The sequence below is a fragment of the Pseudonocardia halophobica genome (assembly GCF_027922425.1).
Lineage (GTDB): Bacteria > Actinomycetota > Actinomycetes > Mycobacteriales > Pseudonocardiaceae > Pseudonocardia > Pseudonocardia halophobica.
On sequence record NZ_BSFQ01000005.1, the window covers coordinates 1 to 229,497 of the forward strand.

213 protein-coding genes, 1 tRNA gene and 5 pseudogenes (1 of these 219 only partly in view) are annotated in these 229,497 nt (G+C 70.8%); 131 read left to right on the forward strand and 88 right to left on the reverse strand.

What is annotated here, in order from left to right:
- The 3 genes from PKE99_RS07915 to PKE99_RS07925 all read left to right on the forward strand — a co-directional run.
- Positions 1–483, forward strand: a 483-nt coding sequence (locus tag PKE99_RS07915) for an anti-sigma factor (RefSeq protein WP_271214857.1), incomplete at its 5' end; no start/stop codon positions are given.
- A gap of 71 nt (positions 484–554) precedes the next feature.
- Positions 555–944, forward strand: coding sequence for a TIGR02611 family protein (locus tag PKE99_RS07920; protein WP_037041601.1), 390 nt, complete (start codon positions 555–557; stop codon positions 942–944).
- Positions 945–967: 23 nt separating this feature from the next.
- Positions 968–1,039, forward strand: a tRNA-Val gene (locus tag PKE99_RS07925).
- A gap of 121 nt (positions 1,040–1,160) precedes the next feature.
- Here PKE99_RS07925 and PKE99_RS07930 read toward each other — a convergent pair.
- Together PKE99_RS07930 and PKE99_RS07935 are read right to left on the reverse strand one after the other, a co-directional pair.
- A complete protein-coding gene (locus tag PKE99_RS07930) occupies positions 1,161–2,351 on the reverse strand; it encodes a tyrosine-type recombinase/integrase (RefSeq protein ID WP_051736774.1) in 1,191 nt (396 codons plus the stop codon).
- The gene (locus PKE99_RS07935) at positions 2,348–2,533 is read right to left on the reverse strand and encodes a helix-turn-helix domain-containing protein (protein WP_051736775.1); all 186 of its coding nucleotides are present in this window, start codon (positions 2,531–2,533) and stop codon (positions 2,348–2,350) included. Before PKE99_RS07935 ends, PKE99_RS07930 begins: the two co-directional genes overlap by 4 nt.
- A gap of 555 nt (positions 2,534–3,088) precedes the next feature.
- On the opposite strand from PKE99_RS07935, the gene PKE99_RS07940 reads away from it, so the two are divergent.
- From PKE99_RS07940 to PKE99_RS07980, 9 genes are all read left to right on the forward strand, one after another.
- Positions 3,089–3,427: a hypothetical protein gene (locus tag PKE99_RS07940; protein ID WP_037040861.1), complete on the forward strand. Its 339-nt coding sequence runs from the start codon at positions 3,089–3,091 to the stop codon at positions 3,425–3,427.
- Positions 3,424–4,224 carry a hypothetical protein gene (locus PKE99_RS07945; protein ID WP_037040862.1) on the forward strand — a complete coding sequence of 267 codons (801 nt, stop codon included), beginning with the start codon at positions 3,424–3,426 and terminating at the stop codon, positions 4,222–4,224. Before PKE99_RS07940 ends, PKE99_RS07945 begins: the two co-directional genes overlap by 4 nt.
- Positions 4,225–4,806: 582 nt before the next feature.
- The gene (locus PKE99_RS07950; protein ID WP_156067128.1) at positions 4,807–5,151 is read left to right on the forward strand and encodes a plasmid mobilization protein; all 345 of its coding nucleotides are present in this window, start codon (positions 4,807–4,809) and stop codon (positions 5,149–5,151) included.
- On the forward strand, positions 5,148–6,515 hold the full coding sequence (locus tag PKE99_RS07955; RefSeq protein WP_051736776.1) for a relaxase/mobilization nuclease domain-containing protein: 1,368 nt from the start codon (positions 5,148–5,150) through the stop codon (positions 6,513–6,515). Before PKE99_RS07950 ends, PKE99_RS07955 begins: the two co-directional genes overlap by 4 nt.
- Positions 6,516–6,576: 61 nt before the next feature.
- Positions 6,577–7,191, forward strand: a complete 615-nt coding sequence (locus PKE99_RS07960) for a hypothetical protein (RefSeq protein ID WP_037040867.1) — start codon at positions 6,577–6,579, stop codon at positions 7,189–7,191.
- Positions 7,188–7,919: a hypothetical protein gene (locus PKE99_RS07965; RefSeq protein WP_037040868.1), complete on the forward strand. Its 732-nt coding sequence runs from the start codon at positions 7,188–7,190 to the stop codon at positions 7,917–7,919. The genes PKE99_RS07960 and PKE99_RS07965 overlap by 4 nt, the downstream gene beginning before the upstream one ends.
- A 52-nt stretch (positions 7,920–7,971) precedes the next feature.
- Entirely contained in the window at positions 7,972–8,166 is a 195-nt protein-coding gene (locus tag PKE99_RS07970) for a hypothetical protein (protein ID WP_037040871.1), read from the forward strand.
- 51 nt (positions 8,167–8,217) lie between these two features.
- On the forward strand, positions 8,218–8,577 hold the full coding sequence (locus PKE99_RS07975) for a hypothetical protein (RefSeq protein WP_037040875.1): 360 nt from the start codon (positions 8,218–8,220) through the stop codon (positions 8,575–8,577).
- Between the two features lie 428 nt (positions 8,578–9,005).
- A complete protein-coding gene (locus tag PKE99_RS07980) occupies positions 9,006–9,593 on the forward strand; it encodes a hypothetical protein (RefSeq protein ID WP_231498061.1) in 588 nt (195 codons plus the stop codon).
- Here the strand turns inward: PKE99_RS07980 and PKE99_RS07985 are convergent.
- The 15 genes from PKE99_RS07985 to PKE99_RS08055 all read right to left on the reverse strand — a co-directional run bounded on the left by PKE99_RS07985 (position 9,569) and on the right by PKE99_RS08055 (position 25,108).
- Positions 9,569–11,347, reverse strand: a complete 1,779-nt coding sequence (locus PKE99_RS07985; RefSeq protein ID WP_081923755.1) for a UvrD-helicase domain-containing protein — start codon at positions 11,345–11,347, stop codon at positions 9,569–9,571. The two genes, PKE99_RS07980 and PKE99_RS07985, sit on opposite strands and share 25 nt — an antisense overlap.
- A complete protein-coding gene (locus PKE99_RS07990) occupies positions 11,299–13,299 on the reverse strand; it encodes an ATP-dependent nuclease (protein WP_081923756.1) in 2,001 nt (666 codons plus the stop codon). Before PKE99_RS07990 ends, PKE99_RS07985 begins: the two co-directional genes overlap by 49 nt.
- Before the next feature lie 849 nt (positions 13,300–14,148).
- A complete protein-coding gene (locus tag PKE99_RS07995; protein WP_051736777.1) occupies positions 14,149–14,781 on the reverse strand; it encodes a prepilin peptidase in 633 nt (210 codons plus the stop codon).
- Positions 14,778–17,837, reverse strand: coding sequence for a LysM peptidoglycan-binding domain-containing protein (locus PKE99_RS08000; protein WP_081923757.1), 3,060 nt, complete (start codon positions 17,835–17,837; stop codon positions 14,778–14,780). The genes PKE99_RS07995 and PKE99_RS08000 overlap by 4 nt, the downstream gene beginning before the upstream one ends.
- The gene (locus PKE99_RS08005) at positions 17,834–18,259 is read right to left on the reverse strand and encodes a hypothetical protein (RefSeq protein WP_081923758.1); all 426 of its coding nucleotides are present in this window, start codon (positions 18,257–18,259) and stop codon (positions 17,834–17,836) included. The genes PKE99_RS08000 and PKE99_RS08005 overlap by 4 nt, the downstream gene beginning before the upstream one ends.
- Entirely contained in the window at positions 18,256–18,666 is a 411-nt protein-coding gene (locus PKE99_RS08010; RefSeq protein ID WP_051736778.1) for a hypothetical protein, read from the reverse strand. The genes PKE99_RS08005 and PKE99_RS08010 overlap by 4 nt, the downstream gene beginning before the upstream one ends.
- Complete coding sequence (locus tag PKE99_RS08015; protein WP_037040882.1) at positions 18,663–19,049, reverse strand: hypothetical protein; 387 nt, start codon at positions 19,047–19,049, stop codon at positions 18,663–18,665. The genes PKE99_RS08010 and PKE99_RS08015 overlap by 4 nt, the downstream gene beginning before the upstream one ends.
- A complete protein-coding gene (locus tag PKE99_RS08020) occupies positions 19,046–19,249 on the reverse strand; it encodes a hypothetical protein (RefSeq protein WP_037040883.1) in 204 nt (67 codons plus the stop codon). The genes PKE99_RS08015 and PKE99_RS08020 overlap by 4 nt, the downstream gene beginning before the upstream one ends.
- Positions 19,250–19,267: 18 nt before the next feature.
- Positions 19,268–20,143: a type II secretion system F family protein gene (locus PKE99_RS08025; RefSeq protein ID WP_037040884.1), complete on the reverse strand. Its 876-nt coding sequence runs from the start codon at positions 20,141–20,143 to the stop codon at positions 19,268–19,270.
- Positions 20,140–21,033 carry a type II secretion system F family protein gene (locus tag PKE99_RS08030; protein WP_156067131.1) on the reverse strand — a complete coding sequence of 298 codons (894 nt, stop codon included), beginning with the start codon at positions 21,031–21,033 and terminating at the stop codon, positions 20,140–20,142. The genes PKE99_RS08025 and PKE99_RS08030 overlap by 4 nt, the downstream gene beginning before the upstream one ends.
- Complete coding sequence (locus tag PKE99_RS08035) at positions 21,030–22,382, reverse strand: TadA family conjugal transfer-associated ATPase (protein ID WP_037040885.1); 1,353 nt, start codon at positions 22,380–22,382, stop codon at positions 21,030–21,032. Before PKE99_RS08035 ends, PKE99_RS08030 begins: the two co-directional genes overlap by 4 nt.
- Positions 22,379–23,107 carry a P-loop NTPase family protein gene (locus PKE99_RS08040; RefSeq protein WP_081923759.1) on the reverse strand — a complete coding sequence of 243 codons (729 nt, stop codon included), beginning with the start codon at positions 23,105–23,107 and terminating at the stop codon, positions 22,379–22,381. Before PKE99_RS08040 ends, PKE99_RS08035 begins: the two co-directional genes overlap by 4 nt.
- On the reverse strand, positions 23,104–23,622 hold the full coding sequence (locus PKE99_RS08045) for an SAF domain-containing protein (RefSeq protein WP_037040886.1): 519 nt from the start codon (positions 23,620–23,622) through the stop codon (positions 23,104–23,106). The genes PKE99_RS08040 and PKE99_RS08045 overlap by 4 nt, the downstream gene beginning before the upstream one ends.
- Positions 23,623–23,729: 107 nt before the next feature.
- Positions 23,730–24,620, reverse strand: coding sequence for a hypothetical protein (locus tag PKE99_RS08050; protein WP_197040457.1), 891 nt, complete (start codon positions 24,618–24,620; stop codon positions 23,730–23,732).
- A complete protein-coding gene (locus PKE99_RS08055) occupies positions 24,578–25,108 on the reverse strand; it encodes a hypothetical protein (RefSeq protein WP_156067135.1) in 531 nt (176 codons plus the stop codon). The genes PKE99_RS08050 and PKE99_RS08055 overlap by 43 nt, the downstream gene beginning before the upstream one ends.
- A 370-nt stretch (positions 25,109–25,478) precedes the next feature.
- Between PKE99_RS08055 and PKE99_RS08060 the strand changes: the two genes are divergently transcribed.
- On the forward strand, positions 25,479–26,000 hold the full coding sequence (locus tag PKE99_RS08060; protein WP_037040890.1) for a hypothetical protein: 522 nt from the start codon (positions 25,479–25,481) through the stop codon (positions 25,998–26,000).
- A gap of 36 nt (positions 26,001–26,036) precedes the next feature.
- On the opposite strand, the gene PKE99_RS08065 is transcribed toward PKE99_RS08060, so the two are convergent.
- From PKE99_RS08065 to PKE99_RS08100, 8 genes are read right to left on the reverse strand one after another with little or no spacing between them, the layout of a single operon-like run.
- Positions 26,037–26,642, reverse strand: a complete 606-nt coding sequence (locus tag PKE99_RS08065; RefSeq protein ID WP_037040891.1) for a VldE C-terminal domain-containing protein — start codon at positions 26,640–26,642, stop codon at positions 26,037–26,039.
- Complete coding sequence (locus PKE99_RS08070; RefSeq protein ID WP_051736781.1) at positions 26,642–27,115, reverse strand: DUF4913 domain-containing protein; 474 nt, start codon at positions 27,113–27,115, stop codon at positions 26,642–26,644. The genes PKE99_RS08065 and PKE99_RS08070 overlap by 1 nt, the downstream gene beginning before the upstream one ends.
- A complete protein-coding gene (locus PKE99_RS08075) occupies positions 27,112–28,899 on the reverse strand; it encodes a type IV secretory system conjugative DNA transfer family protein (RefSeq protein ID WP_037040892.1) in 1,788 nt (595 codons plus the stop codon). Before PKE99_RS08075 ends, PKE99_RS08070 begins: the two co-directional genes overlap by 4 nt.
- Positions 28,896–30,302: a putative type IV secretion/conjugal transfer ATPase gene (locus PKE99_RS08080; RefSeq protein WP_197040458.1), complete on the reverse strand. Its 1,407-nt coding sequence runs from the start codon at positions 30,300–30,302 to the stop codon at positions 28,896–28,898. Before PKE99_RS08080 ends, PKE99_RS08075 begins: the two co-directional genes overlap by 4 nt.
- A gap of 10 nt (positions 30,303–30,312) precedes the next feature.
- The gene (locus PKE99_RS08085; RefSeq protein WP_037040893.1) at positions 30,313–31,773 is read right to left on the reverse strand and encodes an SCO6880 family protein; all 1,461 of its coding nucleotides are present in this window, start codon (positions 31,771–31,773) and stop codon (positions 30,313–30,315) included.
- Positions 31,770–32,852 carry a TrbL/VirB6 family protein gene (locus PKE99_RS08090; protein WP_037040894.1) on the reverse strand — a complete coding sequence of 361 codons (1,083 nt, stop codon included), beginning with the start codon at positions 32,850–32,852 and terminating at the stop codon, positions 31,770–31,772. The genes PKE99_RS08085 and PKE99_RS08090 overlap by 4 nt, the downstream gene beginning before the upstream one ends.
- Positions 32,849–33,013 (reverse strand): hypothetical protein, encoded by a 165-nt coding sequence (locus PKE99_RS08095; protein ID WP_271214858.1) that lies wholly within the window; start codon positions 33,011–33,013, stop codon positions 32,849–32,851. Before PKE99_RS08095 ends, PKE99_RS08090 begins: the two co-directional genes overlap by 4 nt.
- The gene (locus tag PKE99_RS08100) at positions 33,010–33,273 is read right to left on the reverse strand and encodes a hypothetical protein (RefSeq protein WP_037040895.1); all 264 of its coding nucleotides are present in this window, start codon (positions 33,271–33,273) and stop codon (positions 33,010–33,012) included. The genes PKE99_RS08095 and PKE99_RS08100 overlap by 4 nt, the downstream gene beginning before the upstream one ends.
- An 89-nt stretch (positions 33,274–33,362) precedes the next feature.
- On the opposite strand from PKE99_RS08100, the gene PKE99_RS08105 reads away from it, so the two are divergent.
- Positions 33,363–33,776 carry a hypothetical protein gene (locus PKE99_RS08105; RefSeq protein ID WP_156067141.1) on the forward strand — a complete coding sequence of 138 codons (414 nt, stop codon included), beginning with the start codon at positions 33,363–33,365 and terminating at the stop codon, positions 33,774–33,776.
- 141 nt (positions 33,777–33,917) lie between these two features.
- Here PKE99_RS08105 and PKE99_RS08110 read toward each other — a convergent pair.
- The 5 genes and pseudogenes from PKE99_RS08110 to PKE99_RS08130 all read right to left on the reverse strand — a co-directional run.
- Positions 33,918–34,635: pseudogene (locus PKE99_RS08110) on the reverse strand (IS3 family transposase); the annotation flags it as partial.
- Positions 34,636–35,025: 390 nt separating this feature from the next.
- Complete coding sequence (locus PKE99_RS08115) at positions 35,026–36,381, reverse strand: MFS transporter (protein WP_051736782.1); 1,356 nt, start codon at positions 36,379–36,381, stop codon at positions 35,026–35,028.
- Between the two features lie 55 nt (positions 36,382–36,436).
- Complete coding sequence (locus PKE99_RS08120) at positions 36,437–36,814, reverse strand: nuclear transport factor 2 family protein (RefSeq protein WP_037040897.1); 378 nt, start codon at positions 36,812–36,814, stop codon at positions 36,437–36,439.
- 29 nt (positions 36,815–36,843) lie between these two features.
- Positions 36,844–37,569: an SDR family NAD(P)-dependent oxidoreductase gene (locus PKE99_RS08125; RefSeq protein WP_081923760.1), complete on the reverse strand. Its 726-nt coding sequence runs from the start codon at positions 37,567–37,569 to the stop codon at positions 36,844–36,846.
- Between the two features lie 304 nt (positions 37,570–37,873).
- Positions 37,874–39,241: an IS110 family RNA-guided transposase gene (locus PKE99_RS08130; protein WP_197040459.1), complete on the reverse strand. Its 1,368-nt coding sequence runs from the start codon at positions 39,239–39,241 to the stop codon at positions 37,874–37,876.
- A gap of 309 nt (positions 39,242–39,550) precedes the next feature.
- Between PKE99_RS08130 and PKE99_RS08135 the strand changes: the two genes are divergently transcribed.
- On the forward strand, positions 39,551–40,414 hold the full coding sequence (locus tag PKE99_RS08135) for a FadR/GntR family transcriptional regulator (RefSeq protein WP_051736783.1): 864 nt from the start codon (positions 39,551–39,553) through the stop codon (positions 40,412–40,414).
- Here PKE99_RS08135 and PKE99_RS08140 read toward each other — a convergent pair.
- The 4 genes from PKE99_RS08140 to PKE99_RS08155 are packed head-to-tail and all read right to left on the reverse strand — an operon-like array spanning position 40,407 to position 43,525.
- Positions 40,407–41,174, reverse strand: a complete 768-nt coding sequence (locus PKE99_RS08140; RefSeq protein ID WP_037040901.1) for an enoyl-CoA hydratase-related protein — start codon at positions 41,172–41,174, stop codon at positions 40,407–40,409. The genes PKE99_RS08135 and PKE99_RS08140 overlap by 8 nt on opposite strands.
- Entirely contained in the window at positions 41,171–41,788 is a 618-nt protein-coding gene (locus tag PKE99_RS08145) for a 3-oxoacid CoA-transferase subunit B (RefSeq protein WP_197040486.1), read from the reverse strand. Before PKE99_RS08145 ends, PKE99_RS08140 begins: the two co-directional genes overlap by 4 nt.
- 17 nt (positions 41,789–41,805) lie before the next feature.
- Positions 41,806–42,570: a CoA transferase subunit A gene (locus PKE99_RS08150; RefSeq protein ID WP_037040905.1), complete on the reverse strand. Its 765-nt coding sequence runs from the start codon at positions 42,568–42,570 to the stop codon at positions 41,806–41,808.
- 25 nt (positions 42,571–42,595) lie between these two features.
- Positions 42,596–43,525, reverse strand: a complete 930-nt coding sequence (locus tag PKE99_RS08155) for a hydroxymethylglutaryl-CoA lyase (protein WP_037040908.1) — start codon at positions 43,523–43,525, stop codon at positions 42,596–42,598.
- 287 nt (positions 43,526–43,812) lie between these two features.
- On the opposite strand from PKE99_RS08155, the gene PKE99_RS08160 reads away from it, so the two are divergent.
- Both PKE99_RS08160 and PKE99_RS08165 read left to right on the forward strand, forming a co-directional pair.
- Entirely contained in the window at positions 43,813–44,019 is a 207-nt protein-coding gene (locus PKE99_RS08160) for a hypothetical protein (protein ID WP_037040910.1), read from the forward strand.
- 59 nt (positions 44,020–44,078) lie between these two features.
- Positions 44,079–46,106, forward strand: coding sequence for a linalool dehydratase/isomerase domain-containing protein (locus PKE99_RS08165; RefSeq protein ID WP_037040913.1), 2,028 nt, complete (start codon positions 44,079–44,081; stop codon positions 46,104–46,106).
- Between the two features lie 275 nt (positions 46,107–46,381).
- Here PKE99_RS08165 and PKE99_RS08170 read toward each other — a convergent pair whose 3' ends face one another.
- The 3 genes from PKE99_RS08170 to PKE99_RS08180 form a co-directional block, all read right to left on the reverse strand.
- Entirely contained in the window at positions 46,382–48,754 is a 2,373-nt protein-coding gene (locus PKE99_RS08170) for an acetyl-CoA acetyltransferase (RefSeq protein ID WP_037040916.1), read from the reverse strand.
- A 52-nt stretch (positions 48,755–48,806) separates the two neighbouring features.
- Positions 48,807–51,269, reverse strand: coding sequence for a CaiB/BaiF CoA transferase family protein (locus PKE99_RS08175; protein ID WP_037041622.1), 2,463 nt, complete (start codon positions 51,267–51,269; stop codon positions 48,807–48,809).
- A gap of 443 nt (positions 51,270–51,712) precedes the next feature.
- Positions 51,713–52,624, reverse strand: a complete 912-nt coding sequence (locus tag PKE99_RS08180) for a LysR family transcriptional regulator (protein ID WP_037040917.1) — start codon at positions 52,622–52,624, stop codon at positions 51,713–51,715.
- Between the two features lie 170 nt (positions 52,625–52,794).
- Here PKE99_RS08180 and PKE99_RS08185 point away from each other — a divergent pair, with 170 nt between their 5' ends.
- The 5 genes from PKE99_RS08185 (at position 52,795) to PKE99_RS08205 (ending at position 58,121) form a co-directional block, all read left to right on the forward strand.
- On the forward strand, positions 52,795–54,291 hold the full coding sequence (locus tag PKE99_RS08185; protein WP_051736784.1) for an aldehyde dehydrogenase family protein: 1,497 nt from the start codon (positions 52,795–52,797) through the stop codon (positions 54,289–54,291).
- A 39-nt stretch (positions 54,292–54,330) separates the two neighbouring features.
- Positions 54,331–55,416 carry an NAD(P)-dependent alcohol dehydrogenase gene (locus tag PKE99_RS08190; RefSeq protein WP_037040920.1) on the forward strand — a complete coding sequence of 362 codons (1,086 nt, stop codon included), beginning with the start codon at positions 54,331–54,333 and terminating at the stop codon, positions 55,414–55,416.
- 110 nt (positions 55,417–55,526) lie between these two features.
- Complete coding sequence (locus PKE99_RS08195; protein ID WP_037040922.1) at positions 55,527–56,144, forward strand: response regulator transcription factor; 618 nt, start codon at positions 55,527–55,529, stop codon at positions 56,142–56,144.
- A 152-nt stretch (positions 56,145–56,296) separates the two neighbouring features.
- Entirely contained in the window at positions 56,297–57,394 is a 1,098-nt protein-coding gene (locus PKE99_RS08200) for a serine hydrolase domain-containing protein (RefSeq protein WP_231498043.1), read from the forward strand.
- Positions 57,395–57,452: 58 nt separating this feature from the next.
- Positions 57,453–58,121, forward strand: coding sequence for a TetR/AcrR family transcriptional regulator (locus PKE99_RS08205; RefSeq protein ID WP_037040927.1), 669 nt, complete (start codon positions 57,453–57,455; stop codon positions 58,119–58,121).
- Positions 58,122–58,127: 6 nt separating this feature from the next.
- Here the strand turns inward: PKE99_RS08205 and PKE99_RS08210 are convergent, their stop codons facing one another.
- From PKE99_RS08210 to PKE99_RS08220, 3 genes are read right to left on the reverse strand one after another with little or no spacing between them, the layout of a single operon-like run.
- Positions 58,128–59,081, reverse strand: a complete 954-nt coding sequence (locus tag PKE99_RS08210; protein ID WP_051736785.1) for an alpha/beta hydrolase — start codon at positions 59,079–59,081, stop codon at positions 58,128–58,130.
- 34 nt (positions 59,082–59,115) lie between these two features.
- On the reverse strand, positions 59,116–60,225 hold the full coding sequence (locus PKE99_RS08215) for an alcohol dehydrogenase catalytic domain-containing protein (RefSeq protein WP_037040929.1): 1,110 nt from the start codon (positions 60,223–60,225) through the stop codon (positions 59,116–59,118).
- Positions 60,226–60,254: 29 nt separating this feature from the next.
- On the reverse strand, positions 60,255–61,868 hold the full coding sequence (locus PKE99_RS08220) for a flavin-containing monooxygenase (protein WP_037040933.1): 1,614 nt from the start codon (positions 61,866–61,868) through the stop codon (positions 60,255–60,257).
- A gap of 359 nt (positions 61,869–62,227) precedes the next feature.
- On the opposite strand from PKE99_RS08220, the gene PKE99_RS08225 reads away from it, so the two are divergent.
- The 4 genes from PKE99_RS08225 (at position 62,228) to PKE99_RS08240 (ending at position 66,822) form a co-directional block, all read left to right on the forward strand.
- Entirely contained in the window at positions 62,228–62,992 is a 765-nt protein-coding gene (locus PKE99_RS08225; RefSeq protein WP_037040936.1) for an SDR family NAD(P)-dependent oxidoreductase, read from the forward strand.
- Positions 62,993–63,031: 39 nt separating this feature from the next.
- Positions 63,032–64,057, forward strand: coding sequence for an aldo/keto reductase (locus PKE99_RS08230; protein WP_037040938.1), 1,026 nt, complete (start codon positions 63,032–63,034; stop codon positions 64,055–64,057).
- 264 nt (positions 64,058–64,321) lie between these two features.
- On the forward strand, positions 64,322–65,275 hold the full coding sequence (locus PKE99_RS08235; RefSeq protein ID WP_037040940.1) for an oxygenase MpaB family protein: 954 nt from the start codon (positions 64,322–64,324) through the stop codon (positions 65,273–65,275).
- 248 nt (positions 65,276–65,523) lie between these two features.
- Positions 65,524–66,822: an MFS transporter gene (locus PKE99_RS08240; protein ID WP_037040942.1), complete on the forward strand. Its 1,299-nt coding sequence runs from the start codon at positions 65,524–65,526 to the stop codon at positions 66,820–66,822.
- A 67-nt stretch (positions 66,823–66,889) separates the two neighbouring features.
- On the opposite strand, the gene PKE99_RS08245 is transcribed toward PKE99_RS08240, so the two are convergent.
- Complete coding sequence (locus PKE99_RS08245; protein WP_037040943.1) at positions 66,890–67,399, reverse strand: nuclear transport factor 2 family protein; 510 nt, start codon at positions 67,397–67,399, stop codon at positions 66,890–66,892.
- A 363-nt stretch (positions 67,400–67,762) separates the two neighbouring features.
- Here PKE99_RS08245 and PKE99_RS08250 point away from each other — a divergent pair, with 363 nt between their 5' ends.
- Positions 67,763–68,581 carry an SDR family NAD(P)-dependent oxidoreductase gene (locus tag PKE99_RS08250; protein WP_197040461.1) on the forward strand — a complete coding sequence of 273 codons (819 nt, stop codon included), beginning with the start codon at positions 67,763–67,765 and terminating at the stop codon, positions 68,579–68,581.
- Positions 68,582–68,657: 76 nt separating this feature from the next.
- On the opposite strand, the gene PKE99_RS38825 is transcribed toward PKE99_RS08250, so the two are convergent.
- Complete coding sequence (locus PKE99_RS38825) at positions 68,658–69,209, reverse strand: aldo/keto reductase (RefSeq protein WP_306470732.1); 552 nt, start codon at positions 69,207–69,209, stop codon at positions 68,658–68,660.
- 62 nt (positions 69,210–69,271) lie between these two features.
- Positions 69,272–69,691 (reverse strand): annotated as a pseudogene (locus PKE99_RS38830) (aldo/keto reductase); the annotation flags it as partial.
- Between the two features lie 265 nt (positions 69,692–69,956).
- Between PKE99_RS38830 and PKE99_RS08260 the strand changes: the two are divergent.
- The 16 genes from PKE99_RS08260 to PKE99_RS08335 all read left to right on the forward strand — a co-directional run bounded on the left by PKE99_RS08260 (position 69,957) and on the right by PKE99_RS08335 (position 86,655).
- Positions 69,957–70,880 carry an alcohol dehydrogenase catalytic domain-containing protein gene (locus PKE99_RS08260; protein WP_037040944.1) on the forward strand — a complete coding sequence of 308 codons (924 nt, stop codon included), beginning with the start codon at positions 69,957–69,959 and terminating at the stop codon, positions 70,878–70,880.
- A gap of 294 nt (positions 70,881–71,174) precedes the next feature.
- Complete coding sequence (locus tag PKE99_RS08265; protein WP_037040945.1) at positions 71,175–72,557, forward strand: MFS transporter; 1,383 nt, start codon at positions 71,175–71,177, stop codon at positions 72,555–72,557.
- Positions 72,558–72,738: 181 nt separating this feature from the next.
- Complete coding sequence (locus PKE99_RS08270) at positions 72,739–73,470, forward strand: FadR/GntR family transcriptional regulator (RefSeq protein WP_051736787.1); 732 nt, start codon at positions 72,739–72,741, stop codon at positions 73,468–73,470.
- A 406-nt stretch (positions 73,471–73,876) separates the two neighbouring features.
- Positions 73,877–75,082, forward strand: coding sequence for an acyl-CoA dehydrogenase family protein (locus tag PKE99_RS08275; protein ID WP_197040462.1), 1,206 nt, complete (start codon positions 73,877–73,879; stop codon positions 75,080–75,082).
- Positions 75,083–75,182: 100 nt separating this feature from the next.
- Entirely contained in the window at positions 75,183–76,334 is a 1,152-nt protein-coding gene (locus PKE99_RS08280; protein ID WP_037040947.1) for a thiolase family protein, read from the forward strand.
- Positions 76,335–76,420: 86 nt separating this feature from the next.
- Complete coding sequence (locus PKE99_RS08285) at positions 76,421–77,941, forward strand: class I adenylate-forming enzyme family protein (RefSeq protein WP_037040949.1); 1,521 nt, start codon at positions 76,421–76,423, stop codon at positions 77,939–77,941.
- Between the two features lie 57 nt (positions 77,942–77,998).
- Positions 77,999–78,766, forward strand: a complete 768-nt coding sequence (locus tag PKE99_RS08290) for an SDR family NAD(P)-dependent oxidoreductase (RefSeq protein WP_037040951.1) — start codon at positions 77,999–78,001, stop codon at positions 78,764–78,766.
- Between the two features lie 79 nt (positions 78,767–78,845).
- Positions 78,846–79,868, forward strand: a complete 1,023-nt coding sequence (locus tag PKE99_RS08295) for an LLM class flavin-dependent oxidoreductase (protein ID WP_156067150.1) — start codon at positions 78,846–78,848, stop codon at positions 79,866–79,868.
- A 77-nt stretch (positions 79,869–79,945) separates the two neighbouring features.
- Positions 79,946–81,073: an FAS1-like dehydratase domain-containing protein gene (locus PKE99_RS08300; protein ID WP_156067152.1), complete on the forward strand. Its 1,128-nt coding sequence runs from the start codon at positions 79,946–79,948 to the stop codon at positions 81,071–81,073.
- Positions 81,074–81,118: 45 nt separating this feature from the next.
- Entirely contained in the window at positions 81,119–81,421 is a 303-nt protein-coding gene (locus tag PKE99_RS08305) for a hypothetical protein (protein ID WP_037040957.1), read from the forward strand.
- Positions 81,422–81,433: 12 nt separating this feature from the next.
- On the forward strand, positions 81,434–81,877 hold the full coding sequence (locus PKE99_RS08310; RefSeq protein ID WP_037040960.1) for a Zn-ribbon domain-containing OB-fold protein: 444 nt from the start codon (positions 81,434–81,436) through the stop codon (positions 81,875–81,877).
- Positions 81,878–81,911: 34 nt separating this feature from the next.
- Positions 81,912–83,078, forward strand: a complete 1,167-nt coding sequence (locus PKE99_RS08315; RefSeq protein ID WP_037040963.1) for a thiolase family protein — start codon at positions 81,912–81,914, stop codon at positions 83,076–83,078.
- Between the two features lie 105 nt (positions 83,079–83,183).
- Positions 83,184–83,639, forward strand: a complete 456-nt coding sequence (locus PKE99_RS08320; RefSeq protein WP_037040965.1) for an FAS1-like dehydratase domain-containing protein — start codon at positions 83,184–83,186, stop codon at positions 83,637–83,639.
- Positions 83,636–84,064, forward strand: coding sequence for a MaoC family dehydratase (locus PKE99_RS08325; RefSeq protein WP_306470733.1), 429 nt, complete (start codon positions 83,636–83,638; stop codon positions 84,062–84,064). Before PKE99_RS08320 ends, PKE99_RS08325 begins: the two co-directional genes overlap by 4 nt.
- 125 nt (positions 84,065–84,189) lie before the next feature.
- Positions 84,190–85,023, forward strand: a complete 834-nt coding sequence (locus PKE99_RS08330; RefSeq protein WP_051736788.1) for an enoyl-CoA hydratase/isomerase family protein — start codon at positions 84,190–84,192, stop codon at positions 85,021–85,023.
- Positions 85,024–85,305: 282 nt separating this feature from the next.
- On the forward strand, positions 85,306–86,655 hold the full coding sequence (locus PKE99_RS08335) for an MFS transporter (RefSeq protein ID WP_197040464.1): 1,350 nt from the start codon (positions 85,306–85,308) through the stop codon (positions 86,653–86,655).
- A gap of 65 nt (positions 86,656–86,720) precedes the next feature.
- On the opposite strand, the gene PKE99_RS08340 is transcribed toward PKE99_RS08335, so the two are convergent.
- The 4 genes from PKE99_RS08340 to PKE99_RS08355 form a co-directional block, all read right to left on the reverse strand.
- Entirely contained in the window at positions 86,721–87,230 is a 510-nt protein-coding gene (locus tag PKE99_RS08340; RefSeq protein WP_271214859.1) for a nuclear transport factor 2 family protein, read from the reverse strand.
- Positions 87,231–87,541: 311 nt separating this feature from the next.
- Positions 87,542–87,943, reverse strand: a complete 402-nt coding sequence (locus tag PKE99_RS08345; RefSeq protein ID WP_051736791.1) for a cupin domain-containing protein — start codon at positions 87,941–87,943, stop codon at positions 87,542–87,544.
- Positions 87,944–88,244: 301 nt separating this feature from the next.
- On the reverse strand, positions 88,245–89,858 hold the full coding sequence (locus PKE99_RS08350) for a GMC family oxidoreductase (protein WP_197040465.1): 1,614 nt from the start codon (positions 89,856–89,858) through the stop codon (positions 88,245–88,247).
- 152 nt (positions 89,859–90,010) lie between these two features.
- Positions 90,011–90,508, reverse strand: a complete 498-nt coding sequence (locus PKE99_RS08355; RefSeq protein WP_037040972.1) for a nuclear transport factor 2 family protein — start codon at positions 90,506–90,508, stop codon at positions 90,011–90,013.
- 142 nt (positions 90,509–90,650) lie between these two features.
- Between PKE99_RS08355 and PKE99_RS08360 the strand changes: the two genes are divergently transcribed.
- From PKE99_RS08360 to PKE99_RS08395, 8 genes are all read left to right on the forward strand, one after another.
- A complete protein-coding gene (locus PKE99_RS08360; protein WP_037040975.1) occupies positions 90,651–91,478 on the forward strand; it encodes a mycofactocin-coupled SDR family oxidoreductase in 828 nt (275 codons plus the stop codon).
- 144 nt (positions 91,479–91,622) lie between these two features.
- A complete protein-coding gene (locus PKE99_RS08365) occupies positions 91,623–92,666 on the forward strand; it encodes a methionine ABC transporter ATP-binding protein (RefSeq protein ID WP_271214860.1) in 1,044 nt (347 codons plus the stop codon).
- A complete protein-coding gene (locus PKE99_RS08370) occupies positions 92,663–93,343 on the forward strand; it encodes a methionine ABC transporter permease (RefSeq protein ID WP_037040977.1) in 681 nt (226 codons plus the stop codon). The genes PKE99_RS08365 and PKE99_RS08370 overlap by 4 nt, the downstream gene beginning before the upstream one ends.
- A 65-nt stretch (positions 93,344–93,408) precedes the next feature.
- Positions 93,409–94,275, forward strand: coding sequence for a MetQ/NlpA family ABC transporter substrate-binding protein (locus PKE99_RS08375; protein WP_037040979.1), 867 nt, complete (start codon positions 93,409–93,411; stop codon positions 94,273–94,275).
- A complete protein-coding gene (locus PKE99_RS08380; protein ID WP_231498044.1) occupies positions 94,272–95,708 on the forward strand; it encodes an LLM class flavin-dependent oxidoreductase in 1,437 nt (478 codons plus the stop codon). The genes PKE99_RS08375 and PKE99_RS08380 overlap by 4 nt, the downstream gene beginning before the upstream one ends.
- A complete protein-coding gene (locus tag PKE99_RS08385) occupies positions 95,705–96,931 on the forward strand; it encodes an acyl-CoA dehydrogenase family protein (RefSeq protein WP_037040981.1) in 1,227 nt (408 codons plus the stop codon). Before PKE99_RS08380 ends, PKE99_RS08385 begins: the two co-directional genes overlap by 4 nt.
- A 251-nt stretch (positions 96,932–97,182) precedes the next feature.
- Positions 97,183–97,650 carry a hypothetical protein gene (locus PKE99_RS08390; protein WP_037040983.1) on the forward strand — a complete coding sequence of 156 codons (468 nt, stop codon included), beginning with the start codon at positions 97,183–97,185 and terminating at the stop codon, positions 97,648–97,650.
- A 53-nt stretch (positions 97,651–97,703) separates the two neighbouring features.
- Positions 97,704–98,159 (forward strand): RrF2 family transcriptional regulator, encoded by a 456-nt coding sequence (locus PKE99_RS08395; RefSeq protein ID WP_037040986.1) that lies wholly within the window; start codon positions 97,704–97,706, stop codon positions 98,157–98,159.
- Positions 98,160–98,286: 127 nt separating this feature from the next.
- Here PKE99_RS08395 and PKE99_RS08400 read toward each other — a convergent pair whose 3' ends face one another.
- Both PKE99_RS08400 and PKE99_RS08405 read right to left on the reverse strand, forming a co-directional pair.
- Positions 98,287–99,882 carry a GAF domain-containing sensor histidine kinase gene (locus tag PKE99_RS08400; protein WP_037040989.1) on the reverse strand — a complete coding sequence of 532 codons (1,596 nt, stop codon included), beginning with the start codon at positions 99,880–99,882 and terminating at the stop codon, positions 98,287–98,289.
- Positions 99,879–100,586 carry a response regulator transcription factor gene (locus tag PKE99_RS08405; protein ID WP_051736793.1) on the reverse strand — a complete coding sequence of 236 codons (708 nt, stop codon included), beginning with the start codon at positions 100,584–100,586 and terminating at the stop codon, positions 99,879–99,881. The genes PKE99_RS08400 and PKE99_RS08405 overlap by 4 nt, the downstream gene beginning before the upstream one ends.
- Positions 100,587–100,903: 317 nt before the next feature.
- Here PKE99_RS08405 and PKE99_RS08410 point away from each other — a divergent pair, with 317 nt between their 5' ends.
- A complete protein-coding gene (locus PKE99_RS08410; RefSeq protein ID WP_051736794.1) occupies positions 100,904–102,379 on the forward strand; it encodes an aldehyde dehydrogenase family protein in 1,476 nt (491 codons plus the stop codon).
- A 169-nt stretch (positions 102,380–102,548) separates the two neighbouring features.
- Here the strand turns inward: PKE99_RS08410 and PKE99_RS08415 are convergent, their stop codons facing one another.
- From PKE99_RS08415 to PKE99_RS08425, 3 genes are all read right to left on the reverse strand, one after another.
- Positions 102,549–103,682, reverse strand: a complete 1,134-nt coding sequence (locus tag PKE99_RS08415) for an acyl-CoA dehydrogenase family protein (RefSeq protein ID WP_037040992.1) — start codon at positions 103,680–103,682, stop codon at positions 102,549–102,551.
- 3 nt (positions 103,683–103,685) lie between these two features.
- Positions 103,686–105,245 carry a class I adenylate-forming enzyme family protein gene (locus PKE99_RS08420; RefSeq protein WP_051736795.1) on the reverse strand — a complete coding sequence of 520 codons (1,560 nt, stop codon included), beginning with the start codon at positions 105,243–105,245 and terminating at the stop codon, positions 103,686–103,688.
- 133 nt (positions 105,246–105,378) lie between these two features.
- Positions 105,379–106,587 carry an FAS1-like dehydratase domain-containing protein gene (locus PKE99_RS08425; protein WP_051736796.1) on the reverse strand — a complete coding sequence of 403 codons (1,209 nt, stop codon included), beginning with the start codon at positions 106,585–106,587 and terminating at the stop codon, positions 105,379–105,381.
- A 531-nt stretch (positions 106,588–107,118) separates the two neighbouring features.
- Between PKE99_RS08425 and PKE99_RS08430 the strand changes: the two are divergent.
- From PKE99_RS08430 to PKE99_RS08470, 9 genes and pseudogenes are all read left to right on the forward strand, one after another.
- Positions 107,119–107,235, forward strand: a pseudogene (locus PKE99_RS08430) (hypothetical protein); the annotation flags it as partial.
- 53 nt (positions 107,236–107,288) lie between these two features.
- Positions 107,289–107,438, forward strand: coding sequence for a hypothetical protein (locus PKE99_RS08435; protein ID WP_231498070.1), 150 nt, complete (start codon positions 107,289–107,291; stop codon positions 107,436–107,438).
- An 80-nt stretch (positions 107,439–107,518) separates the two neighbouring features.
- Positions 107,519–108,784, forward strand: a complete 1,266-nt coding sequence (locus PKE99_RS08440; protein ID WP_081923767.1) for an acyl-CoA dehydrogenase family protein — start codon at positions 107,519–107,521, stop codon at positions 108,782–108,784.
- 222 nt (positions 108,785–109,006) lie between these two features.
- Entirely contained in the window at positions 109,007–109,798 is a 792-nt protein-coding gene (locus PKE99_RS08445) for an SDR family NAD(P)-dependent oxidoreductase (protein WP_037040995.1), read from the forward strand.
- Positions 109,799–109,849: 51 nt separating this feature from the next.
- Complete coding sequence (locus tag PKE99_RS08450) at positions 109,850–111,100, forward strand: CaiB/BaiF CoA transferase family protein (protein WP_051736798.1); 1,251 nt, start codon at positions 109,850–109,852, stop codon at positions 111,098–111,100.
- 38 nt (positions 111,101–111,138) lie between these two features.
- Positions 111,139–112,269: a CoA transferase gene (locus tag PKE99_RS08455; RefSeq protein WP_037040997.1), complete on the forward strand. Its 1,131-nt coding sequence runs from the start codon at positions 111,139–111,141 to the stop codon at positions 112,267–112,269.
- Positions 112,270–112,325: 56 nt separating this feature from the next.
- A complete protein-coding gene (locus PKE99_RS08460) occupies positions 112,326–113,570 on the forward strand; it encodes an acyl-CoA dehydrogenase family protein (protein WP_051736799.1) in 1,245 nt (414 codons plus the stop codon).
- Positions 113,567–114,685 carry an acyl-CoA dehydrogenase family protein gene (locus PKE99_RS08465; protein ID WP_051736800.1) on the forward strand — a complete coding sequence of 373 codons (1,119 nt, stop codon included), beginning with the start codon at positions 113,567–113,569 and terminating at the stop codon, positions 114,683–114,685. Before PKE99_RS08460 ends, PKE99_RS08465 begins: the two co-directional genes overlap by 4 nt.
- Before the next feature lie 69 nt (positions 114,686–114,754).
- Positions 114,755–115,492, forward strand: a complete 738-nt coding sequence (locus tag PKE99_RS08470; RefSeq protein WP_063739647.1) for a FadR/GntR family transcriptional regulator — start codon at positions 114,755–114,757, stop codon at positions 115,490–115,492.
- Positions 115,493–115,657: 165 nt separating this feature from the next.
- Here PKE99_RS08470 and PKE99_RS08475 read toward each other — a convergent pair whose 3' ends face one another.
- From PKE99_RS08475 to PKE99_RS08485, 3 genes are all read right to left on the reverse strand, one after another.
- Positions 115,658–116,839, reverse strand: coding sequence for a thiolase family protein (locus tag PKE99_RS08475; RefSeq protein ID WP_037040999.1), 1,182 nt, complete (start codon positions 116,837–116,839; stop codon positions 115,658–115,660).
- A gap of 34 nt (positions 116,840–116,873) precedes the next feature.
- The gene (locus PKE99_RS08480; RefSeq protein ID WP_037041001.1) at positions 116,874–117,749 is read right to left on the reverse strand and encodes an SDR family NAD(P)-dependent oxidoreductase; all 876 of its coding nucleotides are present in this window, start codon (positions 117,747–117,749) and stop codon (positions 116,874–116,876) included.
- A gap of 79 nt (positions 117,750–117,828) precedes the next feature.
- Positions 117,829–118,839, reverse strand: a complete 1,011-nt coding sequence (locus PKE99_RS08485) for a phosphotransferase family protein (protein WP_051736802.1) — start codon at positions 118,837–118,839, stop codon at positions 117,829–117,831.
- A gap of 410 nt (positions 118,840–119,249) precedes the next feature.
- Between PKE99_RS08485 and PKE99_RS08490 the strand changes: the two genes are divergently transcribed.
- The 21 genes from PKE99_RS08490 to PKE99_RS08590 all read left to right on the forward strand — a co-directional run bounded on the left by PKE99_RS08490 (position 119,250) and on the right by PKE99_RS08590 (position 145,285).
- Positions 119,250–119,984 carry an enoyl-CoA hydratase/isomerase family protein gene (locus tag PKE99_RS08490; RefSeq protein ID WP_037041004.1) on the forward strand — a complete coding sequence of 245 codons (735 nt, stop codon included), beginning with the start codon at positions 119,250–119,252 and terminating at the stop codon, positions 119,982–119,984.
- A 386-nt stretch (positions 119,985–120,370) separates the two neighbouring features.
- The gene (locus tag PKE99_RS08495; RefSeq protein ID WP_037041007.1) at positions 120,371–121,135 is read left to right on the forward strand and encodes an SDR family NAD(P)-dependent oxidoreductase; all 765 of its coding nucleotides are present in this window, start codon (positions 120,371–120,373) and stop codon (positions 121,133–121,135) included.
- Between the two features lie 271 nt (positions 121,136–121,406).
- Positions 121,407–121,814 (forward strand): nuclear transport factor 2 family protein, encoded by a 408-nt coding sequence (locus PKE99_RS08500; protein WP_156067155.1) that lies wholly within the window; start codon positions 121,407–121,409, stop codon positions 121,812–121,814.
- 1,162 nt (positions 121,815–122,976) lie between these two features.
- A complete protein-coding gene (locus tag PKE99_RS08505; protein ID WP_197040467.1) occupies positions 122,977–124,578 on the forward strand; it encodes an ABC transporter substrate-binding protein in 1,602 nt (533 codons plus the stop codon).
- Between the two features lie 46 nt (positions 124,579–124,624).
- The gene (locus PKE99_RS08510; protein WP_037041014.1) at positions 124,625–125,572 is read left to right on the forward strand and encodes an ABC transporter permease; all 948 of its coding nucleotides are present in this window, start codon (positions 124,625–124,627) and stop codon (positions 125,570–125,572) included.
- Positions 125,569–126,459, forward strand: coding sequence for an ABC transporter permease (locus PKE99_RS08515; RefSeq protein ID WP_037041016.1), 891 nt, complete (start codon positions 125,569–125,571; stop codon positions 126,457–126,459). The genes PKE99_RS08510 and PKE99_RS08515 overlap by 4 nt, the downstream gene beginning before the upstream one ends.
- Complete coding sequence (locus tag PKE99_RS08520; protein ID WP_051736806.1) at positions 126,456–127,493, forward strand: ABC transporter ATP-binding protein; 1,038 nt, start codon at positions 126,456–126,458, stop codon at positions 127,491–127,493. Before PKE99_RS08515 ends, PKE99_RS08520 begins: the two co-directional genes overlap by 4 nt.
- Positions 127,490–128,539 (forward strand): ABC transporter ATP-binding protein, encoded by a 1,050-nt coding sequence (locus PKE99_RS08525; RefSeq protein WP_063739648.1) that lies wholly within the window; start codon positions 127,490–127,492, stop codon positions 128,537–128,539. Before PKE99_RS08520 ends, PKE99_RS08525 begins: the two co-directional genes overlap by 4 nt.
- A 42-nt stretch (positions 128,540–128,581) precedes the next feature.
- Entirely contained in the window at positions 128,582–130,054 is a 1,473-nt protein-coding gene (locus tag PKE99_RS08530) for an aldehyde dehydrogenase family protein (RefSeq protein WP_037041018.1), read from the forward strand.
- Between the two features lie 212 nt (positions 130,055–130,266).
- Complete coding sequence (locus PKE99_RS08535) at positions 130,267–130,737, forward strand: nuclear transport factor 2 family protein (RefSeq protein ID WP_037041021.1); 471 nt, start codon at positions 130,267–130,269, stop codon at positions 130,735–130,737.
- Between the two features lie 172 nt (positions 130,738–130,909).
- On the forward strand, positions 130,910–132,532 hold the full coding sequence (locus PKE99_RS08540) for an ABC transporter substrate-binding protein (protein WP_197040468.1): 1,623 nt from the start codon (positions 130,910–130,912) through the stop codon (positions 132,530–132,532).
- 220 nt (positions 132,533–132,752) lie between these two features.
- Entirely contained in the window at positions 132,753–133,751 is a 999-nt protein-coding gene (locus PKE99_RS08545) for an LLM class flavin-dependent oxidoreductase (RefSeq protein ID WP_037041028.1), read from the forward strand.
- 88 nt (positions 133,752–133,839) lie between these two features.
- Positions 133,840–135,336 carry a class I adenylate-forming enzyme family protein gene (locus PKE99_RS08550; protein WP_037041031.1) on the forward strand — a complete coding sequence of 499 codons (1,497 nt, stop codon included), beginning with the start codon at positions 133,840–133,842 and terminating at the stop codon, positions 135,334–135,336.
- 225 nt (positions 135,337–135,561) lie between these two features.
- Positions 135,562–137,097, forward strand: coding sequence for a Re/Si-specific NAD(P)(+) transhydrogenase subunit alpha (locus PKE99_RS08555; protein WP_271214861.1), 1,536 nt, complete (start codon positions 135,562–135,564; stop codon positions 137,095–137,097).
- 1 nt (position 137,098) lies between these two features.
- Positions 137,099–138,499, forward strand: coding sequence for a Re/Si-specific NAD(P)(+) transhydrogenase subunit beta (gene pntB, locus PKE99_RS08560; protein WP_037041036.1), 1,401 nt, complete (start codon positions 137,099–137,101; stop codon positions 138,497–138,499).
- A gap of 169 nt (positions 138,500–138,668) precedes the next feature.
- A complete protein-coding gene (locus tag PKE99_RS08565; RefSeq protein WP_037041039.1) occupies positions 138,669–139,199 on the forward strand; it encodes a hypothetical protein in 531 nt (176 codons plus the stop codon).
- A gap of 54 nt (positions 139,200–139,253) precedes the next feature.
- On the forward strand, positions 139,254–140,723 hold the full coding sequence (locus PKE99_RS08570) for an aldehyde dehydrogenase (protein WP_037041042.1): 1,470 nt from the start codon (positions 139,254–139,256) through the stop codon (positions 140,721–140,723).
- 162 nt (positions 140,724–140,885) lie between these two features.
- Positions 140,886–141,236 (forward strand): RrF2 family transcriptional regulator, encoded by a 351-nt coding sequence (locus PKE99_RS08575; protein ID WP_051736807.1) that lies wholly within the window; start codon positions 140,886–140,888, stop codon positions 141,234–141,236.
- Between the two features lie 215 nt (positions 141,237–141,451).
- Positions 141,452–142,564 (forward strand): NDMA-dependent alcohol dehydrogenase, encoded by a 1,113-nt coding sequence (locus PKE99_RS08580; RefSeq protein ID WP_037041043.1) that lies wholly within the window; start codon positions 141,452–141,454, stop codon positions 142,562–142,564.
- A gap of 41 nt (positions 142,565–142,605) precedes the next feature.
- Entirely contained in the window at positions 142,606–144,237 is a 1,632-nt protein-coding gene (locus PKE99_RS08585) for a flavin-containing monooxygenase (protein ID WP_037041044.1), read from the forward strand.
- Positions 144,238–144,265: 28 nt separating this feature from the next.
- Positions 144,266–145,285: a cyclase family protein gene (locus PKE99_RS08590; RefSeq protein ID WP_037041045.1), complete on the forward strand. Its 1,020-nt coding sequence runs from the start codon at positions 144,266–144,268 to the stop codon at positions 145,283–145,285.
- Between the two features lie 79 nt (positions 145,286–145,364).
- Here PKE99_RS08590 and PKE99_RS08595 read toward each other — a convergent pair whose 3' ends face one another.
- Both PKE99_RS08595 and PKE99_RS08600 read right to left on the reverse strand, forming a co-directional pair.
- Entirely contained in the window at positions 145,365–146,642 is a 1,278-nt protein-coding gene (locus PKE99_RS08595) for an MFS transporter (protein ID WP_197040469.1), read from the reverse strand.
- Positions 146,643–146,815: 173 nt separating this feature from the next.
- On the reverse strand, positions 146,816–148,180 hold the full coding sequence (locus tag PKE99_RS08600) for an MFS transporter (RefSeq protein WP_051736808.1): 1,365 nt from the start codon (positions 148,178–148,180) through the stop codon (positions 146,816–146,818).
- A gap of 425 nt (positions 148,181–148,605) precedes the next feature.
- Here PKE99_RS08600 and PKE99_RS08605 point away from each other — a divergent pair, with 425 nt between their 5' ends.
- Both PKE99_RS08605 and PKE99_RS08610 read left to right on the forward strand, forming a co-directional pair.
- Positions 148,606–149,523, forward strand: coding sequence for an MBL fold metallo-hydrolase (locus PKE99_RS08605; RefSeq protein WP_197040471.1), 918 nt, complete (start codon positions 148,606–148,608; stop codon positions 149,521–149,523).
- Positions 149,524–150,288: 765 nt separating this feature from the next.
- Positions 150,289–151,149 carry an LLM class F420-dependent oxidoreductase gene (locus tag PKE99_RS08610; RefSeq protein ID WP_037041050.1) on the forward strand — a complete coding sequence of 287 codons (861 nt, stop codon included), beginning with the start codon at positions 150,289–150,291 and terminating at the stop codon, positions 151,147–151,149.
- A 94-nt stretch (positions 151,150–151,243) separates the two neighbouring features.
- Here PKE99_RS08610 and PKE99_RS08615 read toward each other — a convergent pair whose 3' ends face one another.
- From PKE99_RS08615 to PKE99_RS08630, 4 genes are read right to left on the reverse strand one after another with little or no spacing between them, the layout of a single operon-like run.
- A complete protein-coding gene (locus PKE99_RS08615) occupies positions 151,244–152,923 on the reverse strand; it encodes an N-acyl-D-amino-acid deacylase family protein (protein WP_037041052.1) in 1,680 nt (559 codons plus the stop codon).
- The gene (locus PKE99_RS08620) at positions 152,920–153,399 is read right to left on the reverse strand and encodes a Zn-ribbon domain-containing OB-fold protein (RefSeq protein ID WP_063739649.1); all 480 of its coding nucleotides are present in this window, start codon (positions 153,397–153,399) and stop codon (positions 152,920–152,922) included. Before PKE99_RS08620 ends, PKE99_RS08615 begins: the two co-directional genes overlap by 4 nt.
- A 12-nt stretch (positions 153,400–153,411) precedes the next feature.
- Positions 153,412–154,581 (reverse strand): thiolase C-terminal domain-containing protein, encoded by a 1,170-nt coding sequence (locus PKE99_RS08625; protein WP_037041053.1) that lies wholly within the window; start codon positions 154,579–154,581, stop codon positions 153,412–153,414.
- A complete protein-coding gene (locus PKE99_RS08630) occupies positions 154,578–155,876 on the reverse strand; it encodes an MFS transporter (protein ID WP_051736810.1) in 1,299 nt (432 codons plus the stop codon). The genes PKE99_RS08625 and PKE99_RS08630 overlap by 4 nt, the downstream gene beginning before the upstream one ends.
- Before the next feature lie 647 nt (positions 155,877–156,523).
- Between PKE99_RS08630 and PKE99_RS08635 the strand changes: the two genes are divergently transcribed.
- From PKE99_RS08635 to PKE99_RS08650, 4 genes are all read left to right on the forward strand, one after another.
- Positions 156,524–157,054 carry a hypothetical protein gene (locus PKE99_RS08635; protein ID WP_156067158.1) on the forward strand — a complete coding sequence of 177 codons (531 nt, stop codon included), beginning with the start codon at positions 156,524–156,526 and terminating at the stop codon, positions 157,052–157,054.
- 99 nt (positions 157,055–157,153) lie between these two features.
- The gene (locus tag PKE99_RS08640; RefSeq protein WP_063739650.1) at positions 157,154–158,413 is read left to right on the forward strand and encodes a CaiB/BaiF CoA transferase family protein; all 1,260 of its coding nucleotides are present in this window, start codon (positions 157,154–157,156) and stop codon (positions 158,411–158,413) included.
- On the forward strand, positions 158,413–159,723 hold the full coding sequence (locus tag PKE99_RS08645) for a CoA transferase (protein ID WP_051736811.1): 1,311 nt from the start codon (positions 158,413–158,415) through the stop codon (positions 159,721–159,723). Before PKE99_RS08640 ends, PKE99_RS08645 begins: the two co-directional genes overlap by 1 nt.
- Positions 159,723–160,883, forward strand: a complete 1,161-nt coding sequence (locus tag PKE99_RS08650) for an amidohydrolase family protein (RefSeq protein WP_269322920.1) — start codon at positions 159,723–159,725, stop codon at positions 160,881–160,883. Before PKE99_RS08645 ends, PKE99_RS08650 begins: the two co-directional genes overlap by 1 nt.
- Before the next feature lie 19 nt (positions 160,884–160,902).
- Here the strand turns inward: PKE99_RS08650 and PKE99_RS08655 are convergent, their stop codons facing one another.
- The gene (locus PKE99_RS08655) at positions 160,903–161,727 is read right to left on the reverse strand and encodes a GntR family transcriptional regulator (RefSeq protein ID WP_081923779.1); all 825 of its coding nucleotides are present in this window, start codon (positions 161,725–161,727) and stop codon (positions 160,903–160,905) included.
- Positions 161,728–161,960: 233 nt separating this feature from the next.
- Here PKE99_RS08655 and PKE99_RS08660 point away from each other — a divergent pair, with 233 nt between their 5' ends.
- The gene (locus tag PKE99_RS08660) at positions 161,961–162,464 is read left to right on the forward strand and encodes a VOC family protein (RefSeq protein ID WP_051736812.1); all 504 of its coding nucleotides are present in this window, start codon (positions 161,961–161,963) and stop codon (positions 162,462–162,464) included.
- Between the two features lie 4 nt (positions 162,465–162,468).
- Complete coding sequence (locus PKE99_RS08665; RefSeq protein ID WP_037041059.1) at positions 162,469–163,245, forward strand: SDR family oxidoreductase; 777 nt, start codon at positions 162,469–162,471, stop codon at positions 163,243–163,245.
- A 109-nt stretch (positions 163,246–163,354) separates the two neighbouring features.
- Here the strand turns inward: PKE99_RS08665 and PKE99_RS08670 are convergent, their stop codons facing one another.
- Together PKE99_RS08670 and PKE99_RS08675 are read right to left on the reverse strand one after the other, a co-directional pair.
- Positions 163,355–164,728, reverse strand: coding sequence for an MFS transporter (locus PKE99_RS08670; protein ID WP_051736813.1), 1,374 nt, complete (start codon positions 164,726–164,728; stop codon positions 163,355–163,357).
- Between the two features lie 212 nt (positions 164,729–164,940).
- Positions 164,941–165,855 carry an SDR family oxidoreductase gene (locus PKE99_RS08675; RefSeq protein ID WP_037041061.1) on the reverse strand — a complete coding sequence of 305 codons (915 nt, stop codon included), beginning with the start codon at positions 165,853–165,855 and terminating at the stop codon, positions 164,941–164,943.
- 433 nt (positions 165,856–166,288) lie between these two features.
- Here PKE99_RS08675 and PKE99_RS08680 point away from each other — a divergent pair, with 433 nt between their 5' ends.
- Positions 166,289–167,185, forward strand: coding sequence for a cytochrome c oxidase assembly protein (locus PKE99_RS08680; RefSeq protein WP_156067161.1), 897 nt, complete (start codon positions 166,289–166,291; stop codon positions 167,183–167,185).
- Here the strand turns inward: PKE99_RS08680 and PKE99_RS08685 are convergent.
- Both PKE99_RS08685 and PKE99_RS08690 read right to left on the reverse strand, forming a co-directional pair.
- Complete coding sequence (locus PKE99_RS08685; RefSeq protein ID WP_037041063.1) at positions 167,160–167,348, reverse strand: alpha/beta hydrolase fold domain-containing protein; 189 nt, start codon at positions 167,346–167,348, stop codon at positions 167,160–167,162. The genes PKE99_RS08680 and PKE99_RS08685 overlap by 26 nt on opposite strands.
- A 100-nt stretch (positions 167,349–167,448) precedes the next feature.
- Positions 167,449–169,017: an AMP-binding protein gene (locus PKE99_RS08690; protein ID WP_081923781.1), complete on the reverse strand. Its 1,569-nt coding sequence runs from the start codon at positions 169,015–169,017 to the stop codon at positions 167,449–167,451.
- A 92-nt stretch (positions 169,018–169,109) separates the two neighbouring features.
- Here PKE99_RS08690 and PKE99_RS08695 point away from each other — a divergent pair, with 92 nt between their 5' ends.
- Positions 169,110–169,880, forward strand: a complete 771-nt coding sequence (locus tag PKE99_RS08695) for an SDR family NAD(P)-dependent oxidoreductase (protein ID WP_037041065.1) — start codon at positions 169,110–169,112, stop codon at positions 169,878–169,880.
- 840 nt (positions 169,881–170,720) lie between these two features.
- On the forward strand, positions 170,721–171,530 hold the full coding sequence (locus PKE99_RS08700; RefSeq protein WP_037041066.1) for a mycofactocin-coupled SDR family oxidoreductase: 810 nt from the start codon (positions 170,721–170,723) through the stop codon (positions 171,528–171,530).
- Between the two features lie 241 nt (positions 171,531–171,771).
- Here PKE99_RS08700 and PKE99_RS08705 read toward each other — a convergent pair whose 3' ends face one another.
- From PKE99_RS08705 to PKE99_RS08735, 7 genes are all read right to left on the reverse strand, one after another.
- Entirely contained in the window at positions 171,772–172,605 is an 834-nt protein-coding gene (locus PKE99_RS08705) for an SDR family oxidoreductase (protein WP_037041068.1), read from the reverse strand.
- Between the two features lie 377 nt (positions 172,606–172,982).
- A complete protein-coding gene (locus tag PKE99_RS08710) occupies positions 172,983–173,789 on the reverse strand; it encodes an SDR family NAD(P)-dependent oxidoreductase (protein WP_037041070.1) in 807 nt (268 codons plus the stop codon).
- Positions 173,790–173,815: 26 nt separating this feature from the next.
- Entirely contained in the window at positions 173,816–174,343 is a 528-nt protein-coding gene (locus tag PKE99_RS08715) for a VOC family protein (RefSeq protein WP_051736814.1), read from the reverse strand.
- The gene (locus PKE99_RS08720) at positions 174,327–174,728 is read right to left on the reverse strand and encodes a carboxymuconolactone decarboxylase family protein (RefSeq protein ID WP_037041072.1); all 402 of its coding nucleotides are present in this window, start codon (positions 174,726–174,728) and stop codon (positions 174,327–174,329) included. The genes PKE99_RS08715 and PKE99_RS08720 overlap by 17 nt, the downstream gene beginning before the upstream one ends.
- The gene (locus tag PKE99_RS08725; protein WP_271214862.1) at positions 174,725–175,546 is read right to left on the reverse strand and encodes an SDR family NAD(P)-dependent oxidoreductase; all 822 of its coding nucleotides are present in this window, start codon (positions 175,544–175,546) and stop codon (positions 174,725–174,727) included. Before PKE99_RS08725 ends, PKE99_RS08720 begins: the two co-directional genes overlap by 4 nt.
- Positions 175,547–175,566: 20 nt before the next feature.
- Positions 175,567–176,835 (reverse strand): dihydrolipoamide acetyltransferase family protein, encoded by a 1,269-nt coding sequence (locus PKE99_RS08730; protein ID WP_037041073.1) that lies wholly within the window; start codon positions 176,833–176,835, stop codon positions 175,567–175,569.
- Positions 176,835–179,021 carry an alpha-ketoacid dehydrogenase subunit alpha/beta gene (locus PKE99_RS08735; RefSeq protein WP_037041076.1) on the reverse strand — a complete coding sequence of 729 codons (2,187 nt, stop codon included), beginning with the start codon at positions 179,019–179,021 and terminating at the stop codon, positions 176,835–176,837. Before PKE99_RS08735 ends, PKE99_RS08730 begins: the two co-directional genes overlap by 1 nt.
- A 170-nt stretch (positions 179,022–179,191) precedes the next feature.
- On the opposite strand from PKE99_RS08735, the gene PKE99_RS08740 reads away from it, so the two are divergent.
- Positions 179,192–180,637, forward strand: a complete 1,446-nt coding sequence (locus tag PKE99_RS08740) for an MmgE/PrpD family protein (protein ID WP_051736816.1) — start codon at positions 179,192–179,194, stop codon at positions 180,635–180,637.
- Positions 180,638–180,640: 3 nt separating this feature from the next.
- Here PKE99_RS08740 and PKE99_RS08745 read toward each other — a convergent pair whose 3' ends face one another.
- Positions 180,641–182,083 carry an NAD-dependent succinate-semialdehyde dehydrogenase gene (locus PKE99_RS08745; RefSeq protein WP_081923782.1) on the reverse strand — a complete coding sequence of 481 codons (1,443 nt, stop codon included), beginning with the start codon at positions 182,081–182,083 and terminating at the stop codon, positions 180,641–180,643.
- An 89-nt stretch (positions 182,084–182,172) separates the two neighbouring features.
- On the opposite strand from PKE99_RS08745, the gene PKE99_RS08750 reads away from it, so the two are divergent.
- Positions 182,173–183,609, forward strand: a complete 1,437-nt coding sequence (locus tag PKE99_RS08750; protein ID WP_197040472.1) for a PucR family transcriptional regulator — start codon at positions 182,173–182,175, stop codon at positions 183,607–183,609.
- Positions 183,610–183,629: 20 nt separating this feature from the next.
- On the opposite strand, the gene PKE99_RS08755 is transcribed toward PKE99_RS08750, so the two are convergent.
- Together PKE99_RS08755 and PKE99_RS08760 are read right to left on the reverse strand one after the other, a co-directional pair.
- Entirely contained in the window at positions 183,630–184,580 is a 951-nt protein-coding gene (locus PKE99_RS08755) for a phosphotriesterase family protein (protein ID WP_037041084.1), read from the reverse strand.
- Positions 184,577–185,953 (reverse strand): MFS transporter, encoded by a 1,377-nt coding sequence (locus tag PKE99_RS08760; protein ID WP_051736817.1) that lies wholly within the window; start codon positions 185,951–185,953, stop codon positions 184,577–184,579. The genes PKE99_RS08755 and PKE99_RS08760 overlap by 4 nt, the downstream gene beginning before the upstream one ends.
- A gap of 188 nt (positions 185,954–186,141) precedes the next feature.
- Here PKE99_RS08760 and PKE99_RS08765 point away from each other — a divergent pair, with 188 nt between their 5' ends.
- The 10 genes from PKE99_RS08765 to PKE99_RS08810 all read left to right on the forward strand — a co-directional run bounded on the left by PKE99_RS08765 (position 186,142) and on the right by PKE99_RS08810 (position 196,492).
- Positions 186,142–186,891, forward strand: coding sequence for a GntR family transcriptional regulator (locus tag PKE99_RS08765; protein WP_156067164.1), 750 nt, complete (start codon positions 186,142–186,144; stop codon positions 186,889–186,891).
- A 24-nt stretch (positions 186,892–186,915) separates the two neighbouring features.
- Positions 186,916–187,845 (forward strand): LysR family transcriptional regulator, encoded by a 930-nt coding sequence (locus PKE99_RS08770; protein WP_037041087.1) that lies wholly within the window; start codon positions 186,916–186,918, stop codon positions 187,843–187,845.
- Positions 187,846–187,992: 147 nt separating this feature from the next.
- Positions 187,993–188,550 (forward strand): carboxymuconolactone decarboxylase family protein, encoded by a 558-nt coding sequence (locus PKE99_RS08775; protein WP_037041089.1) that lies wholly within the window; start codon positions 187,993–187,995, stop codon positions 188,548–188,550.
- A gap of 94 nt (positions 188,551–188,644) precedes the next feature.
- Positions 188,645–189,985, forward strand: coding sequence for an MFS transporter (locus PKE99_RS08780; protein ID WP_156067167.1), 1,341 nt, complete (start codon positions 188,645–188,647; stop codon positions 189,983–189,985).
- A 32-nt stretch (positions 189,986–190,017) separates the two neighbouring features.
- A complete protein-coding gene (locus tag PKE99_RS08785) occupies positions 190,018–191,778 on the forward strand; it encodes a thiamine pyrophosphate-binding protein (protein WP_037041092.1) in 1,761 nt (586 codons plus the stop codon).
- A gap of 33 nt (positions 191,779–191,811) precedes the next feature.
- Positions 191,812–192,360: a VOC family protein gene (locus PKE99_RS08790; protein WP_037041094.1), complete on the forward strand. Its 549-nt coding sequence runs from the start codon at positions 191,812–191,814 to the stop codon at positions 192,358–192,360.
- Positions 192,357–193,211, forward strand: a complete 855-nt coding sequence (locus tag PKE99_RS08795; protein WP_051736820.1) for an SDR family NAD(P)-dependent oxidoreductase — start codon at positions 192,357–192,359, stop codon at positions 193,209–193,211. The genes PKE99_RS08790 and PKE99_RS08795 overlap by 4 nt, the downstream gene beginning before the upstream one ends.
- A 69-nt stretch (positions 193,212–193,280) precedes the next feature.
- Positions 193,281–194,123: an SDR family NAD(P)-dependent oxidoreductase gene (locus PKE99_RS08800; RefSeq protein ID WP_037041096.1), complete on the forward strand. Its 843-nt coding sequence runs from the start codon at positions 193,281–193,283 to the stop codon at positions 194,121–194,123.
- Positions 194,124–194,147: 24 nt separating this feature from the next.
- Complete coding sequence (locus PKE99_RS08805; protein WP_037041097.1) at positions 194,148–195,314, forward strand: acyl-CoA dehydrogenase family protein; 1,167 nt, start codon at positions 194,148–194,150, stop codon at positions 195,312–195,314.
- Positions 195,311–196,492: a CaiB/BaiF CoA transferase family protein gene (locus PKE99_RS08810; protein ID WP_051736821.1), complete on the forward strand. Its 1,182-nt coding sequence runs from the start codon at positions 195,311–195,313 to the stop codon at positions 196,490–196,492. The genes PKE99_RS08805 and PKE99_RS08810 overlap by 4 nt, the downstream gene beginning before the upstream one ends.
- Here the strand turns inward: PKE99_RS08810 and PKE99_RS08815 are convergent.
- Complete coding sequence (locus PKE99_RS08815) at positions 196,489–197,823, reverse strand: MFS transporter (RefSeq protein ID WP_051736822.1); 1,335 nt, start codon at positions 197,821–197,823, stop codon at positions 196,489–196,491. The two genes, PKE99_RS08810 and PKE99_RS08815, sit on opposite strands and share 4 nt — an antisense overlap.
- A gap of 302 nt (positions 197,824–198,125) precedes the next feature.
- Positions 198,126–199,043 carry a LysR substrate-binding domain-containing protein gene (locus tag PKE99_RS08820; protein ID WP_037041101.1) on the reverse strand — a complete coding sequence of 306 codons (918 nt, stop codon included), beginning with the start codon at positions 199,041–199,043 and terminating at the stop codon, positions 198,126–198,128.
- Positions 199,044–199,169: 126 nt separating this feature from the next.
- On the opposite strand from PKE99_RS08820, the gene PKE99_RS08825 reads away from it, so the two are divergent.
- From PKE99_RS08825 to PKE99_RS08860, 8 genes are all read left to right on the forward strand, one after another.
- Positions 199,170–199,733: an amino acid synthesis family protein gene (locus PKE99_RS08825; protein WP_037041103.1), complete on the forward strand. Its 564-nt coding sequence runs from the start codon at positions 199,170–199,172 to the stop codon at positions 199,731–199,733.
- Between the two features lie 53 nt (positions 199,734–199,786).
- Positions 199,787–201,409 (forward strand): flavin-containing monooxygenase, encoded by a 1,623-nt coding sequence (locus tag PKE99_RS08830; RefSeq protein WP_051736823.1) that lies wholly within the window; start codon positions 199,787–199,789, stop codon positions 201,407–201,409.
- Complete coding sequence (locus PKE99_RS08835) at positions 201,399–202,322, forward strand: alpha/beta hydrolase (protein WP_197040473.1); 924 nt, start codon at positions 201,399–201,401, stop codon at positions 202,320–202,322. Before PKE99_RS08830 ends, PKE99_RS08835 begins: the two co-directional genes overlap by 11 nt.
- Positions 202,300–203,076 carry an SDR family NAD(P)-dependent oxidoreductase gene (locus tag PKE99_RS08840; RefSeq protein WP_037041106.1) on the forward strand — a complete coding sequence of 259 codons (777 nt, stop codon included), beginning with the start codon at positions 202,300–202,302 and terminating at the stop codon, positions 203,074–203,076. Before PKE99_RS08835 ends, PKE99_RS08840 begins: the two co-directional genes overlap by 23 nt.
- Positions 203,073–204,059 carry a 3-hydroxyacyl-CoA dehydrogenase gene (locus PKE99_RS08845; RefSeq protein WP_063739652.1) on the forward strand — a complete coding sequence of 329 codons (987 nt, stop codon included), beginning with the start codon at positions 203,073–203,075 and terminating at the stop codon, positions 204,057–204,059. Before PKE99_RS08840 ends, PKE99_RS08845 begins: the two co-directional genes overlap by 4 nt.
- Entirely contained in the window at positions 204,056–204,793 is a 738-nt protein-coding gene (locus PKE99_RS08850; protein WP_037041108.1) for an SDR family NAD(P)-dependent oxidoreductase, read from the forward strand. The genes PKE99_RS08845 and PKE99_RS08850 overlap by 4 nt, the downstream gene beginning before the upstream one ends.
- Before the next feature lie 341 nt (positions 204,794–205,134).
- Positions 205,135–205,278, forward strand: a complete 144-nt coding sequence (locus tag PKE99_RS08855; RefSeq protein WP_156067170.1) for a thiolase C-terminal domain-containing protein — start codon at positions 205,135–205,137, stop codon at positions 205,276–205,278.
- A 40-nt stretch (positions 205,279–205,318) separates the two neighbouring features.
- The gene (locus PKE99_RS08860; protein WP_051736826.1) at positions 205,319–205,765 is read left to right on the forward strand and encodes a Zn-ribbon domain-containing OB-fold protein; all 447 of its coding nucleotides are present in this window, start codon (positions 205,319–205,321) and stop codon (positions 205,763–205,765) included.
- 252 nt (positions 205,766–206,017) lie between these two features.
- Here the strand turns inward: PKE99_RS08860 and PKE99_RS08865 are convergent.
- A pseudogene (locus PKE99_RS08865) lies at positions 206,018–206,188 on the reverse strand (hypothetical protein); the annotation flags it as partial.
- A pseudogene (locus PKE99_RS08870) lies at positions 206,167–206,460 on the reverse strand (DDE-type integrase/transposase/recombinase); the annotation flags it as partial. The pseudogenes PKE99_RS08865 and PKE99_RS08870, both read right to left, overlap by 22 nt.
- A 720-nt stretch (positions 206,461–207,180) precedes the next feature.
- On the opposite strand from PKE99_RS08870, the gene PKE99_RS08875 reads away from it, so the two are divergent.
- From PKE99_RS08875 to PKE99_RS08885, 3 genes are all read left to right on the forward strand, one after another.
- Positions 207,181–208,590, forward strand: a complete 1,410-nt coding sequence (locus PKE99_RS08875; protein WP_269322921.1) for a ParB/RepB/Spo0J family partition protein — start codon at positions 207,181–207,183, stop codon at positions 208,588–208,590.
- A gap of 121 nt (positions 208,591–208,711) precedes the next feature.
- The gene (locus PKE99_RS08880; protein ID WP_051736827.1) at positions 208,712–209,584 is read left to right on the forward strand and encodes a bifunctional DNA primase/polymerase; all 873 of its coding nucleotides are present in this window, start codon (positions 208,712–208,714) and stop codon (positions 209,582–209,584) included.
- Between the two features lie 42 nt (positions 209,585–209,626).
- Positions 209,627–210,286, forward strand: coding sequence for a hypothetical protein (locus PKE99_RS08885; RefSeq protein ID WP_271214863.1), 660 nt, complete (start codon positions 209,627–209,629; stop codon positions 210,284–210,286).
- Positions 210,287–210,353: 67 nt separating this feature from the next.
- Here the strand turns inward: PKE99_RS08885 and PKE99_RS08890 are convergent, their stop codons facing one another.
- Positions 210,354–210,659 carry a hypothetical protein gene (locus PKE99_RS08890; protein WP_037041117.1) on the reverse strand — a complete coding sequence of 102 codons (306 nt, stop codon included), beginning with the start codon at positions 210,657–210,659 and terminating at the stop codon, positions 210,354–210,356.
- A 367-nt stretch (positions 210,660–211,026) separates the two neighbouring features.
- On the opposite strand from PKE99_RS08890, the gene PKE99_RS08895 reads away from it, so the two are divergent.
- The 3 genes from PKE99_RS08895 (at position 211,027) to PKE99_RS08905 (ending at position 213,320) form a co-directional block, all read left to right on the forward strand.
- Complete coding sequence (locus PKE99_RS08895; protein ID WP_231498046.1) at positions 211,027–211,842, forward strand: hypothetical protein; 816 nt, start codon at positions 211,027–211,029, stop codon at positions 211,840–211,842.
- A 740-nt stretch (positions 211,843–212,582) separates the two neighbouring features.
- Positions 212,583–212,765 carry a hypothetical protein gene (locus PKE99_RS08900; protein WP_037041119.1) on the forward strand — a complete coding sequence of 61 codons (183 nt, stop codon included), beginning with the start codon at positions 212,583–212,585 and terminating at the stop codon, positions 212,763–212,765.
- A 45-nt stretch (positions 212,766–212,810) separates the two neighbouring features.
- Positions 212,811–213,320 (forward strand): Rv3235 family protein, encoded by a 510-nt coding sequence (locus PKE99_RS08905; RefSeq protein WP_037041121.1) that lies wholly within the window; start codon positions 212,811–212,813, stop codon positions 213,318–213,320.
- A gap of 400 nt (positions 213,321–213,720) precedes the next feature.
- On the opposite strand, the gene PKE99_RS08910 is transcribed toward PKE99_RS08905, so the two are convergent.
- Together PKE99_RS08910 and PKE99_RS08915 are read right to left on the reverse strand one after the other, a co-directional pair.
- On the reverse strand, positions 213,721–214,569 hold the full coding sequence (locus tag PKE99_RS08910) for an SLATT domain-containing protein (protein ID WP_231498047.1): 849 nt from the start codon (positions 214,567–214,569) through the stop codon (positions 213,721–213,723).
- A gap of 819 nt (positions 214,570–215,388) precedes the next feature.
- Positions 215,389–216,309 (reverse strand): DUF4190 domain-containing protein, encoded by a 921-nt coding sequence (locus PKE99_RS08915; RefSeq protein ID WP_081923788.1) that lies wholly within the window; start codon positions 216,307–216,309, stop codon positions 215,389–215,391.
- Between the two features lie 226 nt (positions 216,310–216,535).
- Here PKE99_RS08915 and PKE99_RS08920 point away from each other — a divergent pair, with 226 nt between their 5' ends.
- A complete protein-coding gene (locus tag PKE99_RS08920; protein WP_037041699.1) occupies positions 216,536–216,742 on the forward strand; it encodes a hypothetical protein in 207 nt (68 codons plus the stop codon).
- A complete protein-coding gene (locus tag PKE99_RS08925) occupies positions 216,743–217,162 on the forward strand; it encodes a type II toxin-antitoxin system VapC family toxin (RefSeq protein ID WP_037041123.1) in 420 nt (139 codons plus the stop codon).
- Positions 217,163–217,558: 396 nt separating this feature from the next.
- Here PKE99_RS08925 and PKE99_RS08930 read toward each other — a convergent pair whose 3' ends face one another.
- The gene (locus PKE99_RS08930; RefSeq protein ID WP_037041125.1) at positions 217,559–218,260 is read right to left on the reverse strand and encodes a LysR family substrate-binding domain-containing protein; all 702 of its coding nucleotides are present in this window, start codon (positions 218,258–218,260) and stop codon (positions 217,559–217,561) included.
- Between the two features lie 43 nt (positions 218,261–218,303).
- Between PKE99_RS08930 and PKE99_RS08935 the strand changes: the two genes are divergently transcribed.
- Positions 218,304–218,705: a DUF5997 family protein gene (locus tag PKE99_RS08935; RefSeq protein ID WP_037041127.1), complete on the forward strand. Its 402-nt coding sequence runs from the start codon at positions 218,304–218,306 to the stop codon at positions 218,703–218,705.
- Positions 218,706–218,782: 77 nt separating this feature from the next.
- Here the strand turns inward: PKE99_RS08935 and PKE99_RS08940 are convergent, their stop codons facing one another.
- Positions 218,783–219,817, reverse strand: a complete 1,035-nt coding sequence (locus PKE99_RS08940; RefSeq protein WP_037041130.1) for an AraC family transcriptional regulator — start codon at positions 219,815–219,817, stop codon at positions 218,783–218,785.
- Between the two features lie 215 nt (positions 219,818–220,032).
- Between PKE99_RS08940 and PKE99_RS08945 the strand changes: the two genes are divergently transcribed.
- The 6 genes from PKE99_RS08945 (at position 220,033) to PKE99_RS08970 (ending at position 225,924) form a co-directional block, all read left to right on the forward strand.
- Positions 220,033–221,022 (forward strand): quinone oxidoreductase family protein, encoded by a 990-nt coding sequence (locus PKE99_RS08945; RefSeq protein WP_037041700.1) that lies wholly within the window; start codon positions 220,033–220,035, stop codon positions 221,020–221,022.
- Positions 221,023–221,075: 53 nt separating this feature from the next.
- Entirely contained in the window at positions 221,076–221,996 is a 921-nt protein-coding gene (locus PKE99_RS08950) for a TauD/TfdA dioxygenase family protein (RefSeq protein ID WP_081923789.1), read from the forward strand.
- Between the two features lie 47 nt (positions 221,997–222,043).
- On the forward strand, positions 222,044–223,096 hold the full coding sequence (locus PKE99_RS08955) for a beta-keto acid cleavage family enzyme (RefSeq protein WP_037041132.1): 1,053 nt from the start codon (positions 222,044–222,046) through the stop codon (positions 223,094–223,096).
- A gap of 14 nt (positions 223,097–223,110) precedes the next feature.
- Positions 223,111–224,433: an MFS transporter gene (locus PKE99_RS08960; protein ID WP_081923790.1), complete on the forward strand. Its 1,323-nt coding sequence runs from the start codon at positions 223,111–223,113 to the stop codon at positions 224,431–224,433.
- Entirely contained in the window at positions 224,430–225,482 is a 1,053-nt protein-coding gene (locus PKE99_RS08965) for a YeiH family protein (RefSeq protein WP_037041135.1), read from the forward strand. Before PKE99_RS08960 ends, PKE99_RS08965 begins: the two co-directional genes overlap by 4 nt.
- A 124-nt stretch (positions 225,483–225,606) precedes the next feature.
- Positions 225,607–225,924: a hypothetical protein gene (locus tag PKE99_RS08970; protein WP_156067177.1), complete on the forward strand. Its 318-nt coding sequence runs from the start codon at positions 225,607–225,609 to the stop codon at positions 225,922–225,924.
- A 50-nt stretch (positions 225,925–225,974) separates the two neighbouring features.
- Here PKE99_RS08970 and PKE99_RS08975 read toward each other — a convergent pair whose 3' ends face one another.
- From PKE99_RS08975 to PKE99_RS08985, 3 genes are all read right to left on the reverse strand, one after another.
- Positions 225,975–226,328, reverse strand: coding sequence for a nuclear transport factor 2 family protein (locus tag PKE99_RS08975; protein WP_037041140.1), 354 nt, complete (start codon positions 226,326–226,328; stop codon positions 225,975–225,977).
- A gap of 32 nt (positions 226,329–226,360) precedes the next feature.
- Positions 226,361–227,686 carry a chloride channel protein gene (locus tag PKE99_RS08980; RefSeq protein ID WP_037041142.1) on the reverse strand — a complete coding sequence of 442 codons (1,326 nt, stop codon included), beginning with the start codon at positions 227,684–227,686 and terminating at the stop codon, positions 226,361–226,363.
- Positions 227,687–227,926: 240 nt separating this feature from the next.
- Positions 227,927–228,472 carry a potassium channel family protein gene (locus tag PKE99_RS08985; protein ID WP_197040490.1) on the reverse strand — a complete coding sequence of 182 codons (546 nt, stop codon included), beginning with the start codon at positions 228,470–228,472 and terminating at the stop codon, positions 227,927–227,929.
- Between the two features lie 285 nt (positions 228,473–228,757).
- Here PKE99_RS08985 and PKE99_RS38975 point away from each other — a divergent pair, with 285 nt between their 5' ends.
- The 3 genes in view from PKE99_RS38975 to PKE99_RS08995 are tightly spaced (each overlapping or abutting the next) and all read left to right on the forward strand, a layout consistent with a single transcriptional unit that may run on beyond the window.
- Positions 228,758–229,033: a hypothetical protein gene (locus tag PKE99_RS38975; protein ID WP_344737628.1), complete on the forward strand. Its 276-nt coding sequence runs from the start codon at positions 228,758–228,760 to the stop codon at positions 229,031–229,033.
- A complete protein-coding gene (locus PKE99_RS38980) occupies positions 229,026–229,301 on the forward strand; it encodes an SH3-like domain-containing protein (protein ID WP_037041147.1) in 276 nt (91 codons plus the stop codon). The genes PKE99_RS38975 and PKE99_RS38980 overlap by 8 nt, the downstream gene beginning before the upstream one ends.
- On the forward strand, positions 229,298–229,497 hold the beginning of the coding sequence (locus tag PKE99_RS08995; protein WP_037041148.1) for a nitrile hydratase subunit alpha. 406 nt of this gene lie beyond the right edge of the window; the window shows 200 of its 606 coding nt (coding positions 1–200); it begins with the start codon at positions 229,298–229,300; its stop codon lies beyond the right edge, outside the window. The genes PKE99_RS38980 and PKE99_RS08995 overlap by 4 nt, the downstream gene beginning before the upstream one ends.

Genomic DNA, 229,497 nt, shown 5'->3' on the forward strand with positions numbered 1-229,497 from the left:
CGCGGCCGCGTCGTGGCCGTCGCGGCGGCCGCCCTGGTCGCGGTGGCGGCGATCGCGGGGCTCGGCGTCTACAGCGCCCAGCTGAAGGCGGAGCGCGACGCCGAGGCGGCCCGCGCCCAGGGCGTCGTCGCGATGCTCCGAGAGATGGCCCGGCCCGGCACCACGCACGCCTTCCTCGCGCCCGAGGAGGGTGGCCCCATGGTCGCCGCGGTCCTCTCGCGCGACTCCGAGCAGATGGTGATGCCCGTCGACCTGCCGGCCAACGGCGCCGACCGGGTCTACGTCCTCTGGGGCCTCCCGGCCGAGGGAACCCCGGCCGCGCTCGGCACGTTCGACGTCCGTGGAGGCGCCACCGGCATGCAGTCGGTAGGGTCGTCCGCCGGCGGAGCCGGTTATGCGCAGTTCGCGATCTCGATCGAACCCGGTCGGGTCGCGCCGGCGTCGCCGTCCCAGGTCGTGGCGAGCGGGCGGGCGGAGATCTGAGCAGCACGGAGCAGACCTCGCGAGGCGAGGAGGAGCACGAGCGCGGCCGGTTCGACGGCGTCAAGGACCGGCTGCGGGAGTTCCGCGCGCGCATCGACGAGCGTCCGACGGTCCGCCGCACCTACCGCGTCGCCATCGGGGTGCTCGGCACGCTCGTGCTGGCGGCCGGCATCGTCGCGATCCCGTACCCGGGCCCCGGCTGGGCGATCGTGTTCGTGGGGCTCGCCATCCTCGCCTCCGAGTTCGCCTGGGCGAAGCGGGTCCTGACCTTCGCGAAGGGCAAGTACGACGCCTGGACCGACTGGCTCGGCCGGCAGAACCTGTTCGTCAAGCTCCTCGTCATCGGCGCGACCGGCCTGATCGTCGTCGGGACGCTGTGGCTGCTGAACGCGTTCTGGCTGGTCGCGGGATGGGTGGGGCTGCAGGAGTGGACCTGGTTGCAGAGCCCGATCCTGGGGTGATGTAGGGTTCCACCCGTGACGGCGGGCGATTAGCTCAGGGGGAGAGCGCTTCGTTCACACCGAAGAGGTCACTGGTTCGATCCCAGTATCGCCCACTCGCCGAAGGCCCTGGTCAGGGCTCCGAACAGGAGCCCGAAGCCGGGGCCTTCGTCGTTGTCGAGGCCGTTTGACACACCTTTTGACAACAACGGGTGCGTCACCGCACCCGCGCCGGCGTCATCCGGCATCCGTCGAGCCCTCGATCTCGACCCCACCGAGCGCCGTCTCGATGCGCCCGACGGCGCTCGCCAGCTCGTCGTCGAAGACCTCGCTGTAGATACCGAGAGTGACGGTGATGTGGGAGTGCCCGAGGATCACCATCGCGTCCCGGGCCGGAACCCCAAGGCTCTTCAGCATCGTCGCAGCGGTGCGTCGGAGGTCGTGGAAGGCAATCTTCGGTAGCGCCGTCCCGGCGACGATGCGGTCGAATGAGCGCGACGCGTTGCGAGGTTCGATCGGCCTTCCGGTCCGGGTGGTGAAGACGTAGCCGGAGTCCTCCCACTCGGGGCCTGCGGCGAACCTCTGCTCCAGCTGTCGCTTCCGCTGCGCCTGCAGGGCTTTGCGGGTCGTCGGGACCAACGGCAGCATGCGCTCACCAGCCGCCGTCTTCACACGACCTCGGACAAGACGCCCTCCCACACGGACGAGGCTGGCCCGGACAATGATCTTCCCACGGTCGAAGTCGACGTCCTCCCAGCAGAGCGCGGCTATCTCACCGCGCCGCATCCCGTAGACCACGGCCAGCACGAAGAACGTATGGAGAGCGTCCTGCACCGAGACGGCGAGGAACTGCCGCGCCTGCGCCGCGGTCCAGGCCGTCCGCCGTCGCCGGTCCGGCGTGGGCAGAGTCGTCAACAGGGCGACGTTCCGCCCTACGAGCTCCTCGCGCATCGCGCGCCCGAGCGCCGAGCTGAGAACCTCACGGATCATGCGAAGCGTCTGCGTGGAGCGCCCGTTCTCCTGCTGCCGGTTGAGGAACATCTGGACAGCGCTGACGGTCAGCTTCTCGAGCCGGTGCTTCCCGAGCCCCGGACGCAGGTACTGAACAACCACTGAGCGGTACCGCGATGCCGTCGTCGGCCGCAGCTTCGGATCCACCACCTCCCGGAGCCAGTAGTCGAGGAACTCGGCGACCGTGGGGGAGCGGGTGGGCATGACCGATCCCGAGTTGACCTTCTGCGCGACCTCGGTCAGCTTGCCCGCAACCTCCGCCCGCGTCCTGCCATAGATCCACTTCCGGCCACGCGTCCCGTCCGGCTGATCCACCCACAGGGCCGCGGCGAACCGGCCGTCCGCCCTCTTCGTGATCGTGCCCTCACCGTTGCCCCGGCGGGTGCGCGTTCGCGCCGTGCGCTTCGGCGCGGTCACCGGGCCTCCTCACCGAGGAGGTTGTCGAGGTAGGCCTCCAGGTCGCGTGCTCGGACACGGTGGGAACGCCCGATGTGAACGCTCGGCAGTTCACCGGCCCAGATGAGCTGGTAGACGGACCAGCGAGACAGCTGGAGTCGTTCGGCGACCTGGGTGAGGGTCAGAAGGTCGGGTCCGGACATGGCGCGATCTCCTCTGCGACGGCGGGAAGTCGGCCGTGGGATCGCTGACGTGCGCCGAGCGACGCGGACCGACGCCCAGCAGAGTCGATGTCTATCGCGCAGAGCATGTGCAGGTTTGTGCAGCGTCGCCGGTGACCCGGACGCGCTGTGTCTCATCGCAATGGTCACTTGCTCGATCATCAGCATGGCGGGAGCCCCGACAACCACTGCTCGGCGATCTGTGGACAACTCCCGGACGGAAGCGCCGGCTGGAAGCCCTCGACGACAGTGCGCCGCTCAGGGCCGCGGCGGGCCGAGAAGTGCTAGCGGACCCGCCTGCGGCGGGGCGGTGGGCCTGCCGGCCCTGGAGCTTGAGCACGCCTCCCTCAACGTCAAGGGCGCTCCGCTTCGCTGCGCGTCGCCTGCGGCGACAGCCCTTCGGGCTGCCCTGGACGTCGAGCCTCCGAGGCCGCGCGACCGCCGCTTCGCGGTGGCGGGGCAGACGCCCGCCACCCAGGACGGGCCGACAGACCCACCGCCTGTTCCTGCGCGACCAGCGACGGGAGGTCACCACCGATGGGCGCTGTCGACCTCCCTCTCGCTCCCGCGCTGCTGACCCTGCGCGGCTTCGTCATCACGGTTCTGCGTGCCCAAGGCGCGCTGCGCGTCGCCGGGGAGTTCCTGCCCGGGATCGGCGTGGTCTCGATCGCGGAGTTCCAGGCCGCGATGCGTGCGGCGCGGACGGCGTGCCTGGCGAGTGACCGCAGTACCGCTGTCAGCGCGATCTCCGAGGTGCTCACGCCCGGGTGGCGGTCCTTCCGCACGCCCGAGGCCCGCGCCCAGGCCATCGCCGACGCCCGGTCGCTCCTCGCGTTCGTCGAGACTCACGCCGAGCGGACTGCAGGTCCGCGATGAACGACCGGGAGGAGGCCGACGCCCGGACGGTGGCGGCGCGGCTGGCGGAGATCGCCGATCTGGTCGAGCGGGGGGCGCTGCGCGAGGCCCGCCGCCGCACCGCGCGGATCCTCGCCGACACCGACGAGCCGACCCAGCTCCTGCTCGCGCAGTGCCTCCAGGCGCTGGAGCGGCACCCGAGCGTGCGCGTGTCACAGCTGCGCCACCTGTGGCGGATCAGCGACGACGACGGCCGCGCCATCGTCGAGGCCTGCGCACCCCGACACGACCAGCTCCCCACTCGTCCGAACCACCGGGATGATGCCGAGCTCCGGGACAAGGTCCGACAAGCCCCACGCGATCTCCCCACCCGCTGGACCACCCCGACCGCGCGGCGGAACCGTCGACCGGGGGACGCGGACACGGCGGCGGGCCGGTACTTCGCCGACCGGGTCGAGCCGGAGCAGGACCGCGACGACCGCGACGATCCGATGCCGTTGGACTACGACCGCTCCGCCCTGCCGCCGCTGCGCGGCCTGCCCTGCGTGGTCTGCCGCACCGAGCGCTCCTCCCGCGACCAGCACCGCCGCACCGACGACGGTCTCTGCGAGGACTGCCGCGACAGCGGCCGCCCCGGCATCTCCCCGCCGCCTGCTCCCGCGACCCGCGAGTCGTGGGTCATCGCCCGCTGCCGCTATGTCGCGGACACGTCGGCGACGCCGGCGGAGTGCCGCGCGCGGCTGCGCGCGGACTGGCGCCACCTCGCCCGCCACGACCGGGCGACCATGACCGCATGGGTGGCAGCCCAGACCACCTGAACCGATCACTGCGCCGGCCCACGCGTCCTCGTGCACCCCAGGAGAGTCGGCGGAGCAAGATACGTCGACGGTGTCCTTCGGACGACCGTCGACGGCGAGGGTGTCGTGAACCAGGGGGTTCCCGACGTCGGCTGCGCCGGGCTCAGAGCCACACGGCGGAGTTATCCACAGATCGCCGAATGTGTCTTCCGTCGTCGGTGGACGGGTTGTTGTCCTGGTGGTGGGGCCGGGCGCGACCCGGCCTCGTGACGATTCGGTTGTTCGAGACGGCCCCGGCCGGGTGCAGGAACACCTGGCCGGGACCTGACCGCCCCTGCAGTGACAGGAGACGGCTGTGGCTCACCCTTCCATGCCCTCATCCGGCGACGATGAATCTGCGCGAGTTCGTCGCGGTCGTCGTCGACGCTCGCGGCGTCGCCGCGGCGTGCACTGGCTCCCTCGTCGTCCGCGGCATCGATGGGTCCGACCGCCAATAGCGGTGGTCTTCCTGCTCGTCGCGGCGGTGGTCGCTGTCGTGGCGGTCGTCCTCGTGCTCCACTGCTGAGCACGATTTCCGCACACCTCGTGCCGATGCTGGCGGAGGTGATCTCTCGTCGTCGGCGCAGCCCGGACCCCGCTCGGCGGACGGCTGCGTTGCGGGTGCGGTTCACCGACGCTGAGCGCGACCTCATCCGCGCGGCCGCGGCTGCGGCGGGGGTCACGGCGGCGACGTGGATCGGGGAGCTGGTGACGGCGACCCTGCGCGGCGAGCTCGACGAGCCGACGGCCGAGCTGCGGGAGCTGCTCACCGCGCGCGCCGCGGTCGTCGAGTTGGCGGGCCGGATGCCGGGTGGCGAGCTGGTAGCGCTGCCGGAGGCGGTGGCCGCGTGCCGCCGGATCGACGAGGCCGCCGCGGCGGTGATGGACGGACTGCGGCGGCCTCGGTGATCACGAAGGTGGTGCACGGCTGGCGCCCGGCGGGTCTACTGGCCTATCTGTTGGGGCCGGGGATCGCGGAGGTGCATCGCAACCCCCGGGTGATCGCCTCGTGGGACGGTCTGGATGCGGGGTGGCAGCCGGCGTCGACCGGGCCGGGGGAGTGGGACCTCGAGCTCGGCCCTCTGGCCGATGCGCTCCATCAGCCTGTCGTGGCCGCTGGGCTGCCGCTGCGTCCACCCCCGGAGGGTGGGCGCGGCTATGTCTGGCACTGCTCGGTGCGGCTCGCCGCCGCCGACGCGCGCCTGCCCGACGCACAGTGGGCGGAGATCGCGCGCGAGCTGCTGCGCGACGCGGGGATCATCGACCCCACCGACGGGTTCGGGCCGCGCTGGGTGGCGGTCCGGCACGCCGAGGACCACATCCACATCGCCGCCGTACTCGTGCGACAGGACAACGGCGCGCGGATCTGGCCGCGCAACGACTTCGCCCGGCTACGCGACAGCGCCCGACGTATCGAGGCGCGGCTGGGGCTGACCCCGACCGGCCCGGCCGCGGGCGGTGGCGCGTCAGCGCCGACCCGTGGGGAGCTGGCCAAAGCGGCGCGCGAGGAGCGGCTGCCCGTCCGGGCGGCGCTGCGTGCTGCGGTCCGGCGGGCGGCCCTTGGGGCCGATGACGTGGCGTCGTTCGTCGAGCGCCTCGAGACGGCGGGCCTGGAGGTGAAGCTGCGCCGCGGCCCGTCGGGCGACGTGCTCGGCTACTCGGTCGGCCAGCCCGCGGATCTGCTCGCCTCCGGCGACGTCGTGTTTTACAGCGGCAGCAAGCTCGCCCCCGACCTGTCCCTGCCGCGGCTGCAACGCAGGTGGGCCTCCACCGCAGGTCTGCAGAGCAGCCGGTCCTCCGGCACCCGAGTCCTGACGCGGGCGACCCGCCTCGTCGTCGTGGGACACCAGGTCGACGCGATCCAGCACGGCGCCGCGGACCTCGTCACCGCACTGGCGAGCACGGCCCCGGCCGCGGACCGACAGCAGTGGCACCAGGCGGCGGACCTCGCGCACCAACTCGCGCCGCGCACCGGCGGGCCGTCGACGGCAGGCACTGAGCTGCGTGTGTTGGCGCGGAGCCTGATGCGGCACCGCGGGTTCGCGTCGTGGGACGAGGTCGGCGCAGCGGCGTTCGCGGCCGCCATGGCACACCTGTTCGTCGAGCTCGCCGAGCTCCAGCAGCGCCGCGCGCAGACCCGTGCCGAGCTCGCGCACCGCGCCCGGCTCGCCGCCGACCTCGCCGAGCGGATCGCCGCGCTGCCGATCCCGCAGGCCAGGCGGGCGGCGAACGTGCAGCACGAGGCTGCACGAACTCGTGCACGCGCCCGATGACGATCACCGACGAGGGTCGAGCGGAGGTGAGGGGTGCGATGTCGGTCGGCGCCGAAGGGCGATGAGTACGCGGCCCACGCAGGCCGTCATCGCCGTGCTGCGGATGTCCGGGGTCCAGGACGTCCAGATCGACTCCAGCCACCCACACACCGACGATGCCGCCGTCGTCGTCCGGGTGGGCAAGTCGCTTCTCTACCTGCACGAGCTGCGCACCGCGGAGCACCTGGCCGAGCCCTGGACCGAGGCGGCGAAGCTCATCAAGTCGCTCCCGATGTTCTCGGCCCGAGACGCGGTCAAGCCCATCGAGGGCATGCCCGACCCCGCCGTGATCACCCACGCGTCAGGGAAGCCGATCTGCCAGGTCAACGCGGTCAACGACCGCGGCGGCCAGCCCTTCCTGCGCGTACAGCTGGGTCGCCTCATCTACGAGGTCCGCGACCAGCACGCACTCGTCAGCTGCATGGAGACCTTTCGCGACGCGCGAACCATGGCCAGGCTGGTGTTCAAGCCGAAACGCGCAACGGCGAGAAACACCGAGCCCGTCCGAGCCGCCACCGAGGCACTCGGCCCGCCGACCGACGCCGCTCCGAAACGCGCCACGTCACCACGAACGAGACCGAGGACCACCCAGCCCGACGCACGACAGCCGCACCGCGACCGAAGGCAGACACCATGACCGGACCGGACTACCCGCTGCTCGCCATCCCAGGCCACGATCTGTTCCAGCTGGCCCACGTCGCCGCCTTCATCGCCGACCGCCTCCACCGCCAGGAGGGGGCGGTCGACGCGCACGACCGCGACGGGCGCCGCCGGGCCGCGCGAGACGTCCACGCGGGCCGTGCGGCGTTCGCGAAGCTCATCGGCAACCCGGACGCCAGGAGCGGCGCGGTGCCGCGGCCTCTCGACCGGGCGACCTACGAGCAGGCCGAGGGCCTTGCCGCGCGTGGCGAGAGCCGGACCGCCGTGGTGGTCTCGCTCGCGCCACTCGGCCGGACGACCTGGGCGGTCGTCGGGCAGGCCCCAGGGGTCGGGCAGCTCGGAGCCGAGGTCCCCAGCCGCGACGTGGCCGAGGCCGTCGCCCAGCAGATCCGCAGCGGCCCGAGGCAGGACCTCCTGCCGTGGCTGGTGTCGAAGGAGCCACTCGGGCTGGGAATGGACCGATGGGGCACGGCCGACGAGGACGCCGCGGTGCAGTCGCTCGACACGTCGGTCCCGCGGGAGGCCGCGGTCGCCGTCGCCCTCGGTGCCTCGCCATCGCCGACAGCGACTGCAGCCGCCTCCGCCGCCACCCGAGCGGCCGCGCCGCCGCAGGAGGCCGACGCCGTACCCGTTCAGACCGACCTGCCAGTCCGCTCCGCCTCGGTCATGACGCCAACGAACACAGCGCCGCGTATCCAGCGGTAGCCGACGAGCCGCGAACGGGTGGACGTGCCGCACCTCTCCGCATCGTGGCCTCGTGCTCGGCGTTGCAGTCGATATGAGCGACTCCGAGGAGAGCCCGACCGTGCGGAGCCGCTTGGCGGTCTTCCTTTCGGACGAGCGCGTTGCAGGACACCTCGAGCGCAAGGTCATCATGCTCGACGGTGAGGTCGTCACCGACCTGGACCAGCCCGCGCCGATGCATCATCGGCTGATCTTCGGCGGCTCGTGACGTGTCGGCCACGGGCTAGCGTTCGAACATACGTTCGCCTACGGTTGTCCGGTGTCGGAGCTCGAGGAACTGCTGCTCTCCACCGCTCCGGGGATCTATGTGCGGCCTCAGGTGTCGGTGTGGGTCAAGCTGGCAGGGGTGCTGAACGAGGGGCGCCGCGGAGTTCCCGTGCATGAGCCCAGCGGTGGCCTGCAGGTCGGTCAGGAGGTGCCGGGCAAGCTGTTGGCCTGGGTGCGGACGGACTGGAAGGGCTGGGTCGCGATCGTCGATGTGGCGCTCCGCTTCGAAGGCGGCCAACAGGCCTGGTGCCGGATGCTCGTCCCGGGGTCCGCTCTCACCAAGGACTCGTTGATGTACCGGCGCAAGCTGGAGGGCAAGACTTCGAACCGGCCGACTTTGCGCCAGCGCTGACAGGTTGTAGATGCCACGGATGCGGCAATTCTCCGGGCTCGACTGCAACGATTGTTTCCGCTTGGTCGGATGGGTATAAGAGTTCGAGCCGATTCGAGACCTTCTTCGATGCTGTTCCAGAGTCTCCAGGCGCTGTCCGCGCGCGTCAGGGTAGCCCTGTTGGCGCTCGTGCCAGCTCTAACGAACTCTCGTGGCGTGGAATACGGGGACGAGCCGGTTGAGGAACGCAGGCGAAGCGCAAGAACATCATCGACGCGTTGGCCGCCGTGCGGAACAAGTGCGGGTCGGACCACCGTCTCGGGGACCTGCGAGAACTGCGCCCGGCAGGTTGGCTGCGTCAGCGGGAACCCCTTCAAGCTGCTCGGCGGATCACTCTTCACTCCGTGAGCGTCGCCGGCATCGTCGTGCGGGACGACAGCCGCATCCTCGTGATCCAGCGTCGGGACAACCAACAGCCCCCCGGCGGCGTGCTGGAGCTGGAGCAGACTTTCGAGGCCGGCGTCCGCCACGCGGTCTTGGAGGAAACCGGCGTCGAGGTCGAGGTCGAGCGGCTTTCCCGGGGTTTACAAGAACCCTCCCCGCAGCATCGTCGCAATGGTCTTCCGCTGCCACCCCCAAAGCGCCGCCGTCGCGAGCACCGACGAGGCCCGCGCCATCGGCTGGCTGACCGTCGACGAGATCACCGAGCAGATGGATCCGGGCCTACTCGGTGCGCGTCACCGATGTCCTTCTCCCGGAGGGCGTGGTCACTCGCGCCCACGACGGCACCAACCTCGTCCGCACTTGAGCCTGGCCCGCCTGTGGTTTCAGCGTTCGGCGACCAGGGCGCCACTCTGGACCCGGTACCGCTCAGGAGGTCGGCCTCCCTCACGGCGCACCCAAGGGCTACCAGAAGCACCGGCGGGGGCCTCGGTCGTTTGTCCACCCGGCGCTCCACCGAAGCCCTTGCCGGCTCTCCTGGTCGGATTGCACGTAAGCCGCGAGGGAGGCCTCAGAGCCGCTCGAATGGAACTTGATCCCGTAAGAGAATCGTCTCGACGTTACCCGCAAGACTCTCGTCAACGACCAGAATTGCTAACCGTCTAGCCCTCGATGCGCCCACGTAAAGCACTCGACGGGCCTCGCTAGCGCGGCCGTCGGACCAGCATGCCACCCCGTCTCCGAGTCTGCCCACGGCCCACTCAGGAGGGGCGGGAATTGCAAGTGCTATTGCCTCGGCTTCAAGACCCTTATAGCCGTGAACCGTAGACCAATTGAGATTCTCGGATATGGGAACGTCACCTTGAGGCCAATCCATCGGAACGGGAAGCAGGTCTGGACTGACCCAGTCCCAGCCTGCCAAGCCAGCGGCCCCAAGAATCGATTCCCGGTATTCTTCGGCGGTGCCTGTGAAAGGGTCGGCGGCATAGACAACGCGGAGCATCCCGGAGCGGAACTCTCGCGCAGTAAGATCAACGCGCTCGAAAAACTCATTGTCGGCGACGTATCGCAGGTCAGTGCTCGAATGCAACTCGCGTATCCGTGATGTAAGGCTCGCCGCTGCGCGTGCGTATTCCCGCGTCGCTCCCTTGGATACATCTCGGAGAGTGGCGGCGGCTACTGCAATTCGTACCAGTCGCGCTCGACTCTTGATCGGTATCCGTATGTCACCCGCTAATTCCCGAGCCTTCTCGGTGGCGTGACTGAGGCAGAGCAACTCAGCGGGGTCGATGCCGTGCTTCACACAAGCGTTCCTTAAAGTCTCGACGTGCCCGTTGAACGAGCTGACAGACATGAGCAGCACAGGCGTCTTAAGATCTTTGTTCTGTCCGACTGGTTGGTCCGTGTCCGGGCCGTGTCGCAGGCTATCGACAAGCGAGCAGATTGCAGGGCTACTACGGAAATTTCCAGATAGCCGGCGCCCTGCGGCGACCTTGGCTGTTAATTCTTGTGTCTCCAACAGCGCCGAGCCGCGAAAATTGTAGATTGCTTGATCGAGGTCTCCGACCATCACCACTCGAACGCCAGCAGATACAAGAAACTCAAAAAGCTCGACGTCACTCGGGCTGCAGTCTTGGATCTCATCCACAATGACTTCTGAGAACCTTGCGCGCAAGAGCTCACCGATCCTCGGTCCGAGCTCCTGGTCTGCTAGGTAGGCGTTCATAAGAAGCCTGGAATAAGAACAGTCGAGGACTCCCCTCGAAAGGTGCTGCCGTATCAAATCAGCGGCTTGTGTATTCGCCTCTTCGATGACTCTAGGAAGCAACCATTTGTAAGGGTCTCGGTCGGGCCACGCCACCTTCTTTGAATCAAAAGATGCGGAACCGTCAACCGAGATGGTGAACCATTGGAGCTCAAATCTTAACCCGGTCGATATAGTGAAGCTGGAATGATAGCTGTCCTCCCAGGAGTCTTTGAATACTGGCGGACGACCGGTCCGATTCGAGTAAATCGGCCCCGTGATGTACCGGTTAATGAACCCATCGATTGTGCCAATATAGTTGGGAGGTTTCAGAAGGTCCTGGTTTACCGAGCAGCGTCCCCGCGCCTCGTCGACTGCGGCGTTTGTGAATGAGACCAGGGCGACACCGCGCCGAGGGTCATCGACCGGGCGACGTACGAAGCGTTCCACGATGGACTGTGTTTTGCCTGCACCCGGGCACGCTTCGACAAATACACCTTCTTGGAAGTTTATGAGGACCTGCTGATCGGCCGTAAACGAATCTTGTCGAGTCATTCTCACGGGTTCGCCGCGATTCGAATTGCTTTTGCCAGGTAGTCCGGGCATTCGAATTGGTGAGATGTCGTGCGAAGCTGGTGGGCAACGTCATGCGCAAACTGCCCCTTGATCAGAAACTTCTTATTCTTGCCAAGCTTTCGGTACATGGCTTCAGCCGGGCTCGAAGATTCGATGAGGGATTCCCATGTCTTAGCTGATCGCGGCTTCTGTGCGATAAACGCTGCACGAAGAACCGCTGAGTTGGAGGCAGTTGGTTCCATCAGATCCGCTTCAAGCGTATACCTCGCCTCTACGACCTCCGCAACATCAGAGGCTTCGAGAGTTTCGATAAGGGATCGCAGATCCGAAGCGCGATTATAGATGACGGACTCGGTATTGTCGTTACTCTCGTCTCCGCTTCCCTCGTGCTGATCGTTCTCGCCGGGGTCCCTATCAGAATCGTCTTCGGCTCCATCTCCTGAAGAGTCTTCTTCGACTGGACCAGTTTCTTGCTGAGGCTTGGGGCTTGGGAGTTTAGGGTCACCGTCAGTCACCACGACCAGTTGATCGACCAGGCGCAAACCGTCGATCTTCTGTAGAAGAAGTGTGATGTATGGCGAGAAGTCAACACTGCCGACGTTCACGACCGAACAACCGCGTACTGCACGGCGGCTTGCACGGGCTTCCTGGCTGTCGCCGTGGAAGATGCATCGGTCTGCCAGGGCTGGAAGGAGAACAGCCTCAGCAATACCCTCCAGGAGGATGACTCTCCTCGCGAATAGCAGCTCAGAGCGCGTGACGTCGAGGTACTGGTTGATCTTGCGCAGATCGCCTGGAGTCATCGTAAGCTCACTGAGCGCAAGAGCCCTTGTGCGTGCCGCGCGAATAACAGGCTCTCTTGGCGCAGTGGCCTCGCTCTCGACATGGGCGGGGTCAGGTTGCGCCTCTGGCGACTCCTCACTTCCAATGCCCTCGTCGGACGAATGAATTTGCGACCGCAGTACGACGACGTTCTGCACGCCCACCGCACTGGCTAGGTTCGGGGAGTGGGTGGTAGCAATGATCTGGATCCGGCCGGCCCTCTGAGCAGTATCGTCCTTGATTGACTGTTCGGCTTGTTCCTGAAGATAGTCGAGCATAACTGCCTGAAGCTGCGGGTGGAGGTGCGCCTCAGGTTCTTCGACAAGAAAAAGAGTCAATTCCGAGTCCTGCGCATTGCGGAGTTCGAGGATTAGTGTCGCCATGTACAGCAGGTTTGAGTATCCGAGCCCGGACTCGGCTATGTCGGCGAGATCAACTTCATGTTCGGCCATCTTCAGTCGAAGACTGCGTGCCAGTCTATGAAGCTTATAGTCAGCGAACCCAAGTCCGACTTTGTGGTGGCGCACTGCTGACGTTAGGTCATCAAGATGCTCTTGAAGCTTTTCCTGCGTGTTGGCAATTACTCCGTGCTTCTCCAGATCGCGAAGGCTAGAGTTTGCTTCACCTACGAATTTCTCCTGCTCGGTTTCGCTTGTAAGATAGCGGATGATCTGAGAGAGTCTTTGCCCCGATGCAGAGTCGAGTTCGCGCTTGGCGTCTCGGAGTGGTTCTAGATAGACATGATTAATTTCGTTGCGTTTCTCTGGTTCAACGTCTGGTCCATGCGCTGCACCCGCGAACACCTCGACGCGACCGCGGCGCTTTCCGGATTTGTCAGGTGTAAACCTTGTTAAGAATGAGACAGTGTCGTCGCCTAGGTTAAGAGCCGGAATGTACTGACCTTTTTGGAGAACGGTAGGTGAGCTATAAGTATTCTCGAGCTCAATCGAGCCGGCGGGGCTTAGTCGATGTATGTCATCCTGCTCAAAATAGCGACTGCGGCGCCCGCTCAATGGTTTAGTGGATAGCCGGATCGCATCAATTACGTTTGACTTTCCTGCATTGTTTTCTCCGACAATAAGCGTCAAGGCGGGTCGAAGTCGGACCCGCGTGTCGAAGCAGGAGCGGAAGTTTGTTATGTCAAGCTGGCTAAGGTACATGCCGCCTGTTACGGGAGACGTACTGGTCAAGGTGTGGTACTCCGAGTCGTGACGTATGGATCTCGTTACTCCTCCTTCGTCGCTCGGGGCAACTGCGTCGTTACGTTGCGTTGGAGGCCGCCGAGCACCTTCGCAGGTCAGCGGTCAGAAGGCCAAGCGCGGCCGCTAGCTGAGAGGCGAATGCAGGCCCGTCGTTCACGCATAGAAACCTGCGCCCATGGGCGAACAGCTTCTTACGCACTTGTGACTGACGGTAGTATATGTGCCCGTCGACCGCTCAACCCGTTGTGCCATGACTTTCCCCGTGAGTCGCTTGGGCCGATACCAGCGACGTGCGATACGGCCTTCGGCTAGGCCAATTTCTGAACTGACGTGGCGGACTGCCATGTCCCGCAGCATAGATCGGTAGCCCCAGAACCGTCCAACGCCTCGCTCGACGATATCGGCTTCACGTGATTGCGGAATGGGTACTTATCTAGGTCGGAATTATATTGCTTGCCGCAGGACTTGCATGCGAGATCAGGCCTTAGGTGCTCGGGTAGCGACTCGTGTCGGTACTCCTGCCCGCATCGGCGGTGCCGTACTTGGCGAAGTAGGCCGCCATTCGGCGCGGGTCGGTCAGCGTAAGACCCCCCGTGTAGTCGACTCCCGTACCGGCAAGCAGGTGTTCCCGGCGCTTCTCAGGGTTGGGTGAGCGACAATTGCCTCCGGCAGGCCGGCTGCAAGAGTGAGTAGCACCGATGATTGACCGCCTCGCATCCGGGCCGCCGTTGGGCGAGCCGGTACAGATGTGGTGTAGGAATGGGGGCATCGAACCGTGCCCCACAGCCAGGTGCATGGACGCTGAGCTCAGGCTGGCCCCGTCCGGTTCGCTATCGCCGAGGCGAAGAGGGCTGCACCGACCAGCGCAGGTCCATACGGGAACGTGGCAGTCGGGCTGGCTGTGAGGCCGCGCCAGATCGCGAGCACGGCGATGCACACCGCTGCGTAGGCCGCGGCGGCCAGGGTGGTGGAGAGGCCCAAAAGACCGGTCCAGCAGGCGAGGATCGGCAGAAGCTTGGCGTCGCCCCAGCCCCATCCTCTCGGGATGACGATCTGCAGGGCAGTAGACAGCGCGAGCGCGCCGAGGACGACGGGAGCGAGCGCGTGGGTGTCGACACCGAGGACCGATTGCGCCAGGACGATCGTGGGGATGGTGACGGCGGCTAGTGAGCAGATGAGCGGGTCGGGGAGGCGGAGCTCGCGGGCGTCGACGAGCGCTGCGGCCATGCCCAGCGTGGCGAGGGGGACGAGGAGTAGCGCTGCGGCTAAGCCACGTTCGGCGAGGCAGGTGCTGAAGATGATCGTGAGAAGGGCGGCGGTCGCGGCGAACTCAAGTCCGGACCACGTGACAGGGCCCCGGGTGAAGCGATTCGCCAGCACCGTGGCGGTGGGGGCACAGAGTCCGGTCCCGAGGACGGCTCCGAGGAAGGGGTAGATCATCGGCGGCCGTCGATGCCGTTCGGGAAGAGCTGGTGGAAGACCGCGAAGCTCTCGGACGGGAGGTCCTCGCCGACCTCGAAGCCGCGCTCGGAGAGCAGCAGGTCTGCGTGCTCGCGCATCTCGGCGAGGTTGCCCTCGGCGTGGGCGATGCGCATGAGGTCGAGCAGCGGGCGGTCGTGGGTGAGCTCGGGATCGGCGAGGCGGGAGGCCTCGGCGGCCCAGCGCGCGGTGCCCAGGTCTCCGTGCTCCAGGGTGAGGTCGACGAGTTCGTGGGCGGTGTCGACCACCCAGCCCGGGATGATCGAGTCGAGGTGCTGGTCGGGGTTGCGAAGCCATCCGTATCCGTGTTCACGGTCGGACCGCAGGATCGGGCCGCGCACGAGCTGGAGCGCGGCGCTGTAGTCGGCCACGGCGTCGTCGACCCGGCCGGCCTTGGCGAGGGCGTTGGCACGTTTGCGTAGCCGCCGGAAGAGATCCCAGTCGAGGAGGAAGCGGGTCAGGCGGTACTGGGTCGCGACGCCGGGGGTACCGGTGGGGAGGTAGAAGTCGTTGGGATCGTCGGGTGCGTGTCCGGCCCACGCCCGCACGTCGACGAGTGCGCGCCGTACTGTCGACTCCTTCGCCTGTCGGGTCGCCGGCCAGAGGTCGGTGGCGAGCTTGTCGACGCTGACCCCGCGCGGGTGGAGCGCTAGGTAGACAGCGATCTCGAGGAACCAGGGTTGCCTGCTGACGGGTGTGGTGCCGGGAGCGCGCAGGACCGGCGGACCCAGGATGCCGACGAGCGGGTTGGGCGGGGTCTCTGAGGAGTGCCAGCGGGCGAGGTCATCGTCGAGCTCGGGGTCGTCTCGCTGCACTCGGAGCAGTGCTCGCTCGGCGGCGGGGTCGACAGTCTGGAGGACTGGTTCGGGCGCCGGGTCCGGTGCTGGTGCGGGGTCGGGAACGGCGTCGAACAGGACCGTCTGTTGCCAGGGGTTGGAGGTCGTCACGTCGGTGGGTGTCCAGGCGCCGTCGGCGGCCATGTCGGTCGCCCATCGGTGCTCGTCGGCTGCCGGAGGGACTGGTTTGTCCGGCCGGTAGGTAGTGCCGATCACGTCGAGGAGGTTGGCCGCGAACGTGGCGCTCATCTGCTCTGCGTGGATCCCGCTCTCCAGCGAGCCCTGGTCATCCAGAGGTAGTCGAAAGCCGGGCAGGCCCGCGGTGCCGTTGGCGACGAGGACGACGACCGAGCGCCGCGGGCCGGTGTGGATGTCGGTGAGCAGCTCGTCGAGGCCGTCCGGCGAAGTAGGGTCGGCGACCGCGACGACGGTGACGACCCAGGCATCGCCCCACGGGTCTCGTCGGCGCCGCGCGAGCACCTGGTCATGGGAACCGAGGCCGCGGGTGACGAGCTCCAGCTTCCGGCTGCCCGTTTCGATCGCGCCTGCTATGTCGGCGATGTGTCGCACTCGGCTGGACGGAAGGCGGGCCAGGTCCGGCTCAAGGCCGCTCACGACGACCTCGACGGCGTCCGCCCACCGGCTCGTGCCGAGCTCCACCACGATGCTGCGCAGCAGGTCTCTGGCACGGTCGGGGTGTCCATCGAGAAGGACGACCCCGTGGTGTTCGAGGTCGACGAGGTGGGTGCTCCCGCCGGCGAGTCCGAGCGTCACGACGGCCGGGTAGGGGTTGATCGGGTCCTCGCCGAGGGCGAGCCCGGACTCGGCCGGCATGAGCCAACTGCGGCCCGATTCTCCGACCAGGAAAGGCCGGGGCAGCTGAGTGTCGTCGGCGAACCGGAGCTCCACGCCGTCGGTGCTGAGCACGGCCGTCTGGAGATCGGGCGGGTCGAGGTCGTTCGGAATGCAGGACAAGGCCAGAGTGACGAGGTCCCCGTCCGAGGGTCGGGCCACCGCCGCGGCAGCGACCTCGTGTCGACCCTGTTCGGGGCCGGGTACGGCGATCTGACGTCGATAGCCGCGTGCCCTCTGCTGGCGCCGCCGCAGGAGGGCGAGGGCTGTCAGGACACCGGCCGTAGCCAGGCCGGCGCCACCCCACTGCACGATCGCGCTGGTCGGGGAGTCGGCCGGGGGAGCGGTGTCCGAGGGAGCTGCTGTTATCGGCGCGGGCACTGTCGTCGTGGGAGCGACCGTTGTCGTGGGTGCTGGGTCTGACGTGGGTGCTGGGGTCGTCGGCGGTGCGCTCGTCGTCGGTGGGGCAACCGGAGTCTGTGGCGGCTGACGATCGGGAGCCGGCTGACCGTTCGGGGGCGAAGCGGTCGGGATGCGCAGGAGCCAGCCCGGACGGACGATGTTCGGGTCGCGCAGTGTGCCCCCGTCGGGCTGTGGCCGGCCGACGTTCGCGTCGAAGAGCTCGGGGAAGCGGGCTGGATCGTGCAGGGTCCGTCCCGCGATGGCGGCGAGGCTGTCGCCGGGGCGGACGGTCACGGCGGCGGGCACTTCGGCGGGCGGGAGGACGAGGACCCAGCCCGTGCGGAGCAGCGCCCCGCTGGTCAACCGTCCGCCGCCGGGTTGTTCACGTCCGGAGTTAAGATCGAAGATCTCCCGCCACCGCAGCGGATCGCCGAGCTCGCGGGAGGCGATGTCCCACAACGTGTCTCGGTCCCGGACCGTGTACTGGGGGCCGGGCGAGCTCGGCGTCTCGGGACCGGCCCGGGCAGGGCCAGCGGTGGAGATCGAACCTGCGTCCGCGAGTGCCGGCGCGGCCACCGCCTGCGAAGCGAACGCGGCCATCAACCACATGATCAGGACGCCGGTGAGGGCCCGGCCGGCGCGACGTCGGGTGATCGTGGGCCTTGCTCCATGACGAACTGCGACAACGAGTTCGGTGATCGTCGAGACGACCAGATACAGCCAACCCACCCAGCCCGCGATCACCAGCGTGCCGAGGAGGAGGCGTCCGTCCTGGAAGCCGTAAAGGGCCGCGGTGGCTTCGGCCGGCGTCGGAAGGTGGTCGGGAAGGTACGGCGCGCCCAGCGCCACGAGAGCCAGGGGCAGCCCGGCCAGGAGCCCCAGGAGCACGACGGCGGCGACGACGCCTCGGCACAGCCGGGCGATCATCCGGCACCTCCGCTGGCGACGACGATCGGCTGGGCCTCGCCGAAGCCTTCGGCTGTCACCTCGTCGATCCCGAGGAGTCCGAGGAAGACCGTCGGGCGCGCAGCGGTGGCCTCGACCCGCACCGCTCCGTCCACGACGACGACGGTGCCCGTCACGCCCGCCTCCGCGAGGTGGTCGAGCGCCGCCGCCTGGGCGCGGTCGACGTCGATGGCGACGACCCCGCGGCGCAGCGCCACGGTGTCGACCTCCTGCCCGCCGGCCCTCGCCGCCTCTTCAGCGGTGGCGGTGACGGAGGCGAGCAGCTGTGCTTTTCGTACGCCGTCGATCCCGAGCCCGAGGCACAGGACGAGTGCCAGCACGAGAACCGCGGCAGGCGCGGCCATGACGCCGCCTCCGCGCTCGCGGTCGTCGGAGAGGATCACGACGCCTCCCGGTACCGGTCGATCACGCTGACCGCGGTCGCCTCGACGGCGTAGGTCCCAGGGGCTCCTGGGAGGACGAGGTCCGACCAGTCGACCTCGCATCGGACGGTGGCGCGGACCGACGCGCCGTCGTCCGCGGTCGTGATGACATCGACTGTGGCGCAGGAAATTCCACGGTCCTGGAAGACCGCTCGTGCGGCGTCCGTCGCTTCCGCGGTGGCGCCCGCGGGATCGCGCTGGACCGAGGCGACCCGTGCGGCGGCGCGGGCGGCATGGTCCGAGGTCGCCTCGGCGAGGCTGAGGCGCATCGTCGCGATTCCGAAGGTGAGGACGAGGCCGAGGACGCCCGCGACGATCGCAGCCTCGACGGCCGGTCCACCTCCGCGCTCGTGGTCCGGTGGTGTCACGCGGCGGGCCGTTCGAGGGCGCCTGTGGCAGTGCGGCTGATGGGGAGGTCGAGGACGGGCAGAACCGTGAGCACCTCGCCGGTGACCACGACGTCGAGGGAGCCGTCGGGTCGGACGATCGCCTCGGTGCGGGGGTTGAGCAGGACGCGGGCGGCCGAGCGTTCGAGGAACCGGCGGGCCGTCTCCTCGGCGTCCGCGGCGGACTCGGCACCGTAGTGTCTCCCGCTGCGGACCCCGTCTTCGGCCGCGGTCATCGCGAGCTGAGAGGCGAAGGCGTACAAGGAGATCTGGACTCCGGTGAGGACGAGAGCCAGGGTGCCGCTCCAGAGCAGTGCGAGCTGGGTACTGACAGCACCACCCCGCTCGTGCTCCGGGGGCGTCACTCCAGGGCTCCGATCTTCTTCGCGATGTAGGCGCCGACCCCGAGTGCGATGGCGCCGCCGAGCACGGCTCCGGCGCCGATGTGGAAGCCCTCGTCGCTGTTCCGGCCCCCGCCGCGTTCGTCGACGGGGCCGACGCGCTCCTGCAGGGCGAGGAAGGCCTCGCTCACGAGCAGCGTCAGTCGGTGGTAGAGCGACCTCATGGGGCCTCCTTGGTCGGATCAGCTGGTCAGCAGGGCGGTGGTCGCGGGGTAGAGGACCCAGGCGGCGATGAGGAAGACCTGCAGCGCGCCGGGGGTGCTGAGACGAACGCTCGCGCGGTTGGCCTCGGCGCGCGCGTCGCTCCGCAGCTCGTCGGACAGGCTCGTCGCACGGGCCAGGAGGGTGTCGATCACGGCACCGCCGTCGTCGCCGGCGCTACGCGCGATGTCGGCGAGATCGTCGAGCTCGGTGAGGTCGATCTCGTCGGCGAGCCGTGCGAGGCCGTGCCAGGGCATCTGGCCTGCTCGGACTGCGATCTCGAGGTGGTGAGCGATCCGGGCCATCGCCCAGCTGGACTGGAGAAGGCGAGCCGGCTGCTCCAGCGCGGTGGCCACTCCCGCGCCGCCCCTCCGCAGCAGGCTGACCTGCTGAAGATAGGCGACCACCGCGTAGCGCATCTCGTCCCGGAGGTCGTCGGCGCGGTCACGCAGCCGCCGGGTGGCGCCGGTCCAGGCGGCGACGGCCCCGGCGACGGTGACCAGTGCGGGCACGACCGCTGGAAGCTGGGCGTCGAGCACCCAGAGGACAAGCGCCAGAACGGGCCCCGCGGCGGCGTAGGACATCGCCGTGAGGAGGCGACGGACGACGAAGTCCTCGCGGCTCGTCGCCGTGATCCGTAGGTCGGCGAGGTCGACTCCCAACGGAATCCGTTCGACCAGGCGATGGAGCGACCCGCCGCTCCGGCCTACTCCCGGGTGTCGACCGCGGCGCTGCTCGTCCAGCATGTCGAGGCCGTCGTCCAACCGCGGGTGCCACGGCCGGAGCCCCGTCACGAGGACGGCGATCGCGAGGCCGAGCAGGCCGCCGCTGAGCGCTCCGAGCAGGGGAACGCTCATCGCGCTCCGCCCAGGAAGCGAGGCTCTGGCCGACCGAGCGCGATGCGGCGCATCCACACCAGCAGCGCGAGGGTCGCGGCGACCAGCACTGCCATGACCACCTGGCCGACCGGGGTCGAGTAGTCGGCGGCGAAGCCCGGCACGAACATGAGCAGGACGAACACGGCAGCCTGGATCAACAGCAGGGTCGTGATCGACTGCCGGGACTCGGCGCGCTCCGCCTCGACCTCTCGCCGGCCCCGGACGTCGCGGTCGACGCCGTCGGCGAGCTGCCGCAGGACCGTGGCGATCCCCGTGCTCTGTTGGCGCAGCGCAAGTCCGAGCGCGGCCGCGACGGTGTCCCCGACGCGGTCGTCCATGGTCTCGGCGAACTCGTGGAATGCCGCGTCCTGATCGGCGTGGCTGCTCTCGAGCCGGCCGGCGAGCCTGCCGACAGGGCCGGCGATCGCCTCCGGTGCCGTCCGGGCGGAGACGACGATGGCCTGGGCGAGCCCGACCGCGCCGCCGCCACTCAAGGTGTCGGCCATCCGACGGCACCAGGTCCCGAGTGCGGCGACGACGTCGATGCGCTCGCGGGCGACCCGTCCCGACCCGAGCAGCCAGGGGAGCCAGATCCCGGTGCAGGACATCGCGACGCCTGCGACGGGCCATCCGGACAGCAGCCAAACACCGACGCCGGCGAGGAGCCATGCCAGGATCCGGTTGCGGTCTCTGCGCGGGCTGCTCCCCGGCGTCCGGGCCGCCGAAGTCAGTGCCTTCACCTGCGTCGACCAGCGCGACACAGTGGTCCGTGGCGGCGCGGGCGCGTTGCGAACCCCCGCGACGCCGAGGACGAGGCCGGTGAGCAGGCAGAAGCCTGAGATGCCGCCCAGTGCCATCACCCATGTCATGGCCGACCCACCTCGATCCGGTCCGGTCGCGTGACGAAGCTCAGGTCGACGCCTGCCTCCTCGAAGGGCCACCGCTTCTGAGGTGCCATCTGCAGCCGCGGGCGCGGGTCGCCCGAGCCGAGATCGGGCGCGAAGATCCGGTTGACGGCGATGGTCCCGAGCTCGTTGATGTCGGTGACCTCGGAGATCTCCGAGACGAAGCGGTGCCGTCCGCCCAGTGCCGGGTGGTCGAGCTGGCGCATGTGGACGACGTAGTCGATGCCCTGCGCGACGAGTCGGCTGATGAAGCGGTCCGTCCACCCGGCCGCCGCTCCCTTCAGCGCGGCGGTGGCGAGGCGCTCCAGCGCCTCGGCGGAGGAACCCGCGTGCAAGGTGCACATCGAGCCGGGCATCCCGGCGGTCATCGCCTCGAGCATGGCGAGCGCCTCCTCGCCCCGCACCTCACCGATGATCACGCGGGTCACGGAGAGCCGGAGGGTCTGGTGCAGCAGCGCCGAGAGCGTCATCTCCCCGGCCCGCTCCCCGCCCGGGCCGGAGAACTCCGTGGAGCCGGGTCTCGCCTCCATCGCGACGATCAGCGGAGAGGCGCCGCGGAGGAGGTGGAGCCTCAGCTCGCACTCGGTCTCCAGGGTCGCGATGCGCTCACCCGGCGGGATCTCCCGTGCGATGGCGCGCAGCAGGGTGGTCTTCCCGCAGGCCGGTTGGCCGGTGACCAGGATGTTCTGCTTCGCGGCTATCAGGGCGCGGAGGAAGCGCGCTGCTTCCGCCGACAAGGCCCCCCGCGCCACGAGATCGTCGAGCGTCATGTCCATCAGCCGGTGCTTGCGGATCGTGACCGTCGGCCGGGGGACGACGTCGCGGAGTGCGGCCAGCCGGGACCCGTCCGGCAGCTGCATGTTCAGGCACGGCTGGGCCGGGGTGAAGGCCCGCTCGGAGGTCCCGTGATGGGCCGCAATGTGCTGGATCTGCTGGATGAGCTCCGCGTCGCTGGTGGCGATGGCGTCGCGGGCGACTCGGATCTCCCCGCCGCTGAGCCGCACCAGGGGCGGCTCGGCGCCGACGAGGTAGATGTCCTCGACGTCGGGTAGGTCAAGGAGCGCCTGAAGCTGACCGAGCCCCCAGATCCCGCGCTCGACGGAGAGCAGGACCTCCGACTCGTCGGCCTGGTCGAGCACGGGCTGCCCCCTGCCCAAGCGCGCTCGCGCCTCGACCTCCAGCTCGGCCTGGATCAGCGCCCGGAGCGCTTGGCGCTCGTCGTCCGCGGTCATGCCTGCCCGCGGCGGCTGCTCGGCGAGCTGCGCGATCACGCGTCCGCGGATGACGTCGATGACGACCTTGTCGACGGTCATGCGCTCCGCCCCGCGTGGTCGGCCGCCGCCAGCCGGGAGGCGGTGAGGAGCATCGCCTGCTGCAACTTCCCTCGATGGAACCGCGGGCCGGGCTCGGCGCCGTCGGTCCAGTGGCGGGCGCCGCCCGGATCGTTCGGGAGGACCGCCGCGAGGGGCAGCCCGCAGGCGCGGGAGATCTCGTCTGCGCTGTAGGGCCGGTCGGGGCCCACGACGACGAGACGAGGACTTGCCATCGTCCGAGGCAGCAGCGGGACGGCCCGGGCGACGTGTCGGACCGCGGCGAGGTGCGACCGCGTCACGATGAGGATCGCGGCCGAGTAGGCGAGCACGGCGGTCATCGGGTGCGTGGGATTGAGACGACCACAGTCGACGAGGAGGTCGGCGCCGTCGAAGGACCCGAGCTGCTCCGCTGTCCTCGGCCAGTTCACCGCTGCGGCCGCCTGTGGCGAGCCGAACCCGGCCAGGATCAACGGGCCATGCTTCGCCGGGCGGAGGACGTGTCGACCGAGGGGACCCCGGAGATTGCCGAGTCGAGCCTCGGCGAGCACATCGAGGATGCCTCCTGCCGCCGACACCCGCCCACCGCCCAGTCCGACGAGCATGTCCCCGCCCTGCGGATCGAGGTCCACCGCGACGGCAGGGCGTGGCCAGCTCGCCGCCAGACCGACGACTGTGGTGGTCACACCGGGGGAGCCCTTGAAGGACAGCATGCTCACGACGGTCACCGGTCCTCCACCAGAACGATCACGGCACGCCCGGCCAGAGACGCCCGCGCCACCACCGGACCGTCGGCGACCCTGACGAGGACCTGCGCCGTCCGGTGCTGGGCCGTTCCCCCTACCCGGACGATCTCGCCGTCCACGGAGGTACCGGCCGCGTCGTCGGAGCCATCGAGGACGAGGACTCGATCCCCGGCGCCCAAGCCGTCCGCCGGGATCTGGCCCTCCCGCCCGCTGACCTCGATGACCGCCATCCCCGGTGCCGGGAACAGCACGCTGCGCAGGAGCCCAGGGCTGATCAGCTGGCCTCGCTCGACCGGTGACGTGAGGGGTTTGCCCACGACGTCGGCTTGCCGGGACCACGGGACCGAGGCGAGACCACTGCCGGTCGGGATCTGCACCTGGACCAGGTCCTCGATCGCCAGCGACTCGCCACGAGGTACGTCGCGGTTTGCCGCGATCACCGCCTCGGACTCGCGCACCACAGCGACGACCGCGACTCCCGCCAGCAGCCCGACCACCCCGAGAACCGCCGCCAGGCTCCGGTAGAAGCGTCGGCCCCGACGTCGTGGGGCAGTACGGGGCGATGCAGGTGACTCGGTCGATCGTGTGTCGGGCTTCCGCAGCATCATCGGCCACCTCCGGTCACGAGAACCTGGACCTCGTCGACGGGGACCTCGAGCTCGGTGTCCAGACGAAGCTCCTGCCCGCCCACGACCGGTTGACCGCCCGAGAACCCCTCCCAGCCGACCTGCCACACCGCGGTCGCCACGATCGTCCAGCGACCAGCGCCCGCGGTCCTCGCCGGCAGAGACCGCTCCTCGTAGGTGTATCCGCAGTCGGGTGAAGGGCCGGGCTGACCCGTCCAGGGCGTGCCCGGCCCCGTGCAGAACACCTCGGCCCCGTCCGGCCCCATCGACCACTCGACGCCGGACAGCCGTGCTGTCGCGACGACGTTCGCGTCCCCGACGGCGGCGCTCGCCGTGGCGGCCTCGGCCGCGCCCTCTGCCTGGTCGATCCACAGCCAGACCGGGACCCCGACGTATGCCTCGTCCTGCCCGGACAGGCGGATGGTGGGCTTCTGGAGTTCGAGCCTGTTGATGGCGATCCTCGTCGGAACCGCCGGGTCGACGGGTGCCGCGGCCTGCGCGACGGCTGCGGGAGCACCGGCCACCGATACCTCCTCCGGCGGAGCGATGCCGAGCAGGTTCTGGCGGAGCATCTCCGGGATCCGCTCCGCGATCTCGCGGCTCGGCGCGATGCTCGGCCGCCTCGGCGCAGCCGGCCGATCCTGCGCCGGCTCCTCGACCGGCTGGTGCGCCGACGGGCCACCCGGGCGGCCCGGATCGGCGGCCTCGACCAGGCACAGCCCCATGGCCGAGAGCACCCGGCACCCACCCGGTGCCGCGGACGCGGTGGCGTGGCCGAGGTACGGAGCGACGAGCAGGGCCGTCGCGACGGTCGCGACCCGGCGGGTCAGCACGGCTCCTCCGGCGACGGTGCCGTGCGCTCCACCCACCAGCGGTCCCCGTCGCGCACGATCTCCGCGCGGTAGCGGTACCGAGGGGTCTGGTTGGTCTGGTCCCCGAGTTGCCGCCCGTCTGCAGCAAGAATGCGCACGCCGGCGGCATCGAGGCAGTCGAGGACCGCGACCTTCCCGTCGGTGGCCGTCACAGCCGGGTCGACGGCGGGGGAATGGCCGAGCCGCCCCTCGACGTGCGCGTTCAGCGAGGCGTAGTTCTGGACGTCGAGAACCGCGGCGTCCAAGGCCTGCCCGCGAGCGAGCTGCCGCAGCTCCGCGGCCCAGTCCTTCGCGGCGGGGGCGGCGTTCGCGTCCTGGCTGACCCTGAAGAACTCGGAGTACGCCGCGAGCGCGGCGACCGTGGGGTCGGGCGCCGGCGGAGCCGGGTCCGGGCTGGGAGCGCTGCAGGCCGCGAGCAGGGCAGCGCCGACCAGCAGCACACCGAACCGCGGAGCCGAGCCGTGCTGCACACGAGGAAGAGCCACGAGTGCGATCCTGGTGGAAGTCGCGCAGTCTTCGTGCACTCTCGTGCGGCGATCGTGTTGAGATCGTGCTGCGGGCACCTGGCGCCACCTCCTTCGCGGCTCTGTCTCGGGCCGCAGGGTGCACGATGGCGTCGGCCGCCGAGGCGCTTTCGAGTTGAATGCTCCATGCGGACTAGCGGTAGCGCGAGCAGTGCACGAAGACTGCGGCCCTCGTGCGTAGCCCCTGAGCAGCAAGGATGTGACACGCCGACAGTGCGCGGCACGCTAGGCGCTGACGTTTGCAATCGTGAACGCATTTCCGGCTCGGAGTTGTCCACAGATCGGCCAACGGGGGTAGCGCAGTGGGGACGCTCGGAGTGAGCGTGGTGCCATGCGCGCTCTCGTCGTCCTCGGGCTCCTCGTGGGCCTTCTCGGGGCCATTGGTGTTGTCGCGCTCCGAGGTGAGGACCACGGGCTGGTTGCCGCGTTGGAAGAGGCGGGCTGCGACGGCGTCGTCTCTCGGTTCGAGAAGACCGACGGTCATGACTGGTTGGTGGTCGGCGTCGACGCCTGTGTCGTGGGTGGAGTCGTCCTGAACCGCCAGCGCGCGGCCGAGACGGTCGAGTCGGCCGTCGCGCCCGAGCTGATTTCGTGTCTCGACGGTCTCGTGGTCTGGGCGAGGAGCCCGGCCGAGCCCGGCTCACACGAGCCTCGGGCGACACTCGAGAAGCGCTACGACCGAGACCCCTCGACCGGCCCTCGCAACAGATGCACTCTTCAGACTGCGGGATCAAACGACGGCACAGCACTGGCGATCGCGGTCGTCATGCCCCTGGCCGTCCTCGTCTTCGGCGGCCTCGTGGTCAGTCTCAGTAGGCGTCGAGTCGGCCTCGTTCTGCTGATGCGCCTTTGAGAGGAAGCGTGGCAGCTGTGCCTGGTAGTAGCCGAGCTATGCCCTGACCGAGATGTGGACGTGGTCGAAGTGACCGCCGGTCGCGTCGGTGGGGTCGTAGACGCCGCCTCCGGTGTAGGGCGTGCCCCACGCGCCGGGTCCGTCGCCGGTCCGGCTGTTCCAGAACCGGCCCTGCCAGATGAGGTAGCCGACGCCGAGGGCGTCGGCGTGTGCGCGGAGCCAGGTGGCGACGCTCCACCCTGTCTGTAGCTCGGCGCCCTGCGGGAAGGTGCCTGCTCGGGTGGGGAAGATGTCGCAGGCCCGGCCCTTGGGGTGGTCGCTGGTGGGGTTCCAGGGATGCGGGTCCCAGCAGGTGGTGGCGCGGATCGGGCGGTCGGGTCCGGGCGGGCCGAAGGTCGCGACGAGCTCGTCGTAGAGGTGCCGGGTCTGCGGGGTGAGACAGCCTGAGGTGGTGGGGTCGTCCACGGTGCAACCCGTCGTGGGACCGACGAACGGCGGAGGGATGCGGAGGTTCTCGATCGATGCCGGCCCTCCGGGCGCCGGGCGATCGGTGAGCAGGCTCCCGGTGAGTCCGGCGAGGCCGAGGACCAGGACGAGCAGCCCGGCCATCGCCAGCGCTCCGAGGCCGACTGCGCCGCGCATCAGGGTCGGTAGGGCGTGGTCTGCAGGGTGGCCAGCGGGGCGTGGTCGGCACGCATGCCGAAGCGTTCGGTGAGGTCGCAGTCCGCGAACGGGCCGGTGGGGGACTGGAGCTCACGGAGGCACGGGTCGAGGTGGTCGCGGATCCAGACCGACATCGCGGTGCCGGGTTCGGCGGCGAGCTCGGTCCAGGCGCGGCGCAGTGCCTCGAAGCGGAAGAGGGCCTCGGAGTGCTCCCACCAGCGCGGGCACCAGCGCAGCTCGCCTCGGATGGGGCGGGCGATGACGGAGGTGACGTGCCGTCGGACCCAGTCGGCGAGCTCGTCGGGGTCGATGGCCTGCGGAGCGGTCTTGGCGGGCGGCGGTGGGGGCTCGGAGCGAGGGCCGTTGACGACGTCGTCGAGCAGGTCGGTGTGCTGTCCGGTCACGTTCTCCAGTCGCTCGACGCGGGCGAGCAGCTCGTCGAGGTCGGTCACGACTGCTCCTTTCTGGTGGGCAGGGTTCGTGCGGCGGCGTCGCGGAGCTCGTGCAGTGCCTGGTCGGCGTAGGTGCGGATGTCGCGGCCGATCTGTTCGCGGTACCAGGGGCGGAGGCGGCCGAGGGCGGGACGGCGGCCGGTGCTGAACAGGACGGCGTGGTCGCGGTCGAGCGCGCGCAGGACGTCGGGCGGCATGAGCGGCTGGCGGGCGTGGGAGACCTGACGGCTGACGCCGCTGCCCCGGGAATGGGTTGTCGAGACCTTGCGGACCTCGTGATCGCCGATGAGCCCAGCAACCTTCTGTAGGAAGGCGTGGTCGTCGACGCCGGCTCCGACGAGCTTGATCGTGGCGGCGGACCAGAGCGCGTCCATGCCCTGGTTGCCCCAGACCCCGACGCCCTGCTGGTAGCTCTGCAGCATGGTGAGGACCTGGATCCCGCGCGAGCCGTAGTGGCTGTAGAGCTGGGGGAGCGCCTGGATCGGACAGATGTTGGCGGCCTCGTCCAGGACCGCGACGACGGGTGGCTCGAGCCGTCCACCGGCGGCCTGGGCCCGGAGCTCGGCGACCTCGAGGATGCGGTCGACGAGGGCGGCGACGACGGGTGCCGCGGTCGCGGCGCCCTCCTTGGAGAGCAGGTGGGCGGTGACGGGCCGTTGTTCGCCGTCGATCACGAGATCCCAGGGGTCGAGCTCGGTGTAGGTGCCCTCGCCGGGTTGCCGCCAGGTGTGGGGAGGGGTGACCCACCGCAGGATCCGTTCGGAGGTCAGCGACTTCGTGGCGGTGCGGGCGGTCTGGAAGATGCCCTTCGTGGTGACGTCGGCGCCGGCGAGCGAGGCCTCGAGGTCGGCGGCCTCGACGCCGGCGCCGGCGCGGTCGAGGGCGGAGATTGCGTCGCGGCGACCGTACTGGAGCCAGTGCAGGACCTCGCGCAAGCTACCTCCGGAGAGGGCGGCGGCGAGGAGGGTTCCGACCAGGACCTGTTCGCCCGCGGCGTGGAAGAAGGGGTCGCGGCGTTGGCCGCCGATGGTGCCCATGAAGTGCCCGGCGAGGCGGGCGGCGGATTCGTAGCGGTGGGCGTCGTCGGCTTCTCGGATGGCGCGTAGGGGGTCCCACCACCACGTCTGGCGAGCGTGGGCGATCTGCTGAGGGTCGAACGTCCAAACCGGGCCGACCTCTGCGCGCAAGCCGCTGGTCAACGACCACAAGTCGGCCTTGTTGGAGGTCGCGACCACGAGCCCGGGTGCGGAGAGCACGGTGGGGACGGCGATGGCGGAGGTCTTGTTCGAGCGGGGTCCCATGATCACGAGCGCGACGTCCTCCCAGGACATCCACACGTCGCGGCCGCCGACGTCGAGAAGCCGGATCCCACGGTCGGTGTCGGCGAGCGGGTCGGTGGAGCTGAGCCCACGCAGACTTCGCGCACGTCGGTCGGCGGCGCGGCCGCTGAGGTCGCCGAGCCCCCTACGTCGGAGCAGCCCTCGGTCGCGGCCATCGGCCGGTCGAAACCGGAGCGCGAGGAACACTGCGGCGGCGATCTCGAGGAGCACCGAGGCGACGAGGATGGTGAGGAAGACGGGAAAGTCGAGGCCGGGGGGCAGCCCGTCAGCGGACCAGTGAACGGCGATCCGCACCCAGAGCAGCGGCGTCCACTCCGGCGCGGTCCAGCTGCCGTCCGCCGCGCCCGAGGCGTAGGCGAGGGCGAACCACACATCGCCGGACAGCAGCGCGGAGCCGAGTACGAGCGCGATCACCGAGAACGGTCCGGCCATGTCGCGGGTCATCGCGAGGTTCCAGGGTGGAAGGCGGAGTCGGTGTCGTAGAGCCCGGTCTCGGTGGGGGTGAGGGTGAGCGCGACAGGCAGGCCCATGCGCTCGCCGGACTTGATCAGGTACTTCCCGCGGCCGGGGTGAGCTCGACCGGAGTGCCAGGTGGGCGGGGCGGCCCAGGAGGTGACGAGTGCGGCCTCGCCGGTGGTGAGCGGGGTGATGCGGCGGAGGCCGTCGAGCTCCTTCTCGGCCATGCCGCCGAGGATCAGGATCCCGTTGCGAGACGCCATGCCGCGGGCCTTGGCGCGGTCGGCCTCGGTCGGAAGGGCCTCCAGGTCGTCGAGGGAGTGGGTGACCTGGAAGGAGACGACGCCGCGGTGGCGGTTGAGCCGGGTGATGCGGTCGGAGCGTTCGACGAGCCCGGGGGCGACGCGCAGTGCCCGCCAGAGCTCGTCCTGGATTTGCACGACGTTGCGCCTGGCACCGGCGCTGGTGGTGGCGTCGGTGACCCCGGCGGCCCAGGCCCAGGAGCACAGCATCGCGGCCGCGACGGCGTCGTCGTCCTCGTCGTCGAGGGCGGAGATGTCCAGCGACAGGGCAGGGGAGCCGGGTGTTGCTCGGACAGTGGATTGCCGGTCGAAGATGCCGCGCAGACTGCCCTCGCAGAGCAGCCCGAGGGTGTTGACGAGATCGCGGGTGCTGCATCGGTAGTCGGCCTCGTCGGTGGCGGCGGTGATGCGCGCGAGGTCGTCCATCCCGACGGTCAGCACGTGCAGGACGTCGGGAATCAAGGGTTGGGTGCTGTCGCGGACGGCGGTGACGGTGTCGAGCGCGGCGCCGAGGAGGCGGCGTTCGGTCACGGTGATCTCCGCTCTGCGGACGATCGTGGTGAGGGCTTCGAGCAGCGAGATTCGGCGGGCCCGGATGGTCTCGGCGATGCGTTCGCGCTCGATCCCGACGGCGGCGCCAAGGGTGGGGCCGAGCGGGCCTGCGTCGAGTGGGTTGAGGGAGTGCGCGCCGCGGCCGATGCGCCACACCGCGCCGCCGAGGGCGTCGACCAGGGCGCTGTACTCGCCTTTGACGTCGCCGGGGATGACGGCGGTCATGCCGTAGCCGACGAGCCCGACGAGCATCCGTTTGGTGATCGAGGACTTCCCGATCCCGGGCTGGCCCTGGACCCACACGCCGGTGTTGGAGACGAGACCGGTGCGCAGCCACTCCGCCGGGTCGAGTCCCAGCGGTTCGGCGGTGTGCATGTGACGGCCGATGGGGACGCCGTGCACGGAGGCTCCCGACGAGATCGCAAAGGGAAACAAGCCGCAGAGCTGGCTGGTGGTGGCGGTGTAGCGGGTGGCGGGCTCCATCCCGGCGGCGCGACCGCCGCCGGGGACGGCCCAGCCGAGGCGTTTGGGGATCATGGAGGTCTCCTCAGCGGTGGCGGGAGGCGTCGACGGGGTCGACTCCGATGCCGAGGCCGACGGCGAACGCGGCGGCCTGGGTCCCGCGCATGCGCCTGAGCCGGATCTTGGCCTGGCCTGCGCGGTTCTCGACGTCGGCGACCGCGGTGGGGAGGTCGCGCTCGTCGGTGACGGTGGTGGTCACGTAGAGGGTGAAGCGGCCGACACCGGCGCCCTCGGCCTCCTCACGGGCGGACTGCAGGGCGCGGTGGCGGTCGTCGCGGTCGCGTTGTGTCTCGTCGCGGCGGGTGCGTTCGGCCCAGGCCCGGCGGATCTGCCCGCTGGTGATCTCGGCCTCGACCTTCGCAGCCGCCTGCTCGGCGGGATAGGGCTCGTAGACCAAGCAGACCCGTCGCGGGAACTGGCCGGGAGCCAGCAGCGGGGCGAGGACCCTGGCGGCGACGGACTGACGTGGTGCTTCGCGCATACCCCACGTGACCGAGATTCCGGAGTCATGCCGGTAGCTGTCCCAGCGCTCCGATGCCGCGATCGGGCCCGCGTCGGCCCACTGGGTGATCTCGTCGTCGCCCGCGAGCCACGGCCGGGCGGTGGGATCGAAGGCGGCGCGGATCCGGCCGAGGAGGTAGCCCGTGTCGGCGCGGCCGAGGACGGCCACACCGCTGGCGGCGAGCCCGTTCTCGATGGCCGGCAGACCGCGAACGGTCTCGACGCACGCCTCCACCAGGTCGCTGGGGCGTGGGGACGCCCGGTGCGGGTCGATGGTGACGGTCGCGCGTGCGTCGATCTCCGCCGCCGTCGCCGGGGTGGCGGCGACGAGCTCGTCGAGGATCCTGCGGGCCAGCGCGGGAGCGTTGCGGTCGAGGGAGCGCGCCACGTGCTGGCTGATCGTGGTGCCGCCGGACGGCGCGGTGTCGATCGTGACGGTCAGCCCCGTGACGAGCCGGTGGTAGCCGAGGTCGGCCAGCAGCGAGCCCCACCCGGCCACCCAGATGTCGGCCTGGTCGGCATCGGCGAGATCGAGCCCGACGGGGGAGAGCCGCAAGACCGCCGAGAGGCGACCGTTGCGGCGGTCCCACAGCAGACACTGCCGCCCACCGCGGCCGTCGTCGGTCTCCACGGGAACGACCGGGGCGAGCACCCCCGGTAGGTCGGCCTTTCGGGGGTGGTCGGTGAGCAGCCCACCCGAGAGCTCAGTCCAGCCCGCGAGGCGGGCCCGGCGGAACCGCGTTACTCGGGTCAGGTACTCCGCGGCGGTGGTCCCACCGACCCGGACCAGCATGCCCGCCAACACCAGGGCGGAGACCGCGGCGAGCGGCAGCGCGGTCAGCGGGGCGATCGACATCGCCACCAGCGGGCCCAGCAGGGCGAGGAACAGCGTGACCGTCGCAGTAGTAGACAGGGACCCGATCCCCCATCCGCGGGCCGGACGCCAGTTGCCGTACATCCGGGGCACGGACTCCTCGGCGCTCATGAGGACTCCTCGCCGGTCATCGTCTTCCCGGCTTTCCCGACGACCTGGGAGCCGATGACGGCGGCGGCACCGACGGCGTTGCTCATCGCGGCTCCCGTCTGGGCGGCGCCTTGGGGCGGGGGAGCGCCACCACCACTTCCGGGCCCGGTCATCTCCTGCTGACGGGCCCGATCGACCGCGCTTCGCGCACCGGAGGTCATGGCGAGCGCACCGGCGGCGCCGAGGAACGCCGAACCCCCCGAAGCGCCGCCGACCTGCGTCCCGGACCAGGCGAAGAACTTCAACAGCACCGGCATCGCGACGACGGCGAGCAGCAGGACCATGACGCCGGAGAGCTGGACGGCGACCTGGCTGGAGTCCTGCGTGCTCGACGACGACAGGTAGGAGAAGCCGATGTAGTAGATGAACGCGGCCGCAGGCTTGTAGACGGCGATGGCCAGCAGCCAAGGGATGAGCCTGTTCAACCAGCCGCGGGTGCTGCGGGTCAACGATCCCGACGCCGCGAGCGGGAGCATCGCGGCCATGACGAGCAGCCCGGCCTGCCGCATGATCATCAGTAGCCATTGGACGCAGGACAGGATCGCCGAGAGCAGGGCGACCAGGAGCGTGACCATCACGTTGTCGATCTCCCCGCGGCCCAGCTGGTCCTCCATGAAGGTGGCGAACTTGCCCGTGGCGTCGTCGAGCACGTCGCGGCTGAACGCGTCCCCGGCCACCAGACCGAAATGCAGAAGAGTGAGCCCGAGCGCGGAGACGATCAGGAACCGGACCAACCCTGTGGCGACCATGACCAGCGGCTCGGCCTTCCGCGACACCACAAGCCGGATCGCCTGCACGAGAACGGAACCGACGAGGATCGCCAGCACGATCTGCCGGGTGGCGCCCTGCGCGGTGACGACGACCGGGTCGGTGGGGTCAACGCTGTCGCTGGTCACCCACCAAGTCGAGGTCTGCACAATCAGGTCCGCTGCGCCCTCGGCGATGGCGCGAGTGATGCCCTCGAAGGCGGACTCGACGGCCTGCGCGGTCTGACAGGACAGGTCGAAAGTGCCGCACTCAACCGGGGGAGCGGCGCTCATAGTGGTCCTTCCTGGACATGGACGGGACAGGCGGGTTCGCCGCGGGTGTCGAGGCACATCAGGACACTGATCAGCGCGATGCTCGTGGCCGCGGTCAGGGCGAGGAGCGCGATGACCAGCCATGGGATGCCCGATCGGCCGCGCTGGCTGTAGGCGGTCACACCTGAAACGCGCCGACGAGCACCGCCGCAACGGAGGCGAGTGCGAGACCGCCGAGCACCCAGGCGGATCCGGCGAGGCCCTCCATCGCGGTGGCGGAGCGGTTGCGACGCCCCCAGATGATCATTGCCGCGCAGATGAGGAGCCCTGCCACTCCGCCGGCGAGGACGCCCCACTTGAGCCAGCCCAGGATCTGATCGGCGATCCCGGCCAGACCCGGGGGAGCGATGGGGGCGGGGTTGGGCACCGCCAGCAGCCTCATCGGATGAGCCGAGTCTGGCGGTCGCGGTTCAGGACCGGTGCCGTGGCGCTCGGCGCTGGCCGAGCGGGCTGGTCGACGAGGGCGGCGAGTTGACGCACGGCACAAACGAAGCGCCGCATCGGCTTGCCCAGGTCGGCATCAGACGAACGCAGGGCAGACTGAAGCGCTGCAAGCGGGTCGGCGGCGGCGAGCAAGGCTGGGACGAACGGCAGAACGACCGTTGCGGCTGCGCTCTCCAGGATCCGTATACGGGCGGCGACCGGCCGATCGGGTCGCGCGCCGTCGAGTGTGTTCACCGCGATCGCGTCCAGGCGCCCTCCGAGAATGCCAACCGCGCGACTAGCGCGGATGAGCGAGTCCGCCGTCGTCCGGCAGACAAGGACATCGGCGGGACGCCCGACGAATACGCGCGCGTCGACAGCGGCGAGACAGAGCGCGACAGCGGAGGTGCCGACACCACCGGCGACTCCAGCGACAAGAACTGGTGGGCGAAGGGGACCTGACTGTGCTGGGTACTGCATCTGTGACCTCCTCGAATCGAGAAGGAGATGCTCAAGCCGCATTAGTGCGGACTTTGTGCAGCGTGACGCAGCACGACGTCGCCGGCGACTGCTGACTCGCCCTGGGGCTGATGGAGGCCCGGCTCATGGGATTTCGACCGTCTCACGGTCGTCCCGTTGGGCAGCGTAGAACGCCTTCGCGTGTTCGGGCGGTGGCCGGTCGTGGAGGTAGCAGTGCAGCCGGGTGGTGTTGTGTCAGTGCACCCAGCCCAGTGCGGCGAGTTCGACGTCCTCGACGGTCTTCCAGGGCCCGTCCCTGGCGGGTCCGCGGATCAGTTCGGCCTTGTGGTAGCCGTTCACGGTCTCGGCTAGGGCGTTGTCGAACGAGTCCCCGGCCGAGCCGACGGAGGGGACTGCGCCGATCTCGGCGAGTCGCTCGCCGTATCGCACCGATGTGAATTGCGACCCGGCGTCGGAGTGGCATCGCAGCCCGTCCAGGCGGGTGCCGCGTGACCAGCGGGTCATCTCGATGGCGTCGAGCACCATGCTGGTGCGCATGTGCGGGGTGACGCGCCAGCCGACGATCGAGCGGGAGAACGCGTCGACGATGAAGCACACGTAGGCGACTCCGGCCCAGGTCGGGACGGAGGTCAGGTCGGTGACCCACAGCTGGTTCGGCGCCTCGGCCTGGAAGTGGCGCTCCACCAGGTCCGGGTGCCGTGCGGCGGCCGGGTCGGCCCGGGTGGTGCGGGTCTTCTTCGTCCGCCGCACGCCCTCGATCCCGGCCAGACGCGTGAGCCGGGCGATTTGATCCCGGCCCATCGAGACCGGCCCGGCCGGCTGCCTTCCAGAGCTTGCGTGCTCTCGGGGTGCGGACCCATCCGCACCGCGGCGGCCTTCTCCTCCTCGACGATCTCGTCTCGCGAAGGTGGTCGCCGCCCGCGCCGTGCTCCAGCCTGGTTGACCCACGAGCGCAGCCGCGGTCCTGACTGTCATCGCGGGCGGGGTCAGCGCCGTCGGGGCCTCCGCGGCCCCCGAGCAGCTACCGAGCGTCGGGCGGCCGAGCGGGTTGGCGGTCAGCACCATCGCCACCGAGCCTCGGACCGGCTGCCTTGCGTGCGAGAACCGCGCCCCACCGATAGCCGTACCGGACTCCCGGCGCGGGCCACCAGCACGGCGAAGCGGTCCGCGACGGTGTCGCAAGTGGGTTCGTGGCCCCGGTGGGAGGGGTTGGACCACCGGGGCCACGAACTCAGCGGGACTCGACCGTGACAGCGGCGCCGTCCGTGGCGGACGCCGGGTCCGCCGGAGTGCCCTCGGTCAGGTCCCTGCCCCGGGTCTCGGGGGTGATCAGGGCCATCGCGATGGACAGCACGATGCAGGCGCCGACGAAGATCGCGACACCGGTGACCCCGGCTGAGGTGAAGAGCAGGGTCGCGATTAGCGGGGCGGGGGCGCCGAAGACCAGCTGGGAGCCGGTGTAGGCGAGCGCGGAGCCGGAGTAACGGACGTCGGTGGGAAAGGGCTCGGCGAACAGGATCGGCAGGACGCCGACCATGAACTGGGTTCCGCCGTAGACCAGCGTCATGCCGAGGCCGACGAGGACGATGTTGGCCGTGCTGACCAGCGGGAAGAACGGGATCCAGGCGACGAGCAGGGCGGCTGTGCCGATGATGACGGTCTTGCGGCGGCCGATCCGGTCGCTGATCCGCCCACCGAAGAGCAGCGGGATGATGCCCAGGCCGGTGGCCACCATGAGGGCGAGGAAGACGTGGTTGTAGGTCATGCCGAGGTTCTTCGTCGCGTAGGACACGGCGAAGGCGGTGGTGGTCAGCGAGGCGACCGTGACGCCTCCCCACATCAGCAGCAGCCGGACGACGGTGCCGGGGTGGCTGCGGAGGACGTACCGCTTGGCGGTGGCGCCCTCCTCCTTGGCATGGGTGAAGGCGGGGGACTCGGCGACCTTGACCCGGGTGTAGATGCCGATGCCGACCAGGGCGAAGCTGACCAGGAACGGGACCCGCCAGCCCCAGCTCTGGAACTGTTCGACGGAGAGAACCGCGGTGAGGATGGCGAGCAGTGCGTTGCAGATCAGCTGGCTGCCAGGGTTGCCGATCTGGGTATATGCGCCGTAGATGCCGCGCTTGTCACGTGGAGCGTGCTCCACGGTGAGGATCTGCGCGCCGGATGCCTCCCCGCCCAGGGCCATGCCCTGGAGGAGGCGCAGCGAGACGAGCAGCGCGGGCGCCCAGATGCCGATCTGCTGGTAGGTCGGCAGTACCGCCATGATGAGAGAGACGACACCCATGAGGATGAGGGTGAACATCAGCAGGTTCTTGCGGCCCCACCGGTCTCCGATGTAGCCGAAGATGATCGCACCGAGCGGGCGGGCGCCGTAGCCGACACCGAACGTGGCGAAGGAGGCGATCAATGCGGTGGTGGGGTCCGCTGCGGGGAAGAAGATGATCGGGAAGACGGTGGCGGCGAGAGCCCCGTAGGCGGTGAAGTCGATCCACTCCATCGCCGTGCCGAGGCTGCTGGTGATGGTGGCGCGACGTGCCATCTTGTACCGCTCGGGCGACATCTCTGTCACGCTCTGGTCGCTCATGGTGGGTGCTCCGGATGGTGTGTTGAACGGGGACGGTAGGGCGTCGTTGTGCTGGTCAGGCTCTGGGGGTGGGCTGGTAGGCGAGGAGCTTCCAACTTTCGCCGTCGCGTACCCATACGGCGAGCGAGGTGTTGGCGAGCTGCTTTCGGGTGCCGCCCGCGGTCAGGTCGGCGTTCATCTCGCCGAGCACGACAGCGGTGTCACCCTCGATGACGATCTTCGTCACCGGGTGGTCGATGCGGTGGTAGACGTAGAATCCGTTGCGGCACTTCTCGAGGTAGGACTCGAGGGTGTCGGTGACGCCGTTGGAATGGGTGTACATCAGCGCGGGGTGCGCGGTGGAGGCGAAGAGTTCGAAGTCCTGGTCGACGACGGCGTCGAAACGCTGCCGCTCTAGCTCCAGGATCATGGCCTCGTCCTTGTCGGTGCTCATCGCAACGGTCCTCTCAAACGTGTCGGGGCTCAGATGAGGCTGCGGATGCTGCCGCCGTCGACGCCCCAGACGGCGCCGGTCACGAAGGCGGCCGCACCGCTGGCGAGGAAGACCACGACCTTCCCGACCTCCTCGGCGGTCCCGAGGCGGGCGAGGGGCAGGCCTCGCTGGCTCATCTCGTACTCGACGGCGGCCATCGGCTCGCGGCCGTGGACCTCGGCGAGGGTGTCGGCGAACCCGCCCGGCTTGGTCCAGAAGGGCGTCCAGATCGGCCCGGGCGCGACGGCGTTGACCCGGATGTGCGGGCCCTCTGCGCGGGCGAGGCCCTTCGTCATCGCCAGAACTGCGGCCTTGCTGGCGGCGTAGTCGATCGGCATCGCCTCGGGCTGGCGGGCGAGGTCGGAAGCATTGTTGACGATGGCGGCGCCCTCGGTGCGGCGCAACACCGGCAGGCACGCGCGGGTCACCCGCACGTAGCTCATGAAGTTGAGATCCAGCGTGCGCTGCCAGTCCTCGTCGGTGATGTCGTCGAAGCCGCGGACGGCGCCGGCGCCGACGTTGTTGACCAGGATGTCGAGGCCGCCGAGCGTCTCGAGGCCTGCCGCGGTGCCCTCGGCGCAGCCGGTCGCGGCCTTCGGGTCCTGCGTCGTGGCGTCGCGATCGCATTCGCCCCTCCACGCAGTACGGCCGCGGCGACAAACGAGGAGTCGCGTCCGCGGTATCCACGGAGTACCGGGTGGGGCTCGCGACCAGATGCCTGTTCTGCCCTGACGAACCTATGAGGACGAAGTCAAGTCCTGGTGTCCGGTGATCTTGGGCGCGTTGGGTCGGCTCGGCGGGGCGTGCCCGCCGAGTTGATCTTTAGGTGGTGGGGTGTGTCGCTGCGGGCGGTGCCGTACGCCCGTCTCTGGCCCTACGTAGCGTTCAAGCGGGTTGTTCCCGACAGCCTTCATCCGGGCTTGCGGGGAGACGGGCGGGGCTGCTCATGGTCAGTTGCGGGATCGGGTCCCGACGGCGATGCGAGCTCGCCCCGCCCCGTGATCGGCGACGGCAGCGGGTTTAGGCGGCAGCGGCGGTTCCCCGCTCGTCGCGATCAAGACCGGCGGCGATGGTCGAGTTCCAACCGGTGCGGGTGACGACCACGGCGTGCAGTTGGCGCAGCAGGCTGGCCGCGACGGCGACCCGGGCCTGGGTGTCGGTCAACGGGTTGTCGGCTCGGCCGGTCAGGTGCCGGTGGCGGGCGGCGAGCACCGGGTTGTGCTGCAGCGCGGTGAACACCGCTCGCCAGGCGGCCAGCCGCAGCTCGGGCCGGCCGCGCCCGCTGATCCCGGTCTTGCCCTGGTAGGTGCCGGAGGCGTTGTCGCGGGGACACAGCCCGGCGTGTTTGACCAGCGAGCGGGCGCTGGCGAAGCGGGTCGGGTCGCCGGTCTCGGCCAGGATCGCCGCGGCGCCGACCGCGGAGAGCCCGGGGATGGTCTCGACGAGCTCGGTGAGCCCGAGGGTGTCGAGCACGCCGATCATGCGGGCCTCGACCCGGGCCAGCTCGGCGCGGGCGTGCGCGAGGTCGTCGAGGGCGAACCGGACCCGTTCCAGCGCGCCGGCGCGCTGCCCGGCCACTCCGACCGCGGCGTGCGCGGGATCGGTAGCGGCGGCAAACACCGCGCGCACGATCGCGGAGTACCAGCGCGTGGGGCCGAGCTCGGCGCGGACCGCGGCGGCGAACGCGTCGAACCCCCGCCGGGCAAGCACGCCCAGGTCCCCGGAGGCGTCGACCCAGTCGGTCGCGACGGCCACCGCGGCCAGCCAACTCGCGGACACCAACGGCTTGCTCGCCGCGCCCAGCACCGCGGGCCAGGCGCACTCGAGCAGGTCGCGGACCTGCTGGCGGGCCGCGCCGGCCGCGGTGACCAGCCGGGCCCGACGCGCGCCCAGGTGCCGCAGCCGCGCCCAGCTCGGGTCCGCTCGCTCGGGCAGGTAGCAGCGCAGCTCGGTCACCAACCGGGCGATGATCGTCGCGTCGACGTCGTCGTTCTTGTTGCGGGTGAAGTCCTCGGCCTCCCGCGCGCGGGCGACCAGCAGCGGCTGCACACACACCAGCCGCACCCCCGCCTCGGCGGCGAGCTGGTCGAGCACCCGCCACCGGTGCCCGGTCGGCTCGCAGCCGACCACCACCGACTCGAACCCCGCCTCGGCCGCCCGCGCGAGCCCCCACGCCACCGCCTCGGACAGCTGCCAGGCCTTGACCCGGACCGTGCGACGCGCCAGCACCCGCGAGTCCGGGTCGGTCAACGCGCACACCTGCTTGTCCGCGGCCAGATCGAACGCCAGCACCGCCGTCTCCCGCGTGACGATCTCGCGCAGCAGCCCAAGCTTCTCGTTGCGGCGGCGATCTCCCCGGGACAACCGGCGACGGCTACGGTCGGACACGACATCCTCCTGGTGCGGTTGGGACTCCAAGCCCGCACACCCCACCAGGAGGATGTCCCGCGACTTCAACCGCTCAGGTTGTTACTACCAAGGGCCACCGACGACGGCGGGTCCCCTCCAGAGCTGCTGAGCAGTAGGAATTGGCAGGCGTCGCCGGGACCAGTCCGCCCCGTCTCCGGGCGGGAAGTCGGAAAAGAACGTACCGATCTCGTCACGGAGCGGCCCGGTTCCTCCGGGTCCCATGGCGACCGCCGCACAGCCCGGGGCAGCCGCCGCACGCTTGATGGGCCAGAGCGCTACTTTACAGTGATGAGTGAGGCTCGAACGGGCGTCTCCACGGCGCGGCCGGACACCGAGGGGAAGCTCGCGGCTCGAGTCGCCGAGCAGCTCGAAGAAGAGATCGTCACGGCGGGATGGCCCGTCGGCAGGGTGATCGGGTCCGAGTCCGATCTGCTGAGCCGGGTCAAGGTCAGCAGGGCGGTCTTCCGCGAGGCGGTGCGGATCCTCGAACACCACGATGTGGCTTACATGCGCCGAGGGCCCGGGGGAGGCCTCGTGGTCAAGGCACCGGATTCCGCGGCCGCGGTCCGGGCGTCGGCGCTGTACCTCGGATATCGCAACGCCACCTGGGAGCAGGTGTTCGAGGCGCGCGTCGCGCTGGAGCTGCAATGCGTCGAGCTGGCCACGCGACAGATCGACGAGGAGGGCATCGCGTTGCTCCGGGCGACCCTCGAGCGAGAGAACGAGGTTCAGCAGACCGGCCTGCTCGGTACCAACGATCTGCACACCGCGCTCGCCCGCATCTCCGGCAATCCGGCGTTCGAGCTGTTCATCGACGTCCTGACCCGGCTCAGCGTGGGCGGGCGGTCGATGACGCGGACCGCCCGAGCTGCCGGGGAGGTGAGCGAGGGACACGCAAAGATCGTGGACGCCGTCGTCTCCGGCGATGTCGCCTTGGCCAGGCACCACATGAGGGTGCATCTCGACCACATCTTCGACAGCCTCCGCGCGCAGGCGGAACCGCCCGGGCCGAGGCTGCTGGCGCACCGTCAGATCGGCCCCGACGTCTCCGAGCCCCACGACAAGCGAGGTGATCCGCTCGGAGCGAGCGACGACACCACAGGGCGTCCCGGTCGCGACTCTGCGGCGATCTTCAGGGATCCGTTCACCTGACGACCCAGGACGGCGGACGTCGCTCGCCGAAGGCGCGGATCCCCTCCTGGCCCTCGGCGCCCGCGAAGTACCTCGCCGAGAGCGCGTTCATCGCCGCGAAGTCCGCTGCCATCGTGCCGGGTCGCTCGCGGCGCAGCAGCTCCTTGGCCCCGGCGAGCGCTGCCGGGGCGCCCAGCCGGAGCATGTCCAGGTAACGATCCACCTCCGCATCGACCGCCTCGCGGGGCACCGCCCGGTTCAGCAGTCCCACCTCGACCGCGCGCACGGCGTCGAAGGTCTCGCCGGTGAGGAACAGCTCCTGGGCGGCGCGGGGGGTCAGCCGGGGTAGCACGGTCACGGAGATGACCGCGGGCACCACACCGAGCCGCACCTCCGAGAAGCCGAAGGTGGCGGTGTCGGCGGCGATGGCGATGTCGCACGCCGCTACGAGACCGACGCCACCCGCCCGCGCCGGTCCGGTGAGCCGCGCGAGCACCGGCTTGGGCGACGTCCAGAGCGTCTCCAGGATTCGTGGCAGCTCGGAGACGCCCTGGTCTTCCGCCGCGGCACCGCGGGACTCCTTGAGATCCATGCCCGCGCAGAACACCGTCCCGGTGTGGGTCAGAAGGACCACTCGGGCGGCCTCGTCGCCGAGGGCGGAGTCGAGGTGGTCGATCAGCTCGCGACGCAGCTGGGCGGACAGCGCGTTGCGGTTGGCGGGCGAGTCGAGGGTGATCGTCGCGATGCCGTCATATGTCTCGCGGTGGACGAGCTCGGTCACGGTGCCGCCACACCCAGTGGCGCGTCCGTGGCCGCTCGCACCTCGTCCTCGGTGACGCCGGGGGCGGTCTCGACCAGCTGCAGGCCGTCAGAGGTGACGTCGATCACGGCGAGGTCGGTGATGATCCGGTCGACCACCCGCAGCCCCGTGTAGGGCAGAGTGTTCTCACGCAGGATCTTCGGCGAGCCGTCGCGGGCGGTGTGCTCCATCAGGACGATGACGCGTCGGGCGCCGTGGACGAGGTCCATGGCCCCACCCATGCCCTTGACCATCTTGCCGGGGACCATCCAGTTCGACAGGTCCCCGCGTTCGGAGACCTGCATCGCACCCAGCACCGCGACGTCCAGGTTGCCGCCACGGATGATCCCGAAGGACAGCGCGGAGTCGAAGAAGGACGCACCCGGGCGGACGGTGACGGTCTCCTTCCCCGCGTTGATCAGGTCCGGGTCGACGTGGTCGGCGTGGGGGTACGGGCCGGTGCCGAGGATCCCGTTCTCACTGTGCAGCACCACGTGCACCCCGGCGGGGAGGTGGTTCGGGATGAGCGTCGGCAGACCGATGCCGAGGTTGACGTACTCGCCGTCCCGGAGCTCGGCGGCGGCACGGGCGGCCATCTGCTGGCGGGACAGGCTCACGACTCGACTCCCACGGCTGCCTCCGTGACGGTGGTCTTCTCGACACGCTTTTCGACGTCGGGGGCGTACACGACGTGTTGGACGAAAACGCCGGGCAGGTGGACGTGGGCGGGATCGATCTCGCCGGGTTCGACGAGCTCCTGTACCTCGGCGATGGTGACCCGCCCGGCCATGGCGCACAGCGGATTGAAGTTCTGGGCCGACTTGTCGAACACGAGGTTGCCGTGGCGGTCGCCCTTGGCAGCGGCCACGAGCGCGAAGTCGGTGACGATGGCCTCTTCGAGGACATGGTCGACCCCCCGGAAGGTGCGGACCTCCTTGGCGGGTGAGGAGACGGCGACCGCCCCGTCGGCGGCGTAGCGCCAGGGCAGCCCACCGTCGGCGATCTGGGAGCCGACGCCGGCAGGGGTGAAGAACGCGGGGATACCGCAACCACCGGCGCGCAGCCGCTCGGCGAGTGTGCCCTGGGGGCACAGCTCCACCTCCAGCTCGCCGGCCAGGTACTGGCGGGCGAACTCCTTGTTCTCCCCCACGTAGGAACCGGTGACGCGCCGGATCCGACGGTCGGACAGCAGGAGACCCAGCCCCCAGTCGTCGACCCCGCAGTTGTTGGACACGACCTCCAGGCGTGTCGTCCCGGCCTCGTGCAGTGCGGCGATCAGGGTGGACGGGATCCCGCAGAGCCCGAACCCTCCGACCGCGAGCGTCGCACCGTCGCGGACGCCGGCCAGCGCCTGGTCGGCGGTCACCACCTTGTCCATGTCGATTCCTCCTGTCGGGGACGGTTCAGCCGGTGAGTGCGGTCACGACCCGCGACGGACTGGGTCGGCCGAGATGCCCGGCCAGCCAGATGCTGGTCTCGACCATCTTCGAGAGGTCCACCCCGGTCTCGACGCCCAGCCCATGGAGCTGCCAGAGGAGGTCCTCGGTCGCCAGGTTGCCGGTCGCCGATCCGGCGAACGGACACCCGCCCAGGCCACCCGCCGAGGCGTCGATCGTGCTGACTCCCCGCCGCATCGCGGTGAGCGAGTTCGCCAGGGCCTGGCCGTAGGTGTCGTGGAAGTGCACCGCGATCGTGTCGATCGACATCCCGGAGGCGACGAGCGCGTCGAGGACGGCCACGACCCGGCCCGGAGTGGCGACGCCGACGGTGTCGCCGAGGCTCAGCTCGGTGCAGCCCAGTCTCATCATCCGGGTGGCGACATCGAGCAGCCGAGGGATCGGGACCGCGCCCTCCCAAGGGTCGCCGAAGCACATCGAGAGATATCCCCGCACACCGAGGCCGGCCTCGCGGGCGCGCGCGACCACCGGGGCGAACATCTCCAGCGACTCGTCGACCGTGCGGTTCAGGTTGCGCCGGGCGAAGGTCTCCGTGACGCTGCCGAACACCGCGATGTCCTGGACGCCCAGGTCCAGGGCCCGCTCAAGCCCGCGATCGTTGGGCACCAGCACCGGGTACCGGACCCCCGGCGCCGGCCGCAGCCCCCGGAGGAGCTCTTCGGCGTCGGCGAGCTGGGGCACCCACTTCGGGTGGACGAGGCTCGTCGTCTCCACCACCGCGTGGCCTGCGTCGACCAGGCGCTCGATGAGCTCCGCCTTCACGGCCACGGGCACCGCCGTAGCCTCGTTCTGAAGCCCGTCCCGCGGACCGACCTCGCAGATCGTGACCCTTGACGGCAACGGAAGCCCGTCGAGCGGATCCACACCGAAGTCCACCGTCGCCTCCTCGCGTCGTAGCGGTGCCTTTCACCGCCGCCACTCCAATTAAGGATACTGTAAGCGACAACCTGTCGTGGTCGAAAGGGGGAGTGCGGCGGCGAGCGCCTACAGCCATGGCCTGTGACGTTGCTCGCTCCGCAACGTCGCCGTACGCGAACCGACGATGGCGTCGCCCACTGACCGGCCCTAACGTTTGCTCGAGGCCCCCGGCCTGCGACGTCGCGTCCGGTGGGGGCAGGTTCTCGACATGTCGGCGTCGCGTCAGTCTCAGTGAGGAGGAGGCCGTGGCACTCACCCGGTCGTCGGTGGTGACCAAGGTCGGCGAGAAGTACGACCAGCTGACCCGAACCGTTCCGGAGCTGTGGGGCTACCCGCTGTTCTGCGGAATCATGAGGGTCGTCTTCACGGACGCCCAACGAGCTCCGTTCCAGGTGGGGGAAGCGCGGACGGCGGCCGAGTCCGGGCGGCGCACCCCGGCCAAACTCGTCTGACATCGCTCGGTCGACCGCAGACGCGGTCTGGATTCACTGTGGAACGAAGGAGACGGGGCGTGGGGAACACGTTGACACGCAAGGCGAGACTCACGATCGCCGCACTCGCGGCGGGAGCGTCCGTCGCGAGCGCCGTGGGAGCCGTACGGACGAAGGCGGCGCCCGCGCTGCCCGAGTCCGGGGGCGAGGCCCCACCGGTCGATGTCGAGTCCATCCTGATCCCGGAGCGCGAGCACCGGTTCGGGCAGGCGACCCGGGCCGCGATGCGCCGGGTCGGGCTCTCCGTCACCGCAGGGCAGCTCGCGGGACTCGCGCTGTCGCTGGTGCCGGACCGACCCCGGCTCAACGCGTTCGGGGCCGGGCTGATCGCGCCCGGTCTGGGACATCTGGCCACGGGGCGCCCGGTGGGCGCGGTGGGCGCGGCGGCGTCCCTGCCCGCCTCGCTGACCGCGTTCTTCTCGACCGGGATGAACGTGGCTCCGCCGCTCGCCTGGGTGGGTAGCGCGGTCCACGCCGGTCTGCGGAACCGGACCGGCCGGGCCGTCTCACCCGCCGTCCCGGCGATCGCTGCGACGGCGATCGCGGGGGCCTACGGAGTGGAGGCCCTGCGGCGCAAGGCCCTGCTGGCCCGTCAGCAGGAGCAGGGCGCGGGGGTCAATCAGTACCTTTCGACCGTGACTCCGCCGCTGCGGGGCACGGACGCACCCGAGGTGGCCGTCGCCGAGGAGCTCGATGACGTCGAGCTGGCGCTGGTGCGCAGGCTGGTCGACATCTCCCTACAGGAGGCCAACGACTGGTCGAACTACGAGCTGATCGACCAGTTCCGCGAATCGGCGGTCCGGTACAGCATGACGGGCAACATGCGGGCGCTGCAGGCCCTGCAGTACGCGCGGATGCCCGCCTTCCGCGGCTACGTCTCCGAGGCGCAGCGGCAGCTGATCCTCAAGCACCAACAGCCCCTCGTCTGGAAGTACTGGTTCTGGGAGAACCTGTGGGGCAACCTCAGCCTGAACCCGGACCCGATGGTGCGCCAGAACATCATGCTCGGCGGGTGGCTCTCCACCACCATCGGCGCCTACGAGCGCCTCACCGGTGACTACCGCTTCAACGAGCCCGACTCGTTGAGCTTCGTCGTCAACTCGCGGCTGTCCTTCTCGTACTCCTACGAGACGATGCTCGCGGTCCTGGCGGACCAGTTCGAGAAGTCTCCCTACGGCCTGGTGGCGTGTGAGCCGAACTGGATCTACACCCTCTGCAATACCTTCGGGGTGGCCGGAGCCTACCTGCACTCCAAGATCCACGGCTCCGACCTCTTCGACCGGATCGGGCCCGGTTACGTCGCGGGGTTCCAGGAGGAGTTCCTTGGGCCGGAGGGGCTAACCAGGGCCTACATGTCGACTCGCACCGGCCTGTCCGGGCCCTCGGCCACGGGCATTCTCACCGCGGCCTACCAGCGCCCGTTCGCCCCGAACCTGGCGGACCGGGCCTGGGCGCTGACCAAGGGCGCCTTCGAGACCCGTCCGGACGGGGCCGTCCGGCTCAAGTCCGGCAAGGGAGTCTTCGACCCGGGCAACTACTCCACCAACGGGACCTACGGCACCGCCCTGATCGCCGGGGCGATGCGGGAGGCGGGCGAGGAGGAGCTCGCCCTCGGTGCGCTGGCCGGCATCCAGGAGAAGCACGACGTCTACGTCAACGACCGCGGATGGCTGCAAGTCGAGGGCGCGTCCGGCATGGCCCACGCCGAGGTCGCACACAGCATGTTCGCGCGTAAAGGCACGTGGCTGAACCTGATGAGCAAGGGGATGCCCGAGCACTGGCGCACCGGACCGCTGCTCGAGTCCGTTCCCTACCCCGAGGTCCTGGTCGGCCGGGCGGTCAGCAACGACGGCGAGGACCTCGAGGTCGTGCTGCACCCGGGGTCGGGCAGTGGACGGCGCACCGTCGAGCTCTCGCAGCTGGTCCCCGGACGCCGCTACAAGGCGCAGGGCGCCGTGCAGCAGCAGTTCGACGCAGACTCCTCGGGTGCCGCATCGGTGGAAGTCGACGTCGAGGGCCGCACCGAGCTGCACGTCGTCCCGGCATAGCGGAGAACAGCGACGGCTCGGAGGCATCCCCGCCCAGCCGGAGAGGAAGATCGAAGACGATGGCGTGCTGCATCCTGCTCATCGAGGCCGTCGATCGGCTCACCACGGCCTGGCGGCTGCGCCGGGCCAAGTCGCGGCGGCCGGCCCCGGAGACCGTCAGCCTGGTGCGGTGAGACTGCCGCGAACTGCGCCACAGACGAGAACGCTCGGCCGGATGATCCGGCCGAGCGTTCTCGTCCGTGGGGGCCGCCCGCCGGGGCGGTGCGGCGGTCAGCTCACCGGTTGCGCCAGACCGGAGCACGCTTCTCGGCGAACGCGCGCGGGCCCTCCTGGGCGTCCGCGCTGAACACGAGCTCGTCCATCGCGTCCGACGGGTGGCGCACGGCGTCGACGGTGTCCGCGATGCCCTCGGTCTCGCCCATGATCTCCAGCGACACCCGCACCGAGGTGGGGGAGCCCTGGAGGATCTCGGCGGCCAGGGCCCTGGCCCCCTCGAGTGCGGCGCCGGGCTCGGTCACCCGGCTGACGAGGCCGTGGTGGAGCCCCTCCTGGGCGGTGAGCCTGCGCCCGGTGAGGATCATGTCGGTGGCCAGGTTGCGCGGGAGGGTCCGGGGCAGCCGGACCAGACCGCCCGCGCCCGCCACGAACCCGACCCGGACCTCGGAGAGGGCGAAGCGGGCCGACGTGTCCGCGACGATCAGGTGGCAGGCCAGCGCGATCTCGAGCCCACCCCCCATCGCGAACCCGTTGACGGCCGCGATGACCGGCTTGGGTAGCGACCGGCGGGCGGTGAGACCCGCGAAGCCGTTCCTCGGGACCGTCACGGGCGCGCCCTCCGCGGCCCACACGAGGTCGGCGCCCGCGCTGAAGGCCTTCTCGCCCGCGCCGGTGAGGATCGCGACCCACAGGTCGGGGTCGGCGAAGTAGGCGTCGAACACCTCGTCGAGCTCGGCGTTGGCGGGCGGGTGCAGGCTGTTGCGCCGGTCCGGTCGGTTGATGGTCACCTCGAGCACCCGACCCTCCCGGCGGACCAGGAGGTGCTCGTAGTCCGTGCGGAATCCCGGGGTGCGGGCGGGGAGGACCGCATCCATCCGACGATCGTCCAGCGTCACCCGGTTGCCGGCGTCGACGGCGCGGACGTAGACCCGGGCGCCGATGGGCTCGCCCTCCCGCAACAGGTCGAGCAGGGCGGTGTCCCCGGCGACGTGCCGAGCGACGAAGCGTCGCCCGTCCGCCTCCAGCCGCCCGATGACGACGCCGACCGGCCCGCCCGGATCATGGGCGACCGTCCAGGTCTCGACGGTCGCCCAGCCTTCCGCCTCGCGGACCTCCCGGGGGGCCGGGGCCGCGTCGATCGCGGCTTGGAGCCGGGCCGACTCGTCCGCACGCCACGGGACGGGGGTGGTGGAGTAGACGCCGACCGAGTATTTGGACAGCACGCCGCCGTTCGCCCCGACGAACCCGTAGGTCCCGGGGGCGCTCCGCAGCCGCTGCACGGTCTCGGCGATCGCGTGGGTGGAGTAGTTGTTCCCGGCGCCGCCGAAGAAGGGCAGCCCACCGGTGAGGGTGAGCCCACGCGGGTCGTCGGCGTCGAGCCCGAGGCCGTCCGCCACGTTGCTGACGGCGATGGGGAAGCAGGAGTAGAGGTCGAGCGTCGCGAGGTCGTCGACGGTGATCCCCGCGACCTCCAGGGCGTGCCGGGCGGCGATGACGGCGGCCGGGCTGCGAGAGAGGTCCTCACGCTGCATGAGGTCGCGCTCGCGCAGGTCGGCGTGGCCGTGCAGGAACACCCAGCGGTCCCGCGGGATCCCGAGCCGCTCCGCGGTCGCGACCGAGGTGAGCAGGACGGCCGCGCCTTGGTTGACCTTGTCGCGGGACACGACGTAGCGGGGGTAGGGGTCCGCGATCATGCGGTTGCGCTCGGTGACCTCGACGAGCTCGGCCGCGCTGCGCTCGGTCGGCGCCGAGGCGTGCGGGTTCTGTGCCGCGACCCGCGTGAACGGCGCGAACAACCGGCCCATCTCCTGGGCGTACTCCGCCCGGGAGAGCTTGAGCCGTGCGCGGCGGGCGTTCTCGAACAACGCGTACTGGGCGGGCGCGCCGACGAGGCCGTGCCGGGCCTGGTGCTGCGAGATCAGCCCGCGCAGCCCGTAACCGCGGTCCTCGAGGTCCCCGTCGACCTCCTCGGTGAAGTCCGGGCGGTCACCGGCCGCGGCGGCAAAATAATGCACGGTCGAGATGGCCTCGGCGCCGAACACCAGCGCGGCCTCGCTCCGGCCGTCGGCGATCGTGGCGGCGAGCTCGTTCACCAGGTGCTGCGGGCCCTGGCCGCCGCCGACCTCCAGCACCGCCCGCCGGGCGACCACCCCGACGCGCGCCGCGACGGAGCGCGGGTAGTTGGTCGAGCGGCCCAGCGGCGCGGGAGCACCCGGGGTGGTGATCTCGAACTGGCGGATCCCGGCGACGGTGTCGACGGCCGCGGCCACCCGTGCGGGGTCCACCCCGGTGTCGGCGAGCGCCGCCGCGGCGGCGTCGGCCGCGAGCCCGACCGCGGAGGCCGCCCGGTAGCCGGGGGACCCGAGCGGGTCCGAGGCCTGTCCGACCCCGACGAGGACCGGTGTGCTCGGATCGAGCCCGGTGATGGACATGGTGGTGGCTCCTTCGTGCGGCGTACGGCGGCGCGGTCCCGGACCGTGGGCTTCAGGCCGGTGCCGTGGCGGTGGGGTGGAGGGCGGTGGGGTCGACGGCGGCGGGGAGTCGATCGTCCGGGGCGAGGATCTCGACCGTCCCGTCCGCCACGAGGTCGGCGATCCGCTCACGGGACAGCCCGAGGACCTCGTGCAGGATCTCCTCCGTGTGCTCCGCCTGCAAGGGGGCCGGGGTCGGGTCCGGGTCGGCGACGTGGCGGAAGAGCGCGGGGCCCCCCTCGCACGGGATGTCCGACCCGACGAGTGGGTGGGACAGGGTGTGGAAGAAGCCGCGCGCGATGAGGTGGGGGTCCAGCCGCAGCTCGGCGAGCCGCTGCATCATGGCTGCGGGCACCCCCGCACCCTGCATGGTCTCCATGCACTCTCGCGGCCCGCGCTGCGTGGTCCAGGCCGTCACCAGGGCGTCGAGCGCCGCCCGGTGCCGCACCCGGCCGTCGTGGTCGGCGAAGCGGGGCTCGTGGGCGGGCACGCCGAGCACGTCCGCCAGCCGGACCCAGTCCTCGTCGGACCGCAGCGAGACCACGCACCACTCGTCGTCGCCGGCACAGGGGTGGAGACCGTCGAGCACCCCGTCACGGGTGGCGCCGGCGACGAGGCCGCCGGGCTCGACCGACTCCCGCGCGAGCCTGCTGCCCAGGTGACCCAGGATCACCTCGGCCTGCGCGACCGCGACGCTACCGCCCGTGTCGGTGCGGATCCGCTGGATCAGCTTGGCGAGGACCGCGGCCGCCCCGATCCGGGCACCGACGTGGTCCGGGTAGATCGTCGTGGTGTCGCTGAAGCTCGTGCGGTCCGCCTCGGACTCGCCGGGGTAACGCCAGAGCGTCGACAACCCGGCCGCAGCACGGACGAGCGGTCCGTACCCCATCCTGCGGCTCCAGGGACCCGTCGGACCGAAGGCGCTGCTCTCCGCGACGACCAGCCGTGGGTTGACCTCCAAGAGCGCCGCGACGCCGAGACCCAGGCTGTCCATCGTCCCGGGCTTGAAGTTCGACAGCACCACGTCCGAGCGGCGCGCGAGGTCGAGGAACAGCTCGCGGCCGCGTGGGGACCGCAGGTTGAGCCCCAGGCTGCGCTTGGACCGGTGGCCGTAGGCGAAGCCGGCGCTCAGCACTGCGCCGGAGGACGACTGCCTGCCTCCGTCCGGGTACGCGCCGTTCTCGACCTTGATCACGTCCGCCCCGAGGTCGGCGAAGAGCCGGCCGGTCTCCGCCCCGACGACGATCACTCCCAGGTCGAGGACGCGAAGCCCGGTGAGGGGCCGGGCGGGGGCGACCACGGGCCGGACGGACTCAGGGGCGGCGAGGGCGGGCAGCGCGTCGAGCACGTCCGCGGTGTGGGCGCCGAGCGCGGGTGCGGGGGTGCGCAGGCCCGCCCGCCGTCCGTCGATCTCGACCATGCCGTCCGGCATCGAGGCCCGGGCACCACTCGGGAGTTCGACCTCGGCGAAGACCCGCCGGGCGCGGAACTGGGGGTTCTGCAGAACCTCGGTGGGGCTCGCGACGCCCGCGGTGGGTACGCCGAACTCGTCCCCCGCCGACATCGCCTCGGCCCGGGTCAGACCCGCGAGTAGACGCTCGATGGCCGGGAAGATCAGGTGTGTCGCGCGGAACCGCTCGCTCAGCACGTGCAGCCGCGGGTCGGCCAGCTCTTCGGGCTCGCCGAGCCAACGGAACATCCCGTGCCACTGACGCCCGGACAGGATGCACAGCCGCACCCATCCGTCGCGGCAGGCGAACACGGGGTAGAGGTGGCGCGCATCCGGGCGGCCCCGTGGGCCGTTCCACCCGGGGACCCCCCCGCTCGCGGTGCCGCCGATCCCGTACCCGGGATCGACACCTTGCACGGTGCCTTCGAACACCGAGCAGTCCACCAGATCGCCGACCCCACTCGTCAGTCGGTGGTGATACGCCACCAGCGCCGACCAGGTGGCCTGCGCCGCGACGGACTCGGTGGCGATGGTGCCCGGGGGGAGCAGTGGGTCTCGCCCGCTGAGCCCCGACCGGGAGAGAACGCCTCCGAGCGCGAGGTGGGTGGCCTCCGTCGCGGCCCAGTCGCGGTACGGCCCGCTCCGGCCGTACGGGGTCACGGACACGACCACGAGCTCCGGGAACCGGTCGGCCAGGTCCTCCGCATCGAGGCCACGGGGGAGCTCGCCGGGACGGAACGAGGTCACGAGGATGTCCGCGGACGCGACGAGGCGGAGGAACCGCTCCCGGTCCCGCCCCGCCCCGAGATCGATCGTGACCGACCGCTTGTTGACGTTGTGTACCTGATCGTAGAACTCGCCTGCCCGGGACCGAGCCCCTTCGAGGGGCTCCACCCGCACGGTGTCCGCGCCGAGGTCGGCGAGCAGGCGCGCCGTCGTCTCGGTCCCCTCGCCGTCGGTGTGGTCGACGACCCGGACTCCCGCGAGCGGGAGTCCGTCAGACGACCGTCGCTCTCCGTCGCCCATCGTCACGACGCCTCCCTGCTGCTGTCACCGGCCGACCACCCGTCGGGCCTCGTACCGTCGTCATCGAGGCTCGGGGCACCTCACGGCGGTGTCCAGCGCGTTCTTCGGGACGTTGACGTCCTCGGATCGGCAACGTCGCCGGTCAGGGGCACCGTGGTGGGAACGGCCCCCGGAGTGACGGGAGGCCGACCGGTGTCGACCGACGAGCGGGAGGCCGTACGCCCCCCCGGGACGACCTCCTGGCGCTGGTCGGGATCCCCGCAGGTGCGCTCGGTCCGCCCCTTCCCGGTCGGCGCGCAACCGCTGCGCGGCATGGCCCATGGAGCCGTGTACTCGCCGACCGACCAGCGCCATCGGCGGGGCAGCTGATGATCGTCCACCGGCGTTCCTCGGGCCGGTGGGGCCAGGGCGAGTGGCCCGACCCGAGCCGAGCGAGGCGGGGCTCAGCTCGGGGTGAACCCGTCCCGGTCGTCGCGCAGGGCCTGCACGAGCTTCTGCAACACGGGGTCCTCGGCGTGCCGCGCCCGGTTCCAGGTGACGCCCACCTCGAACCGCAGGTCCCCGCGCAGCGGCACCGCGGCGAAGCTCGGGTGCAGGAAGACCGACGCGAAGCCCCCGTGGGCGGGGTTCGTGGTCACCGTGACGGCACCGTGGCGCCGGATGTACGCGGCGTACTGCACGTTGTCGAGGGCGCCCATCTGGTGGAAGCGGGTGATGCCCTCCTCGGCCAGCCGGTGATGGTGGCTGTTGACCGCGAGGGGGTGTGGCGTCGGCGGACCGACGACGACGGTGCGCGAGACCAGGTCCTTCATGGTGACCTCGGGCCTGGCGGCCAGCTCGTCGTCCGCGCGCATGGCGACGAAGAACTCGTACGCGCTCAACATCAGCGAGTCCAGTCGGGGGTCGACGACGGGCAGGTGCACCATGGCGACGTCCAGCGCGCCGTCGACCACGTCCGGGACCAGCACGCTGGACAGCCCGATGATGGACTCCACCGACCCGCTGCCCATCACCGACTCGGTGAGATCGAGGAAGCGCTCCGTGAGGCTGGGCGGGATCAGATAGCTGGCTCCGGTGCGCATGACCCGGTCCTGGGCCAGCGCACTCGCCGCGAGCCGAGGGAGCCGGTCGGTCTCCCAGACGATCGTGCGCACGTGCTCGACGATCCGCTCGCCGAGGTGTGTCAGCTGCACGTCGTGGTGCATCCGGACGAACAGGTCCCCGCCCAGCTCCCGCTCCAGGCTCTTGATCATCCGGCTGACGGGGGAGGGGGTCAGGTGGAGACGGGCGGCGGCCTTGCCGAAGTGCAGCTCCTCGGCGACGGCGAGGAAGCACCGGAGCTGCGGGAGATCCATGGTTTCAGCATGGTCCCGGCCGCTGGACCTCGTCAAACGACGACCGCCGCGGCATGCGGGCCGATGTTGTCGAGCCGAACACGAGGACGTGCCCGAATCCGCGATGGCACCGGTGAGCCCCAGGTGTGAGAGTCCAGTCCGGACCTTCCCCCGCCAGAGGAGCAAGCAGAGTGAGTGTCATCGACGCGCGGCATGATGCGGCGCTCCCCGTCGACCCCCCGGACGAGGCCCTGCGGGCCCTGCTCGGTCGGCAGCGGGCGGCGTTCCTGGCCGAGGGCCCGCCCGACCTCGAGACCCGGTTGGACCGCATCGACCGCTTCGTCCTCGCCGTGCTCGAGTCCGCCGAGGACATCACCGCAGCCCTCGATGCCGACTTCGGCTCGCGTCCGCGGGCGGCGAGCCTGACCACCGACGTGGCCGGGCTCATCCCGGTCGCCGCGCTGGTGCGGGAGAACCTCGCCTCCTGGATGCGAGACGAGGAGGTGCCCGGCTCGGCGGAGGCGGGCACACCGACGTTCGTGCAGGTCCGGCCCAAGGGGGTCGTCGGGGTCGTCGGGCCGTGGAACTTCCCGGTCTCCCTGGTCGCCGTGCCCGCGATCGAGGCGCTCGCGGCGGGCAACCGGGTCATGATCAAGGTGTCCGAGGTGCCCGAGCGCACGGCCGAGGTACTCGCTCACGCCGTCGCTCGACGGCTGTCCCCGGACGAGGTCGTCGTGGTGCGGGGTGGGGTGACCACCGCGTCGGCGTTCTCGGCTCTCGAGTTCGACCACCTCATCTTCACCGGGTCCCCGGGTGTGGGCGCGAAGGTGGCGGAGGCTGCGGGGCGCAACCTCGTCCCGGTCACCCTCGAGCTGGGGGGCAAGAACCCGGTGGTGCTCGGGGCCGACGCCGATCTCGACGTCGCGGCCGAGCGGGTGGCCGGGGCCCGGCTGACGAACGGCGGCCAGCTCTGCCTGTGCCCGGACCTCGTGTACGTGCCGAGGGCCCGCTTCGACGACTTCGTCGCCCGGCTCGAGGCCGCCTTCCGTGCGCAGTTCCCCACCTACGCCGAGCACCCCGCGGTCGTCTCGATCGTCGACGAACGCAACTTCGACCGGGTGACCGCGCTCGTGGCGGACGCCGAGGCCAAGGGCGCCGAGGTGCATCGGATCGTGCCTGCCGAGGAACTCGTCCGGCTGCCGGATCGCGCCACCCGGCGGATCGCGCCGACGGTGCTGCTCGGCGTCACGCCGGACATGGACGTCGCGTCCGAGGAGATCTTCGGCCCCGTGATCGCTGTACACCCCTACGACGGTCTCGACGCCGTCATCGACGACCTCAACGGCAGGCCGAGCCCCCTCGCGGCCTACTGGTTCGGTTCCGACGGGCCCGAGTTCCGCCGCTTCCTGGACCGGACGACGTCCGGCGGGGTCAGCCGCAACGATCTGATCCTGCACTGGTCCATCGTCGGCGCGCCGTCGGGCGGCGTGGGCCGCAGCGGCATGGGCGCCTACACGGGGGAGATCGGGTTCCGGGAGTTCAGCCACCTGCGCACGGTGGCGGCCAACACCGGCCCGGAGGGCATGGCCACCCGTCTGGTGGCCTCGACCGACCCGGGCGCGGCGGACGGGTTGGCGGCGGCCATCCACCGGACGGCCCAGGAGATCAGGTCCCGCCTCGGCGAGTGACCACCGACCACGGCTGCATCCAACGAGGGAAGGTGCCGAATGCGTACTGAGGCCGCGATCTCCCGCGGGGCCCACGGGGACTTCACGATCGAGGACGTCGACATCGACGACCCGCGTCCGGACGAGCTGCTGGTGCGGCTCGTCGCCACCGGGGTGTGCCACACCGACCTGCTGTCCCGGATGGCCCCACCCGACGGGGCGCCCGCGGTCCTGGGCCACGAGGGCGCGGGCGTGGTCGAGTCCGTGGGAGCGGAGGTCGACGGGTTCCGGGCGGGCGACAAGGTCCTGCTCAGCTACGCCCACTGCGGGCGGTGTCGACGCTGCGCCGCCGGTCGTCCGGCGTACTGTGCCGAGTTCGGGGCACTGAACAGTGGGGGCACCAGGCCGGACGGCAGCTCGACGCTGTCGCAGGCGGGCGCCCCGGTCTGGTCGTCGTTCTTCGGGCAGTCGAGCTTCGCCCGGCACGCCATCGTGTCCCCGCGCAACGCGGTGGTCGTATCCCCGGACACCGACCTCGTCACCGCGGCGCCCATGGGGTGCGGGTTCCAGACGGGCGCGGGCACCGTCGTCAACGTCATGCGTCCGGACCCGGGCAGCAGCCTGGTGGTGTTCGGCACCGGCGGGGTGGGCGTCGCGGCGGTGATGGCCGCCCGCGCGCTGGACGTCGAGACGGTCGTCGCCGTCGACCTCTCCGAGGAACGCCGCGCCGTGGCGACCAAAGTCGGCGCGACCGCGACCGTCGACGGTGCCGCACCGGACGTCGTCGAGCGGCTCCGGGACCTGACGGGCGGCGGGGCCGGATACGTGCTGGACACGACCGCGGTGCCCAGCGCGATCGGGAACGCCTTCCGCGCGCTCGGACCGCTCGGCACGCTCGTCCTCGTGGGCATCGGTGCGCCGGAGATCGGCCTCGACACCCTCGACCTGATCGGATCGGGCAAGTCCGTCCGCGGCAGCATCGAGGGGGACTCGGTGTCCGCCGAGCTCATCCCGCGGCTGCTGGCCTGGCAGGCAGCCGGGCGTTTTCCGGTCGACGAAGTCGTCACCCGCTTCCCCTTCGAGCACATCAACCATGCCGTCGAGGTCGCGTCGGGGGCGGTCGTCAAGCCCGTCCTCACCTTCTGACCTCCTCAGACGCCGGTCTCGCGGCCGGGCAGGGAGCCCGCATGTCCCGCACAGCCCTCGCTCGGCCGACCGGCTGGTCTGAGCCGCACCCGGCCCCGGCGGTCCGACGCGTGACGAGCCTGGTCGTCGTGTCACCCTCGCCCCTGGTCCGCGCGGGTCTGCGGGCGCTCGCCCGTCAGCACGACGACCTGACCGTTCTCGCCGAGGCCGGGTCGGCACGCACGGTGGCGGACCTCGTTCGGGAGTTGCGGCCGGACGTCGTGCTCGTGGACATGACCCGTGAGGTGGCGGAGCCCCTCGGGCGAGACGACCTGACCGAGTGGGTCGACGCTCGACCGCGGACGCCGGTGCTCGTCCTGCCGGGGGCCGGTGGGGGAGCGTCCGCGGACGACCTCGTCGCGCTGGGAGCGGCGGGCTTCGTCGCGCGGGACGAGGATCTCGCCGCCGTGCTCGCCGCCGTCCGGTCCGTGCGCACGAACCCCGGGCACCTGGTCACGGGTGCCGGGTCGGGGAGTCGACCCCAGAGGCCGCGGTCGCTGCGGCTCACGACCCGAGAGCAGGAGGTGCTCCGGCTCGTTGCGCGGGGTCTCACCAACCGCGAGATCGCGCACCTGCTGCACATCGGTGAGACCACCGCCAAGTTCCATGTGCGGGGCCTCATGACCAAGCTGGGCGCCCGGCGTCGCACCGATGCCGTCTCCGTGGCCTTCCGGGAAGCCCTGCTCTGACACCTCGCCACGCCCGTTGTCCATAAGACCGCCGGTATGTTAATCTCTCCGCGAAACGGACCGGTGGTCTTTACAGGCCTACGGCCTGTTGGTCTTCGGGCGACGGAGGATGCATGACACCACTGGGCAGCTGTCACGACAGGTTTCACGGCGTGCGAGACGAATTCGCGCGCCTGCTCGACACCGACGAGGTCGGGGCGTCGGTCGCGGTCGACCTCGACGGGGAAACCGTCGTCGACCTCTGGGGCGGGCACCGCGACGAGGGACGGACCACGCCCTGGACCCGGGACACCATCGTATCGGTCTTCTCCAGCAGCAAGCCGGTCACCGCGTTGGCCATCCTGGTCCTGGTCGACCGCGGACTGCTGGATCTCGACGCGCCCGTCGCCGCGTACTGGCCCGAGTTCGCCGCCGCGGGCAAGGAGGGCGTGCTGGTCCGACACCTGATGGGCCACACCTCGGGTCTGTCGGGGTGGGAGCAGCCGGTCACGATGGAGGACCTCTACGACCACGAGAGCGCCGTGGCCCGGCTGGCCGCCCAGACCCCCTGGTGGACGCCGGGGAGTGCGGCCGGCTACCACGCGCTCACACAGGGGCACCTGCTCGGCGAGCTGGTGCGGCGGGTGGACGGGCGGACGCTGGGGCGGTTCATCGCCGACGAGCTCGCCACGCCGCTCAAGGCGGACGTCCAGCTGGGCGTGCGGAGGGAGGACGACGACCGCGTCGCTCCCGTCGTGCTGCCGCCGGCGATCGAGCTGGACACCTCCGGGATCGACCCGGCGGGCATCCCCTTCCGCACGATGACCGGACCGCTGCCGCGGGCGGAGCTGGCGAACACCGAGGGCTGGCGCCGCGCGGAGGTGGGCGCGGCCAACGTCCACACCAACGCCCGCGGGCTCGTCGACCTGATGCGCGTGATCACCCTCGGCGGCGCGGCCGGGGGCGAGCGACTGCTGTCCGAAGCGACCGTGGATCGCGTTTTTGAGGTGCAGGCCGACGGCGTCGATCTGGTCAACGGGGTGCACGTGAGATGGGGCACGGGGTTCGGGCTCACCCCGAACGACGCCTTCCCCTCCGTCCCGACGGGCAGGGTGTGCTGGTGGGGCGGATGGGGAGGCTCGGTGATCGTGATGGATCAGAGCCGCGCGCTGACCGTCTCGTACACCCCGAACCGCATGGCGGCGGGCAGTGGCGTCCTGACCTTCGAGCGGACCAAACGCTACCTGGACGCCGTCTATTCGGCGTTGTAGGCCGAGCACGGTCTCGTGCTCGGCGTCCGGCGGAGGGTGGGTTTGTAAGGTGAGGACCGTGGACTTCCAGCGGGCGCGGAGCGAAGAGCAGCGCAACGAGCGCCGGCGCTCGATCCTCGCCACCACGGCCTCGATGCTGACGGAGATGCCGGTCGCCGAGCTGAGCCTGAACGAGCTGAGCCGACGGGTCGGCCTCGCGAAGTCGAACGTGCTTCGCTACTTCGAGTCCCGGGAGGCGATCCTGCTCGAGCTGCTCGACGCGGAGCTCAGGGACTGGGTCGACGAGATCGCCCGAGCGGCCGTCCCCGAGGAGTCGGAGCCGGGAGCCCGAGCAACCCGTTTCGCCCGACTCGTGGCCGACTCGCTGGCGACCCGTCCCGTGCTGTGTGATCTCGTCAGTGCTCAGGCCGCCGTGCTCGAGCGCAACATCTCCACTGAGGTGGCCCTCCATCACAAGCGGACCACCGCGGTGTCCGCGAACGTGCTCGTCGAGGCCATCAGACGGCATGTGGACCTGGAACCGGACGTCGCGTATCGGTTGCTGGCCTATACGCTCCTCATGACCAGCGCGGCGTGGCCGCAGAGCCAGCCGTCCGAGGCGGTGTGCGCGGCGTACGCCGCCGATCCCGAGATCGCCGCCACCCAGATGGACTTCGCCGACGCTCTCGCCGACTTCGTGGTGGTGACCATCGCCGGGTTGTCGGCAGGGCGGACCCGTCCGGCCTGACTCGCGTCAGGCCGACGAGGCGCTCCGCGTGCATCCGACGCCGAAGCGACGCCGAACCGCGTCGCCGACGAACTCGACCGCCGCGTCGTTCCCGGGTAGCCCGATGATGGTGAAGAAGCCGTGGATCTGGCCCGCGAACCGGCGGAAGTCGACCGGGACGCCCGCCTCCCGCAGGCGGTCGGCGTAGGCCTCGCCCTCGTCCCGGAGCACGTCGTGTTCGGCGGTGATCACCACGGCCGGCGGGAGCCCACCGAGGTCCCGCTCACGCAAGGGAGCGGCATGGGGCGAGCGGCGGGTGGCCGGGTCCGGGCAGTAGTGGTCCCAGAACCACATCATCAGGTCGCGGTCGACGATCAGGTTGTTCTCCGCCGCGAGGTAGCTCGCGGTCGTGAACTCCGCGTCGAGCACCGGGTACGCCAGAACCTGCAGGTCGATACTCGGTCCGGAGCGTTCCCGGGCCAGCAGGGCCACCGCCGCGGCCAGGTTGCCGCCCGCGCTGTCCCCACCCACCGCGAGCGGCACGCGGCGCCCGGCGAGCTCGACGAGGCGGGCCTCGGCCCACCGCGTCGCCGCGTAGGCGTCCTCGACCGCCGTCGGGAAGGGGTGCTCCGGGGCCAGCCGGTAGTCGACCAGCACGACGGCGCAGTTCGTCGCGGCGGCCACGGTCCGGGCGTGCAGGTCGAAGTGGTCGATCGCGCCCAGGACCCAGCCGCCGCCGTGAAGGTAGACGAGGACACCGTCCACCTCCTCGCCCGGGACGAGGGTCCGGGCGGCTATCGAGCCCCCCTCGACCGGGATGCGGTGCTCGCCGACCGCGGCCATCTCCACCGTGGGCACCGGGCCCAGGACGGTCACGCCCACGGTGGCTCGGGCCTGGACGGGGCTCAGTGTGCGGATCGGGGGTGCCCCGGCGGCGGTGAACTGGGCGACCAGGGCCGCCGACGCCTCGTCCAGGCTCATCTGTGCTGCCTCTCCACTCGCCGGAGCACGTCCGTCAGTGTCGGTGCTCGAGAACGCCGCGGATGATGGTGCCCGCTGCCTGGTCGTCGTAGGCTTCCTGCACCTGGTCCACGGTGTAGCGCTTCGAGATCAGCTTCTCGACCTCGAGCTTGCCCTCGCGGTACAGCCGGATCAGCTTGGGGATGTCGTGGCGGACGTTGCAGTTGCCGACCAAGGCGCCGATCAGGCTGTAGCCGTAGGAGGTGACCATCGTGCCGGAGAGGTTGATGGTGATCTCCTGGGGGTCGTCCGCCACCCCGGTGAGGACGATGCGCCCGCCCTTGCCGGTCACCGCCACCGCGTCGTCGATCACGTCCGAGGTCACCACTCCGGCGGTGACGATCGTCGCGTCGGCGCCGGTGCCCGCCGTCAGCGTGCGGGCCAGGTCGGCCGCCTCGTCCACCGTCGACGCGGTGTGCGTGGCGCCCAGCGTCGTGGCGAACTCCCGCCTGCTCTCCACCGGGTCGAGGGCGACGATGTGGCTCGCCCCGGCGAGCGCGGCGCCCTGCACCGCGTTGATGCCGACGCCGCCCACGCCGACGACGACCACGGTCTCGCCCGCCCGCGCGCCCGCCGCGTAGACCGCCGACCCCCAGCCCGTCGGGACACCGCAGCTCAGGAGAGCCGCGACGTCGAAGGGCACGTCCTTGGGCATGACGATCAGCGACTCCTGCGGAGTCACCATGTGGTCCGCGAACGTGCCCAGCAGGCAGAACCCGCCGAAGCCCTCGGAGCCGAGGGTGTAGCGGAACGTCCCGTCGAACAGGGCCCCGGTCGCGACGGTCTCGCCGAGGTCGCAGAGGAACGAGCGGCCGTTGGTGCAGTATCGGCACCGCCCGCAGCTCGGCACGACCGAGGGCAGCACGTGGTCGCCGGCCTTGATGTGGGTGACACCCGCACCGACGGCCTCGACGACGCCTGCGCCCTCGTGACCACCGACGATCGGGTAGCGCGAGCCCGCGTGGCGCAGGTGGTCGTCGGAGTGGCAGAGCCCGGCGACCTCGACGCGGACGAGCACCTCGCCCTCCTTGGGGTCGGCGAGGTCGAGCGTGGCGGTCTCCCAGCTCTTGCCGGGTGCGGTGAGAATGCTTGCCTGTACCTGCACGTGCTCCTCCAGGAGGTCGAGGTCGGTGTTTATCGGGCGGGGGAGTGGACGAACCCGCGGTAGCCGTCGGCCGCCACGGAGTCGCAGATCTCGCGGAAGGACGGGATGCCGGCGCAGTAGGGGAGGAACTGCCGGGGCTTGCCCTCGATGTTGGCGCCGAGGTACCAGGAGTCGGCCTGCGGGTAGACGGTCTCGTGGGCGAGCGCGTCGACACGCTTCGCCCACTCCTCCTCGGCGGCCTGATCGGCCTCGGTGGCGGCGATGCCGCCCTCGTCGAGGGTTCGCAGGTAGTCGACCAGCCAGTCGACGTGCTGCTCGATCGACGCGATGACGTTCGCCAGCACCGAGGGGCTACCCGGGCCGGTCAGGGTGAACAGGTTGGGGAACCCGGCGACGGCGATGCCGAGGTAGGCGCGGGCACCCGAGCTCCACTTGTCCCGCAGGCTCAGCCCGTCCACGCCGCGGACGTCGATCCGGGACAGCGGACCGGTCATCGCGTCGTACCCGGTGGCGAAGACGATCACATCCGCCGGGACCTCGGTGTCTCCGACGAGGACGCCGTCCTGCGTGATCCGCCGGATCGGCGTCGTCCGCACGTCCACCAGGGTGACGTTCTCGCGGTTGAAGGTCTCGTAGTAGTCCGTGTCGGTGCAGATCCGCTTGGAGCCGATCGGGTGCGACGTGGGGCAGAGGCGCTCGGCCACCTCGGGGTCCCGCACGGTCTCCCGGATCCGGTCTCGGACGAACTCGGCGGCCACCGCGTTGGCCTCGAGGTCGGTCATGGTGTCCTCGAAGACCCACATGAAGTTCGAGCCGCCGGCCGCCCAGCGCTCGCGCATCGACTCCTCGCGCTGCTCCGGAGTGAGGTCGTAGGCCTTGCCGGGAGGGGGCGCGACGGCGACACCGCCGGGCGAGGCCCACGACTCGGACCGGATCTGCGGGTAGCGGCTCTTGTAGTCGGCGACGTCCGACGGCTCGTGCAGCCGGTTGCGCGCCGGGACGGTGAAGTTCGGGGTGCGCTGAAGGACGGTGAGATGGGCCGCCACCTTGGCGATCTCCGGTATGACCTGGATGCCGGAGCTGCCGGTCCCGATGACGGCGACCCGACGACCGATGAGGTCCACCGGCTCGTGCGGCCACTGGCCGGTGTGCAGCACGTCGCCGCGGAAGTCGGCGAGCCCGGCGATGTCGGGCAGGTTGGCCGCCGACAGGCACCCGGCGGCGCTGACCAGGTAGCGGCAGGCGAGCACGTCGCCGTCGGAGGTGTGCACCGTCCAGGTGGTGCTCGCGGGGTCCCAGGTCGCGGCGGTCACCGTCGTCCCGAAGCGGATGTCCTTGCGCAGGTCGTAGCGGGCGGCCACGTGCTGTGCGTAGGCGAGGATCTCCGGCTGCGCGGAGTACCGCTCCGACCAGGTCCACTCCTGGTCGAGCTCGGGGTCGAAGGTGTAGCTGTAGTAGATGCTCTCGGCGTCGCAGCGGGCGCCCGGGTAGCGGTTCCAGTACCAGGTCCCGCCGACGTCGTCGCCGGCCTCGACCACGACGACGTCCAGGGCGAGATCGTCCCGAAGGCGCTTGAGCGCGTACATGCCGGCGAACCCGGCTCCGATGACGACGGCGTCTCGGGCCGTTCCGGACGTGCTCATCCAGTGCCTCCCAGTTCCATGGGCCTCGGGGGCGGCCGGTAGGGCCGCCGAGGGCGAGGTTCGGCGTCATGGACGGCGAGGACACGCTGCGGAGCGACCCGGGTTCTCTGACAGGGTGTCCGCGTTCATCACCGTTGACGCGTACAGGGGCGATCCTAGAGTGCCCTGAATTCCCGGACAAGGTGGCGTCGAGGAGGGATCGGCACTCGCTTTACAGACCGGCAGGCTTTTGCGGGTGACCGCAGCAGGGGGTAGTCTCGACCGGGAAGAGACCGCCAGTCTTTACGGCGCCGGGGGGTTCGGGCTCGGACACGCAGTCCGGTTCTCCCCGGCGCACCACGTCGTCGAGAGGTTCTGACATGTCATCGCTGACCGGCAAGGTCGCCATCATCACCGGTGGTGGCAAGGGTACGGGTCTGGGGATCGCCCGCGCGTTCGTCAAGGAGGGCATCGCCGTCGCCATCACCGGCCGGGGTGCGGAGTCGCTCAAGGCCGCCCAGGTCGAGCTGGAGGAGCTCGTCCCCGGAGCACGGGTGCTCACCGTCCAGGCGGACAACAAGGACCACGGCGCCGCGGCGGACGTCGTCTCCCGGACGGTCGCCGAGTTCGGCCGGGTCGACATCCTGATCAACAACGCCCAGGAGTTCCGCACCAACATCGCGTTGGAGGACATGACCTGGGACGACGTCATCTCCACCTACGAGTCCGGGGTCTTCGCCACGTGGCGGTTCATGGTCGCGGCCCTGCCCCACCTCAAGGAGGCCCGGGGCACCATCATCAACATGGGCTCCGGGGCGGGGACGAACTCGATCGCCAAGCACGGTGCGTACGGACCCAACAAGGAGGCCATCCGCGGTCTCTCCCGCATCGCGGCCCGCGAGTGGGGCCCGCACGACATCACCGTCAACGTGATCAACCCCTACGTCGCCTCGGCGGAGTCCGAGCGCGTCGAGCGGGAACAGCCGGAGTTCATCAAGGCCCTCCAGGCCCAGCTGCCGCTCGGCCGGATCGGGGACGCCGAGCTGAACGTGGGCGGTCTCGCCCTGTTCCTCGCCCGCCCCGAGGGCAGGTACCTGACCGGCCTGAGCATCGACGTCGACGGCGGCGGCTCGATCCGCCCCTGACCACGTCACCCATCACCTCGCAACGAACGGACGGAAAAAGTGGAACAGCGCATTCTCGGCGGCACGGGCGTCTCGGTCAGTGTCCTCGGCTTCGGAGCCATGAACCTCGGCGCGTGGGGCAACGTCGACCAGGCCGGGGCGGACACGCTCGTCGGCGAGGCTCTCGACGCGGGGGTCAACCTCTTCGACACCGCGGACATCTACAGCTTCGGGGAGTCGGAGACCCTGCTGGGCAAGGCTCTCGGGAGCCGCCGCGACAAGATCGTCCTCGCCACCAAGGGCCGCAACAGCATCGAGGAGGACCCACTCCACGGCGGGGCCTCGCGCCGCTGGATCGTCCGGGCGGTCGAGGACAGCCTTCGCCGGCTCGGCACCGACTACATCGATCTCTACCAGATCCACCGGCCCGACTGGGCCACGGACCAGGACGAGACGCTCAGTGCGCTCACCGACCTGCAGCGTGCGGGCAAGATCCTGAGCTTCGGCAGCTCCACCTTCCCCGCGCACACCATCGTGCAGGGCCAGTGGATCGCCAAGGAGAACGGCCTGTCGCGCTACACCACCGAGCAGGTGACCTACTCGATCTTCAGTCGGGCGATCGAAGCGGACGTGCTGCCGCTGGCGCAGCAGTACAAGCTGGGCATCCTCGTCTGGAGCCCGCTGGCGAACGGCTGGCTCGCCGGCACGGTCAGGAGGGACCAGCCCATCACGGCGCACCGCTCCAACCTGGCGGGTGCGGACTTCGACCTCTCCGTGCCGGAGAACGCGCGCAAGCTGGACATCGTCGATGAGCTGCGCAAGATCGCTGACGACCTGGGCATCTCGTTGCCCGAGCTCGGACTCGCCTTCGCCAAGTCCCACCCGGCTGTGTCGACGGTCCTGATCGGCCCGCGCACGGTCGAGCACCTGCGCCAGAACCTGAGGTCCGCCGAGATCGTCCTCGACACCGAGACCCTGGACCGGATCGACGCCATCGTCGAGCCAGGCACGGACGTCTCCCCGCGGGATCGCTACCCGGTGCTCCCGCCGAACGTCACCGACCCGCGCCTGCGCCGCATCGGCTGAGCGCCACGGGGCTGTCGCACCCGGGACGCTCTGTGGAGGTTCCTCACCGGTCGCCGGCTCAGTACACGGTTCTCGCCGTCGTGCTGACCGGCGATCGCGCGTCACCGCCGGTGACGGCCCCCTGTCTCTCGGTCGACCGGTGTCTTCTGACCAGGGTCTATCCCGGGGAACGGTTGTGGATCCGTTGACGATGCGTTGTTGGTCAGGGTCCCCGCCGCGTTGTTACCCTCCCTGATTGAGTGGCCTCGAAGGGATGGCGTGTCAATGACGAAGCGCAGCGCCCGCTGGGCGACGTGGAACGAGATCGACTCGCTCGACGTCGAGAAGGACTACCTCCGCATCCTCGGCATCTTCCAGAGGGACTTCCGGCTGGCCCGTCGGTGGTCCGCCACAGCGGAGAGCCTCGGCGTCACCTACGCCCTGCCCACGATGAGCCGGATCCTCATCCAGGGTGACCTGTACCCGGTCGAGAAGATCGGGAAGCGGGTGGCCGACACCGGGATCATCACCGCGGCCATGTACACCCACGGTTTCGGGCCGGGGGAAGGTCGCGAGGCGTTGCGCCGCATGAACCAGATGCACAAGATGTACCCGATCCTCGCCGAGGACTTCACGTTCGAGTCCTGCGCCGAGGCCGTCCTCCTCGTCCGTGCGGCGGAGCGGTTCGGCTGGCGGCCCGTGCACGAGAAGGAACGTCAGGCGTACGCCACCTACGTCCACGTGCGCGCCGGGTTCATGCACATCCAGGGTGTGCCCCGTACCTTCGAGGCCCAGGCGCGGCTGTTCGACCGCTACGTCGACGACAACGCCCGGTTCGAGCCGCAGAACCAGCTGCTCTTCAGCGCCCTGGAGACGTTCGTGCTCGGACGGGCGAAGACCCCCGTGCATCGGATGCTCCTGCGTGGCTGGTTCCGCTCGAGTGCCGACCCGCGGATCCTGCGAGCCGTGGGCGTCCCGGTTCCGCCCCGCCCGGTGGCAGCCGCGTTCAACGCTCTCTGGCGGCTGGTCGTCGCCCTGCGCGGACCCGCGGACGCGAGGTCGGACGCGCCGAGCCCGCTCGTCGCCGCCCACTATCCCGACGGGTACGACATCACCGAGGTCGGGACCTTCACCCCCGGCTCGTGCCCCTTCCCCCACGCGTCCCGGGACAACCCGGCCACCGGGCCCGCATCCGCCCTCGGATCCGCCCGACCCGCGGACCGGCACCTGGCCATCTGACCGGAGTCCGTCCGGCCGGCGCCGCTCGCGATGGCCCCGCGTGCCACGCCGCCACGGGCCCGCAAGACGGGAGGGCGGGCGGCCTCGCCGACTCGGCCTCCCCGGCTCCGCAGACCTCCACACACGACGCTCCGCACGTGCGCCTCGCGACCGCGATCCTGCCGACCGAGCGATCAGATCGGTCCTGCCCTCACACTCCAGAGGGTCGCCGACCGACACCATCCGCCCTAGCGCCGAGAGGATTTCCCATGCTCGCCTGGTCGCGAGGTTTCTACGGCTACTACAACCTCGCCTTCGTCACCATCGTCAACGCCCTCATGCAGGGTGCGTTCTACACCGTCGGCATCAACGGCCCGATGATGGCTCGGGAGTTCGGCTGGTCGGCGACCGAGTACGGCGCCGCCTCGACCGTCTACCTGATCGCCATCGGGGTGTCGTCGCTGTTGGCGGGTGTGCTGATCCCCAGGGTCGGTGCGCGCAGGCTGATGGTCTGGATCAGCCCGCTCGCCCCGATCGCCCTGTTCGGGATGTCGTTCGTGACGGAGCCCTGGCACTTGTCCGCCTGGACCGCCGTACTCGGCTTCAGCAACGGACTGGGCATCGCCGTCGCAGGCCCGCTCATCGCCGCCAACTGGTTGAGCAAGCGCCGCGGCCTCGGCATCGCGATAGTGATCGCGTCCTCGCAAATCCTCGCCATCGTCTGGTCGCAGCTGACCGTCGCGCTCACGGGCGTGGTGGACTCGTGGCGGCAGATCGCACAGATCGAGGCCGCGATCGTGCTGGTGGCGCCCCTCGTGGCGATCCTCTTCGTCCGAGAGCGGCCAGAGGACCTGGGTCAGTCCGTGGACGGTGTCCCGCTGTCGGAGACGCCCGCCGCGACGACGGGGTCTCGCAGCCTCCGTGTGTTCAAGACCACCGCGGACTGGACGGGGAAGCAGGCTCTGCGCAGCCGCGTCTTCTGGCTGATCACCGTGGCGTGCGGGATCGAGGCGTTCGTCTTCCTGGGCATCACCGCCCACCAGGTCACCATCTTCGAGGCGGGCGGGCTCGACGTCGCCGCCGCGACGACCGCGTTCGGCCTGGTCATCACGATCGGTGGCCTGGGGCGGATCGTCGGGGGCTGGTTCACCGACTACATCGAGCCGCGCTTCATCCTCGCATTCTTCCAGCTGACGCTGGGTGCAGGCATCCTGCTGTTCGCGCTGGCGCACACCTGGCCGGGTGCCCTGTACGTCTACATCGTCACCGTGGGCATCGCGGGCGGCGAGATCTTCCTGCTCGCCACGGTGCTCTTCGTGAACTACTTCGGGCCCAAGGCGTACCCCGCGCTGGCGGGCGTCGCGAACCCCTTGTTCTCGCTGCTGTTCGGTGGTGCGGGGCCGATCGTGGTCGGTTCGCTGTTCGACACCGTCGGCGACTTCGAGCCCGTGCTGATCGGGCTGGGCATCGCGGGGATCGTGGCCTCCGTCGCGTCCTTGGCGGCCCGACCGCCCAAGGCACCCGCCCAGGCGTCCGCCCAGGCGACGGCGGACGCCGGTTCGGCCTGAACCGCCGTCGGCGGTGTGCGGGTCGCCGACTCGCACACCGCCGAACGTAGGCGGGCCCGGCGCCGGGTCAGGATGGCGGGTTGAGGTCCACCGACCGCAGGGCCAGCCGCTCGTCGGCATCCGCCAGCGGCGCCGCGTCGTACATCGAGAGCAACCGGTGGGTGCGGTGGGCGATGACCCACTCGCCCTCCTCCCGGACGAGGTCGTCGGTGTAGCTGAACGACCGCACGAGAAGGACCAGCTCGCCGCCCCGGCTGCCGAGGAGGTGCGAGCGGCCGAAGGAGAAGGCGGTCGCGGTGTCGCCGTCCACCTCGATCTGGACGTTCGACAGGAAGTACTGCCCGCGGTGCAGGACGTCGATCGGCAGGCCGCCACGGAGCGGCACGTCGAAGTGGGTGGCGAAGACCTCCCGGATCCCGTCCCGGCCCTTCATCCCCGCGAAGTCGGCGCTCTTGGAGAAGCAGGAGGCGACGCCGTCATAGTCCTTGACGGTGAGGCTGTTGCAGTATCTGACCAACACCTCCTGGACGGCGTGATGGTCCAGAAGCTGCTGCAGGGTCGTGGGAGCGTCCGCCATGTCGGATCCTTCGTGATCGGTGACGAGCCGACCCGCATCAGGGTCGGGCCGAGGGGCCGGCGAGACGACACGCGCCGTATCCCTCGGTGACCAGCAGTCGGAACGGGCCATCGGGCGAGTGTCGCATCGAGTGGATCCGCTCTCGGCGCGAGTGTCGTCAGAACCTGTTTTCAGTCTACTCATCATCAGACGTACGGTCGAATATGACGCGGAGAAGCGTCAGCTCAGTTCGATGCCCTTAGCCAGGTCTCTCACACGCAGTCGACGAGATCCATGGACCTACGGCATGCACGACTCACTCCTGGAAGGACCCCCATGTCGATCGAAGGCAGAATCGGCCCGCCACGTTTCGACGGTGCGAACGTGCTGCTCACGGGCGCGGGAAGTGGGATCGGTCGCGCTCTCGCCCTGGAGTTCGCCCAGGCCGGTGCACACGTCGCCGCCACCGACGTGGACGACGAGTCGGCGGCCGAGACTGCACGGGCCGTGCGTGCCGCAGGCGGAGTGGCGCGTTCGTACGCCCTCGACGTGACCGACGACGCCTGGTGGAGCGCGGTGGTGGCGCGGGTCGAGAGGGACCTCGGGCCCATCGACGTCCTGGCCAGCAACGCGGGGAGCAGCAGCAGTCGGCGTGAGCTGACCGAGTTGTCGGTCGAGTACCTCAGGTGGCTGTTCGACGTGAACGTGCTCGGTGCCGTGCGCGGCATCCGGGCCGTCGTGCCCGGGATGCGGGCCCGCGGACGCGGCTCGGTCCTGTTCACCGGGTCGATGGCGGGTCTGTGGGTCGGGCGAGGTGGTGCCGACTACAGCGCCACCAAGCACGCGCTGTTGGCCGTGGCGGACAGCCTTCGCAACGAGGTCGCCGGCGACGGTGTCCGGGTGTCGATTCTCTGCCCGTCGGCGGTGCCGACCCGGCTCGCCGAGACCACGCGCAGCCGGGCGGTCGAGCCCGCTGCTGTTCCGGACCCGACGCGCGCGGCCGAGATGGCGACCCTCGTCGCGGAGACCGGTGGCATGGTATCCGCAGAGGAGGTGGCCCGGATCTCGCTGGAGGGGCTCCGCGACGGGCGGTTCTACATCTTCACCCACGCGGGGTCGGGGACCCGGTTCCTCGAGCGGAGCGCCGAGATCGCCCGCGAGCTCGCCCGGCTGGACCGAGGCTCCGCGGTGGACACCGGGTGAGCCCCTCCCCGAGTGCCGGGGGCCGCGAGGTCCCGGTGAGGACATCCGTGGCTCACCCTGTCGCGACACGGCCGCCTCAGCGTGCGTGGACCCGTCGACGGAGGGCGGGGTCCACCAGCGCGGGAGGCAGGTAACTGAAGTCCATTCTGTCGAACACCGTGCCCGGCGGGACGATGACGTCGATCGCATCGAGCAGGTCCTCGGACAGCTGGACCTCGGCGGACCCGAGCTGGCTCGCGAGCTGCGTGGTCGTCCCGGCCCCGACGATGGCGCTCACCACGGCCGGGTGGGACAGGGTGAAGGCGATCGCCAGGTGGATCAGGCTCAGGCCGCTGTCGGCGGCGAGCGCGGTCAGCGCGGCAAGCGCGTCGTGCTTGCCGCGGTTCTCCGGTCGCGACAGGTCGTACTTGTCGGCCAGGAACAGGCTCGCCCGGGTGTTGGTCATCGCGTCCCCGCCACCCGGCCAGGTGTCGGAGAGCATTCCGCCGGCCAGCGGGCTGAAGGCGAGGACGCCGACGCCGTACTTCTGGGCCGTGGGCATGATCGAGGCCTCGGCGCCGCGATAGAGCAACGAGTGCGGCACCTGGGTGGTGGCGAACCGGCGCGGCCGCGACGGTCGGCCACCCACTCGGCCTCCACGATCTCCGCGCCCGAGAAGGTCGACGTGCCGATGTGCAGGACCTTTCCCTCGCGTACCAGGTCGGTCAGCGCGGAGAGGGTCTCGTCGATGTCCGTGTTCGGCTCGGGCCGATGAACCTGATAGAGGTCCAGGTGGTCGGTCTGCAGCCGACGAAGACTGTTCTCCACGGCTCGCTTGATCCACCGCTTGCTGTTGCCCCCGTCGTTCACCCCCGTCCCGAGGCGATTGTTGACCTTGCTCGTGAGCACCACGTCGTCACGGTGGCCGCGCAGGGCCTTCCCCAGGTAGACCTCGGACTCCTCGTACGCGTCCGCCGTGTCGACGAAGTTGATCCCCGCGTCGAGCGCGGCGTGGACCACCCGAGCCGAGTCTTCGACGTCGAGGTTGCCCCAACGGGTGCCGAGGACACCGCCGCCGAGACACAGTGTGCTGACCGATATTCCGGTGCGTCCCAGGAGTCGGTACTGCATCGTGAGCTCCTCACGTGATGGCCGCCCGAGCGCCGTGCGGCGAGGGCGGTCGTGTCCAGTGCGGCGAGGGGGCGACGGGCGGGGGAGACGGGCTCCCTCGCACGTCACGAGGCGACGATCACCCGTTCCGGTCTGCGGCACCCTCGGGGACCCGCCTCGCGGGGCCGCTCTGCGGTCGCCCGAGCACCCTAACAGACGGCTGGTCTGTAGTATCCCGCCGGCGACGGTGCCTGCCGGAGTCCCGGAGCGGCGGAGGAGAGCGGATATGCGAGCGTGGCGGCTGGATCTGGGCGGGTTCGAGCTGGTCGAGGTACCACGGCCGCGAGTCCCGGCCGAAGGCGTTCTCGTCGAGGTGGCGGCGGCGGGCCTGTGTCACACCGACGTGATGCATCTCGACCTCGGGCCGGCGCATCTGCCGGTCAGCCCGATGACGCTGGGGCACGAGACCGCGGGTCGGATCGTGGAGGTCGGCGCCGCCGTGACCGGTTGGGCGGTCGGTGACCGGGTCGCGGTCCTCGCCTCGGAGCACGGGCCGGGCTCGGCGCGCGACGGCGGTTACGCCGATGCCGTGGTGGCCTACCCCCACGAGCTGGTGGAGGTCCCGGACGAGGTGGACGACGCGACGGCGGCGGTCGCGACCGACGCGGGTGTCACGGCGTACCGGGCGGTGCTGGTCCAGGGACGGGTGCAGGCGGGCATGACCGTCGGGATCATCGGGCTCGGCGGACTCGGCATGATCGGAGCCCGGCTCGCTCACCTGGCGGGGGCGACCGTCTACGGCGCGGACGTGAAGGAGTCCCTGTTCTCGCTGGCGGGTGCGCAGGGTGTGAAGGCCAGTGCGCCGTCTCTCGCCGTGTTCGAGGACGTCTCCTTCGACGTGGTCGTGGACTTCGCCGGTGTCGACACCACCGGTGGAGCCTTTCGCGCCGTGCGCCCCGGTGGGCGGGTGGTGCAGGTGGGGATCGGTCGACCGAGCGCCACCATCGACCTGTTCGACGTGCTCGTCAAGCAGCTCGAGTACGTCGGGTCGAACACGGGCTCGGTCGAGGAACTCGCCGCCTTCCTGCGCCTCGTGGCACGAGGCGAGATCACGCCGGAGATCGAGCGCATCCCGGTGGGGGAGATCGGCGCGGGCCTCGAGCGGCTGCGACGCGGTGAGGTGACCGGTCGCCTGGTAGCCATGCCCTGAGCGCGGCGCATCCTCGGGGAGCGCTGCACGTTGCCGTCGTGGCGGGCGCTTCGACCGGGGGACGGCGACCTGGCCGGGCACATCGGGTGTCCGCGGACCGTTGTGTCTATGACTCAGGACACTCTATAGTCCGATGGCTTCCAGGGCGGCCCGCGCGGGTCGCCGTGAAACGGCCCGCTCGGCCCGGAGTCGAGTGGACCTTCCCCCACTCTCTGGACCAGTCCCGGAGGACCCATGGCAGAGTCGCCACGAACCCGAGATCTCTATGGACAGCTCGACGATGTCCTCGACCGCATGACGCTCAGCGGCGCCCACTACAAGATCCTGGTGCTGGTCGGTGTCGGCCACCTCTTCAACATCTTCGAGCAGCTGAACGTCGCATACGCCGGCCCGATCCTGATCCAGGAATGGGGACTGTCCCAGGCCGCCAACGGCGCCCTGACGACGGCGACCTACCTCGGGATCGCCGTGGGCGGGACCATCGCCGGGATCCTGAGCGACCGATTCGGCCGGCGCCAGGTCTTCATGGCGAACTTCCTGCTCTTCACCCTCGGCGCCCTCGTCGCGGCCTTCGCTCCGAACTACGCGATCCTGTTCCTCGCGCGGATCCTGGTCGGCCTCGGGCTCGGCGGTGAGATCACTCTCGGATTCACCGTGATGGCCGAGATGACGCCGACCCAGCGTCGCGGCGCGATGGTCGCCGCCCTGAACGTCGTCGCCTCGGTCGGGCTGCTCGCCGCGTCGGGTGTGGCGGCTCTGATGTTCGGTCCGCTGCTGGAGTTCTTCGGTGGCAGCTCCTACGCGTGGCGCTGGTACTTCGGCGTCATGGTGCTGCCCGCGTTCGTCTTCCTGTGGCTCCGTCGCTACCTGCCGGAGACACCCCGCTATCTCCTCCGTCGGGGCCGGGTCGCCGAGAGCAACCGGATCCTGACGCTGCTGTCCGGCGGCTCGCTCAAGGGGAGGGCGGACACCGAGGTCAGGGAGTTCATCCAGGGGCCCGAGGGGGTGCCCGCCCGCGAGAACGAGGTCAAGACCCGAGTCCGTGAGCTGTTCGCAGGTGAGGTGCGCCGTCGCACCATCATTGCGGCCCTGCTCTGGATCGGGATGGCCGGCGGGTCGGTCGTCTACTTCATCTCCCTGCCCACCATCCTCGGGCAGCGGGGCGTCTCCGTCGACACGAGCCTGCTCCTGGCCACCATCTCCAACGTCGCTGGTGTGTTCGGGGCGCTCGCGGGAGTCTGGGCCGCCCATCGCTTCGCGCGGCGCGCCGTGTACATCGTCACGATCGGAACCATGCTCGCCGCGGCGCTCGCCATGGCGTCCGTCCCGAACGTCGCGCTCACCCTCACGTTCGCGATCGTCATCTCGTTCATGCTGCAGATCATGGTCGGCAACCACCTCGCCTACATGCCGGAGCTGTTCCCGACGCGTGTCCGGGCGACCGGGGCCGGGCTGACCGCCTCGGTCGGCACGGCCGCCTCGGCACTCGCCCCGCTGGCCGGTGGCGCCTTGGCAGACTCGTTCGGTGTCATGGGCCCGGTCCTGCTGCTCGCGGGACTGTTCGTCGTGATGATCGTGACGGCGTTGTTCGCCCCGGAGACGGCCGGCAAGCACCTGACCGAGATCACCGCCGAGGAGAGCGCTCATCCGGGTCGCGCCTCGACCGTGGCGCAGTAGCGAGCGGTACGCCGCGGCGGCCCGGTCGTGTTCGACCGGGCCGCCGCGGCGGCTTCCGGGCCAGACCCCGACGCCGATGGCGTCGCATGAAGGTGAAGAGCCGAGACGGCCGCCGTCGGGCCATTCGGGTAGGCGCACGCAGCGGAGAGGTTCGAGGATCAATGAGGCTATTCTTTTGTGCATGGCCCAGTCCGTAGCCGCCTCCGTCCCGTTCGAGCCGTCGAACGACGGGCGCAAGCTGGCGGCCCAGGTCGCCGAGCTGCTGGAGAACGAGATCATGGACGCCGGTTGGCCCGTCGGGTTCGTCATGGGCTCCGAGGCCGACCTCATCGCTCGTCTCAGGGTGAGCCGCGCGGTGTTCAGGGAGGCCGTCCGCGTCCTGGAGCACCACGACGTCGCCTACATGAGGCGCGGCCCGGGAGGCGGGCTCGTCGTCAAGGCACCCGACTCGGCCGCGGCGGCGCGGGCGTGCGCGCTCAACCTCGGCTACCACGAGGCGACCTGGGAACAGGTCTTCGAGGCGCGGAGCGCCCTCGAGCTGCGGTGCGTCGAGATCGCGACGCAGCAGATCGACGAGGAGGGGATCGCGAAGCTTCGTGTCGCCCTGGCGGCGGAGGAGGAGGCGCAGTACGCGGGTGAGGTCGGGACGAGCGGGCTGCACCTGATCCTGGCCGAGATCTCGGGGAACCCGGCGTTCATGCTCTTCATCGACGTGCTGACGAAGCTCAGCCGGGGCGGTGGGTCGCCGGACCGCGCACCGGCCGCGGCTCTCGAGGTGAAGAAGGCGCACGCCAAGATCGCTGACGCCGTGATCGCGGGCGACGTCTCGCTCGCCAGGCACCGCATGCAGGTCCACCTCAAGGCGATGGGGCCGTGGCTCGTGCCCGACGGGGCCGGGATCGGCGGCGACTGAGTCGGCTCCGAGGGGGCGGTCGACGCAGCGGCGCCAGCGGGCCGTCGCCGGTCCGGTCCGACGTCGCCGTGACGTGTGCAGGCGCTCCTTGACTTGCGCGAACGTGTTGGTAACCTGAGTGAAAAGTACACTCAATTGCAGGCACGCCTGCGGCGCCTTCCGTGACGAGGCGAAGCGGACACGGTGTCGGAAGCACAGGAGGCACTGTGCGAGCGCACAGCGATCATGGGCGATCGGAGCGGACGGTGGACCATCGTGCCCCGTCCGAGCAGCGGACGTCTGACATGTGCCGCGAACGGCGCGCTCGTGGCTGTGCACATCCGAATGCGCGCGGAACCGGCGTCGTCGCTCGGACCGGTTCGGTGAGGGCGTTCTCCCACTCACATCACTCTGGAGGTACCCCCACATGATCGGTTTCCCGGTTCCGGCCGAGGTCCTGCCGCTGCGGGCGAAGGTCGAGAAGTTCATTGAGACCCACGTCATCCCGGTGGAGCACGAACTGCACACCCGGACCCCCGAGAGCATCAAGCTGCTCAAGGACCTCGAGGAGATGGCGAAGGCCGAGGGTCTCTGGGCGCTGGGTCACCCGGCTCACCTCGGCGGCGGTGGCATGAAGATGGTCGACTACGCGTACGTCAACGAGGTGATCGGGCGCTCCATCCCGGCGCTCCAGGTGTTCGGCACCACCACCCTCCAGACCGTCCTCATGATGGACCCGGTGGCGACGGAGGAGCAGCGGGAGAAGTACGTGGTGACCGCCACGCGCGGTGACTCCCGCTGTGCCTTCGCGATGACCGAGCCGGGTCTGAGCAGCTCGGACCCCACCCAGTTCGTGACCAACGCCCACCTGGACGGCGACGAGTGGGTGCTCAACGGCCGCAAGTGGTTCATCAGCGCCGCGGCGCGCTCGATCGCGACGCTGGTCATGTGTCGCACGGAATCGCCCGACACCCCGGTGCACCAGCAGTTCAGCATGCTGATCGTGCCGAACGACACCCCCGGTTACAAGATCGTCCGGGACATCCACGTCATGGGCCTCGACGGCGTCACCTCGGGCCACTACGAGCTCGAGTTCGACAACGTCCGGGTGCCCGCGACCAGCATCCTGGGGCAGCGCGGGGAGGGCTTCGCGCTCGCGCAGCGCCGGCTCGGCCCGGGCCGCATCTTCCACTGCATGCGGTGGCTCGGGTCGGCCCAGCGTGCCTTCGACCTGCTGTGCCGGCGCGCCAACTCCCGCCTGCTCGGCGGCAAGCCGCTCGCCGAGAAGCAGCTGATCCAGAAGTTCGTGTTCGACTCCTACCAGGACATCATGGCGAGCAGGCTGATGGTTCTCGACGCGGCGGCGCGCCTCGACGCAGGCGACGAGGCGCGGGTGCAGCTGAGCTCGTGCAAGGTCCACACCGCCCAGACGGTGCACAAGGTCGTGGACCGCGCGATGCAGGTGTTCGGTGCGGAGGGCATGTCGGACCTGCAGCCCCTCGAGACGATGTACCGCGAGGCCCGCTTCGGCCGGATCGTCGACGGTGCGGACGAGGTGCACATCCAGCGCACGGCGCGGCGGATCCTGCGGGCCTACGACGAGGGTTCCGGTTGGGACTTCGCCACGCGCTAGTCGGCGGACCGACGCGCAGCCCGCCGCCCCGCGGAGGGGGCGGGCTGTGCCACCGCCCGTTGTCATGTCGAGTAAGCGGGACCTCAGAAGGAGAGTGAGCATGCGGGACGCCGTCATCGTCGATGCTGTCCGGACCCCGGTCGGGAAGCGCAATGGGTCGCTGGCCGGCTGGCACGCGGCGGACCTGTCGGCCACGGTCCTCAACGCCCTCGTCGGGCGGACCGGGATCTCCCCGGAGCAGGTGGACGACGTCGTCTGGGGCTGCGTGCGCCAAGCGGGCCACCAGGCCAACAACGTCGGACGCAACGCGGTCCTCGCCGCGGGCTGGCCGGAGTCCGTGCCCGCCACCACCGTGGACCGTCAGTGCGGCTCGTCTCAGCAGGCGGCGCACTTCGCGGCGGCCGGTCTGATCGCGGGCCACTACGATCTCGTCGTCGCGGGCGGGGTGGAGATCATGAGCGCCATCCCCGCGAACGCCGTGGCGGCGCTCCCGGAGTTCGGCAAGCCGACGAGCAAGTCCATCCGGGATCGCTACGGGGTGGACTTCCATCAGGGCGTCGGCGCGGAGAAGATCGCCGAGAAATGGGGGCTCTCGCGCCGGGCGCTCGACGAGTTCTCCGCGCTGTCGCACGAGCGGCTCGCGGCGGCCACCGACAGCGGAGCCCTGAAGAGGCAGATCCTGCCGGTCACCGGCGCGGACGGCACCGAGCTGTCCGTGGACGAGGGACTGCGCCGCGGGACCACCGCGGACAAGCTCGCCGGGCTGAAGCCGGCGTTCATGGAGAACGGGCAGATCCACGCGGGCAACTCGTCGCAGATCAGTGACGGGGCCTCCGCCCTGCTGATGACGACGTCGGAGAAGGCCGCCGAGCTCGGCCTGACCCCGCTCGCGCGAGTGCACACCGCGGTCGTCGCGGGGGACGACCCGGTTTTCATGCTGACCGCACTGATCCCGGCCACGGCCAAGGTGCTCGCGAAGTCGGGCCTGTCGATCGACGACATCGGCGCGTTCGAGGTCAGCGAGGCGTTCGCGTCCGTACCGCTGGCCTGGCTGGCCGAGACCAAGGCCGACCCAGCCCGGGTGAACGTCAACGGGGGCGCGATCGCGATCGGCCACCCGCTCGGCGCCTCGGGTGCACGGCTGATGACGACGCTCGTCCACCACATGGTCGACAACGGCGTCCGCTACGGGCTTCAGACCATGTGTGAGGGCGGCGGGCTGAGCAACGCCACCATCCTCGAGCTGCTCTAGGAGCGGTGTCGCGCCGCGGGCGACACCCGGCCGCGGCGTCTCGGCCATCCACGGCGTTCGTCGTCAACGAGGAAACGGAGTAGAACGTGGGCATCGAGCTGCTGGTGGAGATGGCGGCCGAGGGGTTCCCGGGGCGGCCCATCGTCGGTCGTCGGTCCGATGGCCTGACCCCGGAGCGCCTTCGCGCGTGGGCCGGGCGGGGTGCCGAGCTCGTCCGTGCCTCCGGGGCGGACTCTGTCGTCTACATCGCGGGCAACGGGCCGGAGTTCACGTGTGCCCTGTTCACGGCGGCGTACGCGGGTGTTCCGCTGATCCCGCTGAACTACCGGCTGGGCGCCGAGCAGCTCGAGTCGCTGCTGGACCGTCACCGCTCGGCGTACGTGATCGTGGACCGCGGGGCCGTGGCACCCGCCGTGACGGTGCCGGAGGGCTCGGTGACCGTACAGGACTGGTGGGAGGCCGTCCGCGCACCGCGACGCGCGGACGAAGCCGCGCCGGAGCCGGTGGTCGTGGACGACTCCGCACCCGCGGTGTACATCTACACCAGCGGGACGACCTCGGCCCCCAAGGGCGTGGTGCTGCGGCACACCAACCTCACCAGCTACGTGATGGGGACCACGGAGTTTGCGTCGGCGGAGGGGTCTGACGCCGCACTCATGAGCGTCCCGCCCTATCACATCGCGGCGGTGGCGAACGTGCTGACGAACCTGTACACCGGGCGCAGGTTGCTCTCCCTCGAGCGCTTCGACGCGGTCGAGTGGCTGGCGACCGTGCGCGAGGAGTCGGTCACGAGCGCGTTCGTGGTCCCCACGATGCTCGCGCGGATCGTGTCGTCGCCGGGGGACAAGGCTCTGCCCAGCCTGCGCGGGGTCTCCTACGGGGGCGCGCCGATGCCCTCGTCGGTGATCTCGCAGGCGTTGGAGCTGTGGCCGACGGTGGACTTCGTGAACGCCTACGGCCTGACCGAGACGAGTTCGACCGTGGCGCTGCTCGGACCGGAGGACCACCGCGCCGCGGTGCGCAGCGGCGACCCGGACGTCCGGGCCCGGCTGTCGTCCGTCGGCAGGCCGCTGCCCGGCATCGAGCTGGAGATCCGCGGCGAGGACGGCGAGGTGCTCGAGGCGGGTCAGGTCGGTCGCATCCACCTGACCGGCGCCCAGGTGTCCGGCGAGTACGCCGGATCCGGCCGCGCAACCGACGAGCGCTCCTACTTCGACACCCGCGACCTCGGCTACCTGGACGCGGAGGGTTACCTCTTCATCCTGGGCCGCGCGGACGACACGATCATCCGCGGCGCGGAGAACATCGCGCCCGCCGAGATCGAGGACGTGCTCGTCTCCCACCCCGCGGTGTCGGACGTCGCGGTGGTCGGGCTGCCCGACGAGGAATGGGGTCAGCGGATCGTCGCAGTGGCGACGCGGGACCCCCGTGCAGACCCGGTCGACCCTGCCGAGCTGAAGGCCTATGTGGCTGCACGGCTGCGCAGTAGCAAGACCCCGGACGAGATCGAGTTCTGGGAGGAGCTTCCCCGTACGGAGACGGGGAAGCTGGTGCGCCGAGTGGTGACCGCGAAGCTGGTGGAACGGACCGAGGCCGGAGCGTCGTGAGGGTGCTCGCGTCCGGGGTTCCTGGTGGTGTGACGTGTCGAGAGGTGAGGTGTAGTCGTGGCGGATGATCCGAGGTCGCTCTTCGGGTTGGAGGGCAAGGTCGCCCTGGTGACCGGCGGGAGCCGGGGCCTGGGTCGGGAGATGGCGCTGGGCTTCGCCCAGGCGGGTGCGGACGTGGTGGTCGCGTCGCGCAACCTCGAGTCGTGCGAGGCCACGGCCAAGGAGATCGAGCAGCTGACCGGGCGCACAGCGATGCCCTACTCGATCCACATGGGCCGGTGGGACCAGGTGGAGCCGCTCGTCGACGCCGTCTACGAACGGTTCGGCAGGCTGGACGTGCTGGTCAACAACGCCGGCGTGTCGCCGCAGTACGACAAGATCGTCGACGTCCCGGAGAAGCTCTGGGACGCGGTCCAGAACCTGAACCTGAAGGGCCCGTTCCGCCTCACGGCGGTGGCGGGCACGCGCATGGTCGAGGCCGGGGGTGGCTCGATCATTAACATCTCCAGCGTCGGGTCCATCCACCCGTCTGCCGTCATCATCCCCTATGCGGCCGCCAAGGCCGGGCTCAACAACATGACGATCGGGTTCGCCCACTCCTTCGGTCCCACGGTCCGGGTCAACTGCATCATGCCGGGCGGCTTCCGTACCGACATCAGCGCGAGCTGGGACTGGGAGTGGTACACCGAGCGCACCAAGACCTACGCCCTCGGGCGGGTGGGTGAGCCGCACGAGATCGTCGGCACCGCCCTCTACCTGGCCAGCGACGCGTCGAGTTTCACGACCGGAGCGGTGTTCCCGGTCGACGGCGGCGTCCCGACCTGAGCCGCGGCCGCGTTCGGCCAGCACCGTCCCGGCGCGCCCACCCGTGGTGGGCGCGCCGCTCGTTCGTGGAGGAGACACCGTGATAGTGGGGATGCCGTGGCCTGGGCCCGAGGTCGCCCGCGAGGCCGAACAGGCCGGCGTCGGCGCCTTCTGCGCGGGTGAGTTCGTCGACCACGAGGCGTACGCCACGCTCGCGGAGATGGTGGCGGGCTCCCAGGCCGCGCTCGTCGGACCGGCGATCGCCTACGCGTTCGCCCGGTCGCCGTACGCCCACGCCGCCGCGGTGCGCCAGCTGCACCGGGTCGCCCCGGGCCGGATCTTCCTCGGGCTGGGAACCGGGGCGTACCGGATCAACCGGGACTGGTTCGGCGTTGACGCCGACCGCCCGGTGGCGCGGATGGCGGACTGGGTCGGGGCCGTGCGGGCGTGGCTGCAGGCGGAGAACGGTGAGCGGGTCCGCTTCTCGGGTGAGTTCCTCACCATCGACGCGGACGTCCGCGCCCCGGTCCTCGGCCGACTGGATGTGCCGATCCTCCTGGCGACGGTGAACAAGCGGATGGCGCGGACGGCGGGTCGGGTGGGGGACGGGCTCATCGGCCACGGGCTGTTCACGTCGACCTGGTGGAAGGACGTCGTGCGCCCGGCCGCGGACCGCGGAGCTGCCGAGCGGACGGACGGCCGGACGGGGTTCGTGGAGCACGGCTGGGTCACGACCGCGATCGACGACGCCGCTCCCGAGCGCGCGACCCGGGACGCGAAGCGGATGATCGCCTTCTATCTCACCGTGCGCACGTACGATCCGATGGTCGAGCACCACGGTTGGGAAGGACCCGTCAGCAAGGTGCGCGCGGCGTTCGCGACCGGGGACACCGACGGCATGGCCGACGCGGTGACCGACGAGATGGTCGAGGCGATCGCCGTGTGCGGGACCACCGACGAGGCTCGAGAGATGCTGCGCCGCCGCAGGCTTGACGACGCACTGCCCCGGGACGTGGGCTATCTCGCCGCACCGTCTTTCCTGGTCTCGTGGCGACGGCGGACCGCCTACGCTCGGGCGAGCCTGCCACTGCTGACGGATCTGCAGATGAGTGTCCCGACCTGATGCAGCCGGCTCTGGCATCGACCGGGGATAATTGAGTATCCTGCTTTGGACGCCCTGCGTCGGACCATGGAGGTCGGATGAGTACGACAGACGAGTTCACCGCGCGGCTGCAGGCCTTCGTCGGCAAGGGAGAGGGACCGACGACGAGCGGGGTCGTCGACCCCACCGTGATCACCCGGCTGACCGAGGCGCTGGGTGACCGCAATCCCGTCTACTCGGACCCCTCGGCGGCCGAGAAGAGCCCCCACGGCGAGATCGTGGCCCCGGTCACCGCGCTCATGAGCTGGACCGTCGCGGCCAAGCCGCTCGGCGTTTTCGGCGTGGACGAGGCGGGCCGCGAGCATTTCCGGCTCGAGGCCGCGCCGAACGGCTCGGCGTCGGCGCGCGCGGCTGACCCGAACGGTGTCGACTGGGGCAGCTCGTTCGAGCTTCGGGAGTTCCTGAAGGCGGAGGGTTTCGTCGCCCCCGCGGTGACCAACGGGTGGTTCGAGTACGAGCGCTACCTGCGGCCCGGTGAGCGCGTCGTGGTCGGGCCGTTCACGATCGACGAGATCGTCGGGCCGAAGCGGACCGGTTTGGGTGAGGGCTACTTCATCACCCAGAGCCAGCGGGTCACCGATGCCGAGGGCGAGCTCGTCGCGGTGATCCGGCAGCGGATCCTGCGGGCGAAGCCGGTCGCCGCGGCCGCAGCCACGGAGGAGAAGGCCCCGTCCGTGCCGACTGCGGGAGGGACCGCGGGGGCCGAGGAGGCTCCCGCGCCGACCGTCGAGTGGTCGACCGAGCGGCGCCCGGGGCCCGAGCCGGGTGCCGTGTCGGTGGGGGACACCCTGCCCGCGCTGGTGGTGGAGCTCACCCCCACCGTGATCGTGGCGGGTGCGATCGCGTCCCAGGACTGGGCCCCGGTCCACCACGACACGGGCTTCGCGCGAAAGATGGGACACCCCGACGTGTTCATGAACATCCAGATGAGCACCGGTTTCGTCGGCAGGCTCATCACCGACTGGGCGGGTCCGGGTGCACTCATCGAGGCACTGGACATCCGCCTGGGCGTCCCGAACTACGCCTACGACACCATGACGATGACCGGTGAGGTCACGGCGGTGGAGCAGGTGGGTGAGCGGGTCCGCCTCACGGTTCCGGTCGTGGCGAGGAACAGCCGCGGCGTTCACATCAGTAGCACGGTCACCCTGACCGTGCCTGCCTGACGGCCGAGACTCGGCCCCACCCCACACAGAGAGGAGCATCGGCCGATGAAGGTCGGTGAGCGGTTCCGTTCGCAGGGCACGACTGCCCAGGTCATCGTCATGAAGGGCACGGACAAGGACATCCAGCTCAGCTGCGCCGGAGCGGCGATGGTCGGGTTGGGATCACCAGCCGAGGCCGCCGGGGCGCCGCCGGTCGAGACCGGTGAGCCCCTCATCGTCGGAAAGCGGTACATCGACGACGAGTCCGGTGTCGAGGTCCTGTGCACGGCAGCCGGAGGCGGGCCGCTGCAGATCGACGGTCGCACTCTCGTGACGGCCGTCGCCAAGCTCTTGCCGTCGAGCGACTGAGCGGGGCGGGCGATGAGCGAGATCACGGATCAGCAGGTGGCCGACAGGCTGCCGGACATGTGGCTGGACCGCGACAACGTCGAGTTCTACCGGGGGTTGCTGCAGCGCAGGCTGCTGATCAACCGGTGCGCGGACTGTGGGAGATGGCAGCAGCCCCCGTTCCCGATCTGCCCGAGCTGCTGGTCGGACGACGTGCGGCCCACCGAGGTCAGCGGCGAGGGGACGATCCATTCGTTCACCATCCTGCGCGCGGGTCCCCCGCTCCCGGGGGTGGACTACGCCTCAGGGCATCCGGTGGTCGTCGTGGAGCTCGCCGAGCAGCAGGGCGTCCGCGTCACCGCGACGACCGCCGACGTGGCGCACGAGGAGCTGCGGGTGGGCATGCCGGTGACGTTGACCTGGGTCGATCGCGGCGGCGAGCCGGTACCCGCCTTCCGGCCGGCGGCGAGCGCGTGAGCCGGGCGCACGAACAGGAGAGGCAGTGGGAACGATGACCGTGCGGTACCCGGTCCGGGACCAGGTCGCGATCGTGGGAGTGGGCACCACGCCGTACTCGCGTGACAGCGGCAAGAGCGAGATGGGGCTGGTGGTCGACGCCGCCCGCGCGGCGATCAAGGACGCCGGCCTCACGGCGAAGGACGTCGACGGCATCGCGGGCACGTGGGTGCGGGCCGAGCTCGCCCAGGCGGCGCTCGGGATCCCCGCCGTGAACTACTACCTGAACACGCGGCTGCCCCCGTTCAGCCAGCAGGTCGTCGCCGGTATCAATGCCGTGTTCTCGGGCCTGTGCGACACGATGCTGGTGTACCACTGCGCGTACCGGATGGGGGGAACGTCGAGGTCCGCGGGCGGTGACCCGTTCCGGGTGTCGCGCCGCGGCATGCCGCGGCCGCTCAGTCCCTTCCCGGACACGATCACCGGCGCTGCGTGCTACGCCAGCTGGGCCAACCGCTACATCGAGGAGTACGGCGCGAGCCGCGAGGACCTCGGCCGCATCGCCATCAACAACCGGACCAACGCCGGTCACAACGAGCACGCCGCGGCGCGCAAGCCACTGACCATGGACGAGTACCTCGGCGCCCGCATGGTGCGAGACCCGCTCACCGTATTCGACATGGACTACACGATCGACGGCGCGGACGCGTTCATCATCACCACCGCGGAGCGGGCGCGGGACCTGCCGCAGAAGCCCGTCATCGTGCACGCCGCCGTGCTGGGGCAGACCGACCACGGTGTCGAGGAGGACCTGCCGGACCTCACCGACACCGGGCTCAAGGTCGCGGCCGACGCGCTGTGGGCGCGCAGCGAGCTCACGCTGGACGACGTCGACGTCTTCATGCCCTACGACGGATTCTCGGTCATCACCCTGAAGTGGTTCGAGGCCATCGGCTACTGCGGCGTCGGTGAGGCGCCGGGCTTCGTCATGGACAACTGGAACGAGGACGCGGACCGCATCGAGATCCGCGGGCGGGTGTCGGTGAACCCGCACGGCGGCAGTCTGTCGGAGGGCGCGTCGCAGTCCGCGGGGCACATGCGCGAGGCGGTGAACCAGCTCCGCGGCCAGGCGAGCGGACTCCAGGTGGAGGGTGCCCGCACGGCGCTCGTGGCCCCCGGCGGGTTCTTCTACAACGCCGGAGCGATGCTCTTCCGCACCTGAGCCACGGCGCGTGGCGTTCGCTCACCGAATCGACCCGTGCGGCGGAGTGGCTCGAGGTCCCGAGAGTCGCTCAGCCGAGACGGTCTCCGAGAGAGGTCTCCCCCCATGGCCAGATCACTTCACCTGCCCGTGGACTTCGGGCACGTCCTGATGTTCCGGCGGGCGGTCGGCTACCCGGACGACGGTGTGCTCGACAGCGCGGACCCGCCTGCGCCGCCGCCGACGTTCGTGGCGTCGAGCGCGCACTTCGACGCGGACTACCCGCTGCGGCCGCGAGCCGGTGCGCCATGGCCGCCGGGCAACCGCGGCGGTGCGTCGAGCGGCGAGGAGTCGAACAGTCGGATGCTCCACGCCGAGCAGCACTACGACTTTCATCGCCAGCCCCGTGTGGGGGAGGTGCTCACCGCCGAGATCCGCGACGGTGCCACGTGGACGAAGGAGGGGCGTCAGGGGACGATGCAGTTCGCCGAGATCCTCACCGAGTTCCGCGACGAGGCAGGGGAGCCGGTCGTCACCAGCCGTGCGGTTCGGGTGACGCTCCCGCCCCAGGGACAGTCGTGACGACGCCGATCCCGTCCATCGCCACCGCGCGGCCGGGAACCTCCGTCGAGGTGGTCGTGGCCGACGGGCTCACCCGGACCCAGATCGTGCAGTATGCGGGCGCGTCCGGGGACTTCAACCCGCTCCACACGGACGAGGTGTACGCCACCGAGACCGCCGGCTACCCGGCCACCGTCGCTCACGGCATGCTGACCATGGGACTCACCGGCCGTGCCGTGACGGACTGGGTGGGGGAGGGCCGCCTCTCGTCGTTCTCGGTCCGATTCCTCTCGCCCGTCTTCCCAGGAGACGTCCTGACCACTCGAATGACCATCGAGGACAGCCGTCCGGTGGGGGACGGGACGGAGGTTCGGGTGGCCGTGGAGACGGTCAACGCCTCGGGGACCCCGGTGGTGCGCGGACTCGCGGTCGCGGTGGTGGACTGACGCACCTCGAGAGCCCGGCTTCGGTCCGGACGGGCGCTCGTCACGGGGTCTCCTGACCCAGCAGATCAGCCGAGAGGTGCCGCAGTGACGCACCTCCCGCATCGAACCGAGTGGATGGTGACGCGATGACGCTCTCCGACGTCGAGAACCAGGGCCTCGAAGGGCCCTGGGAGCAGCTGCAGGTACGCCGCGACGGCGCCGTGCTCTGGATCGAGATGAACAACCCGGCGGCGCTCAACGCGGTGAGCCCGGTCATGCAGGCCGAGCTGCACCGGGTGTGGGTCGGCTATGACAGGGACCCGTCGCTGCACGTCGCTGTCTTGATCGGTGCCGGTGAGCGGGCGTTCTGCTCGGGCGCCGACGTCGGTGCCGTGGCGGACACCGCGCGGCGGCGGACGAGCGACTACGACCGCGAGAGCAGCTTCAGCCCCGCGCACGCCGGGGTCACCAAACCCGTGATCTGCGTGGTCAACGGTGTCTGCGCGGGGGCAGGCCTGCACTTCGTGGCAGATTGCGACTTCACGATCTGCTCGGACAACGCCACCTTCGTCGACACCCACGTGAGTGTCGGGCAGGTGTCCGCCCTCGAGCCGATCGGACTCGCCAAACGGATCCCCCTCGGGTCCGTCATGCGCATGGTCCTGGTGGGTAGGAACGAGCGCGTCACGGCGCAGCGCGCCTACGAGCTGGGACTGGTCACCGAGGTGGTGCCGAAGGACCAGCTTCGTGAGCGGGCGGGCCAGCTGGCGGGGTGGGTCGCGGCAGGCTCTCCGGCGGCGATCCGGACCAGCCGGGAGGCGATCTACGACGCGACCGTGAACGACGACCTCGCCGCCCTGCGCCGCGGCTACGTCCTGCTCCGGTCGCACGCGGACCACCACCCGGACGCCCAGGAGGGCCCAAAGGCCTTCTTCGAGCGTCGCGAGCCGAAATGGGCGCCGCTCGAGGACTCGCGGTGACGGTGTCGGGGACCGGTCAGTCTCCGCCGCGGTGAGAGGGCAGTCGGCGCCGGAGCGCAGACACACGCGCCCGGCACCGACCGTGCCGGACTGCGCTCCATCCCCAGTCGCGACGACCCGGACGTGTTCCTCCGGGTCCCAGGAGCGCCCTCAGGTGCCTTGACCGGCCTCGACGCCCCGCCTACCCTTCAAAAGAGTACACTTTGACGACGTTGTTGAAGGGCTGACTGATATGCAGCACTCCACGATGGGATGTCGTGTAGGCCGATCGGGGCTCGGCGCATGACCGCCGGATCGGGCGCGGAACCGGTGCGGGCGGACCCCGCACCCCAACGTGAGGACCACAAGAGGGTGCGCCGGGCGAGCATCGCCGGCCTCGCCGGGTCCATGATCGAGTACTACGACTTCGGGTCGTACGCCTTCCTGGTCGTCTTCATCGGACCGCTGTTCTTCCCGGAAGACAACTCGCTGATCTCGATCCTCGCCACCTACGGGGTGTTCGCGGTCGGGTACTTCGCCCGTCCGCTCGGGGCGCTCTTCTTCGGTGGGTTCGGCGACCGGCGCGGCCGGCGGGCCGCTCTACTGGTCACCGTGGTCGGCATGGGGTGTGCCACCGCCGCAATGGGTGTTCTGCCGACGCACGACTCGATCGGCGTGGCGGCCCCGATCCTGCTGGTCCTCCTGCGGTTGGGGCAGGGCTTCTGCGCAGGTGGTGAGCAGGCGGGCGCGGCGACATTGATCGCGGAGTCGGGTGGCGGGCGCCGACACGGCCTGTTCCAGGCCTTCGCTCCCGCCGGGGCGACGCTGGGCAGCGCGACAGCCCCGGCCGTGGTCGGCCTCACCACCGCTGTTCTGGGCACGGACGCCATGGCCGCGTGGGGATGGCGAATCCCGCTGCTCCTCTCCGTGGTCCTGACGGTCGTCGTGCTGGTGCTTCGACTGCGGGTCCAGGAGTCCGAGGACTTCACGGCGCTCGCGAAGACCGATCGGGTGGCCCGCTCGCCCTTGCGCGGGACCGTCAAGGTGCACTGGCGTCGGATCCTGGCGGTCATCCTGCTGGCCCTGGCCGTCAACGCCCCGGGCGCTGTGTTGCTGAACTACATGAACGTCTTCCTCATCAACACGGTGCAGCTGCCCAGGACGACCGTGTTCTGGATGTCGGCCGTCTGCATCGCGCTCGGCACGTCCGGCTACTTCCTCGGGGGAATCCTGACCGACCGGTTCGGGGCGACCCGGGTCGTGGTGGGCGGCCTCGCGGCCGTGGCGGCCGTGATCTATCCGATGTTCCTGCTGGTCCAGGGAGGCCGGCCGGTGGGGTTCATCGGCGTCGTCTACACGGTGGCCCTGATCTGCTACTCGATCGCCACCACACCGGTCTACGCCATCGCCACGCGAGCCTTCCCCACGCGGTTCCGGTACTCCGGCGTGGCCGTCGGCATGAACATCGGCGGGGCGCTGGGTGCCGGCCTGGCACCCCTCGCGGCGGCATCGCTGGTCGCGTCGACCGGCAGCCCGCAGTCACCGGCCCTGCTCGTCGTCGGGGTCGCCCTACTGGGTGTCACGGTCGCGCTCGCCGTGAGCCGCTCCGCAGCCCTGCGCGGTGAGCAGTCGAGCGAGGCGGGACGCCCCTGACGGGGTCCGGTCACCCCCGTCGGTGTCTGCGGCGGCCGATCTCGTCGGCCGCCGCAGACCCGTCTCTAGGTGATGGTCGGATCGTCGGTCCCCTCGAAGACTGCGCCGTTGGCCAGCCAGTTCGCGTTGAGGGTCAGGCGGGAGCCGGGCCAGGCGGTGTTCGGGTTGTACCGCTTGCACGTCTTGTGCTTGATCTTCCAGCCGTCCGGGGTCCGGACGACCACGTCGCGGTACTCGACGTCGATGACGAGCTGGTCGGGCATCGGGCACAGCACCTTCGACCGCACCACCGCCTCGTCCTCCGACACGTCCTCGACCAGGCTGCTCACGATGATGTGCTGGAACGGGCCGTCCGCGCCGTAGACCACGACCTCCCGGAACTGCCGGATGATCTCGTCCGCGCCGACGAACGGTGAGAGCCCGCGCGGCGGGTCCAGCCGGTGGTCGCGAAAGTCCAGCACCGCATCCTCGGTGAGGATGGACCGCAGCGCGTCGAAGTCCTTATCGTCGAGGTGGAAGCCGTACCGTTCGACGGTCTCCCTGATGGCGAGCCTGTCCTCCAGAGTGCGTTTCACGGCGTCCGGGGTGGAAGCGGTCATTGCTCTCGTCCGTCCTCTCGCGAGATCATCGCACGACATCTGCGTCGTGCGGGCCCGACTCACGGCCGACGCGGGCCGAGGTGTCGCCGCCACGAGCGGCACGGCCGGCCTCCCAACGCACGACACCTCCCGCCGGCCGGCCCGTGTCGTGTCGGAGCACGAGGCGGGCCTGCCGGGGGAGGTGCGTGACGAAGTCCGGCCGCCTCACCCGGAGATAGGGCGGGACATCGGGCGGCTGTACCGAACGCACTGTGTGCAGCGCGTCCGAGGTGCGGGGAAGCTGTCGGTCAGGGCTCCAGCCCGAACGCGATCGTCGCCATCGTGCACGGCTCGTCACCGGTCTTCCAACCGTGCATCGTGCCCTCCAGCACGAAGAAGTCACCGGGCTCGAGCGTGACCTCCTCGGCCTCGAGCACGCTGACGACGGTGCCGGAGAGGATCGCGCTGAAGCTGATCGCGTCGGTGCGGTGCAGGGGTGCGTCGGTGTGCGGGGCGAACCGGCTGAAGATCCAGTTGGCGTTGCCCGGAGGCAGGCCGATGTCGAGCGCGGCCACATCGGTAGGACGATCGACCTTGGGCGGGAACTCGGTCAGGGTCCACAGTGGTGTGGTCTTCTCGATGTCGAGCTCGTCCCGCCGCGTCACGGCGGAACGCCCCTGCTCGTCGACTCCTGCGACGACCAACTTCATTGATGATCACTACCTCTCGTTCGACAGATCCGGTCGCGGACCTGGACGGTCCTGCCGGCGACCTGGGAGCGCGTGCCACGGGCGGACCCTCGAGGATCGGACAGTGGAAGGGGATCCACCCCTCAGCAGCGCGATATCAGGATACTGAGTGTGCCGGGCGCGAGCAAGGGAGAAAGGGCTCGTCAGCCCTTGGTCGCCCCGTGATCCACCTGCTCGTTCAGAGCGGGGGCCGGTGCGGCGACGGGTGCGCGGCCAATGAACGTCAGGCTCCTCGGCCGCGCCGTCCTGGCCGCCCCTCCGGTCACCGGCCGGCGCGGATCAGGTCCGCCGCACGCTCGCCGATCATGATCGCCGCGGCGTTCGTGTGCCCCGCGATCAACGACGGCATGACCGAGGCGTCGACGACACGGAGACCCTCGACGCCGTTGACACGCAGCTGCGGGTCGACCACCGCCTCCGGGTCGCTCCCCATCCGACAGGTGCCGATCGGATGATAGAGTGCACCGCTCTTCGCGCGGACCCACTCCTCCCACTCGGCGTCCGTCTGGACCGAGGGACCGGGCGCGAGCTCGGCGGTCACGAAGTCCCGGAAGGCGGGGGCCTCGGTGATCGCGCGTGCGGCGCGCGAGGCGAGGACCAGGGTGCGGAGGTCCTCGGGGGTGAGGAGCTGGTGTGAGACGTTGGGGGCGACGTCGGGATCCGTCGACCGCAGCGAGACGGTGCCCTGGGCGCGGGGGTGGCAGGCCTCGACGCCGACCGAGATGGCCGGCTCCTTCATCGGGACGACGATGCCGTTCATCAGCTGGGGGCCGCGCTTGCGCTCGATCGTCATGATGCCGAACGGCGCGAAGTACAGCTCGTAGTCGGGCTTGGCCGTGTCACCGTCGAGGTCCCCGAACACGAAGGCGTGCGTGGGCGGCGCGGTCGCCGCGCCGCGGCCGCGGAGCACGAAGTCCGCGCCACCCCTCACGACTCCCGGCAGGTTGAGCTGCATGTTCAGGGTGGGGACGGTGACGCCGAAGACCATCCGCAGGGTCGGGTGCTCCTGCAGGTTGCGACCGACTCCCGGGCTGTCCTGCAGCACGTCGATCCCGAGCGCGCGCAGCTCGTCCGCGGGCCCGATGCCCGAGAGCTGCAACAGCTTCGGGGACTCGAAGGCGCCGCCCGCGACGATCACCTCCCGACGCGCCTCGACGATCTCGTGGGCTCCCCGGCGGGTGCGGTACTCGATGCCGGTCGCCCGGCCACCCGAGAAACGTATGCGGGTGGCCAGCGCGTGGGTCTCGACGGTCAGGTTGCGCCGTCGTCTGGCCGGTCCGAGGTAGGCACGCGCGGTGCTGTGGCGCAGTCCCCGGCGCTGCGAGACCTGGACGTGCCCGACGCCGTGGGGACCCTTCCCGTTGTAGTCGGGGTTGAGCGGGTGCCCGGCTTCCTGAGCCGCCTCCACGAAGGCGTCGGTGAGCGGGTGATGCATCCGCGAGTGCGACACGTGCAGGGGGCCGTCGGCGCCCCGGTAGTGGTCACCACCGCCGGAGAAGGTCTCGGCACGCTTGAAGTAGGGGAGGACCGACTCGTAGTCCCACCCCGTCGCCCCCTCTGCGGCCCACGCGTCGAAGTCCGCCGGGGCACCGCGCGTCCACACCTGCCCGTTGACCGAGCTGGACCCGCCGACGACCTTGCCGCCCTTCCAGACCGACGGCGGTCCGGTGCGGGAGGGGTCCGGCTCCGCCGGGTACTGCCACGACGTGCTCGCGCGGATCTGTCGCATGCCGACCGGGACGTGCAGGAACGGGCTGTAGTCCCAGCCGCCCGCCTCCAGGACGAGGACCGTGGTGTCGGGGGACTCGCTCAGTCGGTTGGCCAGGACGCACCCGGCCGAGCCGGCTCCGACCACGACGTAGTCGAACACACTCACCTGCGTCGCTCTCCCTTCGTTGGGCGTCGTGGTGCCGGGTTCAGCGGCTCGCCTACTGGATGCGGCGTATCCGCAAAACAGGACACTGTACTGGTCAGGCTAGGGACGGGTCCCGACAGCGTCAAGCCGGCAGGCGGCTCCGGCCGACCGGGTCACGGCCAGCTGCGGCTCAGGGACTGCTCGCTCGAGACGGGGACGAGTTGCTGCTTGCGCGAGGGCAGGAGGTGCTCGAGCACCCGTTCGCGGATCCGCCAGCCCTGCGGGGTGCGCACGTAGCGGTCGTGGTAGCGACCCGCCTCCTGGACGATGTAGTCATTGCCCCCGAAGAGCACCTGGCCGGTGTACGAGCAGACCGCCCGCGCCTCGTCGTCGTCCAGTTCCAGGATCAACGGGCTGAGAACCAGGTGGGTGATCCGGTTGCCCCGGGCCCGGCGCGACTCCGCGTCCCCGAAGAAGGACTCCAGTTCCGCGCGACCACGCAGCACCGGGTGGTCGTTGTCGCTGCTGTCCCAGACCCCGTCGTCGGTGAACAGGTCGGCGATGTTGCCCTCGCCTCCGTCGACTCGGTAGGAGTAGCTGAGCACGAGGAGTCGGATCTCTTCGACGGCGAGGAGGTGCTCGACGGTCGTGGGGCGGAACGCGGGGGGCATGAGTACTCCTGAGAGTGGCCGACGCACGTCATCGTGCGGGGAGCCCGGAGCGGGACCCCTCAATAGAGGCTACTCTGTGAGATCTCCGCGTCGAGAGGTCAGAGTCGACCGGGTTCGACGGTCGGGTTGGCTGGAGGCAATCGTGGGGCGGATCGCAGGCAAGGTCGCGTTCATCACCGGCGCCGCGCGCGGGCAGGGGCGGAACCACGCGGTGCGGCTCGCCGAGGAGGGCGCCGACATCATCGCGATCGACACGACGCGCCCCGTCGACTCGGTGCGGTACCCGCTCGCGACGGCCGAGGACCTCGCCGAGACCGTGCGACTGGTCGAGGAGCGCGACCGACGCATCGTCAGCCGGGACGCGGACGTGCGGGACGCAACGTCGATCACGGCCGCTGTCGAGGCGGGACTCGCCGCGTTCGGGCGCCTGGACATCGTCGTGGCGAACGCGGGGATCTCCACCGCCGCGCCGCTGCTGGAGCTGTCGGAGGCGGCGTGGGACGACGTCATCGACATCAACCTGACCGGCGTGTGGAGGACCGTGAAGGCGGCCGTGCCGCACCTCGTCGCGGGCGGCCGCGGGGGGTCGGTGGTGATCACGAGCTCGCTCGCGGCCATGCGGGCCAACCGGAACGTCGGGCACTACAGCGCGGCCAAGGCCGGCCTGGTGATGCTCGCGAAGGTGCTCGCGTTGGAGCTCGCGGAACACCGGATCCGGGTCAATACCGTGCACCCCACGGCGGTCGCCACCGAGATGATCCTCAACCGTGCCACCTTCCGGCTCTTCCGGCCCGACCTCCCGAACCCGACGCGGGCGGACTTCGACGAGGTGGCCGGCCGAATGAACGCCCTCGGTGCGCCGGCCCTCGAGGTCGACGACGTGACCGACACCGTCCTGCACCTCGTGTCCGACAGTGGGCGGTACATCACGGGCACGGCTCAGGTGCTCGACGCGGGCGCCCTGCTCTGACGGTCCGAGCCGCCGTGGGCGTTCTTGTGATGAAGCAAACACCTAGTTGTCCTATCAGTTACATAGGAATTAACTGTCCGTGTGCCGTACACACCCTCTTCTCTCATGCCTCAATCGGACGCCGCGTCGCCCGCCGGAGACTCGGTGTCCGAGCCGGTCGACGCGATGGTCGCGATGCGGGGCGTCAGGAAGACCTACGGCTCCGCCGAGATCCTGCGTTCGATCGATCTGAGGGTCGGGCGCGGCGAGATCGCGGCCGTGATCGGTCCCAGCGGTGCCGGCAAGAGCACCCTGTCGAGGTTGCTCGGTCTCCTCGAGCGGCCGACCAGCGGTTCGATCACGATCGACGGGCACGACGTGACCGCACTCTCGGAGAGTGGCCTGCGTGCCGCGCGGCGTGAGATCGGGACCATCTTCCAGGCCTCCAGCCTGCTGCACCGCCGGACCGCGCGCGAGAATGTGGCCTTGCCGCTCGAGTACGCGCGCGTGAACCGGCACGATCGCCGCCGCCGGGTCGACGAGCTCCTCGAGCGGGTGGGGCTGTCGCACCGGGCGGACGCCTATCCCGCGCAGCTCTCCGGCGGCGAGCGCCAGCGGGTCGGCATCGCGCGGGCGCTGGCGCTCGGGCCCAGCTTGCTCCTCTCCGACGAGTCGACCTCGGGCCTGGACCCGGCCACCACCCGCACAGTGCTCGCCCTGTTGCGGGAGCTCCGTGACGACCTGGGGCTCACCATCGTACTGATCACTCACGAGATGGAGGTCGTGCGCGCCACCGCCGACACCGCCACGCTCCTGCGCGGCGGGGCGGTGGTCGAGTCGGGCCCGGTCGGTGAGCTCATCGCCCGCCCACGGTCGCGTCTCGGCGTGGAGCTGCTCCCTGACCGGCACCACATCGAGTCGGACCCGGACGAGGTCGTGTGGCGGGTGACCTACACGGGTGCACAGCCGAGCCTGGACTGGCTCGGACGGCTCTCGGCGGAGAACGGCCTCGACGTGCGGCTCCTCGGTGGCACGGTGGAGAGTATCGCCGGGAGACCTGCCGGTCGGGTCACCATCGCGACCCGGGACGACGACGAGCTGCCACGGTTTCTCGCGCAGCTCGGACTCCACGCCGAACGGGTCGAGGAGTCGGCGGTGGCTCCGCCCGGAGAGTGGTCGGGCGCGCAGCGCACCGGAGTGGTGGCATGAGCGGGGTCCTGGCGGCGAACACCCCGGTCGACGAGCTGTGGGAGATCGTCCGACCCGCACTCGAGGAGACACTGCAGCTGGTCACCTGGACCGGGCTGATCACGATCGGGGTCGGCCTACCGCTGGCCGTGGTGCTGCACAACACCTCCCCGTCGGGCCTGCGGCCGACACCGGTGGTCCATCTCCCGCTCAACGGCATCGTGAACTTCGCCCGGTCGCTCCCCTTCCTCATCCTGATGGTCCTGTTGATCCCGTTCACTCGACTCCTCGTCGGGACGACGATCGGGGTGGCCGGGTCGATCGTGCCCATGTCGGTCGCCGCGATCCCCTTCGCCGCCCGGTTACTGGAGACGAACCTGCGAGAGGTCCCGCCGGACGTCCTACGGGTCGGGCGGGCGAGTGGCGGATCGGTCTTCGGTGTGGTCTCCCGCGTGCAGCTGCCCGAGGCCGTGCCCGCGATGATCGGCAACCTCACCCTGCTGGTCATCACGATCATCGAGATCTCGGCGGTGGCGGGGACGCTCGGCGGCGGGGGGATCGGGGACCTCGCGGTCACCTACGGCTACACCCGCTTCGACACGACGGTCCTGGTGGCCTGTGCCGTGATCCTCGTGATCTCGGTGCAGCTCGTCCAGCTGGTCGGGGACCTCCTGGCCCGACGGCTCGACCATCGTTGAGCGGCGCCCGTCCGAGGCTCCGCATCATCCCCGCACGTTGGTGAACTCGAGAGGAAACCCCGACCGTGACGTCCCTGACCCCCGGCCGCCGAGCCCTGGCGCTCCTGGCCGCACTCGGCGCCCTCATGCTGGCGGGCTGCGGCAGCGCCGATCCCGCCTCCACCACCGGCCCTGCCGACCACGGTGCCCCGCTGCGGTTGTCCGTACTGATCTCCGGCGATGGCGGCGCGAGCTCGAAGTTGGCCAGGTATCTCGCCGCCGAGGTGGCACCCGACTACGACGCCGAGCTGACGTTCGAGACCATCACCAGCGCTGAGCAGCTCTCGCAGACGGTGGCCGACGGGGAGATCGACGCGAACTTCATCTCGACCGGCTACTGGGTGGCCCAGCAGGTCGCCGACGGCGGATACAAGGTCCGGCCGGTCCTGGCGACGCACTTCAACAGGTTCTCGATCGTCTCGACGAAGTACCCGTCGCTTCGTGAGGTCCCGGACGGTGCGTCGGTGGTCCTCCCCAACGACCCGTCCAACCTGGCCCAGGGTCTGTTGCTGCTCGCCCAGGAGGGACTGATCCAGCTCGAGCCGAGCGACCGGCCCGAGCTCTACACACAGCGCCAGATCACGGCGAACCCCAAGAACCTGAGGATCGAGGAGGCGGGCCTGGCCCAGATCCCGCGGTCGCTGCCGGATGTCGACCTCGGCGTCACCTACGACTCGGTCTTTCTCGACGGTGGGGTTGCTCCGGAGGACTTCCTCGCCACCTTCAGGGCCCCGAGCACGAACTGGGCGATCCACCTCGTCGTCGGGGAGAACATCGCACCCGAGAGGCTGGCGACCCTCGAGCAGATCTTCGAGGACCCGCGGGCCACCCGGTTCGTATCGGACCAGTTGAAGGACGTCGCGCTCCCGCTGACGGCCGGTGTCGGATCGTGACGTCCGCGCCACGGGCGGAGCGACCGCTCGCCTTCTTCGCCTTCGTGATGAACACGGCGTCTCACATGGTCCACGGCACCTGGCGCCGCGCAGACGGCGGCCAGCGCGACTTCGAGGAGATCGGGCTGTGGATCTCCCTGGCACAGCGGTTGGAGAGGGGCGGCTTCGACGCCCTCTTCTTCGCGGACGTGTCCGGGCTGTACGGCGACTTTCGAGGGAGCTGGTCCCACCACGTCCGGACAGGCATGCAGTTCCCCACCCACGACCCCCTCGTCACGCTGTCCGCACTGGCGGTCAGTACCGAGACCCTCGGGCTGGCCCTCACGGCGGGCCCGATCCAGGAGCAGCCCTTCGGCTTCGCCCGTCGGATGTCCACCCTGGACCACATCAGCAGGGGCCGGGTCGCCTGGAACATCGTCACAGGTGGCAGGACCAACGACGCCCGCAACTACGGGCTGGACGAGCCGCTCCCGCACGATGAGCGCTACGACTGGGCGGACGAGTACCTCGACGTGCTCTACAAGCTCTGGGAAGGCTCGTGGGAGGACGACGCGCTGGTGAAGGACCGGCTGAGCGGTGTGTACGCCGACCCCGAGAAGGTGCACAAGATCCACCATCGCAGCAACCGGTACCGCGTCGAAGGCCCCCACCTCGTGAGCCCGTCGCCGCAGCGGACCCCGGTGCTGTTCCAGGCCGGGGGTTCCCCGCGCGGGCGGGAGTTCGCCGCGCGCCACGCGGAAGCGCAGTTCATCGCCGCACCTCGGCCGGAGAGCGCGCGGGCGCTCGTGACCGAGACGCGCGCACTCGTCGAAGCGGGCGGGAGGGCGGGTTCGGACCTGCTGTTCTTCCAGGGGCTGTCGTTCGTGGTCGGGAGTACCGAGGACGAGGCTCGCCGCAAGCGGGACGAGCTCGAGGCCGAGATCGACCTGGAGACGACGATCGCCCACGTCGGCAGCGCCCTGGGCATCGACCTGGTGGGGTACGGGCTGGACGCCCGCCTGGTCGATGTCCTGCCCGACCGAGTGAACGGCACGCGAAGCGCCCTCACCTGGGTCCGGGAGGCGATCGGGGCGGCGGACCCGACCGTCGCCGACCTCGCCCGCCTCGTCACCGGGCAGTCCCGTGTCGTGGGGACACCCGAACAGATCGCCGACCGGCTTGCCGAGTGGCGGGCCGCGGGGATCGACGGGATCAACGTCATCAACGAGACCCTGCCCGGCTCCTACACCGACTTCATCGAGCACGTCATGCCGGTGCTCCGCGAGCGCGGGCTCGCCCGCTCCGAGCCGGCGGCCGGCACGCTGCGTCACCGGCTCTTCGGGCACGACCGGCTCGACGACCGCCATCCGGCCGCCCGCCACCGCGTGTCGGGGACACCGCGCCCCGGACCGGATTCACCCGCCCCCGTAGCGAACGGAGCCCCTTCCCGATGACGACGACGACATCCGGTCGAGGACGGCCCGCGGCCGCCTCCCAGTTGGTCCGCTACGGCACACCGGAGTACCGGACGCTCCTCGCGGACATCGCCGCGGGTGCGGAGGAACGTGAGCGCACCGAGGAGCGCCCGCACGCCGCCATCGACGCGATCCGGCGGGCCGGGCTCGGCGCCCTGCGCGTGTCCCCGTCCGGGAACGCGCCGTCGATCACGGTCACCGAGCTCTTCGCCGCCGTCATCGACCTCGCCGAGGCCGACTCCAACGTCGCCCACATCCTCCGCACGCACTACTACTTCGTGGAGACCCGGCTGCACGGTGGCCGGGGCGGCGAGCCGGACCCCTGGCTAGACCGCCTCCGGGCGGGCGCGATCTTCGGCAACGCGACCATGGAGCTCGGCGGCCCCCTGACGCGCATGGCGACCCGTCTGGTTCCGACCGCGGACGGGTTGGAGCTTTCCGGCACGAAGTTCTACACGACCGGCAGCCTGTATGCGGACTGGGTCAACGTCGCCGCGACCGACCCCGAGGACCGGATGGTGATCGTCTCCGTCCCCACCGACCGCCCTGGCGTCACGATCGAGGACGACTGGGACGGCATCGGCCAGCGCATGAGCGGCAGCGGCACGACCCGGCTCGACCGGGTGCAGGTGGCGCCGGAGGAGGTGCTCAAGCACATCGGCGGGGCGGACGCGGCCGCCGACTTCCCCCCGGGCTTCCTGCAGCTCTTTCTCACCGCCGCCATCGCGGGGGTACTCCGGACCGCACGGTCGCACGTCGTCGAGGTGCTCCGGGCGCGACCGCGGAGCCTGCCGCACGCCCCGACCCAGGTGCCGCGCGAGGACGTGATCCTCCAGCAGGCGCTCGGACAGGTCGACAGCATCACCCACGCCGCCGAGACGCTGGTCCTCGCCGCGGCCCGCACACTGGACGCCCTGTGGGTCGCGGTCGACGAGGGCTCGCCCGAGCAGGCCGACATCGCCGACCAGGTCCGGGCGGACACCGCCCGCGCCAAGGTCGTGGTCGACCGGCTGGCCCTGGAGGCCGCCACCGCGCTGTTCGACATCGGCAGCGCGTCCTCCACCCGCCGCGGCCTGAACCTCGACCGCCACTGGCGCAACATCCGGACCATGGCCTCGCACAACCCCGCCTCCTACAAGGCCCAGGCCCTCGGGAACCGCCTGGTGAACGGGGTCGCGCTCCCGGCCAACGCGTTGTTCTGAAGCCGATGGGTCAGGGTCCACCCGGCCCCGACGCCTGTCGGGTGAGGCGGACCACCTTCCCAATCGGGATCCTCTATGCGAGATTCTGATGATGCGCGGTGATCACCACTCACTCGGCAGGCGGCTCACCCGCCGCCGATCGGTGGATCTCGGACGCGCATGCAGCGCACTCTGTCACTGACCAGGCACGTTCCGTTCCTGTTGATCAGTTGGTCGGGTCCCGGATGGGCCCGCCGTGTCCGAGGTACACGATGTCGCTGCTGCGTTGCACCCCCCGCCACCCGGTCACCACCGCCCGCCGTGACCGCGCGATCCGCGAAGCCCTCTCGTTCGAGGGATTCGTCCTGCTCGCCACCGGTCGACGCCGCAGGCGGGGCCGGATCGCGCCCCTCTCCGCGGCGGAGCGCGCCGCGTTGGACGAGCTGCCCGGCCCGCTCGACGTCCTGGTCCTGGTCGACAGTCGGCCGTGGCTGGTCGCGGACCCGGTGCCGCACAGGCTCGCCGAGCTGGCGCGCCTCGCGGACCACACCGGCCGGGTCCGACTCCACGTCGTCCCGAGCACCCACGACAACCGCGACCTCGAGCTCGCCTACGGCACGGGCGGCAGCGAGCCGGTCTACGTGGTCCTGGACGCGTACGGCGCCGCGCTGGGGGTGCTAGGACCCGGTCACTCACCGGTGCTCGACGGTCTGTCCCGCCTCGTGCACCGTGGCTGCTGAGCTCTCCCACCTGAGCTGCCAGTACTCCGGCCGGACCTGGCAGGATCGACCCGGTGCGGATCTCGACCAAGGCCGACTACGCGATCAGGGCGGTCCTCGTCCTCGCCGCCGCGGACGGCGACCCCATGAGCTGTGCCGAGCTGGCGCGACGTCAGGACATGCCCGAGAAGTACCTCGAGGGCATTCTCAGTCAGGTCCGCCGCAGCGGCCTCATCCGGAGCCAGCGCGGGGCCGAGGGCGGCTACTGGCTCAGCCGCCCCGGCCGCACCATCTCGCTCGCCGACGTGATCCGTGCCGTCGACGGTCCGCTCGCCACCGTGCACGGCCTGCCCGCCCAGGAGGTGGGGTATCAGGGGGAGGCCGCCCACCTCCCGCACGTCTGGGTCGCGCTGCGCTCGAGCATCCGACGGGTGCTGGAGACCGTCACCCTCGCCGACGTCGTCTCCGGCTCGCTGCCGAAGGAGATCGTCGAGCTCGCTTCCCTGCCGGGGGCCTGGGCCAGCCGGTGACGCCGGCGGCGCGGGTGTTCTGCGGATCGGTGCGGCCCGTGGAGCACGGTTCGGGCACGCCGGGACCGAAAGGGGTCACTCGCCCGTCGAGGGCGATCCCGTGATGAGGACGGCGACGGAGGCGCGACTACGCGGGAGGTGCGGGGAGCCGGACGGACACCGTCGTGCCCACACCGACCGTGCTCGACACGTCGAGCGTGCCGTGCATGGCCTCGGCGAGGCCGCGAGCCAGCGGCAGACCGAGCCCGACGCCCTCTTCGGAGTCTGCGCCCAGCCTGTCGAACGGGGTGAAGAGTCTCCCGAGGTGCTCGTCCGCGATCCCGGGGCCGGTATCCGTGACGGTGATCAGCACTCCGTCCGTGACGCGCTGCCAAGCGACCTCGACCTCACCCCCGGACTCGTTGTAGCGGATGCCGTTGACGGTGAGGTTGAGCAGCACCTGCCGCACCCGTCGGGGGTCGGCGCGCACCGTCACGGGGCCACCGACGCGTCGGACCACCACGCGATGACCGGCCGCCAAGGACTCCGCCATGGCGAACACCTCGTCCACCAACGGGTCGAGGTCGACGTCGTGCAGGTGCAGCGGCAGCGCCCCGGCCTCGATCCGGGCCACGTCCAGGACGTCGTCGACGATCGAGAGGATGTGGGCGCCCGCCGAGGAGATGTGCCCGAGGGCGACGTCCCTCCGCGTCGGGGACAGGTCGAGTGTGCCGAGCACCTCGATGAACCCCTCGACGGCCTGCAACGGAGTGCGCAGCTCGTGCCCGAGCGCGGTCAGGAAGTCGGTCTTGGCCCGGTTGGCCGCCTCGGCGGCTCGCTGGGCGACCTCGGCCTCCCGCCGCCTCCGGCGCTCGCTCTCCGCGGCTCGTCGACCGGTGATGTCCAGGACGTTGACCGACAGGTGCAGGGGCCGCCCACCCGGCCCGCGGACGGGCGAAACGACGATGGCCACCTCCAGCGGGCGCCCGTCCGGCGTCCGTGCGGTCGCCTCGTACTGGTCGCCTGGAGTGCGCCGGTGGAACAGGTCCTCCAGCCGGACGCCGAGCAGCTCGTACTCCGTCTGGCCGAGCAGGTCCAGGAGGGCCCGGTTCATCCTGGTCAACGCGCCGTCCAGCGTCGCCAGTGCCATACCCGTCGCGTTGTCCTCGAAGGCTCGGCGGAAGCGTTCCTCGCTCTCGGTGAGCGCTCCGAACAGCCTGTCGTGGTCGATCGCGACGGACGCGAGATGGGTCACCCGCTCGACGAGGCGTTCCTCCCGCGGATCGGGCCGGTGCGGCTCGTCGTGGTAGACGGCGAAGGTCCCCGTGACCCCCGAACGGCCGCGGATCGGGGTCGACCAGCATGCCCGCAGACCGTGCGTCGCGGCCAGCGGACGGAAGGACGCCCATCGGGTGTCGGTGGTGATGTCCTCTGCCACCACGACGCGGCCGAGGTAGGCCGCCGTGCCGCAGGATCCGGCCGAGCTCCCGATCGACATGCCGTCTATCGCCGCGGAGTAGTCCGCGGGCAGCGAGGGGGCGGCGCCGTGGCGCAGGGTGGCCGAGTCCGGGTCCAGGAGCAGGACGGAGCAGCGGCAACCGGGCAGCAGCTCCTCGAGGGTGGCGGTGATGCCGGTCAGCACCTCGCCCAGGTCGGTGCCGATCGCGATCTGCTCCAGGATCCGCGTCTGCTTCCGCAGTAGTGCCACGGAGTCCTCGTGGTCGAGCCCGGTGTCGACGGTCACGGCTCGAGCCGGTAGCCGACGCCGCGGACGGTCACGACCATGCCGGATCCCAGCTTCTGCCGCAGGCGGTGGACGTGCTCGGTGACGGTCGCTTCGCTCTGCCAGCCCGTCGAGCTGTCCCACACGTGCTCCAGGAGCTGGGCGCGGGTGAACACCTGCCGGGGGTGGGCGGCCAGGTAGGCGAGCAGGTCGAACTCGCGGGCGGTCAGGTCGACCGTAACCCCCTCGACGGCCACCGTGCGGGCCGCGACGTCGATGCGCAGAGCTCCGGCGGGCTCCGAGGAGGCCGGGGGCCGGACTCCGCCGCCGGAACGCCGCAGGACGGAACGCACTCTGGCGCCGAGCTCGCCCGGGGAGAAGGGCTTGACCAGGTAGTCGTCGGCACCGAGATCGAGCCCGGTGATCCGGTGGCCCTCGCCGCTGCGGCCTGAGAGCACGATGACGGGGAGATGGCCGTCGGTGCGCACCTGTTGCAGGACCTCGAGCCCGCCGACACCCGGCAGGGACAGGTCGAGCACCACGAGGTCGGGTCGGTCCTTCTCGATGACGTCCAGCGCGGTCTGTCCGTCCGCGGCCTCCCGGACGACGAAGCCCTCCGCCTCCAGCTGCCACGAGACCACGGTGCGCACCCGGGCGTCGTCGTCGACGACGAGGACCGTGCCCCGACGCGTCTGCAGGGCAGGCGGGGCAGGCGACGTCGACATCGAAGGACCTTCCGATCTCGCGCCACGGCTGTGCGGCGCCTCGCTGGGTGGGGCCGTGGTGGGCCCGCGGAGCACCGCAAAGAACCACCGGTTCGTTCAGTGTCCGGGAGTCACCGCGCCGAGGCAAGAGGGGGGTGAGCCGGCCCGACGACGGCTTCGCCCGGCACGCCGTAATACGTACACTGAATGCACGCGGCAGGCCGAGCGTGCTCGCCCCGGTCGGGCGGGGTCCGCAGCGCCGGGTCCGACAGCGTCTCACCACCAGGCGGGCAGGCCACCGCAACCCCTTGCGACACGCGAGACCAGAGGAGCACTCGATGACGAGCCTTGTCGACCGGCACGCGGCGCGCGCCGCCGAACTGTTGCCGGAGCCGGCGCTGTTGATCGGAGACGACCGGATCACCAAGACGTCGAGCGGGTTCCTCGAGCGGACCGACCCGTCCACCGGGCTCGTGCTCGCCGAGTTCCCGGTCGCGGGCCGCGACGAGGTCGACCGGGCGGTGGCCACCGCCAAGGCCGCCTTCAGGAGCTGGCGGCGGGTGCCCGCGGACCGCCGGCGCCGGATCCTCTCGGACTGCGCACGGGCGATCCTCGCCCACGAGGAGGAGCTCGGAGCCATCTCGGCGCTGGAGATCGGCACGCCGGTGAGTGGCAACTTCCTCGGCACCGCGGCCGACCAGTTCGACTACTACGCGGGCTGGGCCGACAAGTTCGAGGGCGAGCTGATCAGCGCGTACCCGACGCGGGCGTTCAACTACGTCAAGTACGAGCCCTACGGCGTGATCGGTGCACTGATCACGTGGAACGGCCCGCTGGTCAACATGTCGATGAAGGTCGCTCCCGCCCTCGCGGCAGGGAACACGGTGGTCCTGCGCACTCCTGAGCAGGCGCCGTTCGGCCCGCAGCGCCTCGGCGAGATCCTGCTCGAGGCGGGGCTTCCCGCGGGCGTGCTCAACATCGTGGCGGGCGGTCCGGAGACCTCGGAGGCGATCATCCGGCACCCCGACGTGCGCAAGGTGAGCTTCACCGGCGGACCCGAGATCGCCAAGAAGATCATGACGACCGCGGCCGAGACCCTGACCCCGCTGTGCCTGGAGCTCGGGGGCAAGTCGGCCAACCTCGTGTTCGCCGACGCCGACCTGGACCGGGCAGCGGAGCACGCGGCACGGTTCTCCGTGCTGACCCTCGCGGGCCAGGGCTGTGTCCTGCCCACCCGCCTCCTGGTGCAGGACACCGTCTACGACGAGATGGTCGAGCGTGTCAAGGCCGTCGCCGAGAGCCCGACGATCGGGGACCCGCTCGACCCGGCCACCACTCTCGGACCGGTCATCAGCCAGGCCGCGGTCGACCGGATCCTCGGCTTCGTCGCCGGTGCCCGGTCCGAGGCGCGGGTGGTGACCGGTGGCGAACGGCTCTCCGGTGAGTGGGCGGAGGGCTTCTTCCTCACGCCCACGGTGGTCGCCGACGTCGAGCACACCAGCACCCTGGCCCAGCAGGAGGTGTTCGGGCCGGTCCTGGCCATCATGCCGTTCCACACCGAGGAGGAAGCGGTCGCCAAGGCGAACGACACGGCGTACGGCCTGGGCGGCTACCTGCACACCTCGGACCTGGCCCGCGCGCATCGCGTCGCGGACGAGCTCGAGGCCGGGGTCATCGGGGTCAACGGTTTCCCGTCGATCACGGGGGCGACCCCGTTCGGTGGCACCAAGATCAGCGGCTTCGGCCGCGAGGGCGGCCGGGCGGGGATCGAGGAGTTCGTCCACCACAAGAACGTCTGGATCCCGCTGGACTGATCAGAGGTCTGCCCGTCCCTGCCGGGCGGGCGGACCCGGTTCGCCGTGGACTCGGCCACGGTCGCGAGCCCCGGGTGAACCAGGCCGGTCCGGCGCTGCGGCCCGCGTGATGCGGGGCGGATGATGCCGGGCGGGTGATGCGGACCGCAGCCGAGCCCGAGTGCTACGCTTAGGCCGGGCTCAGACCCAGGAGGTCCCGCACGACGCGGCGGTGGTCGCGGGGCGCGCCGAAGAGCTTCTGGGAGCCTTTCGCCCGTCGCAGGAACACGTGGATGTCGTGCTCCCAGGTCATCCCCGTGCCGCCGTGGAGCTGCAGCGCTGCCCCCGCGACCTCGACCAGGGCGTCGGAGCACCAGGCCCCCGCGATGGAGCCGAGCCGCACCGCCTCCGCCGGGGCCTCGTCGTCGCCACCGGCGAGGGCCTGGTCGGCTGCGTTCCGGGCCGCCCAGGACGCGGCGGCCGAGGCCTCCCGCGAGATCGACATGTTCACGCAGCGGTGCTTGAGCACCTGGAACGATCCGAGGGCGCGGCCGAACTGGTACCGGTTGCGCAGGTGCTCGATCACGATCTCGAGCAGCTGCGTGGTCGCCCCGACCTGCTCGGCGCTCAGCGCGGTCGCCGCCAGCGCGGCGAGCAGCCGCAGGGCCGCCGAACTCGTCGACGGGGCGAGGACGAGCTCGGCCGGCGTCTGGGCGAACCGGTGGGTCGACATGGGCCGCGTCAGGTCCAGGGTGGCCAGCGGGGCACGGTCGTGGCCCGCGGCATCGGACCGAACCGCCCAGACCCCGGTCCCGGCCGCGCTGTCGGCCACGACGTAGACCAGGTCCGCCACCAGGCCCTGCGGCACGCCGAAGAGCGTGCCGTCGAGCGTCCACCCCGACGGTCCCTCGGCGGCGCGCACGCTCGGTGCGCTGCCGGCGGCGGTGAGCCCGCCGACGGTGGCGATCACCTGCTCCTCCACGAGCAGGGACCACTGCGCCTTCACATCCTGGTCAGCGAGGCCGAGCAGCAGCGGGGCGATGACGGCGGACTCCAGGAACGGGCCGTTGTAACACGCCCGGCCGGTCTCCTCGAGGATCACCGCCGCGTCGGACAGGGTCAGACCCAGCCCGCCGTGCTCCTCGGGCACGAGCACGGCGGTCACCCCGAGCTCCTCGCTCAGCTGCCGCCAGACGGCGGCGTCGAACCCGGCCCCGGGACCGCCCTCGGCCTGACGGGCGGCCTCGATCGGCTGGGCGCGGGCCAGCAGCTTGCGCACCGTGCTCCGGATCTCGCGCTGCTCGTCGGTCTCGGCACTCGACATCGCTTACTCACTCCTCTGCAGGGCAACGGCGGGACCGGGCGTGGACAGCCGCTCGGCGAGCAGTGCCCGGACCGCCTGCCCGTCCGGTTTCAACGCGACCGTGCGCGGCAGCGTGTCGACGACCTCGATGACCCGCGGCACCTTGTAGGCCTCCACCCGCTCGCGCAGCCATCCCGCGAGCTCGGCCTCCTCCGGCGGCTCGGCGCCGGGACTGGGCTCGACGGCGGCGACCGGGACCTGGCCCAGACGCGGGTCGGGCAGCCCGACGACGACGGCGTCCGCGATCGCCGGGTGCGAGCGCAGGAGCGCGGCGAGCTCACCGGGATCGATCTTGAAGCCGCCTCGGTTGATGGCTCCGTCCGCGCGGCCGACGATCCAGAGGAACCCGTCCTCGTCGTACCGGGCGAGATCGCTGGTCCGGATCCAGTCGGCGGCGTCGCCCGCACCGACCGCCTGGGCCGTGCGGACCTCCAGGAGCCCGACCGAGCCCACGGGGAGCTCGGCCTCCGTGGCCTGATCGATCACCCTGACCTCGACACCGGGGTGCAGTCGACCCACCGCGCCCTTCTTGATCTTCGACAGGCGCTTGTGGTCCTTCAGGGTCCAGCTCGCGAGGCCCTGCATCTCGGTGGCGCCGTAGGCCTGCAACACCGCCACGTCGAACCGGTTCTCGAACTCCTCGGCGAGCGCCGGGTCCAGCGGCGCGGAGCCGGCGCGCGCGGCGCGCAGCGAGGCGAGCCACGACGGGTCGATGTCGGCGTCGAGGATCATCCGCAGTGCCGCCGGGGGGACACCCGTCGTGACCACCTGGTGGTCTCGCACGGCCTTCGACCACGCGATCGGTTCGAACCGCTCCAGCAGGGCCAGTCGCCTGCCCGCCGCCACCGTCACGCAGATCGACTGGATGGCGCTGGAATGGGCCAGCGGCAGCATCTGGATGGTGACGCCGGTGCGCAGGGCCACCGCGTCACCGCTGCCCTTCTTGTTGTGATGCCGGTCCACCGCCTCGATCGAGGCGGACAGCGCACTGCGCGTGATCTCGATCCGCTTGGGGGTGCCGGTGGTGCCACTCGTCTTGAGACTGACCGCACACCCCGGCGCGGTCTCGGTACCGGCGAGGTCTCGTCCGGGCTCTGCAGCCGCGAGCACGGTGGCGCTCGCCGCAGGCCCGCGCTCCAGGCGGACGGCGGCGGCGCCGATGCCGCGCGCGGCGTCCAGGACGCCGGGACGGTCCCAGTCCGTCTGCACCGCCGCGATGACCGCGGGCCTGAGCTCGGTGATCTCCGCGGAGAGCGCGGCGTCGGGCTGCATGTTGTTGAGCAGCAGGAGCGGCCGGGCCTCCGACAACGCCCACAACAGCGTCGCGACCGTCGCCGTGTCGTTACGCGAGACGAGCGCGAGGTAGCCGTCCTGCGGAAGGTCGCGCAGGGACGACATCACCGCGGAGAGGTTGTCACCGAGCCGGGTCAGATCGCCCCAGGTGTCCCAACGCCCGTCCTGCGATATCGCGTGGGCGTTCGGATCGAGGCGGAGGACGCTTGCGACACGGGTGCTGAGGTCCACGGCTGTCCTGACTGACGAGAAGGGAAGAGGGCCGAACTACCTAGAGTACACTCTTTGATGTGTGATCGGGTGGTCGGAACGTACACATCCGGACGCCGGGCCCACGCCTGAACGGCGACCGGAGGAGTTGTCGTCAGACCGGTTCGGGAAGCCGGACCGGGCCGAGCGCTCGGGAGGCCAGCAGGACTGTGGCGTCACCGCGGATGTTCTGGTCGCCACGCTGGTTCGTGCCGCTCAGCGCCAGCTCGACCAGCGGGCCGAGCGTCGGGTCGATGCGCTTGTCGGTGATCGTGGAGGTGAGCCAGGTGGTATCGCCCACGTAGTTGAACCGACGGAACTCACCGCGGACGCGGTAGACCCACCCGTCGTCTCCGGAGAAGTTCGTGCAGTAGTGGACCAGCCAGGTCCACCGCAGCGGACCGATGTCGTATGCCGCGGGTACGCCGATCCGCTGGGCCCCGCCGTCGTCCCAGTGGATGCGCATGATCGCGTCCCAGGCGCCGAAGTCGTCCTTGCTGTAGAAGCCGCGCAGCCGCCTGCGGTTCTCCCGGCCGAGCCGCAGCGCCGGGAAGCCGTAGCCGTACCAGCCCGCGCCCATGAAGAAGTTCATCAGGTCGGTGATCAGCATAGGGCCCTTGACCATGCGCGGACCCGGTGCGCCGACCTCGGCGTCCTCGTAGAAGAGGGTGTCGGCGCCGCGGATCAGCTCGGCGTCGTACGCGTCGTCGATCTCCTGGATCTGCTCGGGGGTGTAGGAGGCCCGCTGCTCGGCGGGCCTGCTCTTGCGGCCCGTCGAGTCGACCTTGCGCCGTTCGGCGTGGATGTACCACGGCCTGCGCCGGGCGACTACTCGGCCCTCCTGGTCCCACCAGGTGTTCTCGTTGGTGGCGATGACCGACCGGCCCGCGAAGGTGGACTCCTTCTCGCGCACGTCAGCCAGCACGGTACTGCGGGTCAGGGTGTCTCCCGGCCGGATGGGCTTGTAGAACCAGCCCTCGTGGCCGGCGTTGAACAGGTGCACCCCGCGCAGCGCGAACCGGGTCCGGGCCGCGAGCTCATCCGGGACCGTGGGGGAGTGGTCGATACCCATCGTCCACTCGTAGCCGGGTGGGGCGACCATGCCGCCCCACCGGGTGTCGGCCCCGTAGTGCCGATCGGTGTAGAGCGGGTTGAGGTCGCCGTAGCCGTGCGCGAACTGGCGGATGCTGTCCGTCGAGGCGGTCTCGTTCCACGGCCAGGTGACGACGCCGTTCCGCATGGTCGGGTTCGGGTACCCGATCCGCTCGCGCATGAGCTCGATGGCCTCGTCGGTGATCGAGCCCTGCAGCAGTCCATCTGACATATGACATCCTCGGCAACATGGTCAGGCTGTGATGAGTACACTGAACTCGACATCGTGGCCGGGGTCAAGGCCGCAGCGCACACCAGTAGGTGGCCGGGCGTTTCCAGGTCGGCGTCGCCGGGCTTCGCGTCGCCCCCGTCGGGTGAGACGACCGCATCCGGTTCGGAGCGGGCGCACCGTCGGAATCGTGCTGTCGCGTCGTCCCCGGCTCGCGCCCAGGTGGAGGGTTCGTCGGTGACCGTCGACGGCGATCGTCCACTCCTCGCGGTCGGTACCGTACACGTTCGTCCGTCCCGCGCGTCCGTGTTCGCGCGCCGTCGTGGCAGCACCGCGCTCGCTCCGGCCCTCGGCGCGTCCGGTCACGATGCCCCAGGCCGCCGGGGTCGGTCGCCCGGGGCTTCGCGTGGCGCTGGGAAGCCGATGACACCGGGGCGTCCATTCGGTATACTCATCAGCGCGCTGTGCGGCGTCGTGGGGCCCTCCGGGCAGGCGCGGCGCTCGCGGTTGCAGTCGATCGTCAGAGAGGACGCCATGGGTTCGCAGGTCATCATCGCCACGTTCACGCCGAGGCCCGGTGACGAGGACGCGGTGCGTGCGGCGATCGTCGCGGCGATCCCGGCGTTCCACGCCGAGGAGGGATGCGAGCGCTACGCCCTGCACGAGGTGCGGGGCGAGCACTCCGCCTTCAGTGTCGTGGAGCGATGGGCTCGGGCCAGGCGCTCAAGGCGCACGCCACCGGTCCCGCCCTCGCGGAGCTCACCGCGGCGGTCGAGGGCAGGCTGGCGAAGCCGCTGGAGGTCGTGCGGCTCGCTCCGATCCCGGCGGGGGACGAGGCGCTCGGCGCCGTCTGACGTCGGTGCGGCCGACGTCCAGGGAACGACCGACAAAGGGGCCGACAGCGGTCCGGGATTGTGCGCCGGAGGGCGGACTGATGAGTGAAGGCGTAAGCGGTGCCGACGCCGCGGTGCTGGCTGCGGCGGCCTCGGGTGACCCCGAGGCGCTGCGGTCCGCCGCGCGTGAGTGGATCGAGCGGAACGTGCCTGCGGAGTGGCTCGCCGCGGCGCTGGCCGGCGACATGGACCGGCTGCACGCGGTCCGCTCGCCGGAGGCGTACCGGGAGTGGTATCCGCCCCTGGGGCGGTCGGGGCTGACCGTGCCGACCTGGCCCGTGGAGTACGGCGGCCTCGGCTTGTCGCGCTCCCAGTCCGGGGTGGTGGCCGCCGAGCTCCGGCGGGCCCGTCTCACCACCCTCAACGTGGTCGGGATCGGGCTGGTCGCACCCACGCTGCTGCAGTACGGGTCCGAGTACCAGAAGCAGACGCTGCTCGGTCCCATCGTCGACAACACGGCGAAGTGGTGCCAGCTGTTCAGTGAACCGGGCGCGGGTTCGGACCTGGCGGGGCTGTCCACCAAGGCGGAGCGCGTCGATGCGGACACCTGGCGGATCGACGGCCAGAAGGTGTGGAGCAGCTTCGCCCACGAGGCGGACTACGGGATCCTGCTGGCCCGCACCGATCCCTCCCTCCCGAAGCACCAGGGCATCACCGTCTTCGCCTTCCCCATGCGCCACGAGTCCGTCACGGTCCGCCCGCTGCGCAAGATCAGTGGCGATCACGAGTTCAACGAGGTCTTCATCAACGACGCCGTCGTCGACGACCGGCTGCGCATCGGCGAGCAGGGCCAGGGCTGGGAGATCGCGCGTGCGGTGCTCGCCTTCGAACGGGCGATGCTGTCGGGCGCGGGCTCCGGCCTGCGTGAGCGCACCAGCGGCTCGTCCATCCAGACGCTGGTCACGGCGGCCAAGGCGGCGGGCGCGGTCGACGATCCGGTGATGGCGGACGAGGTCGTGCGCCTCTACGTCGAGAACCAGGTCGTGCAGCTGACCAACGCACGGGCTCGATCGCTGGGCAGGGAGGGTGCGGCACCCGGCCAGCTCAAGGTCCTGGCCTCGGAGCACAACCAGCGCCTGCAGGCCGCGCTGCTCGACCTCACCGGCGCGGTCGTGTACGACCCGGAGGACGCCTCGGCGGCGCGGCGGGCCTTCGGGTTCCTGCGCAGCAGGGGCGACACCATCGGCGGCGGAACCTCCGAGGTGCAGCGCAACAACGTCGCGGAGCGGGTCCTCGGACTGCCCAAGGACCCCTTCTCCGACAACACCATCCCGTGGCGCGACATCAAGCGCGGCCCCACGGCGTAGAGGCGCCCTCGTTCCTGCTTGACAGTGGGACGACGGCGTTCATAGGCTCTTCGACGAGAAGAGGGTACTGAGTTCCCTCTTCGTGACCGATCCTCGACGGTGACGATCGCGTGCGGATACTGCGGCGAGAGCACCGGCTGGCCCTACGGCCGGGAGAGCTCAAACCTTCTTAGGAGGAACGAATTGTCCGCAGTGTGGAGCACCCCACTCGTCCATGACCGCATGATGGTGACCGGGGCGGGTTCCGGCATCGGCCGCGGCGTCGCGCTGGAGGCGGCCGCCCGCGGCGCCACGGTGTACATCGTCGGCCGCCGGATCGAGCGTCTCAAGGAGACCATCGCACTCGCCGAGGGGGCACCCGGCACGCTGATCCCGCTCGCCTGCGACCTGACGGACCCGGTCGCGGTCGACGCGCTGTTCACCGGCGTCGAGACGGAGGGCGGCCCGGTCCAGGCGCTCGCCCACTGTGCGGCAAGCGTGCAGTACCAGCCCGCGCGGGAGATCACCTTCGAGTCGTTCAGCCAGGTCATCGGGACCACGCTGTTCACCGCGTTCAACACGCTGCACCGCTGGGCCCGGCCCCTGCTGGACACCGAGTTCGACGGCGTCGCGGTGGCACTGACCAGCTCGGTCGCGCACCGGGGCACCCCGGGCGTCGCGCACTCGTCGGCGGGGAAGTCCGGCATCGAGGGCTACGTCAAGAGCGTCGCGCGCGAGTGGGGTGGCAGCGGCATCCGGATGAACGTGGTGGGCCCCGGCCGGTTCCCGGTCGAGAAGTCCAAGGACATGTGGGACCGGCTCACGGCGGAGGAGAACTCCACCGGCACCGCGCGCATCGCGGTCGGCCGCTACGGGCGGCTCTCGGAGATCGTCGGGCCGATCATGTTCATGTTGAGCGAGGCGGCCGGCTTCCTGACCGGCGAGGTGTTGCACGTCGGTGGCGGTGACCGGCTGACCCCGGCGATCGGTGCTCCTCCCGGAATCACGGCCGCCCAGGCGACCGGTGACGCCTGAGGGTCCACGACCCGACCCCCGCCTGCGGGCGGCACGCGGTGTGCCCAGCCCATGAAGCCGACGAAGGACGAGATGATGGAGAAGCCACTCGAGGGTGTCCGGGTCCTCGACCTGACGCACTGGTGGTCGGGCCCGGAGGCCACCTCGCTCCTGGCAGCGCTCGGGGCCGACGTGATCAAGGTCGAGGCCGTGCAACGGCCGGACTCCTCGCGGGCCCACCGTGCGCGCGACATCGACAACGACCCGGAGTGGTACGAGCGCGGGGTGGTGTTCAACAGCGCCAACGCGGGCAAGCGGGGCATTACACTGGACCTGTCCCGGCCCGCGGGCCGGGAGCTCTTCCTCCGGCTCGCCGCCGACGCGGACGTCGTGATCAACAACTTCTCGGCCCGGGTGATGTCCAACCTCGGTCTGGACCACGCACGGCTGGTGGAGCTCAACCCGTCGATCGTGACGGTGGACATGACCTCTTTCGGGCTCACCGGGCAGTGGCGTGACCTGGTCGGTTTCGCCTATGTCTTCGAGCAGATGAGCGGGGCGGCCGGGGTGACCGGCTACGAGGCCGACCAGCCCGGGACCCTCGGTGGCGCGTCGGACCCGTCCGCGGGCTACATCGGTGCGTTCGCCGTCCTCCTCGGGCTCAGCGCTCGGGACCGCACCGGGCAGGCACAGCACTTCGACATCTCGCAGACCGAGGCGGTCAGCGCGTTCCTCGGTCCGGAGCTGATCAAGGCGCAGCTGACCGGTGCCGTCCCGGACCGGCGGGGCAACCGGCATCCGCGGCTTGCACCGCACAACGTCTACCGCAGTGCGGGTGCGGACGAGTGGGTGGCCGTCGCCGTGCGGACGGACGAGGAGTGGACGAGCCTCGTCGAGGTCCTCGGCCGCCCGGCGTGGGCGACCGACCCCACGCTGGCCACCGCCGCCGGGCGCAAGGAGCACGAGGACCTGATCGACGAGCACCTCGGCGCCTGGATCGGCACCCGGACCAAGGAGGACGTCGCCGCGGCACTGTGGGCGGCGGGCGTCCCGGCGGGCGAGGTGCTCGACGGCGGCGAGCTGGAGAGCGACCCCCAGTTCGTCGCCCGCGGCACCTTCCAGGCGCTGCACCGCGCGCCGATCGGGGACCTGGCGGTCCCGGTGGCGCCGATCCGGCTGTCGGACACCGACACCTCGCACACCAGGCCTGCGCCGCACCTCGGTGAGCACAACGGTGAGGTGCTGCAGGGGCTCCTCGGCCTCAGCGACGACGACTTGGCGGTCCTCGTCGCGGACTCCGTCGTGGGCACGAGGCTGCCGTGAACACGGGTGACGAGGAGGGAACGGGGCGTGGAGGCGAGATGAGCACGGCTGCTCTGGACGGGATGCTGGTCGTCGACGTCGGGACCGGGGTGCCGGGCTCGTACTGTGCGCGGCTCCTCGCCGACTTCGGTGCGGACGTGATCTCGCTCGTGGACCTGGCCGAGGGGTCCACCGAGCCGCTGGACGGGGACGCCGACGAGGCCGCCCTGGCGACCTTCCTGGGACAGAACAAGCGCAGCGTCGCCCTGGACACCTCAGACGAGCGAGGTGCGCGGCTGTGGCGTCGGCTGGTGGAGCGCGCGGACGTCGTCGTCGACGCCGGTGACGGTTCCGGTGAGTCGGCCCTGGCGCGCCACGGCGTCGACGTGGACGATCTTATCGGGGGCGAGTCGCCGACGGTGGTCGTCTCGATCTCGCCCTTCGGGTGGGAGGGGCCGTACCGCGGCAGGCCCGCGACCGACCTCACGGTGGCCGCCCTGAGCGGGTGGCTCAAGACCCTGGGCGACCCGGACCGCGCGCCGGTCGCGGCGGGGTTCCCCATGATCGACTACGTGTCGGGCGTGGTCGCGGCCGTCGGGACCCTCGCCGTGGCGCGGGCCGTTCGGCACGGGGCTCCCGGGCGCCGGGTCGACGTCTCCCAGCAGGAGGTCGGCAACCGACTGGCGCTGTACCCGTCGGTCGCGGCACGGCTGGGGATGACCCCCGTCCGTCGGTTGCCGTTCCCGATGTACGTCGAGGCGAGCGACGGGTACGCAGCGGTGAACGCGCTGTCGGCCCAGCACTTCCGGGACGCGTGCCTCTACATGGGTCTCGATGCCGAGGCGGACGATCCGGCCATGGCGGCCAACGAGGCGTGGCGGACCGATGCGGCCCCGATGTTGCAGGGCCGGATGGACGAGTGGGCCAAGGACAAGACGCGGGACGAGATCTTCGAGGTCGGCCAGGCCATGCGCATCCCGACGGCGATCCCCTACACGCTGCTCGAGGTCCTGGAGAAGGAGCACTACCACGAGCGCGGCTTCTTCCGGCCGCTCTCGGTGGGCGGCACGACGGTCCAACAACCGAGGGGCCCGCTGCTGTCCGACCTGAGCCGCTCGGAGTGGCGCGAGGCCTCGCGGCGCGGTGCCGACACCGACGAGGTCCTGACGCAGTGGCTCCCGGACCGCTGAACCCGCAGGCACTGTCGGCGTCGACCGTGTCCCGCGGCCGTGCCCGACGACAGACCATGGATCAACACGACGTCGACGGACCCGTCGTCGTCGACCACGAAGGGGCCGTGATGGACAACGCTGCCGAGCAGTACCGCTCGGAGATCCGGCTGTGGCTCGCCGAGAACGCGCCCGCGGACTGGCGCACGGTGGTCCCGACCCTGGACGAGGCCGCCGTCGTCGAGTACTACCAGGCTTGGGCGCGCAAGCTCCACTCGGGCGGTAACCTGGTCCCGCACTGGCCGGTCGAGTTCGCTGGCCGTGGGCTGGGCATCGCCGGGCAGGTCGTCCAGCAGCAGGAGTTCAGCCGAGCCGACGCCCCGCGCCCACGGCCGTTGGCGATCTCGCTCGGCCACGCGGCGGCGACGCTGATGGAGCACGGAGACCCCGCCCAGCAGAAGCTGATCGACCACATCCTCGACGGCGGGATCTTCTGCCAGGGCTTCTCCGAGCCGGAGGCGGGTTCGGATCTCGCGTCGCTGCGCACGCGGGCGGTCCGCCGGGGTGACAGCTACATCGTGACCGGGCAGAAGACCTGGTCGAGCTTCGGACGCTACGCGTCCTGGTGCCTGCTGCTCGCGCGCACCGACTCCGAGGCGCCCAAGCACAAGGGGATCACGTTCTTCCTGGTGGACATGAAGTCCCCGGGGCTGACCGTACGTCCGATCAAGCAACCGACCGGCTCCGCGGAGTTCGCCGAGATCTTCTTCGACGAGGTCGAGGTGCCCGCCGCGATGCGGATCGGCGAGGAAGGGCAGGGCTGGCGGATCGCGCAGACCACCCTGACGAGCGAGCGCGCCGTCCAGCTCCTGGAGATGAGCGCCTCGCTGCGGTCGTCCTTCGACCGGCTGGTGGCGGCCGCGTCGGTGCCGTCCGCGCCGGGTGCCCTGCCGCCCGTGGAGGATCCGGCCTACCGGCAGCGGTTCGCCGACGTCGCCCTCGAGATCGAGGTTCTGGCCGCGCTGAGTGCGCAGTCCCTGTCCCGGGTGATGAGCTACGAGGACCTCGGACCGCTGTCGTCGCTGGTCAAGATCGCGATGAGCAGGGCCGTCCAGAACTTCAGCGGCCTGGCGACCGAGCTCGGCGGTATCGAGGCGCTGGCGGACCTGGGGCAGCCCCGGGAGATGGGTTACCTGTCGGGCCACCACTACGCCGACCACGTTCGTTCGTGGGCCTTGACGATCTCCGCGGGCACCAACGAGATCCAGCGCAACATCATCGCCGAGCGTGTCCTCGGCCTGCCGAGGGAGCCGCGTCCGTGACGTCTCAGACCATCTCCGACAGGGACGCCCTCGGCCAGACCGCCGCGCGCATCGTGGCCGAGCACGGCTCGATGGAGCGGATCGACGACGTCACGACCGACGACCTGGGTTACGACGCCGGTCTCTGGACGAGGTTCGTCGATCTCGGCATCCCCGCACTCCTCGTGCCGGAGGAGGACGGTGGCCTCGGCCAGACCCTCGCCGAGGTGGCGACCATCGCGGCCGAACTCGGTCGCGCGACCGTGCCAGGTCCCTTCCTGAGCAGTGCCGTCACCGCCACCGCCGCCCTGGCGGCCCTGGCGGCATCCCCGCAGCGGTCGGCCCTGCTGGAGTCCCTCACCGAGGGTGGGCAGATCGCAGCCTGGATCGACTCGCCTGCGGTCGCGCTCTCTCACGGGGACGACGGCGGTCTCCTCCTGAAGGGGGAGGCGCCGAGCGTGCTCGGTGCCGATGCGGCTGATGTGCTCGTCGTACACGCGGGTGGGTACGTGCTGGAGGTTCCGGCCGCGGTCACCGAGCGGACGACCACGCGGCTGTCCGACCAGACGCGGCGCGTCGCCGCCGTCCGCTTCGACGGGGTGTCGGTGCCCGCCGAGGCGGTCCTGGGCGACGGCGCGTCAGCGGACACCGCGTCGAGAGCCGCCCGTCTCGCGTCCGCGCTCGCCCTCGCGGCGGACGCCGTGGGCGGGGCGGAGCAGGCACTGGCGCTGACGACCGAGTATACGAAGTCGCGCGAGCAGTTCGGTCGCACGATCGGTTCGTTCCAGGCGATCAAGCACCGGCTGGCCGACATGTTCGTCCAGGTGCAGTCCGCCAAGGCCATCACCGCCGAGGCCGCGGAGGGCTGGTCGCGGAGGGCCCTGTCCGACCCGGACCCGGATCTGGAGATCCTCACCGTCGCCGCGGCGACCTTCGCCACGTCCGCCTACGTGACGGTGGCCGGGGAGGCGATCCAGCTGCACGGAGGGATCGGGTTCACCTGGGAGCACCCGTGCCACCGCTTCTTCAAGCGCGCCTGGTTGGACAGGGCCCTGTGGGGGGGACACACCGCATCCCGCGCGTCCTTCAGCGACCTCGTCATCGCTCGTGCGCGGGCCGGCGCGGACGCTCCCTAGCCGCACCGGAAGCGCTGATCTCTCACGCGCTCGTGAACCGCGTATGGGGATTGAGGCTATTCTTTGACGATGGCCGATCCAGCTGCCGCAGCGGTACCCTTCGCGCCCACCAATGACGGGCGCAAGCTCGCGGCTCAGGTAGCGGAGTTGCTCGAGGACGAGATCATGGAGGCCGGCTGGCCGGTCGGACATGTGATGGGATCGGAGACCGACCTGATCGCACGGCTCGGAGTGAGCCGTGCGGTCTTCCGGGAGGCCATCCGTGTGCTCGAGCACCACGACGTGGCCTACATGCGGCGCGGCCCGGGGGGCGGGCTCGTCGTCAACGCGCCGGACTCCGCGGCCGCGGTGCGTGCCTGCGCGCTGAACCTCGGCTACCACGAGGCGACGTGGGAGCAGGTGTTCGAGGCCCGCAGCGCGCTCGAGCTGCGCTGCGTCGAGATCGCCACGCAGCAGATCGACGAGGATGGCATCGCCAAGCTTCGTGCCGCACTCGTCGCGGAGGAGCAGGCACAGGAGGCAGGCGAAGTCGGCACGAGCGACCTCCACCTGATCCTCGCCGAGATCTCGGGCAACCCCGCGTTCATGCTGTTCGTCGACGTGCTGACCAAGCTGAGCAGGGGCGGGGGCTCGCCCGAACGGACGCCCGCGGCCGCGCGCGACGTCCGCGAGGCCCACGACAAGATCGCCGACGCGGTCATTGGGGGGGACGTGGCGCTCGCCAGACATCGCATGCAGGTCCATCTCAGGGCCATGGGCCCGTGGCTCGCCCCGGACGGGGTGCGGATCGGCAGGCGCTGGGCGTAGTCGGTCCCCGGCAGGCCGGTCGTGCACGCGTGCCTCGGAGAGGCAGCCGGTGGTCGTCGTGGTCTGCGGGCCGGCCGTCGCCCTGACGGACCGTCCGGCCTCACGACGTCGGCCCCGGACCGCGGTCCGGGGCCGACGTCGTGGGAGCGGACGACGCTGACGGTGTCAGCCGACCCGTCGGAAGAGGGCCGCGAGGGCCTGACCGCCGCCGATGCACATCGTGACGATGCCGAGCTCGCCGTCCGTGCGCACGAGGTGCTTGGCCACCCGGACGGACAGGATCGCACCGGTGGCCCCGACCGGGTGGCCGAGCGCGATGGCCCCGCCGTACGGGTTGGTGCGCTCCGGGTCCAGGCCCGCATCGCGGATCACGGCGACCGCCTGGGAGGCGAACGCCTCGTTGAGCTCGACCACGTCGATGTCCGACGGGGTGGTGCCGGTCTGGTCGAACAGCTTGGCCAGGGCGAACATGGGAGCGTAGCCCATCAGCTCCGGTTCGTTGGCCGCGGTGGCCACGGCCTCCAGGGTGACGAGCCCGGTGAGCCCGCGTTCGCGGACCGCCGACTCGGTGGCCAGCACGACCGCCGCACCGCCGTCGTTGATCCCCGAGGCGTTCCCGGCGGTCACGGTGCCGCCCTCGGCGAACGCGGGCCGCAGCCCGGCGAGCTTCTCGAGCGTGGTGTCCGGCTTGGGGTGCTCGTCGGTCGTCACCGTCACCGAGCGGCGGCCCCCCGTCTCCACCGGGGCGATCTCCTCGGCGAAGGCCGCCGCCGCGGCCTCGGAGGCCGCACGCTGCTGGGAGAGTAGGGCGAACTCGTCCTGCTCGGCGCGCGAGACCCCGTACTTGGTGGCCACGTTCTCGGCGGTGACGCCCATGTGGATGTCGTGGAAGGGGTCCGTGAGCATGAGCACGGTGCCGTCGTAGAGCGTGCGGTCACCGAGCCGGTAGCCCGAGCGCGCTCCGAAGTCGTAGAACGGCATCCGCGTCATCGACTCGTCGCCACCGGCCACGGTGATCGACGCCCCGCCCCAACGCATCTGCATCGCCGCCGACCAGATCGCCTGCAGCCCGGATCCGCAGAGCCGGTTCACAGTGTAGGCGGGGATGGTGCGGGGCAGGTCGGCGGCCGCGGCGACGCGGCGGGCGTTGTAGGCGTCCGGCCCGACCTGGCCGATGCAGCCCATCACCACCTCCTCCACGTCCTCGGCCGCGACACCCGCGCGGTCGAGCGCCGACCTCACCGCGACCGCGCCGAGTTCGTGGGCCGGGACGTTCGCGAAGGCGCCGCCGAAGCTGCCGACGGGCGTCCGGGCGCCGTCGACGATGACGATCCGCTCAGCAGACACGCGGTGTCCTTTCTGGAGAAGGAGGGGTTCTCAGTCAGGCGAAGAGGTCTGCGGCCGCGGCGTCGAGGGACTCGAGGTCCCACGCCCTGCCCCCCGCCGAGATGGTGCCTGCGGCCCGCCAGGGCTCGTAACGGGTCACGGTGTCGCCGTAGACGTGGAACACCGAGCCGGACGGCGCCGAGCAGGTCGGGTCGGCGAGCCAGCCGACGAACGGGGCGACGTTCGCGGGGTCGTACTGGTCGAAACCGTCGACCTCCTTGCCCACCACGGCGGCGGCGGCGGGCGAGGCCATGGTCAGCCGGGTCCGGGCGCCGGGGGCGATGGCGTAGGCGCGCACCTTGTAGCGCTCGTTGAGCTCCAGGTGCGACAGCCGGGCCATCGACGCGATGGCGGCCTTCGCGCTCGCGTAGTTGAACTGGCCCACACTGCCGAGCAGGCCGTTGCTCGACGAGGTGTGGATCAGGGTGCGGTCCCGTTCCTCCGCCTTCGCCGAGCGCCAGTAGGCGGCGGCGTGGCGGGTCATGCAGAAGTGTCCTCTCAGGTGCACGCGGATCACCGCGTCCCACTCCTCGTCGCTCATCTTGACGAGCATGCGGTCGCGCAGGATCCCCGCGTTGTTGACCAGGACGTCAAGCCCCCCGAAGGCCTCGATGGCCGTCGCCACGGCGCGTTCGGAGCCCGCCCAGTCGGAGACGTCGTCATGGTTGGCGACCGCCCGTCCGCCGCGCTCCACGATCTCACCCGCGAGCTTCTCGGCGAGGCTCGCGTCCGATCCCTCTCCATGGAGCCCGCCGCCCACGTCGTTGATCACCACGGCGGCGCCCTGGGCAGCCAGGTACTTGGCGTACTCCGCACCGATCCCTCGGCCCGCACCCGTGATCAATGCGACCCGTCCCTCGAGTCTGGTCATCTCGACACCTCGTCTTCTGTGCTGGTCTCGTCAACGTCTTGCCCTCGCAGCCGGGTGCCGGCGGTACCCCGTGGGCGGTTCACAGCAGCTCGAGGGATGTCGCGAGCATTCGTTCCGCCGATGCCTCGCGCCCCGTCCTGCGCGGATCGTCCGGTGCGAACCGCTTGCCGATGTGTCGGGACATCGCCGCCATCTTGTAGAGCGCGGCCGCCAGGAACCACGACAGCTCCGCGGTGGCGTCCGGACGGGTCGAGCGTTCCTCGTAGCGGGCGGTCAGCTCCGCCGCCGACGGCATGCCCACCGGCTCGCGGTCGGCTCCGGGGTGGACCTCGGGCATGGCGGTGAGCAGCAGCCAGGCGAGGTCGACCCGGGGATCGCCGAGCGCCCAGATCTCCCAGTCCAGGACCGACGTCAGGATCTCGCCGACGAACAGGCAGTTGCCCAGCCGGAAGTCCCCGTGCACGAGCGTAGGCGCGACGGAGACGGGCAGGGAGTCCTGCAGGGCGGTGAGGACCTTCGACGCGGCGTCCGAACCGCCCGCCGCGGTCAGCGTCCGCTCCCACCGGGCCAGCTCGTCCGCGGGACTGACGACGGTCTCGCCCACCGCGACCGTGGCCGGGTCGACCGCGTGCAGGCCGGCGAGCGTCGTGGCCGCCGCGAGCGCGCGGGCGCGGACGACCTCCGGCGCCGGGAGCTCGCCGCTGGTGCCGAAGATGGGCTCGACCGACGACCCGGCGACGAGGTCCATGAGGAACAGCGGGGGCACCTCCGGTGGTGCGCCCGCGTCCGTCAGCAGGACGGTGGGGACGGGGACGATGCCGTCCCGGTCCAAGGCCGCCAGTATGCGGGCTTGGCGGAGCACGTCCCGGTTCGCGGTCGGCGGCAGCCCGGGCGGGGCCAGCTTGACGACGACGTCCTGGTCCGTCTCGTCGTCGCGGCGGAGTGTGGCCCGGTAGGTGACGCTGGACCGCCCGCCCTCCAGGACGGCCAGGTCCAGGACCTCGACAGGCCATTGGAGGAGCGAGGTGAGCCTCGCGCGCAGCTCCTCGGGATCCAGGTCGCGACGGGGCGTCGGCTGCTTGTCACTCACGGTGCTCTCCAGACCGTCATGGTCTTCACCCACAGACTGCTCGACTCATTTGAGGACACTTTAATTGCGGGGTGGGGTGGTTGGCTAGGGGCCACAGGCGGTCGGCCGCGACGCCGTCCGTCTACCTGCTCTCGCCGAGGTTCAGGGTCGGCGACCTCGTCGAGTGCTCGACCACGATGTCGATGTTGCCGAGCCGGTCGACGGTCGGGTGAGTCGGAGTGCGACGGCCGGGCCGGTGCCCCGCTCTCGTCGGACATCAGGACCGTTCTGCCGGCGAACGCCGTCGTCGATCAACTTCCACCAGGGAGGGGTGGTGCTTTAGGGTGTACTGAACCGCGAACGGCAGTCCGATGAAGGATACCGTGAACGTGTCGGTGGGGAACAGGCAATCGAGCAGGTCGGAGGGCGACGTGAACCACGACGTGGTGGTGGAGCGCAAGGAGGCCGTCGCGTGGGTGCGGGTCGACGGAGCGCACGGCAACGCGCTGACCCCGCAGCTGGTGCGGTCGGTCGCACGGGCTTTCGACGAGGCCGAGGCTGATCCGGGTGTGGCCGCGATCGCGCTGACCAGCTCGGCCCGCAACTTCTGCACGGGGGCCGAGCTCTCGCTGCTGAAGCGGGTGGCGGACGACCCCCTCGCGGACGACAACTTCGACGACCTGGGCTCGATCTACGACCTGTTCTGCCGCATCCAGGACTCGCCGCTGCCCACGGTGGCGGGGGTGGGCGGCAAGGTGCTCGGCGCGGGCATCAACCTGGCCCTCTGCTGTGACGTCCGGATCGTCGCCGACGACGTGTTGATCCGCGGCTTCGGCGCCTCCGGCGTGCATCCGGGTGGTGGGCACCTGCGCATGCTCGAGCGCGCCCTCGGCGCCCAACGGGCCGCCCAGCTGGGCCTCTTCGGTGCGGTGTACGACGCAGCCGAGGCTGTGAGCTCGGGGTTCGCCCTGCGTGCGGTGCCGCGTGCGGAGCTCGAGTCCGCCACGCTCGAGGTCGCTCAGGGTGCGGGTGGCGACCCCGCGCTGAGTCGCCGTGTCACGGCCAGCCTGCGGGCGAGCCGAGGCGATGTGGTGACGCCGCGGGCAGCGGTCACCATCGAGCGTGCCGCCCAGATCTGGAGCCTGGGTCGTCGCACCTACCCGTGACCCGCTCGAGCGGCACGGGACGACATGGCACTCCGCGCCCGGGACGACCACGGCGGGGTCGGTGCGGGCAACCGCGGCGCTGAGCGGCCACGCCTGCGCACGGCCCGAGACGGGCGCGGGTGAGCGGAAGGGACTGTGACTGTGCCTGCAGCGACTGTGCCGGCTCCGCGCGACGAGGACGGCATGCGCGTCGAGGAGTTCCAGCTCCACGTCGAGGACTCCGTCCTCCGCCCGCAGTGACAGCCCCTCGGCAACACTCATGTCCGCCGGTGGCCACTTCGGAGTCGCGCAGGAGCCGACCGCGCTCTGTCACGAGCTCCGTGAGTTCTTCCGACCACTGTCGTGGGCGGAGACCGAATGACCGTCGTACGACGAAGGGAGACTCCGTGTCGGAGTTGGAGGGCCGTTCCGCCATCATCACCGGAGGTGCGCGGGGGATAGGCCTGGGCATCGCCCGAGCATTCGTGAAAGAGGGCGTCGGCCTGGTCCTCACGGACCTCTCGGCCGAGTCGCTCGCCGTGGCTGCGGCCACTCTGGCGGAGGTCCGCGCGGACGTCCCGGTCGTCACGACGGTGGCGGACGGCAAGGACCCCGACGCGGCGCCCCGCGTGGTCGCCGAGGCCGTGCAGCGGTTCGGTCGGATCGACGTCCTGGTCAACAACGCCCAGCAGTTCCCGAAGGCCGCGCCCATCGAGTCGATCCGGTGGGAGGACATGGCCGCCTCCTACGACTCCGGGGTCTTCGCCACGTGGCGATACATGGCCGCCGCGTTCGAGTATCTGAAGGCCACCCAGGGGACCGTCCTCAACATGGGCTCGGGTGCAGGGGTGAACGCCCAGCCGGAGCACGGCGCCTACGCCTCGAACAAGGAGGCGATCCGAGGGCTCAGCCGCGTCGCGGCGCGGGACTGGGGTCGGTACGGGATCACGGTGAACGTTCTCAACCCCCGTGCGCACTCGGCCGAGTCGAAGAGGCTTCTGGAGGAGCAGCCGGAGCAGATCGCGGCCGTGCTGGCGAAGTCCGCGCTCGGTCGGTTCGGTGATCCTGAGCTCAACGTCGGCGGGCTCTGCGTCTTCCTCGCCAAGTCGGAGGGCAAGTTCATGACCGGTTCCACCTTCGACGTCAACGGTGGCGGGTCCATCCGTCCGTGAGGGCGGCGATCGGCTGTAGAGACACCTGAATGTTCCTCTCGTGCAGCCGATCGGGGGTATGAGGGCCCGGAGAGGCAAGAAGAGGATCCTCAGTCGATTCTTGATCGTTGACGGTCATTGCAGACGTGACGTAGTCTCGACGAGCCGGGCCGGGGACGTCGAGCGTTCCGAACCGAGTCGGCGCGAGCGCTCCGGTGAGGCTTCTGGACCCGGAGCAGGGCAGTCGACCGGCGGCCGGTAATCGCCATCTTCCTAGTGAAATGGAGGAAACGTGTCAGAGGAGACCGTTTCGCGCGACCACGTGGTCGCCGTCGTGCAGGCGTTCATCGATGGTATGGGGTCGGGCAACTGGGAGCAGCCCGAGAAGGTGTTGGCCGCCGTCGCGGACGACGCCTCCTGGTGGATCGCCGGTGGTCCGCCGCTGGGCGGCACGTTCACCAAGCAGGACATCATGGAGCGCTACCGACCGCTGTCGGAGCGCTTCGACGGCGGCCTCGACCTGACTCCGCGTTACTGGACCGTCGAGGGCAACCGGGCTGCGGTGGAGTTCGACGGCAAGATGAAGTTCGTCGACGGTTCCGGCTACGGGAACAAGTACAACTTCGTCTTCACGGTCACCGGTGACCAGATCAGCGAGATCCGTGAGTACTGGGACACCGGCGCCGGCCCCAAGAAGTAGTCACCGTCTGCGGCTACCGACCGTAGGAGTACTCGGTAGCCGCATTGGGGTGGACGCACGCCCCCTGACGCACTCGTCCGCCGCACCGTCTGGTGTGTTCCGGACGAGCGGTCGGGGGGCGGCGTCGTCTTCCGACCCGTTCGACCTCGGTGCGCAACCCAGGAGGAGCGCTCGATGCGGCCAGCATCGCGGATCTCCCGGGTCTGATCCGGTCGACACGAGCTCATTGATCTTCGTAGCCTCGGATGAGTGGGCCGGGATACTGCCGTGGATTCGACGGCTCCGACCTGTTCCTGTCAGAGAATTCGCCTCGATGACGTTCGACGGACCCTCGCCCTCATGCCCGTCACGCTGCCGCTGTCAGTGACCGGTCGCCTACGCCTGGCCCGTTTCGTCGTCGACGACGGATGGCCGCTGCGCAGCGCTGTGGACCGCTTCGATATCTCGGTGACCGCGGCCAAGCGATGGGCGACCGCTACCGGCTCCACGGCCCGGCCGGGCTGGTCGACTGGTCCTCCCGCCCCCGGCAGCGCCCGTGCCGAACTCCGACCCGGGTCGAGCGACGCACCGTCAAGACCGAGCCGCCGCAGCTGGGGCCCACCCGGATCACGAGCCTGCTGCGGCAAGCCGTTCCATCGTGTACACGGTCCTGCGCCGGTACCGGATCCCGCGGCCGGCCGAGCTCGACCGCGCCACCGGAACCATGATCCGCAACACGGTCCGTGCCGGCGCGCTGGATGGAGTGGTGACCGCGAGCGCCTGTGTCGGCAAGGTTGTTTGCGATTGCTCAATAAGGTCACTGAAAGGTCTTGCGGTGGCGCGGCCGGACAGGCGGGGCGGTCACTCGCTCCTTGCCGTGACGGCGTCCGTACGCGCGCCGGGGCGTCGAAGGCTGAGCGGTCGCCGGGGTCGTGTCTGATCGGCACCTTCCTGCGGGCATCGCGCCGCGGGGGCGGGGAACGGCGGCCTTTCGCGATGTCGGATCCGGAGGTGCGGGTCTGCAAAAGGCCTGTGGCGTAGCGCACTAGATGGGTATACTCTGCTGCACCGTCGGGTGGATCGACGCGGAGCCCAGGCGTCTCGTGCGCCTCGTCCGTCTCGCCGACCCGTCCTTGCAGGCTCGAGCGTCCCGGGTCCGAAGGACTCACAACGATGTGGACAGGTGAACGTGATCGGCTTATCGAAGACACGAACCGCGGTGCGCGCGTTCGTGCTGGCGGCCGTCGTGGCGCTGGCGGCCGCCGGCTGCGGCACAGGGACCCAGCAGCAGTCCACGGGAGACTGGCGGACTGACGCCGACCGGGGGGCCATCCTGCGAGCCGGCGCCCGATTGACGCCCGCGTGGGTCAGCAAGACCTTTGATCCGCTGAAGTCCATCGGAGGGTCGGACATCGTCCTGGATCGCCTGATCTACGGGACGCTCACCGGGAAGAACGCCGCCGGCCAGCCGACCCCGTGGCTCGTCGAGTCCTGGAGCCAGCCGGAACCGACGGTGCTGGACCTGAAGGTCCGGCAGGGCGTGACCTTCCACGACGGGTCGCCGTTCACAGCGGAGGCCGTGAAGGCCGGGCTCGACCGCAACCGGAGCGCGGGGTCGCCGTACGCGGCCTCGCTGGCCGCGATCTCGTCCATCGAGCTCCCGGACGCGAACACGGTGCGCCTCGTGACGTCCCGACCGGCGTCGGGCGCGTTGCTGTTGACCCTGTCCGGTCGCGAGGGCCTGATCCCGGGCCCGGCGAGCCTGGCCGACCCGGACTCGATGGCGACGAACCCGATCGGTGCCGGACCCTTCCAGATCCTGGAGTGGCGTCAGGGCGAGTCGATGAAGCTGCGCGCCTACCCGGGCTACTACGACAAGGACCAGTACCTCGTCGCCGGCATCGATTTCGTCAACGTCAACGACGAGGTGTCGGCGCGCAACGCGGTGCTCGCGGGCGACATCGACGTCGGCTTCGTCGACGCCGAGGGCGTCCCGGCGTTGACGGCGAATCCCGGCACGGCCGTCGCGGTGAACCAGAGTGACGCCGCGTACTACGTCAACATCAACCTCACCACGCAGAACCCGCCGCTGGCCGACGTTCGCGTCCGCCAGGCGATCAACACCGCAGTGAACCGTGACCAGATCGCCTCGGCCGTGATCGGAGCCGGCTCCGCGCCGGCCTGGCAGCTCTTCCCCCAGGGCTACCCCGGTCATGACCCTGCGCTGGAGAAGCGGTACGCCTACGACCCGGCGAGGGCGCGGCAGATGCTCGCGGACGCCGGTTACCCCAACGGCTTCGACATGAAGCTCTACGCCGTCTCCACGACACCGTCCATCACCCGCACGACGGAGATCGTCGCGGCGAACCTGAACGACGTCGGGATCCGCACCCAGATCGTCGCCGGGACCAGCTGGGTCCAGGACTACGCGATCGATAGGAAGGGCGACGCCGCGGTCGGCACCTGGCTGCCCCGCACGGACCCCACGCTGACCTTCCAGAGCCTGTTCGGTGGGGTCGGGACGCTGAACGTCGGCAAGTACTCCAGCCCCGAGCTGAACGGGATCGTCGACCAGGCTCAGGGGGTCACCGACTCCGCGGCGGCGGACACGCTGCTCAAGCAGGCGTCCGGCTACGTCGTCGACCAGGCGCTGGAGGTCCCGATCGCCTACATGCCGTCGCTGTGGGGCTACTCGCAGAAGATCGGCCTGCGCGACGGGACCCTGCGCGACCACGGAAACCTGGGTCAGGGCCTCGACTTCACCTCGGTGTACGTGAAGCGATGAGCCCCATGACCATGAGTACCGGAAACCGGAAGGGGGGCGAGCGGACGTGCCCGTACAGTTCATCCTCCGAAGGTTGATCAGCGTCATTCCCGTGTTGTTCATCGTCTCCATCGGTGTCTTCAGCCTGACCTACCTGATCCCGGGCGACGCCGCCGTGACCCTTGCGGGGGACACAGCCACCCCGGAGCGGATCGAGCAGATCCGGCAGGAGCTGGGGCTCGACCGACCGATGCTCGTGCAGTACTTCTCCTGGCTGGGGGGTGTGCTGCAGGGCAACCTCGGTACCTCGATCTACGCGAACCAGTCGGTCGGCGACGAGCTGCTCCGACGGTTCCCGGTCACCTTCAGCCTCGCCGTCGGCGCCATGCTGTTCACCCTGATCTTCGGTATCGCGGCCGGTGTCCTGGCCGCGCGCAAGCCGAACAGCTGGGTGGACCGCCTGGTGCAGGCGGGCTCCAGCGTGGGCATCGCGATGCCCAGCTTCTGGATCGCGTTGATCCTCGTGCTGATCTTCGCGGTGAACCTGGGCTGGCTGCCCGCCGTCGGTTACGTCGCCCCCACCGTCTCCTTCGTGGGCTGGCTGAAGAGCATCATCCTGCCGTCGATCGCGCTGGGTGTGGGCGGCGCGTCGGTCGTCGCGAGACAGCTCCGCGGCTCGCTCATGGACGTGCTGACCCTGGACTACGTCCGCACCGCAAAGGCGCGGGGCATCTCGCCCCGGGCCATCGTCCTCAAGCACGCGCTGAAGAACGCGATGGTCCCGGTGCTGACCGTGCTCGGCGTCCAGGCCGCGTACCTGCTCGGCGGCACGGTGATCGTCGAGCAGATCTTCGGCATCCCGGGAGTGGGCAAGTACGTCTACGACTCGCTGTTCACCCTCGACCTGCCGGTGGTCCAGGGATCGGTCATCTTCATCGCGCTGCTGGTCATCCTGGTCAACCTCCTGGTCGACATCTCCTACGGTCTGGTCAACCCGAAAGCGAGGCAGACGTGACCGCCACGCTGAGCCCTCCCACCATCGAGAGCCCGGCCCCCCGGCGTCGGGGGTCCGGACGGCTGCTGCGCCGGTTCGCCCGCAACAAGTGGGGTGGCGTCGCCGCGGTCTACCTCGTGCTGCTCGTCCTGGTGGCGATCTTCGCCCCGCTCGTCGCACCCATGGACCCGCTGGCCCAGGACCTCAACGCGGTGAACCAGCCGCCGTCGGCCGCCCACTGGCTGGGTGCGGACGACGTGGGTCGGGACATCCTGAGCCGGATCATCTACGGCAGCCGGGTCTCGTTGATCGCGGGTGTGTCCTCGGTCCTGTTGTCCCTGCTCGTCGCGCTGCCGATCGGGCTGGTCGCCGGCTACGTCGGTGGGCTCGTCGACACCGTCGTGATGCGTCTCGGCGACGCGCTGCAGACGCTGCCCGCGCTCGTGCTGGCGCTGACCCTGAGCGCGGTGCTCGGGCCGGGCCTGCGGAACGCGACGATCGCGCTGGCCATCGTCTTCCTCCCGACGTTCCTCAGGCTGGTGCGCGGGCAGGTGATCGCGATCCGCAAGGAGACCTACATCGAGGCCTCCCAGTCCATCGGGACGCCCGGTCTGACGATCATGCGCAAGCGCATCCTGCCGAACATCGCCTCGCCGCTCATCGTCCAGTGCGCGGTGTCGATGGCCTTCGCCCTGCTCGCCGAGGCGGCCCTGTCCTTCCTCGGGCTCGGGGTCCAGCCGCCCGAGCCGAGCTGGGGCCGGATGCTCGCCACGAGCTACACCTACGTCTACTCCGCAGGCTGGCAGGTGTTCATGCCCGGAATCGCGATCGTGGTCACCGTGCTGGCCGTCACCCTGTTCGCCGACGCCCTACGGGACTCGCTGGGACGGGAGATCCGACGCGCATGAGCCGCCACACCATTGCGAACGACACCCGCGCGAACGACACGGCCGACGACGAAATCGTGTTGTCCGTCCGCAACCTCAGCGTCGAGTTCGCCACCGGCAACGGCTACACCCGCGTGGTCGACGACGTCAGCTTCAGCCTGCGGCCCCGCGAAACCATGGGCATCGTGGGTGAGTCCGGCTCCGGCAAGAGCGTGACGTCGATGTCCATCATGCGGCTGATCCCGACGCCACCGGGACGCATCGCGAACGGCGAGATCGTGTTCGCGGGCCAGGATCTCCTCCAGCTCTCCGAGCTCGAGATGCGCAGGATCCGGGGCGACCGCATCTCGATGATCTTCCAGGAGCCGCTGACGGCGTTGAACCCGGCGTACACCATCGGCAACCAGCTGGTCGAGGCCATCCGGACCCACCGCGAGATCACCCGGAAGCAGGCCACCGAGCGCGCCGCCGAGCTGCTCGACCTGGTGGGCATCCCCAGCCCGCGCCAACGCCTCCTCGACTACCCGCACCAGTTCTCCGGCGGCATGCTGCAGCGTGCGATGATCGCAGGCGCCCTGGCCTGCGACCCCGAGCTGCTGATCGCGGACGAGCCGACCACCGCGCTGGACGTGACCATCCAGGCACAGATCCTGGAGCTGCTCCGGCGCGTGCAGGAGGAGTTCGGCATGTCCATGCTGTTCATCTCGCACGACCTCGGCGTGATCGCGGACGTCTGCGACCGCGTCGGGGTGATGTACGCGGGGCAGCTGGTGGAGTCCTCGGACGTGTTCGAGCTCTTCGCCCGTCCGTTCCACCCCTACACCGAGGGGCTGCTGCGGGCGATGCCCCAGCACACGGCGGGCTCCGAGGAGCTGGTGCCGATCCCCGGCACCACGCCCGACCTCGCGAGCGTCGAGGCGCAGTGCCGCTTCGAGCCGCGGTGCCGACACGCCGTGGCCGGCTGCGGCGAGACCGTGGTCCCGCTGGAGACCGTGGGAGCACGCGAGGTGCGCTGCCTGCGTGCCCATCACCTCGAGCTGGAGGGAGCCTCGTGACCGAGCCGACATCGGACACGCTGCTGGAGGTCTCCGGGCTGACCAAGCACTTCCCGGTCCGCGGTGGGGTCCTGCAGCGGACCAAGGCCCGCGTTCGCGCGGTGGACGGCCTCGACTTCACCGTGCGGAGGGGGGAGACCCTCGGCCTGGTGGGAGAGAGCGGGTCGGGCAAGTCCACGACCGGGCGTCTGGTGCTCCGGCTGATCGAGCCGACGGCGGGCCGGGTGGTCTTCGACGGGGTGGACGTGCTGAAACTGGGCCGCGGCGCCATGCGGGACATGCGCTCCCGCATGCAGATGATCTTCCAGGACCCCTACTCGTCCCTCGACCCGCAGGCGACCGTGGCCGACAGCATCGGCGAACCGCTGTCGGTGCACGAGGGCCTGCGCGGCGCCAAACGGGACGGGCGGGTGGTGGAGCTGCTGGAGCGCGTCGGGCTGAAGCCGCAGCATCTGCACCGGTACCCGTATGAATTCTCGGGCGGCCAGCGCCAGCGGATCTGCATCGCCCGCGCGCTGGCCCTCAAGCCGGACTTGCTGGTCTGCGACGAGCCGGTGAGCGCGCTGGACGTGTCGATCCAGGCGCAGGTGATCAACCTGCTCAAGAGCATCCAGCGCGACACCGGGATCTCGCTGCTGTTCATCTCGCACGACCTCAGCGTGGTGCGTCACGTCAGCGACCGCATCGCCGTCATGTATCTGGGGCGCATCGTCGAGATCGGGGACTCGGAGCAGATCTACACCCAGCCCCGCCACCCCTACACCGAGACGCTGCTCTCGGCGATCCCGGTGCCCAACCCGGTGACCCAGCGCAGGCGCGAGCGGATCCTGCTGCGTGGTGAGCCGCCGAGCCCGCTCGACCCGCCATCGGGATGCCGGTTCCACACCCGCTGCCAGTACGCCATGGACGTCTGCGCCGTCGAGGAGCCGGTGCTCGCACCGGCCGGGCGGGGCTCGTCGGCATGCCATCTGCACGACTACGGGCCGGGTCTCGGCGGCGGGACCGTGCTCGACCTGGAGCCGACACACCGCCCGGTACCGGCTTGAACAGCCCGCGACCGAACGACGACATCCAGGAGTGACCAGGCAATGACGACCGCGAAGACCTTCGCCGACCGGGACACCACGTTCATCGGCGGTGCGTGGGTGCCCGCCACCGGCGAGCAGGTGTTCGGTGTGATCGACCCGTCCACGGAGGAGCCGGTGGCGACGGTGCGGGAGTCCTCACCCGCCGACGTCGCGCGCGCCGTGCTCGCCGCACGGGCCGCCTTCGACACGGGCCCGTGGGGCGCCTCCACACCGGACCAGCGGGCCGACGCGATCGACGAGCTCATCCGCGCCATCGAGGCCAGGGGGGAGGACATCGCGCAGGCCCTGACCGCCGAGATCGGGGTGCCGATCAGCGCGACGCGCAACTCGGTGAAGTTCGGGTGTACCTACCTGCGGTACTACTCCGACCTCGCGCGCCGCTACGAGTTCCGGGAGGACCGGCCCCGCCAGGACGGCAACATCACCCGCATCCTGAAGGAGCCGATCGGCACCGTCGCGGCGATCGTGCCCTACAACGGGCCCTTCTCCATCGCCTGCATGAAGCTGGCCCCGATCCTGGCGGCAGGCTGCACCGCGGTGCTGAAGTCTCCGCCGGAGGCACCGATCGCCGTCAACATCCTCGCCGAGATCGTCGAGGGCCTGACCCGCGACGGCGTGCTCCCCGAGGGTGTGCTGAACATCGTCGTGGCCGACCGGGCGGGCAGCGAGGCCCTGGTCGCCGACCCGCTGATCGACAAGGTCACCTTCACCGGGAGCACGGAGGTGGGGCGGGCCATCCTCGGCGCCGTGAGCAGCCGGATCGGGCGGGCCACGCTCGAGCTCGGCGGCAAGTCCGCGGCCATCGTGCTCGACGACGCCGACCTGGACGACACCGTCCGTCACCTGGTCGCGGGTGGCCTCGGCAACTGTGGCCAGGGCTGCTACAACACGACCCGGGTCCTGGTCTCCGAGGCCCGCCGGGACGAGCTGGTCGAGGCGCTTACGGGTGCCGTCTCGTCGATGTTGGTGGTCGGGGACGCCCACGACCCGGCCACCACGACCGGCCCGCTCGCCGGGGCACGCCACCGTGACCGCGTGGAACGCTACGTCGAGGTGGCCAAGCAGGAGGGTGCGCGGGTCGTGCTGGGCGGCGCTCGGCCGGCGGACCGCGACCGCGGCTTCTTCTTCGAGCCGACGGTCCTGGTGGACGTGCTGAACACCTCGCGCGTCGCTCAGGAGGAGATCTTCGGGCCCGTGGTCAGCATCATCACCTACACCGACGTGGACGACGCGGTGGCCAAGGCCAACGACTCGATGTTCGGGCTCGGGGGCGCCGTCTTCACCGCCGACCGGGAGGCGGGGTTCGAGCTGGCGAGGCGCATCCGCACCGGCACGGTGTCGGTGAACTGCTTCGTCGGCTCCCACGTGACCACGCCGTTCGGGGGCTACCGCCAGTCCGGACTGGGGCACGAGGGCGGGGTCGAGGGTCTGGAGGACTTCCTGCAGTCGAAGTCGGTCCACACGGTCGGGTGATCAGGACACTGATCGGCCCGAGTCGCTGACGTGCCCTTCTCTCGGTGAGTCGGGACGGTGCTGAAAACCATTCTGTTCGAACGTTGTCGGCGAGACGTGGGAATCGGGTCCGCAGATCTGCTGACCTGATGAAGCCTATTCAGTATACTTCTCCGAGCTGTAGAGCCGAATGGCTCGCACAGCGCGGACACCGAGGAATGAGGAGAGCGAACGTGTACTCAGAGGAGGACCTCCGGCTGCACCTGGACCGGGCCGCGATCCAGGCGGTGCTGGTCCGCTACGTCAACGCCAACGGCGCGGACGACTTCGACGGCATGGCGGCGTGCTTCGCGGAGGACGGCGGGATGGAGGGCGGACAGTCCGGCGGTCGCGCGGCCCTGCGGGAGCGTTTCTCCACCATCCGGCCCCGCTCGTGCGTCATGTGGTCGGTCGACAAGATCGTCAAGACCCAGCACCTGCTGACCAACGTCGAGATCGACGTGCAGAAGGACGACGCCACGTCGTTCTGCGGCGCCACCACCTACGTGCTCGCGGAGCGCGCAGGCGAGCCGCTGGTCATCGTGCGTGGCATCACCTACACCGACACCTTCGTCCGCAGCGAGGACGAGGGGTGGTTGATCAAGAACCGGACCCACGACTTGATCTGGTCGTACGAGACCCCGGCGCTCACCGGCGTCCACTGAGGACGGTGATCGTCGGGGAGGTACGGTTCGGCACTCGGCGGCGCTCGTGCGTCGCCGAGTGAGTTTCCACATGACGGGCGGCTTCGGGAACCCCCGGCATCCTCGGCCCCGGCGACGACGCCGGGGCCTCCGCCTCAACGGAGAGGTTCGACGAACCATGAAGGTGTCCCGAATGCGGGCAGAGATGGGACGGGGCCGCGGCCGTTCGCGGACGTCCCGACGATCGGGCTGGTGGCTCGCGGGCATCCTGGCCCTCGCCACGATCGTCTCGACGGCGTGCGGAGGAGCTGGGCAGTCCCAGGCCGCGTCGGGCGACTGGCGTGCCGACGCCGATCGGACCGGCATCCTCACGGTCGCGGCACGGCTGTCCGGTGGGTACACGAGCAAGACCTACGATCCGATCCGGACCGTCGCGCTCCCGGACATCATCCTCGGACGGCTGATCTTCGGCACCCTGATCGACAAGAACCCCGCCGGTGAGCCGACGCCGTGGCTCGTGGAGTCCTGGTCCCAGCCGGACGCCACGACCCTGGACCTGAAGATCCGTCCCGGGGTGACCTTCCACGACGGCACGGTGTTCGACGCGGCGGCGGTGAAGGCCGGTCTCGACCGGAACCGTGGCGAGGGTTCGGCCTTCGTGGGCACCCTCAGCATGATCTCCTCGACCGAGGTCCTCGACCCCCTCACGCTGCGGGTCACGATGTCGCGACCGGCCGGGGGAAACCTGCTGTTGACGCTGTCGGGTCGTGAAGGCCTGATCCCTGCCGCGGCGAGCATCGCGAACCCGGACTCGATGGCCACCAAGCCGATCGGCGCGGGCCCGTTCGTGGTGGAGGAGTCCCGGCAGGGCGAGTCGGTCAAGCTCCGGGCCTACCCGGGCTACTACGACAAGGACCAGTTCCTGCTCGGCGGCATCGACATGACGAACGTGAACGACGACGTCGCAGCGCGCAACGCGGTGCTGTCCGGCACCGCGAACTTCGGCTTCGTGGACGCCGAGGGCATCAGCGCACTGCAGTCCAGCCCGAGCACCGGGGTGGAGGTGCTGCCATCCCCGGCGGAGTACTTCCTCAACCTCAACCTGGGCACGACCGAACCGCCGATCTCCGACCCGTTGGTGCGCCGGGCGATCTACCAGGCGATCAACCGTGAACAGATCACGTCGTCCGTCGTGGGGGTAGGGGGACAGCCGGCATGGCAGATGTTCCGCGAGGGCGAGCCCGGCAACGACCCGGCGCTCAACGGGAAGTACACGTACGACCCGCAGGCGGCTAAGTCCCTGCTCGCTCAAGCGGGCTATCCGGATGGGTTCGCCATGAAGCTCTACACCAACTCGTCCGCCGGCCCTGAGGCTCGCACCGTCGAGGTCGTCGCGGCCAACCTCGGCGAGATCGGGATCAAGGTCGAGATCGTCACCGGCACCGACTTCATCCAGGACTTCGCCGTGGACCACAAGGCCCCGGCGGCGATGCAGCTGTGGCAGCCTCGTGCCGACCCCACTCAGACGTTCCGCACGCTGTTCGGGGATGGCATCCAGAACTCGGGCAAGTACCGGAACGACCAGCTCAACAACCTGGTCCTGCAGGCTCAGGGGGAAGCCGACCAGGCGCAGGCGGGCGCGATCCTGCAGCAGGCCTCACAGATCGTGACCGACCAGGCGCTGTCCGTCCCGATCGTCTTCATCCCGTCACGATGGGGGCACAGCGGAAAGGTGGCGTTCCGGGACGGCCAGCTGGTGCAGTACGGGAATCTCGGCCAGGGCGTGAACTTCTCCTCGGTCTACCTGACCCGGTGAGCTGACGCGATGAGGACCCGGGCCGGCCGCGCCACCCCGGGTCCTCGTCGTCGGTGGGATCTCCCGCCGGGTGTCGGCGATGTTGAGTGGGTGTTGAGGTCGTATTGCGTCTCGCATGATCCGGACCGCGCAGACTGTGGACGGTGGTGGGACACCGGCTTCGAGAAGCCGCCAGGCCCGCTTCGACATCCAGCTCCGTCCGGCGAGGAGGCCGTCCGACATGAAGCTCGCGCTGTATCTGCCCAACTTCCGGGACAAGGTGACCGTCGAGGAGCTGGAGGACCTGACGGCGCTGGCGGAGGACCTCGACTTCGACTCGGTCTGGACCCTCGACCGCATCGTCGTGCCCGAGGCCTCCGACCGTGAGCAGCTGCAGTACTCGTTCGGCATGATGCCCGGACTGCCCAACGCCCTGCCCGTGTCCTCGCGCGGAGAGTGGCTGCAGGGCATGCCCCTCATCCCGTGGCTGGCGGCGAAGACGTCCAAGGTCCGGATCGGCATGAGCATCATCGACACGCCCTACCGCGCTCCCGGCGTGCTGGCCGCCGAGATGGCCACGATCGACCACCTGTCGGGCGGTCGGCTCAACGTCGGCGTCGGCTCGGGCTGGATGCCCGAGGAGTTCGCCGCCTCCAGCGCCTCGCACATCTTCCCGAAGCGCCACAAGCACGTGCGCGAGACGATCGAGATCATGCAGGGCGTGTGGGCGCAGGACAACCCGCACTTCGAGTACCACGGTGAGTTCGCGGACTTCGAGCCGTGCGGTTTCGGTGCCAAGCCGCTGCAGCAGCCCGGTCCGCCGATCTTCTTCAGCGGCCTCAAGGACCCGCGCCGCTCGGCGCTGCGGATCTCGAGGTACAACCTGTCCGGCTGGATCGGCATCCAGGACTCGCCGGAGGACATCAAGCGGTGGCGGGGTGAGATCGAGCGCGAGCTCGGCGAGCTGGACACCGAGCGCTCGGTGGACGACCTGGAGATCTGCAGCATGCTGTGGACCACCATCACCGAGACCGAGACCGACCAGGCCCCCAACGGTCGCCTGACCAACCTCATGGTCGGCACCGCGGCGCAGATCACCGACAACCTCAAGCGCTACAAGGAGGCCGGCCTCACCATGCCCCTGATCTGGCCGCCCTTCGCCGACGTCCCGGTGTCGAAGACGCTCGACGACCTCAAGTGCCTTCGGGAGGAGATCCTGCCCAAGGTCGAGGCTTCCTAGCCTCACGCTCCCGGTTTCGCTCGCGGCCGGGCGGCGTCCTCACCGTCCGCCGCGGGCTCGCACCCGTCGTCTCTACGCTGGAGTCCTCGTGAACGTCGCCGCGCTGCTGTCCGAAGGCAACGCCCTGGCGGGCGGCAAGCCCGCCCTGGTCCACGGGTCGTCGGTGCAGAACTATCCCGAGCTGGTGCGTCGGGTCGGTCGCCTCGCCGCGGGTCTGCGCGGTCTCGGTCTCCGGCGGGGTGACCGAGTCCTCCTGCTGACGCCGAACCGGACCGAGCTGGTCGAGGCCCTGTGGGCCTGCTTCCACGGGGGCTTCGTCGCGGTGCCGGTGAACTGGCACCTCCACCAGGACGAGGTGTCCTACATCGCCCGACACAGTGGGGCGTCCGTCGCCCTGCTCAGCGACGAGACGGCGGTGGCGACCGAGGGCCTTGCCGACTGGGTGACCGTGGTGCGGGTGGGCCGGGCGGACGAGAGCACGGCCGGACTGGACTTCGAGGCGGTGCTCGCGGACGAGCCCGAGCCGATCGCGGAGACCTCTCCGGACGAGCCCGCCTGGCTCTTCTACACCTCGGGGACCACCGGCCGTCCCAAGGGCGCGACGCTGACGCACGGCAACCTGGTCGCGATGGCCACGGCCTATCACGAGGACCTCGACGAGGTGGCCGAGGACAGCGTCTACCTGCACGCCGCGCCGCTGACCCACGGCAGCGGGCTGTATCTGCTGCCCTCGATGGCGCGCGGTGCCACCCAGGTCATCGCCCCCGGGACGAGCTTCGTGGCCGCGGACTTCGTGGAGCTGCTCGCGAGGCACCGGGTCACGCACGCCGCGTTCCTCGCGCCCACCATGCTGAAGCGGGTGGTGGAGCAGGCCCGTGGTCGGGAGCTCCCCGACCTGCGCAGCATCGTGGTCGGCGGAGCGGCGCTCTACCGACAGGACCTGCGGACCGCGTCCGAGGTCTTCGGCGAGATCGTCATCCAGATGTACGGCCAGGGCGAGGCCCCGATGACGATCACGGTCATGCCCGCCAAGGAGGCGCTCGCCCACCCAGGGTCGTGCGGACGTCCCTTCCGGTCGGTCGAGGTGCGCATCGCCGACTCGGCGGGGGAGGAGCTGCCCGAGGGGACGGAGGGCGAGGTCCTGGTGCGCGGGGACGTGGTGATGAGCGGTTACTGGGACAACCCCGAGGCCACCGCGGCCACGCTGGCCGGGGGCTGGTTGCACACGGGCGACATCGGCAGGCTCGACGGTGGGTACCTCTTGCTCACCGACCGGGCGAAGGACGTGATCATCACGGGAGGCTCGAACGTCTACCCGCGCGAGGTCGAGGAGGTCCTGCTCACCCATCCCGCGGTGCGGGAGGTGGCGGTCGTCGGCGTGCCCGACCCCGAGTGGGGGGAGTCGATCCGAGCCTTCGTCGTCGCCGAGCCCGGTGGCGACGCGGACGCCTCGGACATCATTCAGCACTGCCGGACCCGGCTGGCGTCCTTCAAGAAGCCCCGCGACATCGTCTTCGTCACCGAGTTGCCCAAGAACGCGACCGGCAAGGTCCTCAAGCGCGAGCTCCGGCTGCGCACGCCCTGATCCCTGTGGATTCCCGTGGTGTCACCGTGGGCGATCGTCAGACCCGGAGCGCTCGCCGAGGGTGGCCCGATCGTGCAGGGGCCACATTCTGTGGACAATGGGCCTAAAAGAGGGTACTGATTGGTCGCCAGTGGGCAGGTGGCGAGAGCCTGCTCGCTCCGTCCACGGGCGGGAGGGACGGCGACGGCGTGGTTGCGGGCGAGGGATACGGATGAGGTCACCGGGATGAAGGCGTTGCGGGTCGGGGTGGTTGCGGAGTCGACGAAGGGGGAGACCCGAGTCGCGTTGTCGCCGGAGACCACGGCGAAGGTGGTCGCGTTGGGCTACACCGTGGCGGTGGAGTCGGGGGCGGGTGCGCGGGCGGGGTTCGCGGACGCGGCGTACGTCGAGGCGGGCGCGGAGGTCGTGGCGGGCTCGGTGTGGGATGCGGACGTGGTGCTGATGGTGAACGCGCCGCAGGCGGACGAGATCCCGCAGCTTCGCCGCGGTTCGACGGTGATCGGGTCGTTGGCGCCGCGGTTCGAGGAGGAGCGAACGGCGGCCCTCACCGCGGCGGGTGTGACGGCGTTGTCGATGGACGCGGTGCCGCGGATCTCGCGGGCGCAGTCGATGGACGTGCTCAGCTCCATGGCGAACATCGCCGGGTACCGGGCGGTGATCGAGGCGGCGCACGCGTTCGGCCGGTTCTTCACCGGGCAGGTCACCGCGGCGGGCAAGGTCCCGCCGGCGAAGGTCCTCGTCGCGGGCGCGGGCGTGGCGGGGCTCGCGGCGATCGCCGCGGCCAACTCGCTCGGCGCGGTGGTGCGGGCCACCGACCCCCGGGCGGAGGTTGCGGACCAGGTCAAGTCGCTGGGGGGTGCGTACCTGGCGGTGGAGGTGGAGCAGGAGGCGTCCACCGACGGGTATGCTAAGGCCACGTCGGCGGACTACGACAAGCGCGCGGCGGAGATCTACTCCGAGCAGGCCGCGGAGTGCGACATCATCATCACCACCGCGCTGATCCCCGGCCGCGCGGCGCCTCGTCTCATCACTGCGGCGGACGTCGCGTCGATGCGGCCCGGGTCCGTCATCGTCGACATGGCGGCGGCGCAGGGCGGCAACGTCGAGGGTTCGGTGGCCGGTGAGGTGGTCACGACCGACCACGGTGTCACGATCATCGGGTACACGGACCTGGCGGCGCGGTTGCCCGCGCAGGCCTCGCAGCTGTACGGCACGAACGTGCTGAACCTGCTCAAGCTGATGACCCCGGAGAAGGACGGGCATCTCGTTCTCGACCTGGAGGACACGGTCGTCCGGGGGATCACGGTGGCGCACGGCGGGGAGACGTTGTGGCCGCCGCCCCCGGTGTCGGTGTCCGCGGCGCCGGCCGCGCAGCCGGTCGCACCGGCTCCGGTGGAGGAGAAGAAGGAGCGCTCGTCGCTGGTCCGCGCGCTCCCCGGTGCGCTGGGCGCGCTGGCCCTGTTCCTGGTCACGGCGTTCGCGCCGGCGGAGCTGGCGGGGCACCTGACGGTGTTCGTGTTGGCGATCGTGATCGGCTTCTACGTGATCGGGAACGTGCACCACGCGCTGCACACGCCGCTGATGTCGGTGACGAACGCGATCTCCGGGATCATCGTCGTCGGCGCGATCCTGCAGCTGGGCACTGGTGGTGGCGGGCTGGTGCTCGGGCTGGCCGCGGTCGCTGTGCTGCTCGCGGCCATCAACATCGTCGGTGGCTTCGCGGTGACCCGCCGCATGCTCGCCATGTTCTCGAGGAGCTGAGATGGCCACCTGGACTACTGCGGCGTATCTGATCGCCGCCCTGCTGTTCGTGATCTCCCTGGCCGGGTTGTCGAAGCACGAGAGCTCTCGGGCGGGGGTGGTGTTCGGCATCACCGGCATGGCCATCGCGCTGGTCGCCACGGCGATCGTGGCGTTGGGCTCGGCCTCGGGGCTGGGCATCGCGCTGCTGCTGGTCGCGCTGGTCATCGGCGCGGCGATCGGGCTCTGGCGGGCCCGCGTGGTCGAGATGACGGGCATGCCCGAGCTGATCGCGCTCATGCACTCCTTCGTCGGGCTCGCCGCGGTGCTGGTGGGCTGGAACGGCTACCTGGAGGTCGAGTCCGGCCACATGGAGCTGGCCGGGTCGCTGCTGGGCATCCACCACGGCGAGGTCGCCATCGGCGTGTTCATCGGCGCGGTCACGTTCACCGGCTCGATCGTGGCGTACCTGAAGCTCTCGGCGAAGATCAAGTCCGCGCCGCTGATGCTGCCGGGCAAGAACGCGCTGAACCTGGGCGCGCTGCTGGTGTTCGCGGCGCTGACGGTGTGGTTCGTGATCACCCCGGCGCTGTGGATCCTGACGGTGCTGACCGTGCTGGCCCTGCTCCTGGGCGTGCACCTGGTGGCCTCGATCGGCGGCGGGGACATGCCCGTCGTCGTCTCGATGCTCAACTCCTACTCGGGGTGGGCGGCGGCGGCGTCGGGCTTCCTGCTGGGCAACGACCTGCTGATCATCACCGGTGCGCTCGTGGGGTCGTCGGGTGCGTACCTGTCCTACATCATGTGCAAGGCGATGAACCGCTCGTTCATCTCCGTGATCGCGGGCGGGTTCGGCGCCACCTCCTCGTCCGCGGCGGCGGTGGAGGGCGAGCACCGGGAGATCGACGCCGCCGGGGTCGCCGAGCTGCTGGCCGAGGCATCCAGCGTGGTCATCACCCCCGGCTACGGCATGGCGGTGGCGCAGGCGCAGTACCCGGTCGCCGAGCTCACCCGCAAGCTGCGCGACGCCGGGGTGAACGTGCGGTTCGGAGTGCACCCGGTCGCGGGGCGGCTGCCCGGGCACATGAACGTGCTGCTCGCCGAGGCGCAGGTCCCGTACGACATCGTGCTGGAGATGGACGAGATCAACGACGACCTCGCCGAGACCGACGTCGTCCTGGTCATCGGGGCGAACGACACGGTCAACCCGGCCGCCTCGGAGGACCCCGGGAGCCCGATCGCGGGGATGCCGGTGCTGAAGGTGTGGGAGGCCAAGGACGTGATCGTGTTCAAGCGGTCCATGGCCACCGGCTACGCGGGCGTGCAGAACCCGTTGTTCTTCCGCGAGAACATCCAGATGCTCTTCGGCGACGCCAAGGACCGCGTCCAGGACATCCTCGTCGCCCTGCCGGTCCGCGCGTGAGGGAACCGAGCATCGCACGGCGGGCCGTTGCCGTTCAGGCGGCGATTCAGTAGCCTCAAGGCGGCGCGTGATCCAGGCCACCGACGGACCTGGAACCGGCAGGGCGGAGCGCTGCCGGTGCCGACACGGGTGCGCGCCCTCTGATCGCGGACATGTCGAGGACGCAACGATGCCCACCTCACCTCGTACGATCATCATCCGCCGGTACCCGAGTCGGTCGGCGCTCCGCCATGCGGAGCGCCTGCTGAGCGAGTCGGGGGCGGCGCGGGAGGCGTGCGTCGTCAGTGCGGCCGGGTTCGTCCGGTGGCGCCTGGGGATGACCCTGGTCCACCACGGCCTGCCGTGGACGGACGACCAGCGTCGCGAGCTGAGGCTGGCCGCCGCAGGCGGCTCGCTGGGCGTCGACACCGGCCCGGCGGCGCTCAGGGAGCAGGCCACCGAGCGGATGCCCGAGGATCTCGTGCGCCGCACGCGCGAGGCGGTCGGGTCGCTCCCGCGGGGTGCCGCCGTCCTCCTCCTGGTCGTCGACGGCCCGATGGCCTCGCCCCCCGGATGCCTGCGGGACGACGGTGGACGGACGGTGTCGACGTTCGCCGAGACCGAGGCGCCGACCCTGCCGCCGTTCTCGGACGCCCCCGTTCGGTCCGGTGTCGGTCATCGACGCCCCTGGGGTCCGTTCGTTCCTCTATCCTCGACGTGACCTGCAAATCAGGACACTCTGTAGGGATGGGCGGATCGGACAGGTGAGAGCACGGTGACGACGTTCAAGAGTCTCGGGGAGCGGGAGCAGACCTTCGTCGGCGGGCGGTGGCGGGCCGCGACCGGTGACCGCGTCCTCCAGATCGTGGACCCCTCGACCGAGGAGGTCATCGCCTCGGTCCGGGAGAACTCGACGGCGGACGTCGCGGCCGCGGCGCAGGCCGCGCGGGCGGCGTTCGACTCGGGTCCCTGGCCGGACTTCGAGCCCGCGCAGCGTGCGGCCGTGCTCGAGGCGTTCGCCGAGCGCGTCGAGGCGCGGGGCGACGAGATCGCGGACACGCTCGTGTCCGAGATCGGCGCTCCCCTCACCATGGCCCGGGGGTCGGTGCGGCTGGCCACGACCTTCCTGCGGTACTACGCCGACCTCGTCCGCCACTACCCGTTCCGCGAGGACCGGCTGCGCCAGGACGGCACGACGACCCGGATCCTGCGCGAGCCGACCGGGCCCGTTGCGGCGATCGCCTCCTACAACAGCCCGTTCGCCGTCTCCGTCATCAAGACCGCCCCCGCGCTCGCCGCGGGCTGCACCATCGTGCTCAAGCCGCCGCCGGAGACGCCGCTGGCGGTGCACATCCTGGGCGAGATCGCCGCCGAGCTCACCGAGGCGGGCGTGCTGCCGCCCGGCGTGCTCAACGTGGTGGTCGCGGGCAAGGAGGGGAGCGAGGCACTCGTCGCGGACCCCGCCATCGACAAGATCACCTTCACCGGCAGCACCCAGGTCGGCCGGGCCATCCTCGCCACGGCCGGGCAGCGCATCGGCCGGGTCACCGTCGAGCTCGGGGGCAAGTCGGCGGGCATCGTGCTCGACGACGCCGATCTCGAGCAGGTCGTTGCCCCCCTGGTGGGCGGGGGCACCGTCAACACGGGCCAGGCCTGCTTCGGCCTCACCCGGGTCCTGGTGTCCGAGCGACGGCGAGACGAGCTGGTTGACGCCATGAAGGCGCGCATCGAGACCCTCGTGGTGGGCGACCCGCGGGACCCCGCGACCACGACCGGGCCGCTCGCCGGGGCACGGCACCTGGAGCGGGTGCAGGGTTACGTCGAGCTCGCCAGGTCCGAGGGGGCGCGGGTCGTGGTGGGCGGGGGCAGACCCGCTCACCTGGCGAAGGGATACTTCTTCGAGCCGACCCTGCTCGTCGACGTCGACAACTCGTCCCGGGTCGCCCGCGAGGAGATCTTCGGACCGGTCATCAGCGTGATCACCTACCGGGACCTCGACGAGGCGGTCTCCCTCGCCAATGACAGCATCTACGGTCTGGGAGGCGCCGTCTTCGCGGCCGACCCCGAGAGGGCCTTCGAGGTGGCGCGGCGGATTCGGACCGGGACCGTCGCGGTGAACGGGTTCGTCGGCTCGCACGTCACCACACCGTTCGGCGGGTACAAGCAGTCCGGCATGGGCAAGGAGGGCGGGGTCGAGGGCCTCGAGGTGTTCCTCGAGGCCAAGTCGGTCCACATGCCGACCTGAGTCCGGGGGAGGTGCGGCCCGGTGGTGCTCGGGAGGGCTCTCGGCCCTCCCACCGCGGGTCGCGCTTCTCGGCGAAGGCCCGCATCCCCTCGCGGGCGTCGGCACTGTGCATCAGGACGGGGCCCCCTGCGTAGCTGTGCGGAGATCGCTCGCCGCCAGGACATGCCCGAGAAGTACCTCGAGGGGATCCTCGGCCAGCTCCGCCGTGCGGGTCTGGTGCGCAGCCAGCGTGGGGTGGACGGCGGGTACTGGCTCAGCAGGCCGGGCCGGACCATCTCGCTGGCGGACGTGGTGCGGGCCGTCGACGGCCCGCTGGCGACGGTGCACGGCCTGCCTGCCCAGGAGATCGCGCACGAGGGCGAGGCCGCGGCGCTGCCGCGCGTGTGGGTCGCCCTGCGCGCCAGCGTGCGCGGGGTGCTGGAGAACGTCACCCTCGCGGATGTCGTCTCGGGAAGGCTCCCCGCGGACGTCGAGGACCTGACGACGGCGCCGGGAGCCTGGGAGAGTCGGTGATCGGCCGCGAGAACAGTGTCCTGCAAGAGCGCGCACCGCACTGCTTCCGACGCCCCCAGGCTCCATTCGTGCGAGTCGATCCGGTGGGTCCTTGAGGAGCCAGGGATGGACGTGCAGAATGAGACTACTGAACCAGGCTGGTCGTCGTCGACCGGACACGTGGCCGAGGGTCGTGTGGTGCGGGGGCGTCCGCGGTGCATCGATGAGAGGTCGGGATGAAGACTCGCGCAGCCGTTCTGTGGAGCACAGGCGGCAAGTGGTCGGTGGAGGAGCTCGACCTCGCCGAGCCGGGGCCGGGTGAGGTCACGATCCGGGTGCGGGCCAGCGGGCTCTGCCACAGCGACGACCACAACGTGACCGGGGACAGCCAGGCGCCACTTCCCGTGGTGGGCGGGCACGAGGGCTCCGGCGAGGTGGTGTCCGTCGGGCCCGGTGTCGACCGTTTCTCGGTCGGTGACCGGGTGGCGACCTTCCCCATGCCGGCGTGCGGGCGCTGCCGTTACTGTTCGTCGGGTCGTAGCCACCTGTGCGACCTGTCGGCCCGCACGATGATGGCCACAGCCGGGGAGAACGCCCGGTTCCGCTTCCACCGGGGGGACGTGGGCGTCGGCGCATACACCCAGCTCGGGACGTTCAGTGAGTACACCACGATCAGCGTCGAGCAGGCCTTCGCCCTACCGGACGACATCCCGTTCGCCGCGGCCGCCCTCGTCGGGTGCGGGGTCAGCACCGGTTTCGGCGCCACCCGCAGGGTGGCACCGGTCTCGCCCGGGGACCACGTCGTCGTCATCGGGGTGGGGGGCGTCGGCGCCGCGGCGGTCCAGGGCGCGCGGGTGGCCGGGGCGAGCACGATCATGGCGATCGACCCGGTGCCGTTCAAGCTGGAGCAGGCGGTGCGGTTCGGCGCCACGCACACGGCGCACGGCATCGGGGAGGCCCTCCCGGTCCTGCGCGAGGTCAGCTGGGGTGCGATGGCGGACGTCGTCGTGGTGGCCGTGGGTGTCATGCACGGCGAGATGTTGGCGGCCCAGGCCGAGCTCGTCGCGAAGGGCGGCTCGCTGGTGATGACCGCGGTCGCGCCCCTCGTGGAGACCACGGTGGCGCTGCCCCTCACCCGGTTCGCGCTGGCAGGCAAGTCCCTGGTCGGCAACCTGGCCGGCTCGACGAACCCGGTGGCGGACTTCGACGAGATGTGGCGGCTCTACCGGGCCGGGCAGGTCCAGCTGGACGAGATGGTCACGAGGACCTACTCGCTGGACCAGGTCAACAAGGGGTACGAGGACATGCACGCCGGGCGCAATGTGCGCGGCCTGGTCGTCTTCGACTGACCGGCGCGAGAGTGGCGAGCACGACGAGGACGGGTAGGGGAATGTCGGAAACGGACGTGGTGGACGTCGACGTCATCGTGATCGGTGCGGGGTTCGCCGGGATGTACGCCCTGCACCGCCTCCGGGACGAGCTGGGCCTGCGCGTCGTCGGGGTGGAGCGGGGCACCGGGGTCGGCGGGACCTGGTACTGGAACCGGTACCCGGGGGCTCGGTGTGACGTCGAGTCGCTCTGGTACTCCTACTCGTTCTCGGAGGAGCTCGAGCAGGAGTGGAGCTGGTCCGAGCGTTTCGCGACCCAGCCCGAGATCCTCGCCTACGCCGAGCACGTCGCGGACCGGTTCGACCTGCGTCGCGACATCCTGTTCTCCACCGACGTGCGGCGGGCGGAGTTCGACGACGCCTCCTCGACCTGGACCGTGCACACCGCGGACGGCCGCACGCTCTCGGCGAGGTTCCTGCTCACCGCACTCGGCAACCTGTCCGCGGCGCAGGTACCGCGGTTCCCGGGGGCGTCGGAGTTCGCGGGGCGCACCTTCCACACCGGCGCGTGGCCGCACGAGGGCGTCGACTTCACCGGACGCCGGGTGGCGGTGATCGGGACCGGGTCGTCCGGGATCCAGGCGATCCCCCACATCGCCGCGGAGGCGGCGCACCTGTTCGTGCTCCAGCGCACGCCGGCGTTCTCCGTGCCCGCGCGGAACCGGCCGCTCGCGGAGGAGGAACTGGCGGACGTCAAGCGCCGCTACCGGGAGCTCCGCGCGCTGATCCACGAGTCTCCCGCGGGGCTGCCGGTCCCGCCCTCGACACTCAAGGCGCTCGAGCTGTCCCCTGCCGAGGCGCGGTCCGCGTTGGAGGAGAGGTGGGCCCGCGGTGGTGGCTGGATCGCCTCGACGTTCGCCGACAACCTGCTCAGCGAGGAGGCGAACGCCGTCACGGCCGACTTCGTGCGCGAGCGGATCCGCGAGCTGGTGCATGATCCGGAGACCGCCGAGTCGCTCATTCCGCGCGACTACCCGATCGGCGCCAAGCGGATCTGCGTCGACACCGACTACTACGCGACCTTCAACCGGGACGACGTGACGCTGGTCGACGTGCGCCGGACGCCGATCGAGCGGATCATCCCCGCGGGCGTCGTCGTCGGCGGGCGGGAGTACCAGGTGGACGACCTCGTGTTCGCCACCGGGTACGACGCCTTCACCGGCCCCCTCGACAAGATCGACATCATCGGCTCGGGCGGCATGTGCCTGCGCGACAAGTGGTCGGAGGGCCCGATCACCTACCTGGGGATCGCCACGGCGGGCTTCCCGAACCTGCTCATCCTGACCGGCCCCGGGAGTCCGTCGGTCCTGGCGAACGCGATGCCGGTGATCGAGCAGCACGTCGAGTGGGCCTGTGCCCTGGTGGACCATGCGCGACGGCATGGGCTCCACCGCGTCGAGGCGCAGCCTGCCGCCGAGGCCGAATGGACCGCGCACGTCGGGGAGATCGCGAGCAGGACGATCCTGATGAAGGCCGCGTCCTGGTATCTCGGGGCCAACGTCCCGGGCAAGCCGCGGGTGTTCGTGCCCTACGCCGGTGGGCTCACCCACTACCGCGACATCTGTGACGGGGTTGCGGCGGACGGCTACCGCGGTTTCACACTGACGGGCGGGGAGGACGCCGCGGTCGCCTGACCGGGCGCGGACAGCGGAGGGGCCGAGGATGGGACGCGAGGAGCCGGGGACCCACGCCCGGCGGTGGACGTCGCCGGACTATCGGGTGGACGAGGGCGGGAAGGTGGTCGGAGGCTACCGGCCGTCCGGTCCACACAACTGGGGTCGCTGGGGGGACGCCGACGTCCGCGGCACCACGAACCTCATCACGGCGGAGGTGGTCCTGAAGGCCGCGGGCCTGGTGCACAGCGGGGAGGTGATCTCCCTCGCCCTGCCGATCGACGACTCGGCCCCGCGATGGCCCTCCCGCCCACCGGCCAGGCACTACTTCACGATGTCCGGCTCGGACGCCGTCGTCGGGTCGCCGTACAACGCGGCTGCGCCCGGTGCCGTCTACCTCGACGACGGCATCGACATGTCGCTGCAGGGATCGACGCAGTGGGACGGCCTGGCGCACTTCACCATCGCGGACTCCACGTACAACGGTCACTGGGTCGGCAACGTCACCGCGCTCGGTGGTGCGGTGGACACGGGCATCCACCACCAGCGGGAGTCGCTGGTCGGACGCGGGGTGCTCCTCGACGTCGCCCGGCACCTCGGTGTGGACTCCCTGGAACCCGGGACGGCCATCGGGCCGGACGTACTCGACGAGGTGGCGGCCGCGCAAGGCGTCGAGGTCGGCACCGGGGACATGGTGCTCGTCCGCACCGGCTATCTGAGCCGGTGGTGGACGTTGGAGGACACCGCCTCCCGAGAGCGGTACTTCACCGCGGTACCGGGCCTCGGCCACGCGTGCGTGCCCTGGTTCCGCGAGCGCGACATCGCGGCACTCGCCACCGACACCGTGGTCGTCGAGGTGGTACCCGCCGAGGCGGACGCGCCGCGCAGGCTGCCGGTCCACCACGGCGCGCTGGTGGACCTCGGTCTCACCCTGGGCGAGTTCTGGGACCTCGACCGACTGGGGGTCGTCTGCGCGGCGGACGAGCGCTACGACTTCCTGCTCGTCGCGCCCCCGCTGCACATCCGCGGAGCGGTCGGCTCGGTACTCAACCCGGTTGCGATCCGTTGAGGCTCGACGCGGTGTGAAGCGCCGTGGGGCGGACCCGACATCGGGTCCGCCCCACGACGTTCGCCGCCCTGTGCCGTCGCTATGCCGGCGCGCGTTCGCCTTCGACGGGCGACCCGGCGGCGTCGACGGTGGCGCGAGCCCGGTCCCCGGAGCGCAACGCCTGGTGGGCGAGGTACAGCCCCACCAGCCCCACCGCTCCGGCGACGTACATCGCAGCCCCGTACCCTCCGGTCAGGTCGAAGATCAACCCCCACAGCGGGGCGCCGAGCGCCAGCCCGACCCACATGCCGGAGACCACGGTTCCGTACGCGGCTGGGAACCGGGTCTGCCCCACGGCCTTCGCGGTGAGCAGCGGCAGGATCACCGTCGGCACGCCGAGCGAGATGGCCGCGATCGGAATCAGCATGAGGAAGGCCCAGAGGCCGAGGTGGCCGAGGAGCGAGATCGCAGGCACGCCCAGGATGAACAGCGCACCGAGCGCCCCGAGCAGGGCCTTGGTGCCGAGGCGGTCGTGCAGGAAGCCCAGGACGGGCTTGGTGAGCAACCCGCACACGGCGAAGTAGGACAGCAACATGCCGCCGGTGACGGCGTCGATGCCGAACGACCGGTAGACGGCGGGCTGGATCTGCCCGTAGATCGACTCGATGGAGAAGAGCACGGCGGTGACGGTCAGCAGCGCGACGGCCGGGCCGAATCCACGCAGCGCAGCCCGGCGCTCGGCCCGTGCCTGCGCGCGGGAGAGGCCTCCCGCGTTGGCGGTTCCCGCGTTCACCGGAGGATTGTGGATCAGCAAGATCCCGGGCAGCACGCCGAGCAGGACGGACAGCCCGGCGAACACGAGCAGCCCGCCGGAGAACCCCATGGTCCCGAAGACCCGGGGGAGTACCAGGCCCCAGACCAATCCGCCGAGCCCGGTCGACGACGCAGCGATGCCGAGTACCAGCCCTCGGCGGGAGTGTGTGTGCCACCCGGTGAGGATGGTGTTGGCCGGCAGCAGTGTCGAGGCGGCCCAGCCCACGCCCAGCGGCGCCGACATCAGGTAGAACACGATCATCGAGGGCGACAGGGCCATGCCGAGGTAGCTCAGCGCGGTCAGCGCGGAGCCGAGGACCACGACGATGCGGGGCCCGTACTTGGCGACGAGTCGGCCCATCGGCGCGACCGCCACGGCGCCGCTCAGCATGAAGATGGAGTAGTACACCAGGAACTGGGCGGTGGAGACGCCGAAGCGCTCCGTCCCCGGCACGACGAGGAAACCCATCGCGACCGACAGGGACACCATGACCAGCAGGAGGGAGGCGCCCACCGTCGACGTCGCGCGGCAGCGGCGGCCGGTACGGTCCAGCTGGGTACCCACGGTCGAGGGCACCTGATCGGGGTTGAGCGTCATCGGTGACCCTTCCCGGCATCGGGGATCATGAGGCAACCGCCGGCCCGGCGCTGAGTGGACGTGCCTGCGATCGCGAGAGAAGAGTACTCCCTTTGATGTGATCCAGACAACGCCTCTCGCCGGCGACTGCCGGGCCGGGGTCACGCGGGTGGGTCCGGCCGGAGCACGAGGGCGTCGCTCGGGGCGTGGGCCCGGACGCGCCCGGAGAACGTCAGAGCGCAGAGGGCGCCGACCACCCATGCGCTCGAGACGATGAGGAGCGAGGTGCGAAACCCCTCGGCGCCACCGCCGAGGATGACCATCAGCGCGACTCCCAGGGCGCTCCCCGCCGTCATCCCGAGGCTGCGCAGCACCATGCTGAAGGCGAGCGCGCTGCCGGTCTCGGTGCCGGGGACGTGCGGGACCATCAGGACGGGGATCGAGGCGAAGGTGAACCCGCTGCCGAGTCCGCCCAGCGCCATCCACAGCAGTACCTGCCAGAGCCCGTGGGGGAACACGGCCAGCCCGACCGTGGCGATCAGCGAGAAGCCGCAGCCGGTGGGCAGCAGCATCCGGGTCCCCCACCGGGCCGACGCGAGCCGCGCGGCCCGGCTACCGAGCACGCTCAGCACCGAGTAGGGGATGAGGACGAGTCCGTTCACCACGGTCGGCAGGCCCAGGCCGAATCCGTCGGCGTCGGGACCTGTGCCGACGGCGACGATGCTCATCGTCATCAGCGCATAGGTCCCCACCCCGGCGAACAGGCTCACCGAGTTCGGGCCCGCCAGACCGGGTCGCGCAGCCAGGGACAGGTCGATGAGCGGGTGACTGGTCGCCCGGGACCACAGCACCCAGACCGCCAGCATGACGACGCCCCCGGAGCCCAGCCCCCAGGTCCACGGCGAGGACCAACCCCAGTGGGCGCCCTGGGTGAGGGGGAGCAGGACGGCGACCAGTCCGACGCTGAGCATGGCGCCACCAGTCCAGTCCACCCGGGCCGCCCGGTCGACAGAGCTGCGCGGGACGAACCACAGGGTGAGGACCGTCGTGCCGGCGACGAGGGCGAGTCCCAGCCCGTACGCGGCGCGCAGCCCGCCCAGTTCGGCCATCGCCGACGACAGCGGGAAGCCCAGCCCGGCTCCCGCGATGCCGGTCACCGAGAGCAGCGCGATGGTGGAGGTGCGCCGTTCGGGCGCCATCTCGTCCCGGGCGACGGCCATCGCGAGTGGGATCAGCGCCAGCCCGAGTCCCTGCATCGCGCGGCCGGTGACGAACAAGGAGAACGCGGGCGCGCAGAGCGACAGGACGAGCCCTGTGACCACCGTGCCGAGCCCGGCGAGCAGGGTCCGTCGACGGAACCTGCCCGCGCCGATTCGGCCGAGGATCGGCGTGCTGACGGTCGAGGTGAGCAGCGGCGCGGTGAGCGACCACTGCGCTGCGGTGAGGGGGACGTCGAACAGAGTGGCGATGGAGGGGATCAGGGGCGTGCCCAGGCTGCCGACGACGGCCCCGACCGTCGTCAGCATTGACAGGGCGAGGACGAGGCCGCGTCGCCTGTCGGCGGTGTCGACGCGGGGGGATGCGGGCGTACCGGAAGTCATCGAGGTCCTGACGCAACGGGGTCGAGGGCGATCTCGTCCGTGAACAGAGGGTACTCTTTGAGGGCCCCGGCCGCACTGTGCATCGTCGTGGAGGTCGCGGCCGCCCGGCCGCCCCCGGCCGTGCGGCCACAGTGGACGTGCGCGGCCGCGAAGTCCCGACGCCTCGATTGACCGCATTGTGACGGCGATCTATGGTCTGTGTCACGGAGCCGCTACGGCGGCTCGACCCCCGCCGCCTCCCGTGCGCGGTCCACCGTCGTCGCCTCCGCCGGTTCGCGGTACCAGTGCGTTCGACTGCGGTCCCTTGTCCCTGTTGCGCCCCGGTCTCGACGAGGAGAGGAGTGGTGCGCGTGCAGACCTGGTCTGTAGGCGAGTTCACGATCACGAAGGTGGTCGAGCTGTCGGTCGAGGTGGGTCTGCTCGACGGGCTCATCGCGGAGGCGACCCCGGAGGTCGTGAAGAGCGTCGGCTGGCTGTGTCCCGACTTCGCGATCGAGGACGGCCGGACACTCTGGGACGTCAACTCGTTCGTGGTGGACACCGGAGACGCGGTGGTCATGGTCGACGCGGGGTGCGGGAACGGCAAGTCCTTCCCGATGCAGCCGGTGTGGGACACGCTGGACACCCCGTTCCTGGAGGGCCTGGCGGGCGCGGGCTACCGACCTGAGGACGTCGACGTCGTCCTGCTGACCCATCTCCACCTGGACCACGTGGGGTGGTGTGCGACGCGGGACGCCGCGGGCCGCTGGGTGCCGACCTTCCCGAACGCCGAGGTCTGGGTGGTGCGCGAGGAGTACGAGGCGTTCCGCGACCCGGCCGAGGTGGAGTGGGTCGACAGCGCGGCGCTGCAGGCCCAGCGCGAGCTCATGTACCAGCAGTCGATCCGGCCGGTGGAGGAGGCGGGGCTGTTGCGGATCGTCCCGGCGGACGCCCCGGTCGCGCCCGGCATCCGGCTCTACGCGACACCGGGGCACACCGAGGGCCACCACAGCGTCCTGGTGGAGTCGGACGGGGCCTCCGCCTTCGTGACCGGAGACTTTATCCACCATCCGATCCAGATCGCCTTCCCGGACTGGAGCTCGCGCGTCGACGTCGACCCGGCCGAGTCCGCCACCCGGCGCCGAGCGCTGTTCGAGTGGTGTGCGGGCACCGACCTGGTCCTGCTCGGGACCCACTTCTCAGGGCCGGGTGGCGGACGTGTCGTCCAGGACGGGGAGGGATACCGACTCGTCCCGGTCGGGGCGTCGCACCTCGACGCCGACAGCTGAACGGCACGCGTGCCCCGCCGACCGGCACGACCGGGCGGGGCCGCCCGCACGACGTCGGAGTCCTCGACGGAGAGGTCGAGCAGCATGGTGAGAGAGAAGTGCCCGACGGGTGGATCCGAGCCGCAGGACCGGGTCCACCTGTCGATCGCCCGGACGGCTCCTCGCCGTCTCCCCGGCGCTGGTCGTCGCGGCCACGACCGCGTAGGGGGGCGGTCGAGCGGCCTCAGGGGCGGCCGGGCCGGACGACTGGCGCGTGGATGCGGGACCCAGTCGCCGGCGCTGCCGGACATCGTGCTCGGCAGGTTGATCTTCGGCACCGTGGTCGGCGTGAAGCGGCGGGCGAGCTGGCTGGTCGAGTCGTGGGCACAGCCCGACCCGCTCCGGTCGGACCTGGCGATCGAGCCCGGGTCACTCTCCACGACACATGCAGGACTTCGACATCGACCATGAGGCGGCGGCCGCGCTGTCGGTGTGGGAGCCGCGGGCGGCCCCCCCGCAGGCCTTCCGGTCGCTGCTGGGCGAGGGCGTCCAGAATCCGGGCAAGTACCGTGATCCCCGGCTCGACGCACGCGATGGGGCCACAGCGCGAAGGTCGCGTTCGAAGGCGGCGAGCTGCGCCGGTTCGGCAACGTCGGCCAGGGAGTCGACTACTCCTCGACCTACATCCGCAGATGACGGGTCCGTCGCGCCCGAGACGTCGTCCCGGGCGCGGCGGCCCACCCGCCCGTCCGTCATTCGGGGGCGCGAACAGCGAAGGGAGACCGGGTGGAACTCGGGCTGCACGTCACGGACTTCACCATCCCCGCCGGACCCGCGGGTCTCGCCGACGAGCTCACCCGGATCGCGGTCGTCGCCGAGGAGGCGGGCTTCTCGCGCCTCAGCGTGATGGACCACGTGTTCCAGATCGAGGCGTACGGCCCGCCGCACCACGCGATGCTCGAGGCCTACACCGCCCTGGGGTTCCTCGCCGCACGGACCGAGCGGGTCCAGCTGCTGGCCTGGGTGACCGCGGTGAGCTACCGCGAGCCGGGCCTGCTCGCGAAGATCGTCAGCACGCTGGACGTGCTGTCGCGGGGGCGGGCGATGCTCGGCATCGGTGCCGGCTGGAACGAGGAGGAGGCCCGTGGACTCGGGCTGCCGTTCCCCTCGACGAGGCAGCGCTTCGAGCGACTCGAGGAGGCGCTGCAGATCTGTCTGCAGATGTGGGGCGCCGACGACGGCCCCTACGACGGGACGCACTACACGCTGCAGCGGACCTTGGACTCGCCGAAGCCCCTCAGCAGACCGCACCCGCCGATCCTGATCGGCGGCAGTGGTGAACGGAAGACGCTCCGCCTGGTCGCGAAGTACGCCCAGGCGTGCAACCTCTTCTCCGGTCCCGAGCTGCCGCACAAGCTGGATGTGCTGAAGCGGTGGTGCGACGAGGTCGGCCGGGACTACGACGACATCGAGAAGACGGCGATGTACCGGTTCGACGCCCGGGATCCGGAGGGCATCGTGGAGGACCTCCGACGGCTCGGGCGGCTCGGGATCGACCACGTGCACGGCGTCGTCGAGGACGTCTGGGCGGTCGAGCCGCTGCGGATCATCGGCTCCCGCGTCGTGCCCGCCGTCGCGACACTCTAGACAGCCCGGGCTCCTCCTGCGCGGTCCTGCCCCTCGACCGACCGCTCCCCGCTGCTGGCGGTCGGGTCGAGGAGCCGTCGGGCTCAGGACATGCTCAGGATCGGGCTCCCCGGACGAGTCGGCCGGGGAGGGCGCCGGTCGCCTCACCGTCGGTGTAGGTCTCCCGGCCGGCGACGACGGTGTGCCGGTAGCCGTCGACCCGCTGCAGCAGCCGCCGTCCTCCGGCGGGCAGGTCGGCGTGCATCTCCGGACGGTGCATCCGGAGATTGGGCAGGTCGACGACGAGGAGGTCCGCGCGGTACCCCGGCGCCAGCACGCCGCGGTCGGCGAGGCCGACCGCGCGCGCGGTGTCACGGGTCTGCCGCTGGACGAGGAACTCGAGCGGGATCCGGTCGCGGTGTCCGAGCAGCGTCGTGGTGAAGCTCGCGTCGCAGATCGTCCCCACGTGGGCGCCGCCGTCCGACAGCCCTGGAATAGTGTTCGCGTGCACGAGCAGCTCGCGCACGGCGTCCAGGTTGCCGTCGATGTAGTTGGCGCCCACGACGTACAGCATGCCGCCCGCGGCGATGATGTCGTAGGCGAGCGCGTCCGGGTCGGCGCTCCGATCGGCGATGCTGGACGAGGGCGGGGGCTCGTAGTCGGGCGGGTCGCCGAGCTCGTACATCGACGAGTACTCGTTGATCAGCCCGCCGCCGACCCGGTTCAGCTCCTTCTCTCCCGTCTGTGCGGCCAGCACGGCGGCCCGCACCTCGGGCCTCCGCATGAGCCGCCGCTGCTCCTCCACGGGGAGGTGGGCCACGCGCTCCCGCCACACCGTGTTGCGCATGAAGGGGTTGAGGGTGTTCTCCAGCCCGAGGATGAGTCCGATCGCCCGCGGGGCGACCTGGCCGCGGATCTCCAGCCCGTCGGCGACGGCCTCCTCGAGCAGTGCGACGACCGACCGGTGTCGCGAGGAGTCGTACGGGAACTGGGTCAAGGTGAACGAGACCGGCCGTCCGGACTCCTCCGCCATGCCGCGGATGATCGAGAACTCGGCCTCCACGTCGGGGAAGTCGGTCACGACCTGCAGGACGCCGCGCCCCGTCCGGCCCACGGCGCGGCCGATGGCGAGGAGCTCGGCGGCACCGAGGCCGTACGACGGGGTGAGCCTGCCGTCGATGCTCTTGTGGTTGAGCGTGCGCGAGGTCGTGAAGCCCAGGGCACCCGCCTCGACCGCCTCGGCGGCCAGCCGCGCCATCACCGAGACCTCCTCGGGGGTCGCCTCCTCGTGGGCGTTGGCGCGGGCACCCATCGCATGGACCCGCAGGGCCGCGTGCGGGACCTGCACGGCCAGGTCGATGTCGAAGCTGCGGGCGCCCAGCACGTCGAGGTACTCGGGAAAGGACTCCCACGTCCAGGGGAGGCCCTCGTGCAGGGCGATCCCGGGGATGTCCTCCACACCCTCCATCAGGTCGATCAGTCGGTCCCGGTGCTCGGGCCGGGCGGGGGCGAAACCGACGCCGCAGTTGCCGGTCACCACGGTGGTCACGCCGTGCAGGGACGACGGCTGCAACCTGCTGTCCCAGGTGGCCTGGCCGTCGTAGTGGGTGTGCACGTCGACGAAGCCGGGCGCCACCATCGCGCCGTCGGCGTCGATCTCGCGTCGTCCGGGTCCTCGCACACGGCCGACCTCGACTATCCGCTCGCCTACGACGGCGACGTCGGCCGTCCGCGGATCGCCGCCGTTCCCGTCGACCACGGTCCCGCCCCGGACCACTAGATCGAACTCCGTCATCCGACATCTCCGATCGACTCGTTCGCCCTCGTACGTCGCCACTGCGTCAACGTCTCGCCGTCCGGTTGGTCTTCGAACACCGCCTCGACCTCGGCGCCGATGACCACCTCCTGCAAGGGGTCGCCCAGCAGGTTCCCGACCAGCCGAACGCCGTCCGCCGCGGGCAGCTCGACCAGGACGACGAGGTAGGGGCCGAATCCCGCGAGGGCCTCGTGCACCGGGTGCCAGCACCGCTCCCAGCTGAAGACACGACCGCGCGGCTCGACCCGCTCCCAGCACAGGTCGGCCGAATGGCATCGATGACAGATCCATTCCGGCCCGAACTGCCAACCCCGGCAGTCGGCACAGTGCTGGACGCGCAGTTCGTGGCGTCGGGTGCCCTCCCAGAACTCACGATCGAGGCCCTCCCGGTGGGGCACGGGCCGGGGGAGACCGGGCGGCAGGTAGCGGCCCGCCCGGCGATCCACTTCGGACATGGGTGGTGTCTCCTAACGGCGCAGGATGAGGCTGCTCACCAGCTCGGCCATCGGGCCCGAGCACACCATCGACGTCTCGGCGTCGGGAACCTGGTTGGGCGAGTTCCCGCGAATCTGGCGGACGGCCTCCACGACGAGCCCCAGCCCGTGCATGTAGCACTCGGCCAGGTTGCCCCCGCTGGTGTTCAGTGGGCACTTGCCGGTGCCGACCGAGAAGTTGTCCAGCGTCATGTACTCGACGCACTCCTCGGGCTCACAGAAGCCGTGCTCGACCAGGCTCATCATGACGCCGCCGGTGAAGTTCTCGTAGGACTGCACGACATCGATGTCCCGCGGTCCGAGCCCCGCCATCGCGTACAGTCGCCGCGCGACGTTCCTGGTGTTCGCCGAGGCGTAGTCGGGGGCGTTGTGAGCAGCGGCGGACTGGCGGGGGTCCGCGCCCTGGGCGGCGGCCATCAGGATCGCCGGGCGCTGCCGCAGGTGTCTCGCTCGGTTTGTGGTGGTGAGGATGACGGCGGCGGCGCCGTCGTTCTCCTGGCAGCAGTCGAAGAGATGGAACGGTTCGACGATCCAGCGGGACCGGTCGTAGAGCTCCGGGGTGAGTGGCCTGCCGTACATCACCGCGCGCGGGTTCTGCTGAGCGTGGTGGTAGGACGCCAGCGCGATCGCTCTCAGCGGCTCCTGCGTCACCCCGTGGTCGTGCATGAAGCGGCGGACGCGCATCGCGAACAGCTGGGCCGCTGAGAGGACGCCGTAGGGCGCCTCGTAGGAGGAGGGCCATTCGGCGTGAGGCGAGGTCGAGGCCGTGCCGAACCGGCCGAACTGTCCCTGGGCTAGGCCGCGGAACACGCACACGTACCTGGCGTACCCGGCGGCGAGCGCGGCCGCGGCGTTGGCGACCGCGGCCGCGCCCCCGCCACCCCCGCCACCCCACTGCATGGTGGACAGCGCCAGGTCCCTCGCCCCCAGCGCCGTGGCGATGCGCGTGGGCGCGTTCCGGTCGTCGCTGAACGAGCAGTAGCCGTCGATCTCCCGCGGGTCGATCCCGGCGTCCTCCGCCGCTGCTCGGACGGCGTCGAGCACGAGCCGGAACTCGGGATGGGGTGAGCCGCCGTGCCGGTAGTACTCGGTCTCGCCGAGCCCGACCACCGCGACACCGCTCCCCGCGGTCCGGCCGGTCATTGCGACGCGGCCCTCTCGAGGTCCGCGTCCCGTTGCTCGCGGCCCTGCAGGTTGGCGGAGCTGGTCAGGATCGCGGCCACCACCGCGCCCGTCACGGTGAAACCGATGATGAGGAAGGCGGGCGCGTGGATGTTGCCGCTCGCCCCGACGAGCGCGGCGGAGGCGAGGGGTGCCAGCCCGCCACCGAGGGCGCCCGCGATGCTGAACCCGGCTCCGATGCCGGACAGCCGGTACTTGACCGGGAACAACCGGGTGGCGATGGCGAAGACGGGTGACGATGCGGTGTTCGAGCAGATGAGGGCGACCAGGTAGACGAGTCCGACCAGGACGATGTCGGCGCTGGCGGCCTCGATGACCCGGAACACGGGGTAGATGACCGCCGCATGGGCGAGCAGCGCGCCGACGAGCACCCACCGGGCGCCGAACCGGTCACACAGCACACCGCCGAGGAAGTTCCCGATCACCCCGAGTGTCAGGGCGATGGCGGACAGCCAGAACACGGACGTTCGTGGCATGCCGATGACGGTGATCAGATAGACGTTCATGTAGCTGAGCAGGACCGCGCCCGGCGCGACGATGATGAGCATGAGGGTGACGAGCGCCAGGATCCGCTGCCAGTAGGACCGGAAGGTCTCGCGCAGCGGCGCGCTCGCTACCTGCTGCTTCACCTCCAGCGCGGTGAAGTCCGGTGTCTCGTCGACACGCCAGCGGAGGAAGACGACGAAGACGGTCAGTACTGCCGAGATGAGGAGGGGGACCCGCCAGCCCCACGTCGTCATCGTCTCGGCGCCCAGGATGACCGAGCACAGACCGACGACGGCCGGTGCGAGGGCGGACCCGATGTTGGCGCCGCTGGCGATGAAGGACTGGAAGAACCCGTGTCGTCTCCCATCGCCCGACTCGGCCACCAGCGTCGCCGCGCCCGCCTGCTCGCCACCCGACCCGAAGCCCTGGACGAGCCTGGTGACGAGCAGGAGGATCGGCGCTGCGACGCCGATTGCGGCGTATGTGGGGAGCAGCCCCATCACGGTCGTGGCCCCGCCGACCGCGACTATCGAGACCAGCAGTGCTTTGCGGCGGCCGTGGCGGTCGCCGAACGTGCCGAAGAACAGCGCTCCCGCGGGCCTGGCCAGATATCCGACGGCCAGCAGACCGAAGGAGGCGATCACCGAGAGCGTGGGATTGTCCGCCGGGAAGAACAGAGGCCCGATGAAGACGACCAGGAAGGCGTAGGCGACGTAGTCGTAGAACTCGATGATGGATCCCGCGAGGCCTGCGACGGTCGCCCGTCGCATCCTGGTCCTCGCGCGCTCGGTCTGGCCCTCGCGACCGCCGGTCGCCTCCGCGAACCGATGAAGGTCTGAATCTGTCACAGCCTCGCTCCGATCTGGAGAACTGATGCATGCGCGCCGTCATCGGCGCGGATGCCCTCAGAACGGGTCTGCGGGGAGATCATCGGTGCCGAGGATCTGTTCCGTGAGTCGACATGGGGCAGCGCGATCGCGAGATAAGAGTGGCCCCTATCGGAGGCGAACCGTAGGGGCGCCGTTCGGAGTTGTCAAGGTGGGTCGTGGCTCGGCGATCGGCGTGATCCGCAGGGACGGGTGGATGTCCGAGCCGGTGTCGGGACGGCATGTTGCGGCGGCTCGAAACGTGACCTAGCATACGGTCATTCGGTCATGCGTAGGACAGGAAGACCGAGTGTCGCCCATTCGACGCCGTGCACCCGGGAGGGGAAACCCTTGCTCATCTCTGCAAGCCGGACCGTCGCCGCCGAGACGAGCCGGACCCGCCACCACGACGTGCGCTTCAGCGGCCACGTCACCGATCTGATCGGAAGCCGTTCCGACTCACTCGGTCGCCCGCAGGCGTTCCTGGTCGAACAGGCGCCGAACTGGACACTCCGACCCCATTACCATCAGCGCACCAGTTTCAGGTGGTCGTGGAGGGTTCGGGTCGGTTGGGCAACCAGCCGCTCGAACCCGTCCACGTGCACTACACCTCGCCGCAGACCCCCTACGGCCCGATCGTGTCCGGTGGCGACGGTCTGACCTACTGCACGATCCGTGCCGCGAGCGTCAGTGACGGCTTCTTCATGCCGGAGTCGCGCGCCCTGCTGTCGCGGCGGCTGACGAGGACCCATCTGTCGCCCGACCGGGTCACTCGGACGCCACGGTCGACCCTGGGCGGTCTCGACCGGGCGGAGGTCGACCCCCTCTTCGAGCCGGGCGAGGACGGCGTCGCCGCCTGGACGGTCCAAGCACCACCGGACGCGGACCTCGAGCTGCCCGCCCACCTCCACAACGGCGGCCAGTTCGTGTTGGTCGTCGGTGGGGGTCTGGACCTCGCCGGGGCACACGTGGGCCCGCTGGGGGTCGCACACCTCTCCGTCGAGGAGGCCGGTCGGCGGTGCCGGGCCGGGCGAGACGGCGTCCAGCTCGTGCTCGTGCAGTTCCCGAGGGCGAACCGTTAGCACTCGAACGAGAGCGGCCGCCTCTGCGGTCTCGCCAGGCGCAACCGATCCATCGAATCCGTAGGCCGACACCGACGACGGCCGAGAGAGGCTCGAGCTGTGGACGACACGAGCACCGAACCACGATGCCCGCGACTTCGGGGTCTGCGCGTCTGCGACCTGTCCGGCCAGCTCGCCGGCGCGGGCAGCACCAGGGTCCTTGCCGCCTTCGGAGCCGAGGTGATCCGAGTCGAGGACCCGGTCCGGCAGGGAAGGTGGGACGTCACCCGCGGCATCGCACCGTTCACCGACGAGCGCCGCGGGATCGAGCTCGGTGGTGCCTTCAACCAGTTCAACGTCGGCAAGCGCGGGGTCACCGTCAACCTTCGCGACGAGCGGGGCAAGGAGCTGCTGCGCAGGCTGATCGCGGTGTCGGACGTCGTGACGGAGAACTTCGCGGCGGGCGTGATGGAACGACTCGGGTTCACCTACGACACGATGAGGGAGATCCGACCGGACATCGTCTACGTGTCGAACTGCGGCTTCGGCCACGACAGCCCGTACTCGGGCTTTCGCACCTGGGGCCCCATCGTCCAAGCGGTGTCCGGGCTGTCGTTCCTGTCCGGGATCGCGGGGATGCCCCCTGCAGGCATGGGTCTGTCCTACATGGACCACCAGGGTGCCAACTTCATGACCGTCGCGCTGATGGCCGCGCTGATCCACCGGCAGCGGACGGGCGAGGGCCAGTGGGTGGACATGGCGTGCGTGGACGCGGGTCTGTCGCTCACCGGTCCCGGCCTGCTCGACTACACCGTGAACGGTCGCCGTGCGAGGACGGACACCGTGGTCGACAGCAACCACAGCTCGGCCCCCGCGATGGCACCCCACAACGTCTACCCCGCGGCGGGCGAGGACGCGTGGGTGTCCATCGCGTGTCGGGACGACCGGGACTGGCGGGCGATGGCGGACGTCCTTGACGCACAGTGGCCTCGTGAGGACTGCTACGCCACGACTGCGGGAAGGCTGGGCGCCCAGGACGAGCTCGACGGCCGGATCTCGGCCTGGACCGCGACACTGGACCGCTTCGACGCGGCGGCCCGCCTCCAGGCGGCGGGCGTGCCGGCGGCTGCGGTCCTGACCGCCGAGGACCGCATCGAGCACGATCGAGGCACCCTCGACTGGGGCCTGTTCCCCACCGTGACCCATCCCGCGATCGGGTCGGTCAGGGTGGACGGCCTGCCGCTGCACCTCGACGAGGACGACTGGTGCATCGAGCGGGCCGCGCCGACGCTGGGGCAGGACAACGACTACGTGTTCCGCGACCTCCTCGGGCTCACCGAGGACGAGCTCGCCGCGCACCGCGAGGACGGGGTGATCTGATGCTCGGTGGGGCGTTGGCCGGGATCCGGGTCGTCGAGATCGCGAGTGATCACGCGGCATCGGCGGGCAAGCTGCTCGCGGAGCTCGGTGCCGAGGTGGTGCTTGTCGAACCGCCGGGTGGGCATCCGGGCAGGCGGTATCCTCCGTTCGCCGAGGACGTGCCCGGGGACGACCGGAGTCTGTGGTGGTGGCACTACCAGTGCGGGAAACGCAGCATCGTGCTGGACCTCGAGGACGCCGGTGGGCGGGACGGGTTCCGCGAGCTGGTCCGGCACAGCGACCTGGTGCTCGAGGGCGAGCCGCCCGGTAGGTTGGGCGGTCTCGGGATCGACGCGGATCGATGTCGTGCCGCCGACGGCCGCCTGGTGTGGGTCTCGGTGACGGGGTACGGCCGTGAGACCGCGCGCCGCGACGAGCAGTTCACCGACCTGACCCTTCAGGCCGGTGGTGGTCAGATGTGGATGACCGGGTACGACGACCACCGTCTCCCCCCGGTCCGGTGGGGAGGGGACCAGGGCTTCCACATCGGAGGTGTCTGGGCGGTCATCGGCGCTCTGGTGGCGCTCCACGGCCGGGTGCGGGACGGGGCGGGAACCCTGGTCGACGTGAGCATGCACGCCGCCGCGAACGTCACCACCGAGCAGGGCAACCACCATTGGCTCGTGGCGAGACAGGAGGTGGGCAGGCTCACCTGTCGGCACGCCGCGCCGGTCGGCAGGCCGACACAGGAAACGATGGCTGTGTCCGCGGACGGGATCTGGGTGAACACCGGCGTCCCGGGGCGGCTGCCCCGTGACTATGCGCAGCTGCTGGGGTGGCTCGCGGAGCTCGGTCTGGCCGACGGGTTCGCCGAGTCGGTCTGGCTCGACATCGGTGCGCGCCGCGAGGCCACGGACTACGGTGCAGTGGGGCTCGATCCCGAGGTCACCGAGTGCCTGTCGGCCGCGCGCAGTGCAATGACCCTGATCGCGACCACGCTCAGCGCGCGGGAGTTCTTCGAGGGCGCCCAGCGTCGCGGAATCGCGTGCGGTCCTCTGTACTCGCCCGACGAGGCCATGGACAGCGTCCACTCCCGGGCCCGCGGCTTCCCGGTGAGGCTGTACTACGAGGAGGTGGACCGCGAGGTCGAGCACCCCGGAGCGCCGTTCGTCCTGCACGGGGCGCCGTGGTCGGCGCCCCGGCGGGCGCCGAAGCTGGGGGAGTACCAGCATCTCGCTCCGTCGGCACGCCTCGACCCCGCGCCGCCACGAATCGGGTTGGCCCACCGAACCTCCGAGCACGTCCGACACGAGGAGCAGAAGTGTCCCTAGTGGATCAGATCCAGGTCATCGACGCCGACTCCCATCTCCACGAGCCACCGGATCTGTGGACCGCGAGGATGTCGGCACGCAAGTGGGGCGAGAGCTCGATCCCGCACGTCGTCCGTGACGACCGGTCGGGGAACGACGTCTGGGTGATGGGTGGGCTGCCGGGCTGGCCGTCCGGCGGTGGCGCTCAGGCGGGCTGGAAGGAGTGGTTCCCGGCGCACCCGCCCCGGTTCGAGGACGCGGACCGGGCGGCCTCGGACCCCACCGAACGCCTGCGTTGGATGGACGAACACGGCATCTACGCCCAGCTCCTCTACTCCAACGTCGCACTGTTCCGGTCCGCGGAGCTCAGCAACTCGTCCTCGATGAACGAGGAGCTGCTCCTGGAGTGTCTCCGGGTGTACAACGACTTCCAGACCGAGTGGGCCGCTGCGGCCCCGGGCCGGTTCATCCCGCTGACGCAGATCCCGTTCTGGAACCTCGAGGCCTCCGTCGCCGAGGTGCTCCGGTGCGCCGAGAACGGGCATCGGGGGGTCGTCATGAGCCAGGAACCCGCTGCGTACGGCGCTCCGCCGCTCATCGACCCGCACTGGGACCGACTCTGGGCCGTCGCCCAGGAGCTGGGCCTGCCCGTCAACTTCCACATCCTGACCGGTTCGTCCGCTGGTGGAGATGGTTCCGCCGACCTCCCCCCGGAGGACGACGCACTCCTCGTGGCGTCGACGGTCGGCTTCATCGCCGGGAACCTGCGGACGCTGTCGCACCTGATGGTCGCGGGAGTCTGCGACCGGTTCCCCCGGCTCAACTTCGTCACCGTCGAGAGCGGTATCGGATGGATACCGTTCTTCCTCGAGTCCATGGACTGGCAGTGGCAGAACAACGCGGCGACGCGGGGACGAGAGCTCCTCCCGAGCGAGCTCTTCAAGCGACAGTGCTACGGCTGCTTCTGGTTCGAGGAGGGGGCGGCCAGGGCCGCGATCGACCTCGTCGGCGCCGACAACTTCATGTTCGAGACCGACTTCCCGCACCCCACTAGCCTCTCTCCCGGCGAGGCCACCATCGCGCAGTCTCCCCGGGCCCACATCGAGAAGTTCGCCGACCTGCCCGAGGCCCACCTCCGCCAGATCCTCCACGGGAACGCCGCCCGGATCTACCACCTGTAGTCGGCTCCGGCGCGGCCCATCAGGGCCTGGTCGTCCCGGTGCCGCCACCCCGGAGGGAGGTCAACGGTGTCCGCCGGTCGTCGTCGATCGCCATGACCAGTGTTCCGTCGGCCGTCCAGTAGTACGCGAGCTTGGCCTCCCACCGGTACAGGTCGGCACGGAACCAGGTGTGGACGACCTCGATCACCCCTTGGTCGCCGTGGGTCGTGCGATCCGCCGACAGGACAGGGGCGCCGATGTCGATGCCGAGCTTCTCGGCGACGGTGATGTCGGCGAGCTGGGCAGTGATGGACTGCTCCGCGTGGCTGACCGTCATCCCCTTGTCACGAAGGAGGTCGAACCGATCGTCCAAGTGGAAGTCGCGGGAACCGAGGTGCTCGGCGGCCGCCCCGCTCAGGTAATGCAACGCGTACGTGAACGGCACGTCGTCGATGAACCGGCGCACCTCGATGGCGACGCCCTCCCCGCCGTTCATGGCCAGCCGGGCCCGGACGGAATGGGGGAAGGGGACGCCGGCCCGCACGGTCTGCTCGCGGATGGGGCTGCTGCTGTTCTCCAGGATGAGCTCGGCGAACGAGCCGGTCAGCGGCGTGACCCCGGGCTCCCGGGCGGCTCCGTCGGTGACGAAGGTTCCCTTGCCCTGCCGCCGCACGACCCAACCGCGCTGGGCGAGCTCGCCGAGCGCCAGGCGCACGGTCGCCTTGCTGCAGCCGAATTCCCGGGCCAGCCGGTCCTCGCTGTCGAGTGCGCTGCCGATCGGGTACTCGTTGTTCCGAATACGCTGCAGAACAATGGCGAAGACGCGTTGCCAGCGAGGTACCGGCAGCGATTCTGCAGGTGGCATGGGAACCTCTCCGTCAGCGCTTCTCGTCCAGTGTCGGCCTCGTCGTCCGACCTGATGAGGTCGTTCCTCGTCAGGGTACCGAGGTGGTCGTCGCGGTGCCCGGTCGGCCCTGCGGCCATGTGCGGGGTGAGGCCTTCGGACTCGGGGCGCGACGACCGTCGCCGAACGTACCGAGGTCCGGACCGGTCGAGCATGGGGGATGAGATCCCTCGAACCGTCGCGGAGGTGTGGAAATGAAAAAGCCGACGTCCCTATCTGCCGAATGTCGAGTTCATTCTGGGCAGGAACCGATAAGTATCGACCATGTCGTCATCGCCTCATCGGATCTGGAGCGCTCGGCAGCCTTCTATCGCGAAGTCCTCGGCGTGACCGTCATCTCGGCAACGCCGAACTTCCATCAGTACCGGCTGTCCGGTCAGATGCTGAACGTCCACGGACCCGGACTGGTCGACGCCACGGATCCGAGTATGCTCGCCCGGCTCCCGGTGCGGCCCGGTGGCAGCGACCTCTGCTTCCGTTGGCCCGGTGACATCGCCGACGCGTGTGCCCACCTCGACCGGTGCGGTGTGGTCGTCCAGACGGGTCCGTGTCAGCGGTCCGGTGCGCGGGGCGCGGGGGTGAGCGTCTACTTCCGTGACCCGGACGGGACCCTGTTGGAGTTCATCACCTACCCCGCCGAGGACCGCGGCGCGAGCGGCGTCCCGGGTGTCATGGCGGAGTCGTCGGATTTGGGCTGAGCACGTGGATCTCGGACTGTCAGAACGTGTGGTACTGGTCACGGGCGGTTCGGCGGGCCTCGGGTTCGCCCTCGTCGACCGGTTGCTCGACGAGGGGGCACGGGTTGCGTTCTGCGGCCGGGACCCGCGGCGGCTCGCCGCTGCCCAGACGAAGCTCGCGCGACACGGCGGCGCGTGCCTCGCCGTTCGGGCGGATGTGCGGTCGGTCGATCAGCTGGAGGGCTTCGTCCGGGCCGCGGAGGAGACCTTCGGGGGAGTCGACGCCCTCGTCAACAACGCCGGGAGCGCGGCAGGCGGCGAGTTCGAGGCGAACGACGATGCCTACTGGCAGGCCGACCTGGACGCCAAGCTCATGTCCGCGGTCCGCGCGTCCCGACTGGTCATCCCGCGGCTGCGCTCGCGGGGCGGCGGCTCCATCCTGAACGTTCTGTCGGTCTGGGCGAGGACCCCTGGTGCGGGCAGCACCCCGAGCTCGGTGAGCAGGGCGGCGGGACTGGCCCTCACGAAGGCGTTGTCCCACGAGTGTGGCCGCGACGGCATTCGGGTGAACGCCGTGCTCATCGGCATCCTGCGGAGCACTCAGTGGGAGGCCGCCGCCGAGCGGCAGGGGGTGTCCCCGGAGCAGTTCTACTGCGACGTGGCCGCCGAGTACGCCATTCCGCTCGGCGCCGTCGGCGCCGCCGAGGACTTCGCCGATCTCGGCGCCTTCCTGCTCTCCCGGCGCGCGACCTACGTCAGCGGGGCCGCGATCAACCTCGACGGAGGGCTGAGCCTGGCGTAGGGACGAGCAGGACCTGGGTGGACGACACGTCGGTCCGATCGCGCGTACAGGTTCATGGGAGTATGAAGAGGGTACTCTTACGGCCCGCGATCGCGCCGGACCGGTCTGCTCAGCCCGGTAGGTCCAGCGAAGTTCGTGTGGGGGCGGAGGAGACGTCCGCTCTCCCGGTGGGACTCCGCCGGGAGACGACGACGGTGTACGCCGTGCCGACCGCCCACAACGCCGAGACGAACAGCAGCGACCCGCGGAACCCCGACTGCCCTCCGCCGAGGATCAGCATCAGGGCCACGCCGAGCGCGCTGCCCGCCGTCAGGCCGAGGCTACGCAGGACCATGTTGAAGGCCAGCGCGCTGCCGGTCTCGGACTCGGGCACGTGGGGCACCATCAGGACGGGGATCGACGCAAAGGTGAAGCCGCTGCCGAGGCCGTTGACCGCCATCCACACCAGGAGCTGCCACAGGCTGTGGGGGAACAGCGCCAGCCCGACGGTGGACACCAGCGACAGGACGCAGCCGACGGGGAGTAGTACGTCGTTGCCCCAGCGGCCCGACATGAGTCTCGCGACCCGGCTCCCGAGCACGCTCAGCACCGAGTAGGGGACCAGCAGCAGGCCGGTCACCGCGGTCGACATGCCCAGGCCGAACCCCGCGGCGTCCGGTCCCGTGCCGACCGCGACGACGCACAGCGTCAGCAGCGCATAGGTGCCGACACCGGCGATCACGCTGACCACATTGGGGCTCGCGAGCCCAGGACGGAAGGCCAAGGAGAGGTCGACGAGCGGGTAGCCGTTGCGCAGTGTCCACCAGACCCACCCCACGGACAGGACCACCCCGACGGCCCCGAGTCCCAAGGTCCAGGGCGAGGTCCAGCCCCATTGGTCCCCCTGGGTGAGGGGCAGCAGCACGGCGACGAGACCGGCGCTGAGCACGACGGCGCCCACCCAGTCCACCCGGACGGGCTCGCCCACCGTGGTCCGCGGCACGTACCGCACCGTCAGGGCCGTCGTGAGGACGACGAGGCCCAGGCCGAGCCCGAAGGCGGCGCGCAGCCCGCCCTCCTCGGCCATCAGGGAGGTGAGCGGGAAGCCCAGGCCCGCACCGGCCATGCCGGTCACTGACAGGAAAGCGATGGTGGATGCCCGACGCCCGAGGGGTACGGCGTCGCGGGCGACGGCCAGGGCGAGCGGGATCAGCGCAAGCCCGAGGCCTTGCATCGCGCGGCCGGCCACGAAGATCGGGAAGGACGGGGCGACCAGGGACAGCACGAGCCCCCCCACCACGGTGCCGAGGCCGGTGAGCAGCATGGCGCGGCGGAGCCTGCCGCCCCCGAGGCGGCCGAGGATCGGGGTGCTCACCGTCGCCGCGAGCAGCGGTGCGGTCAGTGACCACTGGGCGGAGCTGACCGAGACGTCGAACATCGTCGCGATGGAGGGGATGAGCGGGGTGCCCAGGCTGCCGATGACGGCCCCGACCGTCGTGATCATCGATAGTGCGACGACGAGACCACGACTGTGCGCCTCGTCGACCGGGCGCGCGGGTGTGCCGGAGGCCATGGTTCCCGTCTCGAGGGTTACGGCAGGGTCGATCCAGTAGAGCACACTCATTGCCGCCGTGGCGTATCGGCGCCGGCCTCGGGCGACGCACAGACGTACGCCCGGCGCCGCTCGGGTGCCGGGTGCGCGCCCGTCGAGTGCGCTCACACCGCGGCGTCGACGCTCACCCCGGTCAGACGCTCGGCCTCGGCCCACAGCCGGGCCGCGACGTCGGCGTCGAGGGCCTTGCGCGTCGGCTTCGCCACCGCGGGTCGACCGACCAGGTTCCAGCGGGGCCCGTAGTAGCCGCCCTGGACGACGTCGGGGCTGGTTGCGGCGTAGACCATCGGCTCACCACCGGCCTCGGCGCTGTGCTGCGGGGTGATCTTCCAGGAGATCCGGAAGAAGAGGCTCGGGTCGCCGCCCATCTGGGGTCCGTTCGCCGCGATGTTGGTCGCGGCGTTGCCGGGGTGCGCCCCGAGCGACAGCAGGTTCCAGCCGCGCTCGGTGGCGATCCGGGCGAGCTGCTTGCTCAGGATCAGGTCGGCGAGCTTGGACTGGGCGTACGCCTGCGTGCGGTCGTACGACTTCTCCCAGTTGAGGTCGTCGAAGCGGATCCGCCCGATGGCGGAGGTGCCGCTGCTCATGGTCACCACCCGCGGCGCCTCGGCCTTGAGCAGGAGCGGGAGCAGGCGGACCGTCAGCGCGAACGGGCCGAGGAAGTTGCTGCCGAACTGCAGCTCGAACCCGTCAACGGTCTCATGGCGTACCGGCGGGAACATCACGCCGGCGTTGTTGACGAGGATGTCGAGCGGACGACCGTCGGCGACGAGACCGTCGGCGAACTCCTTCACCGACGCGAGGTCGGCGAGGTCGATGCGGCGCACCTGGACGTCCGCGGCGGGGTGGGCGGCCAGGATGTCCGCCTTGGCCTGCTCGCCCTTGGCCACGGTGCGGACGGCGAGGACGACCGTGGCACCCGCACCGGCCAGTCGGGTGGCCGCCGCCTTGCCGGTGCCGCTGTTGCCGCCGGTGACCACCGCGAGCCGTCCGGTCAGGTCGGGAAGGATGGTGTTCATGATCTGCGCTCCTCATTGGTTCGTCTGCCTGCGGACACCACTTTACACACCAGCGGTCTGTAATTTACAGACTGCTGGTCTGTTAGAACGCTCACAGGTGTCGGGTCCTCGACGTCGTGGTCGTGTCCCCTCGGCGGTGCCGGTGCGCACGTTCGACCCGGCGGTCTGACGGGCCGAAGTGCAGGCACAGGCGTCCGCCCGTCTGAGCCTTCCACGGGTCTGTGGGGCTCAACGGTGCCGCCGCTCGGCGTGTGCGGCGGGCTCGCGCGACCGACTCCGGCGACGATTGCGTTTTCGACTCCGTCGTCGTTGCCGGACACGCACCGCGCAGTGCCGTGGAACCGGGAGGGGAACTGGGAGGATCGACGTCGTCGGGCGCTCGGTGGCGGAGCCGGTGCGCACGGCGACCGGGCCGGGGAAGTGGAGGTCGTCGATGCCTGACGAGACGGGTGGGGACGGGCGCGGCGCGACGCCTGCGAATCGCCCGCGGCTCGGGCGGCTGGTCGCCGCGGCGCTGGCCGAGTTGGTGGCCGCGACGCTGGTGATCCTCGGGTTCGCCGCGCTGTGGGCGCCGTCCGAGGGTACGGCCGCGGCCGTCGACCACGGTCACCACGGCGGGGGTGTGAGCGCGGACGTGACCACCCTCGTGTTGGCGGTGGTGCTGGTCGCCGGAGCGGTCCTGGCCGGGTGGTGGTTGCGCGGTCGCGGGAGCCCCGCGCTGTCGGAGGTGCACGTCGGCCTGCTCGTCGCCGGGGCAGCGGTCGTGGTCGTTGCCGTGTCGCCGTGGGCCTGGGACCTCGCCTGGTCCTCGCACGTGGGGATGATGGCGCAGATGATGGGCCTGATGGTCGTCGGGCCCGCGCTCCTCGTGGCAGCCCACCGGACCGGGTCGGTGGCGCGCATGCCGCCCGCGTCGGGGGTGCGGGTCGGGGTCCTGGCGGTGCTGTACCTGCTCGTGCTCTACGCGTGGCACGTGCCGACGCTGCACGGCCTCGTCACGTCGGTGCCGCTGGTGCAGATGGCGCAGGTGGTCAGCACCGGTCTGGTCGGACTGCTGTTCTGTAGCGCCGTCCTCCCTCGTGCGAGCGACGGACCCGACGTCCGACGACACCGAGGGGTCCTGGTCGTCGGCGGTGGCTCGGGCGTGCTGGGGCTGGCCATGCTGCTGAGCCCCTACCCGCTGATGGCGGGCGGCGCCGGGTTCCTCGGGCTGGGGCCGCTGGTCGACCAACGCCTGGCAGGCGCGCTGATGATGCTGATCGACGTCCTCGTCCTGATCCCGCTGTTTCGCCGCACAGCGCCGGCTACCGAGCGTCGACCCGGCCCGTGACGCGGGCGACCGCCTCGGCCACGAGCTCGTATGAGGCGAGCTCGCCCGGTAGGTCGTGGACGCTGCAGAAGCCGTGCGTCCGGCGCGCGGACCGGCGCAGCTCGACCGGCACCCCCGCCTCGGCGAGTCGCTGGGCGTAGGCCTCCCCCTCGTCCCGGAGCACGTCGTGCTCCGCGCTCCCGGGAGTTCGGCGCCGTCTGAGCGGTCCACCCGCGACACCCCGGGCCCACCGTTCCCCTCCGGACGGCGGGCCCGCGAGTCGCTCAGGGGGAGCGGAGCCGGCGCCGCAGGAGCTTGCCCGCGGCGGAGTAGGGCAGGGCGGTTCGGAACTCGATCTCGCGCGGCACCTTGAAGCCGGCCAGCACCGAGCGGGCGTGTCCGCGGATGCGCTCCGCGAGCTCGGGGCCCGCCACGACGCCCGGCGCGGGGACGACCACCGCGTGCACCCGCTGCCCCCATTCGGGATCCGGCCGCCCGACCACCGCGACCTCGCCCACCTCCGGGTGGGCACGCAGCGCGTCCTCCACCTCGGCCGGGTAGACGTTGACCGACCCGGAGAGGATGAGGTCGGTGCGCCGGTCGACGATGTAGAGCCAGCCGTCCGCGTCGATGCGGCCCGCGTCCCCGGCGGTGTAGAACTCACCGCGCCGCATGGCGGCGGTCTTGTCCTCGTCGCCGAGGTAGCTGCTGGTCACCCCGCCCGGGTTGCGGATCCAGAGGGTGCCGACCTCGCCGGGAGGGACCTCGACGCCCGCGTCGTCGAGGATCCGCATGGTGGCGCCGTTGCCGTCGTGGCGGCCGACGCTGCCGGGGTGGGCCAGCCAGTCCTTCGGGCCGATCGAGGTGCCCCAGCCCTCCGACGAGCCGTAGTACTCCCAGAGGACGGGTCCCCACCACTCCATCATCGCCTGTTTGACAGGCACCGGCGTCGCCGAGCCCGCGTGGCAGACGGTGTGCAGGCTGGACAGGTCGTAGGACTCGCGGACCTCCCGCGGCAGTGCCAGCAACCGGTGGAAGTGGATGGGCGCGAGCTGCGCGGTGGTGACGCGGTGCTCCTGCACCCGAGACAGGAAGTCTTCGGCCTCCCACTTCGTGGTGAGCAGCACGGTGTGCCCGCGGTGCAGTGCGTGGGTGCCCCAGGAGCCTGGCAGACCGTGATACAGCGGGCCGCCGACCAGGGTGATCGCGGCGGGATCGGGGAGCATTCCGCGCAGCCGCATCATCGGGTCGGTGCGCAGCTCAGCGCTCTCCGGGTCGACCGACGCGCTGATCGGCCAGCTCACGCCCTTCGGCCTGCCCGTGGTCCCGGAGGTGTAGAGCATCGTCTGGGCGTGCACGCGGTCTGCCGGGGCCGTCACAGGTCGCCCGGCGAGGAAGTCCGCGTAGTCGCGGTGCGGGCCCGTCGGGCCGCCGATCTGCACGAGGTCGGTGGCGGGTCGGTCCAGGGTCGCGAGCGCGGCGGCGGCGGTCGCGGCGTGTGCCGCGTCGGCGACGACCAGCCGGGCGCCGCTGTCCCGCACGATGTAGGCGACCTCGCCGACGGTCAGGTGGGTGTTGATCGGCACCGGAGGCATCCCGACCTGGCCCGCGCCGAACACCATGGCGAAGAACTCGGGGACGTTACCCAGCAGCAGCGCGACCCGGTCGCCCAGGACGAGCCCGGTGGCGCGCAACGCGTGCGACACCTGGTTGACCGCGGCGGCCAGCTCCCCGTACGTCGTCTCGGCCCCGTCCTGGGTCGCGACGGCCACCCGGTCCGGCCGACGCTCGGCGTGCCTGTGGAACCCGATCAGCTCCTCGTCCGGCCGTCCGGCCGGTGCCTCGTCCGTCATCGTCGACTCCCCTCCACAGCCCGCCAAGAGTACACTGAAATAGCCGTGCGGTACTGCACGCCGATCGGCACGCCAGACGACGAGGGAGACGTGTGGAGATTCGGGGTGCGGTCGCGTTGGTGACCGGAGGAGCGGGCGGGCTCGGCGAGGCCACCGTGCGCAGGCTCGTGTCGGCCGGGGCGTCGGTCGTGGTGGCCGACCTGGCCGCCGACAAGGCCAAGGAGTTGGCTGCGGAGCTCGGCGACCGCGTCGTCCCCGTGCCGGCCGACGTCACGAGCGAGGAGAGTGTGCTCGCCGCCGTGGCGGCCGCCCGCGAGCTCGGCGACCTGCGCATCGCCGTGACCGCCCACGGCGCTCCGTCCGAGCGGCAGCGGCTGGTGTCTCGCGAGGGCGCCCCCCTCGGGCTAGAGAGCTTCCGGCGCACGGTCGACGTGTACCTGACCGGGTCGTACAACGTCATGCGGCTGGCTGCTGCGGAGATGTCCCGGCACGAGCCGGGCGAGTCCGGCGCCCGCGGGGTGGTGATCAACACCGCGAGCATCGCTGCGTTCGAGGGCCAGATCGGCCAGATACAGTACGCCGCGGCGAAGTCCGGGGTCGTCGGCATGGGGATCGTCGCGGCCCGCGACCTCGCCCCTCTGGGCATCCGGGTCATGACCATCGCACCCGGCACCTTCTACACGCCGGCCTTCGGGGTGCCGGAGGAGGAGGCGCAGCAGAAGTGGGCGGGCCGCGTGCCCTTCCCCAAGCGCATGGGCCGGGTGGACGAGTACGCCCGGCTCGTGCAGAACATCGTGGAGAACGACTACCTCAACGGTGAGGTCATCCGGCTGGACGGCGCCCAGCGCTTCGGTCCGAAGTAGCCGGCCCGAACGGCGTGCTGCTGCCGGGTCTCGCGGCGGGGCTGTGCCACACCGACGTCATACACCTGGAGTGGGCGGGGGACACCTGCCCGTCATCCCGATGACGTTGGGCCACGCGAGCGTGGGCCGGATCGTGGAGGTCGGGCCGGAGGTGACCGGCTGAGACGTCGGCACGCAGGTGGCGGCGGGCGCGCACAGCGAGGGGCCGGATCGGCGCTCGGCGGACGGTGCACGGACCACGTCGTCTACCCGAAGGAGCTCGTCGCCGTCCCGGGGGTGGTCGGCGACAAGGCGGCCGCGGCGCCACCGACGCCGCGCCCAAGGGAGGGGGCTGAGCGGGTCGCCCCCGCACTACCCTAATGACCGCGGAGGTCGCCCACCGTGCGTGGGGGAGGGCCATCCCCAAGGCCCGGTCATCGTCGGCAGCCTGCTCACGGGGGTGCCCGCCGCGGAGTGTCGCCGGCCCGCGGTGGCTTCGCGTGGAGCGTGGACATGGTCCCGGCATACCTCGGACTGCAGGTCAGCCCCGATGCCGACATTGCCACCTTCTGGGGCCACGGCGCTCTCGACGAGCCGGTCCGTACGCGCACGACGGCACGCTGCTCGGGCAGCAACGGCTGACCGTGGACCATCGTCGGCGTGCGAAAGGTCCGCGAGGTCTGAGATGGCGCTGCGCGCAGTGGGTCACCCGGGTCCGCCAGACCGGGCACGGTATGGCCGGGCCTCGTCGTCGGCGACAATGAGTAGGTTCTTCTCGGGGTTGCCCCCAATCCGGTGCGGCTCCGCCCGCCACATCGTCTCGCCGGCGCCCGCGGTCGGCGACAAGAAGCAGGAGGATTCGTGACGGATCGCGTAGCCGGGAAGGTCGTCCTGATCACGGGCGGCGCCCGCGGCCAGGGTCGGGCGCACGCCGTCCGGCTGGCGGAGGAGGGTGCCGACATCATCCTCGTCGACATCTGTGGCCCGCTCCCCACCCCGTACCCGGATGCCACCCCCGAAGAGCTCGCGGAGACGGCGTCGCTGGTCGAGGAGCAGGACCGGCGCGTGGTCACCGCGCAGGTCGACATCCGTGACCTCGCGGCGCTGCGGGCCTCCGTCGACGGTGCGGTCGGGCAGCTCGGACGGCTCGACGTCGTCGTCGCCAACGCCGGCATCGTCATCCCGAGCACGTGGGACGAGCAGACCCCGGAGGACTTCGAGAACACCCTCGCGACGAACGTCACGGGCACCTGGAACACGATCATGGTGGCCGCGCCGCACCTGATCGCCGCGGGCGGCGGGTCGATCATCACGATCAGCTCGGTCACCGGCCTGGTCGCGCGGCCGTTCTCCCTCGCTTACTCGACCAGCAAGTTCGCGGTCCGCGGCATGACCAAGGCGTTCGCCCTCGAGCTCGGCGAGCACAACATCCGAGTCAACAGCGTCCACCCCGGACCGGTGCAGAGCCCGATGGGCACCGGCAGGGTCCCGGAGATCATCGGCGAGGCGATGGCGGCTCACCCGCAGTTCGGCAACCTGCACGGCACGATGTTGCCGCTCGACGCCGCGCAGGGCAGCGACATCGCGCAGACGGTCCTGTTCCTCGCCTCCGACGAGTCCCGGTACTACACCGCCCAGGAGTTCACCCCCGACGCCGGCAACACCGGTTGAGCGGACTGGGCCCGCGACGCACGGCATCGACCCGCCATCGGTGTTGAGCCGGTGGAGCAGGTCGTGGCTGCTTCCCTCGAAGAACCGGTGGTGTGCCGCCGCCAGCGGCTCCGGATCGGCGCGGTGGCGCTCGCGCGCAGCGCACGGCAGGATCGTCCAGGTCGTGAGCTCCCGGGACCCGACACTCGCCCGGTACCGGATGCAGGCGCACCCGACCGCGGTGTGGTCCTGGTCGGCGCCCTCAGAGGAACAGGTCTATCTCGAGGGCCGCCTCGGTGGCCCCCGGCGCCAGGTAGCCGCGAAAGTCGGTGACGCCTGTGCCGCGCAGCACATCCTCGTCGATCAGCGTGCGGCCGGTGAGCTCGGCGGCCGGGCTGCTCACGATCACGTGGGCGGCGTCGGCCATGATCTCCGGCGTCCGGGTCGAGGGGGCGTCGCGGCCGGGGTCGATCGCCAGCCCGTTGCGCACCGCCGCGGTGTCGATCATCGTGCGCGGCCAGAGGCAGTTCGCTGCGACGCCGTCCGCTCGGCCGGTCTCGGCGAGGCCCAGGGTCAGCATCGTCATCGAGTACTTGCTCGCCGTGTACGCGGCGTGCAGCGCGAGCCACTTCGGGTCCGGGTTCAGCGGCGGTGAGAGGGTCACCACATGCCCGTTCGCCGATTCGGCGAGGTGCGGGTAGGCGTGCCTGCTGAGGAGGTAGGTGCCGCGCACGTTGATGTCGTACATCAGATCGAAACGCTTCGTGGGAAGGTCCGGTGTGGACGTCAGATCAATGGCCGAGGCGTTGTTGACGAGCACGTCGATCCCGCCGAAGCGCTCGACCGTCTGCTTGACGGCGGCCGCGACGGACGCCTCGTCCCGGACGTCTCCGACGATCGCCAGCGCCTGGCCGCCCGCGTCGCGGACCTCCTGGGCCGCCGTGTGCACGGTACCCGGCAGCTTCGGGTGCGGCTGATCGGTCTTGGCCAGCAGCGCGACGTTCGCCCCCTCGCGCGCCAGCCGGAGCGCGATCGCGAGGCCGATGCCCCGACTACCCCCCGACATCAGGACCGTCTTGCCCCTGAAAGCCGTCATCGCCGTACCTCCATCGCCACGAATGGCCGTTCTCAAGGACCGGCCTCGAATTGAGGATACTGTGTCGGGTGGTCGGTCGACAGTCCGTCGTCGCGACCCGCCGGACCGGCCCTGCCCGCCGACCGCGTTGCCGACCTTGCGTGTCGGCGATCTGCGGCGTCGTCGGCGGGCTCCTGCTCGCGGGCGGAGCGTCGGTCGGGCCGGAGATCCGCGACGTCGACCTGGCGCACCACGTCGACGTCCCGGCGCCGGCGAGGTGATCGGCCCCGGGTGAGTCGGAGTCCACCGGGAGCGCGGTCCCGACCGAGGCACTGAGAACGCAGACACCCGCCCGGTCCCTGGTGCAGGAACCGGGCGGGGGCATGGGGTCGCGCGGGTCAGCCCGCGACGAGGGCCTGACCGCCGTCGACGGGCAGGGCGACACCGGTGACGAAGCCGGCGTCGTCGGAGGCGAGCCAGAGGGCGGCGTGGGCGACGTCCCAGCCGGTGCCCATCTTGCCGCGCAGCGGCACGTGCGAGTCCCGCTCGGCGATGACCTGCTCACGGGTGCGGCCGTCGAGGCCGACGCGGTTCTCGATCGCCATCGGCGTCTCCATGAGGCCCGGCAGGATGGCGTTCGCCCGGATCCCGCGCGGTGCGTACCGCACGGCGATGTTCTCGATCATCGCGACGACGCCCGCCTTGGAGGTCTTGTAGGCGATGTACGGGTAGTCGATGAGCGAGGCCAGCGACCCCACCGCCAGCACGACGCCACCGCCTTGCTCCTCCATGATCGGAAGCACGTGCTTGCAGGTCACGACCATGGAGGTGAGGTTGATCCGGGTGACCCGGTCGAACGTCTCCATGTCGATGTCCCCGATCACGGCGTCCCCGCCGGCGAGGCTGACCCCGACGTTGTTGTGCAGCACGTCGATCCCGCCCATGGTGGACCGCGCGAAGGCGACCATGTGGGCGATGGAGGACTCGTCGGTGACGTCCGCGGCGACCGCCCAGGCCTTCCCGCCCTCCGCCACGATCTCGTCGACGGTCGCCGCCGCCCGCTCCAGCTCCCGGTCCGCCACGACGACCTCGGCGCCCTCGCGGGCGAACAACACCGCCGTCGCGCGCCCGTTGCCGACGGTCGAACCGGGGGTCTGGCCCCCGCCCACCACGAGCGTGCGCCTGCCCTCGAGCCGCTTTCCCATCGTCACCTCTCCTGTCGTGCCGTCCGTCATGTGTGCAGTCCCGGCAAGGTCTCCGACGGCTTGCGTCGCCGGGGGACCTCGATGACCTCGACGACGATCGGGTCGACCGCCGGGATCTCGTAGTAGGCGAACCCGCCGTCGCCGTCCAGGCCGTAGTGGAAGCCCGTCTGGATCGGCTCGAAGCCGTCGGCGCGGAACGACGCGATGGCCGCCTCGACGTCCTCGACGTGGTAGCCGAGGTGGTGCATGCCGTAGCCGTGCGCCTCGATCCACTCCGTGTAGATGTTGGGCCCCCGCAGCGTCTCCACCAGCTCGATCTGCGGCGCGGAGCCGCAGAGCGCGAGCCGGATGGCGAACTCGCCGGGCTCACCACGGTAGGTGAGGCCCTCGGTGTTCTGCGCGTCGTAGGAGTACACGCTCCAGTCGTCGCGCCCGAGCAGGGCGCTCCAGGCCCGCACGCCCGCCACCAGGTCCGGCACGTTCATGCTGATCTGGGTGGGGTGGCGGCCCGCGAGGAAGCGCGGCAGGCCCGCCGGGTCAGACGTGCTCGTCATCGGCGAGCACCGCCTCGAAGACCCGGTTCGCGTCGATGGCCGCGGGGAAGCCGCAGTAGGGGATCGCGTGCACGATCACCTCGCGGATCTCCGCGGGCGTGCAGCCGTTGTTCAGTGCCCCGCGCAGGTGGATCCGCAGCTCGTGTGGCCGGTTGAGGGCGATCAGCATCGACACGGTCGCGATGCTGCGCTCGCGGCGCGCCAGTCCGGGCCGGGCCCACACGGTGCCCCAGCCGAACTCGGTGATCAGGCGCTGCAGGTCCGTCGGCTCGGCGCCGGGGACGATGCTGCGCTCCACGTGCCGGGCGCCCAGCACCGCGCGCCGCAGTTCGGTCCCGCGGGTGAACGCCTCCGGCTCGGCGGTGGGGTCGGGGGTCGTGCTCATGTCTGCTCCGTTCGGGTCGCGCCGCGGCGCTCGAAGTAGGTGGCGACGTCGTACCAGCCGAGCAGCGCCCCGCCGTCGACGTCCAGGGCCACGCCGTTGATCATCGACGCGGCGGGGGAGGCGAGGAACAGGACCGCGTCGGCCTGGTCGTCCGGGGTGGTCAGCCGGCCCGCGGGCACACTCGCCACGCGGGCCCGCATGGTCTCCTCCGACGCCGTGCGCAACAGCATCGGCGACGTGACCGGGCCGGGGCACACGGCGTTGACGGTGATGCCGTCCGGCGCAGCCTCGTAGGCGAGGTGCCGGGTGAAGGCGAGCAGACCGCCCTTGGCCGCGGTGTAGGCGGCGGAGGCGTTGTAGCTGATCCGCCGCCCGGCCACCGACGCCACGTTGACCATGGCGCCGCCGCCGCGGGCCCGCAGTGCGGGCAGCGCCGCCCGGCTGGTGAGGAAAGGCCCGGTCAGGTTGACATCGACCACGCGCCGCCAGTCCTGCGGGTCCGTCTCCTCGATGATCGCGGTGGTGCTGATGCCCGCGTTGTTGACCAACACGTCCAGCCCGCCGTACGTGCCGTCGGTGAACGCCACCAGCTCCTGCACACGGTCGACGTCGGTCACGTCGACCGCGAACCCGGCCGCGGAGCCGCCCTCCCCGTTCTCCTCCGCGCCCGCCGCCTCGGCGCCCGCCCCGTCGTGGTCGGCGACCACCACGGCCGCGCCCACCGCGGCGAACCGATCGGCGAGGGTTCGTCCGATGCCCTGCGCGGCGCCGGTGACCACGACCACGCGGTCACGGAAGTCGAAGCTGGGTCGTGCCATGTCCACCTCCCGGGATCGGTTCAGACGAGGATGCCGAGCGGAGCCTCGACGCGGCGGACGAACTCCTGCATCCACCGTGCCGCCACCGCACCGTCGATCACCCGGTGGTCGGCGGACAGCGTGACGGTCATCATCCGGGCCACCTCGAGCGCGCCGTCGACGACGACGGGGCGCTCGGCCACGGTGCCCACCGCCAGGATCGCCGACTGCGGCGGGTTGATGATCGCCGTGAACTCGGTGACACCGAACATGCCCAGGTTGGACACGGTGAACGACCCGCCTTCGATCTCGCGCTGCTTGAGCCTGCCCTCGCGGGCGCGCTCGGCGAGGTCACGGGCCGCCGTCGACACCCCGGTGACCGAGGTGCGGGCGACGTCTCGCAGGACCGGGGTGACCAGGCCGCCGTCGATCGCCACGGCCAGCCCGACGTCGACCTGCTCGGGCTTGAGCAGCGCGTCACCGCCCCAGACGGCGTTGGCCTCGGGCACCGCCAGCAGGGCACCGGCGACGGCCTTGACCACGAAGTCGTTGAGCGACACCTTGACCGGCTGCTGGGCGTTGACCTCGGCGCGCAGCCGCATCAACGCGTCCATCCGGCACTCGCCCTTGAGGTAGAAGTGCGGGACGGTGCTCTTGCTCTCGGTGAGCCTGCGCGCGATGGCCCGGCGCATGGGGGAGAGCGCCTCGCGGGTGACACCGTCGGGGACGGTGGCCTCCGCGGGGGCGGTGGCCTCCGCGGGCTCGGGCTCGGGGCGGGCCTGCGGCGCCGGTGCGGTCGGGGCGGGGGTCGTGCGCTCGGCGAGGAGCGCGTCGATGTCCTTGCGCACCACCCGGCCCCGCGGACCCGAGCCACTCACACCGTCGAGGTCGATGCCGTGTTCCTGGGCCAGCCTGCGGACCAGCGGGCTCACGAACCTGCGTCCCCGGGCAGGGCCCGACCCGTTGGTGGAGCTCGCGCCCCCGGTGGCGGGTGCGACGGTGGCGGGTTCGGGCCGGGGTTCGGGCTGGGGGTCGGGCTCGGGCTGGGGGTCCGTGCCGGGCACCTCCTCACCCTCCGTGCCGACCACCAGGACCGGTGTGCCGACGGCGAGCGTCTCCCCGTCGCCGACCAGCAGCTTCAGGACGGTGCCCGCCACCTCCGCGGTGAACTCGACGACGGCCTTGTCCGTCTCGACCTCGGCCAGCACGTCGCCGACGGCGACGCTCTGACCCGGCGCGACCGTCCAGGACTGGATGGCGGCCTCGGCCGAGCCCGCGAGGATCTCGGGCATGGTGACCACGGTGGCCATCAGGCACCCCCGCGCGCGGCACGGACCCGCAGCAGTCCCTCGGCGGTCTCCTCCACGCCGGCGTACGCCGCGCGCTCGAGCACCTTGGAGATGCTCGGTGAGGCCTCCCGCCCGGTGACCCGCTCCACGGGCTGGTCGAGCCAGTCGAAGAAGCGGCGCTGGATCTCGTCGGCCAGCCAGCCGCCGTAGGACGTGCCCAGCACGCCCTGCTCCACGATGAGGACGTTGTTGGTCCGCTCGATGCTCTCGCCGATGGTGTCCCAGTCCAGCGAGGCCCGGTCGAGCCAGCGGAGGTCCACCACCTCGGCGTCCACCCCGGTCTGCTCCACCGCGTCCAGGGCGACCTGCACCATGGACAGGTAGCTGAGCACGGTCATCTCCTGCCCGCGGCGCCGGATCGCGGCCTTGCCGAGGGGCAGGTGGTAGTCGAGGTCGCCCTCGGGGATCTCGTCCCTGCGGCCGTAGAGGTCCACGTGCTCGATCACCAGCACGGGGTCGTCGAGGGTGAGCGCGCTGTTCATCAGGCCGACGTAGTCCGCGGCGGTCGAGGGGGCCACGATCCGCCAGCCGGGCGCGGTGGCGAAGATGCCCGCCGGGTCCATCAGGTGCTGGGAGCCGTAGCCCGAGCCCATCGCGATCTTGGTCCGCAGCACCAGCGGCACGGGATTGGAGCCGCCGAACATGTGGCGTGCCTTGCCGATCTGGTTGAAGACCTGGTCGGCGGCGACCCAGAGGAAGTCCGGGTACATGAACTCGACGACGGGCCGGTACCGGCCGTCGAGCGCGAGCCCACCGCCGAGGCCCGCGAACGCGTTCTCACTGATCGGGGTGCCGAGCACGCGGTCGGGGTGGGTGTCGGCCAGGCCCTTGGTGGCGCCGTTGGTCCCGCCGCCGAGCCGGTGCACGTCCTCGCCGAGGACGACCACCCGGTCGTCCTCCTTCATCCGGGTGCCGACCACCGACGCGACCGCCTCGACGAACTTCACGGAGCGGGTGGCGCCGGAGTGCTCCACCGGGTCCAGCATCCGCTGCCCGGCGAGCTCCGAGGCGTCGCCCCGCACCCCGACGTCCACGAACGACGGGTCCGGCCACAGCTCCGGCCGGATCCTGCGCCGGTCGGCGCGGTCGGGATCGGACTCGGTGAGGGCGCCCGCGACCTCGCGCATGACCGCCTGCGACTGCCCGCGCAGCCCGGTGAGCTGCTGCTCGGTCAGCAGGCCGCGCTCGGCGATCCTGGCCTCGAGCAACGCGATCGGGTCCCGGTCGCGCCAGCCGGCCTCCTCGGCCTTGGAACGGTAGCCGAAAGCGCTGCCGGGGTAGGGGCCGTTCTGGTGGAAGTAGCGGTAGACCTCGGCCTCGACCACCACCGGTCCCTCCCCCGCCCGCATCCGCTCCGCCGCCAGTGCCATGGTGAGGTGCACGGCGAGCGGGTCCATGCCGTCGACCCGGTAGGACGGGATGCCGAACCCGGGGCCGCGGCCGGACAGCCGCGGCTCGGCCGTGGCCTCCTCGACGGTGGTGGACACGGCGTAGCGGTTGTTCTCGATGAAGAAGCAGAGCGGCAGCGACCACGCGGCCGCGAGGTTCATGGTCTCGAGGGTGGAGCCGATGTTGACCGCGCCGTCGCCGAAGTAGGTGACGGTGAGGTCGCTGGTGCCCGCGTGGCGCTGGGCCCAGGCGTTGCCCGCCGCCATGGGCACGCCGCCGCCGACGATGGCGTTGGTTCCGAGCGCGCCCGCCTCGAGCCACTGCAGGTGCATCGACCCGCCGCGGCCGCGGCAGTAGCCCTGCGCGAGACCGAGGATCTCGGCGAGCGTCTTCTGGAGCACGTCGCGCACGGGGGCGGTGACCAGGTCGTCCGCGGCGTGGGCGCCGCCGGTGACATGGGTCAGCGCCTTCGCGAGGAACTGGTGGTGGCCCCGGTGCGAGCCGTTGACGGCATCGGTGGAGCGCAAGCCGATCACGGAGCCGACGGCGCCGCCCTCCTGGCCGATGCTGGAGTGCGCGGGCCCGTGGACCAGGCCTTGGCCCGCGAGGTCGAGGACCGTCTCCTCGAAGGCCCGGATGAGCTGCAACTGGCCGAGCATCGACACCAGCAGGGTGGGGTCGGCGGCCTTCCAGTCCGCAGCGGTGCTGGAGATCTCGAGCCACGGTGCGCCGGGCTGGATCCTACGGGTTCGTGTCATGTCTCCTCTTCATCACTGACGAGGTCGTCCGGCGTCGCGGTGGACCCGACGGCAAGCTACGGGATCGAACCGTTTTTGTCGACACTAGCTTGACCAAGCAGCTCATCCAGTCGCATTGTGGGGGTGTTAGATCGCAAAGTGTGGACACAACGACGTCAGGAGACCGCGGGATGGCAGCAGGGATCGACGGCGCCGGGGTGACCTTCCTCCTGGCGGCGCACTCGGTGCGGCCGGCGGTGGAGACCGCGGCGGGCGGGCCGGTGCTCGCCGCTTCCGTGCTCGACACCCTCGGGTCCGCGGCAGGTGGGAGGCGGGAGGCGTCGGTCGTCCACGTGCGGCGCGCGCTCGGCGCCACCCTCGTGCCCGGGCCCGCGACCGTCTGGGTCTCGGGGGAGCGCACCGACGCGCCCACGGCGGCCCTGCTCAACGGCACGACGGCACACGCGCTGGACTACGACGACGTCAACGACCGCATGTCCGGGCACCCCAGCGCCGTGCTGTGGCCCGCGATCCTCGCGGTGGGCGAGGAGGTGGACGCGAGTGGCGCGGCCCTCGCCGAGGCCTACACCGTCGGCTTCGACACCATCGTGGCCGTCGCCGCGGCGCTCGACGTGCCCGCGCACTACACGAGGGGCTGGCACGCCACGGCGACGATCGGGACCGTCGGCGCCGCGGCCGCGGTGTCCCGGCTGCTCGGGCTGGACGCCGCGGGCACGGCCCACGCCCTCGGCCTCGCATCGACCACGGCGGCCGGGAGCAGGCAGAACTTCGGGACCATGGCCAAGCCGCTGCACGCGGGGCTGGCGGCGCGCAACGCCGTCGAGGCCGCCCGCTTCGCCGCCGCGGGCGTCACCGCCGATCCCGCCGAGCTCGACGGGCCGCTGGGCTTCGTCGCCCGCTTCGGCGGGGCCGGGCCCGGGGCGCCCCGGATCGTCGCCGAGCTGCTCGACACGCCCTCGCTGCTCGCCGTGGAGGGCCTGAACATCAAGAGCTACCCGGCCTGCTACAAGGTCCAGCGGGCGGTCGACGCCGCCCTGGCCGTACTCGACGGGACCCCGCTGCGGCCCGAGGACGTCCTGTCGGTCCGGGTGACGACCGAGCCGGAGGGGCAGCAACCGCTCGTGCACCACCGGCCCACGGACGGCACGCAGGCGAAGTTCAGCATGGAGTACGTCGTCGCCGCCGCGCTGCTGGACGGCCGGATCGACCTGTTCTCCTTCGCCGACGACCGGATCGCCCGGCCCGGGGTCGACGCCGTGCTGCGCCGGGTGGAGCCGAGGACCGCGCCGGTGCCCCCGGTCGGGCCGCCCACCTGGGAGGGCGGCTACGCCACGGTGGAGGTCGAGACCACCACCGGCGTGCGCACAGGGCGGCGGGACGTTCCGCACGGCGACCACCGGGATCCGCTGACGTGGGCCGAGGTCGTGGCGAAGTTCGACTCGTGCTGCCGCTTCGGGGGCACCGCGTTCGATCCCGGGGCCCTGCCCGCCGCGCTCGCCGCGGCCGGCGCGGGCACCGCGGGGCTCCCCGGGGCCAGGGCGGTGACGGCGACCCTGCAGCCCGCCGCCCTCACCGCCACCGCCACGGTCACCGCCACCGCCACCGCCACCGCGTGAGCGTCACTCCTGCACCGAGAGGTACTGCGCCTCGAGGAACGCCAGGATGCCGTCGGTGCCGCCCTCGCGGCCGAGCCCGCTCTGCTTCACCCCGCCGAACGGCGCCGCGGGCTCGGAGACGAGGCCGCGGTTGACCCCGACCATGCCGCAGTCCAGGGCCCGGGCGACCCGCCGGGCGCTCCCGGTGTCCCCGGCGAAGACGTAGCCCGCCAGACCGAGCTCGGTGGCGTTCGCCCTGGCGACGAGGTCGTCGGGGTCCGCCCATGTCAGGATCGGGGCGACCGGGCCGAAGATCTCGTCGGTGACGAGCGCGGCGTCCTCGGGGACGTCGCGCAGGACGTGAGGAGCGAGGAAATGTCCGTCGGTGGGCACGGCCGCCGGCTGGTTGACCACACGCGCGCCCGCAGCCACCGCCGCGTCGATGCAGCGCTGGACGCGCTGTACCGCCCGCGGCCCGATCAGCGGCCCGATCGCCGCGGTGGGGTCGTCGGCGGGCCCGAGCGGGAGCGCGTCGACGGCGGCGACGAACCGCGCGGTGAACTCGTCCGCCACGGTCTCGTGCACGAAGAAGCGGTTGGCGGCGGTGCAAGCCTGCCCGCTGTTGCGCAGCTTCGCCACCAGCGCGCCCGCCACGGCGGCGTCGAGGTCGGCGTCCGCGCACACGACGAACGGGGCGTTGCCGCCGAGCTCCATCGAGCAGTTCTGCACCCGCTGCCCCGCCCGGGCCAGCAGGTGCCTGCCCACCGCGGTGGATCCGGTGAAGCTCAGCTTCCGGACGGCGGGGTGGGCCAGCAGCGCGTCGACGACGGCACCGGGGTCGGTCGTCGGCACCACGTTGACCACCCCGGCAGGTACTCCCGCCTCGGCCATGAGGTCCGCGAGCGCGAAGGCCGTCAGCGGCGTCTCGGCGGCGGGCTTGAGCACCACGGTGCAGCCCGCGGCGAGCGCCGGGCCGATCTTGCGTGTGGCCATGGCCGCGGGGAAGTTCCAGGGCGTGACCAGCGCGGCGACACCGACCGGGCGGTGGGTGACCTCGATCCGCGCTCCGCCCGCCGGGGCGACCCCCGCGACACCGGGCACCCGCACGCCCTCCTCTGCGTACCAGCGCAGGAACTCGGCGGCGTAGGCGATCTCGCCGAGCGCGTCGGCCCGCGGCTTGCCGTTCTCCGCGCTGACCAGGCGGGCCAGCTCCGCGTGGCGCTCGGTCATCAGCTGGAACGCCCGGAGCAGGATCTCCGCCCTGGCCCGCGGAGCGGTGGCGGCCCACGGGCCGAACGCGGCGGCCGCGGCGTCGGCCGCCCGGGTGGCGTCGGCGGCGTCGCCGTCGTGCACCTCGGCCAGCACGGTGCCGTCGGCCGGGTTCTCGACGACGAACCGCGCCCCCGTGACCGGCTCGACGGCGCCGCCGATCCGGGCGCCCTCCCGAAGAATGTCCACAGTGGTCATGGGTTCACGGTAGGAGCCGCGCGGCCCCCCGGACATGGCCGGTGTGCACACCCGGCAGTGAGCCACCGTGCAACCCGGGCATTGCGGTGGTGACGCTCGCCGACCTGCTCGGCCGCCTGGCGCTGGGCCTCGCTGTGGTGGTCGACGGCCCTCGTGATCGACCCGTCCGCTGGGTGGCCACGAGCGAGCTCGACGACCCGACCCCCTACCTCGACGGAGGCGAGCTGCTGCTCACCACGGGCCTGACCGACCACGACTGGGCGGGCTGGGTCGACCGCCTGGTCGCCGCGGACATGGCCGCCGTGGGGTTCGGGGTCGGCGTCCGGCACCGGGAGGTGCCCGCAGGGCTGGTCCGGGCCGCGGGCCGGGCGGGTCTGCCCGTGCTCACCGTGCCGGAGCGAACGCCCTTCATCGCGGTCGGTGAGGCCCATGTGGAGCTCGCCGCCGCGGCCGAGCTCCGGTCCACCACCTCGGCGTTGACGGTCCAGCAGCGCATGGCCCGGTCGGCGGCGGGCTCCGACGGGCCCGCGGCGGTCCTCGCGATCCTGGCCAGGGTGCTCGGCGGCGACGCCCGGGTCGTCGACCGGGAGGGCCACCGCCTGCTCGGCTCCGCACACGACCCCGCGCCGCAGGTGTCGGGCGTACTGCGCCGGATGCTCGCCGGGGCCGCGCGGGTGGCCACCGACGTCGCGGACGGCCGGACGGTCGTGGTGCAGACGCTCGGGTCGGGTGCGGAACGTTTCCTGGCCACCGAGTCGGCCGGGGGGATCGACGCGGCGGGGCGTGCCGCGCTGTCGGCCGCCGCGAGCCTGCTGACGCTGTCCGACGAGGTCCGGGTCGCGCGGGCGGACGCGGAGCAGCGGGTGCGCGAGGCCGTCGTCGTCACACTGCGCGCGGGGCGGCCGGTCGGTGACCTGGCAGCGGTGCTCGGACTGCGCGTGCCCCCGCGGGTGCGGGCGCTGCGCGCGGTGCCCGTCCCGGCCGACCCGGCGCGCGTGCTGCGCGAGCTGCACGACCGCACCGGCGTGCTGGGGTGTGTCGCGGCGGGGGGCCTCCACGTGCTGGCCGACGCCGAGGGCCCCGACTCCGCCCTGGCCGTCGACCTGTTGGTGGGCGCGGGCCTGCGGGTCGGCGTCGGGCGGGTGGCCGAGAGCAGTGACGCGAGTGCCGTCCGCGCGGCCCTCGACGCGGCCGACGCCGCCGCCGCACGCACGAGCGCCGCGACCCCGTCGATCTCCTGGGAGGGCTACGGGACGCGGCGGGCGACGTCCCTGTTGGACGCGGCGTCCGGGGCGGCGTTCGCCGCGGACGTGCTCGGTGAGGTGGCGGGGCAGCCGGAGCTGCGCCGCACGCTGCGGGTGTTCCTTGCCGGGCTGGGCAGGCTCCGGCCGGTGGCCGAGGAGCTCGGCGTGCACCGCAACACCCTGCGGGCCCGGCTGGCCCGGATCGAGGAGCTGACCGGGCGCGACCTGGACAGCGCGGCCGACCGGACGGACCTGTGGATCGCGCTGGCGGTCGACCCGTAGGACGGGCCGACCGCCGTGGTTCAGCTCGACCGGTCGAGGACGGCGCGCGGGTTGGCCACCATCATCGCCTCGATGTCCGCCTCGGACACCCCCCGCTCGCGGAGCGCGGGCAGGACGAGGTCGGAGATGCAGCGGTAGTGCCAGTCCGCCAGCTCGGGGGAGTGGCGCACCTCGTCGGGCACGCTGTCGGAGACGATGTTGGTGTCGTGGGACAGCACCATGCGCGAGGCGTAGCCGCGCTCGCACATCGCGACGACCGTGTCGACGCGCTGCTCGAGCGAGCCTGCGGGGGCGTAGCCGAAGCGGTCCATCCCGAGCCAGGAGCCCGCGTCGGCGAGGCGGGTGAGGTAGTCCAGGTCCGTGCTGTCCCCGGCGTGCCCGATGACGACGGAGCCGAGGTCCACGCCGTGGTCGGCCAGGATCTTCTGCTGGGCCAGGCCCTGGCGGGTCGCCGAGTGCGAATGCGTCGAGATCACCGCGTTCGTGCGCAGCTGCGCCTTCGCGACCTGGCGGGCGATCACCTCGCCGTCCGCGGTGATGCCCTGGGCGTCGGTCACCAGCTTGATCACCGCGGGCCGCACGCCGGTGTCACCGACCCCCTCGGTCAGCTCGCGGACGAAGAAGTCCGCGATGAAGTCCGGGTTGTGGGCCGAGCGGTTGCGCCAGAAGTTCGGCAGGTCCCCGAAGGTGTAGATGCCGGTGGCGGCCACGATCTGCATGCCGGACAGCTCGGCGATCCGGCGCTGGCGGGCCACCGACCGGCCCAGCCCGAGCACCGTCATGTCCACGATCGTGCGGATGCCCGCCGCGCGCAGGTCCTGCATCGTCGCGACGGCGGTGCGGACGGCCGCCTGCTCGTCCCAGCCGTACTCGTTGCGGTACTCGGAGTACAGGCTGTAGATGTGCTCGTGCATCAGGGTGGCGCCGAGCTCCGCGGCGTCGAGGGGGCCCTCGACGGTGGTGACGGTCACGAGTGCGTGCTCCTCACGGTGTCGTCGGTCGTGGCGGGCGACTCGGGCGACTCGCCCACCGGGGCGTGGTAGAGCGAGCGGCGGAAGGTCTCCGGCAGTGCGGCGGCGATCACGATGCCCGCCACCAGCACGATCGCGGCGAGGTAGAAGCCCGGGGCGAGCGCGCTGCCGGTCCCGGCGACCAGGGCGGCCGCCACGAGCGGGCCGGTGCCCGAGATGATGCCCACGCCCAGGTTGTAGCCGATCGCGCCGGCGGTCACCCGGTTCTGCGTGGTGAACAGCTCGACCGGGACGATGGAGACCATCACGTTGTTCAGCGCCTGGGGCAGCGAGAACAGCAGCAGCCCGAGCAGGGCGCCGACCGGCCCGAGCCCCATCAGCAGGAAGGCCGGGACCGCGATGACCGCCATCGCGAAGAAGCCCGTCAGGTAGGTGCGGCGCCTGCCGATGCGGTCCGAGAGCAGGCCGGCCAGGGGGCACAGCGCCGCGTAGAAGACGAGCCCGACCAGGTTGAGGGTGATCGCGGTGGAGCGCTCGAAGCCGAGCGTCGTGGTGAAGTACGAGTTGAAGTACGTCGTGTAGTAGTAGAAGCCCAGCCCGGTCGCGCCCGCGAAGACGAAGGTCAGCGCGATCATGCCGACGTCGCGGCGGGTCAGGGTCTTCAGCGGGGAGCGCCGCTCCGCGGGCTCCTCCTTCTTCATCTCCTCGAACACCGGGGTGTCGTCGAGGCGCAGCCGCATGTACACACCCAGCGCGCCCATGGGAATGGCGACCAGGAACGGGATGCGCCAGCCCCAGCTGTTCATCGCCTCGGGGGAGATCAGCGAGCCGAGCAGCAGGACCGAGCCGCTCCCGAGCAGCGTGCCCAGCGCGGCGCTGCTGGACATCATGCTGACCCACAGGCCGCGGCGGTTCGGGGGGGCGTACTCGGCGATGAACGTCGAGCCGCCGGAGAACTCACCGCCGACCGAGATGCCCTGCAGACACCGCATCGCCACCAGCAGGATCGGCGCGAAGATGCCTGCCGTGGCGTAGCCGGGCAGGATGCCGATCGCCGCGGTGGACAGGCTCATGAGCACGATCGCGCCGGAGAGCGACACCCGACGGCCGAAGCGGTCGCTGATGTAGCCGAACACCGCTCCGCCGAGTGGGCGGAACAGGAACGCGACCCCGAACACGGCCAGGGCGGAGAGCAGCTGGGCCGTCGCGCTGCCGCCGGGGAAGAAGACCTGCCCGATCACGACCGCGAGGAAGCCGTAGACCGCGAAGTCGAAGAACTCCATCACGTTGCCGATCAGCGCGGCGACGACCGAGCGTCGCCGGGAACGCCGGTCGACCTCGGGCGCCGCGGCGTCCGGGTTACCTGTGCTCATCGTTCTCCTTCGTCGTCTGTGACGGAGCGGGCGGTCCCGCCACCGTGGCGGGACCGGGAGGCCCGCGGTGAGCGGGCCAGGCGCCCAGAGTGTCGACATTGATGGCGCGAGTGTCAAGGATTCACGGGGGATAGGCGCCCTGCTCTGTCATACTGTCGACACTAGAGGTTCGACCGGAGGTGATCGTCATGGGCGCTAGCATCACGGCCGTGGGCGAGGACGCGAGGGGCGCGACGGCGCCGGACCCGACGGCGATGCTCGCCACCCTGCTCGGGCTCGCCGAGCCGGACTCCCTGGTCAGCAGGCTGACCCTGCAGCTGGCGCGGGACATCATCGAGGGTCGGGTGGAGCCCGGCGAGACCGTGAACTCCCTGGAGCTGTCGAAGCGGTTCGACACCTCCCGCACGCCCGTGCGGGAGGCGTTGTTCGCTCTCGAGCGGGAGGGGCTGCTCGAGATCCAGGCGCGGCGCCGCCCGCGCGTGGTCGCCCGGTCCGCCCGACAGGTCGCGGAGATCTACGGGCTGCGAGCGGAGCTTCACGCCCTGCTGGCGCAGGCGGTGGCCGCGCGCATCGACCCGGCGGGCCTCGACCAGATCCGCGGGGACCTCGCTGCGCTGCGCGCGGCGGTGGAGTCCGCGGACGTCGACGCGTACTTCTGGCGCAACGTCGCCTTCCACAACCGTGTCGCGGTGCTGGCGGACAACTCGACGACCAAGCGCATGCTCGACAGCCTCGGCCTGCAGGTGCTGCGCCTGCGACACCTCACCATGTCACTGCCGGGCCGGATGCAGGTCGGCCTGCACGACCACGAGCGGCTCGTCCTGGCATTCGAGCAGGGCGACGTCGGGCTCGCGGGGGCCCTGAGCCGCTCGTTGGTGCTCAACGCGCTGCGCACCCTGCAGGCACTGCCCGCCAAGGACTTCGCGAGCGGCTACTGACCCGTGCCCGGGTTAGGGTCGGGCGTGGAACTGGCGCAGCTGAGGGTGTTCCTCGTCGTGGCCGACGAGCTGCACTTCAGCCGGGCCGCGCAGCGGCTGCACACCGCCCAGCCCCCGGTGAGCCGGACGATCTCCCAGCTGGAGCGTGCGATCGGCACCCCGCTGTTCGAGCGCACCACCCGCAGCGTGCGGCTGACCCCCGCGGGCCGCGCTCTGCTGCCCGTGGCCCGGGACATCGTGCGGCGCGCGGACCAGGCAGGGGCGATCGCACTCTCCGCGGTCGCGGGAGACGTCGGCACCGTGGCGATCGCGTTCGCCGGGGCGTCCACACACTCGCTCGTGGGCGCGCTGACGCGAGAGCTCCGGCGCCGGCACCCGGGTATCGTGCCGACCCTGCTCAGCCAGAACTTCGCCCTGCCCGCCATCGACCTGCTGCTGCGCCACGAGGCGGACATCGTGCTGGCCCGGTGGGAGGGCGCGGTCACGGGCGTGGAGTCGCGTGTGGTGCAGACCGAGGACCTCGTGCTGGCGGTGTCGGTCGACGACCCGTTGGCCGCGTCGGACTCGGTCGGCTTCGACGTCCTGGCGGGCCGGGCCTTCGTCACGTTGGAGCCGCAGGACGGCTCGGTCCTGCACGACCGGCTGTACCGGCTCTGCCGGGCGTCCGGCTTCGCCCCGCACACGGTGCAGACCGCGCCCGACACCTGGACCGCGCTGGCCCTCGTCGCGGCCGGCATCGGCTGCATGCTCACCGTGAGCTCGGTGCGGGACAACGTCACGGACCCCCACGTCCGGTTCCTCCCCGTCCGCGACCGCGCAGAGCCCATCCACCTGCGGATGGCGTGGCTGCCCGACAGCCCCAACCCGGCGCTGTCCCGCGTGCTCGACGTGGCCGACGCGGCCTGGCCACGGACCATTGATGACCAGAGAGGTATCAGTAAGGCCGATAATTGATATTTCCCTGCCATAGGTCCGCCGGGTGAGGATCGGTCCCACGTTCACGGTCGAGCGAACCCGAGGAGCTGCCCACGATGTCATCGCCCGCTCGTTGCGCGCCGTTCGGCGCGGTCTCCGTCCCGCCCGGGGGTTGTGAGGTGGCTCGTGCGCCGCGCTGAGTCCCGTCCCGTCCGCCTCGCCCCCGTCGCGGTCGAGGACCGTACCGAGCGGATGCGGGAGCTGCTGGCCCGCGCCACGAGGTCGCGGCCGCGCGAGGTCAACATCTACTCCACCCTGGTCCGGCGTCCGGAGCTGTTCGGCAAGTGGCTCGACCTGGCCCACGCGCTGCTCTTCGACGGCACGCTGTCCGCGCGGGACCGCGAGCTCCTCGTCCTCCGGACGGCGTGGAACTGCGAGTCCGAGTACGAGTGGGCCCAGCACGTCGGCTTCGCGCGGCGGGGCGGGATCACCGAGGACGAGATCGACGCGGTCCGCCGCGGTCCCCACGACGCCGTCTGGGACGAGCGCTCGGCCCTGCTGCTGGCCGCGGCCGACCAGGTGCACGACCGCGCCACGATGGACGACGCCGTCTGGGACGGCCTGGGCAAACACTTCGACGACGACCTGCGGTACGAGATCGTCATGGTGGTCGGCATCTACCACATGGTGGCGATGATGCTGAACACGTTCGGCGTCCAGCTGGACCCCGAGCTCCCCCGCTGAACCTCCGCACGGGTCCCGGCCGCTCGGCCGGGGTTGTCAGAGCTGCCGACCCGGCGCCCCGTCGACGTGGCGCCGACCTGCGAAAAGAGTGATCATGTCCCGTCAGAGTCAGGCGCAGAGAGCCGGCTGGGCCGCGTTCTTCGGCACGGCCGTCGAGTGGTACGACTTCTTCATCTTCGGTACCGCGTCCGCGCTGGTGCTGGGAGACCTGTTCTTCCCCACCGTCGACCCCGCCGCGGGCACGCTGCTGGCGTTCGCGACCTTCGGCGCGGGCTACCTCGCCCGCCCGCTCGGCGGGATCGTGTTCGGTCACCTCGGTGACCGGGTGGGCCGCAAGAAGTCGCTGATCATCACGTTGCTCATGATGGGTGTGGTCACCGTCGCCATCGGCGCGCTGCCCACGTACGCGACGATCGGCATCGCCGCCCCGGTCATCCTCGTCGTCCTGCGGCTGATCCAGGGCATCGCGGTCGGCGGCGAGTGGGGCGGGGCGGTGCTGATCGCGTCCGAGCACGCGGGCAAGCGCAGTCGGGTGGCTGCGGGCGCCTGGGCGCAGCAGGGCGCACCCGCGGGCAACCTGCTGGCCTCCCTGGCCTTCCTGCTCGTGAGCGGGCTGCCCGACGACCAGTTCACGAGCTGGGGCTGGCGGCTGCCCTTCCTGTTCTCCGCGGTACTGATCGTCATCGGGCTGGTGATCCGCTCGCGCATCGAGGAGCCGCCGGAGGTGCTCGCGGCGATCCGGGCGAACCACTCGACGCGGCTCCCCCTGGTCGAGGTGCTGCGCACGGCGCCGACGATCGTGCTCGTCGCGCTGTGCGTCGGAGCCGTCTCGGCATCGTTCGGCACCTTCTTCAAGGTGCTCGGCCTCGACTTCGCCACCGGTGAGGTGGGCATCGACCGACAGGGCTTCCTGCTGGCGCTGACCCTGATGTCGCTGTTCCAGCTCCTGTTCCAGCCCTTCGCGGCGCTGGCGGCGGTGCGGTTCGAGCCGATCCGGGTCCTCGTCGTGGCGCTCGTCGCGAGCATCCCCCTGATCCCGGTCTCGTGGCTGCTCATCCAGACGGGCAGCGTCACGCTGTCGACGATCGGCATGATCGTGTCGCTCGCCCCCATCTGCTGGCTGTTCGGCCTGCTCGGCGGGTTCCTCGCCGAGGCCTTCCCGACCCGCATCCGCTACACCGCGATCTCACTGGCCTACCAGATCAACACCCTCGTCTTCGTCGCCCCGCTGCCGCTCGTCGGCGGAGCGCTGTTGGACGCGTCCGGCTCGGTGTGGTCGGTCATCGGGCTGCAGCTCGCGTTCGCGGTCGTCTCGCTGCTGTCGACGCTGTGGATCGCCCGGCGGACCGGGGCCGGGCACCGCGCTCCGGACACCTCCGTCGACGCCGCCGACCCCACCACCCCCGCCGCCGTGGCCGACGGGCCCGAGCGCTGACCCGGCCCGCGGGCCGCACGAGAGGACACTTCATGACCATCGTCAACGGTGGCGAGCTCGCCGCCGCCGCGCTGCGGACCAACGACGTGGACGTCGTGTTCGCCCTGCACGGCGGACACCTGGACTCGCTGTTGTTCGGCCTCCTCGACGAGAAGATCCGGATCGTCGACGTCCGGCACGAGGCCGCGGCCGTGCACGCCGCCGACGGGTACGCGCGGTCGACCGGCAGGCTCGGCGTCTCCGTCGTCACGTCCGGGCCCGGCGTGACCAACGCGGTGACCGGCGTGGCCGTGGCCGAGGTGGACAGCAGCCCGCAGCTGGTCATCGCCGGCGCGCCGCCGCTGCGCGACGAGGGGAGGTACGTGCTGCAGGGCGGCGTCGACCAGGTCGCGCTGATGACCCCGATCACGAAGGCCGCGCTGCGGGTCTCCGACGTGGACCGCATCCCGGAGTTCGTCGACCGCGCCGTCCGGATCGCGACCCGCGGCCGCCCCGGCCCGGTCTTCCTGGAGATCCCGGTGGACGTCATGTTCGACCGGATCGCGGCCGACCGGGTACCGGTCTTCCCCGGGGTGCGCAGGCCGGAGAGCGGGGCCCCCACGGCGGCGCAGGCCGCGGAGATCGCCGAGGCGCTCGAGCGGGCCGCCCGACCGGTCGTCCTCGCGGGCCACGGTCTGCTGTTCGACGCGGCGGACGCGGCCGTCGCCCGGCTGGCCGAGCAGTTCTCGGTGCCGGTCTACGGCAACAGCCGCGCACGCGGTGTGCTGCCCTACGACCACCCGCTCAACTGCGGCAACGTCGCGGGTCTCGGCGGGGTCGGAGCGCAACCCGACCTCGTGCTGGTCCTGGGCGCGCGGACCTCGCAGATGACCGTGGGCAGGCGCGGGGCGGGCGTGCTCGGTCCGGACACGCGGATCATCCAGGTGGACGCGAACCCCGAGGAGGCGGGCCGCAACGTACCCGTCGACGTCGCGTTCACCGGCAGCATCCGCGCCGTGGCCGAGGCGGTCTGCGAGACGGGCCGGACGGTGCCGGCGGACCGACGCGGGGACTGGGTGGCGCGCACCAAGAAGACCCTGTACTCGCTGGCCCCGTTCGAGGCCGAGGCCACCGAGCACGAGGCGACCCGGGGGGACCGGGGCATCCACCCGTACTGGTTCGGCCGGGCCGTCGCGGACAACGTGGCCGAGGACGCGATCATCGTCGGGGACGGCAGCGAGGCCTACCACTGGGTCGAGCCGATCGCGCGGACCGCGGCGCTCGGCCGCTGGCAGGGCCACGGCTACTTCGGGTGCCTCGGCATCGGCAGCCCGTTCGCGATCGGCGCTCAGGTCGCCCACCCCGGCGTCCAGGTCGTCCAGGTCGTCGGCGACGGCTCGGTGGGTTTCAACGTGCAGGAGTTCGACACGATGGTGCGGCACGGCCTGCCGGTCGTCACGTTCGTGAACAGCAACTGCGCCTGGGGCATCTCGGCGCACAGCCAGGACGCGCTCGCCGGGCGGCGGGTGGTCTCGGACCTGCCGCTGACGAACTTCCACGAGGTCATGCGAGCCTTCGGCGGGTACGGCGAGCTGGTCACCGAGACCGCCGAGCTCGGCCCCGCGTTCCGTCGGGCCGTCGAGTCGGGGCTGCCCGCGTGCCTCAACGTCGTGACCGACCCGGAGGTCGTCTCGCCCCGGGTCCGGCTGACCAACGCGGCGATGGCCACCAGTGTCGGTCTGCGCCCCGAGGACCGGGACGCACCGGAGGGCAGGCCGATCGCGGTGCCCTACTACGAGCCGCTGGAGCGCTGACCGCAGAATGCGGTTCGAGGAGAGGAGGAGCCGGTGAGCAGGTTCCTGGGCGAGGTGCGGCAGGTCGGCTACGTCGTGCCGGACATCGAGGCGTCCATGCGGCACTGGTCGGTGAACCTGGGGGTCGGCCCGTGGTTCTACAAGTACGACATCGGCCTGACCGAGTTCACCTACTACGGCAGGCCCGTGACCCCGCCGGTGGTGTCCATCGCGATCGCCAACTCGGGGCCGTTCCAGGTCGAGTTGGTCCAGCCGCGCGACGACGCGCCGTCGGCCTGGGCCGACTCGCTGCGGGCCGGGCCCGGCCCGCAGCACGTCGCGTTCTGGCACGACGACGTGACGGTGCTGCGGGACCGCCTGCTCGACCGCGGGTACGTCGAGGCCCATGCGGGCCGGGCAGGCACCAGGGGTGGGTTCTCCTACCTGGTCCACCCGCAGGACCAAGGCAACGTGATCGAGGTGTCGGAGACCGGCGGGGGGAAGGCCGAGTACTTCGCCCGCATCGCGGCGGCGTCCGTGGGCTGGGACGGCGCCGACCCGGTCCGCAGGCAGGACGTCACCCCGACGGTGCGTGGACGATGACCCCGGACGACCTGGGCCACCGCGCCCCGCGCCAGCTCGAGGGCCGGGTGGCCCTGGTGGTGGGCGCGGGCAACGCGGGCACGGGCATCGGCAACGGGCGGGCCACCGCGATCGCGTTCGCCCGCGAGGGCGCCGCCGTGGTGGTGTGCGCGGACCGCGACGCCGACGCCGCGGCGCACACCGCCGCGATGATCGCCGGCGAGGGGCACACCGCGGAGGCGGTCCGGCTCGACGTGACCGCCCAGCCCGAGGTGCGGGCCCTGGTGGAGCGGATCGTCAGCCACCACGGGCGACTGGACGTCCTCCACAACAACGTGGGCTTCGCCGCGCCCGGCGGGGTCGTCGACGTCGACCTCGACCGGTGGGACGCGGTCATGGACGCCAACCTCCGCGGGGCGCTGTTGACCATGCGCCACGCCATCCCGGTGATGGTCGCGGGCGGTGGTGGGTCGGTGGTCAACATCTCCTCGACCGCGGGCCTGCGCTACACCGGCGTACCGTACGCGGCGTACTACGCCAGCAAGGCGGCGTTGAGCCATCTCACCCGCACCACCGCCGTCGAGTTCGCCGCGCGGGGGGTGCGAATCAACTCGATCGCCCCGGGCATGATGCGCACACCGATGGTCGAACGGGGCACCACGGTGGCGCGCTACGGCGGGGACACCGACGCGATGTGGGCGGACCGGAACCGGAAGGTGCCGATGGGGCGCCAGGGCACGCCCTGGGACGTCGCCGACGCCGCGGTGTTCCTGGCGGGTGACCGCTCGCGCTACGTCACGGGCATCGAGCTGGTCGTCGACGGCGGGGTCACCCTCGGATACGGTCTTCGTGACCACGAGGCGCGGACGTGACCGCGCCGGCAGCACAGGAGCACCGCCGGTCGCGCCGCCGTCCGGGGTGGACACGGAGGTCCTCCGCCCATGGCTGACGCCACGACCGAGCGCAACCCCCTGCCCGACACCTCGGCGGGCACCGCGCCCGGCCGGGGCCGGCTGCGCGGCAGGCGCGTGCTCGTCGTCGGTGGGGGACAGCAGGTGTTCGACGCCGCCACCGACCCGATCGGCAACGGCCGGGCCACCTCGCTGCTGTGTGCCCGGGAGGGTGCGGGCGTCGTCGTCGCCGACCGGCTGCTCGACAGCGCCGAGGCCACCGTGGACGCGGCGCGTGCCGACGCTCCGGCGGGCCCGGTCGCGGCCGTGCGGGCGGACGTCTGCGACCCCGGCGACATCGGCGCGATGGTGGACCGGGCGGCCGAGCTCCTCGGCGGGCTGGACGGCGTCGTCTACAACGTCGGCATCGGGGTCGGGGCACTCGACCTGGCCGGCGTCGACCCGGCGGAGTGGGACCGCACGTTCGCGGTGAACGTGCGTGGCGCGGCGCTGACCGCCCGGGCCGCCTTCCCCCGGATGACCTCAGGCGGCGCGATGGTGCTGCTCTCCTCGGTGGCCGCGGTGCGGCCGTCGAGCAGGCTTGTCGCCTACGGGGCCTCGAAGGCCGCGCTGGCGGGCCTGCAGCCGTACCTGGTCACCGAGGGTGCGGCCACCGGGATCCGGGTCAACACCGTGATGCCCGGGCTCGTCGACACCCCGAACGGACGGGCGGCGGGCGCGGGCAGGCCGGACCGGGCGGCCACGGCGATCCCGTTGGGACGCATGGCCACCGGCTGGGACATCGGCTACGCCGCGCTGTTCCTGCTGTCCGACGAGTCCGCCTACGTGACCGGCCAGACCCTGACCGTCGACGGCGGTCGGACCAGCGTCTGAGCGCGGTCCGCACGAGAGGAAGACATGACCCACACCGACGTGTCCGCAGCGGACGTCGAGCTCATCCGTCGCCAGGTGCGCGACTTCGTCCGCCACGACGTCGTGCCGCGCGAGCTCGAGATCATGAACGGCGACCGGATCCCCGACGACCTGCGGGCGACCGCCGCCGCGATGGGCCTGTTCGGGTACGCGATCCCGGCCGAGTGGGGCGGGTTGGGCCTGGACCTCGCCCAGGACGTCGAGCTGGCCATGGAGCTCGGCTACACGACACTCGCGCTGCGCTCGATGTTCGGGACGAACAACGGGATCGCGGGCCAGGTCCTGGTCGGGTTCGGCACCGACGAGCAGCGCGAGGCGTGGCTCGGGCGCATCGCGAGCGGTGAGGTCGTGGCCGCCTTCGCGCTGACCGAGCCGGGCGCCGGGTCGAATCCCGCCGGGCTGCGCACCCGCGCTCGCCGCCGGGGCTCGGACTGGGTGCTCGACGGGCAGAAGCAGTTCATCACCAACGCCACGATCGCCGAGCTGTTCGTGGTGTTCGCCCGGGTCGCCGACCCGAGTCCGGGTGATCCGGGGATCGCGGTGTTCCTGGTGCCCGCGGACGCGGCGGGGGTGACCGTCGGGCCCAAGGACGTGAAGATGGGCCAGGAGGGCTCGTCGACTGCGGCGGTCACCTTCCAGGGGGTCGCCGTCCCGGCGGACGCGCTGGTCGGCGGGGAGGTGGCCCGCGGCTACCGGGCGGCCATGTCGTCGCTGGCCCGGGGGCGGGTGCACATCGCGGCGCTCGCGGTCGGCACGGCTCAGCGCGCGCTCGACGAGTCGGTCGCCCACGCCGCGCAGAGCACTCAGGGTGGCGCCCGGATCGGAGACTTCCAGCTGGTCCAGGCGATGCTCGCCGACCAGCAGACCGGTGTCCTGGCCGGCCGTGCGATGGTCCGAGAGACCGCGCGCTCGTTCGTCAGCGGGGAAGACCGGCGGATCGCCCCGTCGGCGGCCAAGCTGTTCTGCACCGAGATGGTCGGGCGGGTCGCCGACCTGGCGGTGCAGGTGCACGGAGGTGCGGGGTACATGCGGGAGGTCGCGGTCGAGCGGATCTACCGCGACGTCCGGCTGCTGCGGCTGTACGAGGGCACCAGTGAGATCCAGCGATTGATCGTCGGTGGCGCACTGGTGCGCGCGGCGGGGGTCCGGTGAGCGGCGACCTGCCACTGGACGGGGTCGCGGTCGTCGCGCTGGAGCAGGCCGTGGCCGGCCCGCTCGCCAGCCGTCACCTCGCGGACCTCGGCGCTCGGGTGATCAAGCTCGAGCGTCCGGGGGAGGGGGACTTCGCCCGCTCCTACGACGCCGAGGTGCGGGGCCTGGCGACCCACTTCGTCTGGCTCAACCGCGGCAAGGAGTCGATCGAGGTCGACCTGAGGTCCGGGACGGGCCGCGAGGTCGTCGAACGGCTGCTCGCCCGGGCGGACGTGTTCCTGCACAACACCGCCCCCGGCGTGCTGGACCGGCTCGGGCTGGGCGTGGAGAGCCTGGCCGCTGCGCACCCGCGGCTGGTCGTGGTGACCATCTCCGGGTACGGCGGCGGCGGGCCGCGCCGCGACCGCAAGGCCTACGACATGCTCGTGCAGGCCGAGTCCGGGATGGTGTCGGTGACCGGCACCCCTGACGCGCCCGCCAAGACGGGAGTGCCCAACGCCGACATCGCGGCCGGGCTGTACGCGACGACGTCGGTGCTCAGCGCCCTGTTCCGCCGGGAGCGCACCGGCCGCGGCGCGGTGGTGGAGGTGTCCATGTTCGACTCGGCGGTCGAGTGGATGGGTCACCCGCTCTACATGCACCTCTACGGCGGGCGGCAGGTCCCGCGGCTGGGGCTGAGCCACGCGGCCATCGCCCCCTACGACGCCTATCCGACGGCCGACGGCGAGATCCTGATCGGCGTGCAGAACGACCGCGGCTGGCGGGCGCTGATGGGGGACGTCTTCGCCGACGAGTCCGCGGTGGCCGATCCCCGCCTCGCCACGAACATCGCGCGGGTGCGTCACCGCGCGGAGTGCGACGCCCGGGTGGCCGCGCACACCCGGCGGTGGTCCACCGCCGCGCTGGACGAACGGCTCGCCGCGGCCGGTGTGCCTGCCGCGCAGGTCAACGACCTCGCTGCGGTCGCCGTGCACCCGCAGCTCGCGGAGCGCGACCGATGGCGGACCGTGCACACCCCGGTGGGCGAGATCCGGGGCGTGCTGCCACCGATGACCTTCCGCGACGTCGAGCTGCCGATGGGGGCGGTCCCGGCGCTCGGCCAGCACACGGCCGCGATCCTGCGGGAGCTCGACCTGCCCGTGCCTGCCGCACCGCCGCGCACGACCGGTCCGCGCTAGACGGGGCGGCTGGGGTCCGGCGCGGCGGCCTCGGACACCCCGGTGCCCGTCTGGAGGTCCACCGTCGAGGTCTCTCTGATCGTGAGGACGGAGACGAGCGACATCACGCACAGCGCCACGAGGTACCAGCCGATGGCCATCGGGTGCCCGGCGCCCTGCAGCGCGGTCGCGATGAGCGGGATCGTCCCGCCGAAGACGACGACCGACATCGAGTAGGCGAATCCCAGGCCGGCCACCCGGGCGTGGGCGGGGAACATCTCGACCATGACCGCGGAGAGGATGGACGTGCCGAAGGCCATGAAGAGCAGGCCCACCGTCTGCACCGTGATCAGCACTCCGACGGCCGGGCTGCTCAGGGACATCAGCGGCACTGCCACGAGCCCGGAGCCGACACAGAAGACGATCAACCACGGCCTGCGCCCGAAGCGGTCCGACAGCGATCCGACGAGGGGCTGGACGGCGATGTAGACGACCAGCGAGACGATCGAGGCGACGAAGGCCACCTGCTGTGATGCGCCGTTGCGGATCTGGAACAGGGTGGTGATGTAGGTTCCCCAGAAGTACTGGCCGCCGGTGATGGCCGCGACCAGGAAGAACAGCTGCAGCGAGTACCTGGGGTATCTGCGGAGCCCTGCGAAGAGTGTGGGACGCGCGGAGCGCTCGTTGATCCCGGCGACGTCGGCGGTCTCGCTGGTGTTCCGGCGGATCCACCAGCCCACGACCGCGAGCACTGCGCCGAGGACGAACGGGACCCGCCAGCCGAAGTCGTACATCTGCTCCTTGTCCAGGAACAGCGACAGCAGCGCGATGATCCCGAGGGTCAGCAGCTTGCTGGAGCTGGACGCCACGAACATGAAGCTGGAGAACAGCCCGCGCCTGCCGGGTGGCGCCGACTCGATGAGGAACGCGGAGGCGGACGGGTACTCCCCACCGGCGGAGAAGCCCTGCAACAGCCGAGCGACCACCAGGATGACCGGAGCGAGGGCGCCCGCCTGGGCATAGGTCGGGCACAGTCCGAGCAGCAGACTGCCCACGGCCATCATCGACATGGTCATGACCACGGCGGGCTTGCGGCCGTAGCGGTCCGCGTACACGCCGATGATCAGTGAACCGACCGGGCGGGCGAGGAAGCCCACGGCGAACGTGCCGAACGCCTCGAGTAGGGAGCCGATCCCTTCCTCGCCGCCGAATATCTGCGCCGCGAAGTAGACGGCCAGGTACTGATAGGCGAGGAAGTCGAACCACTCGAGGGTGTGTCCGAAGGTGGCGGCCCGGAGCTGGCGTCCGGGTCGGAACCGCTCGTGCGTGCCTGATGATCGATCGTGCGCCATGCTCCGAACTCCCTCGTCGTTGATGGCAGTCGAACAGGTCGCCCGGTGGTCCGTCCGGCTGCGCCCCAGCGAGCGGCCCGGCCTTCCGACAGCGTGGGCGGGCCGTCCACGACGGCCTGCTCGGCGTCGAGGTCGTCGTCGACCGCGACGGCGCGGCGGCGACGGGGGCGGGATGGACCGACGGCAGGTGGTGGAGCACCCGGCGACCGGACGCGAGGAGCGTGTCATCGGTTCCGGCTATCAAGCAAGGTTCTGTTGAGAGCAGCTTCCTATCAGTGTGAGAGCGCAGAAGAATGGATCGATCAGTCGTAGAGCAGCGCGGGTGACGGGCTCGGAGTGGGCAGCAGTCGTTTCGCGATCTCCACCACGGCGGGCAGGGCGCTGTTGGTGCTCCGTCCGTTCCAGGCGAAGACCGCCGCGAGCATCGGCAGCCTTCCGGTGAGTGGTCGGAAGCACACGCCGGGCAACGAGATCTGCTCGACGCTGGACACCGTGATCGTCACGCCCACACCCGCGGCGACGAGACTGAGGATCGCGAAGGTATCGGGCGCCTCGTGCAGTACGCGCGGGGAGAAACCATGCTGTGCGGCGATGTGCATCGTGGCCTCCCGTACCGGCGAGCCCGCGACGGCGGGGAACGTGATGAACGTCTGCTCGGCGAGGTCCTCGAAGGTCAAGGCCTCCCGGACGGCGAGCGGATGATCGGTGGGGAGTGCCGCGACGAGCGCCTCGTAGTCGAACACGTGCCAGTCCAGCGACCGCTCGCGCAGCGGGAGGCGCGCCATGCCGAGGTCGAGAGCGCCGTACAGGATCTGTCCGACCATCGCGCCACCGAAGGTCCGCCCGCGCAGCGCGAGCTCGATGCCCGGCTGTTCTCGACGGACGGCCCGCAGGAGCAGCGGAAGTGCCTTGCGGCTGCTGATGCTGGAGAACCCCAGGGAGACCTTGCCGGTGACGCCCGTGGTGCCGTAGACGGCGGCTCGCCGGGCCAGGTCCACGTCGTCGAGGACCGCGCGCGCGGGGTCGAGGAACGCCTGGCCCGCCGCGGTCAGAGACACCGACCGGGTGCTCCGCTCGAACAGCCGGACACCCAGGTCCTTCTCCAGCTGCTGGATCTGCTGGCTGACGGGCGGCTGGGCCATGTTGAGCCGGGCAGCCGCCCGGCCGAAGTGCAGTTCCTCGGCGACCGCGAGGAACGTGCGGAGATGGCGCAACTCCACGGTGCCCCCGATTGATAGTGGATCGTGGTAAAGCGAAGAACGAATTGATATTAGTCGGCGATGGATATCTCGTGCAACGATCGCTCTCGACGGAGCCCGAGCATCGACGCGGACGGGAGACACGACATGCGGATTCGCAAGATCGTCACCATCACCGAGGAGACCCGGAGCGAGGGTTTCCGGGACGCCGAGCGGCCGGTCAGGATCGCCTCGGCGATGGCAGTGATTCACAACCCCATGGCCGGACGGTTCGTGCAGGACCTGCTCCCGCTGGTCGACGAGTACGCGGACGCGCTCGGCGTGCTGCTGCCGACCCGGGCCATCGAGGCGCTGGGACGCAAGGCCGACGAGGTCGAGGCCTTCGGCAAGGGCGCGATCGTCGGGCTCGACGGTGAGATCGAGCACGCCTCCGCGATCATCCACACGATGCGCTTCGGGACCCCGTTCCGCCGGATCTGCGCTGACGCGACGACGCTGCTCACCGCCTGCGAGAAGCGGTCCGCTGCGGGGTCGACACTCGACATCCCGCTCAAGCACGTGCGGGAGGAGAAGACCCGGTCGCACTACCTGTCCCACGAGGTGCGGATCGCGGACGCGCCCCGACCGGACGAGATCCTCGTCGTGGCGACGGTGGCCGACGGCGGGCGTGTCCACCCCCGCAGCGGGTCGCTGGGCAATGAGCTGCGATGACCCGGCCGGATGCGGTCGACGGCGGGCCGGCGACAGGACGGTGCAACCGACCCGTGTCACACGACGTCGTCGTCGTCGGGGCGGGGTTCGGGGGCCTCATCGCGACCGCGCGGTTCCGGCGCATGGGCCTGGACACGGTGTGCCTGGACGCCGGCGAGGGCCCGGGCGGGGTGTGGACGCGCAACCGGTACCCGGGCGCTCGGGTCGACTCGAGCAGCTTGTACTACACGCTCTCCCACGACCGCGATGTCTACGCGGGGTGGTCGCCGGACGAGCTCTACGCCGATGCCGCCGAGATGCGGCGCTACTTCGACTGGGTGGTGCCGGAGCTGGGGGTGGCCGACCTGGTCCGGCACGGGGTCACCCTCACCGCGGCCCGGTTCGACACGGCGCGGGCGCACTGGGACCTGCGGACCGCGGACGGTGAGGAGCTCACCACACGCTACCTCGTGCTGGCGGTCGGCAGCCTCACCGTTCCGAACGGGCTCGACCTCCCCGGTGCCGAGCTGTTCGGCGGCCGAGTGGTGCACACCAGTGCCTGGCCGCGCGACGACGTCCCGGAACGGTTCGGGCGTGTCGGGGTGGTCGGTACGGGGTCCAGCGGGGTGCAGGTGATCACCGAGCTCGGTCGCGTCGCCGAGCGGCTGACGGTGTTCCAGCGCACTCCGCAGTACTCGCTGCCACTCGGCAACCGGCCCCTCGCCCCCGACGAGCGCGCCGAGGTCGCCCGGCGCTACGACGACGTCCGGCGCGCCGTGTTCGCCTCCGAGCGCGGCCGCCCGCTCCCCTCGCACCGTGCACGGCTCGCCGACCTGTCCTACCCGGAGCAGCAGCGACAGCTCGAGGCGAAGTGGCGGGAGGGTGGCTCGGCGATCCTCGACTCGTTCACCGACCTGCTCACCGATCCGGCGGCCAACGACGTGTTCTCCGAGTTCGTCCGAGGCCGGATCCGTGCCACGGTCGACGACCCACGGACGGCGGAGATGCTGGTGCCCCGGTACGGGATCGGCGCCAAGCGGGTCGTGCGCGACTCCGGCTTCTACGAAACGTTCAACCGTCCGAACGTCGAGCTCGTCTCGGTCCGCGAGGACCCTATCGTCGGGCTGGACCGGACCGGGCTGACGACCGAGCGCAGGCACGTCGACCTCGACCTACTGGTCCTGGCGACCGGGTTCGACGCGATGACCGGGCCCCTGTTCGCCATCGACGTCGTCGGCCGCGAGGGCGACACCCTGCGTGAGCACTGGGACTCCGGACGGGCCATCGCCACGATGGGGGGCCTGATGGCGGACGGCTTCCCCAATCTCTTCCTGATCGGTGGGGTGCAGACCCCCGCGGTGCACGTCAGCGTGCCGGCGCTCAACGAGTTCATGGTGGAGAAGGCGAGCGAGGTCGTCGCGTTCGCCGAGACACACGGCATCGCCACGATGGAGCCGGGCCGCGAGCTGTGCACACGGTGGGCCGCCACCGTCGACGAGGTCGGTCGGAGCTCGATCGTCGCCACGGTCGACAGCTGGTACAACGGTGGGAACGTACCCGGCAAGCCGCGCTCGTTCCTCACCTACCTCGGCGGGTTCGTCCGCTTCCAGGAGTTCCTTCGAGAGGTGTCGCCCGCGGATCTGGCGGATGGCCGAACCGCGGGCGAGCCGGTCGGGGTGCACGCCCGTGGGTACTGAGCGGGAACCGGCAGTCCTCCACCCGGAGATCACCGCTGTGTTCGACCGGGACCCGGGGCTGCGCACCCGACTGCGCGTCTCGCCGCGGGTCGGCTTCGGAGGAGCGGTACGCAGCGAGGATCTCGCGACGGCCGCCGGGACCCGGATCCGGTCCTACCGACCGGAGGGCACCGACCTCCCACGACACTGTCTCGTGTTCGCGCACGGCGGCGGCTGGACCCGAGGCGACCTCGACACCCAGGACCACCTGGTGCGGTCCGTGTCGGAGGCGGCGGGATGCCTGGCGCTGTCCGTCGACTACCGACTGGCCCCGACCCACCACCACCCGGCCCCGTTGCTCGACCTCGCCGACGCCGTCGACCACGCCGCAACGCTCTTGGCCGACGGCGCGGTCGGCGGGCAGGTCGTCGTCGCGGGGGCGAGTGCGGGAGGGCACCTGACCGCCACCACCCTCCTGCGGCTGCCCGCGGCTGCCCGAGGCGCGGTCGGGGGGATGGTGCTGCTCTATCCCAAGACCGACCTCACCGACGACGGCGAGCGCCATCCGTCCCTGCGCCGCTTCGACGGCCGGTACGGACTGTCGCGCCCCTACGGGCACGAGGCCTATCTCGGCCCCGCGCAGCGGCACGCGGTCGAGGCGTCCCCGATCCATGCCGTCGGGTTCGAGGGGATGCCGCGCACACTCGTCGTCACGGCGGAGCTCGACCCGTTCCGGGACGAGGGGGAGGAGTTCGCGCGCCTCCTCGACCAGGCAGGCGTCCCCACCGCGACGATCCGGTTCGGAGGGACCGTCCACGGCTTCCTGACCCATTTCCCCGACTCACTCGACTTCTCCCTGGCGGTCGCCTCGATCGCCTCGTTCATCAGAACCACGAAGGAGCGCAGCGACGATGTCCACAGAGATCCCTCGTGAGCACGACCTGGCGGGGCGGGTCGTCGTCGTCACCGGTGCCGCCGCGGGCCAGGGCCGGGCCGAGGCACTCCTGTTGGCTGCGAGGGGAGCTCGGGTCGTAGCTTGTGACGTCGACGAGCAACGCCTCGCCGAGGTCGGACGAATGGCCGCCGAGTCGGGTCACCGGATGCGCACACAGCAGCTGGACGTGGCGGACGAGAGGGCGTGGGCACGTCTCGTCGCGGACGTCGACGGCGAGTTCGGCGGCCTGTACGGGCTGGTCAACAACGCGGGAGTCGCCGGCCCCGTCAGCGCCGTGCCCGACCTGGCCGTCGAAGACTTCGACGCTCTCGTCGACGTCAACTTCAAGGGGGTCTTCCTCGGGATGAAGCACTGTCTCCCGGTGATGCGTCGCGGTGGACGCGGCAGCATCGTCAACATCGCGTCCTATGCCGCGCACCACGGCGCTCCCGAGCGGTCGGTCTACAGCGCGACGAAGTACGCCGTCCTCGGTCTGACGCGGTCTGCGGCACGGGAGACGGCGGCCTCCGGCGTGCGGGTGAACGCCGTCAGCCCGGGGTCGATCGACACCGAGATGGCCGCGTCGATCGAGGCGGACCGCGGCCTGAGCCGCGCCGAGCGCACCACCGTCATCCCGATGGGCCGGTACGGCAGCTCCGACGAGGTGGCGTCGGTCGTGGCGTTCCTGCTATCGGACGCCGCATCCTACGTCACGGGTCAGACACTGTTGGTCGACGGCGGCAAGTCGGCGTGAGTCGGGGGCGGATCGCACACGTCGCTGTTCTGGGCGCGGGGTCGATCGGGGTCGGGTTCGCGGTGGCGTTCGCCGCCCACGGTGTTCCGGTGGTGCTCTGGGACCCGTTCCCCGAGGCCCTCGACCGCGCCCGCACGGATCTCCACCGTCGCCTGCGGCTGCTGGCGGACCACGGTCTCGCGCCCGGGCAGGCTGCGCCGGTGCGCACGGTCGAATCGGTCGAGGAGGCGGCATCGGACGCCGCTCTGGTCCAGGAGTGCGCCCCCGAGCGCGTCGAGGTCAAACGAGAGCTCCTCGCGGCCGCCGCGACAGTGGTCCCGGCGGTGCCGCTGGCCAGCGCGACCTCGGCGATCCTGCCGAGCCGGATCGCCGAGGGGATGCCCGCCGAGGCCGCGGCCCGGGTCCTCGTGGCACACCCGGCGAACCCGCCCTACCTGCTGCCCGTGGTGGAGCTGGTGCCGGGTCCGACGACCGTCCCGGAGGTCGTCCGGCGCGCCGACGAGGTCTTCCGAGGTGCCGGAATGCATCCGGTCCTGGTGCATCGCGAGGTCGAGGGCTTCGTCCTCAACCGGTTGCAGGGAGCCGTGCTGCGCGAGGCGTACTGCCTCGTGCGTGACGGCGTGGCCTCGGTCGCCGACGTCGACGAGGTGGTGCGAAGCGCCCTCGGTCGGCGGTGGAGCGTGACGGGCCCCTTCGAGACCGCCGACCTGAACACCCGCGGCGGGATCGCCTCGCACGCCGACAAGCTCGGTCCCGCCTACGCGCGGATGGGCGCCGAGCGCGGACAGCACGACCCGTGGACCGCAGAGCTCGTCAGCCGGGTCACCGCCGAGCGTCGAAGGGTCCTACCGCTCGACGACTGGGATCGGCGGGTGCTGTGGCGAGACACGGCCCTCGCGGGGCTCACCGGCCACTGGACCGAGATCCGTCGCGCCGACGACCCCGCCCCGTCCTCCGCAGCACGAGACCAGGAGCGTCCATGAGCGACAGCATCGACAGAACCGTTCTCGTCACCGGTGCCGCCCGCGGGATCGGACTCGCGACGGCCCGGCACCTCGCGGGGCGCGGTGCACGCGTCGTCGGGGTCGACCTCGTCGAACCCGAACCGGGCCACGCCGAGATCTTCACCGCATATGCCGTCCAGGACATCACCGCGGCCGACCGGCTCCCCGGGGTGCTCGACCGACTGGTCGCGGTGGCCGGGCCGCTCGACGGCCTGGTCAACAACGCCGCCTTCGTGCCGCACGGGTCCCTCCTCGACGGGAGGCTCACCGACCTCGACCGGGCGGTGGACGTGGGCGTACGCGCCGCTTACCACCTGGTGCAGCAGGTGGGGAGACGCATGGTGGCGGAGGGGCGGGAGGGGGCGATGGTGAACGTTAGCTCGGTCAACGCCGAGCGCGGGGTGACCGACCTGGCCGCATACTCGATCACCAAGGCGAGCCTGTCGTCACTGACCCGCTCGGCCGCTGTGGAGCTCGCCCGCCACGGGATCCGCTGCAACGCGGTGGCACCTGCGGCCACCCGGACCCCTGGTTCGGAGCGGACCCTCGACGAGGGCGAGGTGACTCGGCGGCTGGCACGGATCCCGCTCGGCCGCTTCGGTCGACCGGAGGAGATCGCCGCGTCGATCGGCTTCCTGCTGTCCGACGCCGCTTCCTTCATCACCGGCCACGTGCTCGCCGTCGACGGTGGCTACCTCGCCTTCGGCACCTGAGGAGAGCTCCCGGAACGGGGTCGCCGCCGCCGCGTGCGGGGCGTCGCCGGTCTGGTCAGGCGGGATCTCGTCGCGCGCGCCGGCGTGGTCTCCGCTTGCATCAGCCGGCCTGGACCCGGCACTGCGAGACCCTCGGTGGCGTCCACCCGCCTTCGGCAGGCCACTGCCGGATCGCCGGGGGCGAGGCTACGGCCGCCAGTGGGCCGACTTCAGGATCGCGTTCGCCCGGCACAGCTCACGGACCTCAGGCTCGAGCTCCGCCAACCGAGCGTGGAGACGCTTCCGCCGGCGGACGCCGGGTCGGCCTTCGCGTCCAGGACGAGCCGGCTCGCTGCGCCCACGTGGCGGGCTTCAACGGGCTCACCGAGCTGGTCAAGCAGCTGCGGGGTCAGGCGGGCCGGGCGCAGGTCGAGAACGCCGAGGTCGCCATGCACGCCACCGAGGGGAACATGGGCTGCGGTGGCGTCACCATCCTGACGAGTTGAGCCCTCGTCCCCGGCCCCGACATCTCCGCGAGAGGAACACTTGAAGCGACCCGCACCCTCCGACCTCCGGCTCCCGCCCTGCGAGGGCCCGTTGCCGGACGTGGACCGGCCGCTCACCCGCGAGTACTGGAAGGGCACCCGGCGGCACGAGCTGCTCGCCCAACAGTGCTCGGACTGCGGGCGGGTGCGCTGGCTCCCCAAGCCGATGTGCCCGCGGTGCAACTCCTTCGCGGCGACCTGGGTGAGCACCGGGACCACCGGGACCGTCTTCTCGTTCATCATCAGCTACCGCGGCTTCGGCGCCTACTGGGAGAAGCGCGTCCCGTACGTCGTCGCGCTGGTGGAGATGGACGACGAGCCGTCGGTGCGGCTCATGACCGACCTGGTCGGCTGCGAGCCCAACGAGGTACACGTCGGGATGCCGGTGTCGGTGGTCTTCGATGACGTCACCGAGGAGGTCACGCTCCCGCGGTTCGGTCCGGTCTGACGAAGAGGAACGGGTGTCGACTCGGTCGTCGCGTACGGCGACCGAGCCGAGCCGTGTCCGTCCTCGTAGACACCGGGCTCAACTTGCGTCGCGCCTCAGGTCCGGTGTCCACGGTCAGCCACCCGCGAGGCCGAGGATCTCAAAGGTCACGCCGTTGTCGTTCTTGATGTGGACGGCTCGCAGGAACCTCATTTTCCTGCCCGCGACCCACGTTCACATGTGGCGGGGCCCCAGCCCGGACCTCCATACCGTCTAAGCTGCCCGGACAGAGTGGTCAAGCGGGTGATGGGTGGCTGACCGCCGAGGGCCGTGTGGGCCTGTGGTGTTGTACTCGTGCAGGAACGCCGGGGATGGCCTTCCGGCGTTGTGACTCGCTGGGGTAAAGCGTCGGAACGGATTGCGATCGGCCAGGGTGCGGCGGAACCGCTCGATCGTCTTGTTCGTCCGCGGCCGGTAGGGCCGGGTTGGGCGTGGCGAGATGCCCAGCCCGGCGAAGGTGTCGCGGCACAGGTGTGACCGGTAGGCCGCCCGTTCTCCGACAGCACCCGCATGGCGCTGACACCGAGTCCTGTGTACCAGGCGACGGCACGACGAAGCACGGCCGTCGCGGTGGCGGCGGACTCGTCGTCGTGGATCTCGGCGTAGGCGACGCGGGAGTGGTCGTCGATCACGGTGTGGACGTAGGCGTGGCCGATGGTCGACACCATCCCGGCGCTGAGCGCCCGACCAGAAGAGAAGATCACGCGGTCGTCGTCACAAACCATGCCGGCGGGCTTGACCCAGGAGCCGTACTCCACGCCTCGCTCATGCCGCACATGCGCTCCACCTGGAACGACGGATGCAAATGCGCCTGCAGCAGGCTCACCCTTTCGTGTCGATCTCTCGGAGGGGTTGCCTCTGTGTGGCCCCGCCACCGATACGCGCCGCCGAAAGGGGTTTCACTAAGCCCGGGGTAGCGCGCCCTGCAGCGAGTCTGGTCTGTCTCCTTGGCCGAGCTTGCTCGTGTCGTCCCCCGTCGCAAAGCCGGTCCCGAGAGATCCTTTGCGGCCCTTCGGGTGCGCTGCGCCCGCAAAGCATCTTCGGGCTGCGGCTTGGCGGCGGGCCCCTACGACACGGCAGAGGCGCTCTCAGGGCGATGCGGCGTCCCGCCGATCGCCCCGCCTGACGGCCAAGGAGAGCAGACCCATGAGTCCCGAAATCAAACCCAGCTGCCCGGAATGCGGCGACCCCGTGGTGCCGGTCCCGCCGGTCAACTGGATCACCCCCGGCCCGACCCCGGCCTGGACCCACAGGTCCGACGGCACCGCGTTGTGCCCGGTAGTCACCCCCGCCGGTTACCGGCCCGCGGAGCCGGTGACTCACCTGAACAGCCCCGATCTGGTGCTGATCATCCGTGGGCGGGAGGCGACCCGATGATGCTGCTTAGTCTGCATCCGGCTGCTCTGTCGTTCGAGCCGAACGTGCGAACGGACGCAAAGCTATCGCGCGAGTTCATTGCGAGCGTGCGTGAACGAGGTGTGCTCCAGCCCGTGGTGGCCTACCCGGGCGCCGACGGGCTGGTGGTTCAGATGGGGCAACGCCGCACCCTGGCGGCGGTGGAGTGCGGCCTGGAGACGGTCCCGGTCCTGCTGGTGGACGAGCCGAAGGACGTGGACCGGGTGGTGGATCAGATCGTGGAGAACGACCAGCGCGCCGAGCTGTCCACCAGTGACCGGGTGAAGGGCTGGGAACAGCTCGCCGCAATCGGGCTCTCGGCGGCCGCGATCGCCAAGCGCACCGGCGCGAAGAAGGCCGACGTGGCGACCGGGCTGAAGGTCGCGGGTTCGGAGTTGGCGTCGAGGGCGGGGGAGCGCTTCGACTTCCTCACCCTGGACCAGGCCGCCGCGGTCGCGGAGTTCGAGTCCGAGCCCGACGCGGTGAAGGCGATCGTGGCTGCGGCGAAGACCGGCGGGTTCGAGCACACGGTGCAGCGGCTGCGCGACCACCGCGCGGAGGCTGACGCGTTCGCCGCGGTGCGGGCGGAGCTGACCGGCGCCCGAGTGGAGGTGATCGAGCGGGACGCACTCGAGTGGCCTGCGGCGCGGTTGGACAACCACCGGCTCGACCCGGCCGAGCACGTCGGTTGCCCGGGGCATGCGGCCTACGTCGGCTACGGGTTCGGAACCGACCGGAAGGCTGAGGCGATCTTCGTGTGCCGCGATGTCGTCGCCCACGGCCACGTCGAGGCCAGCGCCGCCCCGGCCGGGGTGAAGCGGGCGATGACGGAGGAGGAGAAGGCGGCGCGGCGGGTGGTGATCGAACGCAACCGGGAGTGGAAGTCCGCGACCGTGGTCCGGCGGGAGTGGCTGCGAGCGTTCGCGGCACGCAAGGCGGTGCCTGAGGGCGCGGAGCGGTTCGTCCTGGCGTGTCTGCTGGCCGGTGATCACCAGATCCGCCAGGCCCTGGAGGCGGGGTGGCCGCTGCTGCGCGAGCTGCTCGGCCACGAGCCCGATCCGACGGACCGGTTCCGCGCCGGAGCCGGGCGGGTGGGGCAGCTGCTGGAGATCCTGTCCGCGGCGTCGCCGAAGCGGTCCACCGTGCTGACCGTCGCCGCGGTGTTGTGCGCGTGGGAGGACCGGACCGGCCCCCACACCTGGCGCAACCCGTCCACGGACACTGCCCGCTACCTGGGGCAGATGCAGTCCTGGGGTTATGAGCTCTCCGACGTCGAGTCGTTGGCGGTGACCGGCCGCGAGCCCGACACCGAGGACGGCTCCGATACCGAGGACACCTCGACCGGGCCGAGGCCACCGGTGCCAGCGGGGTCGGTGGGGTCGGTGGACTGAGTCGACGGGGCTGGTGTCGTGCGGCGCCGTGCAGCACAGCGCAGCACGGTGCTGCGCGACATCGCCCCGGAGCCGCTCACCTGTGATAACGACCATCCCCCACAGGCAATGAGGAGGATTGATGGATGGCAAGGCGAGGGCGAGGACGCTGCGGGGTGTGGCCGAGCGGGCGGTCGCGGCGGGTTTCCACGTGTTCCCCGTACGGCCCCGGGCGAAGACCCCGGCGATCCCGGCGTGGGAGCAGGCCGCGACCCGCGACCCGGCCCAGATCGAGCGGTGGTGGAGGTCGGTCCCGTTCAACGTGGGTCTCGCGGTCGGCCGCTCCGGAATCGTCGTGATCGACCTCGACCAACCCAAGCCCGACACCACCGACCCCGCCCGCCGGGCGCGGTCGGGGCGTGAAGCGCTGCTGGACCTCGCGGTCGCTCACGGACAGGTGCTGCCGGTGACGGCGTCGGTCCGCACACCTTCCGGCGGGGAGCACCGCTACTTCCGGATGCCGAACGGGGTCGAGCTGCGCAACAGCCAGGGCCTGCTCGCGCCGCTGATCGACACCCGCGGCGCGGGAGGCTACGTCCTGGCTGCGGGATCGGTGCTTCCCGCAGGGCGCTACGTCGGCGACGGCGGCGTGATCGCCGAGCTCCCGGCGTGGCTCGCCACCTTGCTGACACCACCGGTCGTCCACACGGCGGAGCCGCAGTTGCGGTTGAGCCGGACGCGGGCGACTGCCTACCTCGACGCGATTCTCATCGACGAGACCGCTGCGGTCACTCACGCTGCGGTGGGCACCAGACACACTGCGCGGCTGCGCGCCGCCCGGACCTTGGGGCGGTTGGTCGCGGGCGGCGAGCTGGACCTCGACGAGGCCCGGTCGGTGCTGTTGCAGGCGGCCCGGACTCATGTCGGGGCGGACACGACGGTGCGGGAGGTCGAGCGCGACGTCGAGGACGGGCTGGCGTTCGGGGCGCGTCGACCGCGTCGGATCACCCGCTGAGTAACCGAGACCCGGTAGGCGATGTGGACGACATCGCTCACGGTGACGTTCGAATTCGTGGTGCAGCGGTTACCTTCCCCGGTGACGGAAGGAGCCACAGTGGCGGATGAGAAGCCTGGGACGGCGGCGCGGTCGATCCAGGGCGAGCAGCAAGACGACCTGCAGCAGGGCTATGTGCGGGCCTCGGAAGAAGACGTCGACCTCTACGTCGACGGGGTCTCCGACGAGGTCATCATGTGCCGGGAACGGGGCAGGCATCTGTTCCCGACGATCCGCCAGGCCGGGATCCACTTCTCCGAGGTCGACGAAGAGGGCCTGTTCATCCGTCGTCTGACCTGCACCTGCTGCCGGTTGGCGGTGCGGGTCGAGCGGTGGGAGGGCGCCCGCCGCGGTGGCCGGACCCGGTTCGCCCGGGTCACCTCCGGGCTGGTCTACCAAGACGGCCCGAACGGTGAGGCGTACCTGGCGCCGTCGGGACGCGGGCACATGACCCCGCGCCAGATCGGTGACTCCGTCGCTTCGAAGGCGTTGGCCGGTCAAAGCCTCACCGCACTGCGCAAGGCTGCAAAGGACGCCCAGAAGGCGGCCGAGCAGGCCGCCCAGAAGCCGTCGGCCCGGAAGCCGACCGGGAACGCGACTCCGAGGGCCGCAGCGAAGAAGTCGTCGACGACCGCGGCGAAGCGCGGCGCCACGAAGAAGTAGACGCGCTCCCGGCCACGCATCGATCGGCCCGCCAACGGTCGTTCCACGGACCGCCAGGTCGGTATGATCAGGGTTCGTCGCCGTCTGGCGCCGGCCGTGCGTCGCCGTTGGCGCCGCGATCCTGGGCCGTGCTGTCGGCGCTGGGCTGTTGGTGGGCGGCGATGCGGGCGTAGAGGGTGATGTTCTCGGCGAACATGACCTCGAGCAGTCGCATCACCCCCGCTTCGGCGTGCTCGGCGGCGAATCGGTCGATCACGGCCCGGGCCGTCTGCCGACCCTGGTCCTTGTCGGAGTCGGCGAGAATTGCCCGCACGGCCTCATACATCGAGGCCCGGATCTCACGCTCGCTCGGGGACTGCGGCTCGTCCTCCACGACGGCTGATCATGCCGGCTCCCGTCCGAGCCGGAGCTTGCTTCAGCGAGGCTCGTCCGGTGTGGTCGGCCGGGTCGAGGCGTCGCCGGGGTGATGAGGGCGTCGGACTCTGCACCCGGGCCGGGGCTTTCGGTCGATGCCCCGGTCGCCCGCGCCGACGCGGGTGAGATCACCGCGGCGGCGAGCGCGGGTGGGCGGCGGCGGGGTAGTGATCTCACGCCGGTCGGGCGAGCCCGAGGCCCCGCCCACGCCCCGGACCCGGGTGCGGGCGAGCCACGCCTCATCACCTCGGTGGGGCCGCCCCGGGGCCCCGGCTCCCCCCGCCGGGATCTCCCCGGGGCGTCCTGCGGCTCCACAGGAGCACACCATGACCGTCCGTCAGCCCCACCAGCCTAATGCCGCGAGCAGCGGCCTGTTGACCCGCCGTAACGCCCGCCTCGACGAGATCGTCGAGGTCCTGCGCGCGCAGCAGGACGTGAAGCTCGACCTTGTCGCCCCGGCCCGCGATCTACGTAGTGTCGGCGCGGACCTGCACGTCGTCGGCGCAGACACGGTGTTGTCGGTCGACGGGGTCACCCGCGCCTATGCCATCCTCACCGCGACCCATGCCGCTGATGGTGATCTCGCGGCGAAGCTCGACATCCCGGCCGCCTACCTTCGCCGGCTGCGGGTGCAGCGGCCGGAGTTGTTCGACGCCAACGTCAACGGCTGGCTGCAGCATCGCCCCGACCGCAGGTTCTTGGTCCGCGGCCTGCACGAGGCCGGGTCCGGGCGCACGGGGGTGCTGCGGGCGGTGCTGTCGGACTCCTACCGCATCGTGGACAACCTCGACGTCCTGATGACCGCACTGTCCGGGATCCGCGCCGCCGGCGCAGCGGTCGACATCACCTCCGCGGACCTGACAGAGACCCACATGCACGTCAAGGTCCGGTCAACCGAGATCGCCGAACACGCCCCCGCGCTGCTGCGCGACTACCGGTCCCCCTTCACCGGGGCCCGCGGCAGCGACAACCCGCTCGTGTGGGCGGGGTTCGTGCTGTCCAACTCCGAGACCGGTTCGGGAGCGTTCACCATCGCCCCGCAGCTGACCGTGCAGATCTGCAACAACGGCATGACCCTGACCAAGCACGTGCTCAAGGAGGTTCACCTCGGCGGCAAGCTGCCCGCCGGGCAGGTCCGCTAGGGCGCCGACACGCACGCAGCCGCGCTGGATCTGGAGCTGAAAAAGGCCCGCGACGCGGTCGCGACGTTCCTGGATCGCGACTTCGTCACCGCGCAGCTGGCCGAGATCACCGCCGACGCCGCAGTCCCGGTCGCCCGGCCCGCGGAGACCATCGAGCACGTCGCCCGCAAGCTCGCCTTCAACTCCGAGGCGCAGGAGCTGATCCTCAACCACTTCCTGCTCGGCGGGGACCCGACCTCCGGTGGGGCCCTGCACGCGGTCACCTCCGCCGCCCAACTCACCCCCGACACCGACGCCGCCCACGAGATGGAACGCCACGCCCTACGCGCGATGACCCTCGCCGCACACCACGCCACCCACACCGGCTGACCCGACCTGGCTGGGGCGGTACCCGCGCAGGGCGTCGCCCCACCCCGCGGGCCGTGAACGAGGGCGCTGGCCGCTGCCGGAGTGGGTGGTGTGCAGGTCCTCGATGGTGGCGTGGGGTCGTGTCCTCCGGTGACCGGCACTGGTGGATCGCCCGGAGGTCAGCAGAACAGGGCCGGGGCGAGCGAGAGATGAACCCGGCCGATCCATCCCGGTGAGACCACCGCGCCGGTCCCCATCGTCGGCCGGCGGTGGCAGGGGAGTGGCCTCACCGGGATGAACCAGCCGGAACCCCCTCCCGGCCCTTCGGGCCCCCGACCCCGTCCTGCTGAGGCGGTGCCGCGCCCCACCCGCACCGATCACCGGAGGACACGATGGCTTTCACCGCCGAGGACCTGCACACCACCCGCCAGGACCACTACTTCTTCGCCGCCATGACCCCCGCGGAGTTCGACCGCTACGTCGAGCGCACCGAGGACATCCTCGCCGGCCTGGGCCCAGAGGCCACCCTCGCCCAGGTCTGGCAGGCCCCGATCGAGCTGAACCCGCCCTTCTGAGTCCCGCAGGCATCGCACCCCCTGCCGAGGCTGAGGAGGCCTGCCATGAGCACTGCACTTGACCAGCACGAGGAGCACACCCAAGATCTGCTCCGGCGCGCTCTCGGGCTACCGGTGCGCCGCCCCTACATCTGGGACGGCCAGGATCTGCACGCGCCCTGCGTCACCTGCGGGCACCAGTCCCTGCCCGAGCACACCCGCCCGATCCCGCAAGGCACTCCGGTTGTCGACTTTGTGCCCGATCTGGCTGCCTTGCGCACGGCTGCGGTCACCACGGCGATGGTGGTCGAGGTCATCGACCGCCGGCGGCCGCGTCGTCACATCCGGGATCAAGTCACACCCGAGGTCCTGCGCTACATCGAGGCGCTACCGACCGACGGGCACGGCATGCGCGGCGGTGCGCGGCTCCTGCGCCTGCACGCTCGACAGCCTCACCGCGGCGCTGTGGAAGTCGCCGCCACCATCCGCCTCGCGGGACGTCTGCGTGCGGTTGCCGCGTCCTTCGGCCGCAGCTGGGACGGCCAGTGGCAGTGCGAGTCCGCACGGGTGCTGTAAGCGATGGCGGGTCGAGGCCATAGACCTCGACCCGCCACTGGCCCGTACGTGTGGGGCTGACTCAGCCGAAGATGTGACGCTTCGTGACGAGCCTGCGAGGCGATATGCGCCGCCGCCGCCGACCTCGGAGGACCGAGGCCTCGGCGGCCGGGAACGAAACGGTAAACAGGGCGGCCTGAGACAGGACGAGACGCATGGGAGCGTCCGCGGCTTCCGAGAATCCGTCTGCAGGCCAGACAGAAACGGCGGATTATGTCCGGCTGCCGTATGGATATGTGAGTCGGAGGACTGCCCGGCAAGGGAGTGGGGTGACCGGCCGGTCTGCAGGGATCAGGGCCCGACTTCGTGGTTGTGCTTTAGACCTCGCTGTCCGGCTGAGCTGCTGTATCCGGCTTGCGGCTTACTCTGCGACCGCGCGCTCGTCAGGCGGCTGCTCCAGGTTCTGCTGGCGCTTCTTTTGTTCGGACTTGAGACGGTGAATCTCCTCTACGAATTCTGCGAGCGCCAACTCCTCGTTATCGCCGAATTGCTTATAGCGCCCGACTCCGACCTCAACGGCTTCCCATTCGTTTTCAATGGCATCTGCCGTCTGCTGAAGATAGAAGCTTCGCTCCTTGTACTTGAAATACCCGGTGAATCCGCTCGATATGCCCACTGCGAACGTTAGTCCTAGTGTTACCCAACGCAGAAATGGGTACTCGCCGATGATGCCAGCAATGCCTGTAGCAGCCAGAGAGCCGATGATGAGGATACCTTGTAGGAAGTTGCTGACGTTGCGATATCGCCCACCGTCTGCTCTAAGGCGATCTATGTCTGCAAAAGCGTCCTCTTTGTACGCGACTCTCCGCACTTTGAAGGGGGTATCGAAGCTTGCTATTAAATGCTTTCGGTCGTCACGCAGGCGTGCCAAGTCGAGCTCGATGTCGCCCTCGAGCTTGTATTCGCGGTCTTGCCAGATTGATCCCCCAGTAGGAAATCCGGGGTGCGATTTCAGGAAGTATGAGGCGACGCAGAATGAGACGGCCAGGGGGATGGCGGGAATGTATACTGCCCACAAGACTGGGCGCGGGATCCACTCCACCCACCAGGCTGCATAGAGGATGAGTCCAAGCAAGGGGCCTAGTGCTAACGATAAATTCGATCGACGGCTTCGCTTCCTTGCTACATTTAATGCGTGTTCATTCTCGCGAATTTGATGACTAAGGAAGCGAAGATCATACCCATGGCTTTCCTGATCCGCTTGAGTCACAGAGAACTCCAAATATAGGGCAGTTAGAATTGACAAGTTCGGGTTATAGAAGGCTTACGCGGTTGGCGGAATCAGCATTAAGACTCTCGCTGCGGGTCGAAATATCACTCCGCCCGAGGAGGCTGCAAGACCGGCGCAATAGTCGGCAATACGAATTGCTTGCGTTAATTCGATCTCCGCTGAGTCTACCGAAACGACGCTTGGTTCGAGGTAGGCCTCAGTGACAAGAGCAACGGTTGTATCGAATTGTGTTGCAGACACTCTCCTGACTGATGTGAGGTTGGTTGCCCGCACGGTCGCGGCAGGATCTCGGTTTATTGATTCGGCATGGCCGAAGGCTTTATCGACATTCGCTATGCTGTGCGCTCCTAGAAGCGATTGGGTCGTGCGGGCTGAAGTCGGTCGGTATTGGTGGTTACGGGCAGAAGCCGGGGGTGTTTGGCTCCTTGTCAGCCGCGCTACTGTAAATGCGAGCACGAGGATTGCGCTAGCGGCGAGGACCGTGCTAGCCCATATCGAGAACTCAAGTATTGATGCAGATGTAGTTTCGTCCATTGCCTCAACCTACAAATCGTCGCGAGAGGCCGATGTCTTGGCATTGATGGGGGAGAACGATCACCCGGACGACGAATGCGCTGACGATTTGCAGTCCAATTTCCCCTGTCAACATGAACAAGGAGAATTGAGGGCTGTCGTGTTGGGTCAGCGATCTGAGTGGTAGTTCATCGCCGCCAATTTACGAAATCCGGGTGAGTGTGCCGAGTGCCTCGGCTCGCCCAGGGGTGTCGCGCATGGCGGGTGTCAGCCAGAGTGTGGTTCTTACCTTTGAGTCGTGAAGGCGCCTCGTTCGGAAACGAACATGTTCGGCTCGAGCACAACATAGACGCCGTTGGTGCGGGCCTTGTCTTCAAAGCAGACGTCGCCGGAGACTTTGCCGCCGGGTGCGAGTTCGCCGGTGTCGAGGCCCTTGCCGCCGCCGAAGAACGTGGGGGAGAGGATCGCGCCTGCGGGATCTTGGAGTTCGAAGTCGAACACGCTGAACGATGCGGTCGACGTGCCGCCGTTGGCGTAGGAGACGGTGGTGCACAGCGTCTTCTCGAAGGTCGAGTCGCCGGCGCGTAGGGGTGTGGAGGTGACGGCGAGGCCGTCGAAGGTGACGGTGCCGCCTGCGGCGAGGGCGATGTCGCCGTCCTTCTTCCCAGGGAACGTGGGGCCTGCGTTGACCGGGCCTGCCGGTGCCGCGGTCTCTGCGGAGTCGCTCAAGGCGCTGGACTGGCTCGCCGAGGTGCTATTGGAGGCGCTGGTGCGAGTGTCGTCGACGGCGTTGCCGAAGGCAGCGGCCCAGAGCATGCAGATCAACAGGGCGAGGACGGAGGTAGCGATGCCCGCGATCGCGAGGCCCTTGTTCGTCGCCTCGCCCTTGGACGCCCGGTGGGTGCCGACGCTGCCAAGGATGAGCCCGATGATGCTCAGCGGCAAGGCGATCACCCCGATGATCGGAATGAAGGAAAGGACCAGCGCGATCAGGCCGAGGACGAACCCTGCGGTGCCGAGCCCGTTCTTCGGGGGAGACGGCGGAAGGTGGACAGGCGCGTTGGTCGGGTGCTGAAGGCGCTGATGGGGTACCTGCGGGTATCCGGCGGGCGGGTAGTGCTGGTGCGGATACGGCTGCTGTCCGTACGGGGACTGCGGCGGATGGGGCTGTGGGTGCTGCCCGTACGACGGCGGCTGCGTGGTCACAGTCGTTCCATCGCGACTCCTGGTCTGCCGTTAACCGCCGCTTTACTTGATCATCAGATCTGATGAGCTGGCGCCGAGGCCGCTCCTTCTCAACGTTTGCCAGCGCCGGGAAGGTCGATTCGCCTTAGTCGACAGGTCTCAGGGCACGGTGAGGCCGTCTTCGTGCAGCGCCGTGCTGCACGTGTCTCGGCCTTCGCGGATAGCGGTGTGGCCTACCATCGACGCCATGGGTGCGGAGGGCGATCGCGAGGAGCTGTCCCGTCTGGTGCAGCAGTTGCCGGACGAGTATATCCCTGCTGTGCTCTCGGACTTGCGCCGCCGGTTGGAGAGTGTGCCGTCGTGGCCGCCGGCGTTCTTCGGGATCGAGCCGGGGGACGGCAGCCGGGCCGGGGCTGATCATGACGAGATCCTGGCTGAGGGGTTCGGCCGGTAGGTGATCGTCTGTGACACGGGGCCGTTGGTGGCGGCGGGCCTGTCCAGAGATCCCGATCATCGGGCGTCGGTGGATCTGTTCGCGGCGCTGCACCTGAGCAGGCAGCCGATGGTGGTGCCAGCGCCGATCGTGGCCGAGGTCGGCTACCTGCTCCATCACAAGGGCAGCCCGCGGGCCGAGTCGGCGTTCCTACGCTCCCTCGCGGCGGGCGATTTCCGGACGGTCGAGCTCACGACCGAGGACTACGCGCGGATGGCGGACCTCGTCGACACCTACGCCGACCTCCCGCTCGGGACAAGCGACGCGTCGGTGGTCGCGCTTGCAGAGCGCCTGGGGGCGGCCGAGGTCGCCACCCTCGACCACCGCCACTTCCGCGTCGTTCGGCCGCGGCACGTCGACGCGTTCACGCTCCTCCCGTGAGGCAGCCGGACCTGGGCCTCGGCGAGTGGCCGGATGCCGGGACGCCCGGCACCCGACCACTCTCCGTGTCCGGCGCTCGGGAGAGCTAAGGACTGTTGCTCGTGGAGGTGACCGCCGAGGTGGCGGGCGGAGCCGCTGGCGGGGTGAACTGGGCTTTGACGCAGTTCTGACAACAACAGCGGCCGACGCCGGCTGCTTTCAGGCCACGTGCGCGACCACGTTTCCGCAGTTCAGAAGGCTCTGACCTGCGGAAAGTTCGGGTTCACACCGAAGAGGTCACTGGTTCGATCCCAGTATCGCCCACCAGCCGAAGGCCCTGGTCAGGGCTCCGAACAGGAGCCTTGAGACCAGGGCCTTCGGCTTTGTCCGCCGACCGGCCGACCACCCAGGGTGAATTCAGCGGCGGTGCGTGCCGCGCCGGGCCCGAGGGCGCCGGGCGGAATTCTTCTTCGACGGTCGGGTGTCCCCGGGGTTCCCTTTCGGCGCAGCGGTGCGCGAGCTGTTGACCGTGCGCCCGCGGACGATCCCGATGAACTCCTCCATGAGGTCGGTGTTCTCCGCGTCCGGCCAGGTGAGGACGACGCCCGACCCCGGGGCGTCGACCAGCGGTCGGTAGGTGAGGTCCCGGCGGTGGTGGAGGCGGGCCAGCGACTGGGGGAGGACCAGCAGGCCGACGCCCGCGGCGACGAGCTCGACGGCCTCGGCCGTCGTGGCGGGCTCGAACGCCGCGGCTCGTCCCGGCCGGTCCTCGGGCCAGGCGAGGGTGTCGTCCTGTGGCCGGAGGACGATCTCGTCGGCCAGGTCCGCGACCGTGATCTCCTCGGCCGCGGTGAGCAGGTGCTCCTTCGGCACGACGGCCACGGTGGTCTCGGTGTAGAGCGGGATCGCGTGCAGCCCGGTCCGGTCGATCGGCAGCCGGACGAGTCCGGCGTCCACCGCGCCGGCCCGGACCAGCTCCACCGCCTCGTCCGTGGTCGCCATGACCAGCTGCAGGGGGACGTGGGGACGGCGCTCGGCCCACATCCGCGCCCACTTGCCCGGCGTGACGCCCGGGACGTAGCCGATCCGGAAGGACGCGGTGTCGTTCGGCTCGGTCACCGGCCCAGGCTATCGGCCGGTACGGCCCCGATAATCTGGGCGCATGACGCGGCAGAGGGCGACCCAGACGATGAAGCCCGCGACGGCGGCGAAGAAGCTCGGCGTGCTCCTCGACGCGACGCCCGCCGAGTTCCGGGACGGGGTCGTCTCGCGCGACGAGCTCGACGCCCTGCAGGCCGATCCGCCCGAGTGGTTGCGCGAGCTGCGGCGCAACGGCCCGCACCCCCGCCAGGTCGTCGCGGACCGACTGGGAGTGTCGATCTCCGGGTTGGCCCGTGCCGAGATCACCGAGCCGCTGACCACCGCCCAGATCGCGGCGTTGAAGGAGGAGCAGCCGGAGTGGCTGCGCCGTGAGCGCAGCACCCGGGCGGAGGCTCAGCGTGCGGAGGCCCGACTGCACGCCGAGCGGTCCGGGAGGCCAGGCGGCGATCGCGCCGGGGGATGAGGCGTCCTGTCGACGCATCCGGCGCGGGCGGGCAACGTGCCCGTTCGGCCACCCGGAACGCCTGCGCCCCGTTCGGATCACGGCAGGGTGATCGCGCCGTCGTCCGTGGACGGGAGGCGGGCGGCGTCGCGCCACTGTGAGGGGCTGACGCCGAAGTGGCCGCGGAACCACCGGGAGAAGGTGCTGGGCGCGGCGAACCCCAGCAGCCCGGACACGTCGGTCATCGAGTAGCGGTCGTTGGCCAGGTAGCGCTCTGCCCAGGCGGCGCGCGTCGCGTTCACGATCGAGGAGAAGCTCTCGTGCTCGTCGGCCAGGTGCCGGTGCAGGCTCCGCGGGGTCACCCCGAGGCTGCGTGCCACCTGCGACGTCGAGCAGCGGCCCAGCGGCAGGAGCATCTCGACGAGCTCGCGCACCCGTTGGGTCACCGTCGCCCCCCGCGGTGAGGGCATCGACCGCAGCAGCTGCTGCGTGTAGGGCCGCAGCAGCGGATCCGACATCGCGTTCCCGGCGTCGAGCTGGTCGGCATAGAAGACCAGCCCGGTGAACGGGTGGTCGAACTGCAGCCGGGGCCCGAACGTGCGCCGGTGCGTGTCCAGGACCGCCGGTTCCCTGTGGGAGAAGCACACCGACAGGGGCTCCCACTCCCGGCCCAGGAGCTCCTTGATGATGCCGAGCAGCGCCGCGGTGGCCAGCTCCAGCGACTGACGGGTGGGCGCGGGCTCGGCGAACTCGAGCCAGAGCCGGATCGTCGCCAGGCCGCTCGCCTCGTCGAGGGCCAGGTGCAGGGCCTCGTTGTAGGTGCGCTCGTAACCGGTCAGCAGCCGCAGGGCGCTGCGCAGGTCGGGTTCCTGGCGGAGCACGACGCTGAGCGGCCCGAGCGTCGCCAGCCGGCGGTGGGCGGCCAGGAGCAGGCCGAAGTCCTCGTGCCCCGAGCGCCGGGCCGACAGCTCCAGCAGCCGGGCGACCTCGGCCGCCGGGATCCACCTGTCCGGGACGGCGATGTCGGCGATGTCGAGCCCGACACCGGTCATGAGCCGGTCGGGGTCGAGCCCGTGGGACCGCGCGAGCGCGACGTAGCCGTCGAGCGTGGCGGAGCGGCAGCAGGGACGCATCGTCGACCCCCCGGGTTGTCCGAACAAGCTAAGGCATGTGTCCGGATCCGTACAGCCCCGCCGCCCTGCCGCTGCCATTGTTGTCTCGTCGCACAAGGGGCTCGGGAGAACCGGGAGAACCTCCGGGAAGCCGCCCCACGACGTTCTGTCGCACCTGCCGCGCGCTTTCCCTTCGCTGTTCGTGCACTCGTTCCGGAAACATGGAGGACCTGTTCATGGCGAAAGGCATCCGCTTCTACGAGCCCGGCGGACCCGAGGTTCTGCAATGGGAATCCCTCGACGTGGGTGACCCCGGCCCGGGCGAGGTGCGGATCCGCCACGCCGCGGTCGGTCTGAACTTCGCCGACACGTATTTCCGGACGGGCCTGTACCCCGCCGCGCTGCCCGCCGGAATGGGCGTCGAGGCCGCCGGCGTCGTCGAGGCCGTCGGGCCCGGCGTGACCGGCTTCGCCGAGGGTGACCGCGTCACCTACACCGGCAGCCCGTTGGGTGCCTACAGCACCGAGCGCGTGATGGGCACCGAGTCGCTGATCGCGCTGCCCGACTCCATCCCGTTCGAGACCGCCGCAGCGATGACCATGCGCGGCCTGACCACGGCCTACCTGCTCCGTCGTATCGCGGACCTCGCACCGGGCGACACCGTTCTGCTGCACGCCGCCGCCGGCGGCGTGGGCCTGCTCTTCACCCAGTGGGCCGGCCTGCTCGGGCTGAACGTCATCGGCACCGTCTCCACCGACGAGAAGGCCGAGATCGCGAAGGCGCACGGCTGCACGCACACCATCGTCCACACCCGCGAGGACGTCGCGGAGCGGGTCCGCGAGCTCACCGACGGCGCGGGCGTCCCCGTCGTCTACGACAGCATCGGCAGGACCACGGTCCCGTCGTCGCTGGACTGTCTCGCGCGGCGCGGCCTGCTCGTCTGCTTCGGCACGTCGTCGGGGCCCGTCCCGCCGATCGACGCCATGCAGCTCGCGGTCAAGGGCTCGCTGTTCGTCACCCGGCCGGCGCTGGCCGACTACATCGCGGACGAGCGGGAGCGCGCGGCGCTCGCCGGTGAGCTGTTCGACCACGTCGGGTCCGGGCGCATCACCGTCGGGATCAACCAGCGCTACGCCCTCGAGGACGCCGCGCGCGCCCACCGCGACCTGGAGTCGGGCCGCGGCGTCGGCTCCTCGGTCTTCTGCCTGGAGTCCGGCACCGCCTGAGTGCCCACGGCTCCCGGTCATCCCGCCACCACCGCATCGAACAGGAGAAACGCATGTACGAGGTCCTCGAGGGGACGACGGAGCCGCGTCAGGACTTCCCGTCGTTCCGGGTGGGTTCCGAACCGATCGAGGTCGTCCCGCTCACCGCGAGCATCGGGGCCGAGCTGCGCCGGGTCAGCCTGGCCCGGGCGTCGCGCGACGCCGTGCTCTTCGCCGAGCTCCGGGAGCTGCTGCTCCGCTACAAGGTCCTCTTCTTCCGTGACCAGGACATGACCCGCGCCGAGCACGTGGCACTCGCCGAGCGGTTCGGCGCGCTCGAGGACCACCCGGTCGCCGGCAGCGATCCGCAGCACCCCGGCCTCGTCCGCATCTACAAGGACCTGGACAGCCCGCCCGAGCACTACGAGAACGCGTTCCACTGCGACGCGACGTGGCGGGCGGCGCCGCCCATGGGCTCGGTGCTCCGCTGCGTCGAGAGCCCCTCGGTCGGTGGGGACACGATCTGGGTGAACATGGCGGAGGCCTACCGGCGGCTGCCCGAGCACGTGCAGGACCGGATCGGCGGCCTGCGGGCGCGGCACAGCATCGAGGCCAGCTTCGGTGCGGCGATGCCCCCGGAGCAGCGGCACGCGCTGCACGAGCGCTTCCCCGACGCCGAGCACCCGGTGGTGCGGACCCACCCCGAGACCGGCGAGCAGATCCTCTTCGTCAATGCGTTCACGACGCATTTCACGAACTACCACACGCCCGAGAACGTCCGTTTTGGATACGACTACTCGCCGGGCGGCAGTGAACTGCTGAACTACCTGATCAGGCAGGCCTTCGTGCCCGAGTTCCAGGTGCGCTGGCGGTGGACCGAGAACAGCGTCGCGATCTGGGACAACCGATCGACGCAGCACTACGCGGTGCAGGACTACTGGCCCGGCGTCCGCAAGATGGAGCGCGCCGGGATCGTCGGCACCGAGACCTTCTGATCCCTTTCCCCTCGCCTTCCCGACATCCTTCCGACAGGAGAAACGGCATGTACTTCCTCGACGACTCCCTCCTCCCGGAGAACCAGGAGAAGCTGGTCATCACCGCGGCCCCTTACGGGCCGGAGTGGGAACCCGCGGACTTCCCGGAGGACATCCCGCTGACGATGGACCAGCACGTCCAGCAGGCGGTGGACTGCTGGAACGCCGGCGCCACCGTGCTGCACGTCCACGTCCGCGAGCTGGACGGCAAGGGCTCCAAGCGGCTGTCGCAGTTCAACGAGCTGCTGCGCCGGCTGCGCGAGGCCGTGCCGGAGATGATCCTGCAGGTCGGCGGCTCGATCTCCTTCGCGCCCGAGGGCGAGGGCGCCGAGGCCAACTGGCTGTCGGACGACACCCGGCACATGCTCGCCGAGCTGGACCCGAAGCCCGACCAGGTGACCATCGCGATCAACACCTCGCAGATGAACATCGTCGAGATGATGACCGCCTCCGACATCGCCGGCACCTCGTTCGAGCGCCCGGAGCTGTGGGAGGCCTACCGGAACATGGAGGTGCCAGCCAGTCCGTCATGGGTCGAGGAGCACCTCCGGCGGCTGACCGCGAAAGGCATCCAGCCGCACTTCCAGCTCGCGCACTCCGCGCAGCTGGAGACGGTCGAGCGGCTGGTCCGCCGCGGGGTCTACACCGGTCCGCTGAACATCACCTGGGTGGCGATCGGCGGCGGCTTCGACGGCCCGAACCCGTACACGATGATGGACTTCGTCCGCCGGGTGCCGGACGGGGCGTCGCTGACGGTGGAGAGCATCATGCGCAACGTCCTGCCGATCAACACCATGGCGATCGCGATGGGCCTGCACGCCCGCTGCGGCAACGAGGACACCCTCTGGGGCCGGCTCGGTGAGAAGTGCACCTCCGCGGCCGCCGTCGCGCAGCTGGTCCGGATCGCCGAGGAGCTGGGCCGCGGCGTCGCCACGGGCAAGGAGGCCCGCGAGATCTACCGGCTCGACGAGTACTGGGGCAGCGCCGACGAGGCGCTGGCCAAGCTCGGCTACCCGCCGAACCGCAAGCCCGGTCAGGTCGGCTTCACCCACCACGCCTGATCGACGGGAGCGTCATGGCAGCGCTGGTCACCGAGGGCAGGAACGACGGCATCGCCGTCGACCCGGCCCCCCGTCCCTGGGCCCGCCGGGCCTTCCCGTGGATCGTCTTCGCCCTCACGTTCGGGCTCCTGCTGTCGGACTACATGTCCCGGCAGGTCCTGTCCGCGGTCTTCCCGATGCTCAAGATGCAGTGGTCGCTGACCGACACCCAGCTCGGGGCGCTCACCAGCGTCGTCGCGCTGACGGTGGGCGTTCTCGCCGTCCCGCTGTCGCTGCTCGGCGACCGGTGGGGCCGGGTCCGCTCGATCGTCCTCATGGGCACGATCTGGAGCCTGGCCACGGCCGGCTCGGCCCTGGCGGCCGGCTACGGCCAGCTGATGCTGTCCCGCCTGCTCATCGGGGTGGGGGAGGCCGCCTACGGCAGCGTCGGGCTGGCCGTCGTCCTCGCCGTGTTCCCCTTCTACCGCCGCGCCTCCCTGACCGGCGCGTTCATGGCCGGTGGCTCGTTCGGCGCCGTGATCGGAACCGCCCTGGGCGGCGCCATCGCCGTCACCTTCGGCTGGCGCTGGTCGTTCGGCGTCATGGCGATCATCGGGCTGGTCCTGGTCGCCCTCTTCCGGGTGTTCGTCAGCAACGCCACGCTCGACCGGCACAAGGTCACCGACGGGGCCGAGGGCGAGCCGGTCGCGGGGGTCGGCGAGAAGGCGCGCCTGCGCACGCTGTTCGGCACGCCGTCGGTCGTCGCCGCCTACATCGGCAGCGGTCTGCAGCTGTTCATCGCCGGCTCGCTGTTCGCGTGGCTGCCCAGCTACCTCAACCGCGCCTACCAGCTGCCCGCCGACGAGGCGGCCGGCGTCGCGGCGATCGCCATCCTGCTCATGGGTGCCGGCATGATCGTCTGCGGCATGGTCACCGACCGGCTGAGCCGGCGCCTGGCCCTCCGCAAGTGGACGACGGCGATCGTGTACAGCCTCGTGTCCCTGGTCTTCCTCGGGGTCGGGTTCGCCGTCGCGCCGGGTGGCGCGCAGCTCCTGCTGCTGGCGGTCGGCGTCTTCTTCGCCGCCGGCACCTCGGGCCCGGCCGGCGCGATGGTCTCCAACCTGACCTGCGAGTCGATCCGGGCGACGGCGCTCGGCACGCTCACGCTGGCCAACAACCTGCTCGGCCTCGCCGCCGGGCCGCTGATCACCGGCATCCTGGCCGACGAGCTCGGTCTGCTCGGCGCGATGAAGGTCGTTCCGATGGTCGGGGTCGGCGCGCTGATCGCGCTGGTCATCGGGCGCAGGTGCTACCCGGCCAGCCTCGCCCGGGTCAACCGTGAGCGGGTGGCCGCGTGACCCGGCCGACCGCCCTCGTCCCCGCCGGACCGCACGCTGCGGATGCGGCGGCACCGGCCGGGGAGAGCCGGCCGACGCTCTGGGTGGGGCTGCTCGTCGCGGCCCTCGGTCTGGGTGGGGCGATGCTCGCGCACAGCCTGGTGCCGGCGGTCGGTGTCCTCACCTGGGCGGTCGCGCTGGGAATGGTCGCCGGGAACACGGGCGTCCTCCCGGCGGCGGCGCGCCAGGCGCTGAGCGGCCTCACCCGGCGGCTGCTGCGGATCGGGATCGTGCTGCTCGGTTTCAGCGTCTCCTTCGGCGCGATCGCCGCGCTGGGGCCGGGCACCATCGCTCTCGTCGCCGTCACCCTCGTGACCACGCTGGTGGTCACCACCTGGCTGGGCAACCGGGCCCGCCTCGGCCGGGCCCGCAGCCTGCTGCTGGGCACCGGCTTCGCGATCTGCGGTGCCTCGGCCATCGCGGCCATGGAGGACACCGCCGGCGGCGACGACGAGGACGTCGCCGTCGGGATCGCGATGGTCACGCTCTTCGGCACGCTGGCGATGGTGCTGCTGCCGCTGCTGCGGCACCCGCTCGGCCTCAGCGACCAGCAGTTCGGCGTCTGGGCCGGCGCGAGCATCCAGGAGGTCGGCCAGGTCGTCGCGGCGGCCGGGGCAGGGGGCGCCGCCGTCGTGGCCGTCGCCGTCGTCGTCAAGCTGACGCGGGTGCTGCTCCTGGCCCCCGTCGTCGCCGCGGTGAGCGTCCGGCGCCGGATGACCGATCCCGCCCGGAGGTCGACGGGCACGCGCCCGCCGATCGTCCCGCTGTTCGTGCTCGGGTTCGTCGCCTGCGTCGCCGTGCGCAGCACCGGGGTCGTGCCCACGACCGCGCTCGACGTCCTCGCCCAGGTGCAGGTCGCCGCACTCGGCGCGGCGCTGTTCGGCATGGGTGCGGGCGTGCAGATCCCCGCACTCTTCCGTCGCGGCGGCGCCGCCGTCGTGGTGGCGACGCTCTCGACGCTCGTGGTGGCCGGCGTCTCGCTGGCCGGGGTCGTGCTGCTCGGTCCCTGAGCCCGGGTCGCACCGCGGCGAGCTTCTCGGTCTCCGCGCGGGTGGACACCCGTCAGGGCCGGGTAGCCCGGCCGGGAGAGCTACATCTCGGAGTGAGGGGATCCTCATGGGCGAGGACCGACACGTGGATCTAGGAGCCGTCGACCTGTACGGGCTCATCGAACAGCTCCTTGTCAGCGGGCCCGCTGCGGGCGCCCCGCGCGCGGGCACGGGAGCGGCCCGTCGCGACGATGCGCTGGCGGCGGTGGCGGAACTGACCCGCATGCTCGAGGTGCCGGCCGAGGCGTCGGACGTCGACCTCGACCAGGCGCGCGCGAGGGTGACGCTCCTGCTGGTCATCCGCGACTTCGTCGAACCCACGGGCGAGGGCGCCGACGAGCACGTGCGGCGCTACCTCGACGAGGTGCTGGGTCGGATGCGCCGCGAGCGGGGCACCGGCTAGATGGTCCAGCAACGGAGATCAGTGACGCGGACGGCGCCGTCAGGGGACGGTCACCCCTTCACGTAGGAGAGGATCTCGGCGACCTTCCCGTCGCGGACGCGCACGACGTCGACCCCTCGGACATGCCCGCCGTCGAAGCGGCAGGTCCAGCGCACCGTCGCACGATCACCACAGGCGAACATCTCCTCACCGTCGAAGACCGGGGAGGAGCCGAGGAAGGCCGCCATCGCCAGCCGCACCGCCGCCTGCCCCTCGTGGCGTCGGCCGTCAGGGGCCGGTGCGAAGGACTCCCAGACGCAGTCGTCGGTCATGGCCGCCATGAAGGCGTCGATGTCGCCGCGATCGAATGCGGCATCGAGTCGCCTGACGGCCTCGATCGTCGCGCGCGTCGCCTCGTCGTCCATGCCGTCCCCCGAGGTTCTTGCCGGCGGTGAGGTCATTCCCCCTGTACCGCGCCCGTGGCCGGCTTCGGCGGCTCCGCTGGTCTCGCTGTGGCGGCGCGGGCACGCTTGCGGCTGACCAGGAGGAACTTGACGCTCTCCATGGTGAGGAAGGCGGTGACGACGGCGATGAGCACGGGTGCGGTCTGGAGGGCTCCCACCTGGGTCAGGAACGCGGCCATCAGGACCATGGCGAACGGAGCGGCCACCAGCGCCCCCGGAACAGCGGCCAGCAGACAGCTGAACGCCAGCCCCAGGGGCACGGCGGGTATCACCTCGTGGACGAGGATCCCGGCCGCTCCACCGATGAACAGCGACGGGAAGATGGGGCCGCCCACGAAGCCACTGCCTTGGCTGACGGCGAAGGTGAGCATCTTCGCGACGAGCGTGGCGACGAGGACGCCCAGCCCGAGGGTCCCCGCGCCACCGAGCATCGTCTTGAGCTGGTCGGCGCCGCTGAACATGGTCAGCGGCAGGGCCACGCCGACGACCCCGAAGATCACCCCGCCCAGCACGGACTTGGCGACGGCCGGGACCTTCAGCAGGCCGAACAGCCGCGACGCCCCCTGGATGAAGCCGACCAGCAGTGTCACGAGCACGGCCGCGAACAGGCCGAGGGGGATCGCGGCGACCAGGTGCCAGTCCTCGAACCCGTACCGGGGCACCCTGTAGTCGCCCAGGAACACCGCGCCGGCGATGGCGAAGTAGACGCCGAACGAGACGCTGGACGCCACGATCTGAGCGGCGAGGGCCTTCGTGAACCGCTGCCCGCCCGGACGGGCGATCTCCATGATCAGCATCACCACGATCACGGTGCTGGAGAACAGTCCGCCGTAGGCGCCTGCGAAGCCGGCCAGGGTGTTCACCTGGCCGTCCGATGTCGTGAGCCCTCGTCGCCGGGCGAGCCAGCTGCCCGCCCCGCCACCCATCGACCCCAGAGCCTTCTCCGGGCCGAGACTGGCTCCGCCGATCAGCGACACCGCGGAGACGGCCGCGATCCCCGGCACCAGCCTCGGGTCGACGTGCTCGGTCTGCAGGTCCTCGAACAGGCCGGGGGTCCGCCAGGGCAGCCGGGTCAGGCGACGCACCAGGCCGACCGCGACGCCCGCCGCAGCGGCGACCGCCACCCACCACCAGTGCCCGCCGAACCATCCCGGCCGGGCATCGTCGTACCACGTGCCCCCGAACGTGATCACTCCGACGAATATCAGGGCGGCGAACGCGCCGAACACCCCGAGGACCACCGCGTGCCCGATCAGGACCCAGAACTCCCGCTTCTGGACGACCGGTGGAGCGACGGCCGGCTCCGGCGCCGCGGTCACGACGTGGACCTCGGCGAAGCTGGGCCTGAGCGAGGGCGTCGGTGACCCCCAGGTGACCGGAGTTCGGGACACCACCCACTCATGCTTGACCAGCTTCCTGACGCCGGGGTCCTACCGGTCACGCCCGCAACCCACCCATCACCTACACGGTGGGCCGCTCTCGGGCCGGTGCATCTCGCCCGTCCCGGGTGACAGTCCGCGTGCGGTGCGATCGCCGGGGCCGCGGAGGAGCCTGCGGCGTCAGCGGCTCCGGCCTGTCCGACCGCGCTCGACCGCCCCGGCGATGACCTTGACGGCGAGGCCGAGCACCACCAGGTCGGCGACCATCTGGACGGTCACCAGCACACGGGCCGCTTGGCTGTGGGCGGTGATGTCGCCGAATCCGACGGTGCTGAACACGGTGACCGTGAAGTACAGGCCGTCGGTGTGGGTCAGCGGCTCGCCGAAGCTGTCGGCGTACAGCCCGGCCAGGACGACGTAGGTCGACGCGAAGAGCAGCAGGAAGAACGGCACGCTCGTGGCCAGCGCCTCCACGGCACGCAGCCTGGGGAACGGTGACTCGACGATCCAGTGGACCTGAACGGCGACCAGGGCGGTGAATCCCACCAGCCCGACCAGGAGCATGGTCAGCGCCGCCGGGAACGAGCAGTTGTCCAGGGGCAACACGTAGTACAGCGTCAGCAGCGCGGCGACCGAGGCGACGACCCGGAAGATCGTCCGGGCGATCAGGCCCACCGAGGGTCGGGCCTCCGCCTGCCCCGGGGCTGCCGTGCCGTCGGGAATCATCACGATGCCCGTCGCAGTGTTCTCGCCCGCATACCGCGTCTCCCCGCGGAGCCCGAATTCGCGATCAGCTCGTCCGTGCGACACGACCTCGTGGCGCCCGGCCCCGTGGGCGATCGTCGCCGGGCACCACGAGCCCGGTCAGGGCCGAAAGCCACCGGAGCCGGGTGGCCTTCGTTCCGTACGGGGTACTCGTCGTGGCGATCGACCCGGGGACGTGGCCGAGCGCGAGCTCTCTCGACATCGACCGTGTCGGAGGTCGTGAGGTAGGAAGGGCTCGTGAGCCGCATGAACGACGTCGGCGGGATGAGCGGGTTCGCACCCATCGTCGAGGAGCCCGACGAGCCGCGCTTCCACGCCGACTGGGAGGCGCACGTGTTCGCGCTCAACGCCGCCCTGGTCCGGCGCGGGGTCTACAACCTCGACGAGTTCCGCGACGCGCAGGAGCGGCTGCCGGTGCGGGAGTACCTGGCCGCCTCCTACTACGAGCGGTGGTTCGCCGCGATCCGCATGCTCCTGGCGGAGAAGGGCGTCGCGACCGCCGAGGAGCTCACGCATGGCTGACCGGTTCGCGCCGGGCGACCGGGTGCGCACCCGGTCGGTCGACGTCGCGGGCCACACCCGGCTGCCGGGCTACGCCCGCGGGGCGGTCGGCACCGTGGTGGAACTCGCGGGCCGGCACCCGCTGGCCGACGAGCGGGCCCGCGGCCGGGACGCGGAGCCGCACGCCGTGTACCACGTGCGCTTCGCGGCGGCGGACCTGTTCGGCGCCGGCGACCACAGCGTCGTCGTGGAGCTGTGGGAGGACTACCTGGTGGAGGAGCGGGCATGAGCGGGGAACACGCGAGCTCGACGATCTCGGCCGAGGTCCGGCACGTCGAGTCGCTGCTGGAGGCAAGAGGTCTGCTGGAGCCGGGGGAGATCGACACCCGCATCGACGAGTTCCTCGCCGGGGGGAGCCCGGCCAACGGAGCGCGGATCGTGGCGCGCGCGTGGACCGATCCGGGGTTCGCGGAGCGCCTGCTGGC

Bases quoted from the DNA above. Each gene is read 5' to 3' on its own strand.
- PKE99_RS07935 (WP_051736775.1), bottom strand. From the start codon at position 2,533: ATGTCCGGACCCGACCTTCTGACCCTCACCCAGGTCGCCGAACGACTC.
- PKE99_RS07940 (WP_037040861.1), top strand. From the start codon at position 3,089: ATGGGCGCTGTCGACCTCCCTCTCGCTCCCGCGCTGCTGACCCTGCGC.
- PKE99_RS07945 (WP_037040862.1), top strand. From the start codon at position 3,424: ATGAACGACCGGGAGGAGGCCGACGCCCGGACGGTGGCGGCGCGGCTG.
- PKE99_RS07960 (WP_037040867.1), top strand. From the start codon at position 6,577: ATGAGTACGCGGCCCACGCAGGCCGTCATCGCCGTGCTGCGGATGTCC.
- PKE99_RS07965 (WP_037040868.1), top strand. From the start codon at position 7,188: ATGACCGGACCGGACTACCCGCTGCTCGCCATCCCAGGCCACGATCTG.
- PKE99_RS07985 (WP_081923755.1), bottom strand. From the start codon at position 11,347: ATGCCCGGACTACCTGGCAAAAGCAATTCGAATCGCGGCGAACCCGTG.
- PKE99_RS07990 (WP_081923756.1), bottom strand. From the start codon at position 13,299: ATGTACCTTAGCCAGCTTGACATAACAAACTTCCGCTCCTGCTTCGAC.
- PKE99_RS07995 (WP_051736777.1), bottom strand. From the start codon at position 14,781: ATGATCTACCCCTTCCTCGGAGCCGTCCTCGGGACCGGACTCTGTGCC.
- PKE99_RS08000 (WP_081923757.1), bottom strand. From the start codon at position 17,837: ATGATCGCCCGGCTGTGCCGAGGCGTCGTCGCCGCCGTCGTGCTCCTG.
- PKE99_RS08020 (WP_037040883.1), bottom strand. From the start codon at position 19,249: ATGAGGTCGCTCTACCACCGACTGACGCTGCTCGTGAGCGAGGCCTTC.
- PKE99_RS08025 (WP_037040884.1), bottom strand. From the start codon at position 20,143: ATGAGCGTTCCCCTGCTCGGAGCGCTCAGCGGCGGCCTGCTCGGCCTC.
- PKE99_RS08030 (WP_156067131.1), bottom strand. From the start codon at position 21,033: ATGACATGGGTGATGGCACTGGGCGGCATCTCAGGCTTCTGCCTGCTC.
- PKE99_RS08035 (WP_037040885.1), bottom strand. From the start codon at position 22,382: ATGACCGTCGACAAGGTCGTCATCGACGTCATCCGCGGACGCGTGATC.
- PKE99_RS08060 (WP_037040890.1), top strand. From the start codon at position 25,479: ATGCGCGCTCTCGTCGTCCTCGGGCTCCTCGTGGGCCTTCTCGGGGCC.
- PKE99_RS08065 (WP_037040891.1), bottom strand. From the start codon at position 26,642: ATGCGCGGCGCAGTCGGCCTCGGAGCGCTGGCGATGGCCGGGCTGCTC.
- PKE99_RS08075 (WP_037040892.1), bottom strand. From the start codon at position 28,899: ATGACCCGCGACATGGCCGGACCGTTCTCGGTGATCGCGCTCGTACTC.
- PKE99_RS08080 (WP_197040458.1), bottom strand. From the start codon at position 30,302: ATGATCCCCAAACGCCTCGGCTGGGCCGTCCCCGGCGGCGGTCGCGCC.
- PKE99_RS08085 (WP_037040893.1), bottom strand. From the start codon at position 31,773: ATGAGCGCCGAGGAGTCCGTGCCCCGGATGTACGGCAACTGGCGTCCG.
- PKE99_RS08090 (WP_037040894.1), bottom strand. From the start codon at position 32,852: ATGAGCGCCGCTCCCCCGGTTGAGTGCGGCACTTTCGACCTGTCCTGT.
- PKE99_RS08100 (WP_037040895.1), bottom strand. From the start codon at position 33,273: ATGAGGCTGCTGGCGGTGCCCAACCCCGCCCCCATCGCTCCCCCGGGT.
- PKE99_RS08115 (WP_051736782.1), bottom strand. From the start codon at position 36,381: ATGAGCGACCAGAGCGTGACAGAGATGTCGCCCGAGCGGTACAAGATG.
- PKE99_RS08120 (WP_037040897.1), bottom strand. From the start codon at position 36,814: ATGAGCACCGACAAGGACGAGGCCATGATCCTGGAGCTAGAGCGGCAG.
- PKE99_RS08135 (WP_051736783.1), top strand. From the start codon at position 39,551: ATGAGTGAGGCTCGAACGGGCGTCTCCACGGCGCGGCCGGACACCGAG.
- PKE99_RS08145 (WP_197040486.1), bottom strand. From the start codon at position 41,788: ATGGCCGCCCGTGCCGCCGCCGAGCTCCGGGACGGCGAGTACGTCAAC.
- PKE99_RS08150 (WP_037040905.1), bottom strand. From the start codon at position 42,570: ATGGACAAGGTGGTGACCGCCGACCAGGCGCTGGCCGGCGTCCGCGAC.
- PKE99_RS08170 (WP_037040916.1), bottom strand. From the start codon at position 48,754: ATGTCCATCACCGGGCTCGATCCGAGCACACCGGTCCTCGTCGGGGTC.
- PKE99_RS08175 (WP_037041622.1), bottom strand. From the start codon at position 51,269: ATGGGCGACGGAGAGCGACGGTCGTCTGACGGACTCCCGCTCGCGGGA.
- PKE99_RS08180 (WP_037040917.1), bottom strand. From the start codon at position 52,624: ATGGATCTCCCGCAGCTCCGGTGCTTCCTCGCCGTCGCCGAGGAGCTG.
- PKE99_RS08190 (WP_037040920.1), top strand. From the start codon at position 54,331: ATGCGTACTGAGGCCGCGATCTCCCGCGGGGCCCACGGGGACTTCACG.
- PKE99_RS08210 (WP_051736785.1), bottom strand. From the start codon at position 59,081: ATGAGCCTGGACGAGGCGTCGGCGGCCCTGGTCGCCCAGTTCACCGCC.
- PKE99_RS08220 (WP_037040933.1), bottom strand. From the start codon at position 61,868: ATGAGCACGTCCGGAACGGCCCGAGACGCCGTCGTCATCGGAGCCGGG.
- PKE99_RS08225 (WP_037040936.1), top strand. From the start codon at position 62,228: ATGTCATCGCTGACCGGCAAGGTCGCCATCATCACCGGTGGTGGCAAG.
- PKE99_RS08235 (WP_037040940.1), top strand. From the start codon at position 64,322: ATGACGAAGCGCAGCGCCCGCTGGGCGACGTGGAACGAGATCGACTCG.
- PKE99_RS08240 (WP_037040942.1), top strand. From the start codon at position 65,524: ATGCTCGCCTGGTCGCGAGGTTTCTACGGCTACTACAACCTCGCCTTC.
- PKE99_RS08245 (WP_037040943.1), bottom strand. From the start codon at position 67,399: ATGGCGGACGCTCCCACGACCCTGCAGCAGCTTCTGGACCATCACGCC.
- PKE99_RS08260 (WP_037040944.1), top strand. From the start codon at position 69,957: ATGCGAGCGTGGCGGCTGGATCTGGGCGGGTTCGAGCTGGTCGAGGTA.
- PKE99_RS08265 (WP_037040945.1), top strand. From the start codon at position 71,175: ATGACGCTCAGCGGCGCCCACTACAAGATCCTGGTGCTGGTCGGTGTC.
- PKE99_RS08270 (WP_051736787.1), top strand. From the start codon at position 72,739: ATGGCCCAGTCCGTAGCCGCCTCCGTCCCGTTCGAGCCGTCGAACGAC.
- PKE99_RS08275 (WP_197040462.1), top strand. From the start codon at position 73,877: ATGATCGGTTTCCCGGTTCCGGCCGAGGTCCTGCCGCTGCGGGCGAAG.
- PKE99_RS08280 (WP_037040947.1), top strand. From the start codon at position 75,183: ATGCGGGACGCCGTCATCGTCGATGCTGTCCGGACCCCGGTCGGGAAG.
- PKE99_RS08300 (WP_156067152.1), top strand. From the start codon at position 79,946: ATGAGTACGACAGACGAGTTCACCGCGCGGCTGCAGGCCTTCGTCGGC.
- PKE99_RS08305 (WP_037040957.1), top strand. From the start codon at position 81,119: ATGAAGGTCGGTGAGCGGTTCCGTTCGCAGGGCACGACTGCCCAGGTC.
- PKE99_RS08310 (WP_037040960.1), top strand. From the start codon at position 81,434: ATGAGCGAGATCACGGATCAGCAGGTGGCCGACAGGCTGCCGGACATG.
- PKE99_RS08315 (WP_037040963.1), top strand. From the start codon at position 81,912: ATGACCGTGCGGTACCCGGTCCGGGACCAGGTCGCGATCGTGGGAGTG.
- PKE99_RS08320 (WP_037040965.1), top strand. From the start codon at position 83,184: ATGGCCAGATCACTTCACCTGCCCGTGGACTTCGGGCACGTCCTGATG.
- PKE99_RS08330 (WP_051736788.1), top strand. From the start codon at position 84,190: ATGACGCTCTCCGACGTCGAGAACCAGGGCCTCGAAGGGCCCTGGGAG.
- PKE99_RS08335 (WP_197040464.1), top strand. From the start codon at position 85,306: ATGACCGCCGGATCGGGCGCGGAACCGGTGCGGGCGGACCCCGCACCC.
- PKE99_RS08345 (WP_051736791.1), bottom strand. From the start codon at position 87,943: ATGAAGTTGGTCGTCGCAGGAGTCGACGAGCAGGGGCGTTCCGCCGTG.
- PKE99_RS08355 (WP_037040972.1), bottom strand. From the start codon at position 90,508: ATGCCCCCCGCGTTCCGCCCCACGACCGTCGAGCACCTCCTCGCCGTC.
- PKE99_RS08370 (WP_037040977.1), top strand. From the start codon at position 92,663: ATGAGCGGGGTCCTGGCGGCGAACACCCCGGTCGACGAGCTGTGGGAG.
- PKE99_RS08385 (WP_037040981.1), top strand. From the start codon at position 95,705: ATGACGACGACGACATCCGGTCGAGGACGGCCCGCGGCCGCCTCCCAG.
- PKE99_RS08390 (WP_037040983.1), top strand. From the start codon at position 97,183: ATGTCGCTGCTGCGTTGCACCCCCCGCCACCCGGTCACCACCGCCCGC.
- PKE99_RS08405 (WP_051736793.1), bottom strand. From the start codon at position 100,586: ATGTCGACGTCGCCTGCCCCGCCTGCCCTGCAGACGCGTCGGGGCACG.
- PKE99_RS08410 (WP_051736794.1), top strand. From the start codon at position 100,904: ATGACGAGCCTTGTCGACCGGCACGCGGCGCGCGCCGCCGAACTGTTG.
- PKE99_RS08415 (WP_037040992.1), bottom strand. From the start codon at position 103,682: ATGTCGAGTGCCGAGACCGACGAGCAGCGCGAGATCCGGAGCACGGTG.
- PKE99_RS08425 (WP_051736796.1), bottom strand. From the start codon at position 106,587: ATGTCAGATGGACTGCTGCAGGGCTCGATCACCGACGAGGCCATCGAG.
- PKE99_RS08435 (WP_231498070.1), top strand. From the start codon at position 107,289: ATGGGCTCGGGCCAGGCGCTCAAGGCGCACGCCACCGGTCCCGCCCTC.
- PKE99_RS08440 (WP_081923767.1), top strand. From the start codon at position 107,519: ATGAGTGAAGGCGTAAGCGGTGCCGACGCCGCGGTGCTGGCTGCGGCG.
- PKE99_RS08445 (WP_037040995.1), top strand. From the start codon at position 109,007: ATGATGGTGACCGGGGCGGGTTCCGGCATCGGCCGCGGCGTCGCGCTG.
- PKE99_RS08450 (WP_051736798.1), top strand. From the start codon at position 109,850: ATGAAGCCGACGAAGGACGAGATGATGGAGAAGCCACTCGAGGGTGTC.
- PKE99_RS08455 (WP_037040997.1), top strand. From the start codon at position 111,139: ATGAGCACGGCTGCTCTGGACGGGATGCTGGTCGTCGACGTCGGGACC.
- PKE99_RS08460 (WP_051736799.1), top strand. From the start codon at position 112,326: ATGGATCAACACGACGTCGACGGACCCGTCGTCGTCGACCACGAAGGG.
- PKE99_RS08470 (WP_063739647.1), top strand. From the start codon at position 114,755: ATGGCCGATCCAGCTGCCGCAGCGGTACCCTTCGCGCCCACCAATGAC.
- PKE99_RS08480 (WP_037041001.1), bottom strand. From the start codon at position 117,749: ATGACCAGACTCGAGGGACGGGTCGCATTGATCACGGGTGCGGGCCGA.
- PKE99_RS08520 (WP_051736806.1), top strand. From the start codon at position 126,456: ATGAGCCGCCACACCATTGCGAACGACACCCGCGCGAACGACACGGCC.
- PKE99_RS08530 (WP_037041018.1), top strand. From the start codon at position 128,582: ATGACGACCGCGAAGACCTTCGCCGACCGGGACACCACGTTCATCGGC.
- PKE99_RS08540 (WP_197040468.1), top strand. From the start codon at position 130,910: ATGCGGGCAGAGATGGGACGGGGCCGCGGCCGTTCGCGGACGTCCCGA.
- PKE99_RS08545 (WP_037041028.1), top strand. From the start codon at position 132,753: ATGAAGCTCGCGCTGTATCTGCCCAACTTCCGGGACAAGGTGACCGTC.
- PKE99_RS08555 (WP_271214861.1), top strand. From the start codon at position 135,562: ATGAAGGCGTTGCGGGTCGGGGTGGTTGCGGAGTCGACGAAGGGGGAG.
- pntB (WP_037041036.1), top strand. From the start codon at position 137,099: ATGGCCACCTGGACTACTGCGGCGTATCTGATCGCCGCCCTGCTGTTC.
- PKE99_RS08565 (WP_037041039.1), top strand. From the start codon at position 138,669: ATGCCCACCTCACCTCGTACGATCATCATCCGCCGGTACCCGAGTCGG.
- PKE99_RS08575 (WP_051736807.1), top strand. From the start codon at position 140,886: ATGCCCGAGAAGTACCTCGAGGGGATCCTCGGCCAGCTCCGCCGTGCG.
- PKE99_RS08580 (WP_037041043.1), top strand. From the start codon at position 141,452: ATGAAGACTCGCGCAGCCGTTCTGTGGAGCACAGGCGGCAAGTGGTCG.
- PKE99_RS08585 (WP_037041044.1), top strand. From the start codon at position 142,606: ATGTCGGAAACGGACGTGGTGGACGTCGACGTCATCGTGATCGGTGCG.
- PKE99_RS08590 (WP_037041045.1), top strand. From the start codon at position 144,266: ATGGGACGCGAGGAGCCGGGGACCCACGCCCGGCGGTGGACGTCGCCG.
- PKE99_RS08600 (WP_051736808.1), bottom strand. From the start codon at position 148,180: ATGCTGACGACGGTCGGGGCCGTCGTCGGCAGCCTGGGCACGCCCCTG.
- PKE99_RS08615 (WP_037041052.1), bottom strand. From the start codon at position 152,923: ATGACGGAGTTCGATCTAGTGGTCCGGGGCGGGACCGTGGTCGACGGG.
- PKE99_RS08620 (WP_063739649.1), bottom strand. From the start codon at position 153,399: ATGTCCGAAGTGGATCGCCGGGCGGGCCGCTACCTGCCGCCCGGTCTC.
- PKE99_RS08625 (WP_037041053.1), bottom strand. From the start codon at position 154,581: ATGACCGGCCGGACCGCGGGGAGCGGTGTCGCGGTGGTCGGGCTCGGC.
- PKE99_RS08630 (WP_051736810.1), bottom strand. From the start codon at position 155,876: ATGCGACGGGCGACCGTCGCAGGCCTCGCGGGATCCATCATCGAGTTC.
- PKE99_RS08645 (WP_051736811.1), top strand. From the start codon at position 158,413: ATGCTCGGTGGGGCGTTGGCCGGGATCCGGGTCGTCGAGATCGCGAGT.
- PKE99_RS08655 (WP_081923779.1), bottom strand. From the start codon at position 161,727: ATGCCACCTGCAGAATCGCTGCCGGTACCTCGCTGGCAACGCGTCTTC.
- PKE99_RS08660 (WP_051736812.1), top strand. From the start codon at position 161,961: ATGAAAAAGCCGACGTCCCTATCTGCCGAATGTCGAGTTCATTCTGGG.
- PKE99_RS08670 (WP_051736813.1), bottom strand. From the start codon at position 164,728: ATGATCACGACGGTCGGGGCCGTCATCGGCAGCCTGGGCACCCCGCTC.
- PKE99_RS08675 (WP_037041061.1), bottom strand. From the start codon at position 165,855: ATGAACACCATCCTTCCCGACCTGACCGGACGGCTCGCGGTGGTCACC.
- PKE99_RS08680 (WP_156067161.1), top strand. From the start codon at position 166,289: ATGCCTGACGAGACGGGTGGGGACGGGCGCGGCGCGACGCCTGCGAAT.
- PKE99_RS08690 (WP_081923781.1), bottom strand. From the start codon at position 169,017: ATGACGGACGAGGCACCGGCCGGACGGCCGGACGAGGAGCTGATCGGG.
- PKE99_RS08705 (WP_037041068.1), bottom strand. From the start codon at position 172,605: ATGACGGCTTTCAGGGGCAAGACGGTCCTGATGTCGGGGGGTAGTCGG.
- PKE99_RS08710 (WP_037041070.1), bottom strand. From the start codon at position 173,789: ATGGGAAAGCGGCTCGAGGGCAGGCGCACGCTCGTGGTGGGCGGGGGC.
- PKE99_RS08715 (WP_051736814.1), bottom strand. From the start codon at position 174,343: ATGACGAGCACGTCTGACCCGGCGGGCCTGCCGCGCTTCCTCGCGGGC.
- PKE99_RS08720 (WP_037041072.1), bottom strand. From the start codon at position 174,728: ATGAGCACGACCCCCGACCCCACCGCCGAGCCGGAGGCGTTCACCCGC.
- PKE99_RS08725 (WP_271214862.1), bottom strand. From the start codon at position 175,546: ATGGCACGACCCAGCTTCGACTTCCGTGACCGCGTGGTCGTGGTCACC.
- PKE99_RS08730 (WP_037041073.1), bottom strand. From the start codon at position 176,835: ATGGCCACCGTGGTCACCATGCCCGAGATCCTCGCGGGCTCGGCCGAG.
- PKE99_RS08735 (WP_037041076.1), bottom strand. From the start codon at position 179,021: ATGACACGAACCCGTAGGATCCAGCCCGGCGCACCGTGGCTCGAGATC.
- PKE99_RS08740 (WP_051736816.1), top strand. From the start codon at position 179,192: ATGGCAGCAGGGATCGACGGCGCCGGGGTGACCTTCCTCCTGGCGGCG.
- PKE99_RS08745 (WP_081923782.1), bottom strand. From the start codon at position 182,083: ATGACCACTGTGGACATTCTTCGGGAGGGCGCCCGGATCGGCGGCGCC.
- PKE99_RS08760 (WP_051736817.1), bottom strand. From the start codon at position 185,953: ATGAGCACAGGTAACCCGGACGCCGCGGCGCCCGAGGTCGACCGGCGT.
- PKE99_RS08765 (WP_156067164.1), top strand. From the start codon at position 186,142: ATGGGCGCTAGCATCACGGCCGTGGGCGAGGACGCGAGGGGCGCGACG.
- PKE99_RS08780 (WP_156067167.1), top strand. From the start codon at position 188,645: ATGTCCCGTCAGAGTCAGGCGCAGAGAGCCGGCTGGGCCGCGTTCTTC.
- PKE99_RS08785 (WP_037041092.1), top strand. From the start codon at position 190,018: ATGACCATCGTCAACGGTGGCGAGCTCGCCGCCGCCGCGCTGCGGACC.
- PKE99_RS08795 (WP_051736820.1), top strand. From the start codon at position 192,357: ATGACCCCGGACGACCTGGGCCACCGCGCCCCGCGCCAGCTCGAGGGC.
- PKE99_RS08800 (WP_037041096.1), top strand. From the start codon at position 193,281: ATGGCTGACGCCACGACCGAGCGCAACCCCCTGCCCGACACCTCGGCG.
- PKE99_RS08805 (WP_037041097.1), top strand. From the start codon at position 194,148: ATGACCCACACCGACGTGTCCGCAGCGGACGTCGAGCTCATCCGTCGC.
- PKE99_RS08815 (WP_051736822.1), bottom strand. From the start codon at position 197,823: ATGGCGCACGATCGATCATCAGGCACGCACGAGCGGTTCCGACCCGGA.
- PKE99_RS08825 (WP_037041103.1), top strand. From the start codon at position 199,170: ATGCGGATTCGCAAGATCGTCACCATCACCGAGGAGACCCGGAGCGAG.
- PKE99_RS08840 (WP_037041106.1), top strand. From the start codon at position 202,300: ATGTCCACAGAGATCCCTCGTGAGCACGACCTGGCGGGGCGGGTCGTC.
- PKE99_RS08850 (WP_037041108.1), top strand. From the start codon at position 204,056: ATGAGCGACAGCATCGACAGAACCGTTCTCGTCACCGGTGCCGCCCGC.
- PKE99_RS08875 (WP_269322921.1), top strand. From the start codon at position 207,181: ATGCTGCTTAGTCTGCATCCGGCTGCTCTGTCGTTCGAGCCGAACGTG.
- PKE99_RS08880 (WP_051736827.1), top strand. From the start codon at position 208,712: ATGGATGGCAAGGCGAGGGCGAGGACGCTGCGGGGTGTGGCCGAGCGG.
- PKE99_RS08895 (WP_231498046.1), top strand. From the start codon at position 211,027: ATGACCGTCCGTCAGCCCCACCAGCCTAATGCCGCGAGCAGCGGCCTG.
- PKE99_RS08900 (WP_037041119.1), top strand. From the start codon at position 212,583: ATGGCTTTCACCGCCGAGGACCTGCACACCACCCGCCAGGACCACTAC.
- PKE99_RS08905 (WP_037041121.1), top strand. From the start codon at position 212,811: ATGAGCACTGCACTTGACCAGCACGAGGAGCACACCCAAGATCTGCTC.
- PKE99_RS08920 (WP_037041699.1), top strand. From the start codon at position 216,536: ATGGGTGCGGAGGGCGATCGCGAGGAGCTGTCCCGTCTGGTGCAGCAG.
- PKE99_RS08935 (WP_037041127.1), top strand. From the start codon at position 218,304: ATGACGCGGCAGAGGGCGACCCAGACGATGAAGCCCGCGACGGCGGCG.
- PKE99_RS08940 (WP_037041130.1), bottom strand. From the start codon at position 219,817: ATGCGTCCCTGCTGCCGCTCCGCCACGCTCGACGGCTACGTCGCGCTC.
- PKE99_RS08945 (WP_037041700.1), top strand. From the start codon at position 220,033: ATGGCGAAAGGCATCCGCTTCTACGAGCCCGGCGGACCCGAGGTTCTG.
- PKE99_RS08950 (WP_081923789.1), top strand. From the start codon at position 221,076: ATGTACGAGGTCCTCGAGGGGACGACGGAGCCGCGTCAGGACTTCCCG.
- PKE99_RS08955 (WP_037041132.1), top strand. From the start codon at position 222,044: ATGTACTTCCTCGACGACTCCCTCCTCCCGGAGAACCAGGAGAAGCTG.
- PKE99_RS08960 (WP_081923790.1), top strand. From the start codon at position 223,111: ATGGCAGCGCTGGTCACCGAGGGCAGGAACGACGGCATCGCCGTCGAC.
- PKE99_RS08975 (WP_037041140.1), bottom strand. From the start codon at position 226,328: ATGGACGACGAGGCGACGCGCGCGACGATCGAGGCCGTCAGGCGACTC.
- PKE99_RS08985 (WP_197040490.1), bottom strand. From the start codon at position 228,472: ATGATTCCCGACGGCACGGCAGCCCCGGGGCAGGCGGAGGCCCGACCC.
- PKE99_RS38975 (WP_344737628.1), top strand. From the start codon at position 228,758: ATGAACGACGTCGGCGGGATGAGCGGGTTCGCACCCATCGTCGAGGAG.
- PKE99_RS38980 (WP_037041147.1), top strand. From the start codon at position 229,026: ATGGCTGACCGGTTCGCGCCGGGCGACCGGGTGCGCACCCGGTCGGTC.